Origin of the sequence: Novosphingobium piscinae, assembly GCF_014230355.1 — a bacterium.
In the GTDB taxonomy this organism is placed as follows: Bacteria; Pseudomonadota; Alphaproteobacteria; order Sphingomonadales; family Sphingomonadaceae; genus Novosphingobium; species Novosphingobium piscinae.
Genome location: NZ_JACLAX010000002.1, coordinates 115,344 through 340,444, shown reverse-complemented (window position 1 = coordinate 340,444; position 225,101 = coordinate 115,344). Strand labels below are relative to the sequence as shown.

The 225,101-nt window shown below is 68.6% G+C and carries 211 protein-coding genes, 4 tRNA genes, 1 other RNA gene and 2 pseudogenes (2 of these 218 cut by a window edge); 89 read left to right on the top strand and 129 right to left on the bottom strand.

Translation table 11 applies throughout. The annotated features are described in order from the left end of the window. Both H7F53_RS03495 and H7F53_RS03490 read right to left on the bottom strand, forming a co-directional pair. Positions 1–606, bottom strand: partial view of an ArdC family protein gene (locus H7F53_RS03495; protein ID WP_185678080.1) — the 5' portion only. The gene continues 336 nt to the left of window position 1, outside the view; 606 of the gene's 942 nt are visible here — the first part of the coding sequence; its start codon is at positions 604–606; the stop codon falls past the left edge of the window. Between the two features lie 169 nt (positions 607–775). Then, positions 776–2,764 (bottom strand): ParB/RepB/Spo0J family partition protein, encoded by a 1,989-nt coding sequence (locus tag H7F53_RS03490; protein ID WP_185678079.1) that lies wholly within the window; start codon positions 2,762–2,764, stop codon positions 776–778. A 390-nt stretch (positions 2,765–3,154) separates the two neighbouring features. Between H7F53_RS03490 and H7F53_RS03485 the strand changes: the two genes are divergently transcribed. Beyond that, positions 3,155–3,514, top strand: a complete 360-nt coding sequence (locus H7F53_RS03485) for a helix-turn-helix domain-containing protein (protein ID WP_185678078.1) — start codon at positions 3,155–3,157, stop codon at positions 3,512–3,514. 11 nt (positions 3,515–3,525) lie between these two features. On the opposite strand, the gene H7F53_RS03480 is transcribed toward H7F53_RS03485, so the two are convergent. From H7F53_RS03480 to H7F53_RS03470, 3 genes are all read right to left on the bottom strand, one after another. Next, positions 3,526–4,260: an RES domain-containing protein gene (locus H7F53_RS03480; protein ID WP_185678077.1), complete on the bottom strand. Its 735-nt coding sequence runs from the start codon at positions 4,258–4,260 to the stop codon at positions 3,526–3,528. Further along, positions 4,257–4,670 carry an MbcA/ParS/Xre antitoxin family protein gene (locus H7F53_RS03475; protein ID WP_185678076.1) on the bottom strand — a complete coding sequence of 138 codons (414 nt, stop codon included), beginning with the start codon at positions 4,668–4,670 and terminating at the stop codon, positions 4,257–4,259. The genes H7F53_RS03480 and H7F53_RS03475 overlap by 4 nt, the downstream gene beginning before the upstream one ends. Positions 4,671–4,777: 107 nt before the next feature. After that, complete coding sequence (locus H7F53_RS03470; protein WP_246438454.1) at positions 4,778–5,674, bottom strand: DUF7146 domain-containing protein; 897 nt, start codon at positions 5,672–5,674, stop codon at positions 4,778–4,780. A gap of 125 nt (positions 5,675–5,799) precedes the next feature. Between H7F53_RS03470 and H7F53_RS03465 the strand changes: the two genes are divergently transcribed. Together H7F53_RS03465 and H7F53_RS03460 are read left to right on the top strand one after the other, a co-directional pair. Beyond that, entirely contained in the window at positions 5,800–6,468 is a 669-nt protein-coding gene (locus H7F53_RS03465; protein WP_185678075.1) for a lytic transglycosylase domain-containing protein, read from the top strand. Positions 6,469–6,489: 21 nt separating this feature from the next. Next, positions 6,490–6,675, top strand: coding sequence for a DUF5818 domain-containing protein (locus H7F53_RS03460; RefSeq protein WP_281384729.1), 186 nt, complete (start codon positions 6,490–6,492; stop codon positions 6,673–6,675). A 43-nt stretch (positions 6,676–6,718) separates the two neighbouring features. Here H7F53_RS03460 and H7F53_RS03455 read toward each other — a convergent pair whose 3' ends face one another. From H7F53_RS03455 to aspS, 7 genes are all read right to left on the bottom strand, one after another. After that, complete coding sequence (locus H7F53_RS03455) at positions 6,719–7,972, bottom strand: tyrosine-type recombinase/integrase (RefSeq protein ID WP_185678073.1); 1,254 nt, start codon at positions 7,970–7,972, stop codon at positions 6,719–6,721. Positions 7,973–8,149: 177 nt separating this feature from the next. Further along, positions 8,150–8,226: transfer RNA gene (locus tag H7F53_RS03450), tRNA-Met, on the bottom strand. A gap of 59 nt (positions 8,227–8,285) precedes the next feature. After that, complete coding sequence (locus H7F53_RS03445; protein WP_185678072.1) at positions 8,286–8,840, bottom strand: 2'-5' RNA ligase family protein; 555 nt, start codon at positions 8,838–8,840, stop codon at positions 8,286–8,288. After that, positions 8,837–9,799: an endolytic transglycosylase MltG gene (mltG, locus tag H7F53_RS03440; RefSeq protein WP_185678071.1), complete on the bottom strand. Its 963-nt coding sequence runs from the start codon at positions 9,797–9,799 to the stop codon at positions 8,837–8,839. Before mltG ends, H7F53_RS03445 begins: the two co-directional genes overlap by 4 nt. 4 nt (positions 9,800–9,803) lie before the next feature. Then, entirely contained in the window at positions 9,804–11,060 is a 1,257-nt protein-coding gene (gene fabF, locus H7F53_RS03435; RefSeq protein ID WP_185678070.1) for a beta-ketoacyl-ACP synthase II, read from the bottom strand. A 185-nt stretch (positions 11,061–11,245) separates the two neighbouring features. Continuing rightward, positions 11,246–11,482, bottom strand: coding sequence for an acyl carrier protein (locus tag H7F53_RS03430; protein ID WP_185678069.1), 237 nt, complete (start codon positions 11,480–11,482; stop codon positions 11,246–11,248). A 174-nt stretch (positions 11,483–11,656) separates the two neighbouring features. Further along, entirely contained in the window at positions 11,657–13,438 is a 1,782-nt protein-coding gene (gene aspS / locus H7F53_RS03425; RefSeq protein ID WP_185678068.1) for an aspartate--tRNA ligase, read from the bottom strand. 115 nt (positions 13,439–13,553) lie between these two features. On the opposite strand from aspS, the gene rnd reads away from it, so the two are divergent. From rnd to H7F53_RS03405, 4 genes are all read left to right on the top strand, one after another. Next, complete coding sequence (gene rnd / locus H7F53_RS03420) at positions 13,554–14,840, top strand: ribonuclease D (protein WP_185678067.1); 1,287 nt, start codon at positions 13,554–13,556, stop codon at positions 14,838–14,840. Between the two features lie 198 nt (positions 14,841–15,038). After that, positions 15,039–15,935: a hydrogen peroxide-inducible genes activator gene (locus H7F53_RS03415; protein WP_185678066.1), complete on the top strand. Its 897-nt coding sequence runs from the start codon at positions 15,039–15,041 to the stop codon at positions 15,933–15,935. Positions 15,936–16,107: 172 nt separating this feature from the next. Then, entirely contained in the window at positions 16,108–17,418 is a 1,311-nt protein-coding gene (locus tag H7F53_RS03410; protein WP_185678065.1) for a cytochrome P450, read from the top strand. A 2-nt stretch (positions 17,419–17,420) separates the two neighbouring features. Next, positions 17,421–17,615, top strand: coding sequence for a ferredoxin (locus tag H7F53_RS03405; protein WP_185678136.1), 195 nt, complete (start codon positions 17,421–17,423; stop codon positions 17,613–17,615). Positions 17,616–17,847: 232 nt separating this feature from the next. Here the strand turns inward: H7F53_RS03405 and pgsA are convergent, their stop codons facing one another. Continuing rightward, entirely contained in the window at positions 17,848–18,441 is a 594-nt protein-coding gene (gene pgsA, locus H7F53_RS03400; RefSeq protein ID WP_185678064.1) for a CDP-diacylglycerol--glycerol-3-phosphate 3-phosphatidyltransferase, read from the bottom strand. Between the two features lie 183 nt (positions 18,442–18,624). Between pgsA and H7F53_RS03395 the strand changes: the two genes are divergently transcribed. Beyond that, complete coding sequence (locus H7F53_RS03395) at positions 18,625–19,941, top strand: MFS transporter (RefSeq protein WP_185678063.1); 1,317 nt, start codon at positions 18,625–18,627, stop codon at positions 19,939–19,941. Positions 19,942–19,948: 7 nt separating this feature from the next. Here H7F53_RS03395 and H7F53_RS03390 read toward each other — a convergent pair whose 3' ends face one another. The 6 genes from H7F53_RS03390 to tkt form a co-directional block, all read right to left on the bottom strand. Then, positions 19,949–20,239: a hypothetical protein gene (locus tag H7F53_RS03390; RefSeq protein WP_185678062.1), complete on the bottom strand. Its 291-nt coding sequence runs from the start codon at positions 20,237–20,239 to the stop codon at positions 19,949–19,951. Positions 20,240–20,395: 156 nt separating this feature from the next. Then, a complete protein-coding gene (locus H7F53_RS03385; RefSeq protein ID WP_185678061.1) occupies positions 20,396–21,304 on the bottom strand; it encodes a fructose bisphosphate aldolase in 909 nt (302 codons plus the stop codon). Positions 21,305–21,500: 196 nt separating this feature from the next. Continuing rightward, a complete protein-coding gene (locus H7F53_RS03380) occupies positions 21,501–22,700 on the bottom strand; it encodes a phosphoglycerate kinase (protein WP_185678060.1) in 1,200 nt (399 codons plus the stop codon). Continuing rightward, on the bottom strand, positions 22,697–23,152 hold the full coding sequence (locus H7F53_RS03375) for an MOSC domain-containing protein (protein WP_246438453.1): 456 nt from the start codon (positions 23,150–23,152) through the stop codon (positions 22,697–22,699). The genes H7F53_RS03380 and H7F53_RS03375 overlap by 4 nt, the downstream gene beginning before the upstream one ends. A gap of 98 nt (positions 23,153–23,250) precedes the next feature. After that, positions 23,251–24,258, bottom strand: a complete 1,008-nt coding sequence (gap, locus tag H7F53_RS03370; protein WP_185678059.1) for a type I glyceraldehyde-3-phosphate dehydrogenase — start codon at positions 24,256–24,258, stop codon at positions 23,251–23,253. A 37-nt stretch (positions 24,259–24,295) separates the two neighbouring features. Continuing rightward, positions 24,296–26,275, bottom strand: a complete 1,980-nt coding sequence (gene tkt / locus H7F53_RS03365) for a transketolase (RefSeq protein WP_185678058.1) — start codon at positions 26,273–26,275, stop codon at positions 24,296–24,298. 189 nt (positions 26,276–26,464) lie between these two features. Between tkt and H7F53_RS03360 the strand changes: the two genes are divergently transcribed. From H7F53_RS03360 to H7F53_RS03345, 4 genes are all read left to right on the top strand, one after another. Continuing rightward, complete coding sequence (locus tag H7F53_RS03360) at positions 26,465–26,665, top strand: hypothetical protein (RefSeq protein WP_185678057.1); 201 nt, start codon at positions 26,465–26,467, stop codon at positions 26,663–26,665. Then, positions 26,662–26,988, top strand: coding sequence for a cell division protein ZapA (locus H7F53_RS03355; RefSeq protein ID WP_185678056.1), 327 nt, complete (start codon positions 26,662–26,664; stop codon positions 26,986–26,988). Before H7F53_RS03360 ends, H7F53_RS03355 begins: the two co-directional genes overlap by 4 nt. Positions 26,989–27,229: 241 nt before the next feature. Further along, positions 27,230–27,805, top strand: coding sequence for a 5-formyltetrahydrofolate cyclo-ligase (locus tag H7F53_RS03350; protein WP_185678055.1), 576 nt, complete (start codon positions 27,230–27,232; stop codon positions 27,803–27,805). Further along, the gene (locus H7F53_RS03345) at positions 27,805–28,020 is read left to right on the top strand and encodes a DUF2842 domain-containing protein (protein WP_185678054.1); all 216 of its coding nucleotides are present in this window, start codon (positions 27,805–27,807) and stop codon (positions 28,018–28,020) included. Before H7F53_RS03350 ends, H7F53_RS03345 begins: the two co-directional genes overlap by 1 nt. A gap of 133 nt (positions 28,021–28,153) precedes the next feature. Here the strand turns inward: H7F53_RS03345 and H7F53_RS03340 are convergent. Beyond that, a tRNA-Asp gene (locus H7F53_RS03340) sits at positions 28,154–28,230 on the bottom strand. Positions 28,231–28,410: 180 nt separating this feature from the next. On the opposite strand from H7F53_RS03340, the gene H7F53_RS03335 reads away from it, so the two are divergent. Further along, on the top strand, positions 28,411–28,857 hold the full coding sequence (locus H7F53_RS03335) for a hypothetical protein (protein WP_185678053.1): 447 nt from the start codon (positions 28,411–28,413) through the stop codon (positions 28,855–28,857). Between the two features lie 9 nt (positions 28,858–28,866). Here the strand turns inward: H7F53_RS03335 and H7F53_RS03330 are convergent. From H7F53_RS03330 to thyA, 4 genes and pseudogenes are all read right to left on the bottom strand, one after another. Next, positions 28,867–30,181 (bottom strand): annotated as a pseudogene (locus tag H7F53_RS03330) (dihydrolipoamide acetyltransferase family protein). Positions 30,182–30,186: 5 nt separating this feature from the next. Continuing rightward, complete coding sequence (locus tag H7F53_RS03325) at positions 30,187–31,242, bottom strand: alpha-ketoacid dehydrogenase subunit beta (protein ID WP_185678052.1); 1,056 nt, start codon at positions 31,240–31,242, stop codon at positions 30,187–30,189. Then, on the bottom strand, positions 31,239–32,552 hold the full coding sequence (locus tag H7F53_RS03320; RefSeq protein ID WP_185678134.1) for a 3-methyl-2-oxobutanoate dehydrogenase (2-methylpropanoyl-transferring) subunit alpha: 1,314 nt from the start codon (positions 32,550–32,552) through the stop codon (positions 31,239–31,241). Before H7F53_RS03320 ends, H7F53_RS03325 begins: the two co-directional genes overlap by 4 nt. A gap of 123 nt (positions 32,553–32,675) precedes the next feature. Next, complete coding sequence (gene thyA, locus H7F53_RS03315) at positions 32,676–33,635, bottom strand: thymidylate synthase (protein WP_185678051.1); 960 nt, start codon at positions 33,633–33,635, stop codon at positions 32,676–32,678. A 167-nt stretch (positions 33,636–33,802) separates the two neighbouring features. Here thyA and H7F53_RS03310 point away from each other — a divergent pair. The 8 genes from H7F53_RS03310 to H7F53_RS03275 all read left to right on the top strand — a co-directional run bounded on the left by H7F53_RS03310 (position 33,803) and on the right by H7F53_RS03275 (position 41,743). Next, positions 33,803–33,879, top strand: a tRNA-Pro gene (locus tag H7F53_RS03310). 129 nt (positions 33,880–34,008) lie between these two features. After that, positions 34,009–34,566 (top strand): DUF4402 domain-containing protein, encoded by a 558-nt coding sequence (locus H7F53_RS03305; protein WP_185678050.1) that lies wholly within the window; start codon positions 34,009–34,011, stop codon positions 34,564–34,566. Next, positions 34,563–35,150: a DUF4402 domain-containing protein gene (locus H7F53_RS03300; protein ID WP_221773539.1), complete on the top strand. Its 588-nt coding sequence runs from the start codon at positions 34,563–34,565 to the stop codon at positions 35,148–35,150. The genes H7F53_RS03305 and H7F53_RS03300 overlap by 4 nt, the downstream gene beginning before the upstream one ends. 159 nt (positions 35,151–35,309) lie before the next feature. After that, on the top strand, positions 35,310–35,819 hold the full coding sequence (locus H7F53_RS03295) for a DUF4402 domain-containing protein (protein ID WP_185678048.1): 510 nt from the start codon (positions 35,310–35,312) through the stop codon (positions 35,817–35,819). Between the two features lie 85 nt (positions 35,820–35,904). Beyond that, the gene (locus H7F53_RS03290; protein ID WP_185678047.1) at positions 35,905–36,444 is read left to right on the top strand and encodes a DUF4402 domain-containing protein; all 540 of its coding nucleotides are present in this window, start codon (positions 35,905–35,907) and stop codon (positions 36,442–36,444) included. A gap of 90 nt (positions 36,445–36,534) precedes the next feature. Continuing rightward, a complete protein-coding gene (locus tag H7F53_RS03285; protein WP_185678046.1) occupies positions 36,535–37,503 on the top strand; it encodes a hypothetical protein in 969 nt (322 codons plus the stop codon). Continuing rightward, entirely contained in the window at positions 37,500–41,159 is a 3,660-nt protein-coding gene (locus H7F53_RS03280) for a hypothetical protein (protein WP_185678045.1), read from the top strand. Before H7F53_RS03285 ends, H7F53_RS03280 begins: the two co-directional genes overlap by 4 nt. A 71-nt stretch (positions 41,160–41,230) precedes the next feature. Continuing rightward, positions 41,231–41,743 (top strand): PilZ domain-containing protein, encoded by a 513-nt coding sequence (locus H7F53_RS03275; RefSeq protein WP_185678044.1) that lies wholly within the window; start codon positions 41,231–41,233, stop codon positions 41,741–41,743. A 16-nt stretch (positions 41,744–41,759) separates the two neighbouring features. On the opposite strand, the gene recG is transcribed toward H7F53_RS03275, so the two are convergent. Beyond that, complete coding sequence (gene recG, locus H7F53_RS03270) at positions 41,760–43,820, bottom strand: ATP-dependent DNA helicase RecG (RefSeq protein WP_185678133.1); 2,061 nt, start codon at positions 43,818–43,820, stop codon at positions 41,760–41,762. Between the two features lie 88 nt (positions 43,821–43,908). On the opposite strand from recG, the gene H7F53_RS03265 reads away from it, so the two are divergent. The 4 genes from H7F53_RS03265 to H7F53_RS03250 all read left to right on the top strand — a co-directional run bounded on the left by H7F53_RS03265 (position 43,909) and on the right by H7F53_RS03250 (position 50,139). Then, positions 43,909–44,184, top strand: a complete 276-nt coding sequence (locus H7F53_RS03265; RefSeq protein WP_185678043.1) for an FAD assembly factor SdhE — start codon at positions 43,909–43,911, stop codon at positions 44,182–44,184. 163 nt (positions 44,185–44,347) lie between these two features. Next, complete coding sequence (gene mfd / locus H7F53_RS03260; RefSeq protein WP_185678042.1) at positions 44,348–47,836, top strand: transcription-repair coupling factor; 3,489 nt, start codon at positions 44,348–44,350, stop codon at positions 47,834–47,836. Between the two features lie 255 nt (positions 47,837–48,091). Continuing rightward, positions 48,092–49,303, top strand: coding sequence for a GNAT family N-acetyltransferase (locus tag H7F53_RS03255; RefSeq protein ID WP_246438451.1), 1,212 nt, complete (start codon positions 48,092–48,094; stop codon positions 49,301–49,303). Then, complete coding sequence (locus tag H7F53_RS03250; protein WP_185678041.1) at positions 49,300–50,139, top strand: cupin domain-containing protein; 840 nt, start codon at positions 49,300–49,302, stop codon at positions 50,137–50,139. The genes H7F53_RS03255 and H7F53_RS03250 overlap by 4 nt, the downstream gene beginning before the upstream one ends. 42 nt (positions 50,140–50,181) lie before the next feature. Here H7F53_RS03250 and uvrC read toward each other — a convergent pair whose 3' ends face one another. The 12 genes from uvrC to H7F53_RS03190 all read right to left on the bottom strand — a co-directional run bounded on the left by uvrC (position 50,182) and on the right by H7F53_RS03190 (position 63,036). Next, the gene (gene uvrC / locus H7F53_RS03245; protein ID WP_185678040.1) at positions 50,182–52,131 is read right to left on the bottom strand and encodes an excinuclease ABC subunit UvrC; all 1,950 of its coding nucleotides are present in this window, start codon (positions 52,129–52,131) and stop codon (positions 50,182–50,184) included. Positions 52,132–52,210: 79 nt separating this feature from the next. Further along, positions 52,211–52,735, bottom strand: a complete 525-nt coding sequence (locus tag H7F53_RS03240) for a CAP domain-containing protein (RefSeq protein WP_185678039.1) — start codon at positions 52,733–52,735, stop codon at positions 52,211–52,213. 92 nt (positions 52,736–52,827) lie between these two features. Further along, positions 52,828–53,445 (bottom strand): L,D-transpeptidase family protein, encoded by a 618-nt coding sequence (locus H7F53_RS03235; RefSeq protein WP_185678038.1) that lies wholly within the window; start codon positions 53,443–53,445, stop codon positions 52,828–52,830. 6 nt (positions 53,446–53,451) lie between these two features. After that, on the bottom strand, positions 53,452–54,225 hold the full coding sequence (locus H7F53_RS03230; RefSeq protein ID WP_185678037.1) for a hypothetical protein: 774 nt from the start codon (positions 54,223–54,225) through the stop codon (positions 53,452–53,454). Positions 54,226–54,434: 209 nt separating this feature from the next. Beyond that, positions 54,435–55,622 (bottom strand): glycosyltransferase family 2 protein, encoded by a 1,188-nt coding sequence (locus tag H7F53_RS03225; protein WP_185678036.1) that lies wholly within the window; start codon positions 55,620–55,622, stop codon positions 54,435–54,437. Between the two features lie 266 nt (positions 55,623–55,888). Next, positions 55,889–56,488: a methyltransferase family protein gene (locus H7F53_RS03220; RefSeq protein WP_185678035.1), complete on the bottom strand. Its 600-nt coding sequence runs from the start codon at positions 56,486–56,488 to the stop codon at positions 55,889–55,891. Between the two features lie 139 nt (positions 56,489–56,627). Beyond that, positions 56,628–57,500: a PEPxxWA-CTERM sorting domain-containing protein gene (locus tag H7F53_RS03215; protein WP_185678034.1), complete on the bottom strand. Its 873-nt coding sequence runs from the start codon at positions 57,498–57,500 to the stop codon at positions 56,628–56,630. A gap of 191 nt (positions 57,501–57,691) precedes the next feature. Further along, positions 57,692–58,627: a glycosyltransferase family 2 protein gene (locus H7F53_RS03210; RefSeq protein WP_185678033.1), complete on the bottom strand. Its 936-nt coding sequence runs from the start codon at positions 58,625–58,627 to the stop codon at positions 57,692–57,694. After that, positions 58,627–60,189, bottom strand: a complete 1,563-nt coding sequence (locus tag H7F53_RS03205) for a hypothetical protein (protein WP_185678032.1) — start codon at positions 60,187–60,189, stop codon at positions 58,627–58,629. The genes H7F53_RS03210 and H7F53_RS03205 overlap by 1 nt, the downstream gene beginning before the upstream one ends. Further along, positions 60,186–60,563, bottom strand: coding sequence for a GtrA family protein (locus tag H7F53_RS03200; RefSeq protein WP_185678031.1), 378 nt, complete (start codon positions 60,561–60,563; stop codon positions 60,186–60,188). Before H7F53_RS03200 ends, H7F53_RS03205 begins: the two co-directional genes overlap by 4 nt. A 197-nt stretch (positions 60,564–60,760) precedes the next feature. Next, positions 60,761–61,519: a WecB/TagA/CpsF family glycosyltransferase gene (locus H7F53_RS03195; RefSeq protein ID WP_185678030.1), complete on the bottom strand. Its 759-nt coding sequence runs from the start codon at positions 61,517–61,519 to the stop codon at positions 60,761–60,763. Continuing rightward, positions 61,516–63,036: a tetratricopeptide repeat protein gene (locus H7F53_RS03190; protein ID WP_185678029.1), complete on the bottom strand. Its 1,521-nt coding sequence runs from the start codon at positions 63,034–63,036 to the stop codon at positions 61,516–61,518. The genes H7F53_RS03195 and H7F53_RS03190 overlap by 4 nt, the downstream gene beginning before the upstream one ends. A 164-nt stretch (positions 63,037–63,200) precedes the next feature. Here H7F53_RS03190 and H7F53_RS03185 point away from each other — a divergent pair, with 164 nt between their 5' ends. From H7F53_RS03185 to H7F53_RS03165, 5 genes are all read left to right on the top strand, one after another. Beyond that, positions 63,201–63,791 (top strand): polysaccharide biosynthesis/export family protein, encoded by a 591-nt coding sequence (locus H7F53_RS03185; protein ID WP_185678028.1) that lies wholly within the window; start codon positions 63,201–63,203, stop codon positions 63,789–63,791. 44 nt (positions 63,792–63,835) lie between these two features. After that, entirely contained in the window at positions 63,836–65,011 is a 1,176-nt protein-coding gene (locus tag H7F53_RS03180; protein ID WP_185678027.1) for a hypothetical protein, read from the top strand. Further along, positions 65,008–66,465, top strand: a complete 1,458-nt coding sequence (locus H7F53_RS03175; protein ID WP_185678026.1) for a Wzz/FepE/Etk N-terminal domain-containing protein — start codon at positions 65,008–65,010, stop codon at positions 66,463–66,465. Before H7F53_RS03180 ends, H7F53_RS03175 begins: the two co-directional genes overlap by 4 nt. After that, the gene (locus H7F53_RS03170; RefSeq protein ID WP_185678025.1) at positions 66,447–67,274 is read left to right on the top strand and encodes a CpsD/CapB family tyrosine-protein kinase; all 828 of its coding nucleotides are present in this window, start codon (positions 66,447–66,449) and stop codon (positions 67,272–67,274) included. The genes H7F53_RS03175 and H7F53_RS03170 overlap by 19 nt, the downstream gene beginning before the upstream one ends. Before the next feature lie 250 nt (positions 67,275–67,524). Next, the gene (locus H7F53_RS03165; RefSeq protein ID WP_185678024.1) at positions 67,525–68,175 is read left to right on the top strand and encodes an FxDxF family PEP-CTERM protein; all 651 of its coding nucleotides are present in this window, start codon (positions 67,525–67,527) and stop codon (positions 68,173–68,175) included. A gap of 93 nt (positions 68,176–68,268) precedes the next feature. Here H7F53_RS03165 and H7F53_RS03160 read toward each other — a convergent pair whose 3' ends face one another. From H7F53_RS03160 to H7F53_RS03150, 3 genes are all read right to left on the bottom strand, one after another. Then, positions 68,269–69,135 (bottom strand): N-acyl amino acid synthase FeeM domain-containing protein, encoded by an 867-nt coding sequence (locus H7F53_RS03160; protein ID WP_185678023.1) that lies wholly within the window; start codon positions 69,133–69,135, stop codon positions 68,269–68,271. A 536-nt stretch (positions 69,136–69,671) separates the two neighbouring features. Further along, positions 69,672–70,766: a glycosyltransferase family 4 protein gene (locus H7F53_RS03155; protein ID WP_221773537.1), complete on the bottom strand. Its 1,095-nt coding sequence runs from the start codon at positions 70,764–70,766 to the stop codon at positions 69,672–69,674. Then, the gene (locus H7F53_RS03150) at positions 70,759–72,153 is read right to left on the bottom strand and encodes a hypothetical protein (protein WP_185678022.1); all 1,395 of its coding nucleotides are present in this window, start codon (positions 72,151–72,153) and stop codon (positions 70,759–70,761) included. Before H7F53_RS03150 ends, H7F53_RS03155 begins: the two co-directional genes overlap by 8 nt. A 22-nt stretch (positions 72,154–72,175) precedes the next feature. Here H7F53_RS03150 and H7F53_RS03145 point away from each other — a divergent pair, with 22 nt between their 5' ends. After that, complete coding sequence (locus H7F53_RS03145; RefSeq protein ID WP_185678021.1) at positions 72,176–72,625, top strand: hypothetical protein; 450 nt, start codon at positions 72,176–72,178, stop codon at positions 72,623–72,625. Between the two features lie 51 nt (positions 72,626–72,676). Here the strand turns inward: H7F53_RS03145 and H7F53_RS03140 are convergent, their stop codons facing one another. From H7F53_RS03140 to xrtV, 3 genes are read right to left on the bottom strand one after another with little or no spacing between them, the layout of a single operon-like run. After that, complete coding sequence (locus H7F53_RS03140; protein ID WP_185678020.1) at positions 72,677–73,516, bottom strand: EpsD family peptidyl-prolyl cis-trans isomerase; 840 nt, start codon at positions 73,514–73,516, stop codon at positions 72,677–72,679. Positions 73,517–73,560: 44 nt separating this feature from the next. Next, positions 73,561–74,268: an exosortase-associated protein EpsI, V-type gene (gene epsI / locus H7F53_RS03135; protein ID WP_185678019.1), complete on the bottom strand. Its 708-nt coding sequence runs from the start codon at positions 74,266–74,268 to the stop codon at positions 73,561–73,563. Next, entirely contained in the window at positions 74,265–75,209 is a 945-nt protein-coding gene (gene xrtV, locus H7F53_RS03130; protein WP_185678018.1) for an exosortase V, read from the bottom strand. Before xrtV ends, epsI begins: the two co-directional genes overlap by 4 nt. Positions 75,210–75,612: 403 nt before the next feature. Here xrtV and H7F53_RS03125 point away from each other — a divergent pair, with 403 nt between their 5' ends. Further along, positions 75,613–76,422 carry a cell wall hydrolase gene (locus H7F53_RS03125; RefSeq protein WP_246438448.1) on the top strand — a complete coding sequence of 270 codons (810 nt, stop codon included), beginning with the start codon at positions 75,613–75,615 and terminating at the stop codon, positions 76,420–76,422. A 40-nt stretch (positions 76,423–76,462) separates the two neighbouring features. On the opposite strand, the gene H7F53_RS03120 is transcribed toward H7F53_RS03125, so the two are convergent. Continuing rightward, a complete protein-coding gene (locus tag H7F53_RS03120) occupies positions 76,463–77,683 on the bottom strand; it encodes a glycosyltransferase family 4 protein (RefSeq protein ID WP_185678016.1) in 1,221 nt (406 codons plus the stop codon). After that, complete coding sequence (locus H7F53_RS03115) at positions 77,680–78,669, bottom strand: glycosyltransferase family 2 protein (protein WP_185678015.1); 990 nt, start codon at positions 78,667–78,669, stop codon at positions 77,680–77,682. Before H7F53_RS03115 ends, H7F53_RS03120 begins: the two co-directional genes overlap by 4 nt. A 376-nt stretch (positions 78,670–79,045) precedes the next feature. Between H7F53_RS03115 and H7F53_RS03110 the strand changes: the two genes are divergently transcribed. After that, positions 79,046–80,008: an acyltransferase family protein gene (locus H7F53_RS03110; RefSeq protein ID WP_221773536.1), complete on the top strand. Its 963-nt coding sequence runs from the start codon at positions 79,046–79,048 to the stop codon at positions 80,006–80,008. On the opposite strand, the gene H7F53_RS03105 is transcribed toward H7F53_RS03110, so the two are convergent. The 10 genes from H7F53_RS03105 to H7F53_RS03060 form a co-directional block, all read right to left on the bottom strand. Continuing rightward, positions 80,005–81,387, bottom strand: coding sequence for an O-antigen ligase family protein (locus H7F53_RS03105; protein WP_185678013.1), 1,383 nt, complete (start codon positions 81,385–81,387; stop codon positions 80,005–80,007). The two genes, H7F53_RS03110 and H7F53_RS03105, sit on opposite strands and share 4 nt — an antisense overlap. A 109-nt stretch (positions 81,388–81,496) precedes the next feature. Continuing rightward, on the bottom strand, positions 81,497–82,456 hold the full coding sequence (locus tag H7F53_RS03100; protein WP_185678012.1) for a lysylphosphatidylglycerol synthase domain-containing protein: 960 nt from the start codon (positions 82,454–82,456) through the stop codon (positions 81,497–81,499). Between the two features lie 166 nt (positions 82,457–82,622). Further along, a complete protein-coding gene (locus H7F53_RS03095; protein WP_185678011.1) occupies positions 82,623–83,615 on the bottom strand; it encodes a glycosyltransferase in 993 nt (330 codons plus the stop codon). Between the two features lie 282 nt (positions 83,616–83,897). After that, entirely contained in the window at positions 83,898–85,223 is a 1,326-nt protein-coding gene (locus H7F53_RS03090) for a sugar transferase (protein WP_185678010.1), read from the bottom strand. A gap of 329 nt (positions 85,224–85,552) precedes the next feature. Beyond that, the gene (locus H7F53_RS03085; RefSeq protein ID WP_185678009.1) at positions 85,553–86,992 is read right to left on the bottom strand and encodes a UbiA family prenyltransferase; all 1,440 of its coding nucleotides are present in this window, start codon (positions 86,990–86,992) and stop codon (positions 85,553–85,555) included. A 4-nt stretch (positions 86,993–86,996) separates the two neighbouring features. Further along, positions 86,997–87,359, bottom strand: coding sequence for a DMT family transporter (locus H7F53_RS03080; protein ID WP_221773535.1), 363 nt, complete (start codon positions 87,357–87,359; stop codon positions 86,997–86,999). Positions 87,360–87,367: 8 nt separating this feature from the next. Next, the gene (locus tag H7F53_RS03075; protein ID WP_185678007.1) at positions 87,368–89,287 is read right to left on the bottom strand and encodes a hypothetical protein; all 1,920 of its coding nucleotides are present in this window, start codon (positions 89,285–89,287) and stop codon (positions 87,368–87,370) included. After that, a complete protein-coding gene (locus H7F53_RS03070; RefSeq protein WP_221773534.1) occupies positions 89,284–89,976 on the bottom strand; it encodes a class I SAM-dependent methyltransferase in 693 nt (230 codons plus the stop codon). The genes H7F53_RS03075 and H7F53_RS03070 overlap by 4 nt, the downstream gene beginning before the upstream one ends. Before the next feature lie 108 nt (positions 89,977–90,084). Continuing rightward, positions 90,085–91,455 (bottom strand): oligosaccharide flippase family protein, encoded by a 1,371-nt coding sequence (locus tag H7F53_RS03065; RefSeq protein WP_185678005.1) that lies wholly within the window; start codon positions 91,453–91,455, stop codon positions 90,085–90,087. 228 nt (positions 91,456–91,683) lie between these two features. Next, entirely contained in the window at positions 91,684–91,926 is a 243-nt protein-coding gene (locus H7F53_RS03060) for an XrtV sorting system accessory protein (protein WP_185678004.1), read from the bottom strand. A 335-nt stretch (positions 91,927–92,261) separates the two neighbouring features. On the opposite strand from H7F53_RS03060, the gene H7F53_RS03055 reads away from it, so the two are divergent. Then, a complete protein-coding gene (locus tag H7F53_RS03055) occupies positions 92,262–93,035 on the top strand; it encodes a metallophosphoesterase (RefSeq protein ID WP_185678003.1) in 774 nt (257 codons plus the stop codon). Positions 93,036–93,077: 42 nt separating this feature from the next. On the opposite strand, the gene H7F53_RS03050 is transcribed toward H7F53_RS03055, so the two are convergent. Then, positions 93,078–95,510 (bottom strand): TonB-dependent receptor, encoded by a 2,433-nt coding sequence (locus H7F53_RS03050; RefSeq protein WP_425498152.1) that lies wholly within the window; start codon positions 95,508–95,510, stop codon positions 93,078–93,080. A gap of 247 nt (positions 95,511–95,757) precedes the next feature. Between H7F53_RS03050 and infA the strand changes: the two genes are divergently transcribed. The 5 genes from infA (at position 95,758) to H7F53_RS03025 (ending at position 98,003) form a co-directional block, all read left to right on the top strand. Continuing rightward, entirely contained in the window at positions 95,758–96,003 is a 246-nt protein-coding gene (infA, locus tag H7F53_RS03045; RefSeq protein ID WP_168605162.1) for a translation initiation factor IF-1, read from the top strand. Positions 96,004–96,008: 5 nt separating this feature from the next. After that, the gene (locus H7F53_RS03040; RefSeq protein ID WP_185678001.1) at positions 96,009–96,620 is read left to right on the top strand and encodes a Maf family protein; all 612 of its coding nucleotides are present in this window, start codon (positions 96,009–96,011) and stop codon (positions 96,618–96,620) included. Then, positions 96,613–97,599, top strand: coding sequence for a ribonuclease (locus H7F53_RS03035; protein ID WP_185678000.1), 987 nt, complete (start codon positions 96,613–96,615; stop codon positions 97,597–97,599). The genes H7F53_RS03040 and H7F53_RS03035 overlap by 8 nt, the downstream gene beginning before the upstream one ends. Further along, on the top strand, positions 97,596–97,763 hold the full coding sequence (gene yacG, locus H7F53_RS03030) for a DNA gyrase inhibitor YacG (RefSeq protein WP_379542833.1): 168 nt from the start codon (positions 97,596–97,598) through the stop codon (positions 97,761–97,763). The genes H7F53_RS03035 and yacG overlap by 4 nt, the downstream gene beginning before the upstream one ends. Before the next feature lie 164 nt (positions 97,764–97,927). Beyond that, positions 97,928–98,003 (top strand) — tRNA-Phe (locus H7F53_RS03025). A gap of 70 nt (positions 98,004–98,073) precedes the next feature. Here H7F53_RS03025 and H7F53_RS03020 read toward each other — a convergent pair. Further along, positions 98,074–99,318 carry a glycosyltransferase gene (locus H7F53_RS03020; protein ID WP_185677999.1) on the bottom strand — a complete coding sequence of 415 codons (1,245 nt, stop codon included), beginning with the start codon at positions 99,316–99,318 and terminating at the stop codon, positions 98,074–98,076. Between the two features lie 453 nt (positions 99,319–99,771). On the opposite strand from H7F53_RS03020, the gene H7F53_RS03015 reads away from it, so the two are divergent. Next, entirely contained in the window at positions 99,772–100,971 is a 1,200-nt protein-coding gene (locus H7F53_RS03015; RefSeq protein WP_185677998.1) for a glycosyltransferase family 4 protein, read from the top strand. Positions 100,972–101,044: 73 nt separating this feature from the next. Here H7F53_RS03015 and H7F53_RS03010 read toward each other — a convergent pair whose 3' ends face one another. Further along, positions 101,045–101,491 (bottom strand): DUF3429 domain-containing protein, encoded by a 447-nt coding sequence (locus tag H7F53_RS03010; protein WP_185677997.1) that lies wholly within the window; start codon positions 101,489–101,491, stop codon positions 101,045–101,047. 141 nt (positions 101,492–101,632) lie between these two features. Here H7F53_RS03010 and H7F53_RS03005 point away from each other — a divergent pair, with 141 nt between their 5' ends. The 3 genes from H7F53_RS03005 (at position 101,633) to H7F53_RS02995 (ending at position 103,828) form a co-directional block, all read left to right on the top strand. After that, positions 101,633–102,013, top strand: a complete 381-nt coding sequence (locus H7F53_RS03005; protein ID WP_185677996.1) for a thiol-disulfide oxidoreductase DCC family protein — start codon at positions 101,633–101,635, stop codon at positions 102,011–102,013. Beyond that, positions 102,010–103,392, top strand: coding sequence for an ABC1 kinase family protein (locus tag H7F53_RS03000; RefSeq protein ID WP_185677995.1), 1,383 nt, complete (start codon positions 102,010–102,012; stop codon positions 103,390–103,392). Before H7F53_RS03005 ends, H7F53_RS03000 begins: the two co-directional genes overlap by 4 nt. Before the next feature lie 169 nt (positions 103,393–103,561). Continuing rightward, positions 103,562–103,828 (top strand): hypothetical protein, encoded by a 267-nt coding sequence (locus tag H7F53_RS02995; RefSeq protein WP_185677994.1) that lies wholly within the window; start codon positions 103,562–103,564, stop codon positions 103,826–103,828. A gap of 33 nt (positions 103,829–103,861) precedes the next feature. On the opposite strand, the gene ssrA is transcribed toward H7F53_RS02995, so the two are convergent. Next, positions 103,862–104,205, bottom strand: a transfer-messenger RNA (tmRNA) gene (gene ssrA, locus H7F53_RS02990). Positions 104,206–104,245: 40 nt separating this feature from the next. Then, positions 104,246–104,674, bottom strand: coding sequence for a large conductance mechanosensitive channel protein MscL (gene mscL, locus H7F53_RS02985; protein WP_185677993.1), 429 nt, complete (start codon positions 104,672–104,674; stop codon positions 104,246–104,248). A 193-nt stretch (positions 104,675–104,867) separates the two neighbouring features. Here mscL and H7F53_RS02980 point away from each other — a divergent pair, with 193 nt between their 5' ends. From H7F53_RS02980 to H7F53_RS02955, 6 genes are all read left to right on the top strand, one after another. Continuing rightward, positions 104,868–105,473: a LemA family protein gene (locus H7F53_RS02980; protein WP_185677992.1), complete on the top strand. Its 606-nt coding sequence runs from the start codon at positions 104,868–104,870 to the stop codon at positions 105,471–105,473. Between the two features lie 85 nt (positions 105,474–105,558). Next, positions 105,559–106,362 (top strand): TPM domain-containing protein, encoded by an 804-nt coding sequence (locus H7F53_RS02975; protein WP_185678129.1) that lies wholly within the window; start codon positions 105,559–105,561, stop codon positions 106,360–106,362. Position 106,363: 1 nt separating this feature from the next. Then, positions 106,364–107,047, top strand: a complete 684-nt coding sequence (locus H7F53_RS02970; RefSeq protein WP_185677991.1) for a TPM domain-containing protein — start codon at positions 106,364–106,366, stop codon at positions 107,045–107,047. Continuing rightward, positions 107,047–107,646 carry an NUDIX hydrolase gene (locus H7F53_RS02965; protein ID WP_185677990.1) on the top strand — a complete coding sequence of 200 codons (600 nt, stop codon included), beginning with the start codon at positions 107,047–107,049 and terminating at the stop codon, positions 107,644–107,646. The genes H7F53_RS02970 and H7F53_RS02965 overlap by 1 nt, the downstream gene beginning before the upstream one ends. 65 nt (positions 107,647–107,711) lie before the next feature. Further along, positions 107,712–108,719 carry a substrate-binding domain-containing protein gene (locus H7F53_RS02960; RefSeq protein ID WP_185677989.1) on the top strand — a complete coding sequence of 336 codons (1,008 nt, stop codon included), beginning with the start codon at positions 107,712–107,714 and terminating at the stop codon, positions 108,717–108,719. A 7-nt stretch (positions 108,720–108,726) separates the two neighbouring features. Continuing rightward, positions 108,727–109,599, top strand: coding sequence for an HpcH/HpaI aldolase/citrate lyase family protein (locus tag H7F53_RS02955; RefSeq protein WP_185677988.1), 873 nt, complete (start codon positions 108,727–108,729; stop codon positions 109,597–109,599). Positions 109,600–109,737: 138 nt separating this feature from the next. On the opposite strand, the gene H7F53_RS02950 is transcribed toward H7F53_RS02955, so the two are convergent. Then, the gene (locus H7F53_RS02950; protein ID WP_185677987.1) at positions 109,738–111,327 is read right to left on the bottom strand and encodes an alpha-amylase family glycosyl hydrolase; all 1,590 of its coding nucleotides are present in this window, start codon (positions 111,325–111,327) and stop codon (positions 109,738–109,740) included. A gap of 229 nt (positions 111,328–111,556) precedes the next feature. Between H7F53_RS02950 and H7F53_RS02945 the strand changes: the two genes are divergently transcribed. Genes H7F53_RS02945 through glgX form a run of 5 tightly spaced genes read left to right on the top strand, consistent with a single transcriptional unit; the run spans position 111,557 to position 120,615 of the window. After that, positions 111,557–113,971 (top strand): glycogen/starch/alpha-glucan family phosphorylase, encoded by a 2,415-nt coding sequence (locus tag H7F53_RS02945; RefSeq protein ID WP_185677986.1) that lies wholly within the window; start codon positions 111,557–111,559, stop codon positions 113,969–113,971. Further along, the gene (gene glgB, locus H7F53_RS02940) at positions 113,968–116,124 is read left to right on the top strand and encodes a 1,4-alpha-glucan branching protein GlgB (protein WP_185677985.1); all 2,157 of its coding nucleotides are present in this window, start codon (positions 113,968–113,970) and stop codon (positions 116,122–116,124) included. Before H7F53_RS02945 ends, glgB begins: the two co-directional genes overlap by 4 nt. A 14-nt stretch (positions 116,125–116,138) precedes the next feature. Then, entirely contained in the window at positions 116,139–117,401 is a 1,263-nt protein-coding gene (glgC, locus tag H7F53_RS02935) for a glucose-1-phosphate adenylyltransferase (protein ID WP_185677984.1), read from the top strand. After that, entirely contained in the window at positions 117,398–118,840 is a 1,443-nt protein-coding gene (gene glgA, locus H7F53_RS02930; RefSeq protein ID WP_185677983.1) for a glycogen synthase GlgA, read from the top strand. Before glgC ends, glgA begins: the two co-directional genes overlap by 4 nt. Then, positions 118,837–120,615: a glycogen debranching protein GlgX gene (gene glgX / locus H7F53_RS02925; protein ID WP_185677982.1), complete on the top strand. Its 1,779-nt coding sequence runs from the start codon at positions 118,837–118,839 to the stop codon at positions 120,613–120,615. Before glgA ends, glgX begins: the two co-directional genes overlap by 4 nt. A 28-nt stretch (positions 120,616–120,643) precedes the next feature. On the opposite strand, the gene H7F53_RS02920 is transcribed toward glgX, so the two are convergent. The 5 genes from H7F53_RS02920 to H7F53_RS02900 form a co-directional block, all read right to left on the bottom strand. Then, on the bottom strand, positions 120,644–121,420 hold the full coding sequence (locus tag H7F53_RS02920; RefSeq protein ID WP_185677981.1) for a hypothetical protein: 777 nt from the start codon (positions 121,418–121,420) through the stop codon (positions 120,644–120,646). Beyond that, on the bottom strand, positions 121,413–122,036 hold the full coding sequence (locus tag H7F53_RS02915) for an RNA polymerase sigma factor (protein ID WP_185677980.1): 624 nt from the start codon (positions 122,034–122,036) through the stop codon (positions 121,413–121,415). The genes H7F53_RS02920 and H7F53_RS02915 overlap by 8 nt, the downstream gene beginning before the upstream one ends. A 78-nt stretch (positions 122,037–122,114) precedes the next feature. Further along, positions 122,115–122,453: a hypothetical protein gene (locus H7F53_RS02910; protein ID WP_185677979.1), complete on the bottom strand. Its 339-nt coding sequence runs from the start codon at positions 122,451–122,453 to the stop codon at positions 122,115–122,117. Between the two features lie 196 nt (positions 122,454–122,649). Then, positions 122,650–122,808 (bottom strand): hypothetical protein, encoded by a 159-nt coding sequence (locus tag H7F53_RS02905; RefSeq protein WP_185677978.1) that lies wholly within the window; start codon positions 122,806–122,808, stop codon positions 122,650–122,652. Between the two features lie 85 nt (positions 122,809–122,893). Continuing rightward, positions 122,894–124,489 (bottom strand): isocitrate lyase, encoded by a 1,596-nt coding sequence (locus H7F53_RS02900; RefSeq protein ID WP_185677977.1) that lies wholly within the window; start codon positions 124,487–124,489, stop codon positions 122,894–122,896. A 188-nt stretch (positions 124,490–124,677) separates the two neighbouring features. Between H7F53_RS02900 and H7F53_RS02895 the strand changes: the two genes are divergently transcribed. Next, the gene (locus tag H7F53_RS02895) at positions 124,678–126,084 is read left to right on the top strand and encodes a helix-turn-helix domain-containing protein (RefSeq protein WP_185677976.1); all 1,407 of its coding nucleotides are present in this window, start codon (positions 124,678–124,680) and stop codon (positions 126,082–126,084) included. Between the two features lie 148 nt (positions 126,085–126,232). Here H7F53_RS02895 and H7F53_RS02890 read toward each other — a convergent pair whose 3' ends face one another. The 4 genes and pseudogenes from H7F53_RS02890 to H7F53_RS02875 all read right to left on the bottom strand — a co-directional run bounded on the left by H7F53_RS02890 (position 126,233) and on the right by H7F53_RS02875 (position 130,959). Beyond that, a complete protein-coding gene (locus tag H7F53_RS02890) occupies positions 126,233–127,438 on the bottom strand; it encodes a type III PLP-dependent enzyme domain-containing protein (RefSeq protein WP_185677975.1) in 1,206 nt (401 codons plus the stop codon). Between the two features lie 492 nt (positions 127,439–127,930). Then, positions 127,931–129,106 carry a carboxynorspermidine decarboxylase gene (locus tag H7F53_RS02885; protein WP_185677974.1) on the bottom strand — a complete coding sequence of 392 codons (1,176 nt, stop codon included), beginning with the start codon at positions 129,104–129,106 and terminating at the stop codon, positions 127,931–127,933. A 145-nt stretch (positions 129,107–129,251) separates the two neighbouring features. Continuing rightward, positions 129,252–129,643: pseudogene (locus tag H7F53_RS17965) on the bottom strand (DMT family protein). Positions 129,644–129,747: 104 nt separating this feature from the next. Next, positions 129,748–130,959 carry a saccharopine dehydrogenase family protein gene (locus H7F53_RS02875; protein ID WP_185677973.1) on the bottom strand — a complete coding sequence of 404 codons (1,212 nt, stop codon included), beginning with the start codon at positions 130,957–130,959 and terminating at the stop codon, positions 129,748–129,750. Between the two features lie 167 nt (positions 130,960–131,126). Here H7F53_RS02875 and H7F53_RS02870 point away from each other — a divergent pair, with 167 nt between their 5' ends. Further along, the gene (locus tag H7F53_RS02870; RefSeq protein WP_185677972.1) at positions 131,127–131,552 is read left to right on the top strand and encodes an MAPEG family protein; all 426 of its coding nucleotides are present in this window, start codon (positions 131,127–131,129) and stop codon (positions 131,550–131,552) included. Positions 131,553–131,571: 19 nt separating this feature from the next. Next, on the top strand, positions 131,572–132,006 hold the full coding sequence (locus tag H7F53_RS02865; protein WP_185677971.1) for an MAPEG family protein: 435 nt from the start codon (positions 131,572–131,574) through the stop codon (positions 132,004–132,006). 6 nt (positions 132,007–132,012) lie between these two features. Here the strand turns inward: H7F53_RS02865 and H7F53_RS02860 are convergent, their stop codons facing one another. The 7 genes from H7F53_RS02860 to H7F53_RS02830 all read right to left on the bottom strand — a co-directional run bounded on the left by H7F53_RS02860 (position 132,013) and on the right by H7F53_RS02830 (position 140,999). Beyond that, complete coding sequence (locus H7F53_RS02860; protein ID WP_185677970.1) at positions 132,013–133,308, bottom strand: class I SAM-dependent RNA methyltransferase; 1,296 nt, start codon at positions 133,306–133,308, stop codon at positions 132,013–132,015. Next, entirely contained in the window at positions 133,305–134,708 is a 1,404-nt protein-coding gene (locus H7F53_RS02855; RefSeq protein WP_281384728.1) for an NAD(P)H-hydrate epimerase, read from the bottom strand. The genes H7F53_RS02860 and H7F53_RS02855 overlap by 4 nt, the downstream gene beginning before the upstream one ends. A gap of 4 nt (positions 134,709–134,712) precedes the next feature. Further along, entirely contained in the window at positions 134,713–136,560 is a 1,848-nt protein-coding gene (ilvD, locus tag H7F53_RS02850) for a dihydroxy-acid dehydratase (RefSeq protein ID WP_185677969.1), read from the bottom strand. A gap of 560 nt (positions 136,561–137,120) precedes the next feature. Continuing rightward, entirely contained in the window at positions 137,121–137,846 is a 726-nt protein-coding gene (locus tag H7F53_RS02845) for an N-formylglutamate amidohydrolase (RefSeq protein WP_185677968.1), read from the bottom strand. After that, a complete protein-coding gene (locus tag H7F53_RS02840) occupies positions 137,843–138,640 on the bottom strand; it encodes a 4-(cytidine 5'-diphospho)-2-C-methyl-D-erythritol kinase (protein ID WP_185677967.1) in 798 nt (265 codons plus the stop codon). The genes H7F53_RS02845 and H7F53_RS02840 overlap by 4 nt, the downstream gene beginning before the upstream one ends. Next, the gene (locus H7F53_RS02835) at positions 138,637–139,071 is read right to left on the bottom strand and encodes an endonuclease domain-containing protein (protein ID WP_185677966.1); all 435 of its coding nucleotides are present in this window, start codon (positions 139,069–139,071) and stop codon (positions 138,637–138,639) included. Before H7F53_RS02835 ends, H7F53_RS02840 begins: the two co-directional genes overlap by 4 nt. Before the next feature lie 263 nt (positions 139,072–139,334). Then, a complete protein-coding gene (locus tag H7F53_RS02830; protein ID WP_246438446.1) occupies positions 139,335–140,999 on the bottom strand; it encodes an electron transfer flavoprotein-ubiquinone oxidoreductase in 1,665 nt (554 codons plus the stop codon). Between the two features lie 98 nt (positions 141,000–141,097). On the opposite strand from H7F53_RS02830, the gene H7F53_RS02825 reads away from it, so the two are divergent. Further along, positions 141,098–141,862: a uracil-DNA glycosylase family protein gene (locus H7F53_RS02825; protein WP_185677965.1), complete on the top strand. Its 765-nt coding sequence runs from the start codon at positions 141,098–141,100 to the stop codon at positions 141,860–141,862. Between the two features lie 14 nt (positions 141,863–141,876). Beyond that, the gene (locus H7F53_RS02820) at positions 141,877–143,670 is read left to right on the top strand and encodes a lytic transglycosylase domain-containing protein (RefSeq protein ID WP_185677964.1); all 1,794 of its coding nucleotides are present in this window, start codon (positions 141,877–141,879) and stop codon (positions 143,668–143,670) included. Positions 143,671–143,739: 69 nt separating this feature from the next. Here the strand turns inward: H7F53_RS02820 and H7F53_RS02815 are convergent, their stop codons facing one another. Then, a complete protein-coding gene (locus H7F53_RS02815; protein ID WP_246438444.1) occupies positions 143,740–144,231 on the bottom strand; it encodes a YbjN domain-containing protein in 492 nt (163 codons plus the stop codon). Positions 144,232–144,339: 108 nt separating this feature from the next. Between H7F53_RS02815 and H7F53_RS02810 the strand changes: the two genes are divergently transcribed. Beyond that, positions 144,340–145,464 (top strand): PA0069 family radical SAM protein, encoded by a 1,125-nt coding sequence (locus H7F53_RS02810; protein WP_185677962.1) that lies wholly within the window; start codon positions 144,340–144,342, stop codon positions 145,462–145,464. Positions 145,465–145,830: 366 nt separating this feature from the next. Here the strand turns inward: H7F53_RS02810 and dnaE are convergent, their stop codons facing one another. The 3 genes from dnaE to H7F53_RS02795 all read right to left on the bottom strand — a co-directional run bounded on the left by dnaE (position 145,831) and on the right by H7F53_RS02795 (position 151,397). Beyond that, complete coding sequence (gene dnaE, locus H7F53_RS02805) at positions 145,831–149,397, bottom strand: DNA polymerase III subunit alpha (RefSeq protein WP_185677961.1); 3,567 nt, start codon at positions 149,395–149,397, stop codon at positions 145,831–145,833. 85 nt (positions 149,398–149,482) lie between these two features. Continuing rightward, positions 149,483–150,163: an ABC transporter ATP-binding protein gene (locus H7F53_RS02800; protein ID WP_185677960.1), complete on the bottom strand. Its 681-nt coding sequence runs from the start codon at positions 150,161–150,163 to the stop codon at positions 149,483–149,485. Continuing rightward, positions 150,156–151,397 (bottom strand): lipoprotein-releasing ABC transporter permease subunit, encoded by a 1,242-nt coding sequence (locus H7F53_RS02795; RefSeq protein WP_185677959.1) that lies wholly within the window; start codon positions 151,395–151,397, stop codon positions 150,156–150,158. The genes H7F53_RS02800 and H7F53_RS02795 overlap by 8 nt, the downstream gene beginning before the upstream one ends. A 525-nt stretch (positions 151,398–151,922) precedes the next feature. Between H7F53_RS02795 and purF the strand changes: the two genes are divergently transcribed. The 3 genes from purF to H7F53_RS02780 all read left to right on the top strand — a co-directional run bounded on the left by purF (position 151,923) and on the right by H7F53_RS02780 (position 154,573). Further along, complete coding sequence (gene purF, locus H7F53_RS02790; RefSeq protein ID WP_185677958.1) at positions 151,923–153,413, top strand: amidophosphoribosyltransferase; 1,491 nt, start codon at positions 151,923–151,925, stop codon at positions 153,411–153,413. A 4-nt stretch (positions 153,414–153,417) separates the two neighbouring features. Further along, a complete protein-coding gene (locus H7F53_RS02785; RefSeq protein ID WP_185677957.1) occupies positions 153,418–154,140 on the top strand; it encodes an SDR family NAD(P)-dependent oxidoreductase in 723 nt (240 codons plus the stop codon). A 91-nt stretch (positions 154,141–154,231) separates the two neighbouring features. Continuing rightward, positions 154,232–154,573 (top strand): PilZ domain-containing protein, encoded by a 342-nt coding sequence (locus tag H7F53_RS02780; RefSeq protein WP_185677956.1) that lies wholly within the window; start codon positions 154,232–154,234, stop codon positions 154,571–154,573. 331 nt (positions 154,574–154,904) lie between these two features. Here the strand turns inward: H7F53_RS02780 and H7F53_RS02775 are convergent, their stop codons facing one another. From H7F53_RS02775 to H7F53_RS02765, 3 genes are all read right to left on the bottom strand, one after another. Further along, a complete protein-coding gene (locus H7F53_RS02775; RefSeq protein WP_185677955.1) occupies positions 154,905–156,275 on the bottom strand; it encodes a cryptochrome/photolyase family protein in 1,371 nt (456 codons plus the stop codon). Between the two features lie 82 nt (positions 156,276–156,357). Further along, a complete protein-coding gene (locus H7F53_RS02770) occupies positions 156,358–157,428 on the bottom strand; it encodes a 2-oxoacid:ferredoxin oxidoreductase subunit beta (RefSeq protein WP_185677954.1) in 1,071 nt (356 codons plus the stop codon). A 142-nt stretch (positions 157,429–157,570) separates the two neighbouring features. Then, on the bottom strand, positions 157,571–159,457 hold the full coding sequence (locus H7F53_RS02765) for a 2-oxoacid:acceptor oxidoreductase subunit alpha (protein WP_185677953.1): 1,887 nt from the start codon (positions 159,455–159,457) through the stop codon (positions 157,571–157,573). Between the two features lie 227 nt (positions 159,458–159,684). On the opposite strand from H7F53_RS02765, the gene H7F53_RS02760 reads away from it, so the two are divergent. Beyond that, positions 159,685–160,179 carry an RNA pyrophosphohydrolase gene (locus H7F53_RS02760; RefSeq protein WP_185677952.1) on the top strand — a complete coding sequence of 165 codons (495 nt, stop codon included), beginning with the start codon at positions 159,685–159,687 and terminating at the stop codon, positions 160,177–160,179. Between the two features lie 22 nt (positions 160,180–160,201). Here H7F53_RS02760 and H7F53_RS02755 read toward each other — a convergent pair whose 3' ends face one another. The 5 genes from H7F53_RS02755 to H7F53_RS02735 form a co-directional block, all read right to left on the bottom strand. Further along, positions 160,202–160,729 carry a tetratricopeptide repeat protein gene (locus tag H7F53_RS02755; RefSeq protein ID WP_343061872.1) on the bottom strand — a complete coding sequence of 176 codons (528 nt, stop codon included), beginning with the start codon at positions 160,727–160,729 and terminating at the stop codon, positions 160,202–160,204. Between the two features lie 43 nt (positions 160,730–160,772). Then, the gene (locus tag H7F53_RS02750; RefSeq protein ID WP_185677951.1) at positions 160,773–161,948 is read right to left on the bottom strand and encodes an RsmB/NOP family class I SAM-dependent RNA methyltransferase; all 1,176 of its coding nucleotides are present in this window, start codon (positions 161,946–161,948) and stop codon (positions 160,773–160,775) included. 88 nt (positions 161,949–162,036) lie between these two features. Further along, positions 162,037–163,494, bottom strand: a complete 1,458-nt coding sequence (guaB, locus tag H7F53_RS02745) for an IMP dehydrogenase (protein WP_185678125.1) — start codon at positions 163,492–163,494, stop codon at positions 162,037–162,039. A gap of 149 nt (positions 163,495–163,643) precedes the next feature. Continuing rightward, the gene (locus tag H7F53_RS02740; protein WP_185677950.1) at positions 163,644–165,143 is read right to left on the bottom strand and encodes a M20/M25/M40 family metallo-hydrolase; all 1,500 of its coding nucleotides are present in this window, start codon (positions 165,141–165,143) and stop codon (positions 163,644–163,646) included. A 120-nt stretch (positions 165,144–165,263) separates the two neighbouring features. After that, a complete protein-coding gene (locus tag H7F53_RS02735) occupies positions 165,264–166,019 on the bottom strand; it encodes a 3-hydroxybutyrate dehydrogenase (RefSeq protein ID WP_185677949.1) in 756 nt (251 codons plus the stop codon). Positions 166,020–166,106: 87 nt separating this feature from the next. Between H7F53_RS02735 and ypfJ the strand changes: the two genes are divergently transcribed. Beyond that, positions 166,107–167,042 carry a KPN_02809 family neutral zinc metallopeptidase gene (ypfJ, locus tag H7F53_RS02730; protein ID WP_185677948.1) on the top strand — a complete coding sequence of 312 codons (936 nt, stop codon included), beginning with the start codon at positions 166,107–166,109 and terminating at the stop codon, positions 167,040–167,042. Between the two features lie 66 nt (positions 167,043–167,108). Beyond that, positions 167,109–167,708, top strand: coding sequence for a hypothetical protein (locus H7F53_RS02725; protein WP_185677947.1), 600 nt, complete (start codon positions 167,109–167,111; stop codon positions 167,706–167,708). 483 nt (positions 167,709–168,191) lie between these two features. Here H7F53_RS02725 and H7F53_RS02720 read toward each other — a convergent pair whose 3' ends face one another. The 6 genes from H7F53_RS02720 to sdhC all read right to left on the bottom strand — a co-directional run bounded on the left by H7F53_RS02720 (position 168,192) and on the right by sdhC (position 175,438). Then, positions 168,192–169,712, bottom strand: a complete 1,521-nt coding sequence (locus H7F53_RS02720; protein ID WP_185677946.1) for a M48 family metalloprotease — start codon at positions 169,710–169,712, stop codon at positions 168,192–168,194. Between the two features lie 244 nt (positions 169,713–169,956). Next, positions 169,957–172,149: a xanthine dehydrogenase family protein molybdopterin-binding subunit gene (locus H7F53_RS02715; RefSeq protein WP_185677945.1), complete on the bottom strand. Its 2,193-nt coding sequence runs from the start codon at positions 172,147–172,149 to the stop codon at positions 169,957–169,959. Then, positions 172,149–172,631, bottom strand: coding sequence for a (2Fe-2S)-binding protein (locus H7F53_RS02710; RefSeq protein ID WP_185677944.1), 483 nt, complete (start codon positions 172,629–172,631; stop codon positions 172,149–172,151). The genes H7F53_RS02715 and H7F53_RS02710 overlap by 1 nt, the downstream gene beginning before the upstream one ends. A gap of 200 nt (positions 172,632–172,831) precedes the next feature. Continuing rightward, entirely contained in the window at positions 172,832–174,640 is a 1,809-nt protein-coding gene (gene sdhA, locus H7F53_RS02705; protein WP_185677943.1) for a succinate dehydrogenase flavoprotein subunit, read from the bottom strand. 1 nt (position 174,641) lies between these two features. Further along, positions 174,642–175,022 carry a succinate dehydrogenase, hydrophobic membrane anchor protein gene (sdhD, locus tag H7F53_RS02700; protein ID WP_185677942.1) on the bottom strand — a complete coding sequence of 127 codons (381 nt, stop codon included), beginning with the start codon at positions 175,020–175,022 and terminating at the stop codon, positions 174,642–174,644. An 11-nt stretch (positions 175,023–175,033) separates the two neighbouring features. Continuing rightward, positions 175,034–175,438 (bottom strand): succinate dehydrogenase, cytochrome b556 subunit, encoded by a 405-nt coding sequence (gene sdhC, locus H7F53_RS02695; protein WP_185677941.1) that lies wholly within the window; start codon positions 175,436–175,438, stop codon positions 175,034–175,036. A 206-nt stretch (positions 175,439–175,644) separates the two neighbouring features. On the opposite strand from sdhC, the gene bla reads away from it, so the two are divergent. The 3 genes from bla (at position 175,645) to H7F53_RS02680 (ending at position 179,124) form a co-directional block, all read left to right on the top strand. Further along, a complete protein-coding gene (bla, locus tag H7F53_RS02690; RefSeq protein ID WP_185677940.1) occupies positions 175,645–176,565 on the top strand; it encodes a subclass B3 metallo-beta-lactamase in 921 nt (306 codons plus the stop codon). Continuing rightward, on the top strand, positions 176,562–177,512 hold the full coding sequence (locus tag H7F53_RS02685) for a 50S ribosomal protein L11 methyltransferase (protein WP_185677939.1): 951 nt from the start codon (positions 176,562–176,564) through the stop codon (positions 177,510–177,512). Before bla ends, H7F53_RS02685 begins: the two co-directional genes overlap by 4 nt. 202 nt (positions 177,513–177,714) lie before the next feature. Continuing rightward, on the top strand, positions 177,715–179,124 hold the full coding sequence (locus H7F53_RS02680) for a methyl-accepting chemotaxis protein (protein WP_246438440.1): 1,410 nt from the start codon (positions 177,715–177,717) through the stop codon (positions 179,122–179,124). A gap of 46 nt (positions 179,125–179,170) precedes the next feature. On the opposite strand, the gene H7F53_RS02675 is transcribed toward H7F53_RS02680, so the two are convergent. The 10 genes from H7F53_RS02675 to H7F53_RS02630 form a co-directional block, all read right to left on the bottom strand. Then, entirely contained in the window at positions 179,171–179,893 is a 723-nt protein-coding gene (locus tag H7F53_RS02675) for a class I SAM-dependent methyltransferase (RefSeq protein ID WP_185677937.1), read from the bottom strand. Positions 179,894–179,919: 26 nt separating this feature from the next. Beyond that, entirely contained in the window at positions 179,920–182,004 is a 2,085-nt protein-coding gene (gene ligA, locus H7F53_RS02670) for an NAD-dependent DNA ligase LigA (protein WP_221773550.1), read from the bottom strand. Between the two features lie 41 nt (positions 182,005–182,045). Then, on the bottom strand, positions 182,046–182,723 hold the full coding sequence (locus H7F53_RS02665; RefSeq protein WP_185677935.1) for a GNAT family N-acetyltransferase: 678 nt from the start codon (positions 182,721–182,723) through the stop codon (positions 182,046–182,048). Positions 182,724–182,726: 3 nt separating this feature from the next. Next, entirely contained in the window at positions 182,727–184,391 is a 1,665-nt protein-coding gene (gene recN / locus H7F53_RS02660; protein ID WP_185677934.1) for a DNA repair protein RecN, read from the bottom strand. Between the two features lie 351 nt (positions 184,392–184,742). Beyond that, complete coding sequence (locus tag H7F53_RS02655) at positions 184,743–185,288, bottom strand: F0F1 ATP synthase subunit B family protein (RefSeq protein ID WP_185677933.1); 546 nt, start codon at positions 185,286–185,288, stop codon at positions 184,743–184,745. Further along, positions 185,281–185,772, bottom strand: coding sequence for a F0F1 ATP synthase subunit B family protein (locus H7F53_RS02650; RefSeq protein ID WP_185677932.1), 492 nt, complete (start codon positions 185,770–185,772; stop codon positions 185,281–185,283). The genes H7F53_RS02655 and H7F53_RS02650 overlap by 8 nt, the downstream gene beginning before the upstream one ends. Positions 185,773–185,850: 78 nt before the next feature. Then, positions 185,851–186,078: a F0F1 ATP synthase subunit C gene (locus tag H7F53_RS02645; protein ID WP_185677931.1), complete on the bottom strand. Its 228-nt coding sequence runs from the start codon at positions 186,076–186,078 to the stop codon at positions 185,851–185,853. Positions 186,079–186,126: 48 nt separating this feature from the next. Then, the gene (locus H7F53_RS02640; RefSeq protein WP_185677930.1) at positions 186,127–186,909 is read right to left on the bottom strand and encodes a F0F1 ATP synthase subunit A; all 783 of its coding nucleotides are present in this window, start codon (positions 186,907–186,909) and stop codon (positions 186,127–186,129) included. Between the two features lie 44 nt (positions 186,910–186,953). Continuing rightward, positions 186,954–187,271: an AtpZ/AtpI family protein gene (locus H7F53_RS02635; protein WP_185677929.1), complete on the bottom strand. Its 318-nt coding sequence runs from the start codon at positions 187,269–187,271 to the stop codon at positions 186,954–186,956. Between the two features lie 303 nt (positions 187,272–187,574). After that, the gene (locus tag H7F53_RS02630; RefSeq protein WP_185677928.1) at positions 187,575–187,772 is read right to left on the bottom strand and encodes a hypothetical protein; all 198 of its coding nucleotides are present in this window, start codon (positions 187,770–187,772) and stop codon (positions 187,575–187,577) included. Positions 187,773–187,926: 154 nt separating this feature from the next. On the opposite strand from H7F53_RS02630, the gene H7F53_RS02625 reads away from it, so the two are divergent. Further along, positions 187,927–188,196 carry a hypothetical protein gene (locus H7F53_RS02625; RefSeq protein ID WP_185677927.1) on the top strand — a complete coding sequence of 90 codons (270 nt, stop codon included), beginning with the start codon at positions 187,927–187,929 and terminating at the stop codon, positions 188,194–188,196. A gap of 125 nt (positions 188,197–188,321) precedes the next feature. On the opposite strand, the gene H7F53_RS02620 is transcribed toward H7F53_RS02625, so the two are convergent. The 3 genes from H7F53_RS02620 to H7F53_RS02610 are packed head-to-tail and all read right to left on the bottom strand — an operon-like array spanning position 188,322 to position 192,174. Continuing rightward, entirely contained in the window at positions 188,322–188,717 is a 396-nt protein-coding gene (locus tag H7F53_RS02620) for a YdbL family probable chaperone protein (protein ID WP_185677926.1), read from the bottom strand. Further along, on the bottom strand, positions 188,717–188,989 hold the full coding sequence (locus H7F53_RS02615) for a YnbE family lipoprotein (RefSeq protein ID WP_246438439.1): 273 nt from the start codon (positions 188,987–188,989) through the stop codon (positions 188,717–188,719). The genes H7F53_RS02620 and H7F53_RS02615 overlap by 1 nt, the downstream gene beginning before the upstream one ends. After that, positions 188,986–192,174 carry an intermembrane phospholipid transport protein YdbH family protein gene (locus tag H7F53_RS02610; protein WP_185677925.1) on the bottom strand — a complete coding sequence of 1,063 codons (3,189 nt, stop codon included), beginning with the start codon at positions 192,172–192,174 and terminating at the stop codon, positions 188,986–188,988. The genes H7F53_RS02615 and H7F53_RS02610 overlap by 4 nt, the downstream gene beginning before the upstream one ends. Before the next feature lie 77 nt (positions 192,175–192,251). Here H7F53_RS02610 and radC point away from each other — a divergent pair, with 77 nt between their 5' ends. The 3 genes from radC to purB all read left to right on the top strand — a co-directional run bounded on the left by radC (position 192,252) and on the right by purB (position 195,177). Beyond that, positions 192,252–192,995, top strand: a complete 744-nt coding sequence (gene radC, locus H7F53_RS02605) for a RadC family protein (protein WP_379542835.1) — start codon at positions 192,252–192,254, stop codon at positions 192,993–192,995. A gap of 25 nt (positions 192,996–193,020) precedes the next feature. Then, positions 193,021–193,752: an NRDE family protein gene (locus H7F53_RS02600; RefSeq protein WP_185677923.1), complete on the top strand. Its 732-nt coding sequence runs from the start codon at positions 193,021–193,023 to the stop codon at positions 193,750–193,752. A 111-nt stretch (positions 193,753–193,863) separates the two neighbouring features. Then, positions 193,864–195,177 carry an adenylosuccinate lyase gene (purB, locus tag H7F53_RS02595; RefSeq protein WP_185677922.1) on the top strand — a complete coding sequence of 438 codons (1,314 nt, stop codon included), beginning with the start codon at positions 193,864–193,866 and terminating at the stop codon, positions 195,175–195,177. A gap of 54 nt (positions 195,178–195,231) precedes the next feature. Here purB and H7F53_RS02590 read toward each other — a convergent pair whose 3' ends face one another. From H7F53_RS02590 to H7F53_RS02560, 7 genes are all read right to left on the bottom strand, one after another. Beyond that, positions 195,232–196,581, bottom strand: coding sequence for an alginate export family protein (locus H7F53_RS02590; protein WP_185677921.1), 1,350 nt, complete (start codon positions 196,579–196,581; stop codon positions 195,232–195,234). Positions 196,582–196,661: 80 nt separating this feature from the next. Continuing rightward, positions 196,662–199,169, bottom strand: coding sequence for a TonB-dependent receptor (locus H7F53_RS02585; RefSeq protein WP_185677920.1), 2,508 nt, complete (start codon positions 199,167–199,169; stop codon positions 196,662–196,664). A gap of 117 nt (positions 199,170–199,286) precedes the next feature. Continuing rightward, the gene (locus H7F53_RS02580; RefSeq protein WP_185677919.1) at positions 199,287–199,478 is read right to left on the bottom strand and encodes a YezD family protein; all 192 of its coding nucleotides are present in this window, start codon (positions 199,476–199,478) and stop codon (positions 199,287–199,289) included. A gap of 96 nt (positions 199,479–199,574) precedes the next feature. Then, a complete protein-coding gene (locus H7F53_RS02575; RefSeq protein ID WP_185677918.1) occupies positions 199,575–200,036 on the bottom strand; it encodes an RrF2 family transcriptional regulator in 462 nt (153 codons plus the stop codon). Between the two features lie 57 nt (positions 200,037–200,093). After that, on the bottom strand, positions 200,094–200,888 hold the full coding sequence (locus H7F53_RS02570; protein WP_185677917.1) for an outer membrane protein assembly factor BamD: 795 nt from the start codon (positions 200,886–200,888) through the stop codon (positions 200,094–200,096). 64 nt (positions 200,889–200,952) lie between these two features. Then, positions 200,953–201,690: a DUF3142 domain-containing protein gene (locus tag H7F53_RS02565; protein WP_343061871.1), complete on the bottom strand. Its 738-nt coding sequence runs from the start codon at positions 201,688–201,690 to the stop codon at positions 200,953–200,955. Further along, positions 201,687–203,828, bottom strand: a complete 2,142-nt coding sequence (locus tag H7F53_RS02560) for a PA5441 family protein (protein WP_185677916.1) — start codon at positions 203,826–203,828, stop codon at positions 201,687–201,689. Before H7F53_RS02560 ends, H7F53_RS02565 begins: the two co-directional genes overlap by 4 nt. A 374-nt stretch (positions 203,829–204,202) precedes the next feature. On the opposite strand from H7F53_RS02560, the gene H7F53_RS02555 reads away from it, so the two are divergent. The 4 genes from H7F53_RS02555 to H7F53_RS02540 all read left to right on the top strand — a co-directional run bounded on the left by H7F53_RS02555 (position 204,203) and on the right by H7F53_RS02540 (position 205,247). Continuing rightward, positions 204,203–204,355 (top strand): hypothetical protein, encoded by a 153-nt coding sequence (locus tag H7F53_RS02555; RefSeq protein WP_185677915.1) that lies wholly within the window; start codon positions 204,203–204,205, stop codon positions 204,353–204,355. 92 nt (positions 204,356–204,447) lie between these two features. Then, positions 204,448–204,609: a hypothetical protein gene (locus H7F53_RS02550; RefSeq protein ID WP_221773563.1), complete on the top strand. Its 162-nt coding sequence runs from the start codon at positions 204,448–204,450 to the stop codon at positions 204,607–204,609. Between the two features lie 166 nt (positions 204,610–204,775). Continuing rightward, positions 204,776–204,985 (top strand): cold-shock protein, encoded by a 210-nt coding sequence (locus tag H7F53_RS02545; protein ID WP_185677914.1) that lies wholly within the window; start codon positions 204,776–204,778, stop codon positions 204,983–204,985. A 70-nt stretch (positions 204,986–205,055) separates the two neighbouring features. Beyond that, the gene (locus H7F53_RS02540) at positions 205,056–205,247 is read left to right on the top strand and encodes a hypothetical protein (protein WP_185677913.1); all 192 of its coding nucleotides are present in this window, start codon (positions 205,056–205,058) and stop codon (positions 205,245–205,247) included. A 139-nt stretch (positions 205,248–205,386) separates the two neighbouring features. On the opposite strand, the gene pnp is transcribed toward H7F53_RS02540, so the two are convergent. The 6 genes from pnp to H7F53_RS02510 form a co-directional block, all read right to left on the bottom strand. Then, a complete protein-coding gene (gene pnp / locus H7F53_RS02535; RefSeq protein WP_185677912.1) occupies positions 205,387–207,702 on the bottom strand; it encodes a polyribonucleotide nucleotidyltransferase in 2,316 nt (771 codons plus the stop codon). A gap of 265 nt (positions 207,703–207,967) precedes the next feature. Beyond that, positions 207,968–208,237, bottom strand: a complete 270-nt coding sequence (gene rpsO, locus H7F53_RS02530; RefSeq protein WP_185677911.1) for a 30S ribosomal protein S15 — start codon at positions 208,235–208,237, stop codon at positions 207,968–207,970. Positions 208,238–208,242: 5 nt separating this feature from the next. Continuing rightward, positions 208,243–209,259 (bottom strand): tRNA pseudouridine(55) synthase TruB, encoded by a 1,017-nt coding sequence (truB, locus tag H7F53_RS02525; protein WP_185677910.1) that lies wholly within the window; start codon positions 209,257–209,259, stop codon positions 208,243–208,245. Then, entirely contained in the window at positions 209,256–209,948 is a 693-nt protein-coding gene (locus H7F53_RS02520) for a site-2 protease family protein (protein ID WP_185677909.1), read from the bottom strand. The genes truB and H7F53_RS02520 overlap by 4 nt, the downstream gene beginning before the upstream one ends. Next, positions 209,945–210,496 carry a GNAT family N-acetyltransferase gene (locus tag H7F53_RS02515; RefSeq protein ID WP_185677908.1) on the bottom strand — a complete coding sequence of 184 codons (552 nt, stop codon included), beginning with the start codon at positions 210,494–210,496 and terminating at the stop codon, positions 209,945–209,947. The genes H7F53_RS02520 and H7F53_RS02515 overlap by 4 nt, the downstream gene beginning before the upstream one ends. Beyond that, entirely contained in the window at positions 210,489–211,064 is a 576-nt protein-coding gene (locus H7F53_RS02510) for a thymidine kinase (protein ID WP_185678121.1), read from the bottom strand. The genes H7F53_RS02515 and H7F53_RS02510 overlap by 8 nt, the downstream gene beginning before the upstream one ends. Before the next feature lie 76 nt (positions 211,065–211,140). Here H7F53_RS02510 and H7F53_RS02505 point away from each other — a divergent pair, with 76 nt between their 5' ends. Then, positions 211,141–211,725 (top strand): YceI family protein, encoded by a 585-nt coding sequence (locus H7F53_RS02505; protein WP_343061869.1) that lies wholly within the window; start codon positions 211,141–211,143, stop codon positions 211,723–211,725. Between the two features lie 3 nt (positions 211,726–211,728). Here the strand turns inward: H7F53_RS02505 and rbfA are convergent, their stop codons facing one another. The 7 genes from rbfA to pspF all read right to left on the bottom strand — a co-directional run bounded on the left by rbfA (position 211,729) and on the right by pspF (position 220,300). Continuing rightward, positions 211,729–212,121 carry a 30S ribosome-binding factor RbfA gene (gene rbfA / locus H7F53_RS02500; RefSeq protein ID WP_185677907.1) on the bottom strand — a complete coding sequence of 131 codons (393 nt, stop codon included), beginning with the start codon at positions 212,119–212,121 and terminating at the stop codon, positions 211,729–211,731. A 5-nt stretch (positions 212,122–212,126) separates the two neighbouring features. Further along, positions 212,127–212,672 carry a DUF1697 domain-containing protein gene (locus tag H7F53_RS02495; RefSeq protein ID WP_185677906.1) on the bottom strand — a complete coding sequence of 182 codons (546 nt, stop codon included), beginning with the start codon at positions 212,670–212,672 and terminating at the stop codon, positions 212,127–212,129. 270 nt (positions 212,673–212,942) lie between these two features. Then, complete coding sequence (infB, locus tag H7F53_RS02490) at positions 212,943–215,486, bottom strand: translation initiation factor IF-2 (protein WP_185677905.1); 2,544 nt, start codon at positions 215,484–215,486, stop codon at positions 212,943–212,945. Between the two features lie 22 nt (positions 215,487–215,508). After that, positions 215,509–216,243 (bottom strand): DUF448 domain-containing protein, encoded by a 735-nt coding sequence (locus tag H7F53_RS02485; RefSeq protein ID WP_185677904.1) that lies wholly within the window; start codon positions 216,241–216,243, stop codon positions 215,509–215,511. Further along, positions 216,224–217,837, bottom strand: a complete 1,614-nt coding sequence (nusA, locus tag H7F53_RS02480; RefSeq protein WP_185677903.1) for a transcription termination factor NusA — start codon at positions 217,835–217,837, stop codon at positions 216,224–216,226. Before nusA ends, H7F53_RS02485 begins: the two co-directional genes overlap by 20 nt. Positions 217,838–217,839: 2 nt before the next feature. Beyond that, on the bottom strand, positions 217,840–218,439 hold the full coding sequence (gene rimP / locus H7F53_RS02475) for a ribosome maturation protein RimP (protein ID WP_185677902.1): 600 nt from the start codon (positions 218,437–218,439) through the stop codon (positions 217,840–217,842). Positions 218,440–219,259: 820 nt separating this feature from the next. Continuing rightward, the gene (gene pspF, locus H7F53_RS02470; RefSeq protein ID WP_185677901.1) at positions 219,260–220,300 is read right to left on the bottom strand and encodes a phage shock protein operon transcriptional activator; all 1,041 of its coding nucleotides are present in this window, start codon (positions 220,298–220,300) and stop codon (positions 219,260–219,262) included. A gap of 148 nt (positions 220,301–220,448) precedes the next feature. Here pspF and H7F53_RS17795 point away from each other — a divergent pair, with 148 nt between their 5' ends. The 9 genes from H7F53_RS17795 to H7F53_RS02430 all read left to right on the top strand — a co-directional run bounded on the left by H7F53_RS17795 (position 220,449) and on the right by H7F53_RS02430 (position 223,915). Next, positions 220,449–220,571: a hypothetical protein gene (locus H7F53_RS17795; RefSeq protein ID WP_281384727.1), complete on the top strand. Its 123-nt coding sequence runs from the start codon at positions 220,449–220,451 to the stop codon at positions 220,569–220,571. A gap of 23 nt (positions 220,572–220,594) precedes the next feature. Continuing rightward, a complete protein-coding gene (gene pspA, locus H7F53_RS02465; RefSeq protein WP_379542837.1) occupies positions 220,595–221,353 on the top strand; it encodes a phage shock protein PspA in 759 nt (252 codons plus the stop codon). 3 nt (positions 221,354–221,356) lie between these two features. Further along, positions 221,357–221,665, top strand: a complete 309-nt coding sequence (gene pspB, locus H7F53_RS02460; protein ID WP_185677900.1) for an envelope stress response membrane protein PspB — start codon at positions 221,357–221,359, stop codon at positions 221,663–221,665. Continuing rightward, a complete protein-coding gene (gene pspC / locus H7F53_RS02455) occupies positions 221,662–222,054 on the top strand; it encodes an envelope stress response membrane protein PspC (protein ID WP_343061868.1) in 393 nt (130 codons plus the stop codon). The genes pspB and pspC overlap by 4 nt, the downstream gene beginning before the upstream one ends. A 26-nt stretch (positions 222,055–222,080) precedes the next feature. After that, positions 222,081–222,374, top strand: coding sequence for a hypothetical protein (locus H7F53_RS02450; RefSeq protein WP_185677899.1), 294 nt, complete (start codon positions 222,081–222,083; stop codon positions 222,372–222,374). Further along, positions 222,371–222,712, top strand: coding sequence for a hypothetical protein (locus tag H7F53_RS02445; RefSeq protein ID WP_185677898.1), 342 nt, complete (start codon positions 222,371–222,373; stop codon positions 222,710–222,712). Before H7F53_RS02450 ends, H7F53_RS02445 begins: the two co-directional genes overlap by 4 nt. Before the next feature lie 19 nt (positions 222,713–222,731). Beyond that, positions 222,732–222,983, top strand: a complete 252-nt coding sequence (locus H7F53_RS02440) for a hypothetical protein (protein WP_185677897.1) — start codon at positions 222,732–222,734, stop codon at positions 222,981–222,983. 168 nt (positions 222,984–223,151) lie between these two features. After that, positions 223,152–223,559 carry a SufE family protein gene (locus H7F53_RS02435; RefSeq protein ID WP_185677896.1) on the top strand — a complete coding sequence of 136 codons (408 nt, stop codon included), beginning with the start codon at positions 223,152–223,154 and terminating at the stop codon, positions 223,557–223,559. Next, complete coding sequence (locus H7F53_RS02430) at positions 223,556–223,915, top strand: YbaN family protein (protein WP_343061867.1); 360 nt, start codon at positions 223,556–223,558, stop codon at positions 223,913–223,915. The genes H7F53_RS02435 and H7F53_RS02430 overlap by 4 nt, the downstream gene beginning before the upstream one ends. A gap of 12 nt (positions 223,916–223,927) precedes the next feature. Here the strand turns inward: H7F53_RS02430 and H7F53_RS02425 are convergent, their stop codons facing one another. Beyond that, complete coding sequence (locus tag H7F53_RS02425; protein WP_185677895.1) at positions 223,928–224,443, bottom strand: sterol desaturase family protein; 516 nt, start codon at positions 224,441–224,443, stop codon at positions 223,928–223,930. A 151-nt stretch (positions 224,444–224,594) separates the two neighbouring features. Here H7F53_RS02425 and H7F53_RS02420 point away from each other — a divergent pair, with 151 nt between their 5' ends. Together H7F53_RS02420 and leuC are read left to right on the top strand one after the other, a co-directional pair. Beyond that, entirely contained in the window at positions 224,595–224,978 is a 384-nt protein-coding gene (locus tag H7F53_RS02420; protein ID WP_185677894.1) for a hypothetical protein, read from the top strand. Between the two features lie 96 nt (positions 224,979–225,074). Further along, a protein-coding gene (leuC, locus tag H7F53_RS02415) for a 3-isopropylmalate dehydratase large subunit (RefSeq protein WP_185677893.1) crosses the window boundary here: on the top strand, positions 225,075–225,101 show its 5' portion. It continues 1,404 nt past the right edge of the window; the window shows 27 of its 1,431 coding nt (coding positions 1–27); its start codon is at positions 225,075–225,077; the stop codon falls past the right edge of the window.

The following is a 225,101-nucleotide window of genomic DNA, read 5'->3' as shown; positions in this document are numbered from 1 at the left end:
GGTCGCGTAGTAGTGATCAAACCCGGCGAACAGGGTTGGGGGGGGCATGGTCACCCGGTCCGGGGTGGGCTCATAGTAGGCCTCATCACCCTGGTGCCGCAGATGGACGGGGATGGCGGCGAAGAAGGCGTCGAGTTCGACCGCCCGCCCTTCAGGCTCGACCAGTCCGAGTGATGCCGCGGGGTGGAAACGCTCAGGCAGTCCCTCGACCTGGTCGGCATTGAACACCGAGTAGGCTTTGAGCACCCGGCGTGCTTCATCGGTCCGCTCGCCGGACTCGGGGACTTCCACCTCACGGGTGTAGCTCTTGTAGAAGATGGCGATGGTGGACGTCTCGCCCTTGCGGACCTGCCCGCCGAACGCCTTGGCCTGGTTGTAGGTCATCCAGAACGGCGAGACGTAGCCGCACATGTCGGCCACCATCCAGAGCCAGAACACGTTCATGCCCCGATAGGGAATGCCGCAGGCCCGCAGCGGCCGGGAGACTGGAATGCCGCGCCATGGCTTGATCCACGGCTTGGTGCCGGCCTCGAGCCGGGCGATGATTTCCTGGGTGATACGGGCCGCTGGCGAGGGCGTGCTGCTATACTTCTTGCGGTTCGTCATGACGGATCTCCTGAACACGGCACGAAGTTCGGCCGGCATCCTTGCCGCCGGTCGGTGCCGCAGAGTTCCAGGCCCCCTTTCCTCTCCTTACAAAGGCGAAGCGGCCCCCCGGGATGAGCCGGAGGACCGCTTCGCGAGGGTGCGAACGGCCTAACCTGTCAGGAGGAGGTCAGGCGGCCAGTTCGCGGGGGGGCTGACTTTCGGAATTTCCGGCGACTTGCTCCTCTTGATCGACCAGCGCCTCTGCAGTGCTCTCTGGCGCCAGAGGCGGGAAGCGCATCACCTCGGGAACCCAGGCCAGCGCCTTCTCACGCACCTCGGCCTCGGTGATGTAGGTCCCCGCAAAGACGCGCTCCGCGCTCATCGCGAGGTCCGCCTTCTTCACCGGGGCAAAGCGCGAGGAGAGTTCGAGCCCGCCGATGTCAGTCAGGGCGTCGAGGATCGTCTGCTTGGAGACCCGGTCGAAGTAGTTTGCCGCAGTCGGGCGCCACCACTTCGCCATGTCGATGCCGATCAGGCCGCCCAGGTGATCCTGAAACGGCAGGCGGCGTTCACCGGCCATGTTGAGGCTCGCCTCGAGCGAACGGGCGACCACAAAGCCGAGCCATGCGGCCCGGCGGTCCTCGGGAAGGCTGCGGTAGAGGTCGAAGCGAGCGGATGCGTCTTCACCCTTGCGCCAAGTTTCATCGAGGGCCGACCTGAGCTCAGCCAGAGCGGTGCTGGCGGGGGCGTCCGGAGCCTCGAAGCCGATGATCGGCCCCGACGGGACTGGGCCCCTGATCGTGGTGGAGGCTCGTGCCCGCCAATCATGATGATCGGCGTCGGCAAGCGAGAACACAATGAGGTCGAGGGCGAGCGCCGGATCGGACGCAAGATGCACGGCCAGGACATCCCGCCGCTGCATGGCGAGCTCGTCGACGAGGCGCTTGGAGAGCGCGCAGCGCCGGCGGTTCTCACCAGCCGGGGCCGGAACGACCTCGATCGCGCCCTCATCGTCCGGGTCCTCGGCCGCGGCGGCGCCGTAGAACACCGGCTGAAGAACCGGCGTTCCGTCACGCGACAGCACGAGGACCATGCCAGCCTCGGCCTTGAGCTCCGGGGCAAGGACGGGCGGCCGGGCACGAATGTCCTGACATTCGCGCTCGATTGCCTCGATCGCCGCCTCGGCGGCGGCGACCGCTTCATCGGCGCTATCCTCGTCTTCGAGAATGGCGGCATGTTCATCATAGGAAGCATCGAGTTCGCTAAGCCGCGCAAGTTCAGCGTCGGTGAGAGGCGCCGGCTGTGCCGGCAGACGAACCAGACCTTCGATAAGTTCGTGGCTGGTATAGGGATCGAGCGTCGGCTTGACCCAGGCCAGTCCCTGCTCGGCGGCCAGGGACCGCGCGTGCCCTTCCATCCTGGCCATGGCGAGGGTCTCGAGCAGCGCCACATCAGACCATGCCTCGCTATCCTCGTCATCGAACAGTTCGCGCTCGATCCTGCCCCCGGCCGCGATGTATGCGTCGCGGCCGACCAGACGGGCCCTCGGATCGCTGCCGCGCACCGTGCCCGAGAGCACCATGCGCCGGACGCTGTCAGCATTCGGCGCGTAGTAGGGGGCGTTGATCTGCTCGAAGACCCGCGCCTGGATCTCCTGATCGGAGGTCGCGCCAAAAGCCTTGGCGAGGTCGAGGGTGATCTCGCCAGCGGCGAGAGCCTCGAACACGACGGGGGCAAGGTTCGCGAGCCGCAGGCGCCCCTCCACGAACCGGACGGTGAGGCCAAAGCGGCGCGCGACCTCTTCTGCGGACGCACCGGTTTGGATCAGCGCAGCGAATGCCTGCGCCTCGTCAGCGGGATTCATCGCGAGACGGTGGAAATTCTCGGCCAGGCTCGTTCCGGCCGTTTCTTCCGTCGCATCTTCGAGGACAAGGCACATGACCTCGTGGTCACGCGGCAGGACCTTGTCATCCGCGAGGGCGAGCATGGCCCGGCGGCGGCGCTCACCCGCCTCGACCTCGAACTTGCCCTTGGTAGCGGGCCGCACGATGAGGTTCTGCAGAAGGCCGTGGGCGGCAATGCTCGCCTTGAGTTCCGCATCGGCTGCAGGATCGCCGTGGCGGCGGACATTGCGGGGCGACTGCACAAGCTTGTTGAGCGGGATCGACTTGATCATGGGACACACTCCTGATTGCGAGCCCGGTGCATCGACCTTCGACGCCCAGCCAGCTCACCCAGGGCAAAGCCCCCTCCCCTCTCCTGTCGATCGCCGCGTTGCCGCCCTACCGGACGAAGCCAGTCCTGCCGCGGATACCCCGCCGGATTGGATTTGTGCCGATTGAGCTAGGGACGCACTGGCCCCCCCGGGCTAGATGTTAGGGCGCTTGCGCCCAGATTGGCCTGGTGACCGCACCTCGATATCCATTACGTGACTGGCGGCCACCCACCTGATCCTCCCGACAAAGCAGGTGGCAAAAGCGACTGGAGGAAAGAGGCGCGCGGGCTCGTGCGGCGTCTGGACCAGCTTTTGGCGGACCAGCTGTCCAAGCCTCTACCCGACTGCGACATGGATGCCATCGAGCTTGCCGAGGCGATCTACCGCTTTCGGCGGCGACGGGATCTGCTGCTCCAGCACCGGGGCATCGCGCAACTCTTTACCGACCCCGCATGGGATATGCTGCTCGACCTTTTCATCGCACGAGGGCGCGGCAAGTCCATCTCGATCACCAGCCTGAGTATCGCCGGCTGCGTTCCTGCAACGACGGGGCTGCGCTGGATCGAGCTCCTGGTGAGCAATGGCCTGGCAAGTCGGCGCGCCGATGAAACGGACGGACGACGGACGTTCATCGAGATCAGCGATACAGGGTACCGGATGCTCGAGGACCTGCTTAGCGGGCACGGTCATGAGGCCGCCGGGCCCGTTTAGATAACGGCCGCTCAGGACTCTCCGGCCGGCAGGTCGACCACGCGAAACACCGCGCCTGATCCGGCATCACGCACGAGATCCACCCGCTGCCCGTCCCAGTGATAATCGAAGTGCCGGCCCTGCACTGGGCTGGCGGCGCCATCCGGATAGAACAGCGCGGCGCACTCTCCGCTGGCATGGCGCACGCTGGGATAGACGATACCATTCGAGCCAGCGGCCCTGAGGCTGCCCGCGAGCGCCTGCGCGGCCGAGTAGTCTAGGGGATCGAGTACCGGGGCAAGCGCAGCGGCTTGCCCCCTGAGATCATGGAGGTCCGCTGCCACCGAAAGCACGATCTCGCGGAATTGCGCGGTCCAACCAGGGGCTTCGCGCGTCCGCAGCATGAAGCGGGCATGATGGTGGATCGTCTCGAACAGGGCGGTCTCGAAGCTGATGCCGACATAGAGCACGCCGTAGCTCCCGTTCGTGAAGCGGCTTGGCCGGTTGGTGCTCACATGGGTGAAGGGTGCCATCAGAAACGACGCGCCGGCGCCGCCGACCCGGCGCTCGGCGGGGACGAGGTCGAGATTGCCGATCGTCGCCATGATTCGCGGGTTGGTTTTCTGTTCGGCAGAAATGAGGAGCGGCCAATCGGCCGGGTCTGCAATATCCTCGAACAGGTCGATCGGCGGAAAGGCGCTGCGGATAATCCGCACCGCCCCTTGCCACTCAATGCGGCTGATCGGGATGGCCGGCGCGGAGCTCACCAGCCTCCACGCTCGGCGTCGAGGTAACGGCGCACCCGCATGATATCGGTGAGCTCACCGCCGAGCATCACCTCGAGCGCACTTGCGCCGCCAAAGGCCTCGTTCGCGGCCTTGATCCAGGCATAACCGCGCGGCGCTTCGGAAAAGATCAGCCGGAGCGCCTTGTGGATGCCCATGAGATTAGAGAGCCGCGCGCACCCGTCGCGAGAGATGCGGCCAGGCCCTTCGGCTTTCCAGCGGCGGTAGGAGCGGAGCGGCATGTCGAGGAGCGTTGCCGCCTGCTCGTCGGTCAGTTCCCACCGGCCAAACAGACCGAGAACCGCCCTGAACATGGCAGCTGCCTCGTTCTGGGTGATGGGTTCAGGACGAAACGCCGGAACTGCGGTATCAACAGGTTGTAGAGCCAGCATGCCAATTCTCCATTGGGCAGCATATAAGCCCGTGAATGCCAATTGGCAATGATCCCCGAGTAGGCGTCCATTTGGCATCTGATGTTGCTCACAAGATGGCCCAGTGGTCACGCCGTCTGGGGCCGTCGTGCCCTGAGCTCATCATTCCAGTCCCATCCAGTGGCAGCAGGCACGCGTGATAGGATGACACGATCGACTGCGCCGTAGGCCTTCCTGGCGCGCTCCTCGGCGAGAGCCCCTCCTGCGTCATTGTCTATGAAGAGGTGGAGTTCGCGCACGCTCTCGGGAATGGCAACGAGGCCGAAGCGTTCGTTTCCAAGCGAAGCCCAGCAGGGCACATCGAAGAGCTCCATGGCGGCGAGCGCGCTTTCAATGCCTTCGGCAAGGCCGAGGCGTCCAAGTGCCGGCGGCGCGAGGCGCACGGCGCCGCAGTCCAAGCTCCCAAGCGCCCTCTTGGGTCGCTCGAAGGCTGCAAGTGTGCCGTCTGGAGCGTTCAGGAAGGTGCGGTGCACCGCGATGACACCAGTGTCGTCGGTGACTGCCGCGAGCATGGCCGGCAGGAAACGGACCGCTCCCTTGGGCCCTAGAGGCGTGTGTGCCAGGAACCGGAGCTGGTTCGAGGTTCGTTGCAGGCCGCGCCGGGCCAGGTAACGCTCCGCAGGGCTCTGTGCGATCGGCACTGCGGCTCGCCAGAGGCGCAGCGCATTGCGGCTCGACAGTCGATCAGCAGGCCGCTCTGCGGGCGGCGCGCCTGTGCCGTCAAACAACTCGCGCGGCCGAATGCCTCCGCGGTCCAGCGCCGCGATCACCTCGGCATTAGAGCAGCCAGCGAAGCAGTGAAACAGGATCGCCTTGCGGCCGAGGGAAACACTCAAGGAGGGCGTGCGGTCGTCATGGGCGGGACAGCAGCACATGCCCTTGCCCCGCCGCCACACGCCGCCAAGGCTCTCAACGATCGAGCGCGCCCGGTACTCGAGTGCATCACTGTTAGCTATGTGGGGCATCGGCCTACTCCGGTTCGATTGCCCTTCCCCGCGCAGCCTCCACTCTGCGCTCATGCCAATCCATTTTCCTACACGGCATGTTCTTTATATGTTCTCACTCAACTTGGCCAGAGAGGAGTCGAGACATGGTGCCGCTATCCCGCCTCATCGGAATGGTTGGCCTAGCTATTGCAGTGGCCTTCCCCGCGGGGGCGCAGGAGACAACCGCGCCGAAGGAACTTGCCTCGCCTCTTGCAGTGCTCCCTGGAGTTAGGGTCGACGAAACGTCTGGCGGATTCCAGCTGATCCAACACGGGATCTGGGCATCGACCCTGCCTGCCACACGGACAAACTCAGAGAAGGCGGCGGCGCCAACAAAGCCCGCGGTGCCACGGTGGCAGCCGCGCCCTGGACAACCAACTGACGAGCGCCGCGCCAGCTATCTACGACATGTCCAGGCGGCTGAAGCGCGATATGCGCTTCCTGCCGGGCTTCTCGATGCGCTGGTCTGGACGGAGTCGCGGTACAATCCGTTCGCGATGAGCAAGGCCGGAGCAGCAGGCTTGGGGCAGCTCATGCCGGCGACAGCACGACTGCTGGGCGTGTCCAACCGCTTCCAGCCAATCGACAACATATACGGGGCTGCTCGATATTTGCGGTGGATGCTTGACCGCTTCGGCATGGTCCACCTGGCGGTGGCAGCGTACAATGCAGGTCCCGGAGCAGTGAGCCGTGCCGGGGGTGTCCCGCTGAACGGCGAAACGCCGGGCTACGTCCGCGAGGTGTTGCGGCACTGGAAGAATGAGCTGGAGTGAGCCGTGCTGAACCGTCGAAGGATGCGCTTGTCAGGACGACTGACCAAGGGGGCTCGCAGCCTCTTGATCACCACGCCCGATGAGGGAACCTGGATCGTGGACGCACCGGAGTTCGACGGCGCGTTGCTCGAGCAGAACGTCATCGTGGAGGGCGTGCTCAAGAGCCCCGAACGCATCCTGGCGGACTGGATCGGAATCGCCGCCTAACACGCAGAGCGCCGTTGCCGGCTGAGTGTGGACGCTCGACCCACTACGCAGCGCGGCGCCGCCCCTTCTTGATGTCGACCACCTTGCCTCCGTCGAGGAAGTCCGCCCAATCCTGCATCATTCGCCGCCGCGGAGCGAGATACTCCGCCGCATTGTAGGCGCTGCGCACTTCGTTCTTCTCGGAATGAGCCAGTTGAAGCTCGACCCAGTCCTCGTGGTACCTGCGGATCCACATCGGCGGCTTGCCGAACTCCACCAGTTGCTCGTTGGCCCAAGTGCTCGCCAGACCGCGAAATCCATGAACGGTCTGCCTCGTGTGATAGCCCAGGCGGTAGAGGCCGTAGATCATCGTGTTCTCCGAGAGGGGCTTGTCCGGATGGCCTCCAGGAAAAACGAAGTCGCCCGTCGCCTCGGAGAATCGGCGCTGGGCGATTTGCGCCGCCTGAGCCGACAGGGGCACAAGGTGCTCGCGCCCCATCTTCATCCTCGACGCAGGGATCCGCCAGAGTGGCTCCTTGCCGCCCAATCCTTCGAACTCCGATTTGACTGCAAAGCGAAGCTCTTTCGTCCGTACCCAGGTCAACAAGGCGAACAGCAGCGCGTCGCGAGTGATCACCGACCGCCGATCGCCCTCTTCCTGATAGGCGCGGAGCTTCTCGAGTAGCGATGGCAACTCGCTCAGCGGGACGCGGCTCATGTGCTGCACGCGGGGGCGAGGCTTTAAGGCGCCGCGCAGATGGGCGGTCGGGTCATTGCTCGTGAGACCGCAGGCGATTGCAAACTGGAAGACCTGCCCTACTCCCTGCTTGGCACGGCGGCTGATATCCAGCGCCTCACGCGCCTCGATCTTGCGGATCATCTCCAGCACATGGGGCGGCGTGATTTCGTCGATCGGCATTTGGCCGAGTTCAGGGAACACGTCCCGCTCCATTCTCGACCAGACCCGTTCTGCATGGGCGGGATGCAGCGATGACTTGCGGTTCATGTGCCAGCGCTCCGCGACCTCGAAGAAAGTGTTGCCGCCAGCAGGCTTCGCGTCGTCCTTTGCCTTCATCGGGTCTGTGCCCTCGGAAAGCTGAACCTTGGCGGCGTTCCGTTTGTCCCTTGCGGCCGCGATTCCGACGCCCGGGTAAGCACCGAACGAGAGCAGCTTCTCCTTTCCCGCGACGCGGTACTTCATGCGCCAGAGCTTGGTGCCGTTTGGCTGCACCAGCAGGAACAAGCCGCCGCTGTCGGCCAGCTTGTAAGCTCGCTCAGCGGGCTTCGCAGTACGGACCTGAGTGTCTGTCAGAGGCATGGGGGTATCGCTCCTTTGCGCTACTCCGCGAAAATACCCCCAAAATACCCCCACACCAAATCTGGCTGCATGTGGAAGGACAAGGGCGAATGCGGACGCGAATCGCCCGCAACCCTCTACTTTTCGGCTGTTTTTTGGAAAAATGCGGAAGCGTGTGGAAGCTTCCGGACAGGCCATTGGTAGCGGAGGAGGGACTCGAACCCCCGACACGCGGATTATGATTCCGCTGCTCTAACCGGCTGAGCTACTCCGCCCCATGGTCCACCCGGCATTGCCGGGCAGGCGGCGCTCTTAGGGCGCGGCGGGGGCTTGGTCAACCACCTCTTTTCAGGGCCGGACGACCGCGGAAAGACCAGCTTCCGGCAGCCTCCCAGGGCCCGCCGCGATAGCTCTGGAGGGCCAGGCCGACGAAGGCGAAGCGGCGTTCGATCGGCTCCCCGCGCAGGCGCGCCTGCAGGCTGCGGGCCTGCGCCGGTGGAACCTTGTTCTGGATCGTCAGGTGCAGCCGCGGGCTCGGCCGGTCCTGCGCCGTGAGCAGGCCGTGGAAGTGGTCCGCCAGGGCCTCGCGCAGCGCCAGCAGGCCTGGGCTGGCCAGGGCGAGCGCGGTGCCCTGGCCGAGATCGAGCAGCCCGGTGACGGCGCCGGCGATCGGCGCGTGGCGGGCGGCCTGCGCGGCCAGAACCTGCCGCAGCTCCGCACCGGCCGAGGCCGGCAGGGCCCGGAACAGCGTGACGTGGGCGGGCACGCGGTTGCGCTCGGGCGGATAGTGCGCCCGCCGCAGCCCGTCGGCCCAGGCGAACAGGTCGGGCGGGAGACTGGCCGTGACGATCAGCGGCCCCCGGTCGGGCGGCGCGCCGGCTTCGCTCACAGCTCGCCGCGGGCGCGGCGGATGGCGAACCACTTGGCGACGTTGCGGTTGTGCTCGGCCAGCGTGGCGGCGAAGGCATGGCCGCCGGTGCCATCGGCCACCATGTAGAGCGCGTCGGTATCGGCCGGGTTGAGCACAGCCTCAAGCGAGGCGCGCCCCGGATTGGTGATCGGTCCGCTGGGCAGGCCGACCATGGCATAGGTGTTGTAGCCGTTGACTGCAGCGATCTCGCTCTGGCGGATGCGCCGGCCCAGCGGCTTGCCGCGGGTGATCGGATAGATGATCGTCGGATCGGCCTGGAGCATCATGCCCTGGCGCAGCCGGTTGGAATAGAGCCCGGCAACCAGCCGGCGCTCCTCGGGCTTGCCGGTCTCCTTCTCGACGATCGAGGCGAGGATCACCGCCTCGCGCGGGGTGCGGGCAACGGTGCGCGGCGAGCGCTTCGGCCACAGCTCCTTGAGCGTGCGCGCCATGGCCTGCTGCATCCGGTCGACCACGGCCGCGCGGCTTTCGCCCACGCCGATTTCGTAGGTGTCGGGCAGGATCGAGCCCTCATCGGGCACGGCAATCTCGCCCGTCAAGTTGGCCTGCGCAGCCAGCCGTTCCTTGACCATGATCGAGGGCATGCCCTCGGGCACGGTCACGAAGCGGCGGATCACCTTGCCGCCCTGGAGAATGTCCAGGATGGTTGCCTGGCTGGCACCCTTCGGCAGCATGAAGGTGCCGGCCTTGATCGGCGCAGAGCCGCCCAGCAGCTTGGCCCGCAGCTTGAACACGGCGGACTGGTCCGTCGCGCCGAGGTCCTGCAGCTTCGCCGCGACCTGCCCGAAGCTGTCGCCCTGGGCGACGACAAACTCGGTGTCCTTGTCGAGCGGGCCGGGCAGATACCACCCGCCAACCAGCCACAGCAGGGCCAGGGCGGCCGCCAGCAAGGCGATCAGCTTGCCGCGGCGGCGCACGGGCTCAGACCTTCTTCATCACCAGGCTGGCATTGGTCCCGCCGAAGCCGAACGAATTGTTCAGCACGGCCCGCACCTCGCGCTGCTTGGCGACGAGCGGCACGAGGTCGACCCCTTCGGTGCCCTCGTCCGGGTTGTGCAGGTTGAGCGTGGGCGGGACGATCTGGTCGCGGATCGCGAGGATGCAGAAGATCGCCTCGACCGCGCCGGCGCCGCCGAGCAGGTGGCCGATGGCCGACTTGGTGCTGCTCATCGAGGCGCCCGACAGGTCGTCGCCCAGCACGCGCTTGACCGCGGCCAGTTCGATCGTGTCGGCCATGGTCGAGGTGCCGTGGGCGTTGACATAGTCGATGTCCCCCGGGGCCAGCCCGGCCTTGCGCAGCGCCATCCGCATGGCGAGTTCAGCGCCCTTGCCTTCCGGGTGCGGGGCGGTGACGTGATAGGCATCGCCCGACAGGCCGTAGCCGACCACCTCGGCATAGATTTTCGCGCCGCGGGCCTTGGCGTGTTCGTACTCTTCCAGCACCACCACCCCGGCGCCCTCGCCCATGACAAAGCCGTCGCGGTCCTTGTCGTAGGGGCGGCTGGCCTCGGTCGGACGGTCGTTGAAGCTGCAGTTGAGCGCACGCGCCTGGGCGAAGCCGGCCACGCCGAGCGGGTTGATCGTGCTCTCCGCCCCGCCCGCCAGCATGATGTCGGCATCGCCGTCCTTGATCATCCGCGCGGCATCGCCGATCGAGTGCGCGCCGGTCGAGCAGGCGGTCACCACCGCATGGTTCGGCCCCATCAGGCCATACTTGATCGAGACCTGCCCCGAGATCAGGTTGATCAGCCGGCCGTGGACGAAGTGCGGCGAGACGCGGCCGGGGCCCTTCTCGTGCAGCACGATGGATTCGCTCTCGATCCCCGGCAGCCCGCCGATGCCCGAACCGATCGAGCAGCCGGTGCGCAGCTTGAGATCGTCATCCATCTCGGTCAGCCCGGCGTCCTCGAGCGCCTGGCCGGCGGCGTCGATGCCGTAGACGATGAACGGATCGACCTGCCGCTGGATCTTGTGATCAACCCGCTTGCCGGGATCGAAGCCATAGGGGTGATCGGCCGGCTTCACCTCGCAGGCGATCTGGCACTTCTGGTCGCTGGCGTCGAAGCGCGTGATCGGACCTGCGCCCGACTTGCCTGCCAGCAGGTTGGCCCAGACGGTTTCCACATCGGCCCCCAGCGGGGTGACCAGACCGAGACCGGTGACGACGACACGACGCATATGCTGCTCCGAAACTTCCCGTTCGCGACCCTTCGGCACTGGCCGATAACCGCTGGCGACAGAAACACAACAGGCCCAACCCGAACAAGGGGCTGAGCCTGAAGTGGGTCCCGTGCCCGCACCCGGCAAGGGGCGCGGGGACTGCCCTCAAGCAAGCTCAGGGCGGCGGGTGGCGGTAAGGGCGATCAGCCCTTGTTTTCGTTGATGTACTTGATCGCGTCCGAGACGGTGCTGATCTTCTCGGCGGCGTCGTCGGGGATCTCGACCCCGAACTCTTCCTCGAAGGCCATCACGAGCTCGACGATGTCCAGGCTGTCGGCGCCCAGGTCGTCGATGAAGCTCGCGTCCTCGGTAACCTTGTCAGCCTCGACGCCGAGGTGCTCGACCACAATCTTCTTAACCCGGTCGGCGGTGTCGCTCATGGAATGTCCTCTCGTGAACGGGAGATGAAAAACTCGAAGGTGCCCTAATGTGCCGTGGCGGCGCTGGCAAGTGGTTGCGCGCGGGCTGGGGAAAAGGCCGGGACCGGCCGATTACGTGGCGTCAGCCCGGCCGGACGGGGGCATCCGCCCCGCCGGCCGGGCCGCGGCCCGCCTTCACCCCTTGGGCGGTTCGACCACGCGCAGATGCAGCTCACGCAGCTGCTTCGGCTCGGCCGGGCTCGGCGCGCCCATCAGCAGGTCCTCGGCGCGCTGGTTCATCGGGAACAGCGTGATCTCGCGCAGGTTCTGCGCCCCGCACAGCAGCATGACGATGCGATCGACGCCGGCGGCCATGCCGCCATGCGGCGGCGCGCCATACTGGAAGGCGCGGTAGAGCCCGCCGAAGCGCTCCTCGACGTCGGCCTTGCTGAGGCCGACCAGCTCGAAAGCCTTGACCATGGTCTCGGGCGACTGGTTGCGGATCGAGCCCGAGGCGATCTCGTAGCCGTTGCAGACCAGGTCATACTGGAACGCCTTGATCGTCAGCGGGTCCTGGCTGGTCAACGCCTCGATCCCGCCCTGCGGCATCGAGAACGGGTTGTGGCTGAACTCCACCTTCTTGCTGTCCTCGTCCCATTCGTAGAACGGGAAGTCGACGATCCAGCACAGCTCGAACCGGTCCTTGTCGATCAGGTCGAGCTGCTCGCCCACGCGGATGCGGGCCAGGCCGGCGAGCTTGGCCGCCTGCTCTTCCTTGCCGGCGGCAAAGAAGCAGCCGTCATCAGGGCCGAGGCCCAGCGCGTCGAACAGCGCGGCCATCTTTTCGGGCCCGTGGTTCTTGGCGATCGGCCCGCCGAACTCGCCGCCCTTGCGGGTGACATAGCCCAGCCCGGCATGCCCTTCCGAGCGGGCCCAGTCGTTCATGTCGTCGAAGAACTTGCGGCTCAGGCCGGCGGTGTTCGGCGCCGGGATCAGCCGCACCGTGCCGCCCGAGCCGACGATCTTGTCGAACAGGCCGAAGCCCGATCCGACAAACTCGCTGGTGACGTCGCGGATGATCAGCGGGTTGCGCAGGTCGGGCTTGTCCGAGCCGTACTTGAGCATGGCCTCGGCATAGGGGATGCGCGGGAAGCTGCCGATCGGGGTGACGGCCTTGCCCTCGGCAAAGGCCTCGAACACACCCCCGATCACCGGCTCCATCGTCTCCCAGACTTCCTCCTGGGTGACGAAGCTCATCTCGAGGTCGAGCTGGTAGAACTCGCCCGGCAGGCGGTCGGCGCGGGGGTCCTCGTCGCGGAAGCAGGGGGCGATCTGGAAGTAGCGGTCGAACCCGGCCACCATCAGCAGCTGCTTGTACTGCTGCGGGGCCTGCGGCAGCGCATAGAACTTGCCGGCGTGGATCCGGCTCGGCACCAGGAAGTCGCGCGCACCCTCGGGCGAGGAGGCGGTCAGGATCGGGGTCGAGTATTCGGTGAACCCGGCGCCTTCCATGCGCCGGCGCATGTCCGAGATCACCTTGGTGCGCTTGACGATGTTGGCGTGCAGCGTCTCGCGGCGCAGGTCGAGGAAGCGGTAGCGCAGGCGGATGTCCTCGGGATACTCCTGCTCGCCCGCCACCGGCATCGGCAGCTCCTCGGCGCGGCTCAGCACGGTGGCCTCGCGGGCGAAGACCTCGATCTCGCCGGTGGCCAGGTTGGGATTGACCGTCCCGGCACTGCGCGCCTTGACCAGGCCATCGATCGTGACGACGCTCTCCACCCGCAGCCCCTCGAGCAGCGGCAGCGCGGCGCTGTCCACGTCGGCCACCACCTGGGTGATGCCGTAGTGATCGCGCAGATCGACGAACAGCACCCCGCCATGGTCGCGCTTGCGGTGCACCCAGCCGGAGAGCCGGACGGTCTCGCCTTCGTTCGCGCGGGTCAGCGCGCCGCAGGTGTGGGAGCGATAGGGATGCATCGAAACTCTTTCCATTCGGCCCGCGATCAGGCAGGGGCGGTGAAGCGCGGCTAACAGGCGATGGCCGGGCTTTTGTCAAGCCGCGGGCCCGCACGGGTCCATACAGAAAAGACCCATGAAGATACATCCTCTCATCACCACCTCCGCTGCCCTCGCCGACCTGTGCGAACGCCTGGCCAAGGCCGACTTCGTTTGCGTCGACACCGAGTTCATGCGCGAGAACACCTATTGGCCCGAACTCTGCCTGATCCAGATCGCCGACACCGAGGAGGCGGCGGCGATCGATCCGATGGCAGCCGACATCGACCTGTCGCCGCTGCTCGAGCTGCTGGTGGACAACGAGGACGTGCTCAAGGTCTTCCACGCCGGCGGCCAGGACGTGGAAATCATCTACAACCTCACCGGCAAGACTCCCCACCCGATCTTCGACACCCAGATCGCGATGATGGCGATCAGCCAGTCGGAGCAGATCGGCTATTCCAACCTGGTCGAGAGCTGGCTGGGCATCGCGGTCGACAAGGGCGCCCGCTTCACCGACTGGTCGCGCCGCCCGCTCGACGCGCGGCAGATCGACTATGCGATCGGCGACGTCACCCACCTGTCCAAGATCTTCCCGAAGATGCTCAAGCGCCTGATCAAGACCGGGCGCGGACAGTGGCTCGATGCCGAGATGGAGAAGCTCGCCGACCCCGAGAACTACCGCAACGATCCCGCCACGGCCTGGCAGCGGATCCGCGCCAGCGGGCGCAACCCGGCGGTGCTGGGCCGGCTCAAGGCGCTGGCCGCCTGGCGCGAACACGAGGCGCAGGACAAGAACATCCCGCGCGGCCGCATCGCCCGCGACGAGACCCTGGCCGACATCGCCAGCCACCCGCCCAAGCAGCAGGCCGATCTGGCCAAGGTGCGGGGGCTTTCCCCGGGCTGGAAGGAAAACGAGATCGGCAAGCGCCTGATGGCCGCACTGGCCGCCGCCACCCCGCTGGGCGAGGACGAGCTGCCCCCGCGCACTCCGCGCGGCGCGCCGCTGGGCAAGGAGGGCGCGCTGGTCGCCGACCTGCTCAAGCTGCTGCTCAAGATCCGCGCCCGCGAGATCGACGTGGCCGCCCGGCTGCTCGCCCGCAGCGACGATCTGGAGCTGCTCGCCGCCGGGGTCCGCAAGAACCTCTCGCTGCTCGAAGGCTGGCGGTTCGAGCAGTTCGGCCGCGAGGCGCTGGAGCTGGTCGAAGGCAAGCTGGCCTTCGCCGTGCTGGGCGGCAAGCTCAAGATGACCCACATCGACGAGATCCACGAGGAGATGGGACAGCAGAATCCGGCCGCGGTCGAGGACGACGGCATCGCGGCGGAGAAGGCGACGGCCGATGAGGTGGTGGCCGATGAGGCTATGGACGAGGACAGGGCGTGATCAGGGCGGAGGCACGGCCATGACCCCTGCCTTCAGCGCGAACCTGACGTTATCGTCGCCCCGGGCTCGCCCCGGGGCAGGGCTGCCTTCGACGACGCTGGCGCGGAAGAAAAAGCTCTGTCCCGGATCAAGCCCGGGACAACGCAAGGGGGTGCAAGGGACGGCCCGGCATCGCTGTACCGCGGAGGACATGCAGCCATGACCGTCTTCCAGCCCACCCTCAAGCAGCTCCAGTATCTGGTCGGCCTGCACGAGCACGGCCACTTCGGCCGCGCCGCCGAGGCCTGCTTCGTCTCGCAGTCGACCTTGTCGGCCGGGCTGCGCGATCTGGAGACCCTGTTGGGGGTCACCCTGGTCGAACGGACCAAGCGCGCGGTGCGGTTCACCCCGCTGGGCAATGCCGTGGTCGCCAAGGCCCACCGCATCCTGCGCGAGGCCGAGGAACTGTCCGATCTGGTCCAGTCGAGCGGCCAGCCGCTGTCGGGCGAGGTGCGGATGAGCGTGATACCCACGATCGCCCCGTTCCTGCTCCCGCGGATGCTGCCGCGCCTGCGCCGCGAACGCCCGAACCTCAAGCTCTATCTGCGCGAGGAGACCAGCGCCGCGGCGATGGAATCGCTCCAGCACGGCCGGGCCGATTGCGTGCTGTTGGCCCTGCCCTTCCCCACTGGCGAGGTGGAGAAGGAGACGATCGAGCTGGACGCCCTGTTCGTCGCCTTCCCCAAGGACGACCCGCGCGACCTGCCGGCGGAGATCCCGGCCGAACTGATCGACGAAAACCGCCTGCTGCTGCTGGAGGATGGCCACTGCCTGCGCGAGCATGCGCTGGCCGCCTGCAATCGGCCCGAGCTGCGCGCCTCGGCGACGATGATCGGCACCAGCCTGCACACGCTGGTGCAGATGGTGGACAACGGCCTCGGCCTGACCATGCTGCCCGAAATGGCGATCGACGCGGGGATCCTCAACGGCACCGACGTGGTCGCCCGCCCGCTCGACACCCCCACCGCCAACCGCGAGATCGCGCTGGTCTGGCGCAAGAACAGCCCGCGCGGCGATGAATTCCGGATGCTGGCGGAGGAGCTGCGCGCGGGCTGAGGCGCCGCCGCGGCGCGCGGTTGCGCCCGGCCAGCATCGCCGCCCCGCGCCCGCACGCCGCTCCGGCGATGAGTTGCGGGCGGCTTTGGCAAAATGAAAATCGTTCGCTTATTGTCGGGCGCATCACCACGAGGATGCCGCCCGCGCCGCGCGCGCCGGCCAAGGAGCGATCATGAACGACCAGGCCCACGATTTCGAGGCGCACGACTTCTTCCTCAGCGACCGGTGGATCGCCAATCCCTACCCCTATTTCGACTATATGCGGGCGAAATCGCCGGTGCAGCGCGAGCCGCACCACGGCATCTTCATGGTCACCGGCTACACCGAGGCGCTCGAGATCTACAACGATCCCGATCGCTTCTCCTCGTGCATGTCGACCACTGGTCCCTTCGCCGGCTGCCCGATTCCGCTCGACCAGCACCGCGACGAGGACATCTCGGCGCTGATCGAGCAGTGGCGCGACCAGACCCCGTTCCACGACCAGCTGCCGACCATGGATCCGCCGGTCCACACCGCCCACCGTTCCCTGCTGATGTCGCTGATCACGCCGCGGCGCCTCAAGGAGAACGAGGACTTCATGTGGAAGCTGGCGGACGAGCAGATCGATGGCTTCCTGAACCGCGGTGAATGCGAGTTCATGAACGATTTCGCCCAGCCCTTCGCGGTGCTGGTCGTTTCGGACCTGCTGGGCGTGCCGGCCGAAGACCGGGTCGAATTCCGTAAGCACCTGATCCGGGTCGAGCAGGAAAGCGGCGGCGCCGTGGTGGGCGGCACCGATGGCGAGGTGACGCACGGGCCGCTCGAATATCTGTATGACAAGTTCTCGACCTATGTCGTCGACCGCCGCGCCAACCCGCGCGACGACGTGCTCACCGGCCTGGCCAAGGCGACCTTCCCCGACGGCACCGTGCCCGATCCGATGGACGTGGCCCGGGTCGCCGCCAATGTCTTTGCCGCCGGACAGGAAACCACGGTGCGGTTGCTCAGCTATGCCTTCCAGTACATCAGCGATCATCCCGAGATCCAGCAGCGCCTGCGCGCGGATCGCAGCCTGATCCCCAATTTCATCGAGGAGTGCATGCGCACGGAGGGGCCGGTGAAGGGCGACTTCCGCCTGGCCAAGCGGCCCACGACCGTCGCCGGGGTGGAGATCCCTGCCGGCAGCTTCCTGTTCATCGCCAACAGCGCGGCCAACCGCGATGCCCGCAAGTTCGACAATCCGGGCGAGTTCCAGCTCGACCGCAAGAATGCCCGCCTCCACGTCGGCTTCGGCGCCGGCCGGCACGCCTGCCCCGGCGCGCCACTGGCCCGCGCGGAAACCGTGGTCGCGCTCAACCGCATGTTCGACCGCACCAGCGACATCCGCATCTCGGAAAAGGTCCATGGTCCGGCGGGCGCCCGGCGCTACACCTACCTGCCGACCTTCATCCTGCGCGGGCTCACCCACATCGCGCTCGAGTTCGACCCGCGGGAGGCGGCTTGACCATGAAAGTCAGGGTCGATCCTGAGATTTGCGCCGGCTTCGGGATCTGCACCGGCATCGCCCCCGAGGTGTTCGAGCTGCATGACGATGGCTATGCCGTGGTGCTGGTCAGCGCCATCGCGCCCGGGGACGAGGACCTGATGCTCCGGGCCGAGAGCCAGTGCCCGGCCCGGGCCATCTCGATCATCCCCGACTAGGCCGGTTTCTGCTGGCATTGAGGCGGCACCGGTCCCGGTGCGGGCGCCGGGTGCTCCCGCTCGCCCGCGGCCGGTCGCCGGGCCGCCCCCTGTCCTACAGGCCGCTGCCGTGCCACACTCCGCGCGGCTCTTTCGCATCGTTGGTCATGGCCGCGCGCGGCAAACTTCTCGGCACTGTTTCTGTGGGTGAACTTCGCGAAGTTCGCGGGTTTGCGCCGCGCGGGCCGGCGCCTCAATCCATGTGCTTGAGACCGACCCGCAGGTAGTCCCAGCCGGTGATCGCGGTCAGCACCGCGGCCGCCCACAGCGTGGTCAGGCCCACGGTATGCGGCAGGTTCACCGTCTGACCCAGCAGGGTCACGGTCCACCACGGCGTGCCCTTGCCGAGAATCAGCGCGCCGAGGCAGACGATCTGGAAGGTCGTCTTCCATTTGGCCAGCTTGGACACCGGCACCGACACCTGCAGCCCGCCCAGGAACTCGCGCAGGCCCGACACGGCGATCTCGCGCAGCAGGATCACCAGCCCGGCGATGACGTGGAGATCGCCCACGTAGGGACCGGTCAGCACGCCCTGCGCCGCCAGCACCAGCAGCACGGCGGCTACCATGATCTTGTCGGCGATGGGATCGAGGAAGATCCCCAGCTTCGACACCGCGCCCTGGGCGCGGGCGAGATAGCCGTCGAAATAGTCGGTCAGGCCCATCAGCGTATACATGGCAAAGGCCGCGAGGTAGCCGGCCTGCCAGCCCGGCCACCACAGCAGAGCGACCAGCACGGGCACGGCGACGATGCGCGACAGTGTCAGGATGTTGGGCAGCGTCAGCATCGCGGGCCAGAGCTAGCCGCTCAGCACCGCGCTTGTCGAGAGGCTCGGCGCGGCCCGTCCACCAGCGGCGGCGACGGGCGGACGGATTAACCGCTTGTCATCAGACCGTAGCGCAAACGGTCTTGTCCGGACCGCAATCGCCGCTAGGGTCCGCCCGCCGGCCGGGCACAGCCAAGGAACTGCATGACCACCACCACCCAACTCCTGCGGCAACGGCGCTTCCTGCCGCTGTTCGTGACGCAGCTGCTCGGCGCGTTCAACGACAACCTGTTCAAGAACGCGATGGTCCTCTTCGCGGTCTACAGCCTCTACAATTCCGAGAGCCAGGAAGCCGCTTTCAGCGGCATCGCCTCGGCGCTGTTCGTGATTCCCTTCGTCACCCTCTCGGCCCTGTCGGGACAGCTGGCGGACAGCCGCGACAAGGCGGCGATCATCCGGATCGTCAAGGCCTGCGAGATCGGGATCATGGTGGTGGGCGGGATCGGCCTCGCCCTCGCCTGGAAGAACCTCGCGGTCGAGACGGTGGCGATCCCGCTGATGCTGCTCGCCCTCTTCGCCATGGGGGTGCATTCCACCTTTTTCGGCCCGATCAAGTACGCGATCCTGCCCCAGCACCTGCTTCCGGGCGAGGTCCTGGCCGGCACCGGGCTGGTCGAGGCCGGCACCTACATCGCGATTCTTGCCGGCACGATCCTGGCCGGCTGGATCCCGGTGGAATGGGCCGCGGTCGGCGTGGTCCTGACGGCGGTGATCGGCTGGTTCGCCGGGCGACAGGTGCCCCCGGCCCCGCCGATGGCCGAGCCGCAGCCGATCGACTACAACATCCTGCGGTCGTCGATCACGCTGATCCGCAACACCACCGATGACCGGCGCGTCGCCCTGGCGATCGGGGCGATCTCGTTCTTCTGGGCGGTCGGCACGATCCTGTTCATCCAGTTCCCGCCGCTCGCCAAGAACGTCCTTCATGCCAGCAAGGAGGTGGCCAGCCTGTTCCTGGTGATCTTCTCGATCGGCATCGCGATCGGCTCGATGTCGATCAATGCGCTGCTCAAGGGCCAGGTCTCGGCCCGCTTCGCGCCGCCTTCAGTGATGGTGATGGGCCTGTTCGTCGTGGCGTTCTGGTTCGTCTGCTCGAGCTGGACCCCGCATGCCGGCGAAGGCCTGATGCAGCTCGGCGCCTTCGTGCGGCATCCGATGGCAGTGTGGCTGCTGCTGGCGCTGCTCGGCATCGCCATTGCCGGCGGCATGTTCGTGGTGCCGCTCTACGCCTTCCTGACCACCTTTGTCCCGCCCTCGCAGACGGCCCGCACGATCGCCGCGAACAACATCGTCAATTCGGGCGCGATGGTGGTCGGCGCGCTGGTCTCGCTGGCGCTGAGCCATGCCGGCATCCCGCTGGCCGACCAGTTGCTGGTCTCCGCCGGGATGAGCGTGATCTCGGCGCTGCTCGGGCTGCGGCTCTACAGCGCCGAGCGCGCCGCGGCGGCGTCAGCCGCCTAGGCGCGGCTCAGCCGAGGAAGGTCGTCACCGCTAGCAGGCAGGCAGTATAGGCGATCAGGAAGTCTTTCACGTCCTGCGTGGTGATGCGCCAGCCGCGGCGCGGCGCGGGGCGCACCGCGGGAGCGGCGTCCGTCGCCTCCCCGTTATCCCCGCACGCCGCCGCCGCGGCCAGCCGGGCGGCGACCTCGGGCTCGTGATGGGGGAGCGAGCGCAGCACGCGGCGCGGCAGCGAGGCGCGGAAGGGATGGCGGGTGCCGCCGTAGCGGATCGCGCCCATGGTGAAGCCTGCGGTGTCCATGCGCCGAAGGTAACGCATTGTTCACCCTGTTCCAGCACCGCCGGCAGCCTAATTCGCGACCATCCCGTTCCGGTACGCCTCGCCGGCCGAATCATGAACGCCGGACCTTCCGGCCCGGCGTTCGAGAGCAGCAGGTGGCGGCACAGGCCGCGCTGGTCAGGCGGCGAGGACGGCGGTCTTGCGCGTCGAACCGGCATGGATCTCGTCGATCGCGGCGCCCAGCGCGGCGTCGAACTCGGCATCGCTCATCTGCGCGCGCAGGTCTTCGAGCAGGGCCCGGCTGAAGCTGGCGATGATGCCTTTGTTCCGGGCCAGCTCGACGCAGGCCTCGGGCCGCTTGTAGCCGCCCGAAAGCGCGACCACGCGGAGCACCTTGGGATGCTCGACCAGCGCGTCGAAGGTCCCCGGGACGACCGGCAGCGACAGCTTGAGCATGACCTGCTGCCCGGCCGGGAGGGCGTCGAGCGCCTTGAGGAGCTCGTCGCGCAGGATCGTGTCGCAATCGGCCCTGGTTGCGCTCTTGATGTTCACCTCGGGCTCGATGATCGGCATCATGCCATGGGCCAGCACCTGCTGCCCGACCGCGAACTGCTGGGCGACCACCGCCGCGATCCCCTCGGCATTGGCCGAATTGATCACCGAACGCTCCTTGGTGCCATAGACCCCGAGGGCCTTGGCGCGGGTCAGCAGCGCATCGAGCTCGGGCATCGGCTTCATCAGCTGGACGCCGTTCGCCTCGTCCTCGAGCCCTTTGTCGATCTTGATGAAGGGCACCACGCCCTTGGCGATCAGCGCGGCGGGAGTCGGCACGCCATCGACCGTGCCGTCCATCGTCCGCTCGAACAGGATCGCGCCGATGACCTTGTCGCCGGTGAAGGTGGCCGAACGGATGATGCGGGCGCGCATGTCGTGGATCAGCCCGAACATCTCCTCGTCGGACGACCAGGCGCCCTCCGCAATGCCATAGCCGGCCAGCGCCTTGGGGGTCGAGCCGCCCGACTGGTCCAGCGCCGCAATGAAGCCGTTGCCGGCAGCCATCTTGGCGGTCATTTCCGAAGTCTGCATCGCGGTCCACCTTTCCTGCTGTGCCTGCGCCTCGCGCACGCATACGTATGCTGGAGGCGCCCATACCATCATTGCGCTGCACTGCAACCTGTGCCGCGCCGTGCCTCCGCGGTTTCGCCCGATCCATGCCATTGCGGCACAGGCGTCCCCGCCAAAGCTTACCGCCGGAAGGTCGCCTCGCCCGCCGTGCCGCCGCTCAGCGCTGCAGCGCGACCACGCCGGGCAGTTCCTTGCCTTCCATCCATTCGAGGAAGGCACCCCCTGCGGTGGAGATATAGCTAAAATCGTCCGCCACGCCGGCATGGTTGAGCGCGGCAACCGTATCCCCGCCGCCGGCCACCGAGACCAGCGAGCCCTCGCGGGTCAGCGCGGCCGCCGTGCGGGCCAGACCAACCGTGGCGGCATCGAACGGGGCCATCTCGAACGCGCCCATCGGCCCGTTCCAGACCAGGGTGCGGCAGGTCTTGAGCACGTCGCCCAGCGCCTCGACCGCCTGCGGACCGACATCGAGGATCATCTCGTCGGCGGCCACCTCATGGACGTTGCAGGTGCGCAAGGACGGCGGGTTGGCGGCGAATTCCTTCGAGACCACCACGTCATAGGGCAGGTGCACGGTGCAGCCCGACTTGTCGGCATTGTCGAGGATCTCCTCGGCCGTGGCGGTCAGGTCGTGCTCGCACAGGCTTTTGCCGACATCGACCCCACGTGCGGCAAGGAAGGTGTTGGCCATGCCACCGCCGATGATCAGGTGATCGACCAGATTGACGAGATGCTTGAGCACGTCGAGCTTGGACGAGACCTTGGCCCCACCGACCACGGCCGCGACCGGCTTGTCGGGCTTGCCCAGCGCCTTCTCCAGTGCCTCGAGCTCGGCCTGCATCGACCGTCCGGCGTAGGCCGGCAGCACATGGGCCAGCCCCTCGGTGCTGGCATGGGCGCGATGGGCGGCCGAGAAGGCGTCGTTCACATAGAAGTCGCCGTTGGCCGCGATGGCCCGGGCCAGCTCGGGATCGTTCTTTTCCTCGCCCTTCCAGAACCGGGTGTTCTCGAGCACGGCGATGCCGCCGTTGCCAAGGATACCCACGCTCTGCGCCACGATCGGCCCGGCGATCTCGGGGACGAACATCACCTCGCGACCGAGCACGGTCTGGAGGCAGTCGATCACCATCGACAGCGACTGGGTCGACACCCGTTCGCCCTTGGGCCGGCCGAAGTGGGCCAGCAGCAGCACCTTGGCGCCCTTGTCGGCGAGCTCCAGAATGGTCGGCGCCGAGGCATGGACGCGGGTGTCGTCGGTGACGGCGCCGTCCTGCATCGGCAGGTTCAGGTCTACGCGGACCAGCGCGACCTTGCCGGCCACGTCGCCGAGATCGTCGAGTGTCTTGAAAGTGGTCATGGCTCGATCCTCACTTCATCCCCGATGGCAATGTCGCCATCCGCAATCACCCGGCCCAGCACGCCGCCGCGCCAGTCCGGCAGCAACGCCGCCTTGAGCCCGGGGGCGATCTCGTCCATGCGGCTGCACGGGTCGCATTCGCAGGTTGTCTCGATCCGCAGGCTCGGCCCGATCGCGATGATCCGGCCCGCCTCGCGCGGCAGCCGCAGGCCAGCCACCAGCAGGTTCGTCCGGCGTTCGAACCAGGACACGTCTGTCCCCAGTTCAGCCAAGGCTGCCGCCCAGCTCTCGGCCTCGAGCAGGGAAACCTGGCGCCGGCCGGACTTCCCCGGCGGGATGATCCCGCGGCAGTCGCCGGCCAGGCCCGCCGCGCGGGTGACCGCGATCCGCTCGACCACCTCCATGGGACCGCGCCGCCGTTCGTGCCGCGCGATGCCCAGAAGCCGGCCCATCAACCCCTGCCTCCGTTCGGTTCGAGCGCAGTCGAGAACCGCGGGGCGCGGCGTGTCTCGACTGCGCTCGACACGAACGGGGAACTGATCATGTCAGTTCAGAGGAACTTGGCCAGGGCGCCGGTGGTGTCGACCATCCGGTTGGAGAAGCCCCATTCGTTGTCATACCAGCTCAGCACGCGCACCAGCTTGCCGTCGATCACCCCGGTTTCCAGGCTGTCGATGGTCGAGCTGTTGGCGCAGTGGTTGTAGTCGATCGAGACCAGCGGCTCGTCCGAAAAGCCGAGAATGCCCTTGAGCGGCCCTTCGGCGGCGGCCTTGAGCAGGCTGTTGACCTCGTCCTTGGTGGTTTCGCGCTTGGGCACGAAGGTCAGGTCGACCACCGAGACGTTCGGGGTCGGCACGCGGATCGCCGAGCCGTCCAGCTTGCCCTTGAGCTCGGGCAGCACCTCGCCCACGGCGCGGGCGGCGCCGGTGGTGGTCGGGATCATCGACATCGCGGCGGCGCGGGCGCGGCGCGGATCCTCGTGGATCTGGTCGAGGATCTTCTGGTCGTTGGTATAGGCGTGGATCGTGGTCATCAGCCCGCGCTCGATGCCGATCGAATCGTTCAGCACCTTGGCGAAGGGCGCGAGGCAGTTGGTGGTGCACGACGCGTTCGAGATGATGACGTGGTCGGCGGTCAGCTTGTCATGGTTGACGCCGTAGACCACGGTCAGGTCGACGTTCTTGCCGGGGGCCGAGATCACCACGCGCTTGGCGCCGGCGGCCAGGTGCTTCTCGCAAGAGGCGCGGTCGGTGAAGAAGCCGGTGCATTCCAGCACGATGTCGATGCCCTGCGCAGCATGCGGCAGGTTGGCCGGATCACGCTCGGCGGTCACGTGGATGCGCTTGCCGTTGATCACCAGGTCATTGCCGTCGACTGCGACCGTGCCGTTGAACGGGCCATGGACGCTATCGCGCTGGAACAGCATGGCGTTCGCCTTGGGCGAGGCCAGATCATTGATCGAGACCAGCTCGAGGTCATGGTCGGTCCGCTCGAGAATCGCACGGGCCACGTTGCGGCCGATGCGTCCGAACCCGTTGATCGCAACCTTGGTCGCCATGGTGTAAACTCCTGCCTGTTCCTGGGATGTCGTGTGGTTAGTTCAGCCGATCCACGATCTGCGGGACGATCTTGTCGACCGAGAATCCGAAATGGTCGAACAGCACCTCGGCCGGGGCCGATGCGCCGAACCGGTCGAGACCGATGGTCAGGCCCTCGCCCACGTACTTCTGCCAGCCAAGCGTGACCCCGGCCTCGATCGAGACCTTGAGCGCATCGGCCGGCAGCAGGTCGGCGCGGTAGGCCGCGTCCTGCGCGTCGAACAGCTCCCAGCACGGCATCGAGACGACATCCGCGCCGATGCCCCGGCCCTCGAGCGCCGCCGCGACCTTCACCGCCAGCTCGACCTCGGAGCCGGTGGCGAGTAGCACCACCCGGCGCGCGGCCGTTGCCGCAACCAGCCGGTAGGCGCCGCGCGCCGAGCGCATTTCGCCGCCGCTGTTGGCCGCGGTGCGGAGCTGGGGAAGGTTCTGCCGGGTCAGGATCAGCGCCGAGGGCGTGTGCTTGGCGGCCACCGCCAGCTGCCAGGCCTCGGCCGTCTCGATCAGGTCCGCCGGACGGAACACGTTGAGATTGGGGATCATCCGCAGGCTCATCACGTGCTCGACCGGCTGGTGCGTCGGGCCATCCTCGCCAAGGCCGATCGAATCATGGGTGAGCACGTAGATCACCCGGGCGTGCTGGAGTGCCGACAGACGGATCGCGTTGCGGCAGTAGTCGGCGAAGACCAGGAAGGTGCCGCCATAGGGGATCACCCCGCCGTGCAGCGCCATGCCGTTCATCGCCGCGGCCATGCCGAACTCGCGGATGCCGTAATAGACATAGCGGCCGCCATAGTCCGCCGCGGTCAGCGGGCCGGTGGCCTTGGTCTTGGTGTTGTTCGACCCGGTCAGGTCGGCCGAACCGCCAACCATTTCCGGCACCAGCGGGGTCAGCACCTCGAGCGCCATCTCGGACGCCTTGCGCGTCGCGACCTTCTGCGCGCCGTCAAGCCAGGCGGCGAAGGCCTGGGCCGCATCCTCGCCCGCGGGCAGGTCGCCAGCCATGCGGCGCGCCAGTTCGGCAGCCTTGTCAGAGGCGGCGGCGCGCTGCTCCCAGGCGGCCCGCGCGGCGGCCCCGCGCGCGCCGAGCCCGCGCCAGTCGGCCAGGATCTCGGCGGGCACCTCGAAGGGGGCCGCGGTCCAGCCCAGCACGCCGCGCGCGGCGGCGATCTCGTCGGCGCCGAGCGGCGACCCATGGACGCTGTGGCTGCCCTGCTTGTTGGGCGCGCCCTTGCCGATCACCGTGCGGCAGGCCACCAGCGAGGGGCGCGGATCGGCCACCGCCTCGCCCAGGGCGCGGGCGATGTCGGCAAAGTCGTGGCCATCGCAGCTGGTGACGTGCCAGCCGCTCGCGGCGTAGCGGCCGAGAATGTCCTCGCTGGTCGACAGCGCCGTATCGCCGTCGATCGTGATCTTGTTGTCATCCCACAGCACATTGAGGTGGCCGAGCTTGAGCGTACCGGCCAGGCCCACGGCCTCGTGGTTGATTCCTTCCATGAGGCAGCCGTCGCCGGCGATCACCCAGGTCCGGTGATCGACCAGGTCAGCGCCGAACGTGGCGTTAAGGTGGCGTTCGGCGAGCGCCATGCCGACGGCCATGGCGAAGCCCTGCCCGAGCGGGCCGGTGGTGCATTCCACCCCGGGGATCAGGAAGTTCTCGGGATGACCGGCGCAGACGCTGTCGATCTGGCGGAACTTGCGGATGTCCTCGATGGTCGGCGAGGCATAGCCGGTGAGGTAAAGAAGCGAATAGGCCAGCATCGAGCCGTGGCCGGCGGAGAGGACGAAGCGGTCACGGTCGGACCACTTCGGCGCGGCGGGATCGAACTTGAGGAACTGGCTGTAGAGCACCGTCGCCACGTCGGCCATGCCCATTGGCATGCCGGGGTGGCCCGAGTTGGCCGCCTGGACCGCGTCCATCGAAAGCGCGCGGATGGCGTTGGCCATTGGCCCCAGCCGGGACGGGTCGATGCTCATGCGTTCCTGGCTCCTGCGACGCGCGGGTTTGCGCCGGCGATTCGTCGTGCGCCCTTTCGCGGACGGGCCCGGGCGCGTCAAGTTTGCGCCCGACCGGGAGAGACCCGTGGACGGCGGTCATGGTCACGCGGTATTCCCGCGAAGGAACAGCACATTGACCCCTTGGTGAATTGCGTTAGCGAGGACCGGATGAGCGGCGAAAGAACCGAAAAAGCCCTGGCTCGTGCCGAACAGGCCCTGCGCCGGATCGATGCCGCGCGGGGCCGGGTGGCGATCACTCTTGCCGACCAGACCCGGCATAACGACCGGCTGCGCCAGGCTATCGCCGAAACCTTGCGCGATCTCGACCGGATGTTGGCCACTCCGGACGATGGCGGCGCCGCGGCATGAGCAACGTCACCCTCCAGATCGGCGGCCGCAGCTTCACCGTCGCCTGTGCCGCGGGCGAGGAGGCGCACATCGCGCGGCTCGGCCAACTGATCGATGGCAAGCTGCAGGCCATGGGCGGGGTCGCCGGACAGACCGAAACACGCATGCTGCTGTTCGCCGCGCTGCTGCTGGCGGACGAGCTGCACGAGATCCGCCATGGCGGAGCGGCGCCAGCTGCCCCGGTTCCGGTCGAGGACCCGCAGCTGGCCGGCCGGATCGAGGCGCTGGCCGCCGCCCTGGAAAAATGTGCGACGGACCTTGAGACCCTGGCCGGCGACGCCTAGATTGAGCGGTGACGGGTACTGCCCGGTGCGAGCCGCATGAAAATCCCTGAGGCTATAAGCAATCCAAGGGGGCTGTCCCTGCCCGGGCCCTGGTCCGGATTACACGGTCCCCACCTGACGTCGAGGCGTCAGAGGATTTCCCGGCAACGGCCCATGGTGGTCCCGTCACCCCGCCCCGGCCCCACGGGCCGGCGCCGTCCTGTCCGGCGGGCCTGAGCCCCGCCTGTCTTCCGGAGCCCCCGTGGACGAAAAGCACGCCCTTCGCACCCGCCTGCGCGCCGCGCGCCGCGCCCATGTTGAGGCCCTGCCCGAAACGGTGCGCGGGCTGATCCTGCTGCGTCCACCCGCCCCGGTCGCGGCACGGGTGCCGGTGGGCAGCGTGGTCGGGCTTTACCATGCCAACCCGGTGGAGGCGCCGACCGGCGGCTATGCCCGCTGGTTCTTCGAGAACGGCCGCCACCTTGCCCTGCCCTGGTTCGCCGACCGCGCGGCCCCGATGAGCTTCCGCGCCTGGCGCGATCCGTTTGACCTGTCGGACCTCGTCCCCGGTCCCTGGGGCGCGCTGCAACCTGACGAATCGGCGGCCGAACTGGTGCCCGCCGTGGCCTTCGTCCCGCTGCTCGGCTTCACCGCCGACGGGCAGCGCCTCGGCCAGGGCGGTGGCCATTACGATCGCTGGCTGGCGGACCATCCGGCCACCTTGCCGATCGGGCTCGCCTGGGACATCCAGCTGTGCGATTCGCTGCCGCTGGAAGCCCATGACCGGGCGCTGGCCGCAGTGGTCACCCCGACACGGATCTACGAGGAGCAGGACTGATGCGACAGGAACCAACATGGCGCATCCCGGTCGGCATCCTCGCCCTGGTGGTGGCGCTGGTCGCCTATGGCCTGATCATCGCGCGCTATGTGCCCGGACTGGTCGGGCAGTGGTCGGCCCTGCTGCAGACCCCGGTCTACCTGATCCTCGGCGTGGTCTGGATCATGCCGCTGCGCCGGTTCCTGACCTGGATGGAAACCGGCCGCTGGGGCTGATCGTCCCGGCGCGGCGCGGCGCGCCGCTGACACTGTTCGCTTGAAACGTGCCGCCAGCACGGCCTGCCACCCACGCGACGCGGGCCCCGCAAGGGGGCCCGCCAGCGTTCCAGATCTGATGGAAAACCCCAAGTGGCGCGAGTGACGGGGCTCGAACCCGCGACCTCCGGCGTGACAGGCCGGCGCTCTAACCAACTGAGCTACACCCGCGTGCCCCTTGGGGAGCCGCGCCTCTAGGGGAGCCGTTCGGGGCTGTCAACAGGCGATCAGCACGCTTCGCCAAAGGGCGCCGCGATCATGGTTAACCCGGCCGTTAACCATTCCTTGGGAGCTCGCTGCGAGACTGCCGCGCAGGGCAATCATGCCCCACCAAGGGATCTCTCGCCCATCATGCCTGCGCTTCGCCTCCTGCCCTCGCTGGGCTTCGCCACGGTCCTGCTCGCCCCCGCGCCCGCCGAGGCGGCCATGGTCGCACCCCCCGCCGTGGCGGTCGGCAGCGCGGTCTATGTCGAGCATCTCGGCGCGGCGAATCGCGTGCTTGAACGCTCCGACCAGCTGCGCCGGGGCGACCGGGTCGTGACCATCGTCTCGTGGAAGCGGCCCGGCCCGGGCGGCGCCTTCACCCTGGTCAATCCCCTGCCCCGCACGGTCCAGTTCGACGGCACCGCCGATGGCACCGAGGAGGTCTCGGCCGACGGCGGCCGCACCTGGGGACGGCTCGGCCAGCTTCGCGCGGCCGGGCGCCTCGTGCTGGCGCAGGACGTGACCCACGTGCGCTGGCGCGTCGCCAGCCCTTCGGCGGCCGGCCGGATCGCCTACCGCGCCATCGTGCGCTGACGCCGCGGCTCAGTCGGCCAGCAGCAGGACCGGGGTCTCGATCACCCGCCGCAGCTCCTGCACGAAGCTGGCGGCATCCCAGCCATCGATCACGCGGTGATCGCAGCTGAGCGACAGGTTCATCACCTTGCGCTTGGCCACACGCTCGCCGCCCATCCCGTCGGGGACGAACATCGGCCGCTCGACGATCCGGTTGGGGGCAAGGATCGCCACCTCGGGCCGGTTTATCACCGGAGTCGAGGCGATCCCGCCCAGCGTGCCCAGCGAACTGATCGTGATGGTCGAGCCGCCCAGCTCGGCCGAGGTGGCCGTGCCGTTGCGCGCTGCCCCTGCCAGGCGGCTGATCTCGTTCGCCAGCTGCCAGAGATTGCGGCTCTGGGCATCGCGGATGACCGGCACCATCAGCCCGGCATCGGTCTGGGTGGCCACCCCGCAATGGACCGCACCATGGCGGGTCACCACGCCCGCAGCATCATCGAAGCGCGCGTTGAGCATCGGGAAGCGCGGCAGGGTGCGGCACAGCGCGACGATCAGGAAGGGCAGCAGCGTCAGCTTGGGCCGGGCGCCCTCGCCCTGCCCGCGCGCCGCGTTGAGCTGGGCGCGCATCTCCTCGAGGGCGGTGACGTCGCACTCCTCGACATAGGTGAAGTGCGGGATGTGCCGCTTGGCCTCGCTCATCGCCTCGGCAATGCGCCGGCGCAGCCCCATCACCTTGACCTGCTGGTCGGCGCGCGCTCCGCCCGGTGCCCGGTAGGCGTCGTTGTAGGCGAGGAAGGCGTCGAGATCGGCGTGACGGACCCGGCCATCCTCGGCTGGCCGGACCTGCCCCAGATCGATCCCCAGCGCGCGCGCGCTGGCGCACCGCCGGGCTGGCCAGCACCTTGGCGGCCGCGGCGTGCCCGCTTTCGCGCGCCGGCTCCGGCTGGGGAGCCGGAGGCGCCGTTTCAGCCACTGACGGCGCGGGCGGAACGGGGAGCGCCGGCATCACCTCGACTGCTGCCGCTGCGACCTGTTCCACCGCCTGGTCGATCGCCGGGGCCACGACGCTCGGCGGGCCGGAGGCCCCTGCAGCGGCGTCCTCGCCCTCGGTCTCGATCACCACCAGCGGCGCGCCGATCGCGACCATGTCGCCCTCGGCCCCGGCCAGCGAGACCACGCGCCCGGCCACCGGGCTTTCCATCTCGACGGTGGCCTTGTCGGTCATCATGTCGGCGAGGCGGCCGTCCTCCTCGACCCGGTCGCCCACGGCGACGTGCCAGGCGACGATCTCGGCCGCGGCGATGCCCTCACCGATGTCGGGCAGGCGGAAGGTGTAGGTTCCCATGTCGTTCAGTGTCCCAAGAGCCGGTCGAGCGCCTCGCCGATACGCACCGGGCCAGGGAAATAGGCCCATTCGAGGCTGTGCGGATAAGGGGTATCGAAGCCCGTGACCCGTTCGATCGGGGCTTCGAGATGCCAGAAGCACCGCTCCTGGACCAAAGCTGACAGTTCCGCGCCGAAGCCCGAGGTGCGGGTCGCCTCATGGACGATCAGGCATTTGCCGGTCTTTTCCACCGACTTCTGCACCGTCTCCAGATCGAGTGGCACCAGCGTCCGCAGGTCGATCAGCTCGGCATCGACCCCCTTCTCGCGGCACACCGCGCCGGCAACGTGGACCATCGTGCCATAGGCCAGCACGGTCACCGCCTCGCCTTCGCGCACCACGCGGGCCTTGCCCAGGGGGGTAGCGTAGTAGCCAGCGGGGACCAAGCTGTCGGGATGCTCGGCCCAGGGCGTCACCGGACGGTCGTAATAGCCTTCGAACGGGCCATTGTAGATCCGCTTCGGCTCGAAGAAGATGACCGGGTCGTTATCCTCGATCGCAGCAATCAACAGGCCCTTGGCGTCGTTCGGGGTGCTGGGCACCACGGTCTTGAGCCCGGCGACATGGGTGAACAGCGCCTCGGGGCTCTGGCTGTGGGTCTGGCCGCCGAAGATCCCGCCGCCGAACGGGCTGCGCACGGTCATCGGCGCGATGAACTCGCCCGCCGAGCGATAGCGCAGCCGCGCCGCTTCGGACACCAGCTGGTCAAGCCCGGGATAGATGTAGTCGGCGAACTGGATCTCGGGCACGGGGCGCAACCCATAGGCGCCCATGCCGACCGCGACGCCGATGATCCCGCCCTCGCTGATCGGCGTATCGAACACGCGGTTCTTGCCGTGCTTCTTCTGCAACCCGGCCGTGGCGCGGAACACCCCGCCGAAATAGCCGACATCCTCGCCAAGGATCACCACGTCAGGATCGCGCGTCAGCATGATGTCGAGCGCCTCGTTGATCGCCTCGATCATGGTCAGCCGGCGGCCGGGGGCGTCCTGCAACGACACGGGGGCTTCCTCCACGGTCATTCCTTCCACTCCGGCCACTTGATCCGTCGCTCGCGGATGGCCTGTTCGGCCTGCTCCTGCAGGTGCCATGGCAAGTCCTCGAACACGTCCTCGAACATCGTCTTGAAGGGATGGTGCAGACCGTGCCCTAGGATGCCGTTCTTCTCAGCCTCCTTGGTCGCCGCGCGAACCTCCTCGGCCAGTTCGAGGTCCATCGCCGCCTGCTGCGCTTCGGACCATTCGCCCAGCGCGACCAGGTGATCACGCAGGCGGGCGATCGGATCGCCCAGCGGCCACTCCGCCCGCTCCTGGGCCGAACGGTAGGCGCCGGGATCGTCGGACGTGGAATGTCCCTCGGCGCGGTAGGTAAAGTGTTCGATCAGCGTCGGGCCCAGGTTCGCCCGCGCCCGGTCGGCGGCCCAGCGCTCGGCCGCATAGACCGCCAGCGGATCATTGCCGTCCACCCGCAGACCGGCGATGCCGTAGCCGATCGCCCGCGCCGCGAACGTCGCGCGCTCGGCCCCGGCGAAGCCCGAGAAGCTGGAAATGGCCCACTGGTTGTTGACCACGTTGAACACCACCGGGACATTGTAGACCGCGGCGAAGGTCATGGCGGAGTGGAAGTCGCCTTCGGCGGTGGATCCTTCGCCCACCCAGGTCGCGGCGATCCGCGTGTCACCCCGGCTAGCGCTGGCCATGGCCCAGCCCACCGCCTGCGGCAGCTGGGTGGCGAGATTGCCGCTGATCGTGAAGAAGTTGTGCGACCGGGCCGAATACATGATCGGCAGCTGGCGGCCCTTCAGCCGGTCGGCGCGGTTCGAGTAGATCTGGTTGATCATGTCGATCAGCGGATAGCCGCGGCTGATCAGGATGCCCTGCTGGCGATAGCTGGGGAAGACCATGTCCTCGAAGTCGAGCGCCATCGCGGCGGCCACCGCGGTCGCCTCCTCGCCGGTCGACTTCATGTAGAAGCTGGTCTTGCCCTGGCGCTGGCCGCGGTACATCCGCTCGTCGAATGCGCGCGTCAACGCCATGTTGCGCAGCATCCGGCGCAGACTGGCGGGATCAAGCTGCGGGTTCCACGGGCCGACGGCGCGCCCCGCGTCATCCAGCACGCGGACCAGGCTGTTGCACAGCGGATGGGTCTCGCCGGGCGGGCAGGTTTCGTCCGGACGCGGCTGGCTGCCCGCGGCGGGCAGATGGACATGGCGGAAGTCCACCGGGTCGCCCGGGCGGTGGGGTGGCTCGGGAACGTGCAACCGCAACGGCGCCAGATTATGGGCGCGACCGCCGTTGGCGGATGGCTGGGACGGAGTGTCGGACCCGGAAATCGCCTCTCTCCTCGCGCTCCGGACGGCAGACCGCCGCCCTCTTGGGACACGAAATTTATTTCACGTTCCGGTTATATTATTTCACCGCCTCCGAAAGTCAATCTGGTTCCAACCGCTGTGCGGTCAAACAGCAACTGGCGCTGACAGGGCGCCCTGCGGGGCATAGCCGGTGATGGTGAAGTCCTCGATGCGATAGCCGAACACCGAATCCGGCCGCCGTCCGATCGCCAGCCGCGGGCTCCCTTCGGGCCGGCGCGCCAGTTGCGCGGCGACCAGTTCGGCATGGTTGAGATAGAGGTGCACGTCGCCCCCCATCCACACCAGTTCGCCGGGCTCGAGATCACACTGTTGCGCCAGCATGTGGGTGAACAGCGCGCCGCCCCACAGATTGAACGGCAGCCCCAAGGCAACATCGCAGCTGCGCTGGTAGAGCAGGCACGACAGCCGGCCATCGGCAACATGGAACTGGTAGGTCTTGTGGCATGGCGGCAAGGCCATGGCGTCGAGTTCGGCCACGTTCCAGCCCTCGACGATATGCCGCCGGCTGCCGGGGTTGGTCCGCAGCGATTCGACCAGCGCGGCCACCTGGTTGATGCCCTGGGGCGCCTTGCGGTAGCTGCCGTCGGGCTGCGGCTGGTAGACCGGCCAGTCGACCCACTGCTTGCCGTAGACCGGGCCGAGATCGCCCCAGCGCGCGGCAAAATCGGGCTCGGCCACGATCCGCGCCGAAAAGGCGTCGCGGCTAATCTCCTCGCCGCTCTCCCGGCGGTAGCGGGCCAGCGGCCAGTCGGTCCAGATCTCGACCCCCTGCGCGCAAAGCGGGCGGATGTTGGTCTCGCCGGTAAGGAACCAGAGAAACTCGCGCGTGGCGGTCTTCCAGTAGACCCGCTTGGTTGTCAGCAGCGGCACCTGGCCGTCGGACAGCGCAAAGCGCAGCTCGGCGCCGAAGATCGAGCGGGTTCCCACCCCGGTGCGATCGACGCGCTCGTCACCCTGCTCCCAGATGCGGCGCATCAGGTTCAGGTACTGCCATTCGTAGTGGGGCGGGGCCGAATCGCCGGACGGCTGCGCGCGGGTTGCCATGGACTGGACGATAGCCCGCCCGGCGCCCGCGCCAAACCGCCGCCCCACCCGCTTTCCACCGTGCCGCGACATTCGCGCGGCGATCGCGATTGAGCGCTTGCCACCCGCCGGAACGCTCACTATAGGCGCGCTCCTGCCTTGTCCCGCCCCTGTGGTGGGGCTCCGGTCGGGGAGTAGCTCAGCCTGGTAGAGCACTGTCTTCGGGAGGCAGGGGCCGGAGGTTCGAATCCTCTCTCCCCGACCACTTAACCGCCGCCGCCCCATGCCGGGCCGTGGCCCAGCGGGATCGCCCAGTGCCGGACCATCCGGCAATTTCCCAGTGACGGCAGCCGCACTTCATTTATGGTGCGCCACGCCGTTCAGGAAGCCCGTGATGCGCCACCCTTGTTCCAATCCACCCGCTTCGCGTTACCGCCGCGCGGGGATCGGCTGCATCGCTGCGGCGGGCCTGGCCCTGACCGCCACGCCGGCCGCCGCCGGGACGGTTGAACTGGTCGTGGTCCAGCCACTCGATTTCGGGGCGATGGTGGTGCTCGGCGCGGCACGCAAGCAGATCACCCCCGATGGCCGCATCACCGCCAGCGGTCTGGCAGCCGTGCCGGGCGCGCGCGAGGGTGCGGCGGAATTCATCCTGCGCTACCGCCCGGATAGCCCCGGCCGGTCGGCGCTGCTGCTGGTCACCCTGGCGACCGCCAGCCCGCTGACGGTCAATGGCAGTACCGGCACCCTGACCGGGCTGGCCACCGACCTGCCCGGCCTGTTGGGCCTGACGAACGGCCAGAGCCGCACCCTGCGTCTGACGCCCTGCGCAGCCCTGCTGTGCGAGACGCGCATCCGCGTCGGTGGCACGCTGACCCTGAGCGGCGGGTCCACCGCGGCCAGCTTCAGCTTCCCGCTGCAGGTCACCGCCCGTCTGTTGGCCGAACTGTGATCAGGCGCGGACGCCCGCCCACTGTGCTGCCGGTGCTGGCGTTGGCCCCGCCCCTGGTCCTGCCCTTGGCCCTGCTCGCCGCGCCCGCCGCGGCTGCGCCGGGGGCCAGCGCCAGCGGCTCGGCCGCAGCGCAGGTCGTCGCGCCGCTGGCCGTGGCGCGCGAAGCCGATCTCGACTTCGGGACCGTGGCCATCGCCGCCAGCGGCCCCGGCACAGTGGCCGTCGCCCCGCTCGGCGGAGGGACCCGCTACACCGGCGGCGCCAGCGGAGTTTGCGCCCTGGCCTGCCCGGCGCCGCATCCCGCCCGCTTCGCGGTCGAGGGCGAGCCGCTGCGCAGCTACCGCGTGGTCGTTCCCGACAGCCTGACCATCACCGCCACCAGCGGCGGGAGCGGGGGCGGCGCCGTGCCGGTGCGCATCGACGGGCTGACCATCGCCGCGGCCAGTACCCGCAGCGGCAGCGGCGGCGAGCTCTCGCCCGTGGGCCGCGACCACTTCGAGGTCGGCGGCACGCTGCACCTGCCGGCCGGCGCGGCAGAAGGCCACTATACCGCGCAAGTCCCGGTCATCGTGACCTATCTGTAAATGACGCGACGACAAAACACTTAGGAGTTTGCACTTAGTCAGCTGTTAACTGGTCATCCCCTAGATCGAGCACCGTGGCGCTGTTGCCGAGCAGCGACGCCGCAGGATTGGGGCGCTCTCGGAACCTAGCGCCCGAGACGCAGATCGGGGAAACAGATGATGAAGAAGATTGCACTCATGGCCGCCCTCGCCGCCGGCTTCGCCAGCGGTTCGGCCCAGGCCGCCACCGGCAACACCTCCACCGCCACCGGCACCGCCAATGCCACCGTGGTCGGTCCGCTGCAGATCACCCACACCAACGGCGCCGCACTGAACTTCGGCAGCTTCACCGCCGGAACGGGCGGCACCGTGGTCGTCACCGCCGCCGGTGTGGCCACCGCCGGCGGCGACGTCGGGCTGGTGACGGGTTCGACCCCCACCGCCGACGCCTTCACGGTCACCGGCACGGCCAACCGCGCATTCAACATCGCGGCCTCGACCGGCAACACCGTGTCGACCGGTGGTCCGGCCCCGGCGACCATGCCGTTCAGCGTCTCGGCCGGCACCAGCGCCACCCTGACCGCGGCAGGCACCTATGCGCTCAACGTCGGCGGCACGCTGACCGTGGCCAGTGGCCAGGCGGCCGGCGCCTATACCGGCAGCTACACCGTCACGGTGACCTACCAGTAAGGACTGCGGCAGGATCGCGCCCGGCCGGACCACCAGGATCCGGTCGGGCGCGGCCTCCCGGCACCCCATGCGGCTTCGCACCCCCATGCAGCTTCGCCACCTTGCCCTGGCCGCCGCACTGAGCGGCCTCGCGGTTGCGGGTCTGGCCCCCACGGCCGCCCAAGCCGGGACCGGCAATGTCGCGCTCGCCAGCGGTTCGGCCGCGGCGCGCGTGTTGCAGCCGGTGAGCATGGCCAACACCGCGGACATGCGCTTCGGCCAGATCATCCAGCCGACCTCCGCAGGCACGGTCCGGCTGAGCCCGGCCGGCACGGTGACGACGACCGGCGGCGCAGCGGGCAACGAGGCGATCGCCCAGACCAGCGGCGGGCCTGGCGCCGGCGAGTTCACCGTCACCGTGGCGCCCAACACCTTCTTCGTCGTGTTCGGACCCAGCAGCTTCACCCTGTCGAACGGGGCGGCGACCATGCCGGTCAGCCTGCTCACCGGTTCGTTGCAGCTGATCAGCCAGACGCCAACCGCCAACACCTTCCGTCTCCGCGTCGGCGGCACGCTGACCCTCGCCGCCAACCAGGCGGTGGGCACCTATACCGGCACCTACACGCTGCAAACTGTGTATCAGTGAGCGGCCGGCGGGAACGAAGCATTGCCTTCGATTCCGTGATTTCCCATAGCCTCGTCCGATCGGATCGTTTTGCACCGACAGCGGAGGCCCATGTCCAGCTCACCACACTGCCCTGAGCCGCGCCTGGGGTCCGGGCTCGCCCTGCTCGGGCGGCCCCTGTTTGGGTGGCTGATCGCCGCAGGCCTCGGCGTGACGAATGGCGCGCACGCCCAACCGGCATCCCCGCCCGCGTCCGCCGCAGCGGCGGCGACCCCGCCGGCCGGCTCGGTCGGCGGCATGGGCGACGTCAACATCTATCCCAAGCGGCTGGTGATCGACGACCGCAACCGGCTGGCCACGATCGGGCTCTACAACCGCAGCGCCAGCCCTGGCGAGTACGACATCGCCGTGGGTGACAAGCTGATGACCCCCGAAGGCAACCTGCTCGAGTTCGATGCAGTGACCGACCCAGCCGCCCGTGCCCGGCTGCGTTCGGCTGCGGCGATGCTGCGCTGGTCGCCGCGCCGGGTCGCGCTGGGCGGCAGCGAGGCGCAGACCGTGCGCGTGATGGTCCGCGTCCCGCCCGGCCTCGCCCCGGGCGAGTATCGCTCGCATTTCACCATCGTCTCGGCCCCGCCTGCCGCCGACGCGCTCAGCATCGACAGCGCCACCGGCACCGCGCCGAGCCAGGGGATCGGTGTGCGGATCGTGCCGCGGTTCGGCATTTCGATCCCGGTGATCGTCCGCGTCGGCGAGACCACGCTGGCGGTCGGTCTCAAGGACCTGGCGCTGGGCGAGGGACCGGCCGGGCGGACGATCAACCTGACCATCACCCGTGCCGGAACCCGCTCGGCCTTTGGCGACATCCGCATCACCATGGCCGGCAGCAAGGTGCCAGTGGCCGAAGTGCTCGGCGTGGGGGTCTACACCGAAGTCGACAGCCGCAGTGTGCAGGTGCCGCTCAACCCCAAGGCCGATCCGCGCCTGCTGGTGCGCGGTGCCCGCCTGACCGCGACCTACACCGACGATGACACCGCACCGGGCAAGGTGCTGGCCAAGCAGGACTTCGTCCTACCGTGAACCCGCACCGCCGCCGCGCCGCCCTGCGTGTCGGCGGGGCGGTGATTTCGGCCAGCCTGCTGCTGCTGGTCGAACGTTGTGGGCGCGAGGCGGAACCGGCCCGGCGCGCGGGGCTGGATGGGGCGCAGGCGCCCGCCGTTACAGCGGACAGGGCCAAGCCGGCTCCGCAGCCGGCGCCCGGTCTGCGCCCTCCTCTGGCACCGCGCCCGACAACCGGCGCGCCGCGCCGCTGGACCGGCCCGCCCGCCGACAGTTCGCTGCGTGGACTGGTGGTTGGCCGCCCGCGCCGTAGCGCCACGCTGGTTGCCGCGAACGACGCGCTCCAGCCTCCCGCTCTCCCCGCGCCTGACGTCCAGCCGCCCCCTGTCCCGTCGCCGGGGGCCGAGCCAGGCGCGCCTGAGCCCGGTGCCGTTGCCCGGCCGGCCACGCGCACTGACCGGATCGCGGCGCTGGCCTTGCCTCCGCTCGCACCCGATGGGCCGCCGACGGCCCCCGCTGCCGCTTCGGAGCCGGATCCGCCCCTCGCAGCCGCGCCCGCACCCTCAGCCCCGCCCCGCCCGGCGGCGGCGGCGGAGGTGCCCAGCCTCCAGGGCCTCGCCGGCGTGGTCCAGCCGCGCGAGCCGCTGCTCGGGCTGGCGGATGCGGAGCACCGGGCGGCTCCGGCCGAGCCCCCGCCCCCATCCCCGCTCACGCTCCCGGCCGCTGCCCCGCCGGCCAACGACAATGCCCCCTTGCCCCGGCCCGCAGCCGAGCCGCCCGCCTCTGGGCCGACCCCGAGCCCAGCGCATCCGGACGCCGCCGCCACGCTGCCGCCCGCACCACTGGCAGCTGCCCAGTCCGACCCGGTCGCGCCCCCGGCTCCAGCCGCGCCCGCCCCTCCCGCGACGGCCGCAGCGACCACGCCCGCGGCGCCGATGCCCGAACCCACCGCGGCGGTCGCCGCGAACACCCCGGCCGCTCCTGCAGCGACTGCCCCCATCACCGCCGTCCCGGTCGCCGGCACGCCGGTGCCGCGCGGCGGTGACGGGCTGGTTCGGGCGGCCGAGCCGGTCGCGGGCTTTGCCGACGATGACGAGCTGATCCTCGAGATCGCCACGGCCCGTAACGAGCTGACCGGCACGATCATCGCCTACACCCAGGGCGGCATCCCCTATTTGCCGCTGGGCGAGATCGCGCGTTTTCTCGATCTGGCGGTCACGGTCAGCGACGGCGGACGCTATGCCACCGGCTGGGCGATCGATCCCACCCGCACGATCACGCTCAACCTGCGCGAGGGTACGGTCACCATCGACGGCCAGACCCGCAAACTGGCGCCGGGCGACGCTGTGGCCTTCGACGGCGAACTCTATCTGCGGGCCGAGCGTTTCGGCGACCTGTTCCCGCTGACACTCACCCCCAACCTGCGCAGCCAGACGGTGACGGTCCAGACCCGCGTGCCCTTCCCCTTCGAGCAGCGCCTTGCCCGCGAAACCGCGCGCGAGCAGCTGAGGGGCCGCCTGCAGCGGCGTGACGGGCGGGGCTTTCCCAAGGTGGCGACGCCGTGGCGGGCGCTCGACTTGCCGCTGCTCGACAGCGAATGGCGCCTTGCCTCCGACACCACCCGCGGCACCCGCAGCGAGGCCGACCTCAGGCTGGCCGGCGATTTCGCCTGGCTGACCGCACGTGCCTTCGTCAGCGGCGACAGCCAGAACGGCCTGACCGCTGCGCGGCTCGAGCTGGGCCGGCGCGATCCCGACGGGGGGCTGCTCGGCCCGCTCGGAGCGACCGCCTTCGGGCTGGGCGACGTCACCTCGACCCCGCTGGCAATGGGCCCGGCCAGCGTGGCGGGGCGCGGGCTGTTCCTCGGCAATGCCCCGCTCGAGCGGGCCTCGGTGTTCGACCGGATCGAGCTGCGCGGCGACATGCCCGATGGCTTCGAAGCCGAACTCTATCGCAACAACATTCTGATCGATTCGGCCAGTGGCCCGGACAATGGGCAATACCGCTTCCTCAACGTGCCGGTCGAGTTCGGGCTCAATGTGTTCCGGGTGGTGCTCTACGGCCCGCAGGGCCAGCGCCGCGAGACCGTGCGGCAGATCAGCGTGGGCGATGGCCGGATCGGCGCGGGCGAGCTGGTCTATGCCGCCAGCGCGGTGCAGAAGAACCGCACCCTGTTCAACCTGCAGGGCCGCGACTACCAGCCGGGCGCCGACGACGGATCGCTCCGCGCCACGGCCGAAGCGCAGTACGGCCTGAGCGGAGGGCTCACCGGCGCGCTCGGCGCGGCCTGGTACGAGCGGTTCGGAGCGCGCCACTGGCTTGCCACCGGCGGGCTGCGCAGCGGTTTCGCGGGCTTTGCGGTCAAGCTCGACCTTGGGCTGAGCGACGGCGCCGGGCGGGCGCTCGGCCTGGGGCTGGCGCGCAAGCTGGGCGGGTTCAGCGTGACGCTCAACCATGCCGAATACGGCGGCCGCTTCGTCGACGAGGTCCGCGCGTTCAGCGATCAGCCGCTGCGCCGGGCCACCGAACTGGCCTTCAACGGCGCGCTTCGCCTGGGCGCCGCCGGGCTCAGTCTGCCCACCAACGGGCTGGTGCGCAACCTCGCCTTCGCCGACGGACGCCGCGTGCTAACCGGGTCGCTCAACCAGACCCTGCCCTTGTCGCGCGGCCTGCAGTTGTCCAACCTGCTCGAGTTCAACCGCACCAGCCAGCCGCTGTTCGGCACGACCACGCAGCTGCGCGGAGCCTTCGATCTCGCCTCGCTCGCGCGCCGCAGCACCCAGTTGCGCGCCAGCCTGGGCTACGAGCTGACCCCGCGGAGCCGGATCGCCTCGGCCGCGGTGCAGGTCGACCGCCGCATCGGCCCCGACACCACGCTCACCGCCACGGCGGCGCACATGTTCGAGGCCGGGCAGGACCGTTTCGGCCTCTCGGCGATCCACCGCTTCCCGCGCTTCGCGGTGGCGCTCGACGGTGCCTACTCCACCCGCCCGGCGCAGTACACCGCGATGCTGCGGGTCAGCTTCAGCCTTGGCCGCAATCCGCTCGACGGGCGCCTGTTCATGAGCCAGACCGGGCTGGCCAGCGGCGGGGCGATCGCCCTCCATGCCTTCCGCGACCTCGATGGCGATGGCCGCTTCAGCCCCGGCGAGCCGCCGCTGGGCGATGTGCGCTTCTTCGCCGGCAGCGAGAACCAGGCAACCGACGCGGCCGGGCACGTGCTGCTCGGCAAGCTGGGCGACGGTGCCCGCACCAGCGTGCGGATCGATGCCGACAGCCTGCCTGACATCAATCTCGCCCCGGTCAGCGAGGGGATCGAGCTGTCGCCCCGGCCGGGCCGGATCCACGTCGAATCCTTCCCGGTCCGGGCGCTGGGCGAGCTCGACGGCACCGCCTATTTCCGCACCGCCGAAGGCGAGCGCGGCGTCTCCGGGGTGATCGTGCTGCTGCTCGACCCGGGCGGACGGCCCGCCGCCCGCACCCGGACCGGGTCGGACGGGTCGTTCTGGTTCGAGAAGGTCGTGCCGGGGCCCTACCGGCTGGCGCTTGATCCCGGCCAGGCCGAACGGCTCAAGATCCAGCTGGTCGGGGAACCGGCGGTGACGATCGGTCGCGATGGCGCGGGGCAGCGGCTCGATCTGCATCTGCAGGCCCGCGAACCCACCGGTACGCCCTAGGGGCCCACAACCGGCTTCGTGAAGACTTCCTTAACCGGTGAGGCGGCATGCTGGCGCAAAGGATCACGCGCATGGCATGGCTTTCGACCCGGCAAACCAATTTGGCCCCCCTCGAGGCGCGCGCCACCGAGCGGCGCAAGTTGCATCTCGATGCCGCCGTGCTGGCACCCAGCACCGGCGCGATCGCTACGGTAATCCGCGACATGTCGGAAACCGGGCTGCTGCTCGAAACGCCCGAACCGCTGGACATCGGCACGGTGATCGACATCGACCTGCCCGAAGCCGGACCGACCGAGGCGCAGGTGGTGTGGACCAGCGGCACTTTCGTCGGCTGCCAGTTCGCCACGCCGGTGACCCGCGCGGCGGTGAGCGCGGCCCTGCTCCGCACCGTTCCGCCGGCGCTGCGTCGGCCCGAGCCGGCGCCCGCCACCGTCACCGCGCCGGAACCGGTCGTCACGGCGGAGCGCGCGGCCACGCCGGAGCGCTATCCCAAGTATCCGCGCCTCGCCCGAGCGGCGATCATCGTCGGCAGCAGCGGGGCCCTGTGGGCCGGGCTGTTCGGCGCGGCCGAACTGCTGGCCTGATCCCGAGGTTCCGGCGTCAGCCGCCGCGCAGCAACTGCACCCCGTAGTCCCGCTCGAACAGATAGAGCAGCAGCCGGGCGGCCTCGCCCCGCGGCGCGGTCAGCCCGCCGTCGCGCTCGACCAGCAGGCGGGCATCGTCATGGGCGATCGGCAGCAGTTCGGTGATCTGCTCGAGCGTGGCGACATTGAACGCCGCCTCGCCCGATTGGCGCGTGCCGAGCAGTTCACCGCCGCCGCGCAGCCGCAGGTCTTCCTCGGCGAGACGGAAGCCATCCTGGGTCTCGCGCATCAGCGCCAGCCGCTCGCGCGCGGTTTCCGACAGGCTCTCGCCGCGTAGCAGCAGGCAAGTTGACTTCTCCGAGCCGCGGCCGACCCGTCCGCGCAGCTGGTGCAGCTGGGCCAGGCCGAAGCGCTCGGCCTGTTCGATCACCATCAGCGTGGCATTGGGCACGTCGACCCCGACCTCGATCACCGTGGTGGCGACCAGCAGCTTCGCGCGCCCGCCGGCGAAGCGCTCCATCGCCGCGTCCTTGAGCTCGGGCTTGAGCTGGCCATGCACCAGCACCACACCGTCTCCGAAACGGTCCTGCAACGCCGCGAAGCGGGCCTCGGCCGCAGCCAGATCCTCGTTCTCGTTCTCGCGCACCATCGGGCAGACCCAGTACGCCTGCTGACCGCTCTCGAAATGACGCGCGAGAGCCTCGACCACGTCGCCGGTCCGCTCGACCGAGACCACGCGGGTGTCGATTGGCTGGCGACCGGGCGGCATCTCGTCGAGCCGGCTGACGTCCATCTCGCCGTACTGCGCCAAGGTCAGCGTGCGCGGGATCGGGGTGGCGGTCATCGCCAGGCAGTGCGGCGTGCGCTTGCCCTTCTGGGTCAGCATTAGCCGCTGGCCGACGCCGAAGCGGTGCTGCTCGTCGATCACCACCAGCGCCAGATGGCGATAGGCGACGCTGTCCTGGAAGATCGCGTGGGTGCCGACGCAGATGTCGATCGAGCCGTCGAGCAGTCCCATCAGGATCGCCTCGCGCGCCCGGCCCTTGTCGCGGCCGGTCAGCAGGGCGATCGTCACCCCGGTGCCCGAGGCCATGCGGCTGAGCGTGGCGTGGTGCTGGCGGGCGAGGATCTCGGTCGGGGCGAGCAGCGCCGCCTGGGCGCCGGCCTCGACCGCGATCAGCATGGCCTCGAGCGCGACCACGGTCTTGCCCGCGCCGACATCGCCCTGGAGCAGCCGCAGCATCGGCGCGGTCTGGGCGAGGTCAGCCTCGATCTCGGCGATCGCGCGGCGCTGGGCCCCGGTCAGGCCGAACGGCAGGGCAAGCTTGCCCCGCAGGCGGCCATCGCCCTGCAGCGGGGTGCCGACGCGGGTGCGGTTGCTGTCGCGCACCAGCAGCAGCGCAAGGCTGTTGGCGAGCAGCTCGTCATAGGCCAGCCGGTCGCGCGCGGCCTTGTCCTCGCCGCGGTGGGACGCCTGCAGCGCGGCCTTCCAATCGGGCCAGCCGGTCCGCGCGAGCAGGCCCGGCTCGATCCATTCCGGCAGCTCCGGGGCCAGCGCCAGCGCCTGCTGCGCCAGCGCCGCCATGCGCGTCTGGGTCAGGCCCTCGGCCACCGGATAGACCGGCTCGCACACCGTGCCCAGCGCCGCGGCGCCCTGATCGGCGACGTGATCGGGGTGGACGATCTGCAGCGTCTGGCCGAACTGGTCGAGCCGCCCGGCGATCCAGCGCGGTTCGCCCAGCGGGAGCTGCTTCCTGGCCCAGCCGGCGTTGCGGCCGAAATAGGTCAGCGCGCAGACATTGCCCGCCGCATCCTCGGCCAGGACCCGGAACGGGGCGCGCGGGCTGCCGCCCGAGCGGTAGTCGCGCGGGGTCAGTGCGACGATCACCTGCTCGCCCACTCCGGCCTCGTCCAGGTTGGCCACCACCCGGCGATGCACGAAGCGGTCGGGCAGGTGATAGGCGATGTCCTTGACCCGCCGCAGCCCGAGCCGCTCGAGCGGGCGGCGCAGGCCGGGTCCGACGCCCTTGAGGCCATCGGTTTCGGCGAACAGGGGATTGAGCCGCTCGGGACGCATGGGCAGTCTCATACCGCGTCCGGGCCGATTGGCCATATTCCAACGTGTCGCGTTGATCTTGGCCCCGCCATCCGGTAGCGCGCCGGGCATGGATGACCACAGCGACGATCCCCGCCTCAAGCGCCTGCAGTTCCGCGCCTGGCATCGCGGCACCCGCGAGGCGGACTACATGATCGGCTGCTTCTTCGACCGCTTCCATGCCGAGTGGGGAGAGGCGGAACTGGCCTGGTTCGAAGCCCTGATCGAGGAGGAGGACGTCGAGATCATGGGCTGGGCGCTGGGAACGATCCCTGTGCCGGAGCACTATGCCGGGCCGCTGATGGCGCGGATGCAGGTGCTCGATTACGTCGACATTCCGCGGTGAACGGTGTCGGGGCCAGCGTTGGCGCATGGCCTTCGACAGGCTCAGGCTGAGCGGATCCTGTTTCATCTGATGCCACTCAACGCCCGCTCGGGCTGAGCCTGTCGAAGCCCACGCGCAGGCCCCGCCCGACGGAACCACACTCAAGCGACCGACTTCCAGACCCATGCCCGACCTGTCCCGCCTGCTCGCCGCCACGACCCCGCTGACCCTCGCCTCGGTGGCGCGGGGGGCGCAGCCGCTGGTGCTGGCGGACCTGGCGCGGGGGGCCCATGGATCGGCCTCGGGGGGGCGGGCCGTGTTCATCGCCGCGGACGAGGGCGCGATGCGCGCGATCGGCGAGGCCGCGGCCTTCTTCGCGCCCGAGCTCGAGGTGATCGAGTTCCCCGCCTGGGACTGCCTGCCCTACGACCGGGCCAGCCCGGCCCTGTCGATCAGCGCGCGGCGGCTGGCCGCGCTGCACCGGCTGCAGCAGGCCGCAGCCGGACCGCAGGTGCTGGTCACCACGATCAACGCGGTGCTCCAGCGGGTGCTCACGCCCTTCCGCATCCGCGAGGGTGTGCGCCTGCTCAAGCCGGGCATGGAGATCGGCCGCGAGAGCCTGATCGCGCTGCTCCAGCGCCAGGGCTATTCGCGCACCGACACCGTGGCCGATGCCGGCGAATATGCCGTGCGCGGATCGCTGTTCGACATCTATCCCTCGGGGCTCGAGGGCGGGCTGCGGCTCGACTTCTTCGGCGACGAGCTGGAGACCCTGCGCCTGTTCGACGCCAATACCCAGCGCTCGACCGGCGAGGTGCCCGAACATCTTCTGCTCCCCGCCAGCGAAGCGCTGCTCGACGACGACACGGTCAAGCGCTTCCGCACGCGGTATCGCGAAACCTTCGGCGCCAATGCCACGGCCGATCCGCTCTACCAGGCCGTCAGCGACGGGCGGCGGCTGGCCGGCATGGAGCACTGGCTCCCGCTGTTCGAGGAGCGGCTGAGCACCCTGTTCGACCATCTCGGGCGGGACGACATCGTCCTGATCGATACCGCGGCGCTGGGTGCCGCCGACGAGCGCCTGGGCGACATCACCGACTATCACGCCAGCCGCACCGAGACGACCGGCAAGGCAGCGGGCGCCTACCGCCCGCTCGCGCCTACCGCGCTCTACCTGACCCGCGGCGAGCTTGATGCCCAGCTCGCGGGCCGGCCGATCCACCGCACTGACCTGTTCGCCCAGCCGGAAAGCGCCAGCGTGGTCGATTTCGGCTTCGCCTCGGGCCGCGATTTCGCACCCGAGCGGGCCCGCGGCGACAATGTCTACGAGGCGGCGGCGCAATACCTCACCGCGCAGGCGCAGCGCGGCCGCAAGGCGATCATCGCCGCCTATACCCCCGGCAGCCGCGCCCGGCTCGCCGCGATTCTCGGCGAGGCGGCGCGGCCCGCTCCGGTGATCGCCGATTCGTGGCAGGAGGCGCTCGGCCTGGCGGCCAAGGGCAGCCCGGTCGCCACGGTCCTGCCGCTCGAGACCGGGTTCAGCACCGCCGATCTTGAGGTGGTGACCGAGCAGGACATCCTGGGCGACCGGCTGGTCCGCCGCAAGAAGCGCCGCAAGAGCGCCGACGCCTTCCTCGCCGAGCTGGCCGCGCTGACCCCGGGCGACCTGGTGGTCCACATGGAACACGGCATCGGCCGCTACGAGGGGCTCCAGTCGGTCCCGGTCGGCCAGAGCCCGCACGACTGCGTGATGCTGGTCTATGCCGGCGGCGACAAGCTCTACATCCCGGTCGAAAACCTCGAGGTGCTCTCGCGCTATGGCAGCGACAGCGAACTGGTGGCGCTCGACCGGCTGGGCGGCGAGGCCTGGCAGAAGCGGCGCTCGCGCCTCAAGGAACGCATCCGCGAGATCGCGCACGAACTGCTCAAGGTGGCCGCAGCGCGCGCGCTGCGGCAGGCCCCGGCGCTGCTCCCCGACGAGCATTCCTATGGCCCCTTCGTCGACCGCTTCCCCTGGGACGAGACCGAGGACCAGGAGCGCGCGATCGAGGACGTGCTCGACGATCTCGGCTCGGGCAAGCCGATGGACCGGCTGGTCTGCGGCGATGTCGGCTTCGGCAAGACCGAGGTGGCGCTGCGCGCCGCCTTTGTCGCGGCCATGGCCGGGCAGCAGGTGGTGGTGATCGCCCCGACCACGCTGCTCGCCCGCCAGCACTACGCCAACTTCAAGGAGCGCTTCGGCGGCTTCCCGCTGGAAGTGGGCCGGCTGTCGCGGCTGGTCACCGACAAGGAGGCCAGGGCGACCCGCGAGGGCCTGGCCGACGGCACCGTCGACGTGGTGATCGGCACCCATGCGATCCTGTCGAAGACGGTCAAGTTCAAGCGGCTCGGCCTTGTTATCGTTGATGAAGAGCAGCGCTTCGGGGTAACCCACAAGGAGCGGCTCAAGCAGCTGCGCGCCGACGTCCACGTCCTCACCCTCACCGCCACACCGATCCCGCGCACGCTGCAGATGGCGATGAGCGGGCTGCGCGAGCTGTCCACCATCCAGACCGCCCCGGTCGACCGGCTGGCGGTGCGGACCTACGTGATGGAATGGGACGACATGGTGATGCGCGAGGCGCTGCTGCGCGAGCATCACCGCGGCGGGCAGAGCTTCATCGTCGTCCCGCGCATCGCTGACATGGCCGAGGTGGAGCAGTGGCTCCACAAGACCGTGCCCGAGGTCCGCTTCGTCACCGCCCACGGGCAGATGAGCCCGACCGAGGTGGAAGAACGGATGAGCGCCTTCTACGAAAAGCAGTACGAGGTGCTGCTGAGCACCACGATCGTCGAAAGCGGGCTCGACATTCCCAGCGCCAACACGATCATCATCCACCGCGCCGACCGCTTCGGGCTGGCCCAGCTCTACCAGCTGCGCGGACGGGTCGGGCGGGCCAAGCTGCGCGCCTATGCCTATCTCACCACGCCGGCCGACACCCAGCTGAGCGAGGTGGCCGAAAAACGGCTGAAGGTGCTGAGCGATCTCGACAGCCTCGGCGCGGGCTTCCAGCTCGCCAGCCACGATCTTGACATCCGCGGCGCCGGCAACCTGCTGGGCGACGAGCAATCGGGCCATATCCGCGAGGTCGGCTTCGAGCTGTACCAGTCGATGCTCGAGGACGCGATCCTGGCGGCCAAGGCCGGCGAGATGGGGCTGGCGCGCGAACGCAACAGCCTGAGCCCGCAGATCACGGTCGATGCGCCGATCATGATTCCCGAAGACTACGTGCCCGACCTGGCGGTGCGCATGGCGCTCTACCGCCGCCTCAACGATGCCGAGGACAGCCAGGAGATCGAGAGCCTGTCGGCCGAGATGATCGACCGCTTCGGCCCCCTGCCCGGCCCGACCGCCAACCTGATCCGCCTGATCGAGATCAAGCGCCAGGCGATCGACGCCAACATCGCCAAGATCGACGTGGGCGCGAAGGGCACGCTGGTGACCTTCCACAACGACAGTTTCCCCGATCCGATGGGGCTGGTGGCCTATGCCCAGCGGCTGGAGGGCACGGTCAAGCTGCGGCCCGACAACAAGCTGGTGGTGACCCGCGTGTGGGGTGACCCCAAGGCGCGGCTGCACGGCCTGTTCCAGCTGACCAAGGGCCTGTCGCAGATCGCCCGCAAGGCGCGCTAGGGACGAGAAGAAGAAGCGTTGTCCCGGGTCGAGCCCGGGACGACGTTGGTGTCATGGGATGGCTGAACCTTGTCAGCCCCATGGAAACCGTCCAGCCCCGGCAGATCGGCCCTCGCCCGTTACCCCCCCGTGGTCCCGGGCCTGACCCGGAACAAGGCTGGTCCTGAGAACCCACCCCTGTTAGCGTTTCCTTTGTGCCTGTCGCGCTACACCGCAGCCGGAACCGGCCCCGGGCCGCCGCTGTAAGGATCACGTTTGGCCACTGCCGCCAGCCCTGCCGCCGCCGATCGGCTGCCGCGCGACGCCAGCCCGGCGGCGCCGGCGGGCACCCTGCGGGCCATGGCCGTCGCGCGGGCCGAGGCCAGCGGACCGGCAGCGCGACGGCAATGGGAGCGCCTGGTCGCGTCCGCGGCCGAGCCCAACCCCTTTTTTGAACCGTGGTACCTGCTCCCCTCGCTCGCCGCGCTCGATCCTGGCGGACGCGTCACCCTGCTGGTGATCGAACGCGCCGGCGAATGGCTGGGGCTGCTGCCGCTGGCCCTCGAACGGCGCTATTACGGCCATCCCCTGCCGCACTGGCGCGGCTGGCTGCATGCCAATGCCTTCGTCGGACTGCCGCTGATCGCGCGCGGGCACGAGGCCGAAGTCTGGACGGCCCTGCTGGCCCACCTTGACCGGACCGCCGGGACCGGGCTGTTCCTGCACCTGGCGGGCCTTCCGCTCGCCAGCCCGGTCTGCGCCGCGCTGGCCGCGGTCTGCGCCGCGCAGGGCCGGCAGGCTGCGCTGGTCCACCGCGAAGAGCGCGCCCTGCTCCAGTCCGCCAGCAGCCCCGCAGACTATCTCGACGGCGCACTGAGCGGCAAGAAGCGCAAGGAGCTGCGCCGTCAGCATGCCCGCCTGTCCGAGCTGGGCGAGCTCGCCATCACCCGGCAGCGCGATGCGGTGGGGATCGAAGGCTGGATTGCCGCCTTTCTGGCGCTCGAGCAGGCCGGCTGGAAGGGGCGCGCGGGCTCGGCCCTGGCCAGCCATCCGGCGACGCGCTCCCTGTTCGAGCTGGCGCTGCGCGAGGCGGCGATGCAGGGGCGGCTGGAGCGGCTGACCCTGGCGCTCGACGGCGTGCCGATCGCTTTGCTGGCGACCTTTCTCGCCGCGCCCGGCGCCTTCTCGTACAAGACCGCTTTCGACGAGCGCTATGCCCGCTACTCGCCCGGGGTCCTGCTGCAGCGCGAGAACCTGGCCCTGCTCGACGATCCGCAGATCGCCTGGTGCGACAGCTGCGCCGCCGAGGACCACCCGATGATCGATCACCTGTGGCGCGAGCGCCGGGCGATCGGCCGCCTCTCGATCGCGATCGGCGGTCGGCTGCGGCGCGGTGCCTTCCGTCTGCTGGCCCGCGCCGAGGGCGGCACCACGGCCCCCGGCCCGTCCCTCGAAGGGGGCATGGCCCCTGCCGGAGACCCTGCATGACCGTATTCCCGCCGGCCAGCCTGGCCACCTTCGCCGCCCACTACCCCGAGGTGCCGCACACGCTGGCCCACGCCCTGGGCGCGCACCCGCTGCTCGAGCTCGACGCCCTCGCCGAGCTGGCCGAGGCGCTGCCGCCGGCCTCGATCGAATACAACTTCGCGGACCTGCCAATCGGGATCAATGGCAAGCCCGATCCGACCGGCATCCCGATCGGCGAGACCATCCGGCGGATCGAGCAGACCGGCTCGTGGGCCGCGCTCAAGAACATCGAGCAGGTGCCCGCCTACCGCGACCTGCTGCACGGCCTGCTGGCCGAGCTGCGCGCGACAATCGAGCCGCGCACCGGGGCGATGCTGAAGCTGCAGGGCTTCATCTTCATCACCTCGCCGGGCGGGGTCACGCCCTACCATTTCGATCCGGAGCACAACATCCTGCTGCAGGTCCGCGGGACCAAGGTGATGACGCAGTTTCCTGCAGGAAACCCGCGCTACGCCCCCGACGAGGTGCACGAGACCTACCACGTCGGCGGCGGGCGCGAGCTGACCTGGCACGACGCGCTGCTGGAGGGTGGCACCGAGTTTCCACTGGCTCCGGGCGAAGCGCTGTTCGTGCCGGTGATGGCCCCGCATTTCGTACGCAACGGGCCCGAGCCCTCGGTCTCGCTATCGATCACCTGGCGTTCGGACTGGTCCTTCGCCGAGGCCGATGCCCGGGCGTTCAACGGGGTGCTGCGGCGCTGGGGCCTTACGCCGCGGCGGCCGGGCCGCTGGCCCGCGACCAACCGCGGCAAGGCCCTGGCCTGGCGGGCCTATGCCCGGCTGACCGGGCGGCGCTGAGCCGCACCCTCCGCTTCGGCGAGTGCTGCGCTGCGGCGCGGCTCAGCCGCCGGGGTGATAGAAGTCGTAAACGGTCTGGGCGACCGCGGCGCTGACGCCGGGAACGCGGCGGAGATCCTCCAGCGAGGCAGCACGGACCTTCCCGGCCGTGCCGAAATGAAGGAGCAGCGCACGCTTGCGGGCCGGACCGATGCCGGGGATCTCGTCAAGCGGGCTGGCGGTGATCGCCCGGCTGCGCTTCTCGCGGTGCGCGCCGATCGCATAGCGGTGCACCTCGTCGCGCAGCCGCTGGAGATAGAACAGGACCGGGCTATTGACCGGCAGGGTCTTTTCGCGGCCGTCGGGGAAGTGGAACACCTCGCGCCCCTCGCGCCCGTGGTGCGGGCCCTTGGCTATGGCGATCAGCGGCAAGTCCTCGATCCCCAGTTCCTCGATCACCGCGCGCACCGCGCTCATCTGGCCCTTGCCGCCGTCGATCAGCACCAGGTCGGGCCAGGTCCCGCCCTCGCGGTCGGGATCCTCGCTCACCGCGCGCCCGAACCGCCGCGCCATGACCTCGCGCATCATCGCGAAGTCGTCGCCCGGCTGGGTCTCGGCGCGCTTGATGTTGAACTTGCGGTACTGGTTCTTGAGGAACCCCTCGGGCCCGGCGACGATCATCGCGCCGAGCGCATTGGTGCCCTGGATGTGGCTGTTGTCGTAGACCTCGATGCGCTGCGGCACCTCGGGCAGCTCAAGGAATTCGGCCACCTCGCGCAGAGTGCGCGCCTTGGTGCCGCTTTCGGCCAGGCGCCGGTCAAGCGCCTCCACCGCGTTACGACTGGCCTGGTCGATCAGCCGCCGGCGATCGCCGCGCTGGGGCACCGCGATCTCGACCTTGCCGCCGGCGGCCGGGCGCAGCGCCTCGGCGAGCAGTTCGGCCTCGGGCAGGTCGCGGTCGAGCAGCAATACCCGCGGCGGCGGCACCTCCTCGTAGAACTGGGCGAGGAAGGCGGACAGCACCTCGGCCTCGCTGAGGCCCTCGGTGTGGGTCGGGAAGAAGGCCCGATGCCCCCAGTTCTGCCCGCCGCGGATGAAGAAGGCCTGGATCGCGATCTGCCCGCCCTTGGCCGCGAGCGCGAAGATATCGGCGCTGTCGAGCCCTTCCGCGTTGATCGCCTGGCTGCCCTGGATGAAGGTGGCAGCGCGCAGCCGGTCGCGCAGCATGGCCGCGCGCTCGAAATCGAGCGCCTCGGCCGCCTCCTGCATCTGCGCCTCGATCTTGCGCTGCACCGCCGACGAGCGCCCGCCGAGGAAGTCCTTGGCCTCGCCGACCAGCTCGGCATAGCCGGCCTCGTCGATCCGCCCGACGCAGGGGGCCGAGCAGCGCTTGATCTGGTAGAGCAGGCAGGGCCGGTCGCGGCGGCTGAAGAAGCTGTCGGTGCACGAGCGCAGCAGGAACAGCTTCTGCAACGCGTTGATCGTGGTGTTGACCGATCCGGCGCTGGCGAAGGGCCCATAGTAGTTCCCCTCGGCCTTGCGCGCGCCGCGGTGCTTGGTGATCCGCGGATAGGCATGATCGGCGCGCAGCAGGATGAAGGGGAACGATTTGTCGTCGCGCAGCAGCACGTTGTAGGGTGGCCGGAAGCGCTTGATCAGCTGCGCCTCGAGCAGCAGCGCCTCGGCTTCGCTGTTGGTGGTGACGATGGTCATGCCCCGCGTCTGGCTGACCATGCGCTGCAACCGCAGCGGCAGCCGCTCGACCTGGGTGTAGTTGGCCACGCGGTTGCGCAGCACCCGCGCCTTGCCGACGTAGAGCACGTCGCCGCGGGCATCCTGCATGCGGTAAACCCCGGGACGGGTCGGCAAGGTGGCGACCGTCTCGCGGATCGCCGCCACCCCGCGCTCGAGATCGGGCTGCTCGCTGCCCCGCACGGTCGTGGCGGCGCGCTCCTCGTGGAAGCGCTCGGCGCCCTGGGGCGAAGACGGGGAACCGGCCGGCGTGCGTGTCATGGGGGGCAGATAGGCGATCGCCGCCCGGATTGGGAGGGGGCTGAGCGGGTTACCCGCTGCCCGGTCGGCCAGGGCGAGCCTAGAGCGGGCGCTCGCCCTTCCAGTTGCCGGCCTCGGCATAGCGACAGACCAGCACGTCCTCCTGGCGCCCGCGCGCCAGTGCGCAGCCGACCTCGCCGGTCGCGCGCCAGATCAGCTGGGTGTAGTGGCCGACGTCCTCGACCTGCCCGGTCAGGCTGTTGTTGGGAAACACGCCGGGGCGGAAATGGCGCTTCTCGCGCACCCAGGCATCGACCATGGCCTCGGGGGTGAAATAGCTGCGGGTGCCGGCCCAAAGGTTCTCGCCTTCCGGGTTCAGGCGGTTTTCCGGAGCGTGCTCGAACCGCCCGGTGGCGGCAAGATAGTCAGCCCAGCGCTGGGCATTGTCGGCAAGACGCGGGTTCCAGCGCAAGGGGCCGACGCCCATGCGCGAGCGCTCGAGATTGTGGGCCGCGAGCACCCGCTGCTCGAACCCGCCATCGAAGCTGGTGCTGCCGAGCAGTGCCGGGGCGCCCAGCGCGAGGGCGGCGGCAGCCAGCAGAGCCTTGTGCGGAAAACGGACCATGTGCGCGATACCTGCCTTGTCCCGGCAGGTATCGCGCAGTCAGGTCAGCGTTCGGTTGCAGGTCCTGGTTAGCGCAGGTGGTTAACGCGGGCTTAGCTGGCGGCGCCCTGGATCAGCACCAGATCACCCCGGGTCACCGCGCCGAACAGTCGCCGAGCGAAGTCCACCGGCACGCCGATGCAGCCATGGGTGGCCGCGCCGCGACGCACCTCTGCACCGTGGATCGCCACGCCGTCGGCGGTGAGCTGGAGCATGAAGGGCATGTCGGCATCGTAGGTGCGCGACCGGTATTCCGCCGCTTTGCGCAGCACCGGGAACACTCCGGCTGGACTGGGCTTGTCGGCTGCGCCGTAAAGCACGACGGTGCTGCCGATCTCGTCCCCGCCGCGGAACACCGAGAGGATCTGGGCGGTCAGGTCGACCCTGATCCACACCGGTCCGGCCGGAATGCCGCGCTCGTCCCATACCCATTGGCCGAAGTGCATCGGCTGCCGCAGGTTAAGGATCGAGCGGATCGGCTCGCGCCGCTGCGGGGTCAGGACGACGGCAGGCCGGTGCCCGGGCGGGTAGACCACGCGGTTCGATCCGGCGGAGGACGCTGCCGGTGGCGCCGGGGCGGGCGCCGGACGGGCCGCCGGCCACCACGTCCAGCCCAGGGCGGCAAGGCCCAGGGCCAGGATGCCAAGCGCGACAAGCGGGGCGCGCCGCATCGGCGGTCAGGCCAGCGCGGGACGGGCCAGACCGCGGGCGGTGCGGCGGCGCAAGCCAGCGGCAACCAGGAACAGACCGAGGATCGTGGTCAACCAGGTCTGCGGCTCGGGAATGGCAGAGGTGCCGCCCGGCGTCGTGCCGGTGCCGCCGTTCGGGTCGGTGCCGCCGGTCCCGCCGGTCCCGCCGGTCGGGTCGGTCCCGCCGATCGGCGCGGTCGGCGCGATCGGCGTGGTCGGCCCGGCCGGCACGGTCGGCGTTGTCGGGACCGTCGGGGTGGTCGGAACCAGCCCATCGTCGCCGCCGCCCCCGCCAGGGATCAATGCCAGGGGACCTAGCCCCGGTATGGTCGGGCCTGACGACAGCGGAGCAATCGCCGGCAGGGGCAGCGCCAGACCCGGATCGGCCCCGCCCAAGGCCAGGGGACCCACCCCGCCGAACGGATCACCGGCGAACTGCCCGGCATCGGCCGGATCGACCAGCCCGGGGCGCTCGCGGGTGACCGCCAGGACCCGCTCGCGCGGGAACACGTCGGTCAGACCGGGAACCGGGTCCTCGCGGTCGCGGGCAGCGAGGCGTTGGGTCTTGATGTTGTACATCGCACCGCGGTCGCGCGGCCCGGGCGAGCGCAGCGCCATCAGACGGAACGGATCCTGCCACGCCTGGGCGAGACCGGCTACCGTCGTGGGAAACAGGGTCCAGCCCAACGGGAACACCATGAGCAAGAGCAGCAGCAGCGCAAGCTCACGGCCGCGCCGCTGCTCCAACCAGCGGGCTGCCATTCGGCCCTTCCGCCGCAATGGGCGGATCAGCATCCGCATTCCCGCCCCCTCTTGCCTGGCATGACTGAACCCGAGCTATGGCCTCGTTCGCCTAGCGTTCCATTAGAGGCCATTGAAACCAAAAGAGTGTAAACTTTACCCTAGGGTGGCTCACGTCATCGCAATTTCAGATGTTTGTGGGTTTGGCGGCACAGGCCGTACCGAGTGCATCAGTCTTCTCCGGCGCGCCGCGTGCGCTCCCAGGTCACCTGCCGCGATTTGAAAAAGCCGATGTAGGTGGGGATTTTCCAGAGCACGTAGAGCGGAGCCTGCAGCAGGGCCGCGAAGGCCAGCGTGGACCGTCCGAAGCGCAGCCAGGCCAGCGCCGTGAACACGATCGCCGCCACCAGCCCGGCCGCCAGCCCCAGTGCCGGGGTCCAGACCTGGGTCAGCGCGCCGCCGGCCAGCAGCACCAGCTCGATCGCGCCAGCGGCGAGGAACAGCAGGGCCAGCGGTGGAACGATGAGGTGCAGCCCAAGCGCGACGAGCACGCGCGAAGGCTGGGTGAGGCCCCGCCACAGCGTGGGCAGGGCATGCTTGCGGGCATTGCCAAGGAACCCGTGCTCCCACCGGCGCCGCTGGGCGGCGCTGTCGCGGAGCGACGCGGCCCGGCTGCGCACGCCGGCCTGGGTGACGAGCCGGGGCCGGATGCCCTGTCCCGCCAGCGTGATCGTCAGGCCAAGGTCTTCGGCGATGTCCGATGTCGCCAGAGGGGCAGCAGCGAAAACCGGCCAGGGAAAGGCCATGCCGGTGCCGGTCAGCAGCGCGCAGCCGCCCATTCGGGTCATCCCGCGTGACCGCACCAGGTTCTTGACCAGCAGGGCGAAGCTCGAGATCTGCACCAGCGCCGGAGCGGTCAGATCGGGCAGGAGCAGGTTTTCGGCCTGGGCCGGCACGCCGCTGCGGGTTGCGGCAGCGAGTTGCTCGACCGATCCAGGCGTCAGTTCGCAATCGGCATCGACGATCAGCACGACCTCGGGCGGATCCAGCGCCAGCACGTCGCGGCCATGAGCCAGGGCATAGCCCTTGCCGCGCAGCGTGGCATGGCTGCGCTCGGTCACCTCGGCCCCGGCCGAACGCGCCAGCGCGGCAGTCTGGTCCGTGCAGTTGTCGGCCACCACCAGGATGCGGGTGCCGGCCGGCGCCGCGTCGCGCAGCCCGGCCACGGTCGCGGCGATGCTGGCCGCCTCGTTGTGCGCGGGAATCAGGATGGCGATGCGGGAGGGCACCGATAGCGCCGCCGGTTCGGAGCGGGCTGCCGCAAGCCCCATGGCCACTTCGGCGACGAAGATCGCCAGAGCCACCAGCGGCGGGACAGCCAGCAGCCAACCGAGCCACAGCCAGGCCTCAGCGATCATCGGGCGATCCCGCCCTCGCGGGCCAGCCCGGCGCAAACCGCGATAGGGCCGAGGCGAAAGCCCTGCCCTGCCCGCCGCTGATCCGGACAGCTCCCGGCATGCTCATCACTCTACTCCCGCTTCCGCCCGGCCCTGCGCGGTCCTGGCGATACCCAGTCCTTGCCCTAGCAGTCTGCCCGGGACGAGGCCAAGGGGTTTGGGACAGGTCGGCACCCTGCCATAGCGCGGCCGGACCGCAGCGGCCCTGCCCCAACCCTGATGGCGGATCAGCGCGACTGGCGGGATTCGAGCGCGGTGTTGTCGAAGCGCGCCAGCTTCGGGAAGAAGGCGCCCGTGCGGCGCTGCCACTGCACGAACTCGTCGCCGAAGCGCTGGGTCAGGAAGGCATCCTCACCGCGCGAGGCGTGGAGGTAGATCAGCACCAGCGTGGCGGCCGAACCGATGGTGTAGGGCGTCGGCGCAACCAGGGCATTGCCCAGCCAGTAGAGGATGTAGCTGGTGTAGAAGGGATGGCGCACCACGGCATAGGGCCCTTCGGTAACCAGTCGCGGCGAGCAGTTCGGACTGTAGGCGAGACTAAGGGTACGCTGACCCGAGGTGCCGACCGACCAGCCGAACAGGAAAGCCGAGCCGAGTTGCAGCACCAGCCCCGGAATGACGGTGAAGGTGAAACCCTCGGCCGACCAGAGCGCCGTCAGCATGGCGACGAAGCCGACCACAGAGGCGATCGAGACGACCGCCGTACCGCTCTTCTGCTTGCCGCCGAAATGCCAGATGCCCGCGCTGGCGAACAAGCCGAAGGGCACGATCGCAATCGTCGTGAACACTATCCGCAGCAGCGTGGCATCGTTCAGGTAGGCGCTCATCGATCACTCCATGGCCGCCCATCCCGGGGGCGCAGCGAGTTATCGACGAAGCAGCCTTAACATCGGGTATATGCTGCGGGGCGTGCCGGATTTGGTCCGACCCGAAGGTCGCCGCCCGGTCAGGACGGCGCCGGGCGCGTCAGGCGGCGCCGAGCACCGTGGTCGATGCGCGCGACGCGGCGCGGCGCATCGACCAGCCGATGAAGCCAAAGCCGAGGATCAGGGTCATCCAGGTCGACGGCTCGGGGATGGTCGGGAAGACGGTCACACCCAGCGCGTTGAGCTTGAAGAAGTCATTGCTCTCGGTGCCGTACAGGGCGCCGATCAGCCAGATCATGCCGTCCTGGTTGTCACCGTTCACATTGCGGGTGCTGGGGGTGCCGTTGGCCGTCGGGTTCATTCCGGCAGCGGTCGTGTTCACCTGGACGAAATCGCTCAGTTCCACGCCGGTCGTGTTGCCGATGACGGGGCGATTGTTCAGCGCCGGGGTGTTCGCCCAGTTCGCCGGATTGCTGGTGGGACCAGCGCCGACGCGGAGCGAGGCATCCGAATCCCCCGACACCCAGCCCGTGCCCATGGTGTTGATGTCAACGTCGTAGTTGAACTGCAGGAGCACGAAATCGACCATGTTCTTGGCGACGGTGTTCCCGTTGACCGTGGTCGAATCGACCCCGTTGTCGATCGAGTGGTTGGGCGAGGTGTTGGCCTCGTAGATGTTCTGGACACCCAGCCCGCCGCTCCAGAAGCGCAGGGTAGCGGCCGTGACGATGTCATCGGTGTTGCTGGCTGTCGTGCCCCGGTCGATGCTCCACGCCGTCGCCTTGACCCGCAGGAGCGGATCGGTGGTCGAGCGGAACGTGATCGAATTGCCCACCCCGGTGCTGCTGCTGACCACCCAGGACGAGTTGAAGCTGAAGTTGTAGTTGCTGAAGAAGGTCACGGCATGGGCCGCGGTTGCGCCGGAAACGGCGAGCGCCAGCGTTGCGACGGCCTTGAACAACAGCTTCATCATCGGTGCCTATCCTGTACGGCAGAACCGCCCGACCGCAGCCGGGCGACATCCACTTCCACTTGCCTAGAGGTTACCCCTTATTGCACTGCAGCGTCAACCGGCCGAACCGAGGGATTCGCGGGATGTACCGAAATGAAACGGACCGCGCTGCCCGCTATTCGACGCCGGCCCCGGCGGGATGAGGGCAATCCTCAGCCGCGCCGGTCGGGCAGCGAAAGATAATGCATCCGCAGCACTTCGCGGCGACCGCGGACCACCGTATCGAGTATGAGGCCGGTAAAGCCGACAAGAGCGGCGAGAACGGTCAGGCTCGCGCTCAGGACAGCCGTCGGCAACCGCGGCACCAGACCGGTCGCGAGATAGGTATTGACCAGAGGGATCGCCAGCAGGACGGCGACGATCGCGAGGAACGCGGCAATCAGCCCGAAGAACAGCAGCGGCCGCTCAAGCCGCACGAGGTTGAGGATCGTCGACAGGATCCGCACGCCGTCCCGGTAGGTCGAGAGCTTGGAACTCGACCCTTCGGGCCGGGCGAAATAGGCGGTTTCGACCTCGGCCACCGGCATGCGCATGCGCAGGGCATGGACGCTGATCTCGGTCTCGATCTCGAAGCCGGCGGCAAAGGCCGGGAAGGTTTTCACGAAGCGCCGTGAGAAGACCCGGTAGCCGGACAGGATATCGGTGAAGCTGCGCCCGAAGAAGTAGCTGAGGATCGTGGTCAGCAGCCGGTTGCCGAAGCGGTGGCCGGACCGGTAGGCGGCCTCGTCCTGGCTCACCCGGCAGCCGACCACCATGTCGAGGCACTCGGCCCGGCACCGCTCGACCATCACGGGCGCCGCGGCGGCGTCATAGGTGCAGTCGCCATCGGCCATGACGAAGTAGTCGGCATCGACATCGGCGAACATGCGCCGCACCACGCTGCCCTTGCCGCGCAGCGTCTCGCTCCGCACGATCGCGCCGGCCGCGGCGGCAATCTCGGCGGTCCGGTCGGTGCTGCGGTTGTCGTAGACATAGATCTCGGCGGCCGGCAGCGCCTGCCGGAAGGCCGCCACCGTCTGGGCGATGGCCGCTTCCTCATTGTAGGCAGGCAGGAGGACGGCGATCTTCGCGGGCTCTGGGGCAGGCATTAGGGGCGGATCCTCTGACGCCGGGACACACTGTTGATCAGCAAGGCTGCGGCCACCACATCCAGCGCCCACAGGACGCGCACGTTGTAGCGGTCGTGCGGCTTGGACAAGGCGCCGGTAATCGCGGCGTTGAGCAGGATGGCCCCGAGCACGAAGCCAGCGGCAACCCGCAGGCTGCGCCCGCTCGCAGGGAGGATTCGGCCCGCCGCGACAAGGCCCGCCACAAGCGCCGCGAGGGCAGCCGCCACGCGGTTGGCCCACTCCGTGGGAGCGACCGGCATCGTCCGATGGGCATAGCGGCTGTCGCGCACCTCGGAGGCCAGTGGCTCGGGCAGGCTGCTCGACAGGCCGCTTCCCGCGTTGGCAGCTTGGTTGAAGATGTTGAGCCTGGTCAGCCCGATCTGGTGGGCGACGGCCCGCGCGGTGGACGCGGCAACCGGCGCGGCGGCGAAACGCAGCGTCTCGACCACGAACCGCCGGTCCTCGCGTGCCATGGCGATCTGGACGCTGATCGGCTCGGCCGACCACACCCCTTCACGGGGATCGGGGCTCCAGAGGAAGGCGTCGCTGTCGGCCGGCATGCGGTTCAGGTAGCGGCAGGCCACGAGCTGCACCTGCGGGCAGCGCGCGCGCAGCATCGCGTAACCGGGGCCGTCGGCGATCAGGCGCGCGGTCAGGAACGGAGGGCGCACCGGTTGCACCCCAAGGCGGTGGTTGACGCTGGCGACGAACAGCTGTTCGCCCGCCAGACCGGCCACCGCCGCCAGTCCGAACAAGGCCACCACCGGCCCCGGCACCAGCGCGAAACCGAGCCACATCACCGCGCCCACCCCGGTCAGGGCCAGCAGCAGGAGCACGTGCGAGCTGTGCGTCATCGCGCAGAACATCAGCAGGGCGCTCAGGATCAGCCGCTCGACCGTGACGAGCCGGCTCCAGCCGGCCACGGCGGCGGTGCACAGCAGGATCGAAACCCCGGCAAACAGGTCCGGCATGATCAGCGAGACGAAGAACGGCAGGCTGGTCAGTGCGGCCAGCGCCACGGCGATGATCAACGCGTGGGTGGGGGCCCGTTCGCGCGGGGAGCCGAACGCGACCACGGCGATCCACAGCGCGATCATGGCCAGCGCGGCCTGCAACAGGGCGACGCCCAGGCTGCCCCAGGCGATCATCGCCGGATAGATGGCCAGCCCGTAGTAGATCGATCGTCCCAGCAGGATGGGGTGATTGGCCGCGGGCACAGCCTTTCCGGGCGTGTCCACGGCAGACCGCGGAGCATGGGCGGCAGGCTTGGGGGGCGCTGCAGATGTCACCGCCGGATCGCCGGTAACCCCGGCGACGACGGCGTCCTTGCGGTCCGACCAGACCGACCGCAAGCCGGTCAGCTCGCCCACGGCGGCGTCGGCCGAGCGCAGATAGGTTCCGGTATCGGGGAAGAAGAAAGCCCCGCCATTGATCATCGCCGGCCAGACCAGGGCCACGACCCCGCACAGGATCAGGAGCGCCTGGCGCCAACCCGGCGGTGCCGACGCCGATGCCGATGGGGAGAGCGCAGCCGTTGTCATGCGTAGACCCACCGACGATTGAGGAAAAAGGAGACAAGCGGGGTGACGAAGAAGAACCCCAGTGTGGGGGTCCACCGCGGCCAGTGCAGCACGTCGACAAACAGCACCACGAAGGCCAGGTTGAGGCCGTATCCCAGCCCATTGCCGATCAGGAAGCGGGAAAAGCGCCGGGCCGGGGCATCCCGCGAGCCATGCGCCCGGAAACTGAAATGGCCGTGCACGAAGTACCCGATGACCGAAGCGATGATCGTCGCCGTGGTCAGGGCCAGCGCGGGCGCGAGGCCGAGCGCCGTGATCTGGAGACCATAGAGCCCGGACACGAGCGCCGTGAGGGCCAGGCCGGATATCCCGAAACGGACAAGCTGCCAGAACACCGCAACGCGCTCCTGTTCAAAAATCCCCGATGCAGCGCCCGGAAATCGCCCTGGACCACTGGCCACTTGCGGTCATGGCTGGCCTTTAGCGGATAAATCTCAACGCTTCATCACCATTAACCATCAATCTGCCGGCGACCGGCGGACGATCATCCCCGCGGCGATGCCCCGCGCCGTCGGGCCGGACCTGGCCCGTGCTAATCGCGCTGCCTGCGCCAGCGCCACCAGATCGCGAAGATCGCCGGCCCCTCGACCAGATAGCGGCGCCACAGCCGGCGAGGCTCACTGCCCAGCCGGAACGCCCATTCCAGGCTGAGCTGCTGCATCCAGCGCGGAGCGCGGCGCTTCTCGCCGGTGAGGAACTCAAGCGAGGCCCCCACGCACAGCGCCACGCCGCCGGCCATTCCCCGCTGCTTGACCAGATGGGCGACGATTTCGCTCTGGGGTGCCCCGACCGTGAACAGGGTGATGTCGGGTTGGTGCGCCTCGATGAACTCGGCCGTGGCCAGCTGGGCTTCCGGCTTGCGGCGGAGTTGCATCGGCGGCTCGAACTGGTCGATGCGGATGCCCGGTTGCGCGGCCTCGAGCCAGCGCCGCTGCCCCGCGTCGCCGCCGATCAGCGCGATCCGCAAGCCATCGGGAAGTGGCTGGCCGAGCAGCAAGGCGGTGAGATCGCTTCCCGCCACCACCGGCAGTTCGATTCCGCTGCGCCGAGCGAGCGCGGCCAGAATCCGGCTGTCGCACAGCAGCAGATCGGCCCCGCGGTAGATCTCCCAGAGCGCCGGATCGGCGTCACGATGCAGCCGCACCATGTGATCGACGTTCGGGGTGACCACGAACCGGAACGGGCGATCGCCGGCATGGGCCAGGATCCATTGGTGGGCTGCGGCCGGGTCGATGTCGTCGAACGACAGCCCGAGGAAGGGCAGGCGGGCAGGTTCGGTCAAGCCTGTCACCGCCGGGAAAGACGGCCGAACAGGCCGGTGACCGGCATCTCGTCGGTCCGTGGATCAACGCCGAACTGGGTGCGCGCGGCGGTCTGCCCGGCCAGCGCGTCCGCCCGACAGTTCTCGGCCGGATATCGCGTGCACAGCTCGACGTAGAGCTTCCATCCACTCAGCAGTGAAGGGGCATTGTGGGTCAGACGTCGGACGATGCTGACCGCCCGGGTGGACTGGCCGGACCGCTCCAGCCAGGCACTATAGGTGCGGGCCAGAGCAGAATCCTGCCCATTGCGGTCAAACCCGTCCCGGAATGCGATCAGGCTGCCGGCCTTGTTGCCCAGCGCCTCGTTGGCTTGCGCCAGGAGCACATAGGCGACTGGCTGCTGCGGGCATGTGTTGGCTGCCAGATTGCTGAGCGGCACGACACCGTCGAAGCGGCCGACGCGGGCCAGGGCCGCGGCCTTGGCCAGCAAGGCATCGCAGTGGGTCCGGTCCTTGGCGAGGATCTGGTCGACCTGGACCATGCTGTCCTTGAGATTGCCTTGCGCCACCATGGCGCGCGCGCGCAGAGCGATGACGTCATTGATGTAGGGGGAATTGGCCAGGGTGGCGATCGCCCGCACTGGGTCCGCCTGCTCGAGAAAGTGCCGGGCCACGGCCAGCCGCGCCGGCAGCGGCGCGTCCCGCGCGATCCGCTCCATCGCCGCGGCATCGAGCGGCTGGCGATCGTACTCGGCCCAGAGCGCGGTCAGCCCGTGCGCGGTCTTGCCGTCGGTTTTGGCGTCGAGCAGCCGGGCCACGATGATCGAACGGGCTTCGGCGGCCTTGCCCAGCTTGTAGAGGGTATCGGCCTCGTCGACGTCATACTCGGCGCGATCGGGCGCCAAGCGGCGGGCCTGCTCCAGCAGGGGCACCATATCCGCGCCATTTCCGCGATAGCGGTGGAGTTCCAGCTTGGTCAGGACAATGCCCAGCGGATCCTGCTCCGAGGTGCGCGCCTGTTCGATCACCGCAAAGGCCTCGTCGGACTTGCCCAGCAGGGACAAGGCCCGGGATTTCAGGATCAGGGCATTCTCATCGTTGGGTGACTGTTCGAGGATCGCGTCGGCATTGGTGACAGCGGCCTCGAAACGGTGCGACAGGAGGTTGCTGAGACCCTTGAACAGCAGTCCGATCGGAGCCCGCGGATCCAGCGCGAGAATGCGGTTGGCGGCGCTTTCGGACTCGCGCACATAGCCCAACTGCATGCCGAGGCGAGCCACCCCGGCCAGCGCCTCGCCGTTCGTCGAATCCAGCGCCAGCGCCGCATTGTAGGCGCTGAAGGCTCCTGCCGCCGATCCCGCCCGCTCCTCGATCCGCGCCCGCAACAGGTGAAGCGCGACGATGTCGTCACGCTTGGCGATGGCAGCGGTGATGGTCTTTCGCGCAGAGACCAGATCGCCCGCGTCCAACAGCGCCTGGGCTTCGGCCCCCTGGGCATTGGCCGCTTCGATCCCGTCCGAGCAGCCAGTTACCGCAAAAGCACTCACCAAAACGAATGCAACCGGTCCAAGTAACGACAATTCACGGTAAATATGCTTCCAACCGGTCATGGACGTCCTTATAGCGGCGCCGGGCACATAGTCGACTGCCTTGGAAAGGGACTTTTATGAGTTTGTCGCAGCGGACCAAGCGGCTGGCAGTTTGTCTGACTATGGCCTGCTTTATCAATGCGGTGCCGGCAGAGGCCCAGCGTGCACGGGGCACCACGACCGAAACAGCGGCAAGCCAGTTGACTCCCCCCTACCGGATCAGCGCCGGCGACGATGTCGAAATCTATGTCTGGGGCGAGGAACGGCTCCAGCGGCTGGTCAAGGTCCTGCCCGACGGGACCTTCGCCTTTCCGCTCGTCGGCCAGATCAACGCCCAGGGCAAGCTGCCCTCCGAACTGGAAACGATGATTTCCGAGCGGCTCAAGGACCAGTATCGCGGCCAGGTGCCGCAGGTGACCGTATCGGTGAAGAATCCGACCGGCACCCGCTTCGCCGTGGTGGGCAAGGTCAAGGCGCCCGGCACCTACATGCCGGGCTATTACGCGACGATCCTCGATGCGATCACATTGGCCGGCGGTCCCGCCGAGTTCGCCAACATGGACTCGATCCTGGTGATCCGTCGCAACGGCGACCAGCAGACCACCCTCAAGTTCCGTCTCTCGCAGCTGTTCAAGTCCGGGGCCGGCGATGACGATCTGCGCCGCGCCAACGTGCAGCGGATCGAGAGCGGCGACACGATCATCGTCCCATGAGCAGGGTCAATCACTTGCCGGGACGACCGGTGCACGCCACGGCCATGGTGCTGGTTCCCTCGGTGCTGGTAGCGGCATCGCCGGCTCTCGCTGAAACGCAGGCAGGGGTCGGGATCGGTGCCGAAGTTCTGGCAGATTCCAGGCCGTTCCTGGTGGAAAACCGCGAGGCGGACGTGGCCGGGAGCATCCGGGCCACGCCTTTCCTGCGCACCTCCAGTGGACGCACGACCTTCAGGGTGGATGCCGACCTGATGGCACGGCGCTTCTCGAAAGCGTCAAACGGCTCCGAAACCAGCGCGAATGCGGGCGGGGAGCTGATCTATCGGCCCTCGTCCTACGTCAACATGTTCGCGAGCGGACGCTTTTCCAGCGTGCTCAACGGCATCGGGTTCGGCAATGTCGCCCTTCCCTCGCCCGATACGGCCTTGCCTCCGATCACCGGCCCCCTGCCCGACGTGTCGCTGATCGGCAACCGGGTGCGGACCGAAACGGCAACAGCAAACCTCGGCATGTCGGCCCGGCTGAGCCCGCTGGACGAGCTGACCGTCACGGCCACAGGTTCACAGTCAAAGGCTTCGGCCTTGATCGGCCGGGACTTCAGCTTCGTCAATCTTGGCCTCAGCTATTCCCGCACGTTGTCGACGCGGCTGGCGGTCACTGCCAACGTGACCTACGGGCGATCCAATTTCCTCCGGACCCCGCTTGGCGATGGTTCCATAGTGTCGCCAACGTTGGGCATTCGGCTGACACTCAGTCCGCGCCTGACGATCAACGCCAGTGGCGGTGTCACGTTCACCGAAAGCGATCTCGGTCTGGCCGGCAAAGTCCGGACCACCCAATTGGCCGGAACGCTCAACTTCTGCAGGTTGGAAGAGCGCGGCAGCCTGTGCCTGTCTGCGGCCCGGACCGCCCAGCCCACTGTTCTGGGAGGAATCCAGACCCTCAGCAGCGTCGCGATCAGCTACACCAAGCGACTGGCTGAGCGGGACAACTTCCGCCTGAACCTCGCTTACAATGGCAACTCGGCTGGCATGAACGGGCCTCTGGCTGTTCCATCGTCCCAGCTCTACAATGCGTCCGCGACCTGGGCGCACTCGATAAATCGACGTCTGTCGTTTGACCTGACGCCAAGTTATGCTCGAATTCATAATTTTGGGCGATCGTTCGACAACGTCCGGCTGCTCGGCAGCCTGCGCTATTCCTTCGGAGCCATCTTGTGAACGGTCCCCTTGTTTTCGACGATAACCAGACCGATGGCGGCGGCGAGTTTCTTGCCCACGTCCCGGCGATCCTCTGGCAACGCCGCTGGCTGATCATCATTCCGACCGTGCTGGGCATCATCGGTGCCGTCCTCGCGGCTCTGCTGATCCCACCGACCTATCGGGCCTCGGCCCTGATGCTGGTCCAGTCGCCCCAGCTGGGCGCCATGCTCGGCGCTGACAGCGGCGAGGTGATCGATCGCCGCATCGCCCGGATCAGCGAGCGCGTGACGAGCCGCCCCGACCTGATCGCGCTGATCGAAAAGCATGGGCTGTATCAGGATCTGCGCAAGCGCAAGCCGCTGTCGGAAGTGATCGAGACCATGCGCGATGCGATCTCGCTGTCGCCGACCGGGAGCGATCAGGGCGCCTCCAGCCCGCAGAATCGCACCATCGCGTTCAAGCTCTCGTTCGATTACGGCGAAGCCGCCCCGGCCCAGGCCGTGACGCAGGATCTGATGCAGCGCATCGTCGAACTGGATGCCACGGGCAACAGCGAGGCGGCCACCCGCCGGGTCGAGTTCCTGACGGAACAGGCCAAGGGGCTGCAGACCCAGATCAACGAGGTCCAGGGCAAGATCGCGGCCATCAATGCGCAGAACGGGGCCGTGCTGGCCAACGGCGGCATGATGATGGTGGGCAGCGGCGCCGGGAGCTATGACGTCCAGATTGCGGCCCTCCAGCGCGACACGGCGCAGCTGATCTCACAGCGCGACGTGGCGCGCACGTCGGACGTGCGCGACCCGGTGGTGGCGGCCGCGGAGCAGGCTCTTGCCGCAGCGCGTGCGGTCTACAACGAAAGCCATCCGGACGTGGTGATCGCCAAGCAGCGCTTGGCAGAGGCCCGCGAACTGGCCAAGGGCAACACCCGCAAGCTGCCGCTTGACCAGATCGACCAGCAGATCGCCTTCAACAATTCTCAGATCGCCGCGCTGCGGGCGGCGAAGGCCCAAGAGCTGTCGCAGATGTCGAGCGCGCGCAGCGCCCAGGCCCGCGCGCCGCTGATCCAGACCCAGATCGCCGACCTACAGAGTGTGCTGGCCGGGCTCAACGACCAGTACAAGGACGTGTCCTCCAAGCTGCTGGCCGCCCGGGCCGGACAGCGCGCCGAAGACGAACAGATGGGCGAGAAGCTCAGCGTGGTCGATCCGCCGGTGGTTCCGGATACGCCGGTCTGGCCCGATCGTCTGCTGATCTCGGTCGGCGGAATCGCGGGCGGACTTGCGGTGGGTCTGGTCCTGGCCTTCGCGCTCGAGTTTCTGCTCCGCCCGATCCGCGATCCCGGCTCGCTCGCAGCGTTGGTCGGGAGCCCGCCGCTCGCCATGATCCCGGTGATCACCGAAGTGCGCCCCGGCATCAAGAATCAGCCGCGCAAGGGCGGCCTGCTGGCGCGGCTGTGGCCGCGCAAGCGCTGAACGAGGTTATCGGCATGTCCAATTCTGCATCCAAGCCGGGCGCACCTGCCGGCATCGTTCTTCCGCCGCTGGAGAGTTATCCGGTCGTTGAGCTCGAACCGGAGGTGCTCGACCGTCATGGAATTGTGGCCTTCAACAGCCGCGATCCACGAGCGCGCCCCTTCAATCTGTTGCGCACGCAGATCTCGAAGCGCATCGCGGCGCGCAAGGCGCGGATGGTCGGGATCACCTCTGCCACCCCCAACGCGGGCAAGTCGTTCGTTTCGCTCAACCTTGCCGCCGCCCTTTCGCGCGTGGCCGAGCAGCCGGTCTATCTGATCGATCTCGATCTTCGGCGGGGCTCGATCGGCAACGAGCTCGGCCTGCAGTTCGAATATGGCTTGTCCGACTTTCTCGACGGGACCAGCCCGGACCTCGCGGCGATGGGTCAGCGGATCGGCGATTCAAGCCTGGTGGTGTTCCCGACCGCTGCCATCTCGGGGCACTCGGCCGAATTGCTGACCGGGCAGCAGTTCAGTGATCTGATCGATGCGTTCCGGGCCATCTCCGGCCCGGCGATCATCCTGTGCGATCTGCCGCCGGTGTTCGCCAACGACGACACCATGATCGCGATCCAGAAGCTGGACGGCTTCTTCACTGTCATCGACAGCGGCCACACGACCCGCAAGCAGGTACAGGACACGCTGCAGATGCTGCAGCCGTCGCCCTGCATCGGCGCGATCATGAACCGCTACAGTGGCGGCTTCATGGAAGCCTACGGCTACGGCTACGGCTACGGATCGAAGGCGTACGACAGCTACTATTCCTAGCGGCGGGCCCAGCGGCAGGCTGGCATCAGGCGTGTGGTTGTGCACAATTGATTGCAATTCGGATCGAATTTTGACCCTCAGCGTGCCACACCCAAACATCTGAATTTGGGTGATTTTAATCGGCTCATCAGCACCTGTCCTAAAATGGTGCAATGCGAAATTGAGGCTTTCTTAACGAATCCGAATCGTGTAAAAATCCGTCTCGGTAAATGCGCTTGCCAACGTCACGGCACATCACAAGGGGATTACCATGAAGCGTCTACTTCTCGCCACCGCCGCGATCGCGAGCGTCTCGGCCGCTCCGGCCTATGCAGCCGATTTCATTCTCGGCCAGACCGCGGCCGTCAACTCGAGCTTCTTTGTGGCCGATGCCACGGCGACCTCGGTGTCGGCGGTTCTGTCCAACACCCCCAGCACCGGGACGTTCTCGGATCGCTTCTTCTTCGCCCCGACCTTCCTGGGCGTTGGCGACGGCCAGGCCTCGGTGACCCGTAGCTCGACCGTGTCGCTCTCGGTGGCCGCTTCTTCGGTGACCGCCTACGCTCTCGACGCCGGTCTGACCGCGCTGCTCGGCAATGCCTTCATCAATGGCGCTGCTGCCACCCCCGGTGTGTTCACCGCTCTGTCGGCCGCCATGGCCGGTGGCCCGCTCGCGACCTACAGCGCGATCGCCTCTGGCACCAGCGGCGTTCAGGTCAACACCGTTCAGCTCGATCCCGCCAACTTCTACGTGATCACTCTCGGTGGCACCTCGAACGGCGGCGCCTACTCGGGCACCCTTGACGCCACCTCGGTCCCCGAGCCGGCCACCTGGGCGATGATGCTGCTGGGCTTCGGCGCCGTCGGTTTCGCCATGCGCCGCCAGGGCCGTGCGCACCCGAAGGTTCGCTTCGCCTTCTGAGCTCACAAAGCTCGGATTGAAACGCAACGGCGGCCAATTTGGCCGCCGTTGTCGTTTTGGGGTCTGGACTTAGGACCTGATCCGGTCCCGCGGTCAAGCCGGGGAAGTATGCAGTACAGGCCGATTGCGCCGCAGCTCGCGCCGGCGGCGCCAGCCCGGTACAGCCGGATCCTCCGCGGCGCCCGACGGTCTGGCCCCGTGCCGCCACCGTGAATGGGCGGCCGGCTCCGCCAGCGGGCTGGCCAGCCGCTGATAAATGCCCAGTTCTTCCTGACGCGAAAAGAAATAGACGTAGAGCGAGTGCCCGGCCGCCTTCGGATCGCGCTTGTGCTCGTCGATCATGCGCCGGATGTCAGCGACCTTGAGCACCATGAGGTGCGAGGTGACCCCTACAGCATCATTCACCCGCGGCTCGGCGGCCGGCTTGAACCCCAACATCGCCTGGTAGAACCGGCGATGACGCGCAGCGACCTCGATGAACAGGTCGGTGCAGTTGTAGTGGTGGGTGCCGTAGATGAAGATGATGTGGAACAGTGACGCCAGCAGATGCAGCGACGGCCGCGACGTGTCGAAGGCGAAGCGGGTGAGTTCGCACAGCTTGGCGCCGGGGACAGCCCGATAGGCATCCAGTTCGGCCTTGAAGGTCTTGTCGCAGGCCAGACCCAGCGGCGAATCCACGGTCAGGCTTAAAGTCCCGATCAGATTGCCGTTCGTAGAGGCCGTGAAGGTCACGGCGTTGCTGCGGTTGGGTACCTTGTGGTGCGCCCCGTAGCCGCGGCTGCTGTACTTTCGCTTGATCAGAGCCGTGGCGGTGTTGCGTTCTCCTTCCACGTCGGCAAGACGGACGGTGATGGTCTTCTCGACGCTGGCGTCTTCGCGATCCGGCAGGTCGAAGGTGTGGAGCCCCACATCGCTGATCGACCGGAAGCGGCGCGCGAGTTTGGACAGCGGATGTTCCATGACTGCTTGCAACCCCGAGACATGTTTCCGAACGACCAGGGCTCCCGAGCCAGCTTGACCAACCAATGCGCTGGCCCGGTAATCCTGGTGATCGCGCCCTTCGCGATCGACCCGGATAGTGCAGGTGATCCAATTAAGAAGGACTACAGTGCGATGGTTAACACGCACCACGCCTCGACCACGGCTTGATCAGGCCGCGATTTTCCCAGAATTGACCATTTTTGTAGGACTTCGATGGTAAAGGCAGAGTTAATTTCTCTGCATCGTAATCTCACCGAATTTAATCGATCGGACACCGGCTGCCCTGCGCCGGTGAATTCTGCAAACAATCATTGTCGACCCCGCAACTTCACCATGACGATTCGGAACGATCATCCGCGGTGATTGACAGGGTTCAACCCATGGCAGGCTGCGAAGCTCGGGCAAGCGGGGGGCGATGGACAGTGCCGAATAGGCCGCAAGGCGAATAAGCCGAACGCGGCAAAGCTGAGTTGCGCCAGATCTGCCTCTCGATCATGCTGGCAAGCGGCGCGGCTTCAGGCTGCGGCGCAACAGATCCTCAGGAAGTCCTGATACTGCCCGGCGATGGCCGACCATGCGAACCGCGCGACCTCGGCGGGGCGTTCGCGCTGCCTTTCAATCAAAGCCGCTGCCAGCTGCTGCCCGAGCGCGGCAGGGTCACGCGTGTCACACAGAAAGGCCGTGTCGCCAACGATCCAGCGCAGCCGCGGACTGTCATGCCCCACCACCGGCAGCCCGCAGGCCATCGCCTCGACGAACACGTTGCCGAACGATTCCGCCAGCGACATGTGCAGCAGCGCGTCCGCCGAGCGGTAAAGCGCCGGCATATCAGCAGCGGACAAGGACAAGCGGGAAAACCGGCCGGGCAGCTGCTGCTGCGCCAGGTTCTCGGCCTCCGTCCGCAGCGGCCCATCACCGGCAACCACGAGATGCGCCCGGTCAAGCTGCGCCACCGCGCGGATCCCGTCGAGCACCCGCTTGCTCTCGATCAGCGCGCTGACCATGAGCACCACCGGGCGATCCTCGGGCAGGCCGAACCTCGCACGGTCGCCTGGTCCCGGGGTGAACCGCTGGAGGTCGGCACCGTTCGGAATCAGGGCACAGCGCCAGCGATCCCGATTATCGGCGAAATAGTCAGGATTGATGCACACCAGCCCGTCGCAGCGGAAGAACCGATACTCGGCATTTCGCGCCCGCGCCGGCCAATCGCCATTCTGGGTGACGAAGATCTGACGGGGGCGCGCTCCACCCGGGGCCGGCCGCCGCAGGGCCAGTTGGGTGAAGGGAAATGAACAGGTCAGCACCGCGTCGAAATCTGCCGGACGATAATGGCGCAACAGGGCCGAGGCGAAGGTCAGGTCTTCCCAGCTCACGTCGCTGCGCAGCGGCGGGAAGAAAGGAAAGCGTTCGAACCGTTCGCGCGGGACCGCCGGGACATGGTGGAACCGGTAGGCCGTGCCCTCGCGCGGCTGCCCTGATCCGAACACGGTCACGGCATGTCCCAGCAGCGCCAGTTCCTGCGCCACCGACAGGAGCGCAACCTCTGCGCCGCGGTCGACGCGGTGGAACCCGGGCAGGGCAAAAGCCAAGCGCAAGGGATGATCAAGCATGAACCGGTCCTGCTGCGAGAGGGTTTTCATCCTGAGGCTGCCCCTCCGCCGAGTCCGGACTGCGCGATCGCGCTCCGGTCAAGGGTATCGCGCAAGCCGCAGCAGCCAGCACCGCCGGCATGTAGATGAAGCTGTTCAACCAGGCATCAACGGCCGCCAGTGCAACGACCAGCGCGAGGATGCTCGGCTGCGCCAGCAACAGGCGCCTCGCAGCGCCGGCCAGCAAAACCCACGACAACACCAGAGCCGACAGGATGCCGTACTGGCCGGCGACGAGCAACGGCAGGCCCCACGGGCGCGATTTCAACGGCCGCCACCAGTCCCAATGACCATAACCCGACAAGGGCGCTCGGGCGATCAGCGGCAGGGCCAACTGGTCGCGCCGGACCCGGTAAGCCAGCGACTTGCGACCGATCTTGTCGAGCCCCTTCATCACCAACTGGCCCGACGCGCTGGTGCTGGCCCAGCGCTCCAGCGGCACCTTACCGGAGACATAACCCGCTCCGCCCAAGGCCAGTACCACGGCCAGGGCCAGCGTCACGGAACGGCGCAGCGAGGCCCGCATCGCCAACCAGGCACTGCCTCCCGCCAGCAGCAGAAGGGCCCCCACCGACTGACTGGCGATTGCCGCCAGGTTCAGCACGATTGCCACGATCTGATCCCGCCTGACCGGCAAATCTGTGGCCAGGCAACGATGCAGCGCCGCCAGCGCAGCCATGGCGATCCAGATCCCGTACTGATTGCTTTGCTCGAAAAAGCCGAGCGGACGAAAACCGATGTAGCGCGCGGATCCCCCTTCAAGCTGAAAGGGATGCGCGCCATAAGCGGCAACGTAGAGCCAAGCCTGCCGGCTGCCCTCCAGTAAGGCGATCGGCAGCAGCGCCAGACCGCTCCAGATCAGCACATCCGCCAGCGCGCGCCGCCCGTCGAGATCGCACAGCAGGAGGCGTCCGACCAGCCATGTCGCTCCCCAGAAACCGAACAGATAACCGCTTTGCTGCACGGCCTCCAACGCGGACAGACGACCGGACATCCACGGAAGAAACGGACTGAGGCAAAAGATCCCCATCAGGAGATCAACCGGCAACAGGCGAAAATGGCGCCACAGGCCGGGGCCCTGCAACACGAGCCCCAGCAACACCGCGACCGGCACCACCCAGGCGCGGGTGACCAGAATCTGGCTGGGCAAGGCGGTGCCGATGAAGTCGACCGTGAAGTTGGATGGGGTGATGGTCTCGGCCGGAAAACGCTCAACCGGAAGCAACATCCATCCAGCGACCAGCAAGGCCAAGGCCACGCGCCGAGACCCGGACCACGCCACCGCGACTATCGTCATGACAGAACAGAGGATGTAGGCTCCGAAGATGATGCTAGATTCGGATGCCATTCACTTTGCCTCACGCAATCTCATGCTGGCAGGTTTCGCTGCAGTCCTGCTGGGTGCGATCCTCAGGCGGAAATGGACCTACGTGGTCGTCCTGCCTCTCGTACTCTACGAAACAGTCAATCCCTACCGTTTTGGGTTCCATTCGTGGGTACGCGATCAACTGATCGGGGTCCACCCGCAACCCGGCGCGAAAGAAGTGCTCCAATCCAAGATCATGTACGCTGGCTCGATGCTTGGTGTGGCCTTGCTGCTGCTGCTGCTGCCCTATCTGGCAAGGGCGGGGAACGGACGGCGCCTGCTGGCCATGGGGACCCTGCTCGCGCTGGGGGTGCTGGCCTTGGAACTTGTCTCGCCGCACCGGATCGACCGCATATTGGGCCATTTTGTCGGCAGCTTCACCGTTGCAGCGATCGCCTATTTCGTCGCGAGCCTCATGATGGCGACCGGGATGCTGCTCGACCACAGACGTTGATCGTCCGGGAGCCGACCCGCGCTCCCGGAGCAACCGGGAGCGCGGGCCAGTTCACTTGGCCGGCGCGGCCGCCGGGGGCGCGAACCCGTTCTGGTACTCGATCTTGGCCGAGGCCTTCACGGTCTTCAGACGGTCGCCCAGGGTCTTGTCGAGGTTTTCCATCCGCATCCGCTGCAGCGCCGCGGTGCGCGCCTCCGGACCATCGAAGGGCCGCGTTTCACTTCCCTTGATCACGGCGACAATGATGCCCTTCCCGCCGGGGATGACGAAGGGTTCGGTGGGCGGCAAAGCCTTGATCTGGTTCATCGCCTGCGCCGGCAGCTGGGCCGAGTCCAAGGCTCCTTCGCCCCGATCGAACTTGATGCCCATGGCGGTCAACCGGGCCGCGACGGCATCGAGCGAATGATCGTTCTTGATCTCCTGGAGCCGCGTCATGTCGCTCGGCACCGGGAACTCGATACGGTCGAGGCGATAGACGGTCCGCTGCCCGAACAGGGTGGGATTGGCTGCCATGTACTTGTCGATCGCAGCGTTATCGGGGACCAGAGCAGCCTGGTTCAGCTTCTTGGTGAACAGCTGGATCAGCAGCAGTTCGTCCGCCTTGCGCTGGCCATTGAGATACTCGGGCTGCTTGTCGATCCCGTCCTGCCGCGCAGCCTGGGCGATCAGCCGCCGGTCGATGATCGTCTGCAGCACCCGCGCCTGCACGGCCTTCTTGTCGGCGCCAGCGGGAATCCGTGCTTCCTGCAGTTCCTGGTTCAGCTCCGCGAGGGTCACTTCCTCGCCGTTGACCACTGCGGCCACCTGACCGGTCGCCTCGCGCTTGCACCCTGCCAGCGCGAGCAGCGCCAGCGCGCCACCGGCGATGAGAGTTCCTTTGGTCGTGCGCATATAGGTCCTTTCCAAGCGAAATGCGGTGTGTTGCGTCCGCATGTTTAACCGTTCGAATTGATTAGCAACCGGCGCAGTTGGCCGGGAATGGTCTTGAAGAAGCCGCCCAGGAAACCCTGCAGAAGAGCCTGGGCGTGGCCAGCATCCGGGTCCAGCACGGAAACCCGCATCATCACGCCGTCCGGAATGTCGCCCTGCAGGTTGGCCTTGAGCACGCTGAGCCGCTGCTCGATCCAGCGCCGCGGGAAACTGTCGCCGAGCCGGGTGAAATAGAGCACCTGTTCGGTCTGCACGGCATTGGTGGCGGTGAAGGCACTGGCCGGCACCTCGGTCAGCCCACCGAGCGAAAGGTCCACCGGCCGGGTCGCGGTCAGGGTGAAGCCGCCCGCCGGGTAGCAGAACTCAGGACGATGCAGCTGCAGCACCCCATCCTGTCGGAAGTTGTAGGCGATCAGCATCATCACCTGAACGCCCTGCTCGTTCGCGTAGACCCGCGTGACCAGATTGTCGTAGAGCCGGTCGACCAGGGCGTCGGGCGGCGGCAGGACCACGCCGCTGCGCCCCTGGACCTGCCAATCTGCAAACTGGTTCGGGATCCAGGACTGGAACGTCTTGTCGGGAACCGGCCGGTTGGCCACCTGCGGTTGGGCAAGATAGCCCAGACCGGAAGTCCCGGCGAGCGTTGCCCCGACGAGAAACTCACGCCGCCCGAAGGCCAGGCGCGGGGCGTCATCGCTGCGCTCGTCGGTCATGAGAACACTCCCGTGCTCACCGGCTTGCCGGCCAGCCGCTTGGCGAAGACCCAGTTCCAGATCGGCTTGCACAGGGCGTCCAGCGCAAAAATGGTCAGCAGCGCCACGGCAAACATGAGCAAACCCGCGAAATTGTGGAGGAACCCCTGCGCGGCGGCATCGCCGGCGTGATAGGTCAGGAGGATCAGGATCAGCACCCGGATGAGATTGGCGATGAGCGAGACCGGAACAATCAGCAGGACCAGGAAGGCGGCATAACGCCATTCGGCCTCGTGCCGGATGTAGATGTAGAACAGCGAGATTGCCGAGAGCGAGATGATCGAGTTGAGGCCCGAGCAAGCCGCCGCGACCAGCAGTTCATACTGTCCGACGTAGATCATGACCCCCTGCCCGGCGATCGGATAGCCGAAGGCATGGAGAATGGCGATCGCCGCAGTCGACACGCCCATCTTCATCGGCAGGGTCAGGGTATAGACCACGGTCTCGGGCGGCGGGAACATGAAGACCAGGTAGAACAGGGGAAACCACAGCCGTCGCATCGCAGCGGTGCCGACCAGACCATAGATCCCCACAAGCAGGGCGGCATACATGAAGTAGCCTTCCAGCTCGACGACCTGGGCGATCCGCGAGAGCAGATAGGCTGGCAGAACCAGGGCGAACAACGCCATGACCCGCCAGGCTGGTGGCTGGACCGCGACCGTCAGCGCCTGCGGCAAAAGACGCAGCAGCAACCAGAGGCCGGTGGCCAGCACGATCGGCCCGTGGGCACCCTGTTCGGTGCTCCAGCTTTCGCGCGCCACGAAGGCCAGCGTCGGCGCGGCAAGCACCAGTGCACCGGCCGCGAAGACCAGTGCGGCCGGCAAGCTGCCACGCAGCGCCAGGGCCTCGTTCCCCATGCGCTCCGGCAAGGCGGCAGCAGGCACGTCATCAGCCCTAGTCATGTCTGGAAATCGCTCCCGGGCGTCTTGTGCCGTGGGGGTGCGATGTAGACGTTTTTGAAATGTCTCGCAATCACATGACGGCCTGTCACCAGGCCTGTCCGAATGTGGAGCATCATTGCCATCGAAGGTTTCTTACCCCATGCCCCGCCTGCCTGACGGCCGCGGAACCCTATTCCTTGCAGAAAGACTGCCACAGCAGCCGAGCCCGTTAAACATGCCAGACGTTAAGATATCCCCTCGCTCTCGTGTCCGCCTGGCCTGGGTTGTGGCGCTGGCGGCCTGCGTGCTGGCGGCCATCGCGGCCTGGACATGGCATCGGCAGGAGGCCAGACCGACCGGTGGCGCCGCCCGGCCCGCGACCACTGCATCGCTGCCAGCCCTGCCCCAGCTGAAGCAGGGCTTCATGCCGGTCCCCCCGGACAAGGCCGAGGCCATCAATGCGGGGATCCCGTTCTCCACCGCACCGATCGAACGGGCTCGCCCCTTCCTGCTGCCGCTCGCGGTGACCCAGAACCTCCCAGCCCACCAGGCGGCGGTCGATTGCCTGACCGCAGCGATCTATTACGAGGCGGCCAGCGAGACCGCCATCGGGCAGCGCGCCGTGGCCCAGGTCGTGCTCAACCGGGTGCGGCATCCGGCCTTCCCGAAATCGATCTGCGCGGTTGTCTATGAAGGGTCCGAGCGCAGCACCGGGTGCCAGTTTTCGTTTACCTGTGACGGCAGCCTGTCGCGCACCCCTGACCGCGCCGGCTGGCTGCGCGCCCGCGGCGTGGCCACTGCCGCGCTGGGCGGATCGGTGGAACCCGCCGTCGGCATGGCGACCCATTACCATACGCGCTTCGTCGTCCCCTACTGGGCCTGGACGCTTGACAAGGTCAGCCTGATCGGGGCGCACATCTTCTATCGCTGGCAAGGTTATTGGGGACGGCGCGCCGCCTTCACCGGGGTCTACGATGGCGGGACCGATGCGGTGCCGTGGCCCAAGCTGGATTACGGCCTTGCGGCGACGGACGTCGGCATCGACCAGGTCGCCGCCCCGCCGGCCTCAGGCCTGTTGATCGACCAGGCAACGATGCCGGACACGCCCGGTATCGCCCCGGCCAAAACAGCGGCGGGATTGCGCGCCGATGAAGAGCGTGGTCGCCTGGCGATCGACGAACAGGGCGCCGCGGCGCTACCAACCCCGGCCCGCCCCGCCCTACCCGCACCCTGAATGGCAAGCAGGTTGACCTGTCCGCGATCTTGAGGCGCCTTCAGCCCACTTCGCCTGGCGCGGCTTTGCCGTGAAGCAGGTCTTGCAGGGGGATGACGGCGCGATCGATCACGAACTCCGCATGAACAGCCTCACGTGCGGCCTGTCCCAGACGTTGACGCAGGGGCGGATCGTCGGCCAGGCGCAGCATGGCTCCAGCCAGGGCGGCGACGTGCCCCGGAGGCACCAGCAGACCGTTCTCGCCATCCCGCACCAGTTCCGGGATTCCGGCAACGCCACTGGCCACGACCGGACGGCCAAGCCCCATCGCCTCCATCAGCACCAATGGCAGGCCTTCCATGTAGCTGGGCAGGACCAGGATATCGCTGCGCCCGATGCAGGCAATCGTCTGGGGCTCCGGCAAGGCTCCGTGGAACGTCACGGCATCGGCCACGCCCAGCGCCCGGGCCGCCCGCTCGAGGTCCGCGCGCAGCGGGCCATCGCCGACGAGATCGAGCGAGACATCGGAACGCTGGCGGCGAACGGCAGCAAAGGCCTCGAGCAGGCCATGCTGGCCTTTTTCCGCCGAGAGCCGGCCGACGCAAACGAACCGGACCCCGACCCCGCGCTCAGCGGCATGACCCGCCAGCGCCTCGGGCTCGACCCCGCAGCGCACGACGTGAAGCTTGGGCCAGTGCTCGACAGGTGACACCCGCATGGCCTGGGCCCGCATGAACCAGCTGGCGCAAGCGACAAAGTCGGCATGGCGGATCTTCGCGGGGAGCATCAGCCCGGCCGGATAATCGGTCTCGGAAATGCCGTGCAGCGTCATGCTCCAGGGGATCCCCACCAGCGACGCCGCCAGCAAGCCCACGGTGGCGCCGTTGTTGGCGAAGTGGCTGTGCAGCCGCTGCGCGCCATCGCGCTGCAGCAACCGCGCGAGCAGTGCCGCCTCGACCCAGTAGAACAGCGCCCAGATCAGGGCCTTGGCCCCCGGCGGACGATGCCGCAGCGCCAGCCTGAGGGTGGCCACCGTGCGCCAAGGCCGGGTCAGCATCCAGGCCAGGCAGGCCGCCAGGTAGGCCACCGGAGAGCGCCCGAGCACGGCCTGCGTTTCGGCATGATCGGCACGTTCCTGTTCCGATTGCGGCGCCCTTGCGGCGGGCCGGACCGAATAAATGCCGATATCGCACCCGCGTCGCCGCAGTGCGGCGATCTCGCGCCGGATGAACGTGTGCGAGGGGGCCGGATACTCGCTGACAAGGTAGGCGATACGGGTCATTTGTAGAAGATCGTCCCCCCGGGACGGCCGGCCAGAGCGCGTCGCAGATAGAGCAGGATGCCGCGCGCCTCGGCAAACTTGCCGACCAGCAGCAAGCCGGCGTGACGCGGGCCATACCTTGGAGCCAGACGCAGGTACTGTGCCGCCCAGACGGCGGGAGCGAAGGCCAGTCCCGCCCAGCCGAGCCACAGCCCGAGGGCGCAGGCCACCAGTGTCACCCCGCCGGTCCAGCCGAGCGCCCTGAGGCACTCGCGCCGATAGAGCGGTGCCGGCCGCTGCGCGGTGGCGCGCCAGGCTTGGGCATAACCCAGACCGCTGCGCACGGCGCGCAGCCACCACTGGCCGAAACGGAACATCGCGGCGTCATGGATGGTCATCGCGGCGTCGATCCGCCAGATCGTCCAGCCTTCGCTGCGCAGCCGGTGACACAACTCGGGCTCCTCACCGGCGGACAAGAGCGGATCGAACCCTCCTGCCGCCACCAGAGCCGCAGTCCGCATGGCCGCGTCGCCACCGCAGGCATCGGCCTGCCCGACCGGGGTATTCCATTCTGCATCGCACAGGCGGTTGTAGAAGCTGGCCTCAGGAAAGCGTTCGCGCCGCCTGCCGCAGACCACTGCAGCTTTGGGGTCCGATGCGAGGAAGGCGATCGCCCGCTCGATCCAGCCGCGCTCGAATTCGCAATCGCCGTCGATGAACTGGATGACATCGGGTGCCGCTCCACCGTCCACCAGCGCCTGCCAACCTGCGTTGCGGGCACGGGCCGCGGTGAAGGGCTGGTCCATATCGAGTTGGACCACCTCGGCGCCCAGCGATGCCGCAAGGGCGCAACTGCCATCGGTGGACCCGCTATCAACATAAACGACGCGGGCTCCCGGGTAATCCACGGAGGCCAGGCAACGGCGCAGACGCTCGCCCTCGTTTCGCCCGATCGCGACAACTCCGATCGATACCGGCTCGCCCCGTGCTGGCCCGGCGGCATTCATCCGGCGTGACCCTCACCGTTGCTGAACATGTCCGACCGCGCCCCGCTGTCCATTCCACCACACTGCCAGCCGCCGCGAGGCAACCCTGTCGGCCCGCAGGCGTAGCGCGCATCGATAAATCTTTCTAGACGTTTGATTGTTACCAAAGCACCAGTACGAGGCAGGGATCGGGACTGTTCCCCAACCTGGAGCGCCGGCCCGGCCCGGCTGGCACGGGGTGGCAAGGGCGCTAGGGCTGCGGATGAAAGGCGACATGAACCACGACGTTGCATCTGATCCGTCACCCCATGCCCGGGCAGCCGATCCTGGGCCGGCGCCTGGCCGGCAGCACGGCAACCCGCCATCGGCAATCGTTGCGACGCTGGGGCACTTGCCTTTGCTGGACGGCTGGCGTGCGGCGAGCATTCTCTCCGTTCTGGCGGGCCACCTGCTCCCGATCGGTCCGTCGCGGTGGGAACTGAATGCCGCGGTCGCGATGAGCGGCATGGCCATCTTCTTTTGCCTCTCCGGCTTCCTGATCACCCAATTGCTGCTGCAGGATCAACGGATCGGGGCGTTCCTGATCCGGCGCCTGGCGCGCATCCTCCCGTTGGCCTGGCTGGCGATGGGGCTTCTGGCAGTGATCCCCGCAAACCGGGGGTTGCTGCTCGAGAACCTGGTCTTCCTGGCGAACCTGCCACCCGTGCATCTGATGGAGGGCGGCAACCATCTGTGGAGCCTGTGCGTCGAGGTCCAGTTCTACGTCACCGTGGCCGTGATCGTCGGGCTGCTCGGCCGACGCGGACTCTATCTGTTGCCGCTGCTCGCCTTGGCCGTGACCGCACTGCGTATCGCGGCCGGGGAGCCGCACAGCATCGTCACATGGCATCGCGTGGACGAAATCCTAGCCGGTGCCACGCTTTCACTGCTTGTGCATCGCTATCGCCCCGGGGCGGTCCGGCTGCCCGTGCCCGGCTGGTCGGTCCTGGTTCTGTGGGTGCTGCTGCTGGGGGCCTCGCATCCCGCGGCAGGCGCCCTGCTCTATGCCCGTCCCTATATTGCCGCTGCCGCCGTTGGCGTCTCGCTCTATGCGTCGCCTGGCTGGTTCCGGACCCTGTTGTCCAGCACGCCGGCGCGCTATGTTGCCCAGATCAGCTATGCGCTCTACGTGATCCACGGAGTGCTTGGCGTCACCTGGCTTGGCGGGGAGGAGGTCGGCAAGGTTGAACGCTACCTGCGCCGCCCCTTGCTGATCGGCGCGACCTTCGCACTCGCTCACGTGTCTACCTTCCAGTACGAAAGTCGCTGGATCGCTCTGGGCAAGCGGTTGGCCGGCAGACCGTCCGGCGCTCCGGCCTAGCTGACCGGAACCGGCTGTCCGGCTCCGACAGGCTGACCAGACCCGACCGATTCCAGCTCCGCCTGCGACAGACCGGCCCGACGCAGTTCGCGGGCCTGGCGTTGTTCGAGTTTGCGCTGGCGCGTCAGGCCGCTGATGATGCCCATCGCGATCGCGATCGTGTACTGGACCTCGTAGGTCACGGTAATCCATTCGTACTGCGAATGCAGCGCCATCATCATCAGAGCGACAGTGCAGCCGAGCGTGATGTCGCCGCGCGGATCCCTGCGGCTGGCGAAGCTCCACCGCCAGCCTGCCACGATGGACGTCGCCAGCATCAGGACATAGGCGATGATGCCGGGCCAGCCGAGTTCGGCAGCTGTGAGCAGGTAGGTATTGTGCACATTGGCGGCGCGGCTGCCGCTGTTCCAGACCACGCCGGCCCGCGCCGAATACCCTTGAGTGTTTGCCACCAGCACATAGTTGGTGGCGCCGACCCCCAACGGATGCTCGGCCCACATCATCTTCGCGGCGCGTTCGAACGCGGCGCGTTCGTCGTAGTCGCTCTGACTTTCCAGTTGCTGCGCGAGGCGCTGGCCGACCGAATGGAGCAAGAAAGGCGTGGCCACAACCAGAGCAGCAGCAGCAAGCCCCACCATCTGCATCTTCTTGGGCGTCGCACCGCGGCGCAGCGACAATAGCATGGTCAAGACCATGCCGGTGCCCAGGAAGCCCATCGTCGCACGCGAAGCACCGAGAACGATCACGACAAGGCCGCTCGCAATGCCCAGCATCATGATCTTGCTGCGATAGCCGGACAGGATCATCCCCAGCAGAGGCAGGACCACGAAGTGGGCCATCATCCCGAGCTGGTTGGGGTGGGACATCGTCCCGGCCGCGCGGAATGCACCGTGGAAGCGCTGGTAGAGGCACACCCCGGCCTCCAGCGTCATCGCGCTGGCCAAACCCAGTCCCAGCCACATCAGCGCCTTGGGGTCGCCAGCGATCTTGGCGACTGCCGCGAAAACCAGCGCCACCCGCGCCAGCTGAAACACATAGAACGACGCCGCCATCGGCATCGTGGCGCCGGGTATCGACAGGGACACGGTCACCATGAACAGGTAGAGCCAGCCGATCAGCGGCGGCGCCCCCTTGGGCCGCGGGTGGGTCATGATAATCGCCAGGGCCAAGGTGTCCTCAAGAGTGAGAACGTAGCCCTTGGCGAAACCTGCCCAGGTGGCCCAGTTCACCAGACCGGCATCGAGGTTCCACGCCGCAACGGTGAACGGCAGCAAACCCAATCCGAAGTAGGCCCACTTGCGCCAACGCGGATCGGAGCGCAGCAGTTGCATCAGCAACGGGAAACTCAGCAGGACGGCGGCGATAGCAATGAAACGCATGATGTGGTCCCGATACCAACCGTGTCTGCCGAAATGATTACCAGGAAGGACGCCGGCCCGCACATTGTAGGGGCTCGGACGGGAACCGTCAGCAGCTAAGTGCGGCTCATCAGCGGCGCTCTTGCTCGCCCAGCGCTTGGGCCACCGTCGCGCCGCTCATCACGCTGGGGGCGACCTGCTTGCGCAGCATCAGCCAGCCCACCCCTGCGGCCAGCGCGTCGCCCATGATGGTCACGATCCGGTGGGTCAACGCGGTGGCCGTGGCGAGCGGGAGACCCGCGCCGAGCAGGGTCATGCCGACGACGACGAGCGCCTCGCGGGCGCCCAGCCCGCCTGGCGCCCCGGGCACCACGAAACCGATCAGCCAGCTGGCGGCGAAGAGACCAATCAGTTCGGCATTTCCGATCACCGGCGCGGGGTCGAGCCAATGCATGATCACCAGGGCACAACCACCACTAAGGACAAGGAAGGCGGCATAGACCGGCAAGGCCACACTGCAGGCCCGCAGCATCCTGACGGCGAGCTGTCGATGCGTCCGCAGCCAGAGCACAGCGACGATCAGCCCAATGGCAGCCAGCACGGCACCCGGAACGATCAACCTGGCCAGAACCACGCTGTAATCCTCGAGCACCGGCAGCAGCATGCGACCACCGAACAGGATCGCGATCAGCGCGGCCACAACCAGCTGGGTGGCAATCTCGCCTACCTGGGCCAGAGCGAGCGACCGTGCCGGCACGCCTGCCTCGTTCGCCATGGCAAAGCGGCCCAGCATGTGAAAGACATTGCCGGGCAGATACTTGTAGAACTGCGTCCGGTTGAAGATCGCCAGAGCGGCGGACCAGCTGATCCGGGCAGGCTCCAGTTCGCGGATCAGCACGAACCAGGCGAGCCCGAGCACCTGGTTGATGCCCAGATAGCCGATACCCAGACCTGCCAGCAGCGCGATGAAGCCTGGATGCCACAGGCCCGAGGGCATGCCACTGAGGCTGCGATAAACGGCCCAGATCAGAAACAGGCTGGAGGCCAGCGCGACGATAGTGCCGCCCAGTTGGCGCAGGCGTTTGGTCACCGTCCGGCCAGGCCCGCACACAGCCCCGGCACCTCGGGCGAACGCAAGGCACCTGGCCAAAAGCGCGCAACAGGCCCCGCCTCGGCTAGCCATTCCGCCCGGCACGAAGTGCCCGGGCATCTTGGCCGGGGGCGGACCATGGTGGACACACAGGGTTCCACAACCGCTACTGGACGGGTCCGCTGCGGTCAGTGTCGGGATCAGCGTCGATATGCAGACGATGGGCCTGCTCCAGCCGGCGCACCTTCTCGAGCGTCATTTCCAAAAGGCGGCGATTGTGCCGGATCAGGTCGGCCATCAGGCCCATCATGATGGTCAGGACACCGATGGTCATGATCGCCAGACCGATCACCAGCGACTGGATCTTGCCTTCGCCCGATACGAAGAAATAGAAATAGAGGAACCGCAGCATCGGGATGACACCGATCACGGTCATCAGGCTGCCGACGGTCACGAAAACCTTGAGCGGCCGGTACATCGAATACATCCGGATCAGCGTGGTCACGGACCGTTCGATGAAGCGGAACACGCTCTTGAACAGCCGCGAATCCCGGGTCTTCGGGTTGGTCCTGATCGGCACGCTCTCGTAAGCGAGGCCCTTGTGCCCCACCTGGATCAGCATCTCGATGGTGTAGCTGAATGGCGAAACAATGTTCAGCACCATGGCGGCATCGCGCGATATCGCGCGGAAACCGCTAACCGCATCTGGCACTTTGACGCCGGTGAACTTCCGCACGACGAAACTGCCCAGCCGCTGCAACAGCCGCTTGGCCGGCGAAAAATGTGCGATCTCCTGGGTCCGCCGATCCCCGATGACCACGTCGCAACGGCCGGCGACGATCGGTTCGACCAGCTTGGCGATATCGGCTCCGCAGTACTGGTTGTCACCATCGGTGTTGACGATGATGTCAGCGCCGAGGTCGATGCAGGCTTCGAGGCCACGGCGAAACGAGGTCGCCAGCCCGACATTGTGCTTGTTCTGGACGATGTGATTGACGCCGAGCTCACGGGCGACGGCAACCGTGCGGTCTTTCGACCCGTCATCGATGATCAACGTTTCGATGACATCCACCCCGGGGATCGAACGCGGGAGATCGGCCAAGGTCGCGGGGAGTGTTTCCTCCTCGTTGTAGCAGGGGATCTGGATGACCAGTTTCACGACCTGTGCCTCACAACCACCCCCAGTGCATCCGGCACCCATGCACAAGCACCGGTTAAAAAGACCATAAGCGACCATGTCACGGCGCCACTCCGGCTGTCGGTGGTGGGCAGCAGCGGCACGTCCGCCTTTCGTTTCGGGCTTGAGCCTTCGCTTCGTCCCTAACGCCGAATACCAACTAAAGCTAGTATCTGAGGGCGTTTGGGAAACCTGTCCCAATGTGCGTCACCAACGCGGGTGAATGCGAAAGACAGGCGGACCCTTCCAGACCGCCGCAACGCGTCAGTAGGCGTTCTTGTGCACGATGACGCGCAGCGTCTTCAGGCAGATCAAGAGGTCGGTCCAGATGCTCCAGTTGTCGAGATACTCGAGATCGCAGCGGAGCCGCTGGGTCAAGTCCTCGGCCTTGTCGGTTGAACCGCGGAAGCCTCGGATCTGGGCCAGACCGGTGAGGCCGGGTTTCTGGGCGTGGCGCAGCCAGTAGCGGTCGGTGACCTCCCAAAACAGCGACTGGCCTGCCAGCGACCCGAGCGCATGGGGCCGCGGTCCGACCAGGCTCATGTCTCCAAGGAGGACATTGATCAGCTGCGGCAGCTCATCGATGCTGGTCCGCCGGATGAAGGCTCCAACCCGGGTCACCCGGTCATCATCGCGCGAGGCCGAGCGTGCGCCGTTGTGATCGGATGCCTCGACCCGCATCGAGCGGAACTTCAGGATCTTGAACTGGCGGTTGCCCTGCCCCACCCGCACCTGCCGGAAGAACACCGGACCGCGGCTTTCCAGCTTGATGCAAACCGCAACCACCGCGAACAACGGCAGGAGGTAGACCAGCAACGGAATGGTCACCACCAGATCGAACGCCCGCTTCTGGATCCGGCTCGACAGGCTGAGCGGACCGCGCGACAGGATCAGGGTATCGTTCTCGCCGCACTGGCCGATCGCCACCGCACCTTGCAACACGCCCGGCTCGAGGATGATTTCTCCGCCCACGTCCGAACCGCGCAGGAACATGGACCAGGCCCGGCGATGATCCTCGGTACAGGCTACGACTACCCGATCGTAGTCCGCCACCATGCGGGATACGAGGTCGACCAGTTCTGGCCGCGAGAGATCGGGCCAGAGGCCCGCAGCGCCGACATCGATCACATCCATCCCGTCGGGCCGAACGCAGTCGACACCGTCGATCAGCAGCACCCTGCTGATGGCCCGGCCCTTCATGGTCGCCCAGAAGATCCCGTCGAACACGAACCGGCTGACCACCAGGAGGCCGGCCGAGGCGACAAAGGTCAGCGCGAACCCCAGGCGCGACACATCGGAGTTCAAGGCAAAAGTCAGGAGCACAAGCAGGACGGCAGTCGCCGCCCAGGCGGTCAGGACGCGGCCGATCGCCAACGAGCGGCTTTGCAAGGTCTCGACCGACTGAACCTCGCGCGCGATCGAGAACATGACAAAGAGCGGCAAGGCGATGGACAGCAGTGAGTGCCCGCGCGCCGTGAGCCACTCGGGCGCACGAACCAACAGGGCAATCGCAAATCCGCCGACAATTGCAGCGGCATCCATGACCAGTGACAAGGCGTAGAGCAGAAGCCGCACATCCCGCGCCGCCATCCGGCGGCTCTCGCCAGGGCGGGCCAGTGGATCATCCGGGGGACGATCCTGTGCCGCAAACGGCTTGATGATCCTCGTGCTTGAATTCACGCAATGTGCCCCAACGCTCGTACCGGATCTTTTCCGCTCAGCCTCCCCGTGAGGCTCCTCATGCCGTAACTTATCTGCCCGCGCGGCGCCAGACGGAGCAGACTGCCGTTCCAGATGTGGACACCGACGCCCGTGTTTCTAACGTATCGCAGCGCAACACAAGAGACTTCCCCGGCCGTAGCAGCGGCTGGCCAGAGAAAACACCGGCCCACCATCCCATCAGGCGTCCCTGTCTGCGCCTACCACGGTCGCCACCCCACTGCTGCCGCCCCCAGGCCCGCCGCAATCATGGCCGCCAGGACAAGGCTCTGGCGGTCACGCAAGGCAAAGACCACAGGGTCATCATGGATCTCCCCCCGCTGCGTTTTCATCCACAACCGGCCAGTCCAGTACAGCATCAAGGGTGGGACGAGCCACAGCCAGATCGGTTCCCGATAGCCTGAGATGACAATGGGCGAGTTGATGTAGAGCGCGAGCACCATCACGGCCATGAGCCCGCTGGCGCTCCCTAAGGCCATGAGCACCGGAAGATCCGAGCGCATGTAGCCCCGCCCGGCCAGCATGCCGGTTTCCGCCGAAGCAGAATGCAGTTCCTGATGACGCTTGACCATCGCTAGACTGAGGAAAAAGAACATCGAGAACGCAAGCAGCCAGAAGCTTGGCACCACTCCGGTTGCGGCGGCACCGGCGATGATCCGGAGCGTGTACAGACCCGCCAGCAACATCACATCGACCAGCACCTGGCGCTTGAGCCAGAAGCTGTAGATGCTTGTCAGGATGAGGTAGAATCCGAGGACCGCGGTGAACGCCGGGGGAAGCACAAAACCCAAACCCAGCGACACGATCAGGGCGACCGGAGCCATCAGGATCCCCGCCGAAACAGGAAGGGAGCCGGCGGCGAACGGACGTCGACGCTTGCTATGATGGCGGCGATCGGAAGACAGATCGACAAGGTCGTTGACGAGATAGACGGAGGATGCGGCTGCACAAAAGGCGACGAACGCGACTATGGCCTGCCCGGCCAGCCTGGCGTCCCCAGCGCGGTGAGCAGCCAGCAACGGCACGAAAATCAGCAGGTTCTTCAGCCATTGATGGGGCCGAAGACTGCGCATCCAATCGCGCCACCGGGGCGCCGCGGACGCCAGGCGCTCAATCTCGCCCGATTGTTCTGCCAGGCGAGCATGCAGCCGGCGGTCATGCGATACGATGATAGCGCGGCGGGCACGACGCCAGACTGCCAGATCGTCTGCGCTGTTGCCGACGTAGTCGAACCCGCCTTCGCCGTAGTCGGCGACAAGTTGCCGGGCCTTTGCTTCAGCCGAGAGGTTGGTCACACCGTCGCTGGCCAGGATCCGGTCGAACAGGCCAAGATGATTTGCCACAGCCATCGCCACGCGCTGATCCGAGGCGGTAGCAAGAACGATCTCACGCCCCTCGTCGCGCGCAGTCGTGATCATGGCGATAACCTCTTGCCGGTAGGGCAAATGCGCAACCGCAAGATCGACATGATCTGACAGACGTTGCTTCATGACCGCCTTCCCCCGGGCAAGCCAGCCGGGCAAGCGCAGCAATGCAAGCGGCGCGGTCTTGGCCAGCTCAAGAGCCGATTCATGCAAGAGGTCGGTCTTCACCAGCGTGCCGTCGAGATCGACACAAAGCGGAATGGTCTGGTGGGACATCGGTTCAGCTGCTCGCCAGCAGCGCAACGCCCGCGCAGATCAGCGCCGTGGCGGCGATCCGGCTCGCGGTCATGGCTTCGCCATAGACGAAATGTCCGCAGAGGGCGGTAATCACGAAACCGAGCGCCACGAAGGGATAGGCCAGGCTGACATCCACCCGGGCGAGGACCACCAGCCAGAGGCAGGTCGATAGTCCGTACAGCACCAGTCCCCCGAACACCTGCGCATTGAACAGGACAGTCCAGACCGTTTGCACGCTTGGCCCCGATTGGAGCTGTTTCTGCACCGAGGCCGACGACATGCCAGCCTTGAGAATAAGCTGGGCCACAGCCGTGAGCACCACGCACAACAGGATCATGGCCAGCATGTTTCGTGTCATTTGGCTTGGTTCCGCCATTGGCCACTATCGACTTCAAGAATGCGTATCTGCCGATTGGCAAACCGCAGACGGGCGCCCTGAGGGGCCGCAAAGCGATTGGAAGAGGCAACGATCCACGTCACGCCGTGGCGCCTAGCGAGGTCGATGTAACAGGCTTCCGATTGACACGCGTCGACCTCGCGCATGCGCGGCCACCATTGGTCGAGGAAGTCGGGCTTCCACATCACGGCGGCTCCAGCCTGGGCATCGACCCAGGCCGGCCGTCGGGACAGGACTGCAAAGCCGGTAACATCCACCGGCAGGAACAGCGTATCGGGCGGAGTGTGGGTCCTGAACCAGAGCTGGGCTTCCTGCTCCGGCCCGTAGTCGGCATCCGGGCGTTCCACCGTTCCGCGCACGGCGGCATAGGCCGTCAGCCCCATGCCCATCGCGGCGACACCGGCGAGGATCCCGCGCGGCGAAGTGGCAACGTTCACCAGTCCGGCAAGCCAGCGCGGCCATGACCAGGCCAGCAGAGCCGTCAGCAGGGTCAAGACGGCAGCGCCGGCAAGACCAGTCTTGCCCGCCGTCATGACCAGCGTCAGGGACCATGCGGCCACGAGTGGGAGGAGGACTTTCGGGCCCTGATCGCGGATCGCCGAGACTGATGCCGCCGCAAACAGCAGTGTCAGCGGCAAAAACCCATTGCCCAGCATGGGCGGTGCGCCTGCCACCCAGCAGGCCAGAGCAAAGGGGCCGGCAATCGCGAGGGGCACCCACGCGCTCCGGCGATCACGCCAATGCACATGACAAAGCCACAAGATGGGCAACATCGCCCCGGCGAGAACACTGAAGACCAAGGCGAGGCCCAACGCCCGGCGACCCTGATCGGCAAGCTGACCGGCCCACCCGACGATGACCGCCGCCACCGCGACATTGATCACGGCATCGATGCGCAGCGGGTACAGGTTAAGAAGAAGTCGAGAGCCCGTGACGTACGGCAAGGGAACCCCGGCGACAAACACCGCCGCATAGCCGAGGAGCAATCCGGCCAGGATCCGACCGCGGGCACCGAGTTCGGCAGTACAGAACGGGATGACACAGGCCAGTGTCGCGAGAAAGCCGGAGTACCGGATGGCCGCATCCCACTGGACATGCACGAAGGTGTGATAGGGGTAGCGATAGAGCAGATATTCGCGAAAGGGGATCGGATGCGAGGGCCGCGTGACCACCTCGAATGTCCACCATACTGTCGGCGCGGCAAAGATCAGATAGCCTAGACCGCAGCCGATCAGAACGCGCCACGGGCGATCAAGCCTGGCACGATCAAACCACATTGCTGCAAGAGCGGCGACCACGCTCCAGATCGAGATGAAGGCATTCACATTGAACAGCAGGCCGATCAGGCAGGCCGCCGCGACCCAGCGTTGCCGCAGCATGAGCCACCAGGTGATCGGCAGCAATTGGATCGCCACGCCGGTATGGCTGAGGTAGGTCGCCAGGGTCTCGGTGTGACCTACCGTGGACACCCCTTTAAAGATGGGCGCGATGCCACACACCGCGGCCAGCGCAAGAGCGGTCAGCGGACGGCTGCCCAGGGTCCGCGCGACCGCGGTTATGCCCGCCAGAAAGGCAATCCGCGCCGCCAGATGGGCGGCAAAGAAGACGGAGAAAGCATTCTGCTCGGTGGTGAAGGGCTTTAGGACCAGCCAGAAGCCCGAAACAAAGTTGTCCAGACTTTGGGTAAAGGCGTCATGCGGGCCCTCAATGCTGTGGGCATAGCCAAGCACGATCGGCAGATGGAAAACATTGTTGACCCAGGGAAAGGCGAACCCTGGCAACAGCACCGATATCCAGCCGAGTACCACGAGCCCAACGGCCAGCCACAATCCCGTCGAGGTGGGTTCACCAGAATAATGCGGCTTGACCGCGTTCATGCGGGACGCTCGATAACCAGCCATTCGTGCCCATACGGCCCCATGTTCCGGGCGGAGCGATCCACGATCCGTCCTCCCGCCGCCTCGATCCACTGCGCGACGTCGCTGATAGCCCGATAGTTGATCCACTGCTTGGCCACGACAAGATCGTGCAGACGGTTCCACCATGCCCTGAAGACCGGGCGCTCGACCATGTCCTTGTAGAGAAACCGTCCGCCCGGCACGACCTGACGGTACGCAGCCAGAATGGCCTCGCGCTGGGCGTGGACCGGAATGTGATGCAATACGTCGATCATCGAGACGAAATCGAACGGCCCCGCGGGCCAGGGATCCCCGACGGCGCTGTGCTGGAACGACAGCCGCCCGGAGAGTGAGGCACGATCGGCTACCGCTTGCGCGACTGCGATCGCGCTGCCTTCGGCATCAAATCCGATCGCGGTCACGTCCGCACGGTGCTCTGCGGACAGCGCGAGAAACAAGCCCGCCCCACAACCGATGTCGAGCATGCGCCCGCGCGGCGGCACCAAGGCCAACAGGTCTTCGAATGGACAGATGTACGGACGCAGGCTCTGCAGCAGTCGGTAACGCGAAGGCGAACCGGCATACAACCGACGGGCCGAAGCCACGATGCTCTGGCGGCTGAGCTTTTGCTCCATCATGGCGGTGCCGGTCTCCTGAACCTGTGGCAATCGTTCGACCGACCTTGCCGTTACGTCATCGCGGCAAAGCATGATCCGGCTGATATCGCAAGGCAAGTGCCGCGAGCGCAGGGTACGAGATCCACTCTGGCACAACCACTAGAGCAAAAATGGAGATGCCGCAGATGACAGTCCAACCAAATTGACCAGTTCGCGGACGGCGATCGACGCCAAGATCAAGGCGGCCGTGCAGACCAGATCCTGCCGAAGGAAATGGATCCTCTCGCGGGCGAGAGCACCGGTCAGGATCGTATAGCGAGCAAACTCGGCACCGACCGTGGCGATGGCTGCACCCATAATGCCGTAGTGAGACACCGCGATAGGCAAGGCGATGACCAAGCAAACGAACTTGGCTCCGTGACTCAAGGCGGGGAACACAGGCCGGCGAATTCCCAGCGCCAGGTTTTCGCCAACGGTGTTGATCACGAAGATCCATGTCGAGACACCAATCCATGCCAGCACCGGACCCGCCGCAAGGTAACGGTCATCGTAAAGAATGCGAATGATCACGTCGGACAAGCCGATCAGCAGGGCCAGAGCCAGGGCCATCGTCAGAAGGAACGTCAGCCGCAACCAGCTGATCCGGCTTTGCAGTTCATGCCCGACGACCCCCGCCGAAGATATGCTGGGAAAAATGAGATGGTTGCCGAGTTGCAGCGAGAATTGGCCGACAATGTCACCCAATGAGCGGGCTACGCCATAAATACCCAGCAAGCCCAGAGCCACATATTTGCTAAGTACCAGTCTGTCAAAATTCGTTGATAGAAAAAATACAATAGATGACAAAAAAATCCACTTTCCGAACGAAAATATCGAACGGACCACTTCGCGATCAAGCCGGATCCGATAAACAAGCTTCGAAAACATCACGTATGACAGGATGCTCGAAGCTACCGTCGACAGAATATTACCCGCGACCAATCCCCAAACCGTAGGATACAGCCAGGCCAGCACAAGCGCGATCATCGATCCAAACGCCGTGCACACAACATTGTACACTGCGATTTTTCGGGACTGCATCGCCTTGGTGGCCAGCGTGGGGCCCATCCCATGGACCCCGCTGAGCAAGAACAGCAGACAGAGGGCAGGAAGGGCCGCACTGACCATAGGGTCGTCGTAATAGTGGCGGAGCAGCGGCAGCAACGGCAGGAACAGCCCGGCCAGAATGAGGCCCCGCATCATCTGCAGGGTCCATGCCGTATTGTAGAAGCGTGGCTCGGTCCCGCGCGGGCTGGCGATCACGTTTTGTCCGATCCCGACGTCGGTGAACAGTTCCACTCCCACCCGTAACGAGGTGAGGATGACCATTATGCCGAACAACTCGGGCGCAATGAGGCGGGTCAGGATGAGATTCTGGGCGAAACGGATCAACTGGACCAGAATGTACCCGATCGTGGTCCAACCCAGCCTGATCATCAACGTCTGCGAGCCGAGCAGTTTGGTCGCAAAGCTATTCGGCAAGAGTTTCAACAGTCGCAATCGCCGGATCCGTCGCTCGCGGCCGAGCCTGGCACGCGGTGTGGGGCTATATAAGACATCTGACCATCGCAAGCGCTTTGGCATGACGATACAGGCCGGTCAGATCGCATCACCACCGGTGACAAACCAGCACGCCGGGTAGCCACGCTGAAGCAGCAGGAAACCCGGGTCCTCGGCCGCGACCGTGCCTTGGCCTGTCCCTGCAGTTCGCCAGCCCCCTCAGAACCGCGGCAGCTTAACCTTCAGCACCTTGAAAATGTAGACCACCGCGGCGACGAGGATCACGCCGGCGGCGATGTCGTTGCCTTCGTTGCCGACATAGTTGGCCACGGCCAGCGCGACGGCGGGCGGCGCGTAGTGCCAGAGCTGGTCACGCGGCACGGGTTCGGACGAGCGCTGCAACATCAGCGTGACCAGACCCGCGAAGCAAAACACGGTAATCCAGTCCCAGATCGTTTCCACTCGCTCCTCCGCATACGGGCCGTGTCGGCCGGCTGGGACCGGTGCTAGCCGTTTTCGCCGCGTTGCCAAGGGCTCATTCGCCGTTTTCCGCACCTGTCCCGCCGGGAGGCAGAAATCATCGCGGTTCCACGGCCCCCGCAACCGGCGGCGCGGCGCCACTCTTCCGCCTCGGTGCAGCCAGGAGACGGCGCTCACCCTTGCTCCGCGCGGGCCCGCAGTATAGGCGTGAGCGCGGTCAAGACAGGGCCGGACCGGGCGGTCGGACCGCTTCGCGTTTTGCGCAGGGGCAATACATCGCCCCGGCCGGGCCGCGATGGCCGCAGCAACTGGAAACCATGGCGTTCGAGCTTCAACCCGTGCAGGTGCCCTATCCGTTCTGGCGTTCGCCGCCACGGACGGCGCCGGGCGACCGGATTCTGGCGATCGGCGATATCCATGGCTGCGGCAAGCTGCTGACGGCGATGATGCGGGCCTTCCAACGGGTTTCGGAGGACGCGCTGCCGCCCGCGCTCAGCACCAAGATCATCCTGCTCGGCGACGTGATCGATCGCGGGCCGGCCAGCTTCTCGGTGCTCCAGGCGCTCTACAGCAACCGCAACCATCCCGACTTCCTGGTGCTCCTGGGCAACCACGAGGCCACCCTGCTCGATTGCATCGATGCCCGGCCGGACGCCTATGTGTCGTGGTTGAGCTTCGGCGGCCAGGCCATGCTCGACAGCCTGGGGCTGTCCCCGCCCTTGCCCTGGGAGCAGGATGAAGAGTTCGCCGCGCGGCTGATGGACGCGATCGGGGCCCCGATCGTCGACTGGCTGCGCGAGCTGCCGGTCTCCTGGTCCTCGGGCGACTACTTCTTCTGTCATGCCGGGGTGCGGCCGGGAGTGGCGCTGGACCAGCAGCGGCGCAGCGACCTGCTCTGGATCCGCAAGCGGTTCATCGACAGCAACCGCTACCACGGCCGGGTGGTGGTGCACGGCCACAGCATCGAGGACGAGGTGGCCGTGCTGCACAACCGGATCGGCGTCGATACCGGGGCCTACCGCTCCGGGCGGCTGTCGGGCATCGTGCTGCAGGACGAACAGGCCTGGACCCTCACTGTCACCGCCGATTGACCCGGGCGACCGATCGGGCCCGGGGTGCGGCCGACCGCGGCATCAGAACTGCTTGCGCAGCTCGACCCCGATGAACCGGCCGACGGGATCGACCAGGTCGGGCTGGTAGCCGATCGGCACGGCTCCCGTCAGGTCGGTGACGCGCTGGCGCTGGTCGAGCAGGTTGTTGACCTCGAGCGAGAAGCGCGCGTTCTTGAAGAACGGCGCAGCGTCAACCAGCCGCTTCTGCTGGCCCAGATCGACGAAGGCGCGCAGGTTGATCTTGGCGAGGGCGCCAAAGCGCAGGTCGGTCGAACCGGGCGCACCCGTGCCCTTGATCCGCGTGGGAGCAGTCCAGGTGCCGGTGAAACGCAGGCCAAAACCACGGTAGAACGCGCCGCCCTCGGCCTCGACGCTGTGCCGGGCCACTCCGCCGCCGGTCAGCGCATCGCCGTCCAGCAGGTCGAGCAGCGGCCCGTTCGCACCCACGGCCACGCGGTTCTCGAATTGCACGGTATGGTAGAGCGACAGGTTCCAGCGACCCTGGCCATTGCCGAACCGCCCGCCACCCGGCGGTCCGCCACCCCCTGCCCCCGGCGGGGGACCACCGGCACCGGCGCCGCGCGGAGGGCCACCGGGCATGCCGCCGCCTGCGGCGCCGCCCGGGCCGCCCCGGGCGGTCGGGGCTGGCTTGCCGATCGCGCCGCCCAGGTTGAAGCCGTAGCGCAGCCGCGCGCTCTCTTCGCGGGCCAGAGTGATCGGCAGGCGGTTGAGGGCGATCAGGCGGCCGTTCGCATCGCGGGTCACCCGGCCGGGGAAGGCCGCCTCGATCGCCTGGGTCAGGACCGGAAAGGCGGCCGTGACGTTGCTCGAGCGGTTGCGGAAGTATTCGACCACCAGATTGGATTCGCTCAGGAGCGGGATCTGCCAGTTGAGTCCAAGCTTGATGTCGCGCTGGGTCTCGCGGACGAGCTGGCGGTTGCCGCCGGTGGTGATCGTCACCAGCGCGGTCTCGTTGCGGACAAAATCGTACAGCGCCACGTTGGGCGTGACCACCACCGGAGCGCCCAGGTCGGTCAGGCCGGGCGCGGCCTGGTTGACCAGATAGCTCGCCTGCAGCCCGAGCCGTTCGGTGAGCCCCCAGGTCACCCCGGCGCTCCAATCCGACAGCGTGCCGAAGTCCGACAGGTGGTTGACCCCCGCGCTGAGATTGAGGGTGATGTCCCCGGCCCCGGGCAGCACGCCGTTGCGCCGGCTGGTCAACGGTACGCCCAGGTTGATCCCGGTCGAGGCATCGCCGCGGCGCAGGCGCGCGCCGCCGGCCACCGTGCGCGTATCGCTGCTGGTGATGGCCGACCAGGCGAAGCCCGCCTTGAGCGTCGTGGTCACGTCGCCGGCGGGCAGGGCCAGCGGCCGGCCGACTAGGGTGAGCAGGCTGGTGGCGGTATCGTTGAGGCTGCGCGCCGTGTCGCTCAGCCGCGTCCCGTCGGCGCGGTCGATCCGGGTGAGACTGGCAGCGTGCGAGCCATCGAGCGTGGCGGTCAGCTGCCAGGTGCCCAGCGGCTTGGCGAAGGTGATCCCGGCCTCGGTGGTCTCGGTCTGCCCGCGCCGGGCGAGCGGCGACAGCGTCACCCCGTCGAGCCCGAAGAACGAGGCAGTATCGTTGCGGGTGAACGCGCCATTGAGCGTCAACGCGCCGTCGAGCCCCTTCTCGCCCAACCCGGTGGTCCAGGTCGCGTTGACCCCGACCTCGCGACTGTCGGCAATCAGCGTCCGGGCAGCCGCACTGCCCGGTATGCTGCCCGCCACCTGGGTGACGCCGCGCTCGCTTTCGAACAAGGGCGTTGTGTCGGTGGCGGTAACGGTCAGGTTCAGCCGGCCTTGCCCGACGATGCGGAACAGCGAGGCCTCGGCCTCGCTGGTCGAACTGCCGCCCCGATCGGGCTGGCCGAACTCGGCCTCGATCGTGCGGGCGCTGAACTTGTCCTTGAGGATGAAGTTGATCACCCGCTGGTTGGCCGGATAGCCATAGCGCAGCGCGACCTCCTCGGGCAGGATCTCCAGCCGGCGGATCGCCTCGGGCGGGATGTTGCGCATTTCCCGGAAGCCCGAAATCCGCTGGCCGTTGAGCAGCACCACCGGACGGCCGGCGCCGCGTCCGCGGCCCGAGCCGGTCTGCGGCGACAGGACTGCCAGCAGGTCGGTGATGGAGGCCGCGCCATAGGCGGCGATGTCGTCCTCGCTCAGGGTCAGGATCGGCGGCTGCGGCGCATCGACCTGGCCCTTGAGCCGGGTGGCGACCACCACGATCTCGCCGGCGCGCGGCTCGATCCGCTCCTCCTCGGCAGCGGCCAGGCTGGCCGGATCGGCGGGCAGGGTCACGGCATTCGCCGCCGGTCCGGGCACCTGCTCGTCTGCCGCGCGGGCGGGCGCCGCCAGCGCCAGGACGGAAACAGCGGGGCCGGCCAGCCAGGCGGCAGTCAGGGATCGACGCAAGCTCAGCATCCTTTGTTCGGGATTGCCCCTCCCGCACCGCTTCCCTGCCTGCCCCCCACCAGCCGGGCAAGCCGCGCTCGGTAACAAATTGTCGCCCTGCCGATACCGGTTTGGCCGGGGCCGGGCCCCACCCGCCTCGCGGCGCACAGTGCTCGCCGTCGCTGCGGGATTTCCTCACTGGCCTTTTTGCCGAGTCCCGCGTATGGGCGCGGCAATCTCCCGAGATCTGAACGGAACCGAATAGCGGATGGCGAAAGAAGAGCTCCTTGAAATGCGCGGGCAGGTGGTCGAACTGCTGCCCAACGCGATGTTCCGCGTGCGACTGGAAAACGATCACGAGATCCTGGGCCACACGGCAGGCAAGATGCGCAAGAACCGCATCCGCGTGCTGGTGGGAGACGAGGTGCTGGTCGAACTGACCCCCTACGATCTCACCAAGGGCCGCATCACCTATCGCTTCATGCCCGGCCGCGGCGGTCCCGGATCGTACTGACCCCGATGGAGCCGGTCGCCGCGGCGCCGCCGGACGTGCCGCCGGTCGCCCCCTCGCTGGTCCTGGCCTCCGCCTCGCCGCGCCGCCGCGAGCTGATCGCGCGGCTGGGCCTGGCCCCGGCGCGGATCTGCGCCGCCGATATCGACGAGACGCCGCACAAGGCGGAACTGCCCCGCGACTACGCCCGCCGCATGGCGCGCGAGAAAGCCCAGGCCGGGGCCGATCCCCAGGCCCATGTCCTGGCCGGGGACACGGTGGTCGCGGTCGGCCGCCGCATCCTGCCCAAGGCCGAGGACGCCGACACCGCCCGCACTTGCCTGACCCTGCTTTCCGGCCGGCGTCACCGCGTACTCTCCGCCGTCGCCCTGCGCGCGCCCGACGGCACGCTGCGGGAACGGCTGAGCGAGACGATCGTCCGCTTCAAGCCGCTCAGCCGCGAGGAGATCGCCGCCTATCTCGCCGGCGGCGAGTGGCAGGGCAAGGCCGGTGGCTATGCCATCCAGGGTAGCGCCGAAGGGCTGATCGCGTGGATTTCCGGCAGCCATTCGGGCGTGGTCGGCCTGCCCCTGTTCGAAACGCGCGCGCTGCTGCGCGCCGCCGGGTTCGCGATTGGCTGAGTGGCTGGTCGAGCAGGGGATCGCCGAGGACCGGGCGATCCTGCTGGATGGCGGCACGGTCCGGGCTGCCCGCCTGCACTGGCCCGGCCAGCTTACCGCCGGCCAGATCGAGGACGCGCTGCTGGTCTCCCGGCATGGCGGGACCCGCCGCGGCACGGCGCGGTTCGCCTCGGGTGAAACCGCGCTGGTCGATCATTTGCCGCGCGCCGCCAGCGAAGGCGCGTCGCTGCGCCTGGTGGTAACGCGCGCCGCCGTGGCCGAACAGGGACGGCACAAGCTCGCCCAGGCCCGCCCGACCCAGGCCCCGCCCATGCCCGCGCCCGGCCTGGCCGCGCAACTGGGCGGCGAAGGCGTCCCGGTGCGCCGCGTGACTGCCCTGCCCCCGGGGCTGTGGGAAGAGGTCCATGGCGAGGCCTGGGACGGCACCCTGGCCTTCCCCGGCGGCAGCCTGACCGTCTCGCCGACCCCCGGCATGACCGTGATCGACATCGACGGGACGCTTCCGCCCGCCGCGCTGGCCCAGGCCGCGGTGCCCGCGGTGGTCGCCGCGGTCGGCCGGTTCGACCTGGCCGGTTCGGTCGGGATCGATTTCCCCACGCTCCCGGGCAAGGCCGAGCGCCAGGCGCTCGATGCCGCGCTCGACGGCGCGCTGGCCGCCGCCCTGCCCGGCTGGCGGCACGAGCGCACCGCGATCAACGGCTTCGGCTTCGTCCAGCTCGTCGCCCGGCTCGAGCGCCCCTCGCTGGTCGCCCGGCTGGCGCGCGACCGGGCGGGCGCCGGCGCCCGCCTGCTGCTGCGCCGCGCCGACCAGGTTTGCGCGCCGGGCCGCTTGCTGCTCGTCTGCCACCCGGCGGTGCGCGCTGCGCTGCACCCCGACTGGGTGGCCGAGCTGACCCGCCGCAGCGGCCGCCCGCTGGTCTGGCAGGAGGATTCGCAGCTTGCCTTGAACGCCGGCTTCGCGCAGGCGCTGGCCGCATGATGGCCCCGCTCCGCAAATGCCCGATCTGCGGCAAACCCCGCAGCACCCAGCACAGCCCGTTCTGCTCGACCCGCTGCCGCGACCGCGACCTCGTCCGCTGGCTCGACGATGGCTACGCCCTGCCCGGCCCGCCCGCCACGAACGACGACGAGGCACAAGCCTGAGCTCGCCGCGCTGCGGTGTTTCGCCGCAGGTGCCGGATCGGCGCGGCCGGAGCGCAAAAGGGGGTTGCCAAGCCTCCACGCCTTCGCCATAGGCGCGCTTCCAATCGCCGGACGGTCCCCCTGCCAACCTCGGACCGCCCAGCCAGGCCCAGTGCCAAGGCGATGCCCGGGTAGCTCAGTTGGTAGAGCACATGACTGAAAATCATGGTGTCGGCGGTTCGACTCCGTCCCCGGGCACCACGGCCTGAGCAGGCTGTTCGACCCACTCGTGACGACCGGAATCGCAAGGCCGGACGGTCTTGGTCGGCATCTAGGCCCGACGTGCGGCGGACGACCATTGCAAGTGCCGCTTCATCAGCCCGATCCGCTCCTCGATGGCGGTATCCCGATCGAACGTCTGCCCGCTTGCGGCTGCCGCGATGGTGAGTTGCCGAATGGCGGCACGATCCGAAACCAGTTGCGTGACCATGTCGGCAAGCCGCGCGGTATCGCCGCGCGGGACGAACGCGCCGCCGCCGTGCCGGGCCACGAGGTCGCGGGCATAGTGGCTCTCGAAGCCCACGATCGGTGTGCCGGAGGCCAGCGATTCAACCAGGCAACGGGGCGATTCGGCGATGAGATGGCAGAACACGAACAGGTCCGCATCCGCCATCCGGCGGCGCGTTTCGTCGCGGTCAACATGCCCCGCCAGGACACAGACGTCACCCAGCCCATGGCTATCCACAAACCGTTGCATGCTGTCCAGCTCGGGACCGGCACCCGCCCAGGTGGCTTCGAACCGGCACCCCGCCAGCTTGAGCCGCCGGACGATCTCCAGCCAGACATGCGGTCCTTTCATCGGGGCTGCACGGCCTGCGTAGAAGATCTTGACCGGCTGGGTGTCCGAACGGGCGAGTTTCGCCGCGAGGGCAGCGGGAGCAATGCGGTCCTCCCCGGTGATCTGCACGTTGAGCACCGAGAACGCGTTGGGAGCGCGGTGTCCGAGTTCGTTGAACACCTCGCCCCCCTGCAGGAGCGCAAGGGCGCTGCGGTCAAGGGCGCGATAGTACTGGCGATCGTGGTACAGACCCCAGATGTACTTGCGCAGCTTGTTCGGCCCCCACGGCATCATGCGCCAAAGCTCGGCCCTGGCCACCGGCAGGGCCCAATCCGCCTCCATGTTGTAGGGGATACCCAACTCCTGGCAGACCTCGGCTGCGAGAGTGGGCCAGTCAAACGCGGCATGCGGCGAGATCAGGTGGAATTCGCTTTCCGACATGGCCTGGTGAAGCTGGGCCTTTACCCTGCCCCTGTTCCGGAAATAGCGATCTTCGCGATAGGGTTCGGGCAGGATGGTGATGGTCAGACGATCCCCGTCGGCCAGGTCGGCCAGTGGCACGGTATTGGGAAAGGACTGTTCGCCGGGAGCTGCTGTCGTCATGACATGGACGTGCGAGAAGGCCGCAAGATAGGCGCGCACGTTGTTCGCGAAATCTCCGTCCAGGCTGATCGCTCCGTCGCGGAGGGCGCAGACCGTCGGGATCACCAGAACCAGGCTGTTGGGGCGAAACGTCATGCGGTCCCTCGTGGCGGCGAGAGGAGATCGCGCCACCTCATTCGACAGTTTAGCGGTTGAGTTCGGCAAATTTTGGTTTTCACTCATCTGGCATGCTTGAAACTCTGATTGATAGGTGCATGCCGCTAAGGTCAGATGATCGTATAAATCGATAGACCTCGACTAGGTTTCTCGATGCCAAACCCGAATGCGGGGTTAGAATCTTGCCATAAGCAATTCAGCGACCAAGGCTAGCACGCAAGTTGGAACCGTTCTCAAAGGCATGCAGGTATATGACGTATCGAGCTCTGGCCTGATCCCCGGAAACTCTAGCCCCGGGTGGCCCAAGGGATGATGTGGGAGCACCAAGCCAGCGAAATCTGCTCATCATCGCGTGACCAGCATGGGGAGGTCAGCCACACCATTGTAGCGAGTTACCAGCTTGAGCCTAGTCATGCTGCCAAGGAACTTTTGATGAGAGATCGCGCGCCGAGGATCACCTATATCAGTGGGCCAGCCAATGTAAGGCGGGCCTACAATGAGTGGATGAGCAATCAAGCAAAGGACTTCTTTGGCACTGACTACATGAAGCAGTTCTTCGATCTTGCAGAGAGCCTTGGCGCGGAGAGCCACGTCGTCAGTTGGCTGGCTGGCGAGCATTTTGTGGAACGGGTCGGCCGTTTTACCTTTGAGAATCGCCCGATGCAGAACCGTCATGGTCTTGCCTATCATCTCGGAATGATCGTCTGGTTCCTGAAGGTTCTGGTCAGCGTAGTGCGGTTCAGGCCAGACGTCGTCGTGCTGACCGGCAACCAGAACATGTGGTGGATGCTTGCACCGGCCCGGTGGCTAGGGGCCAAGTTTATCGTATCGTACCACTGCGTGCTCTATGCCAAGTTCCGACCGATCCGCAGGACCGAGAAGATACTCATTGCCCTCAATGAGTGGCTGGTGCTCAGGTACGCGGCAGCCATAGTGATGACTTCCCACGATATTCGTGTCCAAGTCGAGGCTCTACTTGGCGACCGAGCAGCTAGCGTCCCCATGCTCGATCACCTGCCGACATACCAGCCTGCGCAGTTCGCCGGAATTGCCCTGCCCCACCGGACAATGCGGTGGCCCTTCCACATCCTGTTTGTGGGCAGGGTCGAGGAAAACAAAGGGGTCTTCGATATGATTGAAGTCTCCCGCCGGCTGGCTACCGCGCGGCCAGGCCACTACAAATGGGACCTATGCGGCAGTGGGGGCAAGCTGGACGCCGTACGATCCCGCGTAGGCGACCTTGGCCTTGCCGACGCCGTTACTGTGCATGGCCATTGCGGCCCCGACAAGCTGCGCGAGTTACTCGGCTCTGCCCACGTTTGCGTTGTTCCTACCCGGAGCAGTTTTGAAGCGGGGTTCGAGATGACTTGCGCCGAAGCAATCCTCGCTGGCCGACCGCTGGTCACCTCAGCCGTCTGCCCCGCGCTCCATTACCTGCGCCCAGCCACGATCGAGGTACCGCCTGATGACATTGACGCCTACGAGGAGGCATTAATCCGCCTCAGCGAGGACGATCAACTCTACCGCAGACTGCAGGGTGCTACCGGGCCCCTCAAAGACCAATTCTTTGACGACCGTAACAGCTGGTATGTCGCCATGCTGGCAGCGATCCGGCAACACGGTATCAGCTAGCGTCGCACAAGCCGCAAGGGTTGGCGGTTCACACTGGCCCAGCTATCAATCCCTTGCGGCGGTTACTTGTTCGCTAAAGCAGCCCCAACGCCAGCGTGCTCAGCCCCAGTCCTGTCGCCATGGCGAGGCGCAGCCGCAGCCAGGCGGGCGGCAGGGTGAGCGAGCTGGCCAGCCAGCGGTCGACCAGCGGGCTGGCGAGCAGGACTGCGGCCAGCACGAGCAGCGCGGGGCCGGGCCAGCGCCAGCCGAAGCACCAGGGTAGCAGGGCGCCCCAGCCGATCAGGCTGGGCGCCACGGCCAGCGCATAGAAATCCGGGCTGGTCCGGCCCGAGAGCAGGCCGGCCATCCACCACATCCCGCCCAGGAACGACAGGATCACCGCGGCATAAAAGCAGCCCGCGGCAAGCGCGAACCAGCGGTCTTCCGGGGCGTTGAGCACGATGGCGACGCAGGCGGCCTGGGGCAGGATGCCGGCGAGGCCAAGCGCGACGACGGGACGGGGCAGCGATGCGACGGTCATCATGCGCGGGTGCCGCCAGAGCCCGGCGCCGGCAACATCGCCTTTGGGCCAGTCTGTGGGCGCAGGGTGGCGAACAGGGCGATCAGGCCCGAAATGGCAGGTCGCCAGCGACAGCGATCCGGGCGAAGAGCAGGCATGGTCATGACACCGCCCCGTTCCCTTGCCCGGCAGACCCCCGCGCCGCGCGTGACCGTGTGGTATGACGGCGCCTGCCCGCTGTGCCTGCGCGAGGTTGGCCTGATGCGGCGGCTCGACCGGCGCGGCGCAATCCGTTTCGTCGATCTCACCGACCAGGCCAGCACCTGCCCCCTGGACCGGCGGACGATGCTGGCGCGCTTCCATGCCGAGGCCGACGGCCGGATCCTGTCGGGGGCCGCAGCCTTCGCGGCGATGTGGCGGGCCATTCCGGTGCTGCGCCCGCTGGGCGAGGTGGCGCGGCTGCCCGGGGCGCTGTGGGTGCTCGAGCGCCTCTATCTGAGATTCCTGCGGGTTCGGCCCGTACTGCAAGGATGGTTGCGATGACGGGTGAACGATACCGGAAAGTGCCGAGCAGCCGGCTGTCGCGGCTCGCCGGGTTCGGACAGCTCGCCGGCGGCATCGTCGGCGGGATGGTGGCAGAGGGCGCGCGGCGGCTCGCCAGCGGGGATCGCCCGCGGCTCAACGACCTGCTGCTCACCCCGGGCAATGCGGTGCGTACCGCCGAACAGCTGTCACGCCTGCGCGGTGCGGCGATGAAGCTCGGGCAGATGATCTCGCTCGATGCCGGCGACGTGCTCCCGGCCGAGCTCACCGCGATCCTCGCGCGGTTGCGCGAGGCGGCGCACTTCATGCCCCCGGCCCAGCTCAACAAGGTGCTGACCGGCGAATGGGGCCCGACCTGGCGCAGCCGTTTCGCGCGGTTCGATCCGACCCCGATTGCCGCTGCCTCGATCGGCCAGGTCCACCGCGCCACCCTGCCCGACGGACGGATCGTCGCGGTCAAGGTCCAGTATCCCGGGATCGCCGCCAGCATCGACGCCGATGTCGACAACGTCGCCACGCTGCTGCGCCTCTCGGGGCTGCTGCCGGCCGGCCTCGACGTGGCCCCGCTGCTGGCCGAGGCCAAGCGGCAGCTGCACGAGGAGGCGGACTATGCCCGCGAAGCCGAACAGATGCGCCGCTATGCGACGCTGCTGGCGGGCGATCCGCGTTTCGTGGTCCCCGCCCCGGTGGCCGAACTGAGCAGCGGCAGGGTGCTGGTGATGGACTTCGTCCCCGGCCAGCCGATCGAAAGCCTCGCCACAGCCGACGAAACCGCGCGCAATGCCGCGGCAGCGGCGCTGGTCGAACTGGTCCTGCACGAGGTGCTGTGGTTCGGCCTGATGCAGACCGACCCCAACTTCGCGAACTACCGCTGGCAGCCCGAGACCGGCCGCATCGTGCTGCTCGATTTCGGCGCCGCGCGGCCGGTCCCCGCCGCCACCTCGGCTGCCTATCGCGGACTGCTCGAGGCCGGGCTGGCCGAAGACCGGGCCGCGCTGAAGGCCACGCTGCTCTCGGCCGGCTTCGTGGCCCCGCAGACGCTGGAACGCCACGGTGCGGGACTTGACGGAATGATCGCGGTGATGATCGGGCATCTCGGCAAGCCCGACCCGTTCGACTTCGCCGACCGCTCGTTCGTCGAGCGGCTGCGCCAGCACGTTGCGCCGATGATGGCCGACCGCGCGGCGTGGCACATTCCGCCGGCCGACACCCTGTTCGTCCAGCGCAAGGTCAGCGGCACGGCGCTGCTCGCGGTGCGGCTGCGCGCGCGCTTCGCCCTGCGGGCGATGGTCGGGTCGCTGCTGGCGGGACCAACGCTGCCCCCGGTGGCGCTAGCCGCGGCGCCCGAGGCGGACAGGGTCGATCCCCTGCCAGCCTGATCGCCGGCCTGATCCCCGGCTGGAACGGGCAAACCTTGCCGCGTCGGTAAGGCTTACACTTTACGGAACGTTCACCATCGCAACCCGCGCGATTGCGTCGGTGGCACGGAGGTTGCTACGCGGCCCTCACCCCGCCAGCCAGCGCGGGGCAACAAGGAACCGGGCACGGATGCTGGGCAAGATCGGTCGACTGTTCGTGATCAAGACGCGGATCGAGGCGTACATGATCATCTACGCCCTGGCCCTCGGCGCCACGGCCCGCGGCGCGCACTATCTCGAACAGTACCCCGGCATCGGCGGCAAGCTGCTGTTCCTCGCCACGACCGGCGCGGTGTTCATGGCCGGAGCCAAGATCCTCGATTGCCTGAAGTACGAGAAGGCCGGGGCGAACCCGTCCGCCGCAGGGAAGACGGCTGACGGCGCTCCGGAACGGTAGGGGGTTTCTGTTGCCCGGCACCCCCCAAGCCGCTGGAATCCGTTCTGTTGCCCGGTCGGCCCGACCGCGTTCTAACCTTGTAACTTCAGGGCGTTAGCCCCTAGAATTACGCAGCGAGAGCAAGTGCTTCGTTATCGTTGGCACTTATGGGTTTTGAGCCTTTTACGGGTTACTCAGCCCGGATGAAAACAGCGCCTTTGAACACACGTCGATCCTAGTTCGGCCCCGTCAACGTCCCCGCCGGAGCGGAGATGATGGTGGAGCCGCCGGGTACCGCCCCCGGGTCCGCTGCGCCTATTCCACGCCGCAGTTTATCATCATAGCCGGGCGAACCCGGCAGGAGGGATATAGGATCTCGATCCGCAAATGAAAAGGGCGGGACTCGCGCCCCGCCCTGATCCTGGTGCTGGCCCCGGCTCAGCCCTTCTTCAGGGCGTCGCGGATCTCGGTCAGCAGGTCGACCTCGCTCGGCCCGGCGGGCGCGGCGGGCTCTGCCGGCTTGACCAGCACCTTGTTGGCCTGGCGCACGATCAGGAAGATCACGAAGGCCATGATCACGAAGTTGATGATCGCGGTGATGAACGATCCGTAGCCGAGCATGGCCACCCCGGCCTTCTTCAGCGCGGCATAGTCGCCCAGCGATCCGGTGTAGTCGGCCGGCACGGTGCCCAGCACAATGAAGCGGTTGGAGAAGTCGATCCCGCCTGTGACCCAGCCGATCACCGGCATCAGCACGTCGTCGGTCAGCGAGCTGACGATCTTGCCGAATGCCGCGCCGATGATCACACCGACCGCCAGATCCAGCACATTGCCGCGCGAGATGAATGCCTTGAATTCCCCCAGCATACCCGTGTCACTCCCTTACCGGTTGAGCCTGCCTTCTTAGCCGCGTCGGGGGTGTTCGCAATCAGGCTTCTGGCAGGTTTACAATCCGAGCCGACCGGCCCAGCTTGAACCGGCGGCGCACCGTATTATCTATGCGCTACACCGGTCGTGCGCGCGGTCCCGCGGCGCGCCGGCATGAGGAGGACTCTGATCGATGTTCGCTGCCACCCGTCGTCACGCCATCGTTGCCGCCGCCGCCTTCTCGCTGGCCGGCTGCGGGGTGAACAGCATTCCCACCGAGGAAGAAAACGCCAAGGCCAAGTGGGCCGATGTCCAGGCCGCGTTTCAGGAGCGCGCCAACCTGATCCCCAACCTGGCCGCCGTGGCCAAGGGTGCGGCCGAGCAGGAGAAGGGCATCCTGGTCGGCGTGACCGAAGCGCGGGCCAAGGCGAGTGCGATCCAGCTCAAGGCCGAAGACCTCAATGATCCGGCCAAGATGAAGGCCTTCCAGGACGCCCAGAACCAGCTGTCGGGCGCGCTCGGCGGGTTTGGCCGCCTGCTAGCCAACAGCGAGGCCTATCCCGAACTCCAGAGCATCACCAATTACCAGATGCTGCAGAGCCAGCTGGAAGGGCAGGAGAACCGCATCCGCGTGGCGATCCGCGACTACAACGGCGCGGTTCAGCAGTACAACACGACGATCCGCACCTTCCCGGCGGTGATCGGCGCCAAGGTGATCTACGGCGCCAAGCCGATGGTGCCCTACCAGGCGGTGACCCCGGGGGCCGAGACCGCGCCCAGCCTCGAAGGCAAGCTCTGACGCCGGAGACCGGGACATGCCCGGCCTGATCGGGCGCCAGCCCTCCTTCGCAGGCCCTCGCCCGGGCTGGCCGGCGCTGCTGGCCATGGCCCTGGGCGGGCTGCTCGCCCTGCTGCTGCTGGCGGGGCCGGCGCGCGCCGCGCCGACCTTCCCCGCGCTCACCGGCCGGGTGGTCGACGAGGCCGGGATAATCCCGCCCGACGAGACCGCCCGGCTCGAACAAAAGCTGGCCGCGCTCGAACAGACCACCGGGCGCCAGCTGGTCGTCGCCACGCTGGCCGACCTGCAGGGCTATGACATCGCCGACTACGGCTACCAGCTCGGCCGGCACTGGGGCATCGGCGAGAAAGACAAGAACACCGGCGCGATCCTGATCGTCGCGCCAAACCAGCGCAAGGTGCGGATCGAGGTCGGCTACGGGCTCGAGGGGACCATCACCGATGGCCTCTCGGCGCTGATCATCCAGCAGCAGATCCTGCCCCGCTTCAAGGCCGGCGACATGCCGGGCGGGATCGAGGCCGGCGCCGATGCCCTGATCCAGCAGCTTGGCCTGTCGCCCGAGGACGCGGCCCGCCAGGCGCAAGCGGCCGACCGGCAGGCGGCCCAGCGCCGTCAGGGGTCCGGCGTCGATCCGGGGGCCGTGTTCTTCGTGCTGATCGTTATCGTGTTCTTCGTCCTGCCGGCGCTGCGCCGCGCCTTCGGCGGCCGGCGCTACCGCTCGGACAGCGGACTGGGCCCGCTGATCCTGTTCGAGGTGCTCGATCACATGAGCCGCGGCGGCGGCCGTGGCGGCGGAGACGACTGGGGTGGCGGCGGCTTCGGCGGCGGCGGGGGATTTTCCGGCGGCGGCGGCAGCTTCGGCGGCGGCGGCGCATCGGGGAGCTGGTAGAATGGCCGAAACGCTCAGCATGACCCCTGCCGATCGCGCCCGCGTAGCCGCGGCGGTGACCGCGGCCGAGGCGAACACCTCGGGCGAGATCGTGACCATCCTGGCCGCGGGCTCGGACGATTACCGCGACGTGGCGCTGGCCTGGGCCGCGCTGGCGGGTCTGCTCGCCCTCGTCGCCATGGCGCTCCTGCCCGATGTCTATCTCGGACTTTATGATCGGATCACCGGCGCCTGGGCCCAGGACTGGGCCCCCGGCCGCCTGTTCGGCGTGGCCGCGCTGGTCGCCGCGCTGAAGTTCGCGGGAACCTGGTTGCTGCTGCTGTGGCGGCCGCTGCGCCTGGCGCTGACACCGGGCCCGGTGCGCCAGCGCCGCGTCCATGCCCGCGCCCTCGCCGCCTTCCGCATCGGCGCCGAACGCCGCACCACCGGGCGCACCGGCATCCTGATCTATCTCAGCCTGGCCGAACACCGCGCCGAGATCATCGCCGACGAATCCATTGCCGAGCAGGTGCCCGCCGATGTCTGGGGTCAGGCGCTCTCGGCCATGCTGGTCGAGATCAGGGCGGGACGCATGGCCGATGGCCTGATCGCCGCGGTCGAACAGGTCGGGCAGGTCCTCGCCGCGCACTTCCCCAGGGCCGCGGACGACCGCAATGAATTGCCCGACCGACTGATCGAGGTGTGATGACGCAAGCGACGAACCAGCCGGCCGAGGCGCTGGCCGAAGAACTGGCCGAAGAACTGGCCGAAGAACTGGCCGAAGAACTGGCCGAAGAACGGATTGTCTGGGAGGGGCGGTACATCACCGCCAAGGTCCGCGGCCAATGGGAGTATGTGGGCCGGGCCCGTGGCATTCGCGCGGCCGTGATCCTGGCGTTGACCCCGGCGCGCGAGGTGATCCTGGTCGAACAGTTCCGCGTCCCGCTCGGGCGTGCCTGCATCGAGCTGCCGGCGGGACTGATCGGCGACGATGCCGGTTTCGCCGGCGAGGACGCGGCCACCGCCGCGGCGCGCGAACTGGAGGAGGAAACCGGCTACCGCGCAGGCCGCATGGAAGTGATCGGCGAGTTCTTTTCGTCACCCGGCATGGTCAGCGAGAGCTATACCCTGATCCGCGCTCACGACCTCTTGCGCGTCGGGGACGGCGGCGGGGTCGAGGGCGAGAACATCACGGTCCACCGGGTCGCGCTCGACGCACTGCCCGGCTTCATCGCCGAGCGCCGGGCGCGCGGCGATGCCATCGACGGCAAGATGCTACTGGTGCTAGGCCCGCACCTGCTCTAGGCAAAAACCGCAGAGGGTGGACGAGACGCGTGGCAATCCGACAGCAAAGGGTGACATCCTTCGACGTGGCGGCTCTTGCCGGGGTCAGCCAATCGACCGTGTCGCGCGCGCTCGCGGGGGATCCCGTGGTCAGCGAGCCGACCCGCACCCGCGTGCTCGCCGCGGCGCGTGAGCTCAACTACTACGTCGACGAGAACGCCGCGCGGCTGCGCACCGGCCGCACCGGCACTCTCGCGGTGGTGGTGATCAGCCGCGACGGAGAGGACCACAAGGACGTCAATCCGTTCTACTTCTCGCTGCTCGGCGCGATCTGCGCCGCGGCGTCCAGCCGCGGGCACGAGACGCTGGTCTCGTTCCAGGACGCGGCCGACACGCTGTTCGGCCGCTACGAAGAGCAGCGCAAGGCTGACGGGCTGATCGTGATCGGGACGACCGCCAACCGCACCGCCTGGAACTACTTCCGCGAGCTGGGCGAAGGGGGCGCGCATATTGTCTACTGGGGCTCGCCGTTCGACGAGCAGCTCGACTGGATCCGCGCCGACAACGAAGGCGGTGCCCGGCTCGCGACGGGGCACCTGATCGCCAACGGCTATCGCCGGATCGCCTGCATCACCTCGGACCATTCACCCCAGCGCCAGTTCAAGGAGCGCTACGACGGCTACGTCGCCCGGATGACCGAGGAGGGCCTGCCGACCCGCGCGGTGGAGATCGACGAGACGCTCCCGCGCGAGGAACAGGGCCGCAAGGCCGTGGCCGAGCTGATCGCCTCGGGTGAGGCCTTCGATGCGATCTTCGTGGTCTGCGACCAGATCGCGCTGGGCGTGCTGCTCGAACTGCACGAGCGCGGTCTGGCCGTGCCCGGCCAGGTCGGTGTGGTTGGCTTCGACGGCATCCGCTCGGGCGGCTACGCGATCCCGCCGCTGACCTCGGTCGAGCCCGACTTCCAGTCGGCCGGGACCATGCTGGTCGACAAGTTGCTGATGCAGATCGCCGGACAGCCGAATGCCGAGCGTCGCGTGAGGGTCCGGCTGGTCCCGCGGGCGAGCTCCAAGGGCCCCGGCCAGCTGCCCTGAGCCCGTCATGATCGCACCTGACCGCCCGCGCCGCAGCGCCCTCTATCTGCCGGCCTCCAACGCCAAGGCCCTCGCCAAGGCCCGCAGCCTGCCCGCCGACGTGGTGATCCTTGATCTCGAGGACGCCGTCGCACCGGAGATGAAAGCCGAGGCCCGCGCCGCGGCGGTCGCCGCCGCACGGGAAGGCGGCTTCGGCCCGCGCGAACTGGCGATCCGCGCCAACGCGCTCGACACGCCGTGGGGCGCGGACGACCTTGCCGCGATCGCCACCAGCGGGGCCGATGCCGTGCTGGTTCCAAAGGTCTCGACCCCGGCCGATATCCTCGCCTGCGAAGCGGCACTGGCCGCGGCGCCGCCCGGGCTCCAGCTCTGGGCAATGATCGAGACCTGCACGGCGGTGGGTCAGCTGTTCGATCTGGCGGCGCTGGCCGGATCGACCCGGCTATCGCTGTGGGTGATGGGCACCAACGATCTCGCCAAGGAGATGCGCGCACAGCTGACGCCCGATCGCGCCGCTTTCCTGCCGATCCTGACCCAGGCGGTCTGTGCCGGGCGCGCGCACGGTCTCGCCCTGCTGGACGGGGTGTGCAACGAGTTCCGCGATCTGGCGCTGTTCCGGGCCGAGGCCGAACAGGGCCTGCTGCTGGGCTTCGAGGGCAAGACGGTGATCCACCCGGCCCAGATCGAGCCGTGCAACGCGGTCTACTCCCCGGCCCCGGCGGAGCTCGATCGCGCCCGCGCGATCATCGCTGCCTTCGCCCACCCGGACAACGCCACCAAGGGTGCGATCCAGGTCGACGGCAAGATGGTCGAGCGGCTCCATCTCGAGCAGGCCCAGCGGCTGGTCGCCGTGGCCCGGCAGATCGCGGCGCTGGGGTAAGCCAGGCAACCGGGGCTCTTGGCAGGATCGACACCGACTTGGTTGGCCAAGCCCGGCAATCTTCCGATAACCGCACTCTTCCACTCAGGCTCAGCCTGGGCGGGCGTGGACTGGTGGGCCGGATTATCGGCGGTTTGCTCAGACCCGGCGCCACTCGAAGCCATGAGGCGCCAGCCCTGTCGCGGTCGCCCCGCTCGCCAGCAACACCTCCCCGGCCGGGGCCATGCTCGCGACCGGCCTGTCCGACAGGTTGAAGCGGCAGACCACGCGTTCGCCCGCGCCATGCCGCTCGAAGCACAGCAGCGCCTCGTCCGCGGTTACCAGCCTGAACCCGCCGTGGCGCAGCGCGGGGCTCCGCCGCCGCAGCGCCAGCACGTGCCGGGTGTGGTGCAGCAGCGAGCCGGAATCGTCCTCCTGCAGCGCCACCGCCCGCGCCCGGTTCGCCGCGCTGAGCGGCAGCCACGGGGTGCCAGTGGTGAAGCCACCGCCCGGCGCGTCGGTCCACGGCAGCGGAGTGCGTGCGCCGTCGCGTGACAGGGTCAGCGGCCAGTTGGCGATCGCCTCGGGATCCTGCAGCTGCTCGAACGGGATCGTGTCCTGCAGCAGCCCGAGCTCCTCCCCCTGATAGACGATGATATTGCCGCGCAGCGCGGCCAACAGGGCGATCTTCAGCCGTGCGAAAGCCTCGCGTTCGGCAGGTTCGCACCAGCGCGACAGCGCCCGCGGCGCATCGTGGTTCTCGAACGCCCAACTCGGCCAGCCTTCGGCCAGACCATCGTCTGCGGGGACGCCGTGCCAGGCGGCCATCGCGGCAGCGACCAGCTCGGGGGTGAGCGCCGGGGCATAGAGGAAATCGAAGCCGTAGGCACTCGACAGGCGCTGCCCGCCGGCGGTGTAGGCTTTCATCTCGGGCAGCGGATCGTCGCCGCCGATCTCCGCCACCAGATGCACCGCGCCATAGCCGTCGCAGACCTGGCGCAGCCGCTCGACGAAGGGGATCATCCCCGGCTGCGACTGTGAATAGCGCTTGATCTGGAAATCGAACGGCCGGGTGCGCAGCCGTCCGGTCTCGGGCGCGGGCGGATTGTCGCGCAGCTGGGGATCGTGCATCGCATGGTTGAGGGCATCGAGCCGGAATCCGTCGACCCCGCGGTCAAGCCAGAACCGCGCGGCCCCCAGCAGCGCCTCCTGGACCGCTGGATTGGCGACGTTGAGCTGCGGCTGTTCGCGCAGGAACGTGTGCATGTAGTATTGCCGGCGCCGCGCATCCCAGGTCCAGGCCGGACCGCCGAACACCGATTGCCAGTTGTTCGGCGGGGTGCCGTCGGCCTGCGCGTCGGCCCAGACATACCAGTCGGCCTTGTCGCCTGTGCGGGCCGCGCGGCTTGCCGCGAACCACGGGTGCTGGTCGGAGCTATGGGCATAGACCTGGTCGATGATCACCCGCAGCCCCAGACGGTGTGCCTCGGCCACCAGGGCATCGAAATCGGCCAGGGTGCCGAAGATCGGATCGACATCGCAGTAATCGGCCACGTCGTAGCCGAAATCCTTCATCGGCGAGGTGAAGAACGGCGAGATCCAGATCGCGTCGACCCCGAGACTGGCAACATGGCCGAGTCCTGCGGTGATGCCCGGCAAGTCGCCGATGCCGTCACCATCGGAATCGCGGAAGCTGCGCGGGTAAATCTGGTAGATCGCTGCCCCGCGCCACCATTCGCTGTCGGTCATCTGGTTCTCTCTGCTGTGCCGGGCGGCATCATGGCAGCATGTTGCGCTGCAGCAAACTGAATTGGTATGTGGATCGTCATCAGAATCCTTGTCGAACCGGGTGTGACTGGCCTAGGCATGGTGACGATGAGAAGACCAGCGCCAGTTGGGGCTGTCCGGCACGCCGGGCGGAGAGGACATCGATCCCTTGGCATCCCCCACGCGGGATGCCGCTGCAACGGAGCACGTCGTGACCCTTGATCCTGCCTCCTCCGCCGCCCAGCTCGACGCGCTGATCCTCGACGTGCTGCGCCACCGCGTCGGCAAGGATGAACTGGCCGCCAAGCCGCACGACTGGTTCAACGCCACGGTGCTGGCCCTGCGCGACCGGATCATCGACCGCTGGATCGCCACCACCCGCCGGACATACGAAACCAAGGGCAAGCGGGTTTACTACCTCAGCCTCGAATTCCTGATCGGCCGCCTGCTGCGCGACGCGCTGGCCAACATGGGCCTCACGCGCGACATGGAGAAGGCGCTGCGCGAGCACGGGCTGGACCTGACCGTGCTGGAGGATCTCGAACCCGATGCCGCACTTGGCAACGGCGGTCTCGGCCGGCTGGCAGCCTGCTTCATGGAGAGCCTCGCCACGCTCGACATCCCCGCCTACGGCTATGGCATCCGTTACGTGAACGGCATGTTCCGCCAGCGCATCGTCGATGGCTGGCAGGTCGAGCGGCCCGAAACCTGGCTGGCCCACGGCAATCCCTGGGAGTTCGACCGCCGCGAAAGCGCCTACCGCGTGGGCTTCGGCGGCGAGGTGGTCGAAACCGCCGAAGGGGTCGAATGGAAGCCGGCCGAGCAGATCGAGGCCAGTGCCGTCGATACCCCGGTGGTCGGCTGGCGCGGGGCGCGGGTCAACACGCTGCGGCTGTGGACCGCCACCGCGCTCGAGCCGATCAAGCTCGATGCCTTCAACGCCGGCGACCACTTCGGCGCGCTGGCCGACGAGGTGCGCGCCGATGCCCTGGTGCGGGTGCTCTATCCCGCCGATTCCAGCCCGGCCGGACAGGAGCTGCGGCTGCGGCAGGAGTACTTCTTCTCGTCGGCCTCGATCCAGGACATCGTCCGACGCCATGTGCAATTCCACGGCGACGTGCGCACCCTGCCCGACCAGGCGGCGATCCAGCTCAACGACACCCACCCCTCGGTGGCTGTGGCCGAGCTGATGCGGCTGCTGGTCGACCAGCACGGGCTGGAGTTCGGCGAAGCCTGGGACGTGACCCGCCGCACCATCGCCTATACCAACCATACCCTGCTGCCCGAGGCGCTCGAATCCTGGCCGCTGCCGCTGTTCGAGCGGATGCTGCCGCGGCACATGCAGATCATCTATGCGATCAACAGCCGCGTTCTGCGCGAGGCGCGCAAGGCGGGGATGAGCGACCAGCAGATCGCCGCCATCAGCCTGATCGACGAGAACGGCGAGCGGCGGGTGCGGATGGCCAACCTGGCCTTCGTCGGCGCCCATTCGGTCAACGGGGTGGCGGCGCTCCACACCGAGCTGATGAAGTCGACGGTGTTCGCCGACCTCCATGCGCTCTACCCCGCGCGGATCAACAACAAGACCAATGGCGTCACTCCGCGGCGCTGGCTGCAGCAGTGCAACCCCGGTCTCACCGGAGTGATCCGCGACGCGATCGGTCCCGCCTTTCTCGACGATGCCGAGCAGCTGACCGCACTCAATGCGCTGGCCGGCGACGCCGCGCTGGGCGAGCGCATTGCCGAGGTCAAGCGGGCCAACAAGGTGGCCCTTGCCCGTCATCTCAAGGATCTCACCGGGGTGCGGCTCGATCCGGACGCGCTGTTCGACGTGCAGATCAAGCGCATCCACGAATACAAGCGCCAGTTGCTCAACCTGGTCGAGACCGTGGCGCTCTATGACCAGATCCGCAGCCACCCCGAGCGTGACTGGGTCCCGCGCGTCAAGATCTTCGGCGGTAAGGCGGCGCCGAGCTATCACAACGCCAAGCTGATCATCAAACTGGCGAACGACATCGCCCGGCGGGTCAACTCCGATCCCTCGGTGGGCGGGCTGCTCAAGGTGGTATTCGTACCCAACTACAACGTCAGCCTGGCCGAGCGGATCATCCCCGCCGCCGACCTGTCCGAGCAGATCTCGACCGCGGGCATGGAGGCCTCGGGTACCGGCAACATGAAGTTCGCGCTCAACGGCGCACTGACCATCGGCACGCTCGACGGGGCGAACGTCGAGATCAAGGACCGGGTCGGCGATGACAACATCTTCATCTTCGGCCTGACCGCCGAGGAGGTCGAGCAGCGCCGCGCCGAGGGCTATCAACCCGCCGACATCATCGCCGGCTCGCGCGAGCTGCAGCAGGCGCTCTCGGCGATCGCTTCGGGCGTGTTCTCGCCCGACGATCCCGACCGCTACCGCGACCTGATCGGCGGAATCCACGACCACGACTGGTTCCTCATCGCCGCCGATTTCGACAGCTATGCCGCCGCCCAGCGCCGGGTCGATGCCTACTGGACCGACCAGGCGGCCTGGCGCCGCAGCGCGATCCACAACATCGCCAACGTCGGCTGGTTCTCGTCCGACCGCACCATCGGCGAGTACGCCAGGGATATCTGGGGCGTGAAGTGAAACCAGGCCAGGCCGCCATCGCTGCGCTGCTCGATGGCGCCCATGCCGATCCGTTCTCGCTGCTGGGTGCGCACGAAGGGCCCAAGGGCACCTTTGCCCGGGCGATCCTCCCCGGAGCCGTCGAGGCCGAAGCCCACAGCCTAGCGGGCGTGTCGCTCGGCACCCTGGCCCAGAGTCACCCCGGCGGCCTGTTCGAAGGGTTCATCACCGGGCCGCGCCAGCCGCTGCGGTATCGCTGCCGCGCCGGCGAGCAGACCTGGTGGGTGACCGATCCCTATTCCTTCGGCCCGGTGCTGGGGCCGATGGACGATTACCTGATTGCCGAGGGTTCGCACCTGCGGCTGTTCGACAAGCTCGGCGCGCACCTGATCACCCATGAGGGCGCGCAGGGGGTCCATTTCGCGGTCTGGGCGCCCAACGCCCAGCTCGTGTCGGTGGTGGGCGACTTCAACGACTGGGATCATCGCCGCCATCCGATGCGGCGGCGCGCCGATACCGGCGTGTGGGAGCTGTTCCTGCCCGATCTGGGCGAATGGCGCGCCTACAAGTACCGCATCGTCGGCCCCGACGGGACCGTCCAGCCGCTCAAGGCCGATCCCTTCGCCTTCGCCGCCGAGCTGCGTCCCAAGACCGCCTCGCTGACGATCAACCCGGGCAAGCCGCGGTGGGGCGACGAGGCGCACCGCGCGCATTGGGCCAGCGTCGATCCGCGCCGCCAGCCCATCGCGATCTACGAGGTCCACGCCGGATCCTGGGACCGCGATGCGGGCGACTGGTTCCTGTCCTGGGACCGCCTCGCCGACGAGCTGATCCCCTATGTGGTCGAACTGGGCTTCACCCACATCGAATTTCTTCCCGTCACCGAGCACCCCTACGATCCGAGCTGGGGCTACCAGACCACCGGCCTGTTCGCTCCGACCGCCCGCCACGGGGATCCCGAGGGCTTTGCCCGCTTCGTCGACGGCGCGCACCGCGCCGGGATCGGCGTCCTGCTCGACTGGGTGCCGGCCCACTTCCCGACCGACGCCCACGGCCTGTCGCGCTTCGACGGCACCGCGCTCTACGAGCACGAGGATCCCCGGCTGGGCTTCCACCCCGACTGGAACACCGCGATCTACAACTTCGGCCGACGCGAGGTGGCGAGCTTCCTCGTCAACAACGCGCTGTTCTGGGCCGAGCGCTATCACATCGACGGGCTGCGCGTGGATGCGGTGGCCTCGATGCTCTATCGCGACTACTCGCGCGCCGCCGGCGAATGGATCCCCAACGCCGAGGGCGGACGCGAGAACTGGGAGGCGGTCGAGTTCCTCCGCGCGATGAACAAGGCGGTCTACGCCAGCACGCCGGGGATCCTGACCATCGCCGAGGAGTCGACCTCGTGGCCGGGCGTCTCGCAGCCGGTGCACGAGGGCGGGCTGGGCTTCGGGTTCAAGTGGAACATGGGCTTCATGCACGATACGCTGAAGTACATGGCGCGCGACCCGATCCACCGGCGCCATCACCACGACGAGATCACCTTCGGGCTGGTCTACGCCTTCAGCGAGAACTTCGTGCTGCCGCTCAGCCATGACGAGGTGGTCCACGGCAAGGGCTCGCTGCTCGGCAAGATGAGCGGCGATGATTGGCAGAAGTTCGCCAACCTGCGCGCCTACTACGGGCTGATGTGGGGCTATCCGGGCAAGAAGCTGCTGTTCATGGGGCAGGAATTCGCCCAGCGCCGCGAATGGAGCGAGGCCCGCGCGCTCGACTGGGACCTGCGCCGTGCCCCGGCCCACGAAGGGGTCCGCACGCTGGTGCGCGATCTCAACCGGCTCTACCGCGACCTGCCTGCGCTCCACGCGCGCGACTGCGAGCCCGACGGTTTCGCCTGGCTGGTGGTGGACGATGCGGCCCAATCGGTCTTCGCCTGGCTGCGCAAGGCCCCGGGCGCGCGCCCGGTGGCGGTGATCAGCAACATGACGCCGGCCGTGCGCGAGACCTACCGCCTGCCGCTGCCGCACGACGGCCGCTGGCGCGAGGTGCTCAACAGCGACGCCGAGATCTACGGCGGAAGCGGAATCGGCAACCTGGGCGCGATCGACGCGGCGGACGGGGTGGCGCTTGTCACCCTGCCGCCCTTGGCCACGCTCATGTTCGAATGGACCGGGCCATAACGGGGAGAAACGGGATGCGGGATGTGACGGGGCGGCCGCTGGCGCGCGATGCCATGGCCTATGTGCTCGCCGGAGGGCGCGGCAGCCGGCTCAAGGAGCTGACGGACAACCGGGCCAAGCCGGCGGTCTACTTCGGCGGAGTGAGCCGGATTGTCGACTTCGCGCTGTCGAACGCGATCAATTCGGGCATCCGCCGCATCGGCGTGGCCACGCAGTACAAGGCGCACTCGCTGATCCGCCACATGCAGCGCGCCTGGAACTTCATGCGCCCCGAACGCAACGAGAGCTTCGACATCCTCCCCGCCAGCCAGCGCATCTCCGAGCTGCACTGGTACGAGGGCACGGCCGATGCGGTGTTCCAGAACATCGACATCATCGAAAGCTATGCGCCGCGCTACATGGTCATCCTCGCAGGCGACCACATCTACAAGATGGACTACGAGCTGATGCTGCAGCAGCACGTCAACTCAGGGGCGGACGTGACGATCGGCTGCCTGGTCGTGCCCAAGAAGGATGCCACCGGCTTCGGCGTGATGGCGGTGGACAAGAGCAACGTCATCACCGCCTTCGTCGAGAAGCCGGCCGATCCGCCCACGATCCCCGGCGATCCGGCCCATGCGCTGGCCTCCATGGGGATCTACGTGTTCGAGACGAAGTTCCTGTTCGAACAGCTGCGCCGCGATGCCGAGGACCCGACCAGCACGCGCGATTTCGGCGGCGACATCATCCCCTACATCGTCAAGCACGGCAAGGCGGTGGCCCACCGCTTCACCGACAGCTGCATCCGCGCCGCCGAGGAGATCGAGGAGTACTGGCGCGATGTCGGCACGCTCGACGCCTATTTCGAGGCCAACCTCGACCTCACCGACACCGTGCCCAAGCTCAACATGTACGACCGCGACTGGCCGATCTGGACCGACCAGATCGTCGCCGCCCCGGCCAAGTTCGTGCACGATGAGGATGGCCGGCGCGGCCAGGCGATCTCGTCGCTGATCAGCCAGGACTGCATCGTCTCCGGCGCGCTGGCCAAGCGCTCGCTCCTGTTCACCGGGGTCAAGATGGGGTCCTGGTCCAGCGTGGATGAAGCGGTGATCCTGCCCTACTGCAACATCGGCCGCGGGGCCCGCCTCTCGCGCGTGATCCTCGACACCGGGGTGCGCATTCCGGAGGGACTGGTGGTGGGCGAGGACCCGGTGCTCGACGCGCAGCGCTTCCGCCGCACCGAAAGCGGGGTCTGCCTGATCAACAAGGCGATGATCAAGCGGCTGGAAGGATGAGCCTTCAGGTCCTCTCGGTTGCCTCGGAGGCGGTGCCCTGGGTCAAGACCGGGGGCCTCGCCGACGTGGCCGGGGCGCTGCCTGCCGCGCTCGCCCCGCATGGCGTGGCGATGACCGCGATGATCCCCGGCTACCGTGACGTGCTGGGCCGGCTGGGCAAGCGGCCGCGCACCGCGCACAAGTGGCCCGACCTGTTCGGCGGGCCGGCGCGGCTGCTGGCGAAGGACGGCATGCTGGTGCTCGACGCGCCTCACCTGTTCGACCGTCCCGGCCGGCCCTACGGCGATGATGCCGGGCACGACTGGCCCGACAACTGGCGCCGCTTCGCCGCCTTTGCCCGCGCCGCCGCCGATGTCGCCGGGGGCGCGGCCAAGGGGCTGCGCTTCGATCTGCTCCACGCCCATGACTGGCAGGCCGGCCTGGCCCCGGCCTACCTGCGCTTCGCCCCGGTGCGGCCCGGCGCGGCGCCGGTCGCTTCGGTGATGACGATCCACAACATGGCCTTCCAGGGCTATTTCCCGGCCGAGATTTTCCCGCAGCTCGGGTTGCCGAAGCAGGCCTGGGCCATGGACGGGGTGGAGTACCACGGCGGCGTCGGCCTGCTGAAGGCGGGGCTGGAGAGCGCCAGCGCGATCACCACCGTCAGCCCGACCTACGCGCGCGAGATCCGCCAGCCCGATTTCGGCATGGGCCTGGATGGACTGATCCGCAGCCGCGCGGCCCAGGTCCACGGGATCGTCAACGGGATCGACACGGCCGAGTGGGACCCGGCGCGCGATCCCGCGCTGGTCCAGCGCTTCGATGCCGCCAGCCTGGCCGGCCGCGCCGCCAACCGCGCCGCCCTCGAGGCGGAGTTCGGCCTCGCCGCGAGCGAGGGCCCGCTGTTCATCGTGGTGAGCCGCCTGACCTGGCAGAAGGGCATGGACGTGCTGCTCGAGGCGCTCGACCACCTCGTCTGGCTGGGGGGCCGCCTGGCCCTGCTGGGCACGGGCGACGCCGCGCTGGAGGCCGGCTTCCACGCCGCCGCGGCGCGCCATCCCGGCCGGATCGGGGTGCGGATCGGCTACGACGAGGCGCTCTCGCACCGGATGCAGGCCGGCGGCGATGCGATCCTTGTCCCGAGCCGGTTCGAACCCTGCGGGCTGACCCAGCTCTATGGCCTGCGCTATGGCTGCGTGCCGGTGGTCGCGCGCACCGGGGGCCTGGCCGACACGGTGATCGATGCCAATGTCGCCGCGCTCGCGATCGGCGCCGCCACGGGCATCCAGTTCGACGGGATCACCGTGCCGGCGCTCAAGGGCGCGCTCGACCGCGCGCTGGCGCTGTGGCACGCCCCCGAAGACTGGCAGGCCGTGCAGCGCGCCGGCATGGCGCAGGACTTCTCGTGGCACCGTAGCGCCGGCGCCTATGCCGCCCTCTATCGCCGGATCCTGGGATGACCACCTTCCGCGTCCGCGCCCCCGAGGCCGCGCAGCTCACCCTGTGCCTGTTCGACGGCGTGACCGAGAGCCAGCTGGCAATGGAGCGCGACGGACCGGACTGGGTGCGCGACGTGCCCGCCGCCGGCCCCGGCACCCGCTACGGCCTGCGCGCCGATGGGCCCTATGCCCCGGCCGAGGGGCTGTGGTTCGATCCCGCCAAGCTGCTGGTCGATCCGCGCGCGGTCGCGCTCGACCAGCGCTTCCGCTACGATCCGCGGCTGGGCGAACGCGGGGTCGATACGGCGGCGCTGGTGCCCAAGGCCGTGGTCACCGGCCCGCTCCCGGTGCTCCCCGCCGCCCCGCCGGTCTTCACGCGCGGCGGGCTGGTCTACGAGATCAATGTCCGCGCCTTCACCATGCTCCACCCGGATGTGCCGGAGGGCCTGCGCGGGACCGTGGCCGCGCTGGCCCATCCGGCGGTGCTGGCCCATCTGCGCAAGCTGCAGGTCGGCGCGGTGGAGCTGATGCCCATCGTCGCGTGGATCGACGAGCGCCATCTGCCCCCGCTCGGCCTGACCAATGGCTGGGGCTACAATCCGGTCGTGCCGATGGCGCTCGATCCCGGCCTGTGCCCCGGCGGCGTCGCCGAACTGCGCGAGACCGTGGCCGCGCTCCACGCCGCCGGGATCGGCGTGATCCTCGATCTGGTGTTCAACCACACCGGCGAGAGCGACGCCCAGGGCCCGACGCTCAGCTTCCGCGGGCTCGACAACCGCGGCACCTATGCGCACGACGCGAAGGGCGCGCTGGTCAACGATACCGGCTGCGGCAACACGCTCGATTGCGGCCAGCCGCAGCTGCGCGCCCTCGTGCTCGATACGCTGCGCCACTTCGTCCGGCACTGCGGCATCGACGGTTTCCGCTTCGATCTCGCCCCGGTCCTGGCGCGCGGCCCCGGGTTCAACCGGCAGGCCCCGATCTTCACCGAGCTCGCGGCCGACCCGGAGCTGGCGGATCGCGTGCTGATCGCCGAGCCGTGGGACATTGGCCCCGGAGGCTACCAGCTGGGCGCGTTTCCCGCCAACTGGCTCGAATGGAACGACCGCTACCGCGACGATGTTCGGCGCTTCTGGCGCGGCGATCCGGAGGTCACCGTGGGCTTGCTGGCAACGCGCCTCGCCGGATCATCGGACCTGTTTGGTCCGGCCGACCCCGCGCACGGCTGCCGCAGCGTCAATTTCCTGGCGGCCCACGACGGCATGACCCTGGCTGACTGCGTAACCTACGCCGCGCGGCGCAACTGGGCCAACGGCGAGGACAACCGCGACGGCCACGGCGGCGAGCCGCTGTGGAACAATGGCCAGGACGGCCCGAGCGACGATCCCGCCGTGCAAGGCCGTCGCGCCGCCGCCGTGCGGGCCATGCTGGGGACCCTGTTCGCCTCGACCGGAACGATCATGCTCACCGCCGGGGACGAGTTCGGCCGCACCCAGCAGGGCAACAACAATGCCTATTGCCAGGACAATCCGCTGACCTGGCTGGACTGGCAGGGCCGTGACCGTGCGCTCGAGGACCATGTCGCGGCCCTCGCCGCCTGGCGCGCCGCACGCCTCGCCTGCTTCACCGCCTTCCCGCGCGAGGGCGCCTGGCTGGGACCGGGGGGCGAGCCGATGACCATCGCGGAATGGGAAAGCGCGGCAACCTCCGGCCTGACCTACCGCTCGCTCGACCCGGAGCGGCGTTATGCGGTGAAGATCGACCGGGCTGCCGGGCAGGTGGAGCTCAGGGACTAGGCCCTTGCGCCCCGCCACGAACCGCGCCTCAGCGCGACGCAGGTTCGGCGGTGGCGGGCTCTTCAGCGGCGGCGGACGGGGCTTCGGCTGGGCCGGGCGCGGACCGGGCGGATGCGCGGCGCTCGGCGCGGTACTGGCGGATCAGTGCGCGGATCTCGGCCTGATCCTCGGGCGGGAGCCGGCGCAGCTGCTCGCGCAGCCGTTTCTGGCGGGCTGGCGGCAGCTGGCGATAATCGCGGATCAGTTCGGCCAGGTCGGGCGGGGTCGGGGCCTCGCCGCGCGCCTCCTGCCGCTGGGCGCGGCGCTCGAGATAGCGCGCGACCCGGGGCGCGGTCTGCGGGTTGGCCTGCAGGCGCGACAGGACCGGCGCGATCCGCTCGGGCGCGGTGGCCGGCGGCAGGACGGGAGGCGTGGCCGCCGCCAGCGGCGCGGCACTGTCGACCGCGATCGGCACGGCGGCGCGCGGCGCGGCGGGGCGGGTGCGGGTGACCGGGGCCAGCGCTGCAGCCACCACCGCCTGGACCTGCCGCTGTGCGACCGGCCCGAACACGCCCTGTTCGGCCGCCGCTGCGGTGACCATGGCCGTGCCGGACAGGATCAGGGCCGCGCGAACCACCGGCCGCCCCCAGCGCCCCCCACGCCGGCGCGGGGCCGGCAGCGGCGGCAGGGAAGGCTGGGACGGCTGGGCCTCGCCGTCGACGGCGGACATCACCCGGTCGACCCAGTCGACCGAGGGACCGGATACGCGGTAGGCGTCCAGCACGGCGCGCTCCTCGGCGGTAAAGCCGTCACGGGGATCAGTCATGGCCCGGATCGTCCTCGTCCCATCCGTCGCGCCGCAGCCCGGCCAGCTCCTGCCGCAATGCGGCCCGGGCACGGAACAACAGCGATTCGAAGCCCTTGATCGTCATGTCCAGCATGTCGGCCGCGGTGGCATTGGGCAGCTCCTCGTAATAGGTCAGCACGATTGCGGCGCGCTGCCGGTCGGGCAGGCGGGCGATCGCCCGCTGGGCCGCGTCGGCGGTCTGGCCAAGCGCGATCTGGCTGTCGGCGCCCGGCACGGTATCGGCAAGGTCCTCCGGCAACGCGGCGGCATCCCCGCGGCGGGCGCGCTGGCGCAGCCGGTCAAGGCACAGGTTGGTCGCCACCGACTGCAACCAGCCGGGCAGCGAGCGGATCTCGGTCACGCGATCGGCCAGACGCCACAGGCGCAGCAGCGCCTCCTGGGCCACGTCCTCGGCATCGACCGGACTGCCGAGCAGGCGGGCCGCGATCCGGTGGGGCACGGCGCCGTACCGCTCGACCACCGTCCGGAACGCCGCGGCATCGCGCCGGGCGATCCGCGCCAACAGCGCAGCCTCGTCGGCGCCGGCGGGAGCGGGCGGACGCGGTCTGGAACCGGAGACGAACTGACGGATCAAACGGATATCCTGCGGGGGCGGAGCGCCGGTGGCTGGGCCTGCATCATTCCCAACCGCCGGCGATCCTACAAGCCGTGGTCAGAACCCGCGCGCCCGGCCCATGCCGCTGACGCTGCCGCGACCGGCCACCGCGCCGCGCCCGGTAAAGGTGCCCCGGCCGATCGCCACGCCGCGGCCCGACACGGTGCCCGTCCCGCGCTGACGCTGGATCGATCCATCGGCGCCGCGGTAGATCACCATGCCGGTGCCGCTCACCGTGCCGCGGCCGACGCCGATCCCGCGCCCGCTCGCCTCGCCGGTACCGATTGCTCCACCGCGCCCCTCGGCCGTTCCCTCGGCCGCCGCCGCCACCCCCGGAGCGAAGCTCGCCATGGCTGCCAGACCCAGCACCAGCGTGGACATCGTGATCGCCTTCATCGTCGTCTCCTGATCTGTCGCGTGCCCCATCGGCGGTGCACACTGTCTTTGACGACGCCGCCGCGCCAACCCTTCGCGCGAGATGAAATTTTTCTGGGGTTCCCCGCATGGGGTCCGGAGAGCTGGCCCCACGGCAACCGGCCCGCCGCGCGGTTGCGCGACGGGCCGGCCGTTCCTCCCCAGGAACAGGTGCCGCTCAGCGCCCGGCGGCGCTGCCAAGACGGTGATAGAGATTCGAGAACTTGATCGAATCCGGCACGTCCTCGTGCGCGCGCAGATAGAACAGCACGGCTTCGCGGATCAGCTTGAAATCCTCGGTGGACAGGACCGCACGGGCCCGGGTCGGTTCACTCATGGTCCTTCTCCTTTGCTGGTCCCCTCCCCCGCGACCCTGGGGGAGGGGTTCGCGGCTCACGCCGCGAACTGGTTCCCCGCTGCCGTCAGGCAGCAAACTGGTTCATCGTGTTGTGGGCGCCGCCGGCCTTGAGCGCGGCCTCGCCGGCGAAGTATTCCTTGTGGTCGTCGCCGATGTCGGAACCGGCCATGTTCTGGTGCTTCACGCAAGCGATGCCCTGGCGGATCTCCTCGCGCTGCACGCCCTTGACGTAGCCGAGCATGCCCTGGTCGCCGAAGTAGGTCTTGGCGAGGTTGTCGGTGCTGAGCGCGGCGGTGTGATAGGTCGGCAGGGTGATGAGGTGGTGGAAGATGCCCGCCTCACGCGCCGAGTCCGCCTGGAAGGTGCGGATCCGCTCGTCGGCCTCGCCAGCCAGTTCGGTGCCGTCGTAGTCCACGCTCATCAGCCGCGCCCGGTCATAGGCCGACACGTCACGGCCAGCCTCGGCCCAGGCATCGAACACCTGCTGGCGGAAGTTCAGTGTCCAGTTGAAGCTGGGCGAGTTGTTGTAGACCAGCTTGGCGTTCGGGATCACCTCGCGGATGCGGCGGACCATGCCACCGATCTGGCCGATGTGCGGCTTCTCGGTTTCGATCCACAGCAGGTCGGCGCCGTTCTGGAGCGCGTGGATGCAGTCGAGCACGCAGCGGTCCTCGCCGGTTCCGGGGCGGAACTGGTAGAGATTGCTGGGCAGGCGCTTGGGCCGCAGCAGCTTGCCGTCGCGGCTGATGATCACATCGCCGTGGCCGATCGCGGTCAGGTCGACCTCGTCGCAATCGAGGAAGGCATTGTACTGATCGCCGATATCGCCGGGCTCGCGGACATAGGCGATCTGCTTGGTCAGCCCGGCGCCGAGCGAGTCGGTGCGCGCCACGATCACGCCATCGTCCACGCCCAGTTCCATGAAGGCATAGCGCACCGCGCGGATCTTCGCGATGAAGTCCTCGTGCGGCACGGTCACCTTGCCATCCTGGTGGCCGCACTGCTTCTCGTCCGAGACCTGGTTCTCGATCTGGATGCAGCAGGCGCCGGCCTCGATGAACTTCTTGGCGAGCAGATAGGTCGCCTCGGCATTGCCGAAGCCGGCGTCGATATCGGCAACGATCGGCACGACATGGGTCTGGAAGGCATCGATCTTGCCCATCAGGCGGTGCTGGTTGACCGCATCGCCCGCCGCCCGGGCGGCGTCGAGCTCGCGGAACAGCATGCCCAGCTCACGGGCATCGGCCTGGCGCAGGAAGGTGTAGAGCTCCTCGATCAGGGCCGGCACCGAGGTCTTCTCGTGCATCGACTGGTCGGGCAGCGGGCCGAACTCGCTGCGCAGCGCCGCCACCATCCAGCCCGAGAGGTAGAGGTAGCGCCGCTTGGTCGACCCGAAGTGCTTCTTGATCGCGATCAGCTTCTGCTGACCGATGAATCCGTGCCAGCAGCCCAGCGACTGGGTGTAGAGCGAAGGATCGGCGTCATAGGCCGCCATGTCCTCGCGCATGATCTTCGCGGTGTAGCGCGCGATGTCGAGCCCGGTCTTGAACCGGTTCTGCAGCCGCATCCGGGCGACGCTCTCGGCCTCGATGCCGCTCCAGGTCGGAGCGTTCGGGGTGATCGCGCTGCGCGCCTCGGCAATGGTCTGGGAGTAGGTCACGGATCGAATTCCTTGTCGGGGGTCTGTGGCGACGAGGTCCGGCTACGCCTCCTGTCTCCTCCCGAACAGGCCGGTTTCCGTGCGTTTGTCGAACTTTACAGCTATTCTTTGTAAAGCTGTGTTGATCCGTACAACTTTACATCCTAGGGTTGTGCAGTCGTTAACCACACCGGCCGCATTGTCTGCCCATGAGCCAGTCCCGCCCCCTCTATCTTGGCCCCCGGCTGCGCCGCCTGCGCCGCGAACTCGGCCTGACCCAGCAGGGCATGGCCGAAGATCTGGCGATCTCGGCCAGCTACATCGCCCTGCTCGAGCGCAACCAGCGTCCGGTGACCGCCGAGCTGCTGCTCAGGCTGGCCAAGTCCTACCAGCTCGAGATCGCCGACCTCGCCAGCGAGGACGCCGACGACTACGCCCGGCGTATCGCCGAGGTCATGCGCGATCCCCTGCTGGAGGGGATCGACCTGCCCGCGCTCGAGATCGCCGATCTCGCCACCTCGTTTCCCGGCGTGGCCGAGGCGATCCTGCGGCTGCACGGCGCCTACGCGCGCGAACAGCAGGTGCTGGCCGACCGCCGGTTGGGCGCCGCGGCCAGCGAACCCGGTACGCCCGATCCGGTGCGCGCGGTGCAGGAGTTCTTCTCCGCCAATCGCAACCACTTTCCCACGCTCGATGTCCGGGCCGAGGAACTGGCCGCAGAGATTGCCGAGCACGGTGCCGCGGCCGAATGGCTGCGCAAGCGCAAGGGCGTGCGGGTGCGCTTCATGCCGCCCGAGGTCATGGTCGAATCGGTGCGCCGCTACGACCGCCACAACGACCAGGTGCTGATCGACGATTCGCTCGACACCTCGGCCCGCAAGTTCCAGCTGGCGCTGCATATCGCCTGGACCACCATGCGCGACGAGATCGTCCAGCTGGCCCGGGCCGCCGACCTGCCCGACAAGTCCGCCGTGGCCCTCGCCCGCCGCAACCTTGCCGCCTATGCCGCCGCCGCACTGGTCATGCCCTATGACCGCTTCATCAAGGCGGCGGAGAGCCGGGGCTACGATGTCGCCGCGCTGGGCGGTGTGTTCGGGATGAGTTTCGAGCAGGTGGCCCATCGCCTGACCACGCTGGCCCGGCCCGGCCACGAGGGCGTGCCCTTCTTCATGGTCCGGCTCGATGCGGCCGGCAATGTCTCCAAGCTGCTCGACGGCGCGGGCTTTCCCTATGCGCCGCATGGCGGATCATGCCCGCTGTGGCGGGTGCACGACACCTTCCGCACCCCGGGGCAGATCGTCACCCAGTGGCTCGAACTGCCCGATACCCGCCGCTTCTTCACCATCGCCCGGACTGTCGGGGGCGAGCCGCGCCACTTCGGCGCTCCGGCCGCCGTGCGCTCGGTGGCGCTGGTCTGCGCGGCGGAGCACGCGGGGCGGCTGGCCTATGCGCGCGGGGCCGATCCGGCCACGGCGGAGGCCACCCCGATCGGCGTGAACTGCCGGCTCTGCCAGCGCGCCGACTGCGAGGCCCGCGCCGTCCCGCCGATCGGCCGCGAACTGCTCGCGGACGACCAGCGCCGCGGCATCGCGCCGTTCATGTTCGCGGATCGGTAGGGGGTTCGGCCGTTGCCGGTCCCACATCGCTCAAACGTCATGCTGGAACACGTTCAGCATGACGAAGTCGAGTTCGGCAGCGCTCCAAAGCTGATGAAAAGGGCTCGCCCTTGCGGACGAGCCCTCCCAATTGCCCAGGAAGATCAGGTCAGCGCAGCGATACCACGTTGTCCGACATGCGCGGATCGCGCCGGTCGCCGCGGTACTGGCTGGCCATCGGCTCGTCAGCGGCAAGCACGATCTCGCCCTCGCCGAAGCCGTTGAAGCGGGTCTTCATCGCCGCGCCATAGGCCCCCAGCATGCCGATCTCGATATAGTCGCCCGCGGCAATGTCGGCCGGCAGCAGGAACGGGCCCTTCATGAAGTCCCCGTCGTCGCAGGTCGGGCCATAGAACGCGAACTCGGCCTCGCCCCCCGCGCGATCGGCGTTCAGGCACTTCACCGGGAAGCGCCAGGCGATGTGCGCGGCGTCGAACAGCGTGCCATAGGCACCGTCGTTGATGTAAAGTTCGTCGCCGCGGCGCTTCTCGACCTTGACCACCACCGAATTGTACTCGGCGCAGAGCGCACGGCCGGGCTCGCACCACAGCTCGGACGAATAGGACACCGGCAGCGATTCGGCCGCGCGATGGATCGCGCCGAAGTAATCCTCCAGCGGCGGCGGCTCCATGCCCGGGTAGATCGACGGGAACCCACCGCCGACATCGACGATGTCGATGGTGACCGCTGCGTCCACGATCGCGGCGCGCACGCGCTCCAGCGCCTGGACATAGGCGAAGGGGGTCATCGCCTGGCTGCCGACGTGGAAGCAGATGCCCAGGCTGTCGGCCACCTGGCGGGTCGCCTGCAGCAGCGGGCCGGCATCGGCCAGATCGATCCCGAACTTGGACGCCAGGCTCAGCTCGGAGTATTCCGAGGACACGCGCAGACGCACGCACAGCGCCAGATCGGTCGCCGCTTCGCCCGCGTCATCCGCAGTGGCGGCGACGATCTTGTCGAGCTCTTCCTGGGTGTCGAGGCTGAAGGTGCGCACGCCGTGGACCTTGTAGGCCTCGGCAATGGCGCTGGCCGTCTTGACCGGGTGCATGAAGCACAGGGTCGCCTCGGGCAGGACGCTGCGGACCAGGCGCACCTCGGCAATCGAGGCAACGTCGTAATGCGTCACCCCGTTGTCCCACAGGACCTTGAGCAGGTCCGGCGAGGGATTGGCCTTGACCGCGTAAAGCGATTTGCCCGGGAACGCTTCGACGAAGAAGCGGGCAGCACGCGCCGCGGCCTGCGGACGGTTCACGATAACGGGTTCGTCGGGCGCGAGCGCGCGGACTACAGCCGATGCGTCAGGATAGCTGTGCAACTCAAGGGACCCCCAATAGGCCTTGCGGCCAGGTAACAACACAAAGCTGCCTTGCGGTTTGGAAGTCCCCATGGGGCAGCGAGGGGCCGGATATAGGGGGGTGCCGGTGAACTGCAAGTGAAAATGGAACCCCGTTTTCACAAATCTGAAACATGGCCTGAAAGTGCAGGACAATCGTTGGATTTGCGCGGAAATATGACAATCAAGCGACCGGTTTCAGGCGCGTTCCAGCGGGGTCGGACCGCGCTTCGCGAGCGAATCCGCGAATCGACTGGAGTGAGACAGAGGCTTCGCGCCGAGGCGCGAACGGAGGCGCTTGGCGTGGCCAAGGGTCAGACTGAAGGCACGACCGTGGACTGGCTTGCGTCATCCCAGCGCAGGCTGGGATCTCTCTCGACATGGAACAAGGCCAACGGGCAGAGCCAAATGTCCCGCCTCGCCGACGACGATGCCGGCCGGCCCTGGCATGACGGACATCTGGGAGGCTTGCCGTCAGCTCAGCCGGTCGCGGAAGCTCTCCCAGCCGAACCGCTTCACGCATTCCAGCGCGTCGGTTTCGCTGTCCCACAGCCAGATCGAGGGGAGCGGCACCCCGTTGAAGGTGGTGGTCTTGACCATCGAATAGTGCGCCTGGTCGAGGAAGGCGAAGCGGGTGCCCGGCTGCGGGGCGACCGGCAGCACGTAGTCGCCGATCACGTCGCCCGCGAGGCACGAGGGACCGCCCAGCCGCACCGGCTCTTCCCCGGTCGCCTCGGGATCACGCTCGCCCAGCATGGCCGGACGATAGGGCGCCTCGATCACGTCGGGCATGTGGCACGTGGCGGAAATGTCGACGATCGCGACCGGCATGCCGTTCCACTGGGTGTCGAGCACGGTGCCGACCAGGATGCCGGCATCCAGCGCCACCGCCTCGCCCGGTTCGAGGTAGAGCTCGCAGCCGGTTTCGGCCTTCACCGCTCGCAGGAAGGCGATGAGGTCCTCGCGCTGGTAGTCGGCCCGGGTGACGTGGTGGCCGCCGCCGAAGTTGAGCCACTTGAGCTGGCCGAAATAGGGCGCAATCCGCGGCTTCAGCGCCTCCCAGGTGCGCTGCAGGGGGACGAAATCCTGCTCGCACAGGGTGTGGAAATGCAGGCCGGTGACGCCTTCCAGATGCTCGGGCCGCAGCTGGTCGACCGGGAAGCCCAAGCGGCTGTGCGGCGCGCAGGGATCATAGCGCGGCACCTCGCCCTCGGCATGGAGCGGGTTGATCCTGAGGCCCACATCGAAGCCCCCGCCCTGCGCGTCGAGCAGCGGGCGGAAGCGGGCGATCTGCGCGGGCGAATTGAAGATCACATGGTCCGAGATGCGGACGATCTCGGGCAGGTCCTCGGCCTTGTAGGCGGCGCAGTAGGTCGCGATCTCGCCGGAGTAGTGCGCCTGCGCCAGCCGGGCCTCCCACAGGCCCGAGGTGCAGACCCCGTCCAGGTACTCACTCACGATCGGGGCCACCTTCCACATCGAAAAGGCCTTGAGCGCGGCCAGCACCTTGATCCCGGCGCGGTCGCGGATGTCAGCCAGCACCGCCAGGTTGGCGCGCAGCCGGGCGGCATCGACCACGAAGGCCGGGCTGTCGACGCGGTGGAGATCGAACTGGGCGAAAGCGCCCGGATCGCCGGCTCTGGTTTCCATTCCTTGATCCTCGGTTCCGCGGGGCCTGCGACACGCTCAGGCCGGGCGGGTGTTTCGGTTGTGGTTAGCCGTTCGTGTCGAGCGAAGTCGAGACACCTGAGCACCGTGTCTCGACTTCGCTCGACACGAACGGTGCTGAAGGGCGTTACCCGTTCCCTCGGAAAACCAGCGCAGCCCCCGCGACAATCAGGGCAAATCCGGCCAGCTGGGCCAAGCTCAGCTTCTGCCCGAACGGCACCCAAGCGACCAGCCCAAAGCCTGCCAGCGAGAAGACCTCCTGCAGGGTCTTGAGCTGGGCCAGCGAGTAGGTCTGCGCGCCGATCCGGTTGGCGGGAACGGCCAGACAGCACTCCAACAAGGCGATCCCCAGCAGACCAGCATCGTCACCCACAGCGCCCGGTTTGGCGCCTTGAGGTGCCCATACCCCGCCGCGGTCCTGAACGGGTTGGACGCGGCAAGCAGCAGGGGCGGAGTGATCAGGGACCAGTTCACATGGGCACTCCCGGTTGGTGTTGCCCCGATACCCTGGCTCGTCATCCCGGCGTTGCGCCGGGATCAGGCTGCCTTGCCTGCCAGAGCACAGCCTTGTCCCGGCTCAAGGCCGGGACGACGAGAGGGAATGGTGGCGAACATTCGCGCCATCAGAACTCCACCGGTCCGGGCAGCTCCTTGACCTGCCACGGCAGGCCCTGGGTGTTGAGCATAGCCATGAACGGATCGGGGTCCATCTGCTCCATGTTGAACACCCCTTCCCCGCGCCAGGCGCCGGTCAGCATCATCGCCGCGCCGATCATCGCGGGGACGCCGGTGGTGTAGCTGATCGCCTGGTTGCCGGTCTCGTGGAAGGCATCCTCGTGATCGCAGATGTTGTAGATGTAGAAGGTCTTCTCGCCGCTGCCGTCGAGCGCCTCGCCGGTGGCGATATCGCCGATGTTGGTCTTGCCCTTGGTGGTCGGCCCGAGCGTCTCGGGCTTGGGCAGGACGGCGGCGAGGAACTGCAGGGGCACGATCTCCTGCCCGTTGTAGATGACGGGGTCGATCCGCGTCATGCCGACGTTCTGCAGCACGGTAAGGTGCTGGATATAGGCATCGCCGAAGGTCATCCAGAAGCGACCGCGCTCCAGCTCGGGCAGGAACTTCGCCAGGCTTTCCAGCTCCTCGTGGTACATCAGGTACATGTTCTTGGGGCCGACGCCCTCGAACTCGAAGCTCTGGCGGATGCTCATCGCCGGGGTCTCGACCCATTCACCGCCCGCCCAGTGGCGCGCCGGGGCAGTGACTTCGCGGATGTTGATCTCGGGATTGAAGTTGGTGGCGAAGGCCTGGCCATGATCGCCGCCGTTGCAATCCAGGATGTCGAGCAGGCGGATGGTCTTCAGCTTGTGCTTCTTCAGCCACATCGCGAAGACGCTGGTCACCCCCGGATCGAAGCCCGAGCCCAGCAGCGCCATCAGGCCCTTCTCGCGGAAGCGGTCCTGATAGGCCCACTGCCACGAGTATTCGAACTTGGCCTCGTCCTTCGGCTCGTAGTTGGCGGTGTCGAGATAGTCGACGCCGGCCGCCAGGCAGGCATCCATGATCGGCAGGTCCTGGTAGGGCAGCGCCAGATTGACCACCAGCTTCGGCCCGATCCGCTCGATCAGCGCGGTCAGCGCCGGCACGTCCTCGGCGTCGACCTGGTAGGTGGCCACGGCCACCCCGGTGCGCTCCTTGACCGAAGCGGCGATCGCATCGCACTTCGCCAGGGTCCGGCTGGCGAGGTGGATGTCGCTGAAGATCTCCGGGTTCATCGCCATCTTGTGGACGCAGACCGAGCTGACCCCGCCTGCGCCGATCACCAGAACTTTCGCCATGTGGACTCCAATCGTCATCATCCGGCGCCCCTGGGGCGCCGCTCATGCGACACGCCTCTAGGGCAAGGATGTTGCAAGACCAAGGCCCCGATGGGGCCAGCCGTGCAGACGGTTGCCAAGCCGGCCATCTTGCGCCACCCCGGGCAGGCCGGAGGGAGGACATACCGATGAACAAGGCCCTGCTCGCCCCGGCCGCCGTGCTGGTGGCCTGGTCGCTCGTGATGATGCTGTGGATGGCGCGGTCGCGGTTCGCCGCGATGGCCAATTCGGGGATCGATCTCGGCAAGGCCCGGCCCGGTGGGCGCGGCCAGGACCTTGAAGCGGTGCTCCCTCCTGAAGTGATGTGGAAGAGCCACAACTACACCCACCTGATGGAGCAGCCGACGCTGTTCTACGCCGTGGTGGTGATCCTTGCGCTGGCCGGGGGCACGCAGACCGACGCCCTGCTCGCCTGGGCCTATACCGGCCTGCGCGTGGTCCATTCGGTCTACCAGGCGACCACGAACCGTGTTCCGGTGCGCTTCGCGATATTCTTCACGGCCACCTTGTGCCTGATGGCCTTGGCGGTGCGTGCGCTGCTGGTCACGCTGTGAGCGCGGGAGGGACCGGGACATGAACGGCATCGCCATTCTCGCGCCGGTGGTGGCGCTCGCGGCCTGGACGCTGGTCATCTGGGGGGTGATGTATGCCCGCCGCATCCCGGCAATGCGGCGCGCCGGGATTGACGCGCGCACCAAGGTGGGCGGGACCGGCGCCGACCTGGACCGGGTCCTGCCGGAACGGGTCCAATGGGCGGCCCACAACTACAACCACCTGCACGAGGCCCCGACGACGTTCTATGCGGTCGCCGTTAGCCTCGCCCTGCTCGGTCGGGGCGATGGCCCCGCGCTGGTGCTGGGCTGGACCTACGTGGCGCTGCGCATCGCCCATTCGCTGGTCCACATCACCGGCAACCGCGTGGTGCTGCGGTTCAGCCTGTTTGCGCTTTCGACCCTCGCGCTCGGCGCGCTGGTTGTGCTGGCGGCGGCGGGGCTGCTCGGCGGCTGACCGCCCTCACCCCCGCACGAACAGGCTGGCCAGTTCGACATGGCTGGACCAGCGGAACTGGCCCACCGGGCGCAGTTCGGCAAGGCGCCAGCCCGCCTCGACCAGCAGCCGCGCGTCGCGCGCCCAGCTGGACGGGTTGCAGCTGATGTAGACGATCCGCCCGACCGTGCTGCCGGCCAGACGCTCGACCTGCTCGCGCGCACCGGCGCGCGGCGGGTCGAGCAGGACCCCGGCGAAGCGGTTGAGCTCGTCCGCGAGCAGCGGATTGCGGAACAGGTCGCGGTGGAGCGCGTGGAGCGGCCGTTGTAGGCGCGCCGCGGCAGTCTTGCAGGCCAGGTGCGCCTCGCGTGCGGCCTCGACTGCGAGCACCTTCGTGCTCTCGCCGGCCAGCGCGAAGGCGAAGGTCCCCAGCCCGGCGAAGAGGTCGGCCACGGCGGGCAGCCCGCCCAGCCACTCGCGCGCCGCCTCGACCAGGGCCGCTTCGCCGTCGAGCGTCGCCTGGAGGAAGCTGCCCGGCGGAAAGGGCACGCTGACGCCCGAGAGGTTGACCGTCACCGGCTCGGGTTCCCACAGCATTTCAGGACCATAGCCCTGATCGAGGGTCAGCCGGGCGAGCCGATGCTCCTGGGCGAAGCCGAGCACGGCCTCGGTGATCGCCAGGCCCTCGACGGCGAGGCCCTTGATCCCCACGTCGACGCCCTGCTCGGTCAGGGTCAACTCGACGTCGGCGGCCATCTTGCCCGGCCCGGCCTGCTTGCCCCGTCCGCCCTTGCCCGCCCGCTTGGAGCCGGCCGCGGCCGATTGTCCGATGCGGATCAGCAGCTTGCGCAGGGCAGGCAGCAGCGCGACGAATTCGGGCACCAGCACCGCGCATTCGGCCAGTTCCACCAGACGGTGCGAGCCCGCCTCGCGATAGCCGATCACCACCCGGCCGGACGCGCTTTCGGCCCGCAGCGCGGCGCGGCGCCGGCTGCCCGGCGGGGAGAGATGCGGGGCGGCGAGATGCTCGGCCCCCAGCTCCTGGCTGGCCGAGGCATTGGCGACGCGCGCGGTGACGAAGGCGGCGAGGCTCTCCTCGTCGAGCTGCTGCAGCTGGCAGCCCCCGCAGCGGCCGAAATGGCGGCAGACCGGGTCGACGTGGTGCGGCCCGCGCTGCAGCGAGCCGTCGGGCAACAGCCAGTCCCCCGGCGCCGCGCCCCAGGCATAGCGGCCCGTGGCGGTGACCCCGTCGCCCTTGGCGGCGATGCGCAGGATCTCCTCGGCTGGCGCAGGGCCGGGCTGGCTGGGGAAGTGGTCGCTCACAGGCAGGCCGCGTAGGCGCTTCGCACGGCCGCGGCAAGCTGGCTGGCGGCAAAGGCCGGGCCGGCGCGCCGGGCGGCCTCGCCATGCAGCCAGACCGCCTCGCCGGCGGCGGCGAAAGGATCGCCCTGCGCCGCCAGCCGCGCAGCGGCGATCCCGGCGAGCACGTCGCCGGTCCCGGCCACGGCCAGCCAGCTCGGCGCCCGCAGCGCGAAGGCGGACCGCCCGTCGGGGGCGGCGATCACGGTATCGGGCCCCTTGGCGATGACCACCGCGCCGGTGGCCCGAGCGAGCGCCCCCGCGCGGGCGAGCTTGGTCCCTTCGCCCGGCAGCGCGAAGGCCCGCTCGAGCGCGGCCAGTTCGCCCTCGTGCGGGGTCAGCACCAGCGGCGCGGGATAGCCACGGAGCGCGGCGGGGGTGAGCAGCCCCAGCGCATCGGCATCCAGCACGGCCGGGCGGCCCGGCGCCAGTGCAGCGGCCAGCGCCTCCCCCGCCGCGGCATCGCGCCCCAGTCCGGGGCCGACCAGCAGGGCGGCGGTGCGCGGATCGGCCAGCGCGGCGGGGTTGGTGATGACCAGATCGGGCGCGACGGCCTCGGCCGAGACGGAGCCGTCCGGCAGGACCAGCCGCACATACCCGGCCCCGGCCCCCTGCGCCGCCGCTGCCGCCAGCCGCGCCGCACCGGGCATGGCCCCGACCACCACGGCAACCAGCCCGCGCCGGTACTTGTGCGCATCGGCCGCCGGCGGCTGGACCTGCGGCCGCGCGACGATCCCGGGAGCGCCCGGAACCGCGGCGCAGCCGATGTCGACCAGCCGCAGCGCGCCCATCGCCGCGCAGGCCGGCATCAGCAGGTGGGCCGGCTTCCACGCCCCCAGCGCAAGGGTCACGTGCCACGTGGGCAGGCCCGGATTGAGCGGCACCGCGCGATCGCTGTCCACCCCGCTCGGCACGTCGATCGCGATGCGCAGGGCATGCTGCGCCGCCAGCCGGCCGAGCAGCGTCCGCTCGGGCTCGCCCAGCGGCCGCGTCAGCCCGCTGCCGAACAGGCAGTCGACCAGCACCTCACCCGCTTCGGCCGCGGCCGGGTCGAGCACGGTTCCCGGCAGCAGCGCCCGCGCGGTGCGGGCGGCGTCGGTCCGCGGCGGCATGGCGGCAATCACCTGCACCGCAGCGCCGCGTTCGCGCAGGGCAGCGGCGATGACATAGCCGTCGCCGCCATTGTTGCCGGGGCCGCACAGCACGGTCACCCGGCGCCCGGCCGCGATCCGCCAGACCCAGTCGGCCGCGCCGCGCCCGGCGCGCTGCATCAGCGTATCGACCGAACTGCCCGCCGCGATCAGCGCCTGCTCCGCCGCGCGCATCTGCGCCACAGTCAGGACCTGCGGCACGGCCTGCGCCAAGCGGTCAGTCCAGGTTGAGCTGCGAGAGGTCGCGCACGGCGCCGCGCGCGGCGCTGGTGGTCATCGCGGCATAGGCCTTGAGCGCCACCGAGAGCTTGCGCGGCCGCTCCTTGGCCGGCTTCCACCCCTTGGCGTCCTGCTCGGCGCGGCGCTGTGCCAGCTCCGCGTCGCTCACCGCGAGGGTGATCGTGCGCTGCGGGATGTCGATCTGGATCAGGTCGCCGTTGCGCACCAGCCCGATCGTCCCGCCTTCGGCCGCCTCGGGCGAGACGTGGCCGATCGACAGGCCGGAGGTCCCGCCGGAGAAGCGCCCGTCGGTGAGCAGCGCGCAGGCCGCGCCCAGCCCCTTCGACTTGAGGTAGCTGGTGGGATAGAGCATTTCCTGCATGCCCGGACCGCCCTTGGGGCCCTCGTAGCGGATCACCACCACGTCGCCGGCGACCACCTGCCCGGTGAGGATCGCGGTGACCGCATCGTCCTGACTTTCATAGACCTTGGCCGGACCCGAGAAGGTGAGGATCTTTTCGTCGACCCCGGCGGTCTTCACGATGCAGCCATCCACAGCGACATTGCCGGTCAGCACGGCCAGCCCGCCATCCTGGCTGAAGGCATGCTCGGCCGAGCGGATCACGCCCTTCTCGCGATCGAGATCGAGCGAATCCCAGCGGCGGTTCTGGCTGAACGCCACCTGGGTCGGCACCCCGCCGGGCGCGGCCATGAAGAATTCCTGCACGGCCGGGCTGTCGGTGCGGACGATGTCCCAGCGCTCGAGCGCCTCGCCCAGCGTGCGGCTGTGCACCGTCGGCAGGTCGGTGTGGATCAGCCCGGCGCGGTCGAGCTCGCCCAGGATCGCCATGATCCCGCCAGCCCGGTGGACGTCCTCCATGTGCACGTCGGACTTGGCCGGCGCCACCTTGGACAGGCACGGCACCTTGCGGCTCAGCCGGTCGATGTCGGCCATGGTGAAGTTCACCCCGGCCTCATAGGCTGCGGCCAGCAGGTGGAGCACGGTGTTGGTCGATCCGCCCATCGCGATATCGAGGCACACCGCGTTCTCGAAGGCCTTGAAGCTGCCGATCGAGCGCGGCAGCACGCTCGCGTCGTCCTCCTCGTAGTAGCGCTTGGCCAGATCGACGATCAGCCGTCCGGCCTCGAGGAACAGGCGCTGGCGATCGGCGTGGGTGGCCAGGGTCGAGCCGTTGCCGGGCAGCGACAGGCCCAGCGCCTCGGTCAGGCAGTTCATCGAGTTGGCGGTGAACATGCCCGAGCACGACCCGCAGGTCGGGCAGGCCGAGCGCTCGATCGTCTTGACCTCCTCGTCGGAATAGCTGTCGTCGGCCGCGGCGACCATCGCGTCGACCAGGTCGAGCGCATGCTCCTTGCCGCGCAGGACCACCTTGCCCGCCTCCATCGGCCCGCCCGAGACGAACACGACCGGAATGTTGATCCGCATGGCCGCCATCAGCATGCCGGGCGTGATCTTGTCGCAGTTCGAGATGCACACCATCGCATCGGCGCAATGGGCATTGACCATGTACTCGACGCTGTCGGCGATCAGATCGCGGCTCGGCAGCGAATAGAGCATGCCATCGTGCCCCATGGCGATGCCGTCATCGACCGCGATCGTGTTGAATTCCTTGGCCACACCGCCCGCCGCCTCGATCTCGCGGGCGACCATCTGGCCCAGATCCTTGAGATGGACATGGCCCGGCACGAACTGCGTGAACGAGTTAACCACGGCGATGATCGGCTTGCCGAAGTCGCTGTCCTTCATCCCCGTGGCACGCCACAGCCCGCGCGCGCCGGCCATGTTGCGGCCATGGGTGGTGGTGCGGGAACGGTAGACGGGCATGGACGGACTCCGGTGGGTAGACGGGAACGGCAGCGGCTCACTAGACCAGGTGGCAGCCGGATTGAAGCAGAAAATTACGAAAAAAGCTCAGGCAACGAAACAAAACAATTCAAGCCCAGGGCGCGGGCCGGGGTTGCTGCCCCCTTGCGGCTTGCCCGAAGCTCACGATCCTCACACGTGTGACGACAGCGAGAAGATGCCCGGACCGCGCCACAGGAGCCCGGCTGCAAGGCACCGCGCGGAGTGTGACAGGTTGGCGGCGAGTAGGAAAGCGGGACCGTGTGCGCCGGGCTGGTGCCGGGGGCGCGTGGGTCGGGGGCAAGCAGGACTGCACCGGGCAAACTGGACGGACGCTGCATAGGGCTCGGGGCGAACACGGGCGGATGGCCACTGGCGTCCGATACCCGTCGTCCCGGGCTCGATCCAGGACCGCTGCCCTGCTTCAACGCGAGGCTGCATCGATCCGGGCGCCGGTCCCGGGTCGAGCCCGGGACGACGATGGAGCCGATGACCTCCTCCCCACCCAACTTGGCCGCTATCCCCGGCCCGCCTCGCGCGGCCTATTCCCCCAGGCGCAGCGCCACGGCATTGGTCACCCGGAACAGGATCTCGGCCCAGCGCGCCTGCCCGGCCGCGTCGGCGATCTCGTCCTGGCGGATCTCGATTCCCAGATAGGGCCGTCCCTCAGCCTCGGCGTGGCGGTTCATCGTGTAATTCAGCAGCTTGCCCGAATAGGGCTCCTGATCGCCGGCCACCAGCCCTTCGGCGGTCAGCAGCGGCAGGGCCAGGCGGGCGGCGCGGTCATCCTCGTTGTAGAGCACGCCCACCTGCCACGGCCGCGGCTTGTCGCAGGTGCGCAGCGCCGGAGTGAAGCTGTGCAGCGAGAGGATCAGCGCCGGCGGCACGGCATCAAGCTGGGCCGCAAGCGCGGCATGGTAGGGCGCGTGAAACCGCGCAATACGGGCTGCGCGGGCGGCCACCGACAGCATGTTGCCGGGGATCGCATGGCCGTCGCTGGCCTCGGCCACGGCGCCGGGCGCATCCTCCTCGCGGTTGACGTCGCAGACCAGCCGGCTGACCGCGCACTGAAACGCAGCGAAGCCCGCGCGCTGCGCCAGCAAGGCTCCCACCTCGGCGACGCCGATGTCGATCGCCATGTGCTCGGTCAGCAACTGCGGGTCGATGCCCAGGGCGATGTCGGCCGGGACGTGGTTCGAGGCGTGGTCGGAGACGACCAGAATGCCCCCGAAGCGCGGGGTGCCGAGCAGGCGGAAGACGTCGCTCATCGCAGCCCTCCCGCCAGGCTCCACCACTCCGCCGGCAGGCCGGCCCGGGCCGCGTCACGCGCCGCGGCCGTCTCGTACAGCGCGAAGCAGGTTGCCCCCGAGCCCGACATGCGCACCAGCCAGGCCCCGGTGGTCCGCAGGTGCGCCAGTACCGCGCCGATCGCCGGGCACAGCGCCAGCGCCGGCGGCTCCAGATCGTTGCGCCCGGCCAGCGCGATCGCGCGCACCGAGCCGGCGGGCAGGCCGCCGCGATCGATCCCGTCCCAGGCCCGGAACACCGGCCCGGTGGAGAGCGGCACGCGCGGATTGACCAGCAGCACCGGGGTGCCCACCAGATCGCTGGCGACCGGCTCCAGCTCGGTCCCGGTGCCGCGTCCGATGCAGGTCTCGCTGCGCACGCAGGCCGGCACGTCCGCGCCCAGCTCCGCGGCGCGCGCGGCCCAGTCGGCGGGCAGGCCATAGTGCCGCTCGACCAGCCGGAACACCGCGCCGGCGTCGGCCGATCCCCCGCCCAGCCCGGCCGCCACCGGCAGGTTCTTCTCGAGCGTGAGCGCCAGCCCCTCCGCGCGCGGCAGGGCGACCAGCGCCCGGGCCACGATGTTCTCCGCAGGATCGGTCAGGACGTTGCCGAACTCGCCCACCGTGGTCAGCGCATCGCGCGGCGCGGCCTCCGCGCTCAGGCAGTCCCCGGCATCGACGAAGGCGAACACCGTCTCGAGCTCATGGTAGCCATCCTCGCGCCGCCGCCGGACGTGCAGGGCAAGGTTGATCTTGGCATAGGCGGTTTCGATCATGCTTCCTCCCCGGCACGGGGAGGGGGACCAGCCGCAGGCTGGTGGAGGGGCACGGCGTTACGACGCGCCAACTTCTCCCCACGCTCGACACAAACCGCCACGATCCGTTCCACCACGCTGCCGACGTCTTCGAGCACCGCCTTAGCCGGCACGCGCAGTGTGGCAACGCCTTGGGAGCGCAGATGGTGCGATTTTGCCGAGTCCCGCCTCACACCTTCGGCCGTGTCATGCGCGAATCTGTCGACCTCGATGGCCAGCCGTACAGCCGGGCAGAAGACGTCGATCACGTAGACCTCGGCCGGGTGTTGACGCCTGAACTTGAACCCGCTCGGACGGCAGCGCAGTTCTCGCCACAGCAGCCGCTCAGGAACGCTCATCTCCGAACGCAGCTTGCGCGCGAGCTTGACGGTCGAGACGGGGCCAGTGAGCATCCAAGGCCGGATACTACGGCCTGTGCCCCTCCACCATCCTGCGGATGGTCCCCCTCCCCGTACCGGGGAGGAAGCTTGGGGCCTGTGCCCCTCCACCATCCTGCGGATGGTCCCCCTCCCCGTGCCGGGGAGGAAGCTTGGGGCCTGTGCCCCTCCACCATCCTGCGGATGGTCCCCCTCCCCGTACCGGGGAGGAAGCTTGGGGCCTGTGCCCCTCCACCATCCTGCGGATGGTCCCCCTCCCCGTACCGGGGAGGAAGCACTCACATGTTCGGATAGTTCGGCCCGCCGCCGCCTTCGGGCGTCACCCATTCGATGTTCTGGGTCGCGTCCTTGATGTCGCAGGTCTTGCAGTGCACGCAGTTCTGCGCGTTGATCTGCAGGCGCGGGCCGGCATCGGCGGTTTCGACGAATTCGTAGACCCCGGCCGGGCAATAGCGCGCCTCGGGCCCAGCATAGAGCGGCAGGTTGATCCGCGTCGGCACCGTCGGATCCTTCAACCGCAGGTGGCAGGGCTGGTCTTCCTCGTGGTTGGTGAACGAGAACGAGACGCTGGTCAGCCGGTCGAAGCTGATCACGCCATCCGGCTTGGGATAGGCGATCGGCCTGTAGAGATCGGCCCGCTGGGTGGCCGAGGCATCGGTGTGATGCTTCATCGGCTTGGCCAGGCCGAAGCCGAACAGGGTGCGCAGCCACATGTCCGTCCCGGCGAGGATCGTGCCCAGCTCGCCGCCGAACTTGGCGACCATCGGCTCGGCATTCTGCACCAGCTTGAGCTCGGCGGCGATCCAGCTCTCGCGCACGGCGGCGTCGTATTCGCCCAGCGAATCGCCCTCGCGCCCGGTGGCGATCGCCGCGGCAATCGCCTCGGCGGCCAGCATGCCGCTCTTCATCGCGGTGTGGCTGCCCTTGATCCGCGGGACGTTGACGAAGCCTGCCGAGCAGCCGGCCAGCACCCCGCCCGGGAAGTCGAGCTTCGGCACCGACTGCCAGCCGCCCTCATTGATCGCCCGCGCGCCATAGGCCACGCGCTTGCCGCCTTCCAGGATCTTGCGGATCTCGGGGTGCTGCTTCCAGCGCTGGAACTCCTCGAAGGGATAGACCCAGGGGTTCTTGTAATCGAGCGCGCAGACGAACCCGAGCGAGACCTGGTTGCCCGCCTGGTGATAGAGGAACCCGCCGCCCCAGCTGTCGCTTTCCGACAGCGGCCAGCCCTGGGTGTGGATCACCCGGCCCGGAACGTGCTTGTCGGGATCGATGTCCCACAGCTCCTTCATGCCGATGCCGTAGACCTGCGGCTGGCAATCGGCTTCGAGATCGTACTTGGCCTTGAGCCGCTTGGTCAGGTGCCCGCGGGCGCCTTCACAGAACACGGTGTACTTGGCGAGCAGGTTCATGCCCGGCTGGAAATCGCCCTTGGGCTGCCCTTCGCGGTCAACCCCCATGTCGCCGGTCTGGACCCCGATCACCTCGCCCCGGTCGCCATAGAGCACCTCGGCGGCGGGGAAGCCCGGGAAGATCTCGACCCCCAGTTCCTCGGCCTTGCCCGCCAGCCAGCGGCACAGGTTGCCGAGCGAGCCGGTGTAGTTGCCCTTGTTCGAGAGGAACGGGGGCATCAGGGCATGGGGGATGGACATCTTGCCCGTGCGGGTCAGATTCCAGTGCCAGTTGTCGGTCACCGGCACCTCGGCCATCGGGCAGCCCTGGTCGCGCCAGTCGGGGAGCAGCTCGTCGAGCGCGCGCGGATCGTAGGTCGCACCCGACAGGATGTGGGCGCCGATCTCGGAGCCCTTCTCGAGGATGCAGACCGAAAGGTCGGCATTGAGCTGTTTCAGGCGGATCGCCGTGCCGAGGCCGGCTGGCCCGCCTCCCACGATGACGACATCGTAGGGCATCGATTCCCGTTCGATCGCAACCTGTTCGCTCATCAGTCCCGTCCTGGCTGTGCCGGCGCATCCGACCCCGGCTTAATCGCTCCGTTAATTCGCCTTGATTGCTGCGCCGCGACAGGTCAAGGCCACTTGCGATGGACAGGCTCGATCCTTCCCACAACCCAGGGCTGCGCGCCGCCGATATCGCGGCGGTGCTGGACTGGTGGCGCGATGCCGGGGTCGATCTCGATTTTGCCGACACCCCGACCCGCTGGCTGGCCCCGCCGGGCGAAGCCGTAGCGGCAGCCGCGCCGGTCGCCGCGCGGGATGTCCCTGCCCCGGCTGCGCCGCCTCCCCAGGCCGGGTTCGGGGGCGATCCGGCCCGGTGGCCCGACAGCCTTGCCGGCTTTGCCGCATGGTGGCTGAGCGAACCGGCGCTCGATGATGGCCAGGTGCGCGACCGGGTCCCCCCGCGCGGGCCCGCCGGGGCGCGAATCATGGTGGTCGTGCCCCAGCCCGAGCAGGGCGATTCGCCGCACCTGCTGGCCGGACCCGAGGGCGACCTGCTGGCGCGCATGCTGAGCGCCATGGGGGTGGAGGCCGAGGCGGTCTATGTCGCCTCGGTGCTCCCCCGCCACACCCCGCTGGTCGATTGGCCGGCGCTCGCCGCGCGCGGGGCCGGTGCGGTGCTGGCGCACCACATCGGACTGGTGGCGCCGGAGCGGCTGATCGTGTTCGGCGGGACCATTCTGCCGCTGCTCGGCCACGATCCAACGCATAGCGCTCAAACTTTACCCTCATTTAACCATGAAGGGCGAACGGTGCCGCTGCTGGCGGCCCGCGATCTGGGCGCGCTGCTGGCACGCCCGGCATGGAAAGCGGGCTTCTGGCGGAACTGGTTGGACTGGACGGAACACTGAACGGCTTGCGCATCATGACGGCATGGCGGCCCCGGCACGCGCGCCTGGCGCTGGCGGGGGCGCTGGCGGGGGCGCTGGCCTGCACCCTGCTGCCCGGGCTGGCCCAGGCGAACAGCGCCGCGGTCGACTATTTCCGCAACCGCGCCGACCGCACTGCCGTTCCCACCCTGCTGACCGGCGAGGAGCGGACCTATTACAAGGACCTGTTCAACGCGATCGAGCATCAGGACTGGCCACGCGTCCAGGCCCTGTTCGCGCAGAAGCCCGATGGCCCGCTGCACCAGGTTGCCCGGGCCGAATACTATCTCGACGCCAAGAGCCCGCGGGTCGAGCTGCCGGCGCTGACCCAGTGGCTCAGCCAGGGCGCCGGGCTGCCGCAGGCCGAGCAGATCGCCGCGCTGGCCGCGAAGCGCGGGGCCAGCGCCCTGCCCGCGCTGCCGCAGGCCCAGCCGCTCTACGCGGTCGCCACCAGCCAGAAGCGCGTGCGCCCGCGCGACACTGGCGACGGGACCATGCCGGCGCTGGTCGCCAGCGGGATCCAGGAGCGGATCAAGGGGGACGACCCGGCTGGCGCGAAGCTGCTGCTCGACGGGATCGACGCCACCCTCAGCCTCCCGGCGCGGGCCGAATGGCGCGCCAAGATCGCCTGGTCGTTCTACATCGAGAACAATGACGCGGCGGCCTATGCGCTCGCCCAGACCGCGGCGGAGGGCTATGGCCCGTGGGTCGCCGAAGGGTGGTGGACCGCAGGTCTCGCCGCCTGGCGGCTCGACGATTGCCAGGGCGCCGCCGAAGCCTTCGCGCGCACCGCCGCGGCGGCCGACAATGCCGAGCTCAAGACCGCGGCCTGGTACTGGCAAAGCCGCGCGCTGGTCCGCTGCCGCAAGCCCGAGGCGGCGAGCGCCCCGCTCCGCCTGGCCGCGGCGCGCGATGAAACCTTCTACGGCATGATGGCGGCCGAGCAGCTCGGCCTGCGCCTGCCGACGACCCACCAGGCGCCCGACTTCACCCAGACCGACTGGCAGCGCCTGCGCGACAACCCGGCCGTGCGCACCGCGGTGCAACTGGCCGAGATCGGCGAGGATGGCCTGGCCGACGAGGTGCTGCGCTACCAGGCGCGCACCGGCAGCCCCGCGCTCTACCAGCCGCTGTCGCGCCTGGCGCGCGATCTTGGCCTGCCCGCCACCCAGCTGTGGATGGCCTATGCCGCCCCGGCCGGCGGCAAGCCCGAACCGGCCCTGCGCTTCCCCACTCCCAGGTGGACCCCGGCCACCGGCTGGAAGGTCGATCCCGCGCTGGTCTATGCCCATGCCCTGCAGGAATCGATCTTCCGTACCAGCGTGACCAGCCCGGCCGGCGCCCGCGGCCTGATGCAGATCATGCCTGCCGCCGCGCGCGATCACGCCGCCGCGCTCGGCGTCTCGCCGACCGAGATCACCCGGCCCGAGGTCAACCTCGCGTTCGGTCAGCGCCACCTGCAGATGCTGCGCGAGAGCCCCGGCACCCAGGGTCTGCTGCCCAAGGTGATCGCCGCCTACAACGCCGGTCTCCTGCCGGTCACCCGCTGGAACACCGAGATCCGCGACAAGGGCGATCCGCTGCTGTGGATCGAGAGCGTGCCCTACTGGGAGACCCGCGGCTACGTGAACGTGGTCCTGAAGAACTACTGGATGTACGAGCGCCAGGCCGGCGGCCCCTCGGAAAGCCGGATCGCGCTGGCCCAGGCGATGTGGCCCACCTTCCCCGACCTCGCCGGCAGCCAGGCCGTGCGCATGGCCAGCAACGGGACCCTGCTACGTAGCCGGTGAGCAAGGGGCTGGTCGCGTCCCAGTTGAACCAGGGCCCAGCCCCGCCGACTGCGCCTTGATGATGTCCGGTTACCGTTTCGGCGCCGGATGGGCGTCGAAGAAGGTGCGGGCCTGGCCAAGCATGGTCTGCCACCAGTCGACCACGTCGGCGAAGTTCACCTGGGTGAGCCCGCCGATCGTGGTGACGTCGTAGGTCAGCATCAGCGACTTGTCGCTCTCGTCGAAGGACATGGCCGAAAAGCGCTTGTCCTTGTTCCATTCGTTGGCCAGCGCCAGCGAGTTGGCGCCGTCGTCCTCGAAGTTCACCGAGAAGCCCAGCGAGGTGCAGTTGGCGCCCTTGTCGCAGCCGTAGAAGAAGATCGTGTAGGCATAGCCCGAGGCGGACGAGGTGATCTTGGGATTGCCGGTGTTGTCGCTCTTGCCCAGCACGGCCTTGAAGCCCTGCGCCTGAAGGCTGTCGACGATGCCGCGCGGGTTCGCGGCGCAGATCAGCGCGGTCGGGCAGTCAGTCGCCGCGGCCACCGGGGCGGCCAGACCGGCGGCGAGAACGGCCACACCCATCCGCAAGACCTGCCGCATTCCCTCAACCCCCTGACCTCGCTCAATCCTGCCCTCCTCGCGCCGGGGGCGATGCTTGTCAAACTGTTCTTCTTATGTTCTAATCCGCCCATGCCCGGTCGCTCCACCCTTTCCCCGGCTCCGCCCCCCGATCGCCAGAAGGGCCGCGGCGCGGTCTCGGCGGCAGTGCCCAGCCGCTTCGGGCTGGCCCAGCGCGAGCTCGACGGCGACTGGCGCGACCAGCGCGGCACTGTGGACGGGCTTGTGGGCAACCCCGGGGACAGCCTGCGGACAACCGTGACCGAGGAGCGGGCCCGTTCGATCCTCAGCTTCAACCAGTCGCCCGACATCCCCTTCGACCGGTCGCTCAACGCCTACCGGGGCTGCGAGCATGGCTGCATCTACTGCTTCGCCCGGCCGACCCATGCCTTCCACGACCTGTCACCGGGGCTCGACTTCGAGACGAAGCTGTTCGCCAAGCCCGACGCCGCCCGGCTGCTGCGTGAGGCGCTGGCCAAGCCCTCGTACCGCTGTGCGCCGATCGCCATGGGGACCAACACCGATCCCTACCAGCCCATCGAGGCGCGCTACCGGATCACGCGGGAGGTGCTGGAGGTCTGCCTGGAGGCGCGCCAGCCGGTGACGATCACCACCAAGAGCGACCGGGTGCTGCGCGACCTTGATCTTCTGGCGGAGCTGGCCCGGTGCAACCTGGTCGCGGTCGGCCTTTCGGTGACCAGCCTGGACCCGCGCCTGTCGGCGCTGCTCGAACCGCGCGCCGCGGCGCCGGCCAAGCGGCTGGCCGCCCTGGGCCGGCTGGCCGAGGCCGGGATACCGGCCCATGTCTCGATCGCGCCGGTGATTCCCGCGATCACCGACGCGTTCATGGAGCGGATCCTGGCCGATGCCGCTGCCCGCGGGGTGCGCTCCGCCAGCTGGATCATGGTGCGGCTGCCGCATGAGGTGGCGCCGCTGTTCCGCGAATGGCTGGCGGCGCACTATCCCGACCGCGCGGACAAGGTGATGGGGATCATCCGGTCGGTCCGCGACGGGCGCGACAACGATCCCTCGTTCTTCAGCCGGATGCAGCCGCGCGGCACCTGGGCCGACCTGTTCCGCGCCCGCTTCCGTCTCGCCTGCCGCAAGCTGGGCCTCAACCGCCAGCGCGAGACCCTGCAGCTCGATTGCACGCAGTTCCGCCGACCGGCGAGCGACGGGCAGCTGGCGCTGTTCTAGCGCCTGCCCGGTAGAGAGTGACTGACCTCTGGTCCGTTCGCCTCGCGCGCAGTCGAGAGGCACCGCACCGCGCGTCTCGACTGCGCTCGACACGAACGGGCGTTGGCATGGTTCGGCCTAAACAGGACAGTCTCTCGCGCCGTGCTTCCGGTGCAGACCTTTCCGGCTCCCACCCCGCCTACCGACCCGCGAGGTCCCGGCCATGCGCCAGGACGACCAGCGGTGGACGAGTTAACGCCCTTTCGGGTGGACCGCAGCCATGGCTTTTTCCCCTGCAGGAGAGAAAGCCAGAGCCCGACTTCGGCCGGAACCAGCCGTGCGAAGCCGTTCACCTGCCCCGCCCGGGCTGCGCGGGGTCCGCGCCGGTCAGGCCACCAGCCGCAGCGCCGGGCCGCGCTTGGCCGAGAGCGAGACGCCGCTGATGCCATCGATCCCCGCCACCCGCTCGGCCAGGTCGCCGTCGAGGTGGAAGTCGCAGCCGAGCTGCACCAGCGGCTCGCGCGGGCCGCCGGTGCGCAGACGGGCCAGGACCTCGCCCTTGCCAGCCGCGCCGGGGGTGAGCAGCAGGGCCAGTTCCTGCAGCGCCTCGACCGTGGCAACCTCGAGCCGCAGCTCCATCCGCGCCGCCTCGCGCACCTCGGACAGCGGCCGGCCACCGCGCACGGTGACCCGCGGCGGTTCTTCGGGGCTGGGGCTGTCGAGCTCGACCTGGAGCAGCACGCAGGTGCCCTCGCGCGCCCACTGCACGAAGTTCTCGACCAGCGCCTCCTCGAAGCACGAGGCCGAGAACTGGCCGGTGCTGTCCGAGAAATCGGCCATGACGAAGTCCTTGCCGCGCTTGGTCTTGCGGCGCTGCACGCCTTCCACCATCGCCGCCATGACCGCCATCTGCCGCCCGCCGGCCACGCCGCTCGCCATCAGGCTGCCATAGGAGCGGGCGCCGTTGGCGCTGGCGATGGCGCGCCATTGTTCAACCGGGTGGGCCGCGAAGTAGAAGCCGAAGTTCTCGCGCTCCTTGGCCATCTGCTCGGCGCGCGACCAGGCCGGCGCCTCGACCAGGCGGAGCGCCTGCTGGGCATGATCGTCGCCGCCGAACAGGCCATGCTGGCCGCTGGTGCGGGTGCGTTCGGCCTCGTCGGCCACGGCCAGCAGCATGTCGGCGTTGGCCAGCACCTTGGCGCGGTTGGGCTCGAGGCTGTCGAGCGCCCCGGCCGCCGCCAGCCCTTCCAGCTGGCGCCGGTTCATGCTGCCATAGGGGACGCGGCGGAACAGGTCTTCCAGGCTGGCGAAGCGGCCGTTTGCCACACGCTCGGCAACGATCGCCTCCATCGCCTTCTCGCCGACATTGCGGATCCCCGCCAGGGCATAGCGCACGGCATAGCCCTGCTCGGTCTGCTCGACGGTGAACTCGGCCTCGGACCGGTTCATGTCCGGCCCGGCGATCTCGATCCCGTTGCGCCGCATGTCATCGACATAGACCGCCAGCTTTTCCGACTGGTGCATGTCGAAGCACATCGAGGCGGCGTAGAATTCCTGCGGATAGTGCGCCTTGAACCAGGCGGTCTGGTAGGCGAGCAGCGCATAGGCCGCGGCGTGCGACTTGTTGAAGCCGTAACCGGCGAACTTGTCGATCAAGTCGAACAGCTCGTTGGCCTTCTTCGCGTCGATCCCGGATTCGCGGGCGCAGCCGTCGACGAAGCGCTGGCGCTGCGCGTCCATTTCGGCCTGGACCTTCTTGCCCATCGCGCGGCGCAGCAGGTCGGCATCGCCCAGCGAGTAACCGGCCAGGATCTGCGCGGCCTGCATCACCTGTTCCTGGTAGACGAAGATCCCGTAGGTCTCGGCAAGGATCCCGGCCAGCTTCTCATGCGGGTACTCGATCGCCTCGAGCCCGTTCTTGCGCCGTCCGAACAGCGGGATGTTGTCCATCGGCCCCGGTCGATAGAGCGAGACCAGCGCGATGATGTCGCCGAAGTTGGTCGGCTTCACCGCCGCCAGGGTGCGGCGCATGCCTTCCGATTCGAGCTGGAACACCCCCACCGTGTCGCCCGACTGGAGCAGCCGGTAGACTTCGGGATCGTCCCAGGCGAGCGTGCCGAGATCGATGCCGATGCCGCGCTTGCCCAGCAGGTCAACCGCCTTGCGCAGGATCGACAGCGTCTTGAGACCGAGGAAGTCGAACTTGATGAGCCCGGTGTCCTCGACATACTTCATGTCGAACTGGGTCACCGGCATGTCCGAGCGCGGATCGCGGTACAGCGGGATCAGCTGGTCAAGCGGTCGGTCACCGATCACCACGCCGGCGGCATGGGTCGACGAGTTGCGCGGCATGCCTTCCAGCTGCACCGCCAGATCGATCAGCCGCCGCACCTCGTCGTCGTTGTCGTATTCGCGCTTGAGCTCGGCCACACCGTTGAGCGCGCGCGGCAGCGTCCAGGGGTCGGTCGGATGGTTGGGCACCAGCTTGCACAGCCGGTCGACCTGGCCGTAGCTCATCTGCAGGATCCGTCCGGTGTCGCGCAGCACGGCGCGGGCCTTCAGCTTGCCGAAGGTAATGATCTGGGCGACATGGTCGGCGCCATACTTGCGCTGGACATAGCGGATCACCTCGCCGCGGCGGGTTTCGCAGAAGTCGATGTCGAAGTCGGGCATCGAGACGCGTTCCGGGTTGAGGAAGCGTTCGAACAGCAGGCCCAGCCGGATCGGATCGAGATCGGTGATGGTCAGCGCCCAGGCGACCAGCGAGCCGGCACCCGATCCGCGCCCCGGCCCCACCGGGATGTCGTTGTCCTTGGCCCACTTGATGAAGTCGGCCACGATCAGGAAGTAGCCGGCAAAGCCCATCCGGTTGATGATCTGGGTCTCGAAATCGAGCCGCTCGGCGTATTCGACGAACTCCTCGCCGATGGCCGCCGGGCGCAGCCGGGCAAAGGCGGCGCGGCGCTCCTCGGCGCCCTCGATCCCCGCCAGGCCGGCCAGCAGCTCGGCGATCTCGTCCTCACCCACCTCGGGATAGTAGGGCGCGAGGCGCCGGGCGAGGCCCCGCCGGGCATCATCCTCCAGCATCTTCGCCTCGCCCTGCTTGTCGCCGGCCAGGCTGGGCAGCAGTGGCTTGCGCTTGGGCGGGGCGAAGGCACAGCGCTGCGCCACCACCAGGGTGTTGGCGATCGCCTCGGGCAGATCAGCGAACAGCTGCGCCATGACCTCGGCCGGCTTGACCCAGGCCTCGCCCGAGGAGCGCGGCCGGTCGGCCGCATCGACGTGGGTCGAATTGGCGATGCACAACATGGCATCGTGCGCCCCGTGGAACTGGGCCTCGGCGTACAGGGCCGGGTTGGTGGCCACCAGCGGCAGGTCGCGGGCATAGGCCAGCTCGACCAGCGCATCCTCGGCGGCCTCTGCGGCGGCATCGCCGCTGCGGGCGATCTCGATGTAAAGGCGCCCCGGGAACAGGCCGGCCAACCGCTCGGCCAGGGTCTCGGCCTGGTCGTGGCGCCGCTCGGCCAGCAGGCGGACCAGCGCGCCCTCACCCGCCGCGGTCAGCGCGATCAGGCCCTCGGTGTGGCCAGCCAGATCGGCCAGCGTCACATGCGGATCGCGGTCGAGCGGGCGGTCGAGATGGGCGCGGCTGACCAGGCGGCACAGGTTGAGCCAGCCGGCCTCGTTCTGGGCATAGAGCGCCAGCCAGTCGATCGCCTCGCTCCCCGGCCGGGCCACGGCCAGCAGCGTGCCGATGAGCGGCTGGATCCCCGCATCCTTGCAGGCCGAGGCGAAGGCCGGGGCGGCATAGAGCCCGTTGCGATCGCACACGGCGATGGCCGGCACGCCGCGCTCGCGGGCCAGCTTGGCGATGGCCTTCGGATCGATCGCCCCCTCCAGCATCGAATAGCTGGACATCACGCGCAGGGGAACGAAGGGAGCATAGCCGGCCATGGCGCCAAGGTAGCGGCAGCGCCCCCGCGATCAACCGGAGCCGGGCGGAGCGCTGGGGAAAAGGGCGCGGAAAACGGTCCGGCGGCTAGGTCAACTTGCCGTCATGCAGCCGGTAGACGCGGTCCATCGCGAAGGCGAGCCGCTCGTTGTGGGTGGCGATCAGCGCCGCGCTGCCCTCGCCGCGCACCAGCTGGACGAACTGCTCGAGCACGACATTGGCCGTGGCCTCGTCAAGGTTGCCGGTCGGCTCGTCGGCCAGGACCAGGTCGGGGCGGTTGGCCAGGGCGCGGGCCACGGCCACGCGCTGCTGCTCGCCGCCCGACAGCTGGCTGGGCCGGTGGGTCAGGCGATGACCCAGCCCGAGCGCGGTGAGCAATTCCTCGGCCCGCGCGGTCGCATCCGCACGGCTGCGGCCGGCGATCAGCTGGGGCAGGAGCACGTTCTCCAGCGCGGTGAAGTCGGGCAGCAGGTGGTGGAACTGGTAGACGAAGCCAAGGTGATCGCGGCGCAACCGGGTGCGGCCGGCGGCATCCTCGGCCGCGGCATCGACGCCGCCGATCTCGATCCGCCCGCCGAAGCCGCCTTCGAGCAGGCCCACCGCCTGCAGCAGGGTGGACTTGCCCGAGCCTGACGGGCCGAGCAGCGCGACGATCTGGCCCGGGCCGATCTCGAGCTCGATGCCCTTGAGCACGTCGATCCGGACGCCGCCCTGCTCGAAGCTGCGGGTCACGCCAGACAGGCGGACGATCGGCGCACCGTCACTCATAGCGCAGCACCTGCACGGGATCGGTGCTCGCCGCCTTCCACGCCGGATAGAGCGTGGCGAGGAACGAGAGGACCAGCGCCATCACGCAGATCGCCACCACCTCGACCGGATCGCTCCGGCTGGGCAGTTCGGACAGGAACCGGATCGACGGGTCCCACAGGTTCTGGCCGGTCAGGTACTGCACCGCGTTGACCACGTTCTGGCGGAAGAACAGGAACAGGAAGCCCAACCCCAGTCCAGCCACGGTGCCCAGCGCACCGATCAGGAAGCCGGCGGTGACGAAGATCTTGAGCAGGCTGCGCCGCGTCGCGCCCATCGTCCGCAGGATCGCGATATCCCGCGTCTTGGCTCGCACCAGCATGATCAGCGACGAGAGGATGTTGAACACCGCCACCAGCACGATGATCGACAGCACGGTGAACATCGCCACCCGCTCGACCGATAGCGCCTCGAACAGCGCGGCGTTGATGGTTTTCCAGTCGGTCACCACGGCCTGTCCCGCCAGCTTGCGGGTCAGCGGCGCGAGGATCTCGCCGACGTGGTCGGGATCGGTGGTCTTGACCTCGATCATCCCGATCGAATCGCCGCTCAGCAGCAGGGTCTGGGCATCGGCGATCGGCATGACGACAAAGGCGTTGTCATAGTCGTAGACGCCGATCTCGAACACGGCGGCCACGGTGTAGCCGATCTGGCGCGGCACGGTGCCGAACGGGGTGGCCCGGCCCTGCGGATTGATGATGGTGATGGTGTCGCCCACCCGGGCGCCGAGGTTCTCGGCCAGCCGCGCACCGATCGCCACCTGCCCGGCCCCGGGGCGCAGCAGGGCAAGGGTTCCCGCCTTGAGGCTGGGCTTGAGCCGGGCAATGTCCTGAGGCGTATTGCCGCGCGCGAGGATGCCCTCGACCCGGCCGTTGAACGTGGCGAGCAGCGGCTGCTCGATCAGCGGCGAGGCGCGGACCACGCCCGGGGTCGCCCGGACCTCGGCCAGCACCGTCTGCCAGTTCTCGAGCCGGCCGCCATAGGCCTGGATCACCGCATGGCCGTTGAGCCCGACGATCTTGTCGAACAGCTCGGCGCGGAACCCGTTCATCACGCTCATCACGATCACCAGCGCCGCCACCCCGAGGCTGACCGCCACCAGGCTGATGCCGGCCACCAGCGCGATGAACGCCTCGCCGCGACCGGGAAGCATGTAGCGTTTGGCAATGGTCCATTCGAACGGGGAGAGGATCAAGCGGGGCTCGTCTGCTGGGCCTGGGGATCGGCGGCCGAAACGCGGGATCTCGGTTTAGGGTCGCTGGCGGATGACGACAAGGACTTGTTGGGCTGAACCCTGCGCGGCCCGGTCCCGGGTCCCCGACCTCGGACGATGGGGGCGGGGAATCACCGAAGGTGGTGCCCCTCCCCGTGCCGGGGAGGAAGCCAGCGACCGCAATAGGGCACAAAACGCCTTCGCAGGTGATCCAATCCGCCTCCTTCCACGTCGACCCGGGCCTGACCCGGGACAAGGCTGTTCTGCCCCCGCCATTGCCACACAAGCCCTGCCCCGGCTCAAGGCCGGGGCGACGATCAGGGGGTGGTCGTACGCTCCGTGATCAAAGGATCTGGATGTCCGTTCCCGGGCCAAACCCGACCTCCCCGCTTCCTCCCCGCAAATGGCGGAAACCGGTGGCCACAACCCTTGCCTTTCGCCCCATTAAGAGCCAAATGCGCGCGCAACGTGGGGCCGCACCGCAGCCCCGGGGCCGGACCAGAATTCATGACCATGACCGATCGTTTTGCCGATGCGACCCCCTGGGACGTCGATGCCGACAAGCTGGGCGAGGAGTGCGGCATCTTCGGTGTCATCGGCACCCGCGATGCCGCCCCGATGACCGCGCTGGGTTTGCACGCCCTGCAGCATCGCGGCCAGGAAGCCGTGGGCATCACCAGCTTCGACGGGCAGGAGTTCTACTCGCGCCGCGGCCTCGGCCACGTCGCCGCCAACTTCTCGAGCGCCGAGGCCCTGGCCGAGCTGCCCGGGATCATGGCCGCCGGCCACGTGCGCTATTCGACCACCGGCGGCTCGGGCCTGCGCAACGTCCAGCCGCTGTTCGCCGATCTCGCCTCGGGCGGCTTCGCCATCGCGCACAACGGCAACATCTCGAACGCGATGCACCTTAAGCGCGACCTCGTGCAGAAGGGTGCGATCTTCCAGTCGACCTCGGACACCGAGGTGATCATCCACCTGGTCGCGACCAGCCGCTATCCCACCCTGCTCGACCGCTTCGTCGATGCGCTGCGGCTGGTCGAGGGTGCCTATGCGCTGATCTGCATGACCCCGGCCGGGATGATCGCCTGCCGCGATCCGATCGGCATCCGCCCGCTGGTGATGGGCCGGCTCGGCCCCAAGGGCAAGGGCGGCGCCACGGTGTTCGCCAGCGAGACGGTGGCGCTCGACGTGGTCGGCGCCGAATTCGTCCGCGAGATCGAGCCGGGTGAGCTGATCGAGGTCGATCTCGACGGCAAGGTCCGCTCGCACCGCCCGTTCGGCAACCCCTCGGCGCGGCCCTGCATCTTCGAGCACGTCTATTTCAGCCGCCCGGATTCGCGGATGGGCGGCCAGTCGGTCTACGAGGTGCGCAAGGCGATCGGCCGCGAGCTGGCGCGCGAATCGCTGGCCGATGCCGACATGGTCATCCCGGTGCCCGACAGCGGCGTGCCCGCGGCGCTCGGCTATGCCCAGGAATCCGGCCTGCCGTTCGAGCTGGGCATCATCCGCTCGCACTACGTCGGCCGCACTTTCATCCAGCCGTCGGACGGCGCGCGCAACGCCGACGTGAAGCGCAAGCACAACGCCAACCGCGCGATCGTGGAGGGCAAGCGGATCGTGCTGATCGACGATTCGATCGTGCGCGGTACCACCAGCCTCAAGATCGTGCAGATGATGCGCGAGGCCGGCGCGGCCGAGGTCCACATGCGCATCGCCAGCCCGCCGACCGAGCACTCGTGCTTCTACGGGGTCGACACGCCCGAACGCTCCAAGCTGCTGGCCGCGCGCATGGACGTGAAGGCGATGGGCGAATTCATCCAGGCCGACAGCCTGGCCTTCGTCTCGATCGACGGACTCTACCGCGCGGTTGGCCTGGCCGGGCGCGATAATGCCTGCCCGCAGTTCTGCGACGCCTGCTTCAGCGGCGAGTACCCGACCCGCCTGACCGACCTGGCCGAGCGCGAGGGACTGGCCAAGGCGGTCGAGAAGGTCGCCTGACGCGATGACCGGCACCGCCAAGCCCTTCGCCGGGCAGCTCGCGCTCGTCACCGGTGCCAGCCGGGGCATCGGCGCCGCCACGGCCGAAGCCCTCGCCGCGGCCGGCGCCCACGTCATTCTCACCGCGCGCGACACCAAGGCGCTCGAGGCGGTGGAAGAGCGCATCCATCAGGCGGGCGGTTCGGCCACGATCGCGCCGGTCGATCTGGCCGAGGTTGACGGCATCGCCCGGCTTGCCACCGCGATCGCCGGACGCTGGAGCGCGCTCGACATCCTCGTGATCAATGCCGGGATCCTGCCCCAGCTGACCTCGGTGACGCAGATCGATCCGGCCAGCCTGAACAAGGCGATCACCGTCAATGTGCTCGCCCCGCAGGCGCTGCTCGCCCAGTTCGACCCGCTGCTGCGCAAGAGCGCCGATGCCCGCGTGCTCGGACTGACCAGCACCGTCGCCACCGCGCCGCGCGCCTATTGGGGCGCCTATGCCAGCACCAAGGCTGCCTTGGAGGTGATGCTCGACTGCTACGCGCAGGAGGTCGGCCGACTCGCCAAGATCCGTGTCGCCATCGTCAATCCCGGCGCGACCCGCACGGCCATGCGCGCCCGGGCCTATCCGGGCGAGGATCCCGCCTCGGTCAAGCCGCCCGAGGTGGTCGCCAAACGGCTGGTCGCCCTGCTCGGCGAGGATTTCGCCAGTCCGCACCGCGAGACCGTTAACCAGTCCTGACAGGCCTTTCTCAACCTCTCTCGGTCACTTTTCGGGAGAACAGGCTGGCTGGAGGGAGGCCCAGCCCGGCCTGGAAGAAAGGACTACGCGCATGACGGGCGATTCCTATTTTCACGCGGCCCAGGAAGACCGCTGCGCCCCGCGCACGCGGGTCGGCATTCCGGCCGTGCTGCGCGCCTCGGGCGGGCGGGCCTTCCAGACGGTGGTGCACGATCTGTCGCTGGGCGGCTTCTGCTGCTCGGCGGTCAACCGCATGAGCCCCGACACGATCTGCTGGATCACCCTGCCAGGGCTGCAGTCACTCCAGTCGCGGGTGATCTGGTGGGACGCCAGTCTGGTCGGCTGCGCCTTCGACAACCTGCTGAGCCCGGTGGTGCTGGAGAACATCCTTGCCCGCTGGCAGCACGAGACCACCCTGCGCAGCGCGGTCTGAGCGCCAGGGGCAGACGGGGCTGTCCGGGTTGAGTGGGGAGCGGAAGTTGGTCGGCCCAACGAACAGGGTCACCGACGACACAATTGCTCATCCCCAAACCCGCTCAGGCTGAGCCTGTCGAAGCCCACGCACGGCGGTTGAGCTGGGTGTTCGCAGCGGTTCTGCCCGGAGGAACGGTCGCAGGAGCGTGGGGCCGGGGGCGGCGCGTGGGCTTCGACAGGCTCAGCCTGAGCGGGCTTTGTTTGCTTGGTGCTGCCTTTTCTTACGTCCGACTTCGGGCGCAAAGCGACGTACCGAGCCCCCTGGTTGGGCGCCCCCCGTCAACAACCGCTCACTTCCCCTTGACCGCGGCAAAGGCCGCCAGTGCGCGCGCGCGACCCTCGGCGTGGCCGATGATCGGGCGCGGATAGCCATCGGGACGGCGCACGGGATCGTGGATCTGGCTGTCGGGCAGGCTGGCCAGCTCGGGTACCCAGCGGCGGATATAGTCGCCCGCCCCGAACATTTCCGACTGGCTGAGCGGCGCCATGATCCGCACGAACATGTTGGCGTCGATCCCGCTTCCGGCGCTCCACTGCCAGTTGACGCTGTTCTGCGCATAGTCGGCATCGACCAGCGTGTCCCAGAACCACTGCTCGCCCCGGCGCCAGTCGATCAGCAAGTGCTTGATCAGGAACGAGGCCACGATCATCCGCACGCGGTTGTGCATCCAGCCGGTGTGCCACAGCTCGCGCATCCCGGCATCGACAATCGGATAGCCGGTCCGGCCGCTCTGCCATGCGGCCAGATCGGCTTCGGCCGCATCACCGCTGCGCCATGGCAGGGCATCGAACTGGGTCTTGCCGTTGCGGCTGCCATAGTCCGGCAGCTGCAGGATCACGTTCTGGGCATAGTCGCGCCAACCCAGCTCGCCGAGGAACGTCTCCACCGAGCCGCCCAGCCCGGCGACCGCGTGCCAGATCTGGGCGGGCGAGATCTCGCCGAAGTGGAGATGCGGCGACAGCATCGCCGTGCCGCCGACCGACGGCAGGTTGCGCCGCTGCTCATAGGACGGTGCCTGGACCACGAACCGCGCCAGCCGGCTTTGCGCGCCCGCCTCGCCCGGCTGCCAGTGGTCGCGCAGGCCCCCGGCCCAGTCGGGCGCGCTGGGCAGGAGCCGCCAGCGTCCCAGCGGATCACTGGCCGGCCAGAAGGCTGGCGGGGCCAGGTGCTGCGGCGCAGGCAGCGGCATCGGCGGCGGCAAGCGCTGCTGCAATGCACGCCAGAACGGGGTGAAGATCTTGTAGGGACCGCCCCCGCCGCTGGTGATCGAGCCGGGCGGGGCCAGGTAGTTGCCGTGGTGCAGACGCAGGTCGAAATGCTGGGCGACCGCGCGTTCGGCATTGCGCCACCATGGTTCGTAGTGATGCAGCGCGTGGACGGTGCGCGCACCGGTTTCGCGGCGGATCGCGGCCAGTTCCTCGTGCGAGCGGCCCCGGCGCAGGACCAGCCGCGAACCGAGCGCACGCAGATCGGCATCGAGACTGCGCAGGCTGTGGTGGAGCCACCAGCGCGCCGCCCCGCCCATGCGGCGATGCTGCGCGACCTCGTCATCGAGGACGTAGACGGGAATGACCGGCCCTTGCCGGGCCGCTGCGTGGAAAGCCGCCTGGTCGGCCAGACGCAGGTCGCGGCGGAGCCAGACGATGGTAGGCGTTGACATGACCAATCGGTACCGAACCGTGCAGCGGGGTGACTAGCGCCATTTTCCCGAACCTGCCCCTTCGGACAGGACCGGCAGGACGTCAAGCCGGATCGGAGACCGGGGCGCCGACCGTCCAGGTCTGGCCCTTGGCCAGCAGCTTGCCGAGATCGGCGGCCTTGCCCTCGCGGGCGCGGCTGTCCTGGCCGAGCACGGCGTCCTCGTAGGTCGGACGCGGGTCGTCGAAGATCACGCCCAGCGCCATCGGGAACGGGCCGAACGGCATTTCCACCAGCATGTGCGCCACGGCCTTGTTGCGGACGTTGTGAACGATCACCCCGGCGGCCTGCCAGTCGGGCGTGCCGTCGGCCCCCACCGCGACGTCAACCACCTTCAGCGTCAGCGCCGCGACGTCGAGCGCGATGCCCTTGATCCCGCCGCTCTTCTCCGAGCCGAACAGCATGGGCTCGCCGTCCTTGAGCCACAACTGGCTCTGCTCGGCACCCTTCGGCGCAGCGAAGTCCTCGAACCGGTCCTTGTTGTAGACAATGCAGTTCTGGAAAATCTCGATGAAGGCAGCCCCCTTGTGGGCATGGGCGGCCTTGAGCACGCCGGGCAGTTCCTTCGACACGTCAAACCCGCGGGCGATGAACCGTGCGCCCGAGCCGAGCGCGAACGCGCAGGGGCTGGCCGGGTGGTCGACCGAGCCCATCGGCGTCGACGGGCTGCTGGTACCCTCGCGGCTGGTCGGCGAGTACTGGCCCTTGGTCAGGCCGTAGATCTCGTTGTTGAACAGCATGATCTGGCAGTTCAGGTTGCGCCGCAGCAGGTGCATCGTGTGGTTGCCACCGATCGACATGCCGTCGCCGTCGCCGGTCACCAGCCAGACGTCGAGCTCGGGATTGGCCAGCTTGATCCCGGTCGCCACAGCCGGGGCACGACCGTGGATGGTGTGAAAGCCGTAGCTCTCGATGTAGTAGGGAAACCGGCTCGAGCAGCCGATGCCCGAGACGAACACGGTGTTCGACGGATCGGCGCCGATTTCCGGCAGGGTGCGCTGCACCGCCTTCAGGATCGCATAGTCACCGCACCCCGGGCACCAGCGCACCTCCTGATCGGTCTCCCAGTCCTTCAGCGTGGTCTGGACCTTCGCGATGGGGGTCATGTCGTTCATGCGCTGCGTCCTGACAGAAATTCCACGTCACCCTGAACTTGGTTCAGGGTCCATCGCGCCTCAGGAACCGGAGCCGCGTGGGGAAGGATGGGTCCTGAAACGAGTTCAGGATGACGAAACGGGCGAGGCAGCTGACGAACCATCACGCCAGCGCCTCCTCGATCGCGGCCTCGATTTCCGCGATGGTGAACGGCTGGCCGCTGGTCTTGGTCAGCGGCCGGGCATCGACCAGGAACTGGTCGCGCAGCACGGTCTTGAACTGGCCGGTGTTCATCTCGGGCACGAGGATGCGGTCGTAGCTCTTGAGCAGGTCGCCCAGATTGGCCGGCAGCGGCCAGATGTGGCGGACGTGGACGTGGCTGACGTCGAGCCCCTTGGCGCGAGCCCGGCGCACGGCCTGGATGATCGGACCGTAGGTCGAGCCCCAGCCGACCACCACGAGCTTGCTGCCCGCCTCGCCCAGGATCACCTCCTGGGCGGGAATGCCCTGGGCCACGCCATCGACCTTGGCCTTGCGGGCATCGGTCTGCAGCTGGTGTGTGGCCGGCGAGTAATCGAGATCGCCGGTGTCCGGCGCCTTCTCGATCCCGCCGATGCGGTGCATCAGACCCGGCGTGCCCGGCTTGATCCACGGCCGCACCCCGCGCGCGTCGCGCTTGTAGGGCAGGACCTTGCCCCCGGCAGGATTGTTGTTGGCCGCCAGGAACTGCGCCGGGAACGGCTTGAACGCGGCGGCGTCGGGCACCTTCCACGGCTCGGCCGCATTGGCGATGTAGCCATCGGTCAGCAGCATCACCGGGGTCATGTACTGCACCGCGATGCGGCAGGCCTCGATCGCGCACTCGAAGGCATCGGCCGGGCTGCGCGCGGCGATCACCGGCAGCGGCGCATCGCCGTTGCGGCCATAGACCGCCTGGTAGAGGTCGGACTGCTCGGTCTTGGTCGGCAGGCCGGTCGATGGCCCGCCGCGCTGTGAATTGACGATCACCAGCGGCAGCTCGGTCATGATCGCCAGCCCCATCGCCTCGCCCTTGAGCGCGATGCCCGGGCCGGACGAGCTGGTCACGCCTAGCTGGCCGGCATAGGAGGCGCCGATCGCCGAGCAGATCGCCGCGATCTCGTCCTCGGCCTGGAAGGTGGTGACGCCGAACTCCTTGAGCTTGGCGAGGTTGTGCAGGATCGCCGAGGCCGGGGTGATCGGATAGCCGCCGAAGAACATCGGCAGCTCGGCCAGCTGAGCCCCCGCGACCAGCCCGAGGCTGACCGCCTCGGCGCCAGTGACGGTGCGGTAGAGCCCCTCCGGGGTCGGCACCGGATCGAGGTGCAGCTTCTTGAGCGGCCCGGCCAGCTCGGCAGTCTCGCCATAGGCGTGGCCGGCATTGAGCGCGGCGATGTTGGCCTCGGCCAGCACCGGATTCTTGCGGAACTTGTCCTTCAGCCACTCGACCAGCGGCGCGCGGTCGCGGTCGAACATCCACAGCGCCAGACCCAGCGTCCACATGTTCTTGCAGCGCAGGGCTTCCTTGTTGCCCAGACCGAAGGGCTTGACCGATTCGAGCGTCAGCGCGGAAATGTCGAAGGCCAGCAGGTCCCACTTGGCCAGGCTGCCGTCCTCGAGCGGATTGACCTCGTACTTGGCCTTTTCCAGGTTGCGCTTGGTGAACTCGCCCGCGTCGGCGATGATCAATCCGCCCGGCTTCAGCGCCTGGACGTTGGTCTTCAGCGCCGCCGGATTCATCGCCACCAGCACGTCCGGGGCATCGCCGGCGGTCTCGATCGTGGTCGAACCGAAGTTGATCTGGAAGGCCGAGACGCCGAACAGCGTCCCCTGCGGCGCGCGGATCTCGGCAGGGAAATCAGGGAAGGTCGCCAGATCGTTGCCGGCCAGGGCGGTGGACAGGGTAAACTGCCCGCCGGTGAGCTGCATGCCGTCACCCGAATCGCCGGCAAACCGCACGACCACCGCTTCGGGGGCTGCGGCATCGCCCGGGCGGGCGGGGGAATTCGGTTCGGCCAAAACTGTTGCCATTCTTGTCCTCGCAGGGGGAAACCCCCGGTTTTGCGTCGTGCCGCCCTAAGCCACCGGTCGGTATCGACCGCAATCCAGAAAAACGTCAGGCCGACAAACCGATGCTTTCAGCCAAAGGCCGTCGCATTCGCCTAGTCAAGCCCGGACCGTCGCGGTAACGGCCAAGGAGCAGCCGCGCGGTCCGCATGCCGGATGGGCCGCGCCGGCGATGGGAACCAGGATTGGCCATGAACGACTTCACCGCCCTGCCCTATCGTCCATGCGTGGGCGTGATGCTGGTCAACAGCGCTGGCCTGGTCTTCGTCGGCAAGCGGATCGACACACGGCCCGGCACGACCGAGGGCGATGCCTGGCAGATGCCGCAGGGCGGGATCGACGAGGGCGAAGACCTGCGCTCAGCGGCCCTGCGCGAACTGCATGAGGAAACCGGCGTGACCGAGACCATGGTCACGCTGATCGCCCAGACCCGCGAGGAGCTGCTCTACGACCTTCCGGACGAGCTGATGGGCAAGCTGTGGGGCGGCCGGTACCGCGGTCAGCGCCAGCACTGGGTGCTCGCCCGCTTCACCGGCAAGGATGCCGACATCAATCTGGAGGCGCACGATCCGCCGGAGTTTCGCGAGTGGAAGTGGGTGGCGGCGGACCAGCTGCCCGAGCTGATCGTGCCGTTCAAGAAGCGCGTCTACCGCGCCGTGGTCGAGGAATTCCGCGAGCTGATCTGAGCTCAGGTTCCAGCGAAACGGCTCAGTTGGTCGCCGTGGGCGTGGCCTTCACCGAATCCGCCGAAACCATCTGCGCTGCCCCTGCCCTGGCGATCAGGGCGGCAAGCTCACGCGTCTCGGCACAGGATTCGCCGCATAGCCCCTGCAGCCGGGTGAGGTTGCGCTTGGCCTTCTCCACTGCACCCTTCTCGACCAGCGCCGCGCCTTCGCCAGAGATCGCGGTAAGGTTCTGGGGATCGCGCTCGAGCGCTTCGCGGTAATAGTGCAGCGCCTTGCCCTGGAGACCCTGGCGACGCGTCGCGTCGGCAAGGTCAAGCGTGATCGCGGTCGCTCCGGGCTGGATCGCGAGCGCGGCCTCGAACGCGTCGATCGCGCCATCGGCGTTCCCGCCCGACAGGGCCGCGCGGCCCTGCGCGACCAGCGCGGCAGCGCGGGGATCGAGCGGCTGGGGCGGCGCCGATTGGCCAACGCTGGCCGAAAGCGCCAGCACCAGGGACAAGGCAACTCCAGCCGGGGCAAATCGCATCAGGCTCTCCCGCAAGTCGGTCACGCGGCCGCCATCCCTCCAGGAACGGTCATGCATCGCCGCATGGCTAACACAGCCGTTCGAGCCTTGCGACGAAAAACCCGTCGGTGCCATCGTGTCCGGGGGTGAGGCGCACCCCGGCGCCGCGCGCCCGCCCGGCACCCAGGGTCAGCGGCACGGCCCGCCAATCGGGATGCCGCGCCAGGAAGCGCTCGGCCTGGTCGGCCCCTTCCGCGTCGAGCAGCGAACAGACCACGTGAACCAGCCGTCCGCCCGGACGGACCAGCGCGGCCGCGACGTCCAGCAGCCGTGCCTGGAGCGCGGTGAGCCGCTCAAGCTCGCGCGGATCAAGCCGCCAGCGCGCCTCGGGATTGCGGCGCCAAGTGCCGGTTCCCGAACAGGGCGCATCGACCAGCACGGCATCGGCCCGGTCCTGCCAGTCGGTCAGGGCCGCCGCCTCGCGGCCGCCGTCGAGCAGGCGCGTCTCGGCGATGGTCACTCCGGCCCGCTCGGCCCGTGGCGGCAGACGCGAGAGCCGCGCGCGATCGGCATCGCAGGCCAGCAGGCTGCCGCGGTTGTCCATCGCCGCGGCCAGCGCCAGCGTCTTGCCGCCGGCCCCCGCGCAGAGATCGACCACGCGCTCGCCCGGCTGCGCCGCGACCGCCGTACAGACCAGTTGCGAGCCGGCATCCTGCACCTCGATCGCGCCGGCCCGGTAGGCCTCCCATTGTTCCACCGGAGTGCCCGGCGGGAAGCGGCGCCCCAGCGGCGCGACGGTTGGCGCGCCCGGCTCGGGCAGATCGGCCAGCGCGGCCTTGAGCGGGTTCAGCCGGATGTCGAGCGGGGCGCGGCCGAGCAGGGCCAGCTGCTCGGCCGCGCCGAGCCCGCTGGCGGTGAGGGCCTCGACCAGCCAGGCCGGCGCCACGGCCCTGACCGCGACCGGTTCGCCGGGAGCGATCGCCGCGGGCGCGTGGCGCGAGCCATCGAACAGCGCGGCCAGCGCGGGATCTTCGCCCGCCAGCGCCAGCAGGGCCGCGCGGCCCGTGGCAGGCACCTCGCCGCAGGTGCGGATCGCGGCATAGACCAGCTCGCGCACCGCGCGCCGGTCGCTGCTGCCGGCGAAGCGGCGGGTGCGGAACCAGTCGGTGAACAGCCGGTCGGCCGGGGCGCCCCGGCTGCGGGCAGCGGCGATCACCGCGTCGAGGATCTCGATCGCAGCTTGGGCCCGCGCCTGCGGGGTCATGGCTGGGCCCGTTGGATCGGACAGGCCAAAACCGACTTGGATTCCACCATACCTGGTCCCGTTCGGGTCGCTGGTGGCTCCCCTCGCCTCAACCGACCTTGTAGTTCGGCGCTTCGCGGGTGATCGTCACGTCGTGGACGTGGCTTTCCTTGAGCCCGGCATTGGTGATCCGCACGAAGTTGGCCTTGGTCCGCAGCTCGTCGATGGTGGCGCAGCCGGTATAGCCCATCGCCGCCTTGATCCCGCCGACCAGCTGGTGGATCACGTCCTTGGCCGGGCCCTTGTAGGGCACCTGGCCCTCGATGCCTTCGGGCACCAGCTTCATCTGGTCCTTGATGTCCTGCTGGAAGTAGCGATCGGCCGAGCCGCGCGCCATCGCGCCGACCGAGCCCATCCCGCGATAGGCCTTGTAGGCGCGCCCCTGGTAGAGGAAGGTTTCGCCCGGGGCCTCTTCGGTGCCGGCCAGCATCGAGCCGACCATCACCGTCGAGGCGCCCGCCGCGAGGGCCTTGGCAGCGTCGCCCGAGGTCCGCAGCCCGCCGTCACCGATCACCGGCACCCCGCGCGCGGCCGCGGCCTCGGCCGCGTCCATGATCGCGGTCAGCTGCGGCACGCCGACCCCGGCGACGATCCGCGTGGTGCAGATCGAGCCGGGCCCGATCCCCACCTTCACGCCATCGGCACCGGCATCGATCAGCGCGCGGGTCGCCTCGGCGGTGGCCACGTTGCCGGCGATCACCTGGGCCGCGTTGGACAGGCGCTTGACCCGCTCGACCGCGCGCGCGACGTCGCGGTTGTGGCCGTGCGCGGTATCGATGATCACCACGTCGCACTCCGCGGCCAGCAGCGCCTCGGTCCGGGCGAAACCCTTGTCCCCGACGGTGGTGGCCGCCGCCACCCGCAGCCGTCCGGCCCCGTCCTTGGTGGCATTGGGATAGGTCACCGCCTTCTCGATGTCCTTGACGGTGATCAGCCCGATGCAGCGATAGCCTTCGTCGACCACCAGCAGCTTCTCGATGCGGCGCTGGTGCAGCAGCCGCCGTGCCTCTTCCTGGGTCACCCCGGCGTTGACCGTGGCGAGGTTCTCGCTGGTCATCAGCTCGCGCACTGGCTGGGCCGGGTTGTCGGCGAAGCGCACGTCGCGGTTGGTCAGGATGCCGCACAGCCGGCCGTTGTCCTCGACCACCGGAATGCCGCTGATGCGGTGCGCCTGCATGATCGCCCGGGCCTCGCCGAGGGTCGCGGAAGGAGCGATGGTGATCGGGTTGACCACCATGCCGCTTTCGAAGCGCTTGACCGCGCGGACCGCAGCGCACTGCTCTTCGACCGAGAGGTTGCGGTGGAGCACGCCGATCCCGCCCAGCTGCGCCATGACGATCGCCATGTCCGCCTCGGTCACCGTGTCCATGGCCGAAGAGATCACCGGGATGTTCAGCGCGATGTCGCGGGTCAGCCGGGTGCGGGTGTCGGCCATCGACGGCAAGATGTCGGATTCGGCCGGACGCAGCAGCACGTCGTCGAAGGTAAGGCCGAGGGGAATGTCGATCAGTGCCACGGGATGCCTGCCTGTCTAGAGGGCCTGTTTCGGGGCCGGACCGGGCCCCTGGGGTCGATTGTGGCGGCCCATGTAACCGCACGGGTGGCGCGGCACAAGGCGGTTGCCGCGGCTTTCCGCGACCGTGCGCGCGGGGCCGATCAGCGCGTCAGCGGCACCCGGCGCGGATCGGCGAACCACCGGCCCAGCGCGACCAGGAAGCTGACATCTTCGGCCGCGCCGCCCAGTTCGAGCCCGGGTTTCACCACGTCGCTCGGGCGGTGGTAATCGGTCTCGAAGAACCGTTCGAGCAGGGCCAGATTGCCATAGGCGCTCGTCACCATCACTGCCGGCACGTCGTGCTGGAGCAGCATCCAGCCATCCTGCCGCTTGACGTAATCATTGGCCGCCGTGCCGGGCACGATCACCCGCCGGTTGGCCTTGGCCGCGGCAAGGATCTGCGGATCGAGCGGGGTCATCCCGCGCCCGACGATCGCCAGCGGTGTCCCGGCTGGAGCGATCGCGACCGAATCGATGTTGAAGGCCGCAACGATCTGCTTGAGCGGGAGCGGCGGATTCTCGGCGAAGGCCGCCGCGCCGAGCAGCCCGAGCTCCTCGGCGGTGGTCGCGACAAAGTAGATGTCGCGCTCCTGCTGGGGGCCACGGCTGAGCCGCCGGGCGACCTCGGTCAGCGCCGCCACGCCGCTGGCATTGTCGATCGCGCCGTTGCAGACGAGGTGTTCGGCCGGGGCATCGGCGCAGCGCCCGAAGTGGTCCCAGTGCGCCATGAACAGCACGGCCCCGGCCTCAGGCCGGCGTCCTTCGAGCTTGCCGATCAGGTTATGGGTGCGGATCGTGGTCTCGCGGGTGGTCGCCTCCATCGTCGCGGTGAGGTCGAGCAACCGCGGGACGAATCCCGGCACGGCCGCGGCCGTCCTGAGCGCGGCGAGACCGGCACTGCTGCCGACCAGCAGGCGGTCGAACGCCTCGGCCGTGATGAAGCCCTCAAGGTCGCCGCCAAGACTGTCGGTGGCGAGCGCATAGCCCGAGCGGCGCCGGCGCGCCGCGACCTGCTCGAGCGTGCGGTCGCTGTCCAGCACGGTCAGGACCGCCGCGGCGCCGGCCTTGAGCAGGGCGTTCTGCCGCTCGCTGTCGCGCACCCCGCCGTCGAGCAGCACGGCCACCCGGCCGGCCAGCTCGTTGCGCGCCAGCTGCTCGATCGCCGCACCGGTGCCGACGAACAGCATCGGCGCATTCTCCACCAGCGCGCGCTTGCCCGAGGTCAGCATGATCGTCGCGTCGCGCGGCATGTACAGCCGCTTGCCCTTGCGGGCGAACACCGCAGCCGAGGCCGCCGGCTCGCGCGCGACCAGGTTGACCGGGGCGAACCAGGCATGGCCGGGATCATTGGTGCCCGAGACCAGGCCGATGTCGAACCACTGCTTGCCCAGATAGCGCAGCGTTTCGGCCTCGCCCTCGGTGCCCGGCTCCCGCCCGGCGAAGGCATCGCTGGCCAGCACCTTGATATGCGCCAGCAGCGCCGCCTCGAGCGCCAGGTCGCGTTTGGGCGCTGCCGCGACGAGCGGTCCGGACGCAGCAAGGGAGGCAGCGACAAGCGTCGCAGCCAAACCTCGCTTCATCGCTGGGAGCACACGCTTCATCGCGGTCAGTTGTGAACGACAACGCGCCTGCCAGCAAGATTTAGCCAAGAAAATCCGTGGGCGTTGCACGAAGGTGACGGCCGCTTGCCCGCCCTCCGGTTCGACCCGCGCGCCGCCGCCCTACTGAGCGGTCCAGCCCCCGTCCATCGACAGGTTGGCACCGGTGATCTGCTGGGCGGCATCGCGGCACAGGAACACGGCCAGTTCGCCCAGATCGGAGGGCTTGGCGAAGTCCTTGGTCGGCTGGCGCTCGAGCAGGACATCGCTGATCACCTGCTCGCGGGTCAGGCCCCGCGCAGCCATGGTGTCGGGGATCTGGTTCTCCACCAGCGGCGTCCAGACATAGCCGGGGCTGATGCAGTTGGCGGTGATCCTGGTCAGCGCCAGCTCCAGCGCCAGGGTCTTGGTCAGCCCGGCAAGGCCGTGCTTGGCCGCGACATAGGCCGACTTGTAGGGCGAGGCGGTGAGCGAGTGGGCGCTGGCGATGTTGATGATCCGCCCCCAGTTCTGCGCCTTCATGTGCGGGATCGCGAGGCGGCAGGCATCGAAGGCGGCGGTGAGGTTGAGCGCGAGGATCTGGTCCCACTTCTCGACCGGGAACTCCTCGACCGGGGCAACGTGCTGCATCCCGGCGTTGTTGACGAGGATATCGACCGGCCCGGCTGCGGCCAGCAGCGCCTCCACCCCCTCGCGGCGCGACAGGTCGGCCGCCACGTGGCGGGCGTCAAGCTCGGCGCAGAGGGTCTCGATCAGGCCCGGCTCGCCGAAGCCGGACAGCACCACCTCGGCCCCTTCGGCCCGCAGCGCCCGGGCGATCGCCAGCCCGATGCCCGAGGTGGACCCGGTGACCAGGGCGCGCTTGCCGGCAAGAAACATGATCGACTCCCATAGGTTGATCCGCCAAGCTTGGCCCGCGACCAGTCGCACTGTCCAGCCCGATGTGGCGCTGCAGCGAGGGGAACGATGAAGCTCGACGATTTCGATCCGTCCGCCATCGATGTCGAGGACCAGCGCGGCGGCAATTTCGGCGGTGGGCTCCCGCTCGGGCTCGGCGGTGGCCGGCTGGGCTGCGGCACGCTGGTCATCGCGCTGATCGCGGCGGCCGTGTTCGGGGTCAACCCGCTGCAGCTCATCGGCGCGCTTGATCAGGGCACGGGCCAGGGCACGGAGACACAGGTCGGCGGGCCCCTGCCCGGCCAGGAGGGTCTGGCCCCGGCCGCGCCACGCGCCGGGACGAGCGCGAGCGAGATCTGCACGCTCGACGAGGCCAGTCGGCAAACCTGCAATGCGCTGTCCTCGCTCAACAAGACCTGGGAGCCGATCTTCCGGCAATCCAACGTGCCCTTCAGCCGGCCGAAGCTGGTGTTCTATTCCCGGCAGGGACAATCCGGCTGCGGCGCCGCGCAGAGTGCGATGGGGCCGTTCTACTGCCCGGCCGACAACGGCATCTACCTCGATACCGATTTCTACCGCGAGCTTGGGCAACGCCTCGGCGCGAGCGGCGACTTCGCCCGCAACTATGTGATCGCCCATGAGTACGGCCATCACGTGCAGAACCTGGTCGGAACCTCGGATCAGGTCCGGCGCTTGCAGCAGGATGCAGGCGACCGGGCCATGGCCAACCGCCTGTCGGTGCGGCTCGAGCTCCAGGCCGATTGCTATGCCGGGGTCTGGGCGGCCCGGAACCGCGACCGGATCGAACCGGGCGATCTCGAGGAAGGGCTGACCGCCGCCCACCAGATCGGCGACGACACGCTGATGCAGGGAGCTGGCCAGCGCCCCCTGGAGGAGGCCTTCACCCACGGATCGAGCGCGCAGCGGATGGAATGGCTCAGGCGCGGGATCGAGACCGGCAACGAGGATGCCTGCGACACCTTCGCCGACCTGCGCCGGCGCTAGGCCGGGGCGGAACCGTCAGGACGGTCAGGCGTAAGGCTGGCACGTCCGAACACCGAGAGGATCCCCATGCGCCAACTGCGACTGATCGGCCGAGCCAGCCCGTTGATCGTCTGGCTGCTTATCGCCACCGGACCACTGGCGGCGCAGCAGTCCCAGCCCGACAAGGTGGATAAGGCCGACAAACCGGTGACCGACCGCGACCCCAGCGCGGTCGATGTCATGGCCACCCCGGTGGGCGACCTCAACCTGCGCAAGGGCGAGATCCCGCCGATCCTGCTTGCCGCCCAGAACGACACCTATAGCCTGTCCGGGCTGCGCCGCTGCAGCGACCTTGCCGCCGAGGTGCGGCGCTTCGACGCCGTGCTGGGAGACGACTTCGATACGGCACAGGCCGCCGACCGCAAGCTCAGCGCGGGCAAGGTCGCGCAGTCGGTGGTCGGCTCGTTCATCCCGTTTCGCGGGCTGATCCGCGAAATCTCCGGTGCCAACGAGAGCGAGCGGCGGTTGCAGTACGCCATCTATGCCGGCAGCGCGCGCCGGTCCTTCCTCAAGGGGGTGGGCCTGCAGCGCGGCTGCCCCTGGCCGGCGCGGCCTGCGTCGGCGGCTGGGATCGCCCGGGACAAGGCCGCGAACGGGGCGGAGAAGGACAAGCCCCGGACACCCTGAGCGACGCGCGCGCATCAGGGATGCGAGCAACGGCCGACAAGGGTGTTGGCGGACATTGGACGGATGGTCGGATAGATGCTTCGGTCCAGCAAAGGGCTACGCCTCAACCCCGCTCAGGCTGAGCCTGTCGAAGCCCACGCTCAAGCACCTGTCCAACGGTCCTGCGAGGGTGCCTAGGGCGGAAACGCTGCGAACACCCAGCTCATCCGTCGCGCATGGGCTTCGACAAGCTCAGCCTGAGCGGGGTTTGGTGCGGTACAAGCCCGAAATCTGAGGTCCTAACCCAGGCGCAAACGTTCGTTGCAGTTGGTCCACCCCGCTTCTTTCCTCGTCTTCCCGGGTTTGACCCGGAACAGGGCTGTTCTTCCCCAGCCATTGCCGCGCAAGCCCTACCCCGGCTCAAGGCCAGGGCGACGATCAGGGGGTGGGGTGATGCCTGGGTTCGGGCGGGAGCTACCCGAGCCCCCGCCCCCTTCAGGGGCTTCAAGACCTGCCGGCCGTACCCCAGACCACCAGCTTGACCCTGCGTCCGGCGGGCAGCGTGCGGACGCCGGCGGGGATGCCGTTGAGCACCCTGAAGCGATCCTCGCGGGCATCGTCGAAGGCCATCCGCCCGGCCAGCGAGGCCACGGTGTCGGTCCGGCCTACGGTCACCACCTGGATCACGCGCGGGCGCACGGCGGCGGTTTCGGCCGCGGTCATCCGGCGGAAGCTCTGCACCAGCGGCGCCAGCGAGCCCAGCCCAGCGCCGCGCGGCTGGATCACGGTGAAGGCATAGGCCGTGCCGGGCGCCGCAACGATCGCCACGACCGTCGCGTCGACCGCCTGGCCGCCCGAACTGGCCGCGACGGTGGCCGTGGCCGCGGTCAGGCCGTTGATCGTGGTCCGTTGTGGCGTAACCTCGACCCGTGCATTGGCATCGCCGCTCAGCGCGGCGAACTGCCGCGCGACGAAGGCATCGAGGTTCCCGTCGAACTTGCCGCCGGTGAAGGTCGCCTGGCCGCCGCGCCCGGTGGTGGGCGTGATCGACACCGCCGCAGCGCCATTGTTCATGCCGTAGCCGACCGGCGCGGTGAACTGGATGCGGTCGGGCGGATAGCGGAAGGTCTGGCCCTCGATCACGCCCTGCGCCGGATCGTCGCCATAGATCATGCCATTCAGCGCCATGAGGAAGGCATCGCCGCCCCGGGTGCCGCCGGTGGCCGTCTGCTGGCGCGCGCGCTGCAGCGCACGGCTGACCCGCGCCGCCGGATCGGGATGGGAGAGAGCCCAGCCCGGGGTGGTCCGGCTTTGTCCGGTAAGCCGGGCGTCGAGCGCGGTCTGGGCGGCCAGCGAGGCGAGGATGTCGGAGCTGGCGGTGGCATCGTAGCCGGCCTGGCGGGCATAGACCACGCCAAGGTCATCCGCCTCGAACTCATCCTGGCGCGAGTGCGACATCACCGTGCCGACCACCAGTCGCTGGATTCCCGCCTGGCCGATCTGGTTCCCCACCTGCCCCATCGCCCCGTTGCCGAGGATCGCGCCAAGCAGCGTCTGGCCCAGCGTGCCGAGCAGCACGCTGCGCTGGGTGACCTTCTGGCGCTGGTCGGTGTGGCGGGCGGCGATGTGGCCGGTCTCGTGGCCCAGCACGAAAGCCAGCTCGGCCTCGTTGTTCATCAGCGCGAGCAGACCGCGGGTGGTATAGACATAGCCGCCGGGGACCGCGAAGGCGTTGGGCACGCCAGAGTTGAGCAGCTTGAAGCTGAAATCCCGCTCCACCGCGGCGATCCGCGACTGCGCGGCTACCTTGAGCCCGACCTGCCGGACCAGCTGCGCCTGCGGCCCGGCATAGACCCCGCCATACTCAGCGGTCAGCTCGGGATCGGCCTGGGCCCCTGTCTGCTTGTCGGCCGCCGAGATCGCCTGCGGACCGGGGACGGCGATGGTCGTGGCCGCCTGCTGGGCACCAGCCGGCGCGGCCAGCCCCAGCGCGGCAACCGCCGCAAGCCAGTGGGAGTGCTTCATCCTGATCATTCTCTCCGCCGCTGCCCGCAACCCGGGCCATTATCCGGAATATAGGGCGGGGACGAGCCGGTTCCACTCAAATTCGCGGAGACATTTCGTGGCCCTGCGGGGATTACCCTCCCCCCCGTCACGCCAGCGCAGGCTGTCATCTCCCACCCTGTGACACGGCCTTGGCCAGGCCGCACCACCTCGCCGCCGGAGATGCCAGACTGCGCTGGCATGACGGCTGGAGAGCGACAGCAACCTAGGCCCTGGCCTGATCCCGGATCGGCAGGGTCCGCACCCGCTTGCCGGTCAAGGCGAACAGGGCGTTGACCAGCGCCGGCGTGGCCGGCGGCACGCCCGGCTCGCCAATCCCGCCCAGCGGCGCTCCGCTCTCGATGAAATGGACGTCGATCCGCGGCGGCGCCTCGGCCAGCCGCAGCAGCGGATAGTCGGTGAAGTTGCTCTGCACCACGGCCCCCTGGTCGAGGGTGATCTCCTCGGCGATCGCGGTGGACAGGGCCTGGATGATCCCGCCGGAGATCTGGGCCTCGGCATTGCGGGGATTCACGGTGGTTCCGCAATCGACCACCGCCGTCACCCGCTGGACCCGCGGATAGCCATCCTCGCGCAGCGCCGCCTCCACCACCTCGGCGACGATGGTGCCGAAGGATTCGACCAAGGCAATGCCACGGCCAACGCCGGGCGGCGGCGGGGTGCCCCAGCCGGCGCGGCGGGCGGCCTCGTCGAGCACCCGCACGTGGCGCGATCCTTCGGCCAGATGCTTGCGGCGGAAGCGGTAGGGATCCTCGCCCACGGCATGGGCCAGCTCGTCGATGAAGCTCTCGGTCCAGTAGCCGAACGGGTTGGCATTGACCGAGCGGAACGGCCCGTCGAGCTGGTTGGTCTTGAACGCGAAATGGCGCCGCTCGGTCGCCGGAACCTCATAGAGGAAGTGGACCTCGCCTTCGACATTGTCGCCCTGGGCATAGTCGGTGCGCATGGCGGTGATCCGCCCGTCGCGCAGCGCCGCGGTCAGCCGGGCCGAAGCCTGCGCGCGGTAGGAGCCGTGCTGGACTTCCTGCTCGCGGCTCCAGATCAGCTTGACCGGCCAGGGACACTGGCTGGCCACCCTGACCGCCTGGCCGATCACCTCGCACTGCGCCGGGAAGCGCCGGCCGAAGCCGCCCCCCATGATCGTGGTGTGCACGGTCACCGCGCTCTCGGGCAGGCCGGCCACCTCGGCCGCCATGTGCCGCACCAGCAGCGGATCCTGCAGGCCGGCCCAGATGTCGAGCCGGTCGCCTTGACGGTGCGCGGTGACCGCAAAGGGCTCCATCATCGCATGGTGCAGATAGGGCACGCGGTAATCGGCGCTGACGGTCCGGGCCGCCGGATCGGCCAGCGCGGCGGCGACGTCACCTTCGCCCGCGGTCTTGTCAGGCTTGCCGGCGCGGCGCAGCGCGTCCTGCGCGGCATAGATGCCCGGCGAGTTCAGCCCGCCGTGCCCGCCATCGGCGAACCGCGGCGAGAGCGCCCGCACCCCCTTGAGCGCCGGCCAGTAGCCCCGCGCCACCACGACCACCGCATCCTCCAGCTGGATCACCTTCTCGACCCCGGCGATCGCCCGCGCCGGCCGCGTGTCGACCGCCTCAAGCTTGCCGCCGCGGACCGGCGCCATCACCAGCGTCGCAACCCGCATGTCGGGCAGGGTCACGTCGATCCCGTAAACGGCCGTGCCATCGACCTTGCCCGGAATGTCCTGCCGCAGCGGCGACTGGCCGATGGCGCGCCCGCGCCGCGCCGCTCCGGGGGTCGGCTCCGTCCACAGCCGGCGCTGCGCCGCGGCCTCGGCCAGCTCGCCGAGGCGCAGGGCGCGCCCGCTGCCGGTGTGGCGCGCGCGGCCATCCTCGAGGACGATCTGCGCGGCGGGCACGCCCAGCCGGTCGGCCGCTTCCGCGGTCAGCAGCGCACGCGCGCCTGCCGCCGCGCGCCGCAGCGCGATCTGCCCGGTGTAACGCACCCCGGACGACCCGCCCGTCATCTGCATCGGGATCGCCCGCGCCACCAGACCCAGGACCGAGGCGGGGAGATGGGCGAAGGCCGGGCTGACCATCTCGGCGCCGAAGCCCTCGATGATCCCGGCATTGGCAAAGCCCGGCAGGGCCGGTGCCTGCGCGACCACGATCCGCGCGGGATCGACCCCCAGCTCCTCGGCCACCAACTGGGCCTGCGCGGTATGCGCGCCCTGCCCGAAGTCAATGGTCGGCGAATAGAGCGTAATGGTATCGTCCGGGGCGATCTTCAGGAAGGCGGCGAACCCGCCCTCGCCCGGCCGGACCGTCGCGGCCTTGGCTTCGGCCATGGCGCGGCTCCCGCTCCACTTCAACCCGAACATGCCGGCCCCGGCCACGGCGAGCGAGCCGAACAGGACGGCGCGGCGCCTGATCCCCATCACGCTGCTCCCGCTGCGGCGTCGGCAGCCTGGCCGGTGGCTGCGTGGATCGCGGCACGGATCCGCGGATAGGTGCCGCAGCGGCACAGGTTGGTCATCGCCGCATCGATCGCCTCGTCGCTGGGCTGCGGCGTTTGCTGCAACAGCGCTACCGCCGCCATGATCTGGCCCGACTGGCAATAGCCGCATTGCGGCACCTGCTGGTCGATCCAGGCCTGCTGGACCGGATGAAGCTGGCCGTCAGCGCTCTTCAGCCCCTCGATCGTGGTGATAACGGTGCCGGCCGCCGCTGCCAGTGGGAGCGAACACGAGCGAACCGGGGCGCCATCGACATGGACCGTGCAGGCACCGCAGGCCGCGACACCGCAGCCGAACTTGGTGCCGGTCAGCCCCAGTTCCTCGCGCAGCGCCCAGAGCAGCGGGGTGTCGGACTCCCCTGCGAAACGCACCGTGCGGCCATTGACCGTCGCCTCGATCGGCATCCTGCTCTCCTGTTCAGGTCCGGCTTACCTATGCTGACCGCAATGCCGACCCTAGAGCAGGGGCCGGTCCGGAGGCAACCTGACCATACCGGCCATCCCCGGCTCCCGCTGTGCCAGCCTCGCGGCAGACCCAGACAGCAGAGGGGCCGGAGCGTTTCCGCTCCGGCCCCTGCCATGTGTGCCGTTGCTCCGGCGAAGCGTCAGTACACCCGCTTCTTCGGCTTGATGTAGTCAACGTCATCGGTGAGCGTGAACTCGTGGACCGGACGGTAGTCGATCCTGACCTCGCCGCCCTTGCCGCCCCAGCCATTGAACCAGGTGGCGGTGTGCTTCATCCACTCGGCGTCGTTACGGTCAGGGAAATCCTCGTGGGCGTGGGCGCCGCGGCTTTCCTTGCGGTTGTGCGCGCCGTGCAGCGTCACCGTGGCCTGGCTGATCAGGTTGTCGAGCTCGAGCGTCTCGATCAGGTCCGAGTTCCAGATCAGCGACCGGTCGGTGACCTTGATGTCTTGCATCCGCGCATAGGTCTGGGCCAGCTTGTCCTTGCCCTCGGCCATCAGTTCGTCGGTGCGGAACACCGCGGCGTGGAGGCTCATCGTGCGCTGCATCTCGGTGCGGATCTCGGCGGTCGACGAGCCGCCGTTGGCATGGCGGAAGTGATCCAGCCGCGACAGCGCCATGTCGGCCGAGTCCTTGGGCAGTTCGGCGTGGGCCGAGCCGGGCTTGATGATCTCCTTGAGGCGATGCCCGGCGGCGCGGCCGAACACCACGAGATCGATCAGCGAGTTCGAGCCGAGGCGGTTGGCGCCGTGCACCGACACGCAGGCGGCCTCGCCCACCGCGAACAGGCCGGGAACCACGGTCTCGGGATTGCCGTCGGCCCCGATCGTCACGACCTCGCCCATGTAGTTGGTGGGAATGCCGCCCATGTTGTAGTGCACGGTCGGCACCACCGGCAGCGGCTGGCGGGTCAGGTCGACGCCGGCGAAGATTTTGCCACTTTCAGTGATGCCCGGCAGGCGCTCGGCCAGCACCTTTGGATCGATGTGGTCGAGGTGCAGGTAGATGTGGTCCTTGTGCGGACCGACGCCGCGGCCCTCGCGGATTTCCATCGCCATCGAGCGCGAGACGACGTCACGGCTGGCAAGGTCCTTCGCGGAGGGGGCATAGCGCTCCATGAAGCGCTCGCCCTCGGAGTTGGTCAGATAGCCACCCTCGCCGCGCGCGCCCTCGGTGATCAGCACGCCCGCGCCGTAGATGCCGGTGGGGTGGAACTGAACGAATTCCATGTCCTGCAGCGGCAGGCCGGCGCGCAGCACCATGCCGCCGCCGTCGCCGGTGCAGGTGTGGGCCGAGGTGGCGGTGTAGTAGCACCGCCCGTAGCCGCCGGTGGCGAGCACGACGGCGTGCGACTTGAAACGATGGATCGAGCCGTCATCCAGGCAGATCGCGATCACGCCGCGGCACTGCCCGTTCTCCATGATCAGGTCGATCGCGAAGTATTCGATGAAGAAGTCGGCCGCGTACTTCAGGCTCTGCTGATACAGCGCATGGAGCATGGCATGACCGGTGCGGTCGGCCGCGGCGCAGGTGCGCTGCACCGGCGGGCCTTCGCCCATGTTCTGCATGTGTCCGCCGAACGGGCGCTGGTAGATCGTGCCATCGGCGTTGCGGCTGAACGGCACGCCGGCGTGCTCGAGCTCGTAGACCGCCTGGGGCGCCTCGCGGACCATGTATTCGATCGCGTCCTGGTCACCCAGCCAGTCCGACCCCTTGACGGTGTCGTACATGTGCCAGGTCCAGTGGTCGGGCGTGTTGTTGCACAGCGAGGCGGCGATGCCGCCCTGGGCCGCGACGGTGTGCGAGCGGGTCGGGAAGACCTTGGTGATGCAGGCCGTGCGCAGGCCGGCCTCGGCGGCGCCCATGGTGGCGCGCAGGCCCGAGCCGCCCGCGCCGACGACCACCGTATCGTAGGTGTGGTCGATGATCTTGTAGGCAGGCGCGGTCATATCAGGCTCCGAGCGCGAGGCGGACGATGGAGAGGACGCCGAAGGCGGCGCCGGCGAAAGCGAACAGATCGAGCGCCAGCAGGAAGAACAGCTTGCTGCCGTGCTCGTGCTGGTAGTCCTCGATCACCACCCGCAGCCCGGCCCGGGCGTGCCAGAAGTTGACGATGACGAACAGCACCATGGCCGTCGCCGGCAGCGGCGCCGAGATCCACGCTTTCACCGTCAGGTAGTTGTAGGCGGGCAGCAGCAGCAGCGAGACCAGCAGGTAGAGCGAGACGATCAGGCTGGCGAGACCGGTGACGCGCTCCTGCAGCCAGGTGCCGGCACCGCTGTGGGCCGAGCCGAGGCCGCGGACGCGACCGATGGAGGTTCCATTACCCATGATCTGGTTCCTTAGCGCGCGAGGATGAGGGCCCAGGTGGCCACGGTCAGCAGGATCGAGAAGACGATCGTCAGCACCGACCAGCGAGCGTTGGTCTCGAGCTCATAGCCCGCGCCGATGTCGAGCACATAGTGGCGGATGCCGGTGGCGGTATGCTGCCAGAAGGCCCAGGTGAGCCCGACGAGCACGGCCAGCCCGACCGGGTGGCCCATGCACTTGACGAACTGGGCGTAGGCCTCCGGCCCGCTGGCGAGAGCGCCCAGCCAGTACAGCAGCACGCCCAGACCGGCGAGCGACAGGCCGGCGCCGGTGACGCGGTGCAGGATCGAGACGAGCATTGCCGGACCCCAGCGCCAGATCTGCAGGTGCGGCGAGAGCGGACGGTTGCGGGCGCCAACCTTGTTAGCACTGGCCATTGTCGCGGTATTCCCCAAGTTGCTTCGGCATTTCACCGACTTCAGGCGGCGGGTTACCCCGTTCCGCGCGACCTCCCTTAGTGATTCCGCGCTGCGGCGCAAGCGCTAGCCGACCGCCCCCGTACCAAGGCGCAGGTGCCCGCCGAACGCGACACAAAGCGGTACAGGCGCTTTGCTCCGGCGCCGGTTCGCCCTATGCAGCCGCCATGCCCCTGATTGCCCTTCTCCTCGCGGCGGCCCTCGCCGCTCCTGCTCCCACGGCCGTTCCCGCCTCAGAAACCGCTCCTCAATCCGCCCCTGTCCAGACCGTGCCGCAGGCCTGTGCCGGCCGCGATGGCTGGAGCGAGCCGGCCGTGCCGCAGCGCGTGTTCGGGAATACCTGGTACGTCGGCACCTGCGGCATCGCCGTTGTGATGATTTCCTCGCCCAAGGGCCTGGTGGTGATCGACGGCGGCCCGCGCGATGCCGGGCGACTGGTGGCCGACAGCATCGTGCGGGCGGGTTTCCGCCTGCGCGACGTGCGCTGGATCCTGTCGAGCCACGAACATCACGACCATGCCGGCGGCATTGCCGAGCTGCGGCGGCTCACCGGGGCCAAGGTGGCGGCCACCGCGCCCAATGCCGCTGTCCTGCGCACCGGCGTCCCCGCGGCCGACGATCCGCAGGCGGGCGATCTTTCGCCGTTCGAGCCGGTCCCGGTCGATCGTGTGCTGGCCGATGGCGAGGTGTTCCGGCTGGGCCCGCTGGCGATTACCGCCCATGCCACGCCGGGGCATTCGCCGGGATCGACCAGCTGGACCTGGCGCAGCTGCGAGGGGCGGATCTGCCGGGCCATGGCCTATGCCGATTCCATCTCGGCAGTGGCGGCGCCAGGCTACAGCTTCACGGCGCACCCAGACTATGTCGCGCGGTTCCGTCGAGCCCTGGCCACCGTCGCCAGTCTGCCCTGCGACCTGGTGATCACCCCCCATCCCGTGGCCAGCAACCTGTTCGATCGCCTGGCCGGCAAGGCGCCGCTGGCCGCCACCGGGGCCTGCCGGCGCTATGCCGCGCAGGGCCTGGCCGGCCTGCAAGCGCGGCTGGCCCGCGAGGAGCAGGACGCGAAGGCGGCAGGAGGCCGGCGATGAGCTGGAAGATCACGGCCCATGCCCCGCGTTCGGTGATCGAGGCCGCGCTGGTCGCGCACGAGGACGTGTTCGACTGGAACCCGGACATCGTCATCTCGGGCAGCGAGATCGCCGAAGATCGGCCCGACGACTGGCGGCTGGAGGCCTGGCTGCCGGACCAGCCCACCGCGGCCGACCTCGCCGCGATCGCAGGCCTGTTTGCCGATGGCGCGCCGGAGCTGCTGGTCGAGCAGTTGCCCGAGACCGACTGGCTGACGCTGTCGCAGCAGGACGTCCAGCCGATCCGCGCCGGCCGTTTCCACGTGCACACGCCCGAACACCCTGCCTCGTCCGAGCCCGGACTGCGCGATTTCGTCATTCCTGCCAGCCAGGCCTTCGGGACCGGGCAGCACGCCACCACGGCCGGCTGCCTGACCATGTTGACGACCATGCGGCAGCGCGGCGGGGTCGTCCGCAACTGCGCCGATATCGGCACCGGAACCGGGCTGCTGGCCTTCGCCGCGCTGGACCTCTGGCCGCGCACCCTCGCCACCGCGAGCGACATCGACCATGTCTGCGGGGCCGTCGTGCTCGACAATGCGGCGGCCAACGGCGTGCCGATCGGAGCCGGACCGGGCCAGCTGACCATGCTGATCGCCGATGGCATGAACCACCCGCTGCTCGACGCCCGCGGACCCTATGATCTGGTGATCGCAAACATCCTGGCCGGGCCGCTGATCGGACTGGCACCGGATTTCTCGCGCCATCTTGTTCCGGGCGGACACCTCGTCCTCGCCGGCCTGCTCGAAACCCAGGAGGCCGCGGTCCGCGCCGCCTGCCGCCGCGCCGGACTGCGCCTCGCCGCACGCCTGGTCCGGGGCGACTGGTCGATCCTGTGGCTGCGCAAGCGGGCGGGGGCGGCCATCCGATCGGGTCGGGCGGTCACTACCGGAACGTGGCGGGACTGAGGCTCTCGCCTGGTCTGGCTGTCATTCGTTGGACACTGACATGCGTTCTACGATTTGGACACCGCCTTAGGTTGAACTGCTTAATCAGCGCGCAACACCCTGCACCAAAGTTCAGGGTAAGCACTCCCGGTCGCTACTGGGGACGTTTGCCATGTTGCGCTGGTTTGAACAGATTGCGCCCATCAGAACAAAATTCCAGGTCATGCTCGCGGTCCACGGAACGCTCTCCGGACTCGGGCTGATCGCCACCTTCGCCGCCCGAAGCGCCCCTGACAGCTGGTGGCCAGTCATCCTTGCGGCGGCGGGGGTGATCGCCACGCTGCTGGCCGTCCCCACCTTCAGCCGGCTGGTTTGCAAGCCCTATGTCGACACCGTGGTCCGCATGGAAGCGCTCGCGGCCGGCGATATTGACAGTCCCGTGCATTACACCGAGCACCAGGACTGCGTCGGACGCATGACCAAGGCGATGGCTGTCTTTGCCGGCCATAGCCGGACGATCCGCACCTCGGAAGCGACGTTCGAGCGCCTGGTGGGCACGATGCGGCAAGGGCTGCAGCACCTCGCCGACAAGGACCTTGGCTTCACCCTGACCGAACCGCTGCCACCCGAGTACGATCAGCTCCGGCTCGATTTCAACCGTGCCACGGCTGCGCTGCGCCAAACGATCGAAAGCGTGCTCGAAACCGCCTACGACATCCACGCCAACGCTTCCGAGATCCGCGCCGCGACCGATGACCTGTCGAGCCGCACCGAGCAGAACGCCGCCGCGATCGAAGGCACCACACGGGCGATGAACGAGGTCAGCAGCGGGGTCCAGGCCAACGCCGGTTCCGCCGCCGAGGTCAACGGCACGGTCGCCGCCGTCCATGGCGAGGCGAGCGAAGGAGGACGTATCGTCGAGCGGGCAGTCGCGGCGATGCAGGCGATCCACGAATCCGCACAGGAGATCTCGAAGATCGTTGGAGTGATCGACGGCATCGCCTTCCAGACCAACCTGCTGGCGCTCAACGCCGGGGTTGAGGCGGCCCGGGCCGGGGATGCCGGCAAGGGCTTTGCCGTGGTCGCCAACGAGGTGCGCGCGCTCGCCCAGCGTTCTGCCGAGGCGGCGCAGGAAATCAAGACACTGATCGGCAAGTCGAATGGACAGGTCGAGCAGGGAGTCACTCTGGTGGGCGAGACCGGCACCGCCCTGGCCAAGATCGTCGAGCGCATCGGCGAGGTCCAGGGCAGCGTCCGCTCGATCGCCGACACGGCAGGGCGCCAGGCGACCAACCTCGCCGAGGTCAACGGCTCGATCGGCGCGATGGACCGGATGACCCAGCAGAACGCCGCGATGGTCGAGCAGAGCACGGCGGCGGCGCGGGGCCTCGCCGACCGGGCCGACCAGCTGACCCAGCTGGTCGAAGCCTTCCGCACCGGGCGCTCCGTCCAGACTGCACGGTCGCCACGGGTCCAAGCCCCCGCGCCCGTCCAGCGTACGGAACCGGCTGGCGCGCCGCGTGCCAAGGCGGCGCCGCTCACCGCACCGCCCGCCCGTCGCCCGGCCGCGCCGGTGGTGTCCGGGAACCTCGCGCTGGCTCCGGCTGACGCGGAGGACTGGTCCTCGTTCTAGCGGTGGCAATCCCGACCCGGACCGGTCGGGGCAGCCCACCCGCGACCTACTTCGCCGGCTTGCGGAAGCGCAGCACCATCTGATCGGTTGCGTCGTGCAGCTTGAACACCGGCTGGGTGTGATCATCCTCGGCGCGGCGCAGGCTCATGTCCTCGTCGTCCAGCACGAAGCCGGCCTTGAGCACGGTGCTGATCACCGCAGCCTCGTCGATGCGATGTAACGTGCCGGTTTCGCTGGTGCCGGTTCCCGCAGCGCCGCGGTGGTCGACCACCAGATAGGTCCCGCCCGGCTTGAGCGCGGCAAACACCGCCGCATTGGCTGCATCGGCGTTGCCTCCGCGCAGGAACAGGTCGTGGTAGTTCTGGCTGGTCCAGACCATGTCGAGCTTTTCCGGTGCGGCCAGCCCGTCGCCGCGCACCAGCTTGACGTTGGAATAGGTCTTCAGGATCGGATCGAACCGCTCGGTCATCCGGTTGGCGCCGCTGCCCGGCAGCCATGCATAGACGGTGCCGCGCGCGCCCACGGCCTTGGCGAAGACGCGGGTAAAATAGCCGTTGCCAGGCAGCAACTCACCGATCTTCAATCCCGGGCGGACCTGGGCGAAGGCCAACATGTCAGCCGGCTTGCGCGCCGCATCGCGGGCCACATCATCGGCCGGACGGGCCTTGTCGGCCACCGCGGCGACAATCGGAGCGGCCGGCTTGGCGGCGGCGGGGACGGTCAGCACAAGCGCTGCCGCGCCGGCCAGCAGGGTTGCAATCACGCGCATGTGCAGTCTCCTCCAAAAGCGGGCGATCAGCCCGCGGCTCTCACGATCTCGGCCCACCCGGCCTCGTCGATGACGGAAATTCCCAGCGCCTCGGCCTGCTTCAGCTTCGACCCGGCCCCGGGTCCGGCCACGACCAGATCGGTCTTGGCCGAAACCGACCCGGCTGCCCGGGCGCCCAGCGCCTCGGCCTGGGCCTTGGCCTCGTCCCGGCTCATGGTCTCGAGCTTGCCGGTGAAAACCACGGTCTTGCCCGCCACCGGGCTGTCCCTGGTCTCGACCACATAGTCCGGCGGGGTCACCTCGGTCAGCAGATCGTCCCACACCGCGACGTTGTGCGGTTCATGGAAGAAATCGCCCAGCGCCTCGACCACCACCGGGCCGACTCCTTCGATGCCGAGCAGTTCAGCCCGGGCATCGGCCACCTCGGGCAGGTCGGCGGCCGGGATCGGGGCGGCGAACAGATCATCCGCCATAGGTGCCGTGACACGGATCGCATTGGCCCGTTCGGCCACGGCCCGCAGCGCTGGCAGGGTGACGAAACGCTTCATCAGGTCGCGCGCGGTCACGGCGCCGACATGGCGGATGCCCAGCCCGAACAGCAGCCGCGCGGCATCGGGGCTGCGCTTGGCCTCGATCGCAGCCAACAGGTTGTCCACAGACTTGTCCTTCCACCCCTCGCGCCCGACGATGTCATCGCGGCGCCGGCGCAGGCGGAAGATGTCGGCCGGGCTTTCGAGCCAGCCGAGCGCGAAGAACTCGGCGATGGTCTTTTCGCCCAGCCCCTCGATGTCGAGCGCGGCCCGGCTGACGAAGTGCCGCAGCCGCTCGGTCCGCTGGGCCGGGCAGACCAGTCCGCCGGTGCAGCGCACATCGACTTCGCCCTCCTCGGCCACGGCTTCGGAGCCGCACTCGGGACAGTGCCCCGGGAAGGCGAAAGGATCGCCGGGTGCATCGCGGGTCAGGTTCTCGACCACCTGCGGGATCACGTCGCCGGCGCGCTGCAGCACTACCCGGTCTCCCACCCGCACGCCCAACCGCGCGATCTCGTCGCGGTTGTGCAGGGTCACATTGGTGACGGTCACGCCGCCGACCGAGACCGGGCGCAGCCGCCCGACCGGGGTGAGCTTGCCGGTGCGGCCGACCTGGATGTCGATCGCCTCCACCGTGGTCTCGGCCTGCTCGGCCGGGAACTTGTGCGCCAGCCCCCAGCGCGGCGCCTTGGCGACGAAGCCCAGACGGCCCTGCCACTCGAGGCTGTCGACCTTGTAGACCACACCGTCGATGTCATAGGGCAGATCGGCCCGCTGCGCGGCTATGCGCCGGAAATGGTCGAGCGCCTCCTGCGGATCGGCACAGCGCACCAGCAGCGGCGAGACCGGCACCCCCCAGGCGGCGATCCGTCGCATCATCGCGAACTGCCCCGTTTCGGGCAGCGCCGAGGCCGCGCCCCAGCCATGCGCAAGGAAGCGCAGCGGGCGGCTGGCGGTGACCCTGGCATCCTTCTGGCGCAACGATCCGGCGGCGGCATTGCGCGGGTTGGCGAACAGCTTCTCGCCCTTCTCCTCTTGCGCTGCATTCAGCGCGAGGAAATCGGCCTTGGCCATGTAGACCTCGCCGCGGATCTCGAACACCGCGGGCACGTCTCGGCTGAGCTGCTGCGGAATGTCGGCGATATGGGCGACATTGGCGGTCACGTCCTCGCCCACCTGGCCGTCACCGCGGGTGGCGGCGCGGACCAGCCGGCCCGCCTCGTAACGCAGCGAGCAGGACAGCCCATCGATCTTGTCCTCGGCGGTCAGGACCACCGCGGCGTCCTCGGCCAGGTTGAGGAAACGGCGCACCCGCGCGACGAAATCGCGCACGTCCTCATCGCTGAAGGCATTGTCGAGGCTCATCATCCGCACCTCGTGCGTCACCTTCGACAGGGGCGAGGCCGAAACCTCGTGCCCGACCTGGCGCGAGGGGCTGTCGGCGCGGACGAGATGGGGAAAGGCCGCCTCGAGCGCGGCATTGCGCCGAACCAGCGCGTCGTAGTCGGCGTCGGAGATCTCCGGCGCATCCTCGGCATGGTAGCGCCGGTTGTGATGCGCGATCTGCCGGGCGAGCCGCATCAGCTCATTGGCGGCCTCGGCCTCGCTCAGATCGGCCGGATTCACGCGGCTGCCCCCAGGACTGTCACCACCATCCCGCGCCGGATGCGGAAACCGAGGGTTTCGTACAAGCGGATCGCGCTGGCGTTGGCGGCATAGCTGTGCAGAAAGGCCTGGTCGCCGCGCGCTGCGAAGCCCGCCACGACCCGCCGGATCAGCCGCGCCGCCAGCCCCTGCCCGCGGAACTCAGGCCAGGCGCAGACCCCGCTGACCTCGGCCAGCCCGGCGGCAGGGCGCAGCCGCTCGCCCGCCATGGCTGCCAGCCGCCCCTCGCGCCGGATCCCGTAGAACGGCCCATAACGGCGGGTCGCCGGCCCCCACGGGCCCGGCCGGGTGGCCTCGGCCAGAGCGGTCATGGCAGCGGCATCACCCTCGTCCAGCGCGACGATCTCGGGATCATCGGCTGCCCGATCGACCGGGCCGTCGGCCACCATCTGCACCAGCGGGGCGGTGCGGATCACGCGGGTGCCGGGCGGTGCGGCAAAAGCTTCAGGCTCGACGAGCCACAGCTCGTCGGTGGCGGCGAGCAGCCCGGCCAGATCGCCGCGGGCATCGCCCGGCGCGGCAGCGAAGGGGCCATAATCCGGAACGATCCGCAGCGCCTGGCCATGGCGGCGGGCAAGATGGGCCTGCGGCCCGGTCAGGCCATGCCACACCGGAAAGTCGAGCGCCGCGATCATGGCTCAGGCCTGCTCGAGCAGGCGATCGGCCTGGGCCCGGGCCTCGGGGGTCACCTCGGCGCCGGACAGCATCCGGGCGATCTCCTCCTGCCGTCCCGCCGGATCGAGCAGGGCCACCGAGGTGCGCGTGACCGTGCCCTCGCTCGACTTTTCGATGAAGTAGTGCCGGTTGCCCCGCGCCGCGACCTGCGGGCTGTGCGTGACGGCAAGCAATTGCCCGCCCTGCGCCAGCCGCGCCAGGCGCTCGCCGATCGCGCTGGCCACAGCCCCGCCCACGCCGCGGTCGATCTCGTCAAAGATCACGGTTGCCGCACCGCCTTCCTCGGCCAGCGCCACCTTGAGCGCCAGGATGAAGCGTGACAGTTCGCCGCCGCTGGCGATCTTGCCAAGCGGTGCAAAATCGGCGCCGGGGTTGGTGGCAATCAGGAACTCGACCGCGTCCATCCCGGTGCTGCCCCAGCGGTCCTCGGGCAGGCGCAGCACCTGGGTGCGGAACCGCGCCGCATCGAGCCGCAAGGGGGCCAGCTCGGCCGCGACCGCCCGGTCGAGCCGCTGCGCCGCCTCGACCCTCAGCACCGACAGCGCCTCGGCCCGCGCCTGATAATCGAGCTGGGCGTCATGCGCGGCGCGCGCGAGGGCGGCGACCTCCTCCTCGCCCCCCTCGATGGCATCAAGCTGGGCACGCAACGCCAGCATGCGATCGGGCAGATCATCCACCGTGCAGCCATGCTTGCGCGCCGCGGCACGCAGCTCGAACAGGCGGGTCTCGATCCGGTCCAGCGCGGCCGGATCATGGGCCAGCGCCTCGGCCGCCGCGGCCAGCCGGTCCTCGGCCTCGCCGGCCTCGACCACGGCCCGGTCGAGCGCCTCGAGCGCCTCGGTCAGCAGCGGGTGCTCCGCCGCGATGCGATCGAGCCTCCGTGCCGCGCCGCGCAGCTGGGCCAGCGCCGAATCCGAACCAGCCCAGAGGTGCTGGAGTTCGGCCAGATCACCGGCGAGCCGTTCCCCCTTCTGCATCGCGGCGCGGGCGAGCGCGAGCTCGGCCTCCTCGCCAGCGAGCGGCTGCAGTGCCGTCAACTCGGTCAGATGGGCCAGCAGCAGGTCCTGATCGGCCGCCGCCTGCGTCAATCGGGCGCGCAGCACGGCCAGGCGATCCTCCGCCGTCCGCCACGTGCGCCAGGCGGCCTCGACCCCGGCAGCATCGGCGCGGGCATAGCGATCGAGCAGGGCGCGATGGCCGCGCGGGTTGACCAGGCCGCGATCGTCGTGCTGGCCATGCAGCTCGACCAGGAACGGCGCCAGCTCGCGCAGCAGCGCGACGCCCACCGGTTGATCGTTGATGAAGGCCTTGCTGCCCCCGTCGGGGCGCAGCTGGCGGCGCACGATCAGCGGCTCGCCGGGTTCGAGCTCAACCTCGGCCTCGGCCAGGGCTGCTTCGATCCCTTCGGGCAATACGGCGAAATCGAAGCTTGCCGAGACCGCCGCCTTGTCCGCGCCGGCACGGACCAGCCCACTGTCGGCCCGATTGCCCAGCACCAAGCCCAGCGCGTCGAGCAGGATCGACTTGCCAGCGCCAGTCTCGCCGGTGAGCACGCCCAGCCCGCGCCCGAACTCCAGGTCGAGCGCTTCGATCAGGACAATGTTGCGGATCGCAAGTCTGGTCAGCATCGGCAGGCCATCTGTTCGCGCGACGTTCTAGCGAAGGCAAGCGGGGAGGTCACGGGCGATCATCGCGCCGGCCGAAACTTTCCACCATTGTCGCCACCCTCGTCCCGGCCCCTATGTCCCGGCCCCTGTGTCCCGGCGCCTGTCCGGAACAGTGGGTGGGCGACCATGCGGGACTGGCTGCGGCGCCACGCTGTCGCAGGTACCAGCCTGCGCCGGCCTGACGAGCCTTGGGAACAGGTCAGCACTCCACCCCAGCAAATGCAGAGATCCCTGTTCCCACCAGGCTGTGCCGAACGCACAAAAAACCCCCGCCGAAGCGGGGGTTCCTTGCGCTCCAGCCAAGGGGCAGGCTCAGAGCCCGGCGATCGCCTGGTCAACCAGCGCCTTGTCGGTCGCGGCATCGTTGCGGGCGCGGATCAGGGTGCCGGCGGCTCCCGCCGCGGCCGCTGCGGCGCGGGCGCGCAGGTCCTGCACGGCGGCCAGTTCGGCGGCGGAGATCTTGTCCCCCGCCATCTTTTCGCGGCGCGCGATCAGGTCGGTGGTGTCGACCTCGGCCTTCTTGACGATCGCCTCGGCCTCGTGGCGGGCATGGTCAAGCATCTCGGCCGCCTCACGTTCGGCGTTGGCGATCTTGTCGGCATACTCCTTGCGGAGCGCTTCGGCCTCAGCGCGCAGCTGCTTGGCCTCGTCGAGCTGGTGGCGAATCTCGGCGATCGACTTGTCGAGCCCGGCGGTAATCACGCCCGGCACCTTCTTCCACACCATGACGATGATCAGGACGGTCATCGACAGGGCGACGAACCAGCCCGCGCCGAAACCGGCGACGGTCGGCTCAGCCGCCTCGTGCCCGCCCGCATGCTCGGCAGCGGCGGCGAGGAGGGTCAGGAGATCAGCCATGGAGCAGTTCCTTCACGGCGACGCGCGCGGCGTCCTGATCGACCGCCAGGCCGGCCAGACGTGAGACGATATCCCCCGCCGCCTCGGCAGCCACGGTCTCGATCTCGTCGAGGGCCCCGGCACGGGCAGCGGCGATGCGGGCCTCGGCCTCGGCCAGACGGGCGTCAATCGCCCGGTTGGCCTCGACCAGTCGGACTTCGGCGGCCTTGGCCGCTTCGGCCTTGGCCGTGGCGATCAGCGCCTGGGCTTCCGCCCGCTGGCGGCTGGCCTGGGTGCGCCATGCCTCTTCCTGGGCATCGGCCGCCTTGCGCGCGGCATCGGCCGCCGCGAGATCGGCGGCGATCTGCTTGTCGCGCGAGTCGACCGTCGCCATCACCTTGGGGACCATGCCCCGGCCGACGACGAAGAAGACGAGGCCAAAGAACACCAGCAGCCAGAAGATCTGGCTGGAATAGGTGGTGGCCAGCTGAGCTATCTGAGGCATTGCACAGGTCCCGGGCTGGAACGGGTCGGCCTGCCGACGGGACACAACCGTCGGCAGGCGATCAGTCCGTCAACGTCGTCAGGCGACGAAGACGAGGATCATCGCGACGACGAACGACAGCAGACCCAGAAGTTCGGCGGCGGCGAAGCCGATGAACAGGCGGCCCTGCTGGCCGTCGGCAGCACCCGGATTGCGCAGCGCGCCTTCCAGGAACTTGGCGAAGACGTTGCCCACACCGAGCGAGGCCAGACCTGCACCGATCGCGGCCAAGCCAGCACCGAGAAGCTTCGCGCTCTGAGCGTCCATGTCAAAAACTCCTTAGTTCTTATTCCGTTGAGGAATACGTTTGAAAAATCAGTGGAGGTTCTCAGCGTCGTTCAGATAGACGCAGGTGAGAAGGGCGAAAACGTAGGCCTGGATGCCGGCCACCAGCAGCTCGAGCGCGCAGATCCCGATCATCAGCAGGAAGCTGGGCAGCGCGGCGATGCCGAAGGTCAGCGCCCCGCCGTTCGTCCCGGAGATCACGAAGCCCGACAGCACTTCGAGCAGGACGTGGCCGGCCATCATCGCGACGAACAGACGCAGCCCGAGCGAGAACGGGCGGACCATGAAGGAGATCAGCTCGATCGGGAAGATGATCGGGATCATCAGGGCCGGCGTGCCGTGCGGCACGAATAGCGAGAAGAAGTGGAAGCCGTGCTTGGCGAAGCCGACGATCAGCACGATCGAGAAGCTCATGATCGCCAGCACGCCGGTCACCGTGAAATGGCTCGTCGGCGTGAACGGATGCAGGCCGATCAGCGCCAGCGGCAGGAGACCCAGCACGTTGGCAAACAGGATGAACATGAACAGCGAGAACACGTAGGGCAGGTACTTGCGGCCATTCGCCCCGATGTTCGAGCGCAGCAGGTCGTCGACAAAGCCGGTGAAGCTCTCGACCGCCATTTGCCAGCGGCCCGGCACCTGCGCCTGCTTGGCCCCGCCGCCGACGAAGACCACCAGCACGAGGGCAGTGATCGCCATCCACAGCGCCGAGTTGGTGAAAGCGATGTTGTAGCCCGCGAGCGCCAGGTGATCGGTGCCGAACAGCGGCTCGATCGTGAACTGGTGAACCGGATCGACCTTGCCTTCCGCCACTTGCCTTAACCCCGTATTCGACCAAAAAGTCTAAGCCGATCAGCCTATTCTGGCGGACGGCTGGCAATCCGGATGATGTTCCGGAAGGCCACGACAACCCCCATGAACAGCATCACGAGCAGGCCCCAGGGGCTGGTTCCGGCGAACTGGTCGATAACCCAGCCCAGGAATGCACCTCCGACCAACCCGCCCAGCAGTTCCCCGAGCACCCGGTTCCCCATGCGGTAATTCGCATCGGACTCCGTCTTGACCGGGGCGTTGCGCTGCTCTTCCCGCTCGCGCGCGGCCTTGAGCCGCTGCTCGAGCGCGTCGATCCGCGCATCTTCGCCGATGGGCCCCTCGTCGGTTCGGTCGTCGGCCATGCCCTGCCCCTCAGTCCTGTGCAGTCTGTGGTGCCCGGCATGCCCAACGCTCCCCCGCCGAGAGCGCCGCCCCCTTAGGCGGGCGGTTAAACCGAGTCAACTGCACCGGCCTCCTCCTTTCGGGTGGCATCGCCGGGGTGGAACCGGTGCGGCAGCCTGGCCTTAACCCTCAAGCCGCACCCGGCCCGCACGCCCGACTGGCCGCAACCGACCGGCGTGTGCACTGGCCCGAAACCCTTACCTTGACGGGGTCTGATGGATGTGGCGCGGGGCGAACGGCAACTCCGCCCCGCGCCACACCGCTCAACTCCGAGGGTTCTTGGTGATCCGCTCGACGAGCATGCCCATGACGAAACAGCCAGCCATCAAGCCCGTCTTGAGCAGGATGGCCCCGCCATCACCCGGATCCAGCATCGTCATAAGGGCAGCGGAAGCCGCCATTCCGTACAGGAAGGCCGGGACGACAAACGCCATGGCCCGGAACTTTTCGGGGGTGTTCATAACGGGCTGCCCTGCTTTAGTGCTTCCTGATCCCATCTTTGTACAGCAGGGCATGGCTGTTGCCGCCAGCGACGGCAGCGCCCCCATAACCTGCGGCGGCACCGATCGGACCTGATACGGTTCCCAACGCTGCGAGTGCCGGACTGCACGGACTTTGCACCAAAGCAGCAGTGGGGGCCGCTGCACCGATGAAACCCCGAACACTGCCAGCCGTGAGCAGCATCCGTATCTGCTCTCGTTCGCCAGCACCGGAAGCAAACTCACCCCCGTGATCGTCAAGGAGCCGAAAGCTCGTGGATTGTCCTCTCACAAACTGTTCGTTTTGCATGCATTCACCCAGCGCTACAGGAACGCCGGCGTCATCAACGCCAAGACGGCCTGGAAGGGCGACCCAACCGCAACGTTGATCAGTTTGCGTCCCTGAACAATACGAACGAGCCCTGACTGACAACGCTGCATCTCTTTGGATGCCGCGCGTCGATGACATCGTCAGCCGATGACATCTTCACACAGGTGAGCCCATGCTCGCCCCGTCACCTTGTCAGCCAATCAACCGGCTGGGCAGCGGGGATCGCGCTGCGGCGGGGCGCTGGTGCGGGTCGCCCAGGTGCCGTCGGGGGCCTGGTACTTCTCTCCCGGGGCCGTACGGGCGATCGCGAGGCAGCCGGCGGTGAAGGCATATTCCTCGACCGTGGCGTGCTGGGCCTGCGCGTGCTGGGCGTAGACCGCCTTGCGCTTGATGTTGAGATCCTCGACCAGCGCCTTGAGCGGCGCGCTCGGCGGCACCACGAAGCCGAGGTAGCCATCGGCCTTCTCGCCCACCTGCCCCGCTGCCCGGGCGGCGGCATAGGCGGGGTCGCGCTGGGCCAGGGCCGGCGCGGCGAGGACCAGCGCCCCCAGCGACAACGCCAGCGCGGAGCGGATCAGGGGGGCAGAAAGGAACATCAGAAAATCTCCGGGTTCTGCGCGATCGTCTGGTCGGCATCCTTGGCCAGGCGGTAGACGACCTCCTGCTGGATATTGATGTTCAGCTCGATCACGATGGGCTTGTCCGGCGCATTCACCGAAATGCAGCCCCCCATCGCCAGCAAGCCAGCCACCAGCATTCCCGCCGTCGCCATCCTCGTCAGGCCCCGGAACCGGCCCCGTTTGCTGTCACCCTGCATCGGCAGCGTTGTCGCAAGCGAAGCGCGATCGGTCAATTCACGACGGGTCATGGCGTGGTCTCGCTGACTGGGGGCTGAATGCGCGGACCGGCCGGGCGTGCGACGGGGGCGACCGGGCGCCCCTGGGCATCGACCAGGCCGAGCGTGCGCGGGTCCTTGATATAGGCCGGATCGTACATCGCCTTGACCGAGCTGATCAGGCTGTAGAACGGGGCGCGCAGGTTGACGTTGAACTGCAGCGGCAGCCTGGCGAACCGGCGGGTCACGAAGTTGCGCTTGGCCCCGGCCCCCTGCTTGACCCCATCGAAGCGCACGCGCGTCACGATCTCGCCCTCGAGCGCCCCGTCCATGGCGATACGCATGGTCCGGTAGTCGAGCGAACGCAGCGCATCGAAGGCGAAGTTGGCGATGGGCGAAAGGTCGCGGTAGGTCAGCGCCCCGACGTAGGAGAGGTTGCCTCCGGGCGGCCGCGATTGCAGCATGCCGCCCTCGATCCGCCCACCGTTCTGGTCGAACACCAGCGGCAGGGTGCCGTCAAAGGCCCCGCTGGCCGAGAGATTGGCCAGTTCCATCCGCTCGATGAAGTGCCCCGCATCGAGCGCCTCGATATCGAGCACGAAGCGGCGCGTCTCCTCGACACCGAAACGCATCTCGGCGGGACGTAGCTGGAGCCGGCCGCCAAGGAACGGCCAGGCCGCGCCCTCGATCGCGGCCAGTCCGCCGGGCCTCAGCTGGAAGCGGAGTTCCCCGTCGTTCACCTCAATGCCGGGATTGACCGCGGCGATGGTGACGCGCTGGTGCGGCGGCGTGACCAGGCCGAGCAGATCGCTGAACTCCACCTCGCCGCGAATGCCCTGGGCCGGACCGAACGCCGCTGCCAGGTCGAGCCCGTCAGTGCGGAAGCGGCCGGTGCTGCGCACCTGCTCGGCGGTCCAGTCGATCCTGCCCGCCCCCGCGACCCGTCCGCGCACATTGGCCACCACACCGAGCAGCTGGCGGGTGAGCTGGCCCGGCTGCAGTGCCTTGTCGAACTCGAGCCCGGCCACGCGCACGTCGGCATGGCCGCGCGCCCGGGCCAGGTCATGGCGCAGGTCCACCCGGGCCACCTCGCGGCCGCTCTGGGGCTCCCGCAGCCGCGCCGCGGCAGTCAAGACATTGTCCACCAGCGCCAGCGTGGCCTGATCGCCCCTGAGCGGCTCGAACCGCGCCACGCGGGTGCGGTCCTGCAGATCGAAGGTGGCATCGGCGATGCTGAGACGACCTGCGGCGAAACGCCAGGCGCCCTGCGCCGCCACGAGGTCGAGCGGGACCGCGGCCAGCCGGACGTCGGCCCCGCCGAAATGCCCGCTCACCGTGCGCCCGACCTCGGCCCGCAGGTCGCTGAGGCGGACGTGGCTGGCGCTTTGCGGCGGCCCCAGCGTGACCTCCAGCGCCCGGGCGAACAGGCTGCCGGGCGCCGCGAAACCGACCGGCCCGCTGGCGATGCGCAGCGGGGTCTCGCCGAGGCGGCCGGTCAGGTCGAGCGCCGGGATGCCCAACGCCAGCCGGGTGCCGCCCCGGCCGCTCTGCAAAATCGCTGCGCCCGGCGACGGGCACAGCGAAAGAGCCTGCTGGTCGAAGCTGAGGTTGGCCAGGGTCAGCGCGTCGAAGCGGACCGGCAGGCAGCGCCGTCCCACAACCAGGGTGCCGCGAACATCGCGGGCGCCGTCGAGCGGAATGGTCAGGTTGGTGGCCTGACCGCCCGGCACCGCGCCGCTCGCCACGATCACCCCGCCGAAGTTGAGCGCGCCGTTCCCCTGCTGCACAAGGGTCAGCCGCGGGATGGCCAGCCGGGCATCGCCGGCGCGATAATCGGCCATGGCCATGGTCAGACGGGTCCAGCCGCGGACGCCCTGGGCAAGGCGCCCGGTCATCTGCGGCAGCCCTTCTCCGCCGGTGGTGAAGTTCCCGGCCAGTCGCGGTGTGCCCTGCCCAAGGGTCAGCTGGAGGCGCGAGAGGGCCAACAGTGTGCTGCCGCTGCCCCCGGTCAACCGCCCCTGCGGCACAACCAGACTGACCCCCTGCGGCGCCCCGCGCAGCACGAAATCGCCCTGCAGCCGGCTGCCGCGTTCCTCGCGCGCCAGCGACGCACGGACCTGCCGGAGCAGCGGGGCGACCAGCGTCCCCTCCCCGGCCCGCTGCCACCCATCGATTGCCGCGGCCAGTCCGCGGCCGACCCGCAGACCGCCGGCGTCGAGCGTGCCCTCGGTCTCGAACCGGCCCAGCCCCTCCCGCGCGCGGAGCAGGCCGGACAGCGCGAGGGTCGCGGCGCCGACCTGGGGCTGGTCGAGCCCGCGTCCGGTCAGGTCGTAGCGCGCCGTGACTCCGCCCTGCCGAAAGGTCGCATCGACGGCCCCGGTCCAGCTCCGGGATCGGAGCTCTCCAGCACTGACCTGACCAGACTGCAGACCGACCCGCACGGTGCCGCCATCCAGCGTCGCATCAGCCTGCCCGGCCAGATCGAGCTGCACGGCGCGTGCGGACAGCGTTGCGCGGCCCGGGCAGTCGAGCACGGCAGTCCGCAGGGGACCGGCAAAGGTTGGCTTGCCCTGAACGATGCGGACGCGCCCGTACAGGCTTGCTCCGCGCGCCTCACAGCCCGCCAGCGCGAGCCGCGGCGCCCGGATCCCGAGGGTCCCGTCGAAGCCGTCGAACAGCCCACCCCGCCCCTCGAACGCGGCGCCGACCGGCCCGTGATCGCCGGTCAGTCGCGCCCGCCCGTCGATCACCGTAAGGTCCAGCCGGGGCAGTCCGGCCGACTGGCCGTCGCGCTGGCCGAACAGCAGCGAATCGAGCCGGCCGAAGCTGACCCGGTCGCCCTGCCAGGTGCCGTAGAGCCGTGGCCGGACCAGCCGCACCGTGCCGATGGCCGGCAGGCCCAGGCGGGGCGACAGGGCGATCTCGGCCTCGGCGATGGTCAGGTCGGGGTGGCGGGGATCGCCGATCACGATGTCGCGCAGCACCTGGCGGCGCGGGCCGATCGCGACGATGCGGTAGGTGGCGGGGAGGCCCAGCTCGCGCAGCTGGCTGGCGATCAGCCCGTCGGCGATCCGCTCGCGCGCCACCCAGGTGGCACCGACGGCCGCCAGCGTCACCACCCCCGCGGCGGCCAGGACCCGGCGGCCGGTGCGGCGGGGTTCGGGCTCGGGCTGCGGGGCGCGGGGCGCGGAAGGATCGTCGGCGGCGGCCTCGCTCATCGCGCTACCCTTGCGCTCTCGCCCGGCGAAAGGCAATGCTCGGCGCCGCGGTCGCACGCTCGACGAGGAGAGGCCGCGTGACCCCACCCGAGCTGTTCGACCGGACTGCCGGCACGGCTACCGGCACGGAAGATCGCGCCGATTCCGGGCCTCCCGCTGCGCAGGGCCACCGCGCGCGGCTGCGGGCGCGGCTGCTGGCCGGCGGGATCGACGCACTAGGTGATCATGAGCTGATCGAGCTGCTGCTGATGGGGGCGATCCCGCGGCGCGACGTCAAGCCGCTGGCACGCAGCCTGCTGCAGCGCTTCGGGTCGCTCGCCGGGGTGCTCAATGCCGATCCGCGCGCCCTGGCCCGCCATCCCGGCATGGGCGACGCGACGGCCGCCGCGCTGTGCGTCGTCGCGGTTGCCGCACGCCGCCAGGCGCGCGAGCAGGTGCGCGCCGCCCCGGTGCTGAGCTCGTGGCAGGCGCTGCTCGACTATCTGGCGATCGACATGGCCCACCTGACCGTGGAACGGGTGCGCATCCTCTATCTCGACACCCGCAACATGCTGATTCTCGACGACCATGTGGGCGACGGATCGCTCGATGAAGCCGCGATCCATCCGCGCGAGGTGATCCGGCGCGCGCTCGATATCGGCGCGGCGGCGCTGATTCTGGTCCACAACCACCCCTCGGGCTCGCCGGAACCGAGCCGGGCGGATATCCAGATCACCCACCGAATCGCCGAAGCGGGGCGGCTGCTGGGGATCACGGTGCACGATCACCTGATCATCGCCCGCAGCGGCCATATCTCGCTCCGCTCCAAGGGCCTGATCTGATGACCTCCACGCGGCGAACCCCCTGATGTGCCTGGCCGCGATCGCGTTCGAGGCCGATCCGCGCTGGCGGCTGGTCATCGCCGCCAACCGCGACGAGTTCCATGCCCGCCCTGCCGCGCCGCTGGCGCGCTGGTCCGACGGCAGCGGGATCATCGCCGGCCGCGACGAAACCGCCGGCGGCACGTGGCTGGGCCTGACCGAGACCGGGCGGCTCGCCCTGGTGACCAACTTCCGCGTGCCCGGCTTCCCCCTGCCCGACCGCCCTTCGCGCGGGCGGCTGGTCACCGACGTGCTGGCCGGCCGCGATCCCGTCGGTGCGGGACTGGCGGCGATGAACCCGTGCAACCTGCTGGTGGTCGAGGGCGCCGCGGCCAGCTTCGTCACCAACTATCCCGAATTGGCCACCCGGCAGCTCGAACCGGGGCTGCATGGCCTGTCGAATGGCGCGCTGGCCCCGCCGTGGCGCAAGACCGAGCAGACCATGGCCGCGCTGCGCGGCTGGCTGGACGGCGCAGCGGAGTCGAGCCCTGAGGGCCTGTTCGCCGCGCTGGCCGATCCCCGCCCGACCGCCGAGAGCTGGGAAGAGGGCGGGCCCGAGCCGCGCTTGTCGAGCCCATTCATCCGCGATCCCAGCTATGGCACGCGTTGCTCGACCGTGGTGCTGGTCGACCGCAGCGGCGCGGGGACGATCATCGAGCGGCGTTTCACGGCCCACGGACAGCCCGCCGGCGAGGTCGCGATCGCGTTTCGCTGGTGACGGCGCCGGCCGGGGGTGCCCTCGGCCCTTGCCTTCCCGGCCCTTGGGCCGTAGCGGCGCCGCAGCACGCCCGCATCGCGGCACCCGGCCCACCGCTCAGGAGTCATCGCCATGGTCCCCCGTTACGCCCGCCCCGCCATGACCGCGATCTGGGAGCCGGAGGCACGGTACCGGATCTGGTTCGAGATCGAGGCCCATGCCACCGAGAAGCTGGGCGAGCTGGGCGTGGTTCCGCCCAGCGGCGCCAAGGCGCTGTGGGACTGGTGGGCGACCAGTCCGGCGATCGACGTCGCCGCGATCGACGCGATCGAGGCCGTCACCAAGCACGATGTCATCGCCTTCCTCGATTGGGTCGCCCAGCAGGTCGGGCCTGAAGCGCGCTTCATGCACCAGGGCATGACCAGCTCGGACGTACTCGACACCACCCTGGCGGTGCAGCTGATGCGCGCCGCCGATCTGCTGCTGGACGATCTGGATGCCCTGCTCGCGGCGATCAAGCGCCGCGCGCTGGAGCACAAGTACACGCCCACCATCGGCCGCAGCCACGGCATCCACGCCGAGCCGACCACCTTCGGCAAGAAGCTGGCCGAAGCCTATGCCGAATTCAGCCGCTGCAAGACCCGCCTGATCGCCGCGCGGGCCGAAGTGGCCACCTGCGCGATCTCGGGCGCGGTCGGCACCTTCGCCAACATCGATCCGTCGGTGGAAGAGTATGTCGCCGAAAAGCTGGGCCTCGCGGTCGAGCCGGTTTCGACCCAGGTGATCCCGCGCGATCGCCACGCGATGTTCTTCGCCACGCTGGGCGTCATCGCCAGCTCGATCGAGCGGCTGGCGGTGGAGATCCGCCACCTCCAGCGCACCGAGGTGCTCGAGGCCGAGGAATACTTCTCGCCCGGCCAGAAGGGCTCGAGCGCGATGCCGCACAAGCGCAACCCGGTCCTGACCGAAAACCTTACCGGGCTGGCCCGCATGGTCCGCTCGGCCGTGACCCCGGCGCTCGAGAACGTGGCGCTGTGGCACGAGCGCGACATCTCGCACTCCTCGGTCGAGCGGTTCATCGGTCCCGACGCGACGATCACGCTCGACTTCGCCCTCGCCCGTCTGACCAGCGTGGTCGACAAGCTGGTGGTCTATCCCGAGCGGATGCAGAAGAACCTCGACAAGATGGGGGGCCTCGTCCACTCGCAGCGCGTGCTGCTGGCGCTGACCCAGGCCGGGCTCGAGCGCGATGCCGCCTACCGGCTGGTCCAGCGCAACGCGATGAAGGTGTGGGAATCCGACGGGCAGCTCAACCTGATGGAACTGCTCAAGGCCGACCCCGACGTTGCCGCCGCGCTCACCCCCGCGCAGATCGAGGACAAGTTCAACCTCGACTACCACTTCAAGGCGATCGACACGATCTTCGCGCGGGTATTCGGAGACTAAGGCCTGTTCGCGAGCTCCCCTGCGGAGGAGAGCGCCGGACCACCTCCCGCCCCCTCAGAAACTCGCCGTCAGGTTGAGGCTGCCATAGCGCGTGGTCGCGCCCGGGGGCGCGTTGGGGGCGGTGCGCAGGAAGCGCCCCTTGGCCAGCAGGACGGTCGTGATCTCGAAGCGCCAGCGCTGCGGCACCAGCCACCAGCGCACCCGGCCGTCGAGCTGGTGGCCGGCCCAGGTCCCGGATGCACCGCTGGGATCGCGCACCCCGGTCGAGGAGAAGCCATCGCGCGAATCGGCGAGCCACAGCGCGCGGTAGCCAAGGAAGGCATCGACCCGGCGCGACGGCGTCACCTCGACCCGGATGCCGGGTGACACCACATTGCTGCGGGCGATGGCATTGTAGAGCCCGGCCGGGGCCAGGTCGGCCCGGCGCATGCCGTAGAGCGTGTCGAACCGGCCATAGGATCCGCCCGGGCCGTCGCCGCTGGCATGGTCGAACTCGATCTGGACATGCGGCTGCCATGGCCCGCCGAAACTGTAGCCGGCGTGGACGCGCCAGAAGCTGGCGCTGACCGACTGGCGCGGCGCGCCGGCTGCCGCGGTCGCGCTGATCGAGCCCCACTGGTAGATCCCCTCGAGACCCCATTCCGCCGCACCCGGGCGCGGCTCGCGCACCAGGCGCAGGCTCAGCGTATCCAGCGAGCGGTCACGGCTGGGCCGGCCCGGGGCGTCACGTTCGCCCAGATGGAGGAAAGCGATCTCGCGCAGCAACGGCGAGCCCTGGCGCTGCTGTGCCAGGAACCCGCCCCACAGCACCGTATCGAAGCTCTCCTTGTCGAGCGCGACGCGGTTGGCGCGCAGGCCCGGACCGTCGTCTGGCAGCCGCAGCAGCGGCAGCGCGTAGAAGGCGGTCGCCCTGATCCCCGAACGGGTGGCGAGATCGCCGCGCAGGCCGGTAAAGGCAGTGATGGTGTTGCGATAGTCGTCGATCGCGACCAGCCGGCGCGAGCCCAGCGACAGGCCAAGGCGACCAAGCTGGACGCTGACTTCGCTACCTGATCCGAACAAGGGGCCAAGGTCGGCCTCGACATGGGCGATGACCGGCTCGAGCGCATTCACCTCGCCGGTGCCGAGCGGGGTGCCGGGGTTGGCGCCCCAGACCCGGCTGTCATGCAGCTCGCCCACCAGCCGCAGCCAGTCGCGCCGCCAGACCGCGCGGATCTGGGTGCGGCTTTCATAGAGCACGTCGCTGGAGTTGCCGCCAACGCGGGGCTGTCCGTCGATCGCGTCGAGGCGCAGCCGCACCGTGCCGTGGACCGTCAGCCCCTCGGGCACGGTATCGGCCCGGCCCGGCGCCGCCAGACCCAGCGCAACGATGCCGCCGATCGCCCCGATGCGGAGCCTGTCCATCGCGTACCCCTGTTCCCCACCCCGGGGAGATCGGGGCCTGTCGCTACACAGGCCCCGACTGTTTCACGCTGATGACACCGTCAGAACGAGAATTTCACTGTCCCGCCGAAGGTGCGCGGATCGCCCGGCTGACCGGCGATCAGGCCGACGTTGCCCGGCGCGACCTGCAGCAGATCCATGAAATTGGTATCGAAGGCATTGCGCACCCAGGCGAAGATATCGAGGCCTTCGCCCCGGAAGCCGGCGCGGAAGTTGGTCAGGGCATAGGCATCGACCACGGTATAGCGCGAAGGCGAGGCGTTCGAGTTCCAGCTCGAACGGTAGTTGCCATCGACCCCGAAGTAGATCTGGCCGTCCTTGTCGAGCAGCTTGGCCGGGACATTGTACTCGGCCCCGTAGGAGAAGGCCCACTTCGACACGCCCGGCAGGGCCTGGCCCGAGATGTCGCAGGCGCGCGGGCTGAGCGAACCCGGGATCCCCGCGAGCGACAGGTCGGGCGTCACGCCGACGGCATAGAAGGTGCCGCCCGAGAGCTCGGGTGGGCATGGGGCATTGGTGAAGCGCTTGTACTTCGCGTCGGTGTAGGCACCGTTGGCATAGGCGGTGAAGCGGTCGCTGGCGACGATCTTGAAATCGGCCTCGATGCCCTGCGACCGGACCTTCTCGGCATTGGCGAGATAGCCGCGCACCGTGCCGAACTGACCGCCGTTCACCGTCGCCTGGAAATCCTTGATGTCGGTGATGAAGGCGCTGAGGTTGAAGGTCGCGCGCCGGTTGAGGAACTGGGTCTTGAGCCCGGCCTCGAAGTGCAGGACCGATTCCGGCCGGACCGTGCTGGTGCTGAGGTCGGGCTGGTTGTTGGCATCCAGCGGCAGGCCGTTCTGGTTGATGCCCAGGGTCTTGAAGCTCTTGGCGAAGGTCACATAGCCCAGCACGTCACGGGCGAACTTGTAGTTGACGTTGAAGTCATAGGTGAAGTTCCAGGCGCTGGCCGACGGCGTGGTCAGCTGCGGCTGGTAGATACCGCACTGCGCGGTCAGCACGGCATTGCCGGTCGTGGCCGAGGGGGCGCAGCTGGGGATCACCACGCCCGCACCGGTGGTGACCACGCGCTGGTAGAAGCCTTCCTTCTTGTCATAGTTCAAACGCACGCCCGGCTGGATCGTCAGCTCCGGGGTGACCTTCCAGCTGGCCTGGCCGAACAGTGCGGCGCTGTCGCTCTTGAGGTACTGGGTGTTGGTCGCGGTCAGCCCGGCCAGCGTCGCGGGGATGTTGGCGATGTTGGTCGGCGAGGTCGAGGGCGACAGGCTCCACAGCGCGGCATCGGCGCCCTGCTGCTCGGTCCCCTGGGTGTCGATGCGCTGCTTGAAGCCGAACAGGCCGACCACGAAGTCCACCGCGTCGCTTTCGTAGTTGTAGCGGAACTCCTGGCTGTACTGGTTCTGCTGCGAGGGGTTCTGCGACCGCGCGACGATCGAGAGGCCAGTGAAATCGCGATCGTTCTCGGGCTTCCAGTCCCAGAAGCGCCAGGCAGTGATCGAGGTCAGGCTGCCCGTGCCCAGCTCCCAGTTGGCCTTGAACGAGACGCCGCCGATCTTGTTACCGGCGTTGAGGTTGGAATCGAGATCGGTGAGGCGATCATAGGGATTGGTGCTGGGCACGGCATAGTTGCGCCCCGGGGTGGCGGCATTGGCCGCTGCGACGCGCGCCGCGTACTGGCGGTTGAGCGCGCGCTGGGTCAGCCCGGTGCGGACATAGACCGTGCCGCAGCACTCGGGGTCCTGCGCGCTGTAATCGCCCGAGAGGGTCAGCGCGAGCGTGTCGCTCGGCTTCCACAGCAGCTGGGCGCGCAGGCCAAGGTTGTCCTGGGCATTGATGAACTGCTGGCTGGTGACGTTGTAGATCGTGCCGCGGCGGCTGGTGATGGCACCGGCCAGCCGGATCGCGACGGTGTCCGACAGCGGGCCGGACACCGCGACCTTGCCCTGCTTGAAGGCAAGGTTGCCCACGGTCAGTTCGGCGCGGCCCTCATAGGTGAAGGTCGGCTGATTGCTGGTGATGTTGATCGCGCCGGCCGTGGTGTTCTTGCCATAGAGCGTGCCTTGCGGCCCGCGGAGCACCTCGACCTGGGCGATGTCGAGGAAGTCGAAGGTCGCGGCGGCGACGCGCGCGTTGTAGACGTCGTCGACATAGATCCCCACGCCCTGCTCGAAGCCGTCGCTGGTCAGCCCGAACGGCGCGCCCAGCCCGCGGATGTTGACCGAGGTGTTGCGCGGGTTGGAGGTGTAGACCTGCAGCGTGGGTGCCAGCTGCTGCAGGCGCACGATGTTGAAGTTGCCGGTCGATTCGACCGAGTCGGCCTTGATCACCGAAATCGCCAGCGGCACGGCCTGGGCCGCTTCCTGGCGGCGCCGGGCGGTGACGATGATGACATCGCCGCGGGCGCCGACATCGTCCTCGCCCGCCTGCTCGGCGGCTGGCGCGGCGGCGGCCTGAGCCTCGGCCGCAAGGGCGGTTTCAGACAGGCCCGGCAGGCCAAAGGACAGGGCAGTGGCGGCCAGCAGGCCAGAGCGGACGAACGTGTGCATTGATCCAATCCTTGCGTAAGGGAATGGATGCATCCGGAAGTCCGGTCTGCATCGGATGAGGTCCGGCGGAGCGCGGCCGGAGCGCGGAGTGCGGAAACCCGGTGCCCCCGGATCCGGTCAGGTGAAGCGCTGGCGCTCGGTGACTTCGAGCTGGACGACGCGGCCGTCGTGCACGGTCAGCCCGATCGAGCCGTAGCGCAGCCGTGCGATCGCCTTGGCGACCGCATCGAGCGCGATCGTCGCGATCTGCTCGGGCTGCGGGGTCTCGCGCGCCGCGGCCGACGCCTGGGGTGGATTCGGGGTTGCCATGACGGGGTGCCTCCTTCGGGCTCCCCGTTTAACTCTACCTGTTTAGTAGACAAGCGTAGTATCGCTTGTCCGGGGCAAAGCAGAGATTTGTGGCGATCAGCCTAGCGGCGCGGACTCGCCGGCCATCTCGTCCGCGAACGGGGGCTCGACCGTGATCGCATCGGCCAGGGTCATGCGGTCGAGCATGGCGGCCATTTCGTCGCGCAGGGTCAGCATCAGCCCGCGCAGCCGGCATTCGGCCTCGGGCAGGCAGTTGGCGCAGTGCTCGTGGGCATTGCGGCTGGCGCAGGGCACCAGCGCCAGGCTGCCGCGGGTCAGCCGGATGATGTCGCCATAGCGCACGTCAACCGGCGGCAAGGCCAGCTCATAGCCGCCATCGCGGCCGCGATGCGAGATGACCAGTCCCTCGCGGACCAGCTCCGACAGGATCACCGTCAGGAACTTGCGCGGAATGTTCTGCGCCTCGGCCACGGCATCAAGCCGCACCGGACCCTGCCGCCAGTGATCGGCCAGGTGCTGCAGGGCGCGGATCGTGTAGCGGGTCTTCTGCGAGAGCATGGGCCCTCATGCGCCCCGCCCGGCCGTGAAGTCAACCGCGGCGGTAGACTCGTCGGGTCAGGCGGAGGCGTTCGGGGCGTACTTCTGCATCAGGCCGTAGGCGCGCTGATACCACTCGTCGCCGGGATAGTTGCGGCCGAGCACCGCGGCCACCTTGCGCGCCTCTTCCGGCAGGCCAAGCGAGAGATAGCTCTCGGTCAGGCGGAACAGGGCTTCGGGGGTGTGGCTGGTGGTCTGGTACTTGTCGACCACGGTGCGGAAGCGCAGCGCCGCGGCCAGCCAGCGCCCCTGGCGCTGATAGGCACGGCCGATCGTCATCTCCTTGCCGGCCAGGTGGTCGTTGATCAGGTCAAGCTTGAGCCGGGCATCCGCCGCATAGCGGGTGTTGGGATAGCGCCGCATCAGTTCGTTCATCGACGCCAGCGCCTGGGCCGTGGCCTTCTGGTCGCGCGTCACGTCGCTGATCTGCTCGTACTGGCTCAGCGCGATCAGGTAATAGGCGTAGGGCGCATCCTTGTTGCCCGGATGGATCGACAGGAACCGCTGCGCCGCCTGGATCGCCTTGGTATAGTCGCGCGCGGCATAGTAGCTGAAGGCGCTCATCAGCTGGGCCCGGCGCGCCCAAGGCGAATAGGGATGCTGGCGTTCCACCTCGTCGAACAGGGCGGCCGCTTCCTTGACCCGGCCGCGGTCGAGGCGGTCCTTGGCGGCGAGGTAGAGCGTGTCCACGTCGCGCGCGACATAGGCCGTGTCGCGTGCCTTCCCGCCGCGTCCGCCACAGCCGGACGTCAGCAGCACGGCAGTCGTGGCGGCGGCGATTACGGCGAGCTTGAGCGGCGATCGGGTGTGCATCGCGCGGCTATAGCCAGCGTGGGGATGAACGCCAAGTGAAAGCGCGCCGCGCCCGGCCGTTGCCTCAGCGGCCGGTCCGGCCGGCTCCGCGGGCCGGGGCGAGAAGAAATTCGACGGTCCCGCGGTAGTGCGGATCGCGGCGCAGGAAGGCCGGCTCGCGCCAGCCTCCGTCGCGGATGATGCCCACCCGGTAGGGCAGGCCGAGCCGGGGCAGCCCGCGTAGGTACCCCTCATGGCCCGGGATCGTGTGGCGGCCCTGGTAGGTCTGGACCACGATCTCGTCGACCGTCCCGGCCAGGGCGGCCAGGGCGGCCGGATCGCCGCCCGCGCTCCAGTCGAGCAGGCCGGTGATCGACAGGCCGGTGCCGGGCGGCAGCCGGTGCTGCAGGTCGGCCAGGAAGACGCGGTAGCCGGACAGGCCGCGCGTGGCGGCGTCGAAATCGATCTGCACCCCGGCCACGCGGTTGCCGGCCGCCCGCCAACGGCGCAGCGTCTGCGCGAGCTGCGCGTGGACGGTGTCCGGCCAGTCGAGCCGCTCGGCCCGCACCACCAGCCACAGCGCGGGCCCGCGCGTGCGCGGCACGGCGCGCAGCGCGACGAGCCGGACCGGGTCGGCCCTGCGCACTTCGCCGGCCAGCAGATAGACCGTGCCGGCCCGCGCCACCACGGGCGGCGGGCTCACGCCGGCCCAGACGAAATAGGCCGGCTCGGGCGGAGCGGCGGGCGCTGGCGGGTGGCACGCCGCCAGCCCGGCCATCGTCAGCCCCAGCCAGCCGGCCCGGCAGCGGCGGCCCGCGCTCACCAGTAGTATTGCAGCTTGCGCGCCCAGCGGCTCTGCGGAAACGCGCGCTTGAGGTGCTGGAACCACGCGCGGCGCTGGCCCACCCCGACATCGGCCCCGCCACAACCGTTGGAGCCGCTCGGCGCATAGCAGTTGACCGCGCGGTAGAGGGCATAGGCCCGGGTATCAGCGCTGGCGGCGGGATCGGCCATGACCTGGGCATAGATCGTGCCGCGCGCCAGCGGCTTGCCCGGGAACAGGCTGGGGGCACCGCCCAGTTCGTCGGCTGGTGGCGGGCCGTCGGGCTGGGTGAAGCCATCGAAGCCGTTGAGCCGCCAGAACTCACCCAGGCACAGCCGCGCGGCGGGATCCTGCGGCCGGCGTGCCAGCGTGGCGACCGTGACCGGCAGCGCCGGGCAGGCAAGGTCGGGACTGCTCGTCGCGCCGGCGGTGAACAGGCCGAGTGGGACCGTGTCGCCGGCGATCAGGTCCCACAGCCCACCGTCGCGCGGCGCGCCGGCAGGGACCAGCGCGCGGCTGGCGAGAAAGCCGGCATAGTCGCCGCGGCTGAGCTGCTTGTACAGCAAGGTGAACAGCGCCAGGTCGCGCTCGTGCGCCGGGCGCCCGGCGGCCTGCGCCGCACTGCGCAACAGCGCCGGGCCGGCGCCATGGAGCAACAGGATCTCGCGCGTGGTCCGATCGGTGATCGGCGAGCCCGGTGCGAAGACCTCGGCCAGCCGGCTGCGCCGCTCAAGGCTCATCGCCAGCGCCAGCTCCACCGAGGGGCGCTGCCACAGGCCTTTCGCGCCGCCCAGCAGATCGCGCCAGAACCCGGTCTCGTTGGGATCGCGCAGCCGTGCCAGGGCCAGGCCGCGCAGCACCTGGCGACTGAACGCCAGTGGCGTGTAGGCCGGCTGCCGCGCGTCATCGGGCACCAGCTGCAGGACCTGCCGCATGTCCTCCTGCACGGTGAACGCGTGCATCGCCTGGAGATACTGATACAGGTCCGGCCGCGCCGCGAAGCGGGGGGCCTGGGACTGCAGTTCGAGCAGGGTCAGCACGCTGTCGAGCGGCGCCCGGCCCTCCCCGGCATCCACCTGGTAGCGCCGCATCCGCATGAGGTCCCACACCGCCAGCAGCACCGGCCCGTCGATCGCCAGCCCGGCATCCTTGGCGAACAGGAGCTTGGCGTCGATCTCCTGGACCAGCCGCGCGGCATCGGCGCTGTCCGGCGCGACGCTGCCCAGCATCGCGGCATAGACCTGCGCCAGGCCGCGGGTATCGCCCTCGAGCCAGACCGTGCGCCGCACCAGCCCGCGGGCCGAATCCGCATAGGCGCCCAAGGGATGCAGCCCGAGATAGGCGGCGAACTCCTCGCGGGCGCGGAGCAGCACGCTGCGATCGACCTTCTCGGGCCCGGCGAAGTCGCCCCATTCGGTGAAGGCACTCGCCATCGCCGCGTTCAGATCGGTGCGCGCCACCATGTAGCGCGCCACTTCCGCCAGCCAGGGATCGGCCGGACGCGCGCCGGGCCGGTTCTCCGGCACCAGCGCGGTGAAACCCGCGCGGGCGGTGGCCCACTGTCCGGCATAGAAGGCCTCGGCCGCCTGCAGGTAGGCCAGGAACGCCTGACCCGCCGGGCTGGTGATCGCGCCGGGCCAGGGCGCCACGGGATCCTTGCTCGCCTCGCAGGTCGCCTTGAGGCGCGCGCGGGCGCCGACCAGCGCGGCCTGCTCGACCGCGGGTACCGCGCGGTTGGCGGCGATCGCCCGGGCAAAGTCGGTATCGCCGGAATCGAGGCTGTTGCAGACCGAGGTCCACCCGCCATAGCCGACCGCCAGGTCGGGCCAGTAGCCGGCCTGCAGCCGGTCCCAGTCGAAGAAGGTGTGGCCCATGTCCTGCCACGGATAGTCCTGCCGGGGATAGGCCATGGGCCCGGCCGCGGGCGGCAGCCGGTCGCGCAGCAGCAGCAGCAGGTTGACGCGGGTGTCGTTTCCGGGGGTCAGAAAGATACGGTTCTCGCAGCCCAGCCCGGCCGAAACCAGCGTCCAGCTGGGACGGCAACTGTTGTCCGAGCTGGCCCGCGTGACGCCAGTGGGGAGCAACGCGGCCAGCACCGTGGCGAGCGGGGCAATCAGGCGTTTGGCGCGGCGCGGCATGGGCCCCTCCCTTGGACAAAGGGCAGCATCGCGGGACAGTCCGGCCAAGGCAATGGCGAATCGCGGCGTGAGCGCGCTCCTGGCGGGGCACCCCAGCAGCGCCCTTGCAATTTTATTTCAAACAGCTATATGCCTTTTATCCATCGTCGAATGCGACGAAACCCGGTGCGCTGAACGCGCCTCCCCGTTTCCTTTCATCCAGCATGGTTTCGCTCCGGGATTCGCCCGTGGGCGAACGTTACCGAATTTCCGGCGTGCCCAGCGGGTACGGACTGGATCATGGGGAGCCGAACCGGTGCGTGGCACCAGCGGCCGCGCGCCAAGGCGTGATCCCCATCAACGTTTGGGCAGCAACGACTGCCATTTAGGACCAGATGAATTGCCTGACTGCCGGCGCCTTTCCGCGCCTTGACCTGACCGCGCGCCGCCATGGCGCGCCCGGGGCCAGCGACCCGCGCTCAACCCGCCCGCTGTCCCTGCTTTCGCCGCTCGAACTGCGCCGCCTGGTGGCGGCCATGGTCGATTGAACGCACCCGAACATGGTCCTTGCGGACCACCCTCGTTCCACAGGAGCCAGCCAATCGACCTCAACCACGCCTATGCGGCCCACCAGCACGCCTTGATGCGCGCTGACGATGCCCTAAGCCCCGGCGATCGCCACCGGCACCTGAGCCGTGCCGATGCCCTTGCCGGGCGCATCTCGCTGTTCCAGCACACCCTCGGCGCCGCCGCGGCCTGTGCCTGGAGCATGCACCAGCTCGCGACGCCACCCGTCGCCTGACCCTTGGGCCCCCGCTTCGGCGGGTGCTCTCACCTTGCTCTCGTTGATCTTTCGACGGGGCTCGCTGCAGATCCTGCGACGAACTCCTTTCAACTGACGACAAGACGCACGACCCCCGCCGGCACAGTCGCCGACGGACCAACCCGTTACTTGAAAGGAATTCTCCATGACCATCGGAACCGTAAAGTTCTTCAATGAAGACAAGGGCTATGGCTTCATCCAGCCCGACGACGGCGGCAAGGACAGCTTCGTCCACATCTCGGCCGTCCAGGCTTCGGGTCTGGGCACGCTGCAGAAGGACCAGCGCGTCTCCTATGATGTCGAATCCGGCCGCAACGGCAAGGAATCGGCGATCAACCTGGCGAGCGCCGCCTGACCCCCCGCGCCCCGGCCGCCGTTTCACCGCGTGCGGCCGGGTCCTGCTCTCCCATCCAGAGGTACCGACCATGACGCTCAGCTATGAATTCGTGATGGCCCGGGCCGATCAGGCGACGCGCGAGGCCAGCGAGGCCGATCTCGGCAACGTGCGCGAGCGCGCGCTCCGCTCGGCGGCGGCGTGGCAGGCCATGGCCGACCGCATCGTCAAGCTGGCCAAGGACCGGGAAGAAGCCCAGCGGGCGCGCGAGCCGGCCGAATAGGCCGGGCCGCACGCCTCCCCGCTGCACCCAACGAAAAGGGGGCAGGAAGCCAATCGGCCTCCTGCCCCCTTTTTCCTGCCGCGCTTGAATGCGGCGATCCGGCCCGGGCCCGGCTTGGGTAAGCCGGGCCCGGTGCCGGTCAGTCGTCGCCCTTCAGGAAGGCCGGGATGTGATCCGGGTTGCCGCCGTCCTCGCGGTCGCGGCGCGGACGGTCACCGCCCTCGCGGCGCGGACCGCGATCGCCGCCCTCGCGGCGGGGACCACGGTCACCACCGCCCCGCGGACCACGACGGTCGCCGCGGTCACCACGATCGCCGCGCGGTTCCCGCGGTTCGCGCGGCGGACGGGTGTCCTCCAGCGCCTCGCCGGTTTCCTGGTCGACCACGCGCATCGACAGGCGGACCTTGCCGCGCTGGTCGATCTCGAGGACCTTGACGAAGACCTCCTGGCCTTCCTTGACCACGTCGGTCGGCTTTTCCACGCGCTCGTTCTTCATCTCGCTGACGTGGACGAGACCGTCCTTGCCACCCATGAAGTTCACGAAGGCGCCGAAGTCGACGATGTTGACGACCTTGCCCTTGTAGACCTTGCCGACCTCGGCCTCCTCGACGATGCCGAGGATCCAGTTCTTGGCGGCCTCGATCTGCGACAGGTCGGACGAGCTGATCTTGATCAGGCCCTCGTCGTCGATGTCGACCTTGGCGCCGGTGCTGGCGACGATCTCGCGGATCACCTTGCCGCCGGTGCCGATCACGTCGCGGATCTTCGACTTGTCGATCTGCAGCGTCTCGATGCGCGGGGCATGGGCCGACAGTTCGGTCCGCGCTTCGCCCAGGGCCTTGGTCATCTCGGCCAGGATGTGCGCACGGCCTTCTTTGGCCTGCTTCAGCGCGACCTCGAAGATCTCGCGGGTGATGCCGGCAACCTTGATGTCCATCTGCATCGTGGTGATGCCTTCGCTGGTGCCGGCCACCTTGAAGTCCATGTCACCCAGGTGATCCTCGTCGCCGAGGATGTCCGAGAGGATCGCGAAGTCCTTGCCTTCCAGGATCAGGCCCATGGCGATGCCCGAGACCGGACGCTTCACCGGCACGCCGGCGTCCATCATCGAGAGGCAGCCGCCGCAAACCGTGGCCATCGACGACGACCCGTTCGATTCGGTCACGTCCGAAAGGACGCGGATCGTGTAGGGGAACTCGTCCTTGCTCGGCAGGACCGGGTGCAGCGCGCGCCAGGCGAGCTTGCCGTGACCCACTTCGCGACGGCCCGGCGCACCGAAACGTCCAACTTCGCCAACCGAATAGGGCGGGAAGTTATAGTGGAGCATGAAGCTCTCGTAGCGCAGGCCTTCCAGCCCGTCGATCATCTGCTCGGCGTCCTTGGTGCCCAGGGTGGTGGTGCAGATGGTCTGCGTCTCACCGCGGGTGAACAGGGCCGAACCATGGGTGCGCGGCAGGAAGCCGACCATCGATTCGATCGGGCGGACCTGGGTGGTGGTGCGTCCGTCGATGCGCTGACCGTCCTTGAGGATGGCGGTGCGGACGATGTCCGCCTCGACCTTCTTCATGGTCTTGATCGCGACCATCTGGGTCTGCGGGCCTTCATCGGCGAAGGCGGCCTTGGCCTTGGCGCGGGCTTCGTTCAGCGCGTTCGAGCGGGCCGACTTATCGGTCAGCTTGTAGGCCGCGGCGACATCCTTGCCGACGAGGTCCTTGAGCTTCTTCTTGATGTCGGCGGTGTTGTCGGTGAGGTCGATCTGCCAGGGTTCCTTGGCAGCCTTCTCGGCCAGCTGGATGATCGCGCCGATCACCTTGCGGCATTCGTCGTGCGCGAACAGCACGGCGCCGAGCATCTCGTCCTCGGACAACTCCTTGGCTTCCGATTCCACCATCATCACGGCGGAGTCGGTGGCGGCGACGACCAGGTCGAGCCGGCCTTCGCTCAGCGCGACGTCCTGCTTCGGGTTGAGCACATACTCGCCATCGATGTAGCCGACGCGCGCGGCGGCGATCGGGCCCATGAAGGGCACGCCCGAGATGGTCAGCGCGGCCGAGGCGGCGATCATCGCGACGATATCGGGCTCGGTCTCGCCGTCATAGCTCAGCACCTGGGCGATGACGTTGATCTCATTGTAGAAACCTTCGGGGAACAGCGGACGGACCGGACGGTCGATCAGGCGGGAGACCAGCGTCTCCTTTTCCGTGGCGCCGCGTTCGCGCTTGAAGAAGCCGCCCGGGATGCGGCCGGCAGCCGAATACTTTTCCTGGTAGTGCACGGTCAGCGGGAAGAAGTCCTGCCCTTCCTTGACCGACTTGGCGGCCGTGACCGCGCAAAGCACAACGGTTTCGCCGTAAGTGGCGAGGACCGCGCCGTCAGCCTGACGGGCAATGCGGCCGGTTTCGAGGGTGAGGGTCTTTCCGCCCCACTCCAGCGATACTGTCTTGACGTCGAACATGGTGTTTCCTTCAGCCCGCGGGCCCTATTGCCGGCGGGGTTTGCTGCCGGGGTAATGCCGTCCCGGTCCGGTGCGGGGCACTTTGCGCCCCAATGGCCGAGGCTGCCGAATTGCAGCACTCAACCCCTTTAGCCGTCGTCCCGGGCTTGACCCGGGACCGCTGGCCTACTCTGACGCGGCGCCGGTCTGATCCGGCCCGCGGTCCCGGATCAAGTCCGGGACGACGATGTGAAAAGCGGCCCGCTTGGGGCCGCTTCTCGAAACCTTACTTACGCAGACCCAGCTTCTGGATCAACGCGTTGTAGCGCTCGACATCCTTCTTCTTGAGATAGTCGAGCAGGCTGCGGCGCTTGTTGACCATCATCAGCAGGCCGCGGCGCGAGTGATTGTCCTTGTGGTGGCCCTTGAAGTGCTCGGTAAGGTTGCGGATCCGCTCGGTGAGGATCGCGACCTGAACTTCCGGCGAACCCGTATCCTGGGCCTGACGGGCGTTGTCCTTGATGATTTCCTGCTTCTTTTCGGCGGTCACCGACATGTCATTCACTCCGCGACATCGGGAAGGTTGAACCCCCGCACGACCGTCAGGCTGCCGCCCGAAAGCTCGACCAGCGCCACCGGCAAAGTGCCGATCCGCGCCCAGTAAAGCCCGTCATGCAAGGCCAGTCCGGTCAGAACGCGGCCCTGTCGGACCGCCCTTGCCTGTTCCGGACCGAGGTCAAGAGCCGGGATGTCGACCAGCCCTGCCTCCAGCGGCAAGAGTACGTTCTCAAGGGGGGCGCCCTTACCCACTTCGTTCAGTTTGTCCAGCGAAATCGCCCGATCGGCGCTGAACGGCCCGGCTTTCAGGCGGCGCAGCATGGTGACGTGGCCGACCGTGCCGAGCGCGCGGGCGATGTCGCGGGCGAGGCTGCGGATGTAGGTGCCCTTGGAGACCTGGGCCTGGAGGGTGATGGAACTGAGCGCGCCGCAATTCGCACTCTCTTCACCTTTTTCGTCACCCTGAACTTGTTTCAGGGTCCATCCCTCCTCCCTCGCAGACAGTGTCGAAGGCGAAATGGATGCTGAAACAGGTTCAGCATGACGGATGGTGAGTTGGTGGACGGTCACCCCCCGCGATTTCAGCACCACCTCTGCCCCGGCCCGCGCCAGATCATAGGCCCGCTCGCCATCGACCTTGATCGCCGAGTAAGCCGGCGGGACCTGCTCGATCGGTCCGGTGAAGCGCGGCAGCACCGCTGCGACCTCTGCCAGCGTCGGCCGCAACGCGCTCTCGGCGATGACCTTGCCCTCAAGGTCGAGCGTGTCGGTCTCCACCCCGAAGGCCACGGTGAAGGCATAGACCTTGCTGGCGTCCAGCATTCGCCCGCACAGCTTGGTCGCCTCGCCCAGCGCGATCGGCAGGACGCCGGTGGCCAGCGGATCGAGCGTGCCGCCGTGGCCCACCTTCACGCCCTTGCCGTAGCCCGCCTCGCGCAGGTTGCGCTTGACCGCGGCGACGGCCTGGGTCGACCCGAGCCCGAGCGGCTTGTCGAGGATGATCCAGCCGTTGGCGCTCACACGTTGGCCACCAGATCGGCGAGGTCGAAGTAGTGGCCCAGCAGCCAGTTGACGGGCGGACCGACGACCTTGCCCACCGGATCGAACCCCGGAAGCAGGGTCGGCAGGACGATCAGCAGCGCCAGCGCGAGCATGAAGCCCACCTGCCGCACCCGGCCGAACGCCGCCGCCGCGCGGCGGGGGAGCAGCCCTTCGACCACGTGTGACCCGTCGAACGGCGGGATCGGCAGCAGGTTGAACAGCGCGAGGAACACGTTGACCGAAATGAAGTTGAACAGGTTGAGCGCGACGAAGCGCGCGACCCCGCCGGCGTCCGGCCCTCCTCCAAGCCAGCGCGACAGCAGGCCCAGCAGCAGCGCCCCGATCGCGGCGAGCACGAGGTTGCTGCCCGGCCCGGCCAGGGCCACCAGCATCATGTCGCGGCGCGGATTGCCCAGCCGGCCGGCAACCACGGGGACCGGCTTGGCCCATCCGAACACCGGCAGGTGGGCCAGCGCGAGCAGGCCCGGCAGGACCACGGTGCCGACCGGATCGACATGGCGGAAGGGATTGAGGCTGAGCCGGCCCAGTTCGCTGGCGGTCGGATCACCCAGTTCCTGCGCGACATAGCCATGCGCCACCTCGTGGAACACGATCGCCACGACCAGCGGCAGGATCAGCGCTGCCGCCTGGTAGAGGGTATCGCTCATGCCGGGGCTGCCTTCCATTCGCTGCGCAGGATCGAGAAGTAGACGGTATCGCGGACATGACCGGTCCAGGTCACGCGGTCATGCCGGTGGACGCCCTCAAGGACGGCGCCCAGCTTGCGGATCGCGGCCTGGCTGCGCTGGTTGCGGGCATCGACCTTGAGGCACACCCGCTCGAGCCCGCAGGCGAAGGCGTGGTCGAGCATCAGCCGCTTCATCCGCGCGTTGACCCCGGTCCCGCGCAGCCGCGGGACCAGATAGGTGTTGCCGATCTCGATCGACCAGCCGGGCGCATTGTGCGCGAGCCAGCCGGTCATGCCGACCACCGCGTCGGCCAGCACCACGGCATAGACCCGCTTGGCCGGCGGCCCGGCGATCAGGCCATCGAACTGGGGATCGAAATGGGCGCCGGCATAGGACACCGGATAGATCGTCCAGATCGCGGGGTCCTCGGCGCAGGCCGCGCGCAGCGGCTCACGGTGATGCTCGGCGATCGGCTCGAGCCGCAGCGCACCCGCTTCCAGCACCCGGTAGAGCGCCTCGTCAGCCATGCAGGGCTTCGCTGAAATGCCGGCGGCACAGCGCCACATAGCGGTCGTTGCCGCCGATCTCGGTCTGCTCGCCCGCCCGCACCGCGCCGCCGCCGGCATCGACCCGCAGGTTCATGGTCGCCTTGCGCCCGCAGTGGCAGACGCCCTTCAGCTCAACCAGCGTGTCGGCGATCCCCAGCAGCACCGCCGATCCCGCGAACAGATCCCCGCGGAAATCGGTGCGCAGGCCATAGCAGAGCACCGGGATCCCGGCCTCGTCAGCCACACGCGCGAGCTGCCACACCTGCGCGGGCGCGAGGAACTGCGCCTCGTCGACCAGCACGCAGGCGAGCGGCTCGCCCCGATGGGCCGCGGCGATCTGTTCCCACAGGTCGGTGTCCGGCGCGAACAGGTGCGCGGGCGCGGCCAGGCCGATCCGGCTGCCGATCCCGGTGCCATCACGGGTATCGATCGCGGCGGTCCACAGCATGGTCGTCATGCCGCGCTCGCGGTAGTTGAAGTCCGCCTGCAGCAGATTGGTGGACTTCCCCGCGTTCATGCTCGCGTAGTAGAAATAGAGCTTGGCCATCCGGGCAGTGGACATAGTGCTTCGCTGCGGAAAGACCAGCACGGTGATGCGGCTCGGCCCGCCGGGGAACGAATCGGTGACTGGATGGCAACAACGGACCGCGGCGACCCTGCTGGCCTGGCTGGCCATGACCCTGCTCGGGGCGACCTCGCCAGCGCAGACCTACCGGCTGGACGAAACCCGCAGCACCGTGGCCGCGCGGGTGGCCTTTTTCGGGATCGCCAGCAAGACAGCCCGATTTCCGCGCCTGAGCGGCAGCATCGCGCTCTCGCCGGACCGGCTCGACACGCTCGACCTCATCGTCGAGCTGGACGCCCGGGCGCTCACCGCGCCTGATCCGGTGACGCTGGAGCGGCTGCGCGGTCCGGCCTTCTTCGATGTGGCGCGTTATCCGCAGGTGCGGTTTGCCGGGCGCCGCATGACCATGACCTCACCGGTCACGGCGACGGTCGAGGGCGAGCTGACCGCGCGCGGCGTGACCCAGCCGGTGGCCCTGACAGTCAGCTTTGCCCAGCCCCCCGCCCGGGCGACCGGCACCGAGCCGATCCGCCTGTCGGCCCGCGCGACGATCAATCGCACCGCTTTCGGCATGACCGCCTGGCCGCTGATCGTCGGGCGGACCGTCACCATCACCATCGACGGCTGGTTGGTCCCGGCCTGAGGTTCAGCCGGCGATGTCGCGCCGGACCAGCGGATCGTTGAGCAGGGCATCGATCCGGCTCGCCTCGTCGAAACTCTCGTCGGGGAGGAACTTGATCTTGGCGGCGTACTTGGTCTTGAGCCGGCCCGCGACCTCCTTCTGGAAGAAGGCGGTGTGGGTGCGCAGCGCCTTGAGCACGATCGCCTCGTCGCTGCCCAGCAGCGGCTTCACGAAAACCGTGGCGTGGCGCAGATCGGGGCTCATCCGCACCTCGGTGACCGAGATCGAGTGCGCCGACAGGACATCATCGTGGACGATCTGGCGCATCAGCAGCTCGGACAGGATGTGGCGCACCTGCTCGCCCACCTTGAGCAGGCGGACGGAGCGGGTTTCAGGCGTGGCGTGCTGGCGAGACATGGGCCCTATGTAGTGGCTTCGGCCAGTTTGGCCAGAATGCGTTGCAGCGACCGGCGGTTGCGGGCGGTCCCGGCCAGACCGAGGCGACGCTCGATGAAGGCGTTCGACAGCCGGCTCTGCCCGACCCCGTCGACATAGTCGATGTAGAGCGCGCGCGCTCCGCCCGCGATCCGCTCCGCCCCGCGCGGGGCATGGTCGGCGATCAGCCGGTCAAGCGCGGCGCGATCGGGCTGGCCGGACAGCAGCAGGGCATGAACCCGGGCGTCATCGCCATCCGTGAAAGGATCCGCGGCCAGCAGCGCGGCCAGTTCGGGGCCGCTGCGCACGGCCACGAAGCTGGCGATGTCGAAGCGCTCGGCCATCATGTGCGCGAACAGCTCCTCGAGCCCGTCGGTCGGCCGCTCGTCGAAGTCGAACAGCACGTTGCCGCTCGCCACCACGGTCTCGACCCCGGTGAAACCTTCACGCTCGAAGGCCCAGCGCAGGTCGGCCATGGTCAGCCGGTTGCCGCCGACGTTGATGCTGCCGAAAAAGGCGATGTAGCGGGCCATGGGCAGACTTGTTCCAGATTGCGGGGCCTCAGCCTGTCCCATCCGGGGAGAGATTGGGCCGCGGGCGAGGACTGCGGTGCCCTTGGACCGATGTCCATGACCGACACCAGGCACCGTTCGTGTCGAGCGAAGTCGAGACACGCCGCGCGACACCTCTCGACTTCGCTCGTGGCGAACGGTGGTGCACCCAGAACCCTTGTTCACCAGCGTGGAAAGGGTACCGGCCCTCTCCCCGGCAGGGCAGAGGGCCTTGTTCCCGATAGCCCCGCCTTACAGCGTGCGTTCGCGCATCTCGACGTCGAACACTTCCAGCGTATCGCCCGGCTTGATGTCGTTCGTGTCCTGCAGGACCACGCCGCATTCCAGACCGGCGCGCACTTCCGGCACGTCGTCCTTGAAGCGCCGCAGCGAGGCGATGACCGTCTTGCTGACGATGACATCGTTGCGGGTGAGACGGGCATAGATACCCTTGCGGATATAGCCTTCGAGGACGAGCAGACCGGCCGCCTTGTCCTTCTTGCCCGCGGGGAAGATCTCCTTGACCTCGGCCCGGCCGACCACGGTTTCGATCCGCTCCGGACCCCAGACGCCCGCCATCTCCTTGGCGATGTCCTCGGTCAGGTGATAGATCACGTCGAAGTACTTCATCCGCACCTTGTTGCGCTCGACCAGCTCGCGCGCCTTGGCGTTGGGACGGACGTTGAAGCCGATGATCGGCGCATTCGAGGCGAGCGCGAGGTTGACGTCGCTCTCGGTGATCGCGCCCACGCCCGAAGCCAGCACGCGCAGCTTGATCTCGTCGTTCGACAACCGGTTCAATGCGTTGACGATCGCCTCGGTCGATCCCTGGACATCGGCCTTCACCACCACCGGATATTCGATCACGGCCTGCTTGGCCGCCAGCGCCGAGAACATGTTCTCGAGGCTGGCCGGCGCCTGCGCGGTGCGCTTGGCCGTGGCCTTCTCCTGGCGGTAGGCGGCGACCTCGCGGGCGCGGGCCTCGCTGTCGACCACGGTCAGGGTATCGCCGGCCATCGGCACGCCGCCGAGGCCAAGCACCTCGACCGGGAGCGACGGCGGCGCCGCCTTCACCTGGCGGCCCTTGTCGTCGAGCATGGCGCGGACGCGGCCCGAATGCGTGCCGACCACAAGGATGTCGCCCACCTTGAGCGTGCCGCGGGTGACCAGCACCGAGGCCAGCGGGCCCTTGCCCTTGTCGAGCTTGGCCTCGATCACAGTCGCCTCGGCGGCGCGATCGGGGTTGGCCTGGAGCTCCATCACCTCGGCCTGGAGCAGGATCTTCTCGATCAGCTCGTCCAGCCCGGCGCCGGTCTTGGCCGACACCTCGACGTCCTGGACCTCGCCCGACATCGCCTCGACGACGACCTCGTGTTCGAGCAGGCGCTCGCGGATGCGCTGGGCATTGGCCTCGTGCTTGTCGACCTTGGTGATCGCCACGATCATCGGCACGCCGGCCGCCTTGGTGTGATTGATCGCCTCGATCGTCTGCGGCATGATCCCGTCGTCGGCGGCCACCACCAGGATGACGATGTCGGTGACGTGGGCACCGCGCGCGCGCATCTCGGTGAAGGCCTCGTGGCCCGGGGTGTCGAGGAAGGTGATCAGGTCACCGCCCTTGGTCTTGATCTGGTAGGCGCCGATGTGCTGCGTGATGCCACCGGCCTCGCCCCGCACCACGTCGGTGCCGCGCAGCGCGTCGAGCAGACTGGTCTTGCCGTGGTCGACGTGGCCCATGATGGTGACCACCGGAGCGCGCGGCTTGAGCGAACCTTCCGGATCGACGTCGGCACTGGTGTCGATGTCGATGTCGCTGGCCGAGACCCGCTGGATGTTGTGGCCGAACTCCTCGACCAGCAGCTCTGCGGTATCCTGGTCGATGGTCTGGTTGACCGTGACCATCATGCCCAGCTTGAACAAGGCCTTGACCAGGTCGGCGCCCTTCTCGGCCATGCGGTTGGCCAGTTCCTGCACGGTGATCGCTTCAGGCACGATCACGTCGCGGACCTGCTTCTCGCGCTGCTGCTGCTGGCCAGCGAAGTGCGCGCGGCGCTCCTTTTCGCGGGCGCGCTTGAGCGCGGCGAGCGACCGGGCGCGGGCGCCCTCGTCCTCGTTGAGCGCACGGGTGACGGTCAGCTTGCCGCCGCGACGCTCATCGCCGCCCTTGCGATCACGCTGGGCAGCGGGCTTCTTCGCGGCCAGAGCCGGCTCGGGGCGCTTGGGCGCCGGGGCAGAGGCAACCGGGGTGAAGCGGCGCGGCGGCGGCACGGCGGCCGGCGCGGCGGCTGGCGCGGGCTCGGACGGGACCGGAGTCGCATCCGTCGCCGGTTCGGCCGGTGCCGCGGCAGGCGCCGCGGGCTCAACCGGCGCGGCGGCCTGCTGGGACTCGGCGAGACGGTTTTCCTCGGCGCGGCGGCGCTCTTCCTCAAGCGCGCGGGCGCGTTCCTCTTCCTCGCGGCGGCGAGCCTCCTCGGCCAGCCGCAGGCGCTGCTCCTCGGCCTCGCGGAGCAGGCGGGCCTGCATTTCCTGGCGGGTCTCGTGGCTGGCCGACGGCGGTGGCGGCGGCGGCGCGGGACGGACGGGCGCAGCCACCGGAGGCGGCGGGGCGACCGGAGTCGGCTCGGGCGCCGGCGCAGCCTCGCCGGGCTTGCCGATCAGCTTGCGGCGCTTCACCTCGACCACCACCTTGTTGGTGCGGCCGTGGCTGAAGGTCTGCTTGACCTCGCCCGCTTCCACCGAGCGCTTCAGCCCCAGCGGCTTGCGGCCCAGCGTCGGTTTGTTGTCGGTCTCGCTCATCGGTTCAAACAGTCCTTCGATCTCAATTCAATGTCGAATCAGCAGCGTCATCGGCTACCGCAGGCTGTGCGGCGGGCCGGTTGGCAGCGGCTTGTCCGGTCGCGTCCGCTCGGCCGAGATAGGCGAGCAGGCGGTTCAGCACGGTGGCGAGGCGATCGGCCGCGGCCGGGTCCGTCAGCGCCAGGTGAACGACATTGTCGCGGCCCAATGCCACAGACAACGCCGCCCGGTCCAGTGGCAAGCGCAGGCCCTGAAGGCCAGAGCCCTCGGCTTCGCGTCCGACCCGCCAGGCCTGGTCGAGCTTGCGCGACCCGTCTTCGCCGGCATCGGCGGCATGGGCCAGCCAGGCGACCTTGCCCATACGGGCATTCTCGGCGATCCGGTCCGAACCGACCAGCAGCTTGCCCGCCCGCAGCTCGAGCCCGAGACGATCCCCGAAAGCGCGCACCAGGGCTGCCTCGATCCGCTCCGGCAGATCGGCGGGGATCGTCAGCGCGGCGCCCTTGAAGGCCCGCGCGAGCGCGCCCTTGAGCTTGCCCTTCGATACAGCAATTTCAAGGTCTTGGCGCGAAACGCCAATCCACGCCCCGCGCCCCGGCGCCCGCGCCAGGACATCGGGGTGGACATCACCGTCGGGCGAGATCGCCAGCCGGATCAGCGCGTCCCGCGCGGCGTGCTCGCCGGAGAGGATACACTTCCGCTCCGGCTCGCCGACCGACCTGTCGGAGCTTACGCGCTCATTGCGAGGAATCCGCATCGGCGGCCTCCTCGTTTGCCGGCTCATCCTCGAACCAGTGGGCGCGCGCAGCCATGATGATCTCGTTGCCCTGCTCCTCGCTCAGGCCATACTCGCCCAGCACGCCGCCCTTGTCCTCGGCGCGCTCGCGGCGCTGACCGTCGCGGCGGCGCTGCTCGGTGCGCTTCTTGGCGATGAGTTCGTCGGTGGCGAGATCGGCCAGATCGTCCAGGGTCTTGATCCCGGCCTTGCCCAGGGTGACCAGCATGGCCTCGGTCAGATGCGGCAGCTCGGCCAGGGCATCCTCGACGCCCAGGGCGCGACGGGCCTCGCGGCTCGCCTCCTCGCGGCGCTCGAGCGCTTCCTGCGCACGGCTCTGCAGCTCCTCGGCCAGTTCCTCGTCGAAGCCCTCGATCCCGGCCAGTTCGGCCATGTCGATGTAGGCGACCTCCTCGAGCTCGCTGAAGCCTTCGGCGACCAGCAGCTGCGACAGCGTCTCGTCGACGTCGAGCTCTTCCTCGAACATCTTCGAGCGCTCGGCGAATTCCTTCTGGCGCTTCTCCGAAGCCTCGGCCTCGGTCATGATGTCGATCGCCGAATTGGTCAGCTGCGAGGCCAGGCGCACGTTCTGGCCGCGGCGGCCGATGGCGAGGCTGAGCTGGTCATCGGGGACGACCACCTCGATCCGGCTCTCTTCCTCGTCGATCACCACGCGGCTGACCGTGGCAGGCTGCAGCGCATTGACCACGAAGGTGGCGGTGTCCTCGCTCCACGGGATGATGTCGATCTTCTCGCCCTGCAGCTCCTGCACGACGGCCTGGACGCGGCTGCCCTTCATGCCGACGCAGGCCCCGACCGGGTCGATGCTCGAATCGCGGCTGATCACGCCGATCTTGGCGCGGCTGCCCGGATCGCGCGCGGCGGCCTTGATCTCGATGATGCCGTCGTAGATCTCGGGCACTTCCTGGGCGAACAGCTTCTTCATGAATTCGGGGTGCGCGCGGCTCAGGAAGATCTGCGGGCCGCGGTTCTGGCGCTCGACCTTGAGGATCAGCGCGCGCACGCGCTCGCCCACGCGGGCCGCTTCGCGCGGGATCTGCTGATCGCGGCGGATCACGCCCTCGGCGCGGCCGAGGTTGACGATCACGTGGCCGAACTCGACCGACTTGATCACGCCGGTGATGACCTCGCCAGCGCGGTCCTTGAACTCGGCATACTGGCGGTCGCGCTCGGCATCGCGGACCTTCTGGAAGATCACCTGCTTGGCCGACTGGGCATCGATGCGGCCGAGGTCGACCGGGGGCAGCGGATCGACGATGAAGTCACCGACCTTGGCGCCGGGCTGGAGCTTCTCGGCCTGCTTGAGATCGACCTGCTTGAAGTAGTCCTCGACCACCTCGACCACCTCGACCACGCGCCACAGCCGCAGGTCGCCGGTGCGCGGATCGAGCTTGGCGCGGATGTCGTTCTCGGCGCCGTAGCGGTTGCGCGCGGACTTCTGGATCGCCTCTTCCATCGCCTCGATGACGATCGACTTGTCGATCATCTTCTCGGTGGCCACCGCATTGGCAATCGCCAGCAGCTCGGCGCGGTTCGCGGAAATCGCACTGCCCATCGTCAGTCTTCCTGTTCTTCGAGGCTCTCGGCCCCGGCTTCGATCAATTCCTCGTCGGCACCGGTGGTGTCGATCGGCTTGCTGGCGGCGATCAGCCGGTCGGTCAGGACCAGCTTGGCGCTGTGAATGTCGGCGAAGGGAAACTGCACGCGCCCCGACTTGCGGTCGTCGAGCAGGATCACCTCGCCCTCGACCCCGGCCAGGTTGCCCTGCAGCGCCTTGCGGTTGCCATCGACCGGAGCGGTCAGGCTGACCTTGGCCTCGTGCCCCACCCAGGCGGCAAAGTCCTTGAGCCGGGTCAAGGGCCGGTCGATCCCGGGCGAGCTGACCTCGAGCCGGTAGGCCTCCTCGATCAGCACCTCGCCCGCCTCTTCCAGCGCATCGATCCGGTCGGAGATGCGGTGCGACAGGGCGGCGCAGTCATCCAGCACCAGCTGGCCGGTCTCGGGCCGCTCGGCCATGATCTGCAGCGTCGGCTCGTCATAGTCGCCGCTGAGCGAGCCGATCTCGCCGCCCTTGTAGAGCACCACGCGCACGAGGTCGAAACCGAGGGCCTGCACCTCCGGTTCGATCACCTCGATAATCCGCGCGATATCCGCCATGCCTGCTCCAAATCGCCCGACATCCGGCAAAGCGTTTTGCGCCGGCCCCTTCCGGCGCCAGCCCAGACTTTGCTTCACAATGTCGGGATGAACGGCCCGATAGGGGAAAGGGGCGGGGAATGCAAGCGGGGATGTGGGTTCGGGCAACGGCGGTGCGGCGCGTGAGCGAGCGCAGTCGGGCCCGCACCCGCTCAGGCCGAACGGGTGTCGGAAGGGCAACAAGGGGTGGGGAGTGGACGTTTTCAGACCGTTCGTCGTCCCGGGCTTGACCCGGGACCGCTGGCCTCCTTCGACGCGAGGCTGCACCGATCCAGGCACCGGTCCCGGGTCGAGCCCGGGACGACGGGTATCGGGCGATAACCGTCACGCCCCCGGACCAAACCTTCACCCTGCCGGTCATGCCAGCGCAGGCTGGCATCTCCGGCCTCAAGCAATCCGGCACCAGATCCCGGCCTTCGCCGGGATGACGCCCTGTTGGGGCGGGTATCGGGCGATAACCGTCACGCCCCCGAACCGAACCCTTCACCCTGCCCGTCATGCCAGCGCAGGCTGGCATCTCCGGCGTCGGACACTCGGGCCAAGGCCAGCGGCACAGGGAATGCGCTGTCCTACACCGCCACAGCCTGCCAAACTCGGTGCGGCTCTTTCCAACGTCAATCCGGCAGGGCTGCCGCAAAACACTTTGTCAGGCGAACACGGGTGATCTTTGTGAACTTCGTGAAGCAGGAGCAGCGATCGCCCGAGCCCCGCCGGGCGGGCCGGTGCGGTACCGCATCCCTATGCCCTACGACCGGGACCCGGACCGGGACCGCGTCGTCCCCTACCCCGCCTTCTCCAGCAGCCCGTGCTTGCGCAGGCAATGGCGCAGCTGATCGTAGGTCAGGCCCAGGGCCTTGGCCGTGGCGCGCTGGTTGTAGCGATGGCGGGCAAGGTGGCACTCGAGGATCGCCTTTTCGTGCGCGTCGACCGCGGCACGCAGGTCGCTGACCGCGCCATGGTCTGGCGCGGCCGCCACCAGCGCCTGTCCGATCACCGGCGGGCCCGATGCGTCGCGATTCTCGACCCCGCCCGCGAGCACCGGCGGGCGCCAGGGCGATTCGAAGGGATCGAACTCGATCCGGGCGATCGGCTGCCGCGGCGCATCCCAGCGGTAGACCGCGCGCTCCACCACGTTGCGCAGCTCGCGCACATTGCCCGGCCAGTCGTGCGCCTCCAGCGCGGCAGCGGCCTGGCCACTGAAGCCGGGCCAGCTGTCCCAGCCGATCTCGGTCGCCATGCGCCGGCCGAAGTAGTCGGCCAGCACGGCGATGTCGCCCTCGCGGGCGCGCAGCGGCGGCAGGGTGATCACCTCGAAGCTCAGGCGGTCGAGCAGGTCGGCGCGGAAGCGGCCCTGGTCGGCCAGGCGCGGCAGGTCCTCGTTGGTCGCGGCGACGATCCGCACATCGACCCGGATCGGCTTGGACGAACCGATCCGCGCCACCTCGCCATATTCGATCGCACGCAGCAACCGCTCCTGCGCCCCGGCCGACAGGGTGGCGAGCTCGTCAAGGAACAGGGTCCCGCGGTCAGCCTCCTCGAAGCGTCCGGCGCGCATCCGGGTGGCTCCGGTGAATGCCCCGGCCTCGTGGCCGAACAGCTCGGCCTCGAGCAGGGTTTCGGGCAGGGCCGCGCAGTTGAGGGTGATCAGCGGCTCGCCCCAGCGCGGGGACAGGCGATGGAGGCGTTCGGCGATCAGCTCCTTGCCGGTGCCGCGCTCGCCCACCACCAGCACCGGGCGGCGCAGCGCGGCGGCGCGACTGGCGCGCTCCACCGCGTCGAGAAAAGGGCCGGACTGGCCGATGAACTGTGTGCCGCGATCCATTCCCACTGGTTAGCAAATTTCACCAACCTTGCGCAAGATTGACGACAAATGCAGGGTCAAAGTCCAGCAATTCCGGGATTGGCACGGCGTTTGCTAACATGTCGGCATAGCCCGCCGCAACGGGCCAACCCGATCCAGGAGACCACCAATGCTTCGCTTCAACACCCTGCTCGACAGCGCCATTGCCATCAGCATCGCCACGATGCTTGCGTTCAATGTATTCGTTCTGGTGCAGCAGCTCTATACCGCCTCAGGAGGCACGATCGCGTGAATGATTTCACCCCCCCGCGCGGAGTGTCCCGCATCGATCTTGAAACCGAACGCCTGCGCGACCGCGCCGGACCGGTCACCGGAGTATCTCTGATGGGTATCTTCTCCCGCACCCGTGACATCATCGCCGCCAACTTCAACGACCTGCTCGACAAGGCGGATGATCCGGCGAAGATGATCCGGATGATCATCCTCGAGATGGAGGAGACCCTGGTCGAGGTGCGCGCCAGCGCGGCACGGACCATCGCCGACCAGAAGGAGATGCACCGCCACACCGTCAAGCTCGACCGGCTCCAGGCCGACTGGGCCGACAAGGCCCAGCTCGCGCTCTCCAAGGGTCGCGAGGATCTGGCCCGGGCCGCGCTGGTGGAAAAGCGCAAGGCCTCCGACATGGCCGCGCAGCTCCAGGAAGAGATCAAGGTGCTCGACGACGCGCTGCGCGCCTATGAGGCCGACATCGAGAAGCTGCAGACCCGCCTGCGCGAGGCCCGCAGCCGCCAGACCGCGATCGCCGCCCGGCTCGAAAGCGCCGAAAACCGCGTCAAGCTGCGCACGCTGCTGGCCAGCGAGCGGGTCGACGAGGCGATGGCGCGCTTCGACCAGCTCGAGCGCCGGGTCGACTATGCCGAGGGCCGCGCCGACGCGCTGTCGCTGGCCGAGACGACCAAGCCGAGCCTGGCCGACGAGATCTCGGCTCTCGCCGCGAGCGACAAGGTCGACGAGGAGCTCGAGGCCATGAAGCGCGCGCTGGGCCAGGGTGACACCCCGGCGAAGGAGGCCTGAGCCATGTCCGAAGCGATGGTTCCGATCATGGTCTGCGGCTTCCTGTTCGTCGGGTTGCCCTGGCTGGTCCTGCACTACCTGACCAAGTGGAAGACCTCCGCCACGCTCACCACCGGTGACGAGGCCCTGCTGGAAGACCTCTACCAGCTCGCCCGCCGGCTCGACGAGCGGATGGATACGGTCGAGCGGCTCGTCGCCGCCGACAACCCCGAATTCCGTCCGGCCCGGGTCCTGCCCGACCGGGACAGCGACAACGAACACCTGCGCGCGCTGGAACGCCGGCTCGCCGACAAGGAAGGGACACTGCGGTGAACAACTCCGACCAGCCGATCAAACGCACCCGCTTCTATCTCGACAAGCTCAACGGGAAGATCTTCGGCGTCTGCGCCGGGGTCGCCGACTACACCGGGGTCGATGTCCTCTGGGTGCGGGTCGGAACCGTCGCCCTGACCATCTGCGGCGTGGGCTTCATCCCGCTTGCCTACTTCCTGATGGCGGTCTTCTCGGACAACAAGCCGGCCGGGCTCTACCATGACCGGGAAGAGCAGAAGTTCTGGCAGGGCGTCCGCCAGTCCCCTGCCCGGACCGCCCGCGAAGTCCGCGCCCGTTTCCGTGACATCGACCGTCGCCTGGCCGACGTCGAGAACTTCTACGTCTCGTCCAACCCGCGTCTCTCGGCCGAAATCGAGAAGCTTCGCTAAGCCGCACTCCAGGGGGGTGATGTCCCATGCCCGAAGTTCTTGCCCTGCTTGTTCCCTTCGCGCCCTTCGCGATGGTCTGCTTCATCGTCTGGACGAAGCACAAGCGGAAGATGACCGAACTGCAGATCAACCAGCAGACCCACTACGTCGCCGAGGCGGATGCCTACGCCCGGCTCGAGGAGCGGATCCGCGTGCTCGAGCGGATCGTGACCGACCGCGGCAGCGATCTTGCCGCCCAGATCGAGGCGCTGCGCGAGGAGGCTCCCGCGCTGCAGGCCCAGCGCAGCGCCGCGCTGCAGCAGCGCGAGGTGCAGCCGTGAGCCCCGAGAACCTCGCCCTCCTGCAGGAGCTCGCCGGCCCCATCGTGGCCATCACGGTGATCGGGACAGTCGGGTGGGTGGCGACCACCTGGCTGCGGATCAAGCATGGCTATCCGCTCGAGGGTTCGTGGGGCCAGGCGATCCACCCCAAGACCGATGACCAGGCGATGCAGCGCATTGCCCTGCTCACCAGCGAGAATGCGGAACTGCAGGCCCAGCTCGGCAGCATCAAGGACCGGCTGGCCACGGTCGAGCGGATCGTGACCGACAGCGGCTACCAGCTGACCGCCCAGATCGAGGCCCTGCGGGACCGCGACGGCGCGTCCAGCGTCAACTGACAACCATGGAGCCTGAGCCATGTTTGACTCGATCACCATCCTCGCAATGGCCGGCCTGATCGGCCTCGGGATCGTCGCCCTGACCGTCCTGACACTGTGGCAGGGCTGGCTGCGCCTCAAGCTGACCGAACTCGAACGCCACCCCGACCGTCACTCCGACCGTCATCGGGCCGATCCCGACCATCCGCTCGGCATCACCCGGATCGAGATGGCCGACGTCAAGGAACGGCTGCGCAAGCTCGAGGCGATCGCCGCCGGGGTCGATCTCTAGGCTCGCCCCCGGGTGCAAGACCTGTGGGCTGCATCCGGTCCGGGCGGCCGTCGGGACCAATCCCCCCCGGCGGCCGACCGGGCCGGATCGGATGCAGGCCCTGTCCCTTCGCCCCTCTGGCCCGCCTCCCGGCTTGCCCCACCCGCCTCCCCCGCCTAGATGCCGGCCATGCGCTCTCTCGAAGACATCCGCGACGAATACGAGTTTCTCGATGGCGACGAACGCTATCGCCTGCTGATCGAGCTCGGGCGCGAGCTTGATGCGATGCCCGAGGCGCTCAAGACCGAGGCCACCAAGGTGCGCGGCTGCTCGGCCAGCGTCTGGGTCTATCCCACCCCGCGCGACGACGGGCGGCTGCACTTCCTGGCCGACAGCAACGCCGCGATCACCAAGGGGATTGTCGCGCTGGTCCTTGCGGCCGTGCAGGACCGTCCGGCCGCCGAGGTCGCGGCAACCGACATCGCCGGCGCGCTCGAGCCGTTCGACCTGAAGAACCAGCTCTCGTCGAACCGCACCCAGGGTGTGCCCAACATGATCGCCCTGATCCGCGAGACCGCTGCGAGACTGGCGACGTGAAGCGCCTGACCCGCCCGTTCTGGCTGGTGGCGGGTCTGCTGGCGGTGGGTCTGGGGATCCTCGGCATCGCCCTGCCGGTGCTGCCGACCGTACCGTTCTTCCTGCTCGCGGCGTTCTGCTTCGCGCGTTCGAACCCGGTGTGGGAACAGCGCCTGCTCGACCACCCCACCTACGGCCCGCCGCTGCGCCAATGGCGCGCCCGCCGGGCAATTCCCCGCCGCGCCAAGCTGGCCGCGCTGACCGGAATGGCCGCCAGCATCGCGATCAGCGCCGTCTTTGTCGGCTGGCCATGGATCATGGCGCCGGTGCTGGTCTGCGGCGGCAGCGGGTGGTGGATCTGGACGCGGCCGGAGTAGACCGCGGCGCCCTTAGTCCGCCGCCTCGCGCACGACGGCGATGCCCTGCTGCGCCTGCTGTTTCAGCTCGCGCTTGAGCACCGCGGGATCGCGCGCGATGACGAAGCCGAAGCTCACGCCGCCCTCCTTGCCGATCGTGGCGTGGTGCAGCTTGTGCGCCTGGACCAGCCGCTTGGCGTAGCCCTTGCGCGGCACCCAGCGGAAATAGCGCTGATGCACGAGGCCATCGTGGATCAGGGTATAGACCAGGCCGTAGAACAGGATGCCCAGCCCGATCCAGGTGCCGGGCGCCCAGGCACGCTCACCCAGCACCAGCGGGCTGCCCACGGCGAACATCGACATGCTCGCGACCGCGCCGACCACCCCGTAGAGATCGTTCTTCTCGAGCAGCTTGTCGTGCGGCTCGTGGTGATCGCGGTGCCAGGCCCAGCCCCAGCCGTGCATGATGTACTTGTGGCTGGACCACGCGACGAACTCCATCGCGGCGAAGGTGGCGAACACGGTCAGGATGGCGGACAGGGCAGTCATGCCGCGCTGCATAATCCCCCCGGCGACGAAGTGCGACACATTCTTACAGGCAGGCCCGCATGACGTTCGCTCACCGTTCATGTTGAGGGGTTCAAACATGAACATATCGACGCAGCCATTCCGGTCTGCGCCTGCTGAAGAGGACGAAATCATGCGCAAGCTGACCCAGATCGCCATTGCCACGCTGCTGCCGGCCGCCCTGCTCGGCACGGCCACGAGCGCCTCGGCGCACCCCGGTGATGGCTATGGCTACGGCAACGACCTCCGCCGGGAGAGCGCCTATCGGGCCGACATCATCCGCGACCAGCTGGCCGATCTCGCGCGGCGGGTCGATCGCAACGACAACCGGGACCGCATCTCCGAGCGCGAGGCCGCAGCCCTGCGGCGCGAAATCCGCGACGTGCGCCAGCAGGTCCGCTGGTTCAGCCGGGATGGGCTGGATCGCCGCGAGATGCGCATCCTGCAGGCCCGGGTCGATCGCGTCGGCTTCGCGCTGCGCGCCGAGCGGCGCGACTGGGACGGCCGCCCCGGCTAAGCCGGCCCAATCCCTTCAACCGCACAGCGGGCACTCCCGATGGAGTGCCCGTTTGGGCTTGTTTTCCGCCTGCGCCCTGCCTAGGTCCCGGGGCCTATGGCCCACACCGCACGCACCCTCTAC

Coding starts and splice junctions, on each gene's coding strand:
- H7F53_RS03490 (WP_185678079.1), bottom strand. CDS start 2,764: ATGATCAAGTCGATCCCGCTCAACAAGCTTGTGCAGTCGCCCCGCAAT.
- H7F53_RS03485 (WP_185678078.1), top strand. CDS start 3,155: ATGGATGCCATCGAGCTTGCCGAGGCGATCTACCGCTTTCGGCGGCGA.
- H7F53_RS03475 (WP_185678076.1), bottom strand. CDS start 4,670: ATGCTGGCTCTACAACCTGTTGATACCGCAGTTCCGGCGTTTCGTCCT.
- H7F53_RS03470 (WP_246438454.1), bottom strand. CDS start 5,674: ATGCCCCACATAGCTAACAGTGATGCACTCGAGTACCGGGCGCGCTCG.
- H7F53_RS03465 (WP_185678075.1), top strand. CDS start 5,800: ATGGTGCCGCTATCCCGCCTCATCGGAATGGTTGGCCTAGCTATTGCA.
- H7F53_RS03460 (WP_281384729.1), top strand. CDS start 6,490: ATGCGCTTGTCAGGACGACTGACCAAGGGGGCTCGCAGCCTCTTGATC.
- H7F53_RS03455 (WP_185678073.1), bottom strand. CDS start 7,972: ATGCCTCTGACAGACACTCAGGTCCGTACTGCGAAGCCCGCTGAGCGA.
- fabF (WP_185678070.1), bottom strand. CDS start 11,060: ATGCGTCGTGTCGTCGTCACCGGTCTCGGTCTGGTCACCCCGCTGGGG.
- H7F53_RS03430 (WP_185678069.1), bottom strand. CDS start 11,482: ATGAGCGACACCGCCGACCGGGTTAAGAAGATTGTGGTCGAGCACCTC.
- aspS (WP_185678068.1), bottom strand. CDS start 13,438: ATGCATCCCTATCGCTCCCACACCTGCGGCGCGCTGACCCGCGCGAAC.
- rnd (WP_185678067.1), top strand. CDS start 13,554: ATGAAGATACATCCTCTCATCACCACCTCCGCTGCCCTCGCCGACCTG.
- H7F53_RS03415 (WP_185678066.1), top strand. CDS start 15,039: ATGACCGTCTTCCAGCCCACCCTCAAGCAGCTCCAGTATCTGGTCGGC.
- H7F53_RS03410 (WP_185678065.1), top strand. CDS start 16,108: ATGAACGACCAGGCCCACGATTTCGAGGCGCACGACTTCTTCCTCAGC.
- H7F53_RS03405 (WP_185678136.1), top strand. CDS start 17,421: ATGAAAGTCAGGGTCGATCCTGAGATTTGCGCCGGCTTCGGGATCTGC.
- pgsA (WP_185678064.1), bottom strand. CDS start 18,441: ATGCTGACGCTGCCCAACATCCTGACACTGTCGCGCATCGTCGCCGTG.
- H7F53_RS03395 (WP_185678063.1), top strand. CDS start 18,625: ATGACCACCACCACCCAACTCCTGCGGCAACGGCGCTTCCTGCCGCTG.
- H7F53_RS03390 (WP_185678062.1), bottom strand. CDS start 20,239: ATGGACACCGCAGGCTTCACCATGGGCGCGATCCGCTACGGCGGCACC.
- H7F53_RS03385 (WP_185678061.1), bottom strand. CDS start 21,304: ATGCAGACTTCGGAAATGACCGCCAAGATGGCTGCCGGCAACGGCTTC.
- H7F53_RS03380 (WP_185678060.1), bottom strand. CDS start 22,700: ATGACCACTTTCAAGACACTCGACGATCTCGGCGACGTGGCCGGCAAG.
- H7F53_RS03375 (WP_246438453.1), bottom strand. CDS start 23,152: ATGGGCCGGCTTCTGGGCATCGCGCGGCACGAACGGCGGCGCGGTCCC.
- gap (WP_185678059.1), bottom strand. CDS start 24,258: ATGGCGACCAAGGTTGCGATCAACGGGTTCGGACGCATCGGCCGCAAC.
- tkt (WP_185678058.1), bottom strand. CDS start 26,275: ATGAGCATCGACCCGTCCCGGCTGGGGCCAATGGCCAACGCCATCCGC.
- H7F53_RS03360 (WP_185678057.1), top strand. CDS start 26,465: ATGAGCGGCGAAAGAACCGAAAAAGCCCTGGCTCGTGCCGAACAGGCC.
- H7F53_RS03355 (WP_185678056.1), top strand. CDS start 26,662: ATGAGCAACGTCACCCTCCAGATCGGCGGCCGCAGCTTCACCGTCGCC.
- H7F53_RS03345 (WP_185678054.1), top strand. CDS start 27,805: ATGCGACAGGAACCAACATGGCGCATCCCGGTCGGCATCCTCGCCCTG.
- H7F53_RS03335 (WP_185678053.1), top strand. CDS start 28,411: ATGCCTGCGCTTCGCCTCCTGCCCTCGCTGGGCTTCGCCACGGTCCTG.
- H7F53_RS03325 (WP_185678052.1), bottom strand. CDS start 31,242: ATGACCGTGGAGGAAGCCCCCGTGTCGTTGCAGGACGCCCCCGGCCGC.
- thyA (WP_185678051.1), bottom strand. CDS start 33,635: ATGGCAACCCGCGCGCAGCCGTCCGGCGATTCGGCCCCGCCCCACTAC.
- H7F53_RS03305 (WP_185678050.1), top strand. CDS start 34,009: ATGCGCCACCCTTGTTCCAATCCACCCGCTTCGCGTTACCGCCGCGCG.
- H7F53_RS03295 (WP_185678048.1), top strand. CDS start 35,310: ATGAAGAAGATTGCACTCATGGCCGCCCTCGCCGCCGGCTTCGCCAGC.
- H7F53_RS03290 (WP_185678047.1), top strand. CDS start 35,905: ATGCAGCTTCGCCACCTTGCCCTGGCCGCCGCACTGAGCGGCCTCGCG.
- H7F53_RS03285 (WP_185678046.1), top strand. CDS start 36,535: ATGTCCAGCTCACCACACTGCCCTGAGCCGCGCCTGGGGTCCGGGCTC.
- H7F53_RS03275 (WP_185678044.1), top strand. CDS start 41,231: ATGGCATGGCTTTCGACCCGGCAAACCAATTTGGCCCCCCTCGAGGCG.
- recG (WP_185678133.1), bottom strand. CDS start 43,820: ATGCGTCCCGAGCGGCTCAATCCCCTGTTCGCCGAAACCGATGGCCTC.
- H7F53_RS03265 (WP_185678043.1), top strand. CDS start 43,909: ATGGATGACCACAGCGACGATCCCCGCCTCAAGCGCCTGCAGTTCCGC.
- mfd (WP_185678042.1), top strand. CDS start 44,348: ATGCCCGACCTGTCCCGCCTGCTCGCCGCCACGACCCCGCTGACCCTC.
- H7F53_RS03250 (WP_185678041.1), top strand. CDS start 49,300: ATGACCGTATTCCCGCCGGCCAGCCTGGCCACCTTCGCCGCCCACTAC.
- uvrC (WP_185678040.1), bottom strand. CDS start 52,131: ATGACACGCACGCCGGCCGGTTCCCCGTCTTCGCCCCAGGGCGCCGAG.
- H7F53_RS03240 (WP_185678039.1), bottom strand. CDS start 52,735: ATGGTCCGTTTTCCGCACAAGGCTCTGCTGGCTGCCGCCGCCCTCGCG.
- H7F53_RS03235 (WP_185678038.1), bottom strand. CDS start 53,445: ATGCGGCGCGCCCCGCTTGTCGCGCTTGGCATCCTGGCCCTGGGCCTT.
- H7F53_RS03230 (WP_185678037.1), bottom strand. CDS start 54,225: ATGGCAGCCCGCTGGTTGGAGCAGCGGCGCGGCCGTGAGCTTGCGCTG.
- H7F53_RS03225 (WP_185678036.1), bottom strand. CDS start 55,622: ATGATCGCTGAGGCCTGGCTGTGGCTCGGTTGGCTGCTGGCTGTCCCG.
- H7F53_RS03220 (WP_185678035.1), bottom strand. CDS start 56,488: ATGAGCGCCTACCTGAACGATGCCACGCTGCTGCGGATAGTGTTCACG.
- H7F53_RS03215 (WP_185678034.1), bottom strand. CDS start 57,500: ATGATGAAGCTGTTGTTCAAGGCCGTCGCAACGCTGGCGCTCGCCGTT.
- H7F53_RS03210 (WP_185678033.1), bottom strand. CDS start 58,627: ATGCCTGCCCCAGAGCCCGCGAAGATCGCCGTCCTCCTGCCTGCCTAC.
- H7F53_RS03205 (WP_185678032.1), bottom strand. CDS start 60,189: ATGACAACGGCTGCGCTCTCCCCATCGGCATCGGCGTCGGCACCGCCG.
- H7F53_RS03185 (WP_185678028.1), top strand. CDS start 63,201: ATGGCCTGCTTTATCAATGCGGTGCCGGCAGAGGCCCAGCGTGCACGG.
- H7F53_RS03180 (WP_185678027.1), top strand. CDS start 63,836: ATGGTGCTGGTTCCCTCGGTGCTGGTAGCGGCATCGCCGGCTCTCGCT.
- H7F53_RS03165 (WP_185678024.1), top strand. CDS start 67,525: ATGAAGCGTCTACTTCTCGCCACCGCCGCGATCGCGAGCGTCTCGGCC.
- H7F53_RS03160 (WP_185678023.1), bottom strand. CDS start 69,135: ATGGAACATCCGCTGTCCAAACTCGCGCGCCGCTTCCGGTCGATCAGC.
- H7F53_RS03155 (WP_221773537.1), bottom strand. CDS start 70,766: ATGCTTGATCATCCCTTGCGCTTGGCTTTTGCCCTGCCCGGGTTCCAC.
- H7F53_RS03150 (WP_185678022.1), bottom strand. CDS start 72,153: ATGGCATCCGAATCTAGCATCATCTTCGGAGCCTACATCCTCTGTTCT.
- H7F53_RS03145 (WP_185678021.1), top strand. CDS start 72,176: ATGCTGGCAGGTTTCGCTGCAGTCCTGCTGGGTGCGATCCTCAGGCGG.
- H7F53_RS03140 (WP_185678020.1), bottom strand. CDS start 73,516: ATGCGCACGACCAAAGGAACTCTCATCGCCGGTGGCGCGCTGGCGCTG.
- epsI (WP_185678019.1), bottom strand. CDS start 74,268: ATGACCGACGAGCGCAGCGATGACGCCCCGCGCCTGGCCTTCGGGCGG.
- xrtV (WP_185678018.1), bottom strand. CDS start 75,209: ATGACTAGGGCTGATGACGTGCCTGCTGCCGCCTTGCCGGAGCGCATG.
- H7F53_RS03125 (WP_246438448.1), top strand. CDS start 75,613: ATGCCGGTCCCCCCGGACAAGGCCGAGGCCATCAATGCGGGGATCCCG.
- H7F53_RS03120 (WP_185678016.1), bottom strand. CDS start 77,683: ATGACCCGTATCGCCTACCTTGTCAGCGAGTATCCGGCCCCCTCGCAC.
- H7F53_RS03115 (WP_185678015.1), bottom strand. CDS start 78,669: ATGAATGCCGCCGGGCCAGCACGGGGCGAGCCGGTATCGATCGGAGTT.
- H7F53_RS03105 (WP_185678013.1), bottom strand. CDS start 81,387: ATGCGTTTCATTGCTATCGCCGCCGTCCTGCTGAGTTTCCCGTTGCTG.
- H7F53_RS03090 (WP_185678010.1), bottom strand. CDS start 85,223: ATGGCGGCGCGGGATGTGCGGCTTCTGCTCTACGCCTTGTCACTGGTC.
- H7F53_RS03085 (WP_185678009.1), bottom strand. CDS start 86,992: ATGTCCCACCAGACCATTCCGCTTTGTGTCGATCTCGACGGCACGCTG.
- H7F53_RS03080 (WP_221773535.1), bottom strand. CDS start 87,359: ATGCTGGCCATGATCCTGTTGTGCGTGGTGCTCACGGCTGTGGCCCAG.
- H7F53_RS03075 (WP_185678007.1), bottom strand. CDS start 89,287: ATGAACGCGGTCAAGCCGCATTATTCTGGTGAACCCACCTCGACGGGA.
- H7F53_RS03055 (WP_185678003.1), top strand. CDS start 92,262: ATGGCGTTCGAGCTTCAACCCGTGCAGGTGCCCTATCCGTTCTGGCGT.
- infA (WP_168605162.1), top strand. CDS start 95,758: ATGGCGAAAGAAGAGCTCCTTGAAATGCGCGGGCAGGTGGTCGAACTG.
- H7F53_RS03040 (WP_185678001.1), top strand. CDS start 96,009: ATGGAGCCGGTCGCCGCGGCGCCGCCGGACGTGCCGCCGGTCGCCCCC.
- yacG (WP_379542833.1), top strand. CDS start 97,596: ATGATGGCCCCGCTCCGCAAATGCCCGATCTGCGGCAAACCCCGCAGC.
- H7F53_RS03020 (WP_185677999.1), bottom strand. CDS start 99,318: ATGACGTTTCGCCCCAACAGCCTGGTTCTGGTGATCCCGACGGTCTGC.
- H7F53_RS03015 (WP_185677998.1), top strand. CDS start 99,772: ATGAGAGATCGCGCGCCGAGGATCACCTATATCAGTGGGCCAGCCAAT.
- H7F53_RS03010 (WP_185677997.1), bottom strand. CDS start 101,491: ATGACCGTCGCATCGCTGCCCCGTCCCGTCGTCGCGCTTGGCCTCGCC.
- H7F53_RS03005 (WP_185677996.1), top strand. CDS start 101,633: ATGACACCGCCCCGTTCCCTTGCCCGGCAGACCCCCGCGCCGCGCGTG.
- H7F53_RS03000 (WP_185677995.1), top strand. CDS start 102,010: ATGACGGGTGAACGATACCGGAAAGTGCCGAGCAGCCGGCTGTCGCGG.
- H7F53_RS02995 (WP_185677994.1), top strand. CDS start 103,562: ATGCTGGGCAAGATCGGTCGACTGTTCGTGATCAAGACGCGGATCGAG.
- mscL (WP_185677993.1), bottom strand. CDS start 104,674: ATGCTGGGGGAATTCAAGGCATTCATCTCGCGCGGCAATGTGCTGGAT.
- H7F53_RS02980 (WP_185677992.1), top strand. CDS start 104,868: ATGTTCGCTGCCACCCGTCGTCACGCCATCGTTGCCGCCGCCGCCTTC.
- H7F53_RS02975 (WP_185678129.1), top strand. CDS start 105,559: ATGGCCCTGGGCGGGCTGCTCGCCCTGCTGCTGCTGGCGGGGCCGGCG.
- H7F53_RS02970 (WP_185677991.1), top strand. CDS start 106,364: ATGGCCGAAACGCTCAGCATGACCCCTGCCGATCGCGCCCGCGTAGCC.
- H7F53_RS02965 (WP_185677990.1), top strand. CDS start 107,047: ATGACGCAAGCGACGAACCAGCCGGCCGAGGCGCTGGCCGAAGAACTG.
- H7F53_RS02955 (WP_185677988.1), top strand. CDS start 108,727: ATGATCGCACCTGACCGCCCGCGCCGCAGCGCCCTCTATCTGCCGGCC.
- H7F53_RS02950 (WP_185677987.1), bottom strand. CDS start 111,327: ATGACCGACAGCGAATGGTGGCGCGGGGCAGCGATCTACCAGATTTAC.
- glgC (WP_185677984.1), top strand. CDS start 116,139: ATGCGGGATGTGACGGGGCGGCCGCTGGCGCGCGATGCCATGGCCTAT.
- glgA (WP_185677983.1), top strand. CDS start 117,398: ATGAGCCTTCAGGTCCTCTCGGTTGCCTCGGAGGCGGTGCCCTGGGTC.
- glgX (WP_185677982.1), top strand. CDS start 118,837: ATGACCACCTTCCGCGTCCGCGCCCCCGAGGCCGCGCAGCTCACCCTG.
- H7F53_RS02920 (WP_185677981.1), bottom strand. CDS start 121,420: ATGACTGATCCCCGTGACGGCTTTACCGCCGAGGAGCGCGCCGTGCTG.
- H7F53_RS02910 (WP_185677979.1), bottom strand. CDS start 122,453: ATGAAGGCGATCACGATGTCCACGCTGGTGCTGGGTCTGGCAGCCATG.
- H7F53_RS02905 (WP_185677978.1), bottom strand. CDS start 122,808: ATGAGTGAACCGACCCGGGCCCGTGCGGTCCTGTCCACCGAGGATTTC.
- H7F53_RS02895 (WP_185677976.1), top strand. CDS start 124,678: ATGAGCCAGTCCCGCCCCCTCTATCTTGGCCCCCGGCTGCGCCGCCTG.
- H7F53_RS02885 (WP_185677974.1), bottom strand. CDS start 129,106: ATGGAAACCAGAGCCGGCGATCCGGGCGCTTTCGCCCAGTTCGATCTC.
- H7F53_RS02875 (WP_185677973.1), bottom strand. CDS start 130,959: ATGGCGAAAGTTCTGGTGATCGGCGCAGGCGGGGTCAGCTCGGTCTGC.
- H7F53_RS02870 (WP_185677972.1), top strand. CDS start 131,127: ATGAACAAGGCCCTGCTCGCCCCGGCCGCCGTGCTGGTGGCCTGGTCG.
- H7F53_RS02865 (WP_185677971.1), top strand. CDS start 131,572: ATGAACGGCATCGCCATTCTCGCGCCGGTGGTGGCGCTCGCGGCCTGG.
- ilvD (WP_185677969.1), bottom strand. CDS start 136,560: ATGCCCGTCTACCGTTCCCGCACCACCACCCATGGCCGCAACATGGCC.
- H7F53_RS02845 (WP_185677968.1), bottom strand. CDS start 137,846: ATGAGCGACGTCTTCCGCCTGCTCGGCACCCCGCGCTTCGGGGGCATT.
- H7F53_RS02840 (WP_185677967.1), bottom strand. CDS start 138,640: ATGATCGAAACCGCCTATGCCAAGATCAACCTTGCCCTGCACGTCCGG.
- H7F53_RS02835 (WP_185677966.1), bottom strand. CDS start 139,071: ATGCTCACTGGCCCCGTCTCGACCGTCAAGCTCGCGCGCAAGCTGCGT.
- H7F53_RS02830 (WP_246438446.1), bottom strand. CDS start 140,999: ATGAGCGAACAGGTTGCGATCGAACGGGAATCGATGCCCTACGATGTC.
- H7F53_RS02825 (WP_185677965.1), top strand. CDS start 141,098: ATGGACAGGCTCGATCCTTCCCACAACCCAGGGCTGCGCGCCGCCGAT.
- H7F53_RS02820 (WP_185677964.1), top strand. CDS start 141,877: ATGACGGCATGGCGGCCCCGGCACGCGCGCCTGGCGCTGGCGGGGGCG.
- H7F53_RS02815 (WP_246438444.1), bottom strand. CDS start 144,231: ATGGGTGTGGCCGTTCTCGCCGCCGGTCTGGCCGCCCCGGTGGCCGCG.
- H7F53_RS02810 (WP_185677962.1), top strand. CDS start 144,340: ATGCCCGGTCGCTCCACCCTTTCCCCGGCTCCGCCCCCCGATCGCCAG.
- dnaE (WP_185677961.1), bottom strand. CDS start 149,397: ATGGCCGGCTATGCTCCCTTCGTTCCCCTGCGCGTGATGTCCAGCTAT.
- H7F53_RS02800 (WP_185677960.1), bottom strand. CDS start 150,163: ATGAGTGACGGTGCGCCGATCGTCCGCCTGTCTGGCGTGACCCGCAGC.
- purF (WP_185677958.1), top strand. CDS start 151,923: ATGACCATGACCGATCGTTTTGCCGATGCGACCCCCTGGGACGTCGAT.
- H7F53_RS02785 (WP_185677957.1), top strand. CDS start 153,418: ATGACCGGCACCGCCAAGCCCTTCGCCGGGCAGCTCGCGCTCGTCACC.
- H7F53_RS02780 (WP_185677956.1), top strand. CDS start 154,232: ATGACGGGCGATTCCTATTTTCACGCGGCCCAGGAAGACCGCTGCGCC.
- H7F53_RS02775 (WP_185677955.1), bottom strand. CDS start 156,275: ATGTCAACGCCTACCATCGTCTGGCTCCGCCGCGACCTGCGTCTGGCC.
- H7F53_RS02770 (WP_185677954.1), bottom strand. CDS start 157,428: ATGAACGACATGACCCCCATCGCGAAGGTCCAGACCACGCTGAAGGAC.
- H7F53_RS02765 (WP_185677953.1), bottom strand. CDS start 159,457: ATGGCAACAGTTTTGGCCGAACCGAATTCCCCCGCCCGCCCGGGCGAT.
- H7F53_RS02760 (WP_185677952.1), top strand. CDS start 159,685: ATGAACGACTTCACCGCCCTGCCCTATCGTCCATGCGTGGGCGTGATG.
- H7F53_RS02750 (WP_185677951.1), bottom strand. CDS start 161,948: ATGACCCCGCAGGCGCGGGCCCAAGCTGCGATCGAGATCCTCGACGCG.
- H7F53_RS02740 (WP_185677950.1), bottom strand. CDS start 165,143: ATGAAGCGTGTGCTCCCAGCGATGAAGCGAGGTTTGGCTGCGACGCTT.
- H7F53_RS02735 (WP_185677949.1), bottom strand. CDS start 166,019: ATGTTTCTTGCCGGCAAGCGCGCCCTGGTCACCGGGTCCACCTCGGGC.
- ypfJ (WP_185677948.1), top strand. CDS start 166,107: ATGAAGCTCGACGATTTCGATCCGTCCGCCATCGATGTCGAGGACCAG.
- H7F53_RS02725 (WP_185677947.1), top strand. CDS start 167,109: ATGCGCCAACTGCGACTGATCGGCCGAGCCAGCCCGTTGATCGTCTGG.
- H7F53_RS02720 (WP_185677946.1), bottom strand. CDS start 169,712: ATGAAGCACTCCCACTGGCTTGCGGCGGTTGCCGCGCTGGGGCTGGCC.
- H7F53_RS02715 (WP_185677945.1), bottom strand. CDS start 172,149: ATGGGGATCAGGCGCCGCGCCGTCCTGTTCGGCTCGCTCGCCGTGGCC.
- H7F53_RS02710 (WP_185677944.1), bottom strand. CDS start 172,631: ATGCCGATCGAGGCGACGGTCAATGGCCGCACGGTGCGTTTCGCAGGG.
- sdhA (WP_185677943.1), bottom strand. CDS start 174,640: ATGACCGCGCCTGCCTACAAGATCATCGACCACACCTACGATACGGTG.
- sdhD (WP_185677942.1), bottom strand. CDS start 175,022: ATGGGTAATGGAACCTCCATCGGTCGCGTCCGCGGCCTCGGCTCGGCC.
- sdhC (WP_185677941.1), bottom strand. CDS start 175,438: ATGGCCAGTGCTAACAAGGTTGGCGCCCGCAACCGTCCGCTCTCGCCG.
- bla (WP_185677940.1), top strand. CDS start 175,645: ATGCCCCTGATTGCCCTTCTCCTCGCGGCGGCCCTCGCCGCTCCTGCT.
- H7F53_RS02685 (WP_185677939.1), top strand. CDS start 176,562: ATGAGCTGGAAGATCACGGCCCATGCCCCGCGTTCGGTGATCGAGGCC.
- H7F53_RS02680 (WP_246438440.1), top strand. CDS start 177,715: ATGCTCGCGGTCCACGGAACGCTCTCCGGACTCGGGCTGATCGCCACC.
- H7F53_RS02675 (WP_185677937.1), bottom strand. CDS start 179,893: ATGCGCGTGATTGCAACCCTGCTGGCCGGCGCGGCAGCGCTTGTGCTG.
- ligA (WP_221773550.1), bottom strand. CDS start 182,004: ATGCGGCTCGCCCGGCAGATCGCGCATCACAACCGGCGCTACCATGCC.
- H7F53_RS02665 (WP_185677935.1), bottom strand. CDS start 182,723: ATGATCGCGGCGCTCGACTTTCCGGTGTGGCATGGCCTGACCGGGCCG.
- recN (WP_185677934.1), bottom strand. CDS start 184,391: ATGCTGACCAGACTTGCGATCCGCAACATTGTCCTGATCGAAGCGCTC.
- H7F53_RS02655 (WP_185677933.1), bottom strand. CDS start 185,288: ATGGCTGATCTCCTGACCCTCCTCGCCGCCGCTGCCGAGCATGCGGGC.
- H7F53_RS02650 (WP_185677932.1), bottom strand. CDS start 185,772: ATGCCTCAGATAGCTCAGCTGGCCACCACCTATTCCAGCCAGATCTTC.
- H7F53_RS02645 (WP_185677931.1), bottom strand. CDS start 186,078: ATGGACGCTCAGAGCGCGAAGCTTCTCGGTGCTGGCTTGGCCGCGATC.
- H7F53_RS02635 (WP_185677929.1), bottom strand. CDS start 187,271: ATGGCCGACGACCGAACCGACGAGGGGCCCATCGGCGAAGATGCGCGG.
- H7F53_RS02630 (WP_185677928.1), bottom strand. CDS start 187,772: ATGAACACCCCCGAAAAGTTCCGGGCCATGGCGTTTGTCGTCCCGGCC.
- H7F53_RS02620 (WP_185677926.1), bottom strand. CDS start 188,717: ATGTTCCTTTCTGCCCCCCTGATCCGCTCCGCGCTGGCGTTGTCGCTG.
- H7F53_RS02615 (WP_246438439.1), bottom strand. CDS start 188,989: ATGACCCGTCGTGAATTGACCGATCGCGCTTCGCTTGCGACAACGCTG.
- H7F53_RS02610 (WP_185677925.1), bottom strand. CDS start 192,174: ATGAGCGAGGCCGCCGCCGACGATCCTTCCGCGCCCCGCGCCCCGCAG.
- H7F53_RS02600 (WP_185677923.1), top strand. CDS start 193,021: ATGTGCCTGGCCGCGATCGCGTTCGAGGCCGATCCGCGCTGGCGGCTG.
- purB (WP_185677922.1), top strand. CDS start 193,864: ATGGTCCCCCGTTACGCCCGCCCCGCCATGACCGCGATCTGGGAGCCG.
- H7F53_RS02590 (WP_185677921.1), bottom strand. CDS start 196,581: ATGGACAGGCTCCGCATCGGGGCGATCGGCGGCATCGTTGCGCTGGGT.
- H7F53_RS02585 (WP_185677920.1), bottom strand. CDS start 199,169: ATGCACACGTTCGTCCGCTCTGGCCTGCTGGCCGCCACTGCCCTGTCC.
- H7F53_RS02580 (WP_185677919.1), bottom strand. CDS start 199,478: ATGGCAACCCCGAATCCACCCCAGGCGTCGGCCGCGGCGCGCGAGACC.
- H7F53_RS02575 (WP_185677918.1), bottom strand. CDS start 200,036: ATGCTCTCGCAGAAGACCCGCTACACGATCCGCGCCCTGCAGCACCTG.
- H7F53_RS02570 (WP_185677917.1), bottom strand. CDS start 200,888: ATGCACACCCGATCGCCGCTCAAGCTCGCCGTAATCGCCGCCGCCACG.
- H7F53_RS02560 (WP_185677916.1), bottom strand. CDS start 203,828: ATGCCGCGCCGCGCCAAACGCCTGATTGCCCCGCTCGCCACGGTGCTG.
- H7F53_RS02555 (WP_185677915.1), top strand. CDS start 204,203: ATGAATTGCCTGACTGCCGGCGCCTTTCCGCGCCTTGACCTGACCGCG.
- H7F53_RS02545 (WP_185677914.1), top strand. CDS start 204,776: ATGACCATCGGAACCGTAAAGTTCTTCAATGAAGACAAGGGCTATGGC.
- H7F53_RS02540 (WP_185677913.1), top strand. CDS start 205,056: ATGACGCTCAGCTATGAATTCGTGATGGCCCGGGCCGATCAGGCGACG.
- pnp (WP_185677912.1), bottom strand. CDS start 207,702: ATGTTCGACGTCAAGACAGTATCGCTGGAGTGGGGCGGAAAGACCCTC.
- rpsO (WP_185677911.1), bottom strand. CDS start 208,237: ATGTCGGTGACCGCCGAAAAGAAGCAGGAAATCATCAAGGACAACGCC.
- H7F53_RS02520 (WP_185677909.1), bottom strand. CDS start 209,948: ATGAGCGATACCCTCTACCAGGCGGCAGCGCTGATCCTGCCGCTGGTC.
- H7F53_RS02515 (WP_185677908.1), bottom strand. CDS start 210,496: ATGGCTGACGAGGCGCTCTACCGGGTGCTGGAAGCGGGTGCGCTGCGG.
- H7F53_RS02510 (WP_185678121.1), bottom strand. CDS start 211,064: ATGGCCAAGCTCTATTTCTACTACGCGAGCATGAACGCGGGGAAGTCC.
- rbfA (WP_185677907.1), bottom strand. CDS start 212,121: ATGTCTCGCCAGCACGCCACGCCTGAAACCCGCTCCGTCCGCCTGCTC.
- H7F53_RS02495 (WP_185677906.1), bottom strand. CDS start 212,672: ATGGCCCGCTACATCGCCTTTTTCGGCAGCATCAACGTCGGCGGCAAC.
- infB (WP_185677905.1), bottom strand. CDS start 215,486: ATGAGCGAGACCGACAACAAACCGACGCTGGGCCGCAAGCCGCTGGGG.
- H7F53_RS02485 (WP_185677904.1), bottom strand. CDS start 216,243: ATGCGGATTCCTCGCAATGAGCGCGTAAGCTCCGACAGGTCGGTCGGC.
- nusA (WP_185677903.1), bottom strand. CDS start 217,837: ATGGGCAGTGCGATTTCCGCGAACCGCGCCGAGCTGCTGGCGATTGCC.
- rimP (WP_185677902.1), bottom strand. CDS start 218,439: ATGGCGGATATCGCGCGGATTATCGAGGTGATCGAACCGGAGGTGCAG.
- pspF (WP_185677901.1), bottom strand. CDS start 220,300: ATGGATCGCGGCACACAGTTCATCGGCCAGTCCGGCCCTTTTCTCGAC.
- H7F53_RS17795 (WP_281384727.1), top strand. CDS start 220,449: ATGCTTCGCTTCAACACCCTGCTCGACAGCGCCATTGCCATCAGCATC.
- pspB (WP_185677900.1), top strand. CDS start 221,357: ATGTCCGAAGCGATGGTTCCGATCATGGTCTGCGGCTTCCTGTTCGTC.
- H7F53_RS02450 (WP_185677899.1), top strand. CDS start 222,081: ATGCCCGAAGTTCTTGCCCTGCTTGTTCCCTTCGCGCCCTTCGCGATG.
- H7F53_RS02440 (WP_185677897.1), top strand. CDS start 222,732: ATGTTTGACTCGATCACCATCCTCGCAATGGCCGGCCTGATCGGCCTC.
- H7F53_RS02435 (WP_185677896.1), top strand. CDS start 223,152: ATGCGCTCTCTCGAAGACATCCGCGACGAATACGAGTTTCTCGATGGC.
- H7F53_RS02425 (WP_185677895.1), bottom strand. CDS start 224,443: ATGACTGCCCTGTCCGCCATCCTGACCGTGTTCGCCACCTTCGCCGCG.
- H7F53_RS02420 (WP_185677894.1), top strand. CDS start 224,595: ATGCGCAAGCTGACCCAGATCGCCATTGCCACGCTGCTGCCGGCCGCC.